The organism is Streptomyces ferrugineus (assembly GCF_015160855.1).
Taxonomy (GTDB): domain Bacteria; phylum Actinomycetota; class Actinomycetes; order Streptomycetales; family Streptomycetaceae; genus Streptomyces; species Streptomyces ferrugineus.
In genome coordinates, this window is record NZ_CP063373.1 from 6,898,713 (window position 1) to 7,129,398 (window position 230,686).

The window sequence follows — 230,686 nt, forward strand, 5'->3', positions numbered from 1 at the left end:
CGAGTTGGACGTGGTCGCCGGGTCCGTGCGCCGGCGCGGCGTGGAGGTGGCGGTGAGCAACTCGTTCGGCTTCGGCGGCCAGAACGCCGTCCTGGTCGTGACGGCCGCGTGAGCAACCGGGCGCGGTCGACGGATCTTGTCCGGAAACAACCCCGGCCAGACGGCCACTACATCGGAAGAATCCGACAGGTGACCAAACGAATCCTGATTCTGCAGCGCGTCGTCGGCGTCCTCTACATCATCGCGGGCGTCGGCAAGTTCTTCCCGGAGATCGAGTCGGTGGAGCAGCGCCTCAACGACGCCGCCGACGCCAACCACGACATCGCCGTGATCGGAGACTTCACCGACTGGCTCGCCAAGTACCCGACGGGCGTGACCGTCTTCGTCGCAGCCGCGATGGTCGTGAGCGGCCTGGTGCTGATCCGGAACCGGGAGCTGGTGCTCGCCGCGCTCTACGGGCAGCTGGTGATGCTGGTCTGCTTCGTGATCGTCCTGGTCAGCAGCGTGCCCCAGATCCTGCTGCTCGACGCCGCGTTCTTCGCCGCCGCCGTCCATCTGATCGTGGTGCACCGCCGGGCACCGGCCGGCTCCGCCCATCGCCGCGCCGAAGCCGGGGCGGACACAGAGACGTAAAGGCCCGATGCCCATGTCCTTCACCGTTCCCCACGACGAACTCGGTCACCTCGAGAAGCAGGTCCAGGCCGCGCTGCGCACCGCCGACGACAGCTCCCTGGACATCCTGGGCCATGGCGAGGTCACCCTGGTGCTCCGGCTACGGACCGACCATGGTGCCTATGCCTGCAAACGGCTGCCGGTCTTCCCCGACCGCGCACGCTTCGAGCGTTACCGTCGCAGCCTCGACGAGTACTTGCGACGCCTCACCGACAGCGGCCTGAACGTCGCCGACACACAGGTGTGGCACACCCATCGACCGGCCGGGCGGATCGTGGCGTACTGCGTGCAACGCGAGCTGCCGGAGCGGCGGCTGTGCTCACGGCTCCTGCACACCGAGGACGAGACCTGGGCCAAGGACTTCTTCTCCCGGTTCCTCGACCAGGTGGACCGGACGGTCTCCCCCTCGCTCGGGCTGGACGCCCAGGCATCCAACTGGATCGACATGGGCGGCGAGTTGACGTACCTCGACGTGACCTCTCCGCTCATGCGGGACGACAAGGGCCGGGAGAAGCTCGACGTCCGACTCTTCTTCACCTCGCTGCCGTGGGTGCTGCGCGACGCGGTCCGGCTGTCGCTGAGCAAGTCGATCTTCGACAAGTTCTACGGCACGCGCGGTGTACTGCTGGACTTCCTCGGCAACCTCCACAAGGAGCGGCTCGACTCGCTGATCCCGGCCTTTCTGGATCAGGCCAACGGCCGCCTGACCGAGCCCATCACGGCTGAGGAGGTCGCTGCCTACTACCGCGATGACGCGCGGATGTGGGAGCTGATCCAGCGGCTGCGCAAGGCCGACCGCTTCTGGCACCTGAAGGTCCTGCGCCGCCCCTACCCGTTCCTGCTGCCGCCGCCCGTGGACCGCTGACGTGAGCACCGTGACCACACCACCGGCCCGTGTCACGGTGACCGGGCTCGACGACTGCCTGACTCTCGATCCGGCGCGGCCCCTGTACGTCTGTCATGTGCGCGGGCCCCTGACCCTGTCCGTTGTGTCGATCGCATGGCTGCAGGCGATCGGCGACCGAGCGCGTACGGCCCTGGAGTCCCGGCACCTCAGCGATGCCGAGTCGGCGCAGGCACGGCAACTGCCCCTGCCCAAGCGGCGCTTGGAGTGGCTGGCGGGACGCCTGGCGCTCAAGCACGGGGTGTGCGCCTACCAGCGGCGGCACTTCGACGCGCGGACCGGCACCCGCGACGTCCACATCAGCGCCGTCGCCGACGGCCTGCGGGCCGGCAGGCCGTGGGTCGACTTCCCGGTCGAGGTCGGGCTGTCCCACTCGGTGGACTTCGCCGTCGCCGCGTGCGGACCGCGCGCCGTCGGCATCGACGTCGAGCGCACCCGGCGCATGCCGCCGATGCTCACGGAGCTGCTCACTCGCACGCCCGGTGCGGCGAAGGGCACGGAGTCCGTCGGTGTGCGGGCCATGCCGCTGTCATTGCGCTGGGCGTGCAAGGAGGCGGTGCTGAAGCACTTCGGTTTCGGCCTGCGCGTCGACCCGCAAGAGGTCGAGTTGACCGGCTGGCGTCCCGACGGCCGCTTCTCGTGGCGTGCCGGGCCGGGCCTGAGGCGTCATGTGTCCCAGGGCGACGGGGCGCGGTTCGACAGTTGGGCACGCGAAGTCGACGGCTACTCCGTGGCGTTGGTGTGGCGATAGGAGCTCAGCGGCAGTGACATCGACATCCCCCTCCCAGTCCGCTCCCGCGAACCGGGGCGTAGCGTTCCAGGACGCGCTCCAGGCGGCGGCCGAGATCGCCGCCTACAGTCCGTCCTCGCACAACTGCCAGCCCTGGGGCGTCGGTTGGGCGATCGGCGCGGCCGCTCGGCACACCGCGGTGGCACTGCTCGCGGACACTGCCGAGCAGACCGGAGCCGGCTGCGGTCCCGCCGCGCGGAACGAGGTCGAGTATCTGGTCCTCGCCCTCGACCGCGCACGGCAGCTCACGGCGCTCTCCTCGCACGGGGTCGAGATGCTGGTCAGCTGCGGCGCGTACGGAGAGATCCTGCTGCGGGCCCTGGCCGCCCAGGGCTGGCGGGCCGACCGGGTCCGCTTCGTCGACCCGGCCCCAGCGGCCCACGGGCTGAAGGACGACGACCCCGACCGGATCTTCGGTGGCCGATGGCCGCGTGCCTGGATGCCGCTGTGCGTTGTCCGGCTGTCACACGCGCCCACCCCCTCGGGTGACCTCGCCGAGCTGCGCGACACCGTGCGCGCCCGGCACACCAACCGGGGCCCCTACCGTCCCGACAGGATCGAGCCCGCCGTGCTGGCGGGACTGTCGACGACACGATCGGGGCTTTCGCTGTTCCGGGCGGCACCGGGGGGCGACTCAGAGGTCACCGTCCGCCATGTGGTGGCCGATGCCGAGCGCGCCGCGGTCGGCGACCTCGTCTCTCGGCACGGCGGGCGCGACTTCAGCCACCGTGCCGCCTGGCGGGAGACGCACTCGTTCATACGCCGCGACGAGGCCGACGCCGAGACCAGCGGTGACGGCTTCACTCTCGGTCAGCTCTTCGGACCGATGTCGCCGCCGCGTCGATTCGGGATGCGGATCGCCCTGGCACCCGTGACCATGCGGATCCTGCGGCACGTGGGCTACCACCGGATCCTCGCTCGCCAACTCGCCGCCATGGTGCGGTGCTCTCCCGCCGCCGTCGCCCTGTGCTTCGACGACGGGGCACCCGGCGCCGAGTCCGTCGTCCGCGGCGGCGCCGTTCTGGCCGACTACTGGCTCGGCGCGACCCGCGCCGGACTGGTCCTGCATCCCGTGAGCGTCATCCTCCAGCACGACGATGTCCGGGCCGAGTTGGAGCAACGGCTCGGCCTGCCCGGGCGGGCGTTCTTCGTGAGCAGACTGGGACATGCGGTCACGGCATTCCCGCCGTCGCGCCGACTCGCAGCGTCCCACGCACTGCGACTCGTTTGATGAACCCGGTGTCACACAAAGCCTGACGGCTCACCCAACACGCCTCTGACCGGCCAATCACCGGTGTGCCCGGCACATGGACCCTGGCGATGTGGCGTCGTCCCAAGTCCCGTTCCGCTGCCTCATTACGTGCTAGCCTCAATGTGCGCTTATACGAAAAATTACATGGGCGAAAAATGGACTACACAATCAGTCGCCTTAGGCAGCAATGAGTGTCAGAAGAGCGCTTCGGCGCACTCTCGGGGGAGGCACGTACTTTGCACCACCGCATGCGATCACGCCCGAAATCCTCCTGCCGGTCCACCTGGACGGTCCACCCAGCCATCGCCCGATGAGGGCATCTCCGGCCAACGTCACACCCCTGGCCATGTCGGGTGAACCAGCCATGCACCCGCGCGGTCCCATCTCATGGGAGGAAGTCGGTGATCATCCGCGTACTCATTTGCTGCGAGGATGCAATCCTGGGTGCCGGGATGCGAGCGCTGCTCGACCAGCAGCCCGACATCACCGTGATCGGCAACACGACCGGCGCCGAATCCGCAGCAGCCGCCGAGAGGCAGCAGCCTGACGTCCTCGTGATCGTGTCACCTGCGCTGACCGTGGAGCACAAGCGGGAACTCGCCGCCCTGTCCATCGGCACGAAGGTGGTCCTCATCGCGAAGGCGGAGAACGCACCGCGCTCCATCGAGGCCCTGCGCGTCGGCGTCCGGGCGGTCCTGACTCCGGGCACCTCGGCCGACGAGCTGGTCCACGTACTGCGGGCGGTCAGCGCCGGCGGGGCCATCGTCATGCCCGAAGAGGCCAGGCCCAGCCTCCTCCACCACCCACCGGACGAGACCTCCTCGACGCCGGCCGCGAGCCTGGTGACCAACCTGACACCACGGGAATCCGAAGTGATTGTGCTGCTCGCCCAAGGGAAGTCCAATGCCGAGATAGCTGAAAAGATGTCTGTTTCCACGGCGACGGTACGGACCCACGTTCACCATTTACTGAGGAAGCTCGGAGTGGGCACGCGCGCCCAGGCCGTAGCCGTCGCCTACGAGTCGGGGCTCATCTCCGCCATCGGGCGAAAATCGGCCACCTGAGACCAGGCCAACTGAAAAAGATTCAGTATGGGTTTCAACCTTACTGCGTGAAACTCCTACGCCCGGTACCCATCACCGATCCGCTCTCCCGTCACTTCCTCCAGGACTTTCGCCATTTGGCCGAAGTCCGCGACGAGCCGCTGAAACTGTGAGCTTTCCATGTCGCGCTCGAACTCCTCGCGACTGGTCACCTCGATGATCTCGAAGTAGTGAGGGGACCGGGCTACCCGCTGAACACCGAAGGCGAGGACGCTGGGTAGCTCGGGGCAGGTCGCGTAGTCGACCTCCCGTACCCACTTCTCGAAGTGGTCGGCTTCGACGCCGTCGTGCAGTTGTATGCGGTGAATGATGATCGTCAAGGTGAACCTCCCACTGGATGGGGCAGTTGGGGCCGTCAACGGCGACGGCGCGGGCGTCGGCTGTTCCCCAGACCCAACGCGCGTGCGATGTTGTTCTTCTGGATCTCGCTGGTGCCCGAGAAGACGCGTGAGGGCAGGGCGTCACGGAGGAAGGTCTCGGCCTCGCCCTCGACCATCCCCAGGCCACCACGCACCTGGACGGCATCCAGGCCCAGTTGTACGGCGGCCTCGCTGACCGCGAGTTTCGCGAGTGCGGGTGCGATCTCGTCCTGGCTGCCCCGCGCCAGCCCCCAGGCGGCCTTGTACAGCAGGAGCCGGGCGGACTCCAGGCGCAGCGTCATGTCGACGATCCGGTGGCTGACCGCCTGGAAACCCCCGATGGGGGAACCGAACTGTGCGCGCTCCCCGGCGTATTCGATCGTGGACTCCAGGATGCGACGCATGGCGCCCAGGTATATCGCGAACAGGCAGACACGCTCCCACTTCATGGACGCGGAGAACACGCTGGCCCCCGAGCCCTCGGCGCCGAGCATCTGGCGGGCCGGGACGACGCATCCGTCGAAGTGGACATCGGCCGTGGGTGATCCGCGCAGTCCGACCTTGTCGTAGACCGGACCGACGCTGAGTCCCGGGGTGCCGGCCTCGACGATGAACGCCGTGAGTCCGAAGAAGCCTCCGTTCGGCTCGGTCGCCGCCTGCACGACGAAGGCGTCGGCGACGGGTGCGTTCGTCGTGAAGCACTTGCTGCCCTGGAGCACGTACTCGTCTCCCTTGCGCTCCGCGCGGGTTCGCAGGTTCAGCGCGTCGGATCCGGCCTCCGGCTCGGTGATGCCGTGCGCGGCGATCCGCTCTCCCGAGCAGAGTGCGGGGAGCCACTCCCTCTTCTGTTCCTCCGTTCCGAACTCGACGATGGGCATCAGTGAGGCGAACAGATGGGCGGCGACGGAGAACGCGAAACCCGTGTCCTCGGTGCCGTAGCCCAGTGCCTCCATGACAACCGATGAGGTGACCGCGTCCAGACCACTGCCGCCGTACTCCAGGGGCACCGCACCGCCCACCAGCCCCTGTGCGCCCGCGAGCCGCCAGCGCCTGCGGAAGTCACCGGGGTCGAACGCGGTACGCGCCGCATCCTTGCGGCCGACGAGCTCGCGCTGGGCGAACGCGACGACCATGGCGCGCATCTCCTCGCTGTCCGCGTCGAATTCGAAGTTCATCGCGCTCCGTCCAGGTGCTCTTCGATGAGTACGTGGTAGTTGATGCCTCCCGTGCCGAAGGAACTCACGGCCGCGCGCCTCGGTTGCCCGGGCCGGCGGTTCCACGGCGAGGGCGCGGTCGAGACGGCGGCCGGGATGGCGTCGAGGTCGAGGGCCGGATTCAGCGTCCGCAGGTTGGCGTTGGGGGGCAGCGTCCCTGCCCGCATGGCGAGCAGGGTGCGCAGCAGCCCGGCACTGCCGGCGGCCGCGAACGTGTGGCCGAAGAACGACTTGGCCGACCCGATCTCAAGAGGTCGGGACCGCTCCTCGCCGCCGTACATCCGTGCCGCGGCCGCGATCTCGACCCGGTCTCCGACCTTGGTTCCGGTGCCGTGCGCCTCCAGGTAGTCGACCGCGGACGGCTCGAAGTCCACCTCCGCGAAGGCCCGGCGCATGGCCAGCAGTTGCCCCTCCACGTCCGGGGCGATCAGGGACTTGGCGTCGTTGGACGCACCGATGCCGCTGATGAGACCGACGATCTCGTCACCATCGCGGCGCGCGTCGCTGTAGCGCTTGAGCAGGAAGAGGCCACACCCGTCGCCCGGGCTGAAGCCGTCGGCTGCCTGGTCGAAGGGTGCGTTTGTGCTGTGCGACAACAGTCCGAGCGCCGAACAGAGCACCATGTCCCGGGTGTTGCAGGCCAGCTCGACACCACCCGTCACAGCGAAGTCCGCCGTCCCCTGCCGAAGAGCGCCGACACAGATGTCGAGCGCCGCGAGGGACGAAGCGCAGGCGGCCTCGACACCGAGGGGCACGGCGTCGAGCCGGTACTCGTTGGCCAGCAGCGCCGCCACGCCACTGGCCAGGCAGCCGTCGAGGAGAGCCGGTGACATCGCATGGTCCGGCGCCCCCGACATCCCCTCGCGCACCGTTGCCAGCAGGGCCTTCTTCTGCAGTGACGACAGGCCGTCCAAGCCGGCGAGTCGTCCGACCGTCTCGTCCCAGGACTGCAGAGCCATTTCCGCATGGGTGCGGCGCTCGCGCGTCAGGCCCAGATTGGTGCCGATCGCAACGAGTCCCCTGCCCGCGAGCCGTCCCGTCACACCGCCCGCACCCGGATCCCCACCCGGATGCGCTGCCCGTCCCCGGAACAACTCGGCGGCCACGGCGAGCGCGAGGCGCTGAGTGTCGTCCATGGCCGCGTGGCGCAACGGGACGATCCGCACCTCGCCGGGAGGTTCCTCCGGCACCGGCACATGACCGCCCTGGTCGGTGTAGCTGTGGGTGAGACTGAGTGCCCCTGGTGCGTAGTACAGCTCCCGGTCGAGCACGGACTCCGGAACAGGGCCGATACGAGTCTCGCCGGAGCTGACGACCCGCCAGAAGCCCTCGGCATCGGCCGCGCCCGCGAAGCGGCCGGCGACACCCACCACCGCGATCGGTTCCGGGCCCGGCGCCGGGACCGGCATGGCCGCGGCCCCGCCCACGGTTCCCCGGACCCGGCCCGGCGTGGACGCGGTACGGCGTCCGGCCTGCCCCTCCGGCTCGTCGACGTCGCCGGCCCCGTCGTCTCCGTACTCCTGGACGACGAGATGGCAGACGGTCCCGGTGAACGAGGCTCCGAGCACCGCGGCTCGGCGCGGAGTGCCATCAGGGCTCGCCCGCCACTCCTCGCTCCGGGACGGCAGTCGCAGCGGTGTGCCGAGGAAGTCGCTTCCAGCGGCACCGCCCAGCACACGCTGGGGAGGAATCCGCCGGTGGTGCAGGACGAGAGCGACCTTGGTGACGGCGGCGACACCGGCGTTGGCAAAGGTGTTCCCGAGCCGCTCCCGCACACTTCCCACGGCCACGGACGCCGGAGCGGCACCCTCGTGAAGCCCCGCCAGCGCCTTGAGTTCCGCCTCGGCCTCAGCGGTGACGGCCGAGCCCACGCATTCCACATACGCCACCGACTCGGGGCGCACCTCGGCAGCACGCAAAGACGCCTGTGCGAGCGAGCGCCGCAGCTCGGCGGAGCGTGAGGAGCGGAAAGCGCCCGGACGAGAGTCATGGCGCACGGAGGAGTCGAGGATCACGGCGTAGATCCGGTCGCCGTCCCGGACGGCGGAGGAGAGCCGCTTGAGCAACAGGGCGCCGACGCCCTCACCGACCCGGCCGGACTCGTGCCCGGGGGTACCCCGGCTCATCGGACCCATGAGCCCTTTGGCCTGCAGCGCCCTGGTGACGAAGGGGCTCTCCCACCGCTGTCCCGCGACCACGAGGACCGCGTCGGACACCCCGCGGCGGAGATTGCGCACCGCGTGGTCGAGGGCGACGAACGAGGTCGCGTCCGCCGACTCGACCGCGAGCGTTCGGCCGTGGAACCTGAACGCGGTGGCGATCCGGGCGGGGATCGTGCTCGCCATCTCTCCCACCCGATCGTGCGGGGAGGCACCCGCCTGCCGTGCCACCAGCGACCGCAGTTCCCGGGCGGCTGCCCGCGCCGCTGCCGCGTCGACGCCCTCTGCCATGGCCGCCAGCTCGACCTCACGGGCGTAGCGGCCGGCTTCGATCCGCAGTGCGTTGGCGTACTGGCGGTCCAGGCCGAAGCATGTGCCGGTGATGACATCGGTACGGTCCGTCGGCAGTGCGCGTCCTGGGTGTCCGGCGTCCGACAGGCACTGGCGTGCCGCTTCCAGCATGAGAACCTGCATCCGAGCCATGGCCCCTGCCTGAGCCGGTGGAATCCCGAATCGAGCGATGTCGATGTGCAGGTCGTCCAGTGAACCGGGAGTGGGACCCCCGACGCCGGGTGCAGAATCCCGATTCAGCAATTCCCAGTACTGGTCCGGACCCGAAGCACCGGGATAAAGGGCCGCGATCCCCACAATCGCCACAGGCTCGTTCAGGGAAGCGCACTCGTCGCGGCGCAATACCGAATCGGACGACATGATGCGGCCTCTCCTACATATTGTTCCGGGCCGTCACCCGGGTGAAATTCCGCAAGGGCCGAAGGCGGGGAAGGGAGAACACGGGGGGTCGGACGAACAAGACGAGCAAAACGGCGCAGGCCCGACCCCGACGATCCGAGCCGTCCGCTACCTGCTGACCGCCGCGGGTTCGCCCTGGCTGGGCAGGACCGCGGCCGGCAGCCGCAGCGCCGGGTCCTGGGCCAGGATCTCGGCATGCAGCCGCTGCAGCGGCGCCCCGGGCTGGATCCCCAGTTCCTCATCGAGTCGCCGCCTGGCCCACCGGAAGAGATCCAGCGCTTCCCCCTGGCGCCCCTGGCGGTAGAGGGCGACCATGAGCAGTTCGCAGAATCGTTCTCGCAGCGGGTAGAGGGCGACGAGCTGGCGCAGTTCCGCGATCGCGCGCGCCCCGTCGCCGACCGACAGCAGGGCGCTCACCAGGTCCTCGCAGGCGGTCAGTCGGCGTTCGTCGAAGAGGGCCGCCGCGCCCCGCACGCGCAGGCCGTCGCCGGCGTCGAGGAGGGCGGGACCGCGCCAGAGATCCAGAGCCGACTGCAGCACTTCCAGTGAGCGCTCGGGCCGCATCGGCAGGTGCGCGGCTCCCTGGGCAGCCAGATCGAGGAACCTGTTGCCGTCCACGCACTCCGGTGACACCTCGATGAGATAGCCGTTGTTCACACCGCGCAGCACGGAGCCGCCGCGCCGACTCAAGGTGGGCTCGATCGCCCTGCGCAGTCGGGTCGCGGTCGCCTGCAACGCGTTTCGGGCGTTGCCGATGGCATGCCCGGACCACAGTTCATCGACGAGGTCTTCGTTGGACACCGCTCGACCCGCTTCCAGCGCAAGGGTGGCGAGCATCGCCCGCACCTTGTTGGCTCGAATGGCGCGTATCTGCCCCTCTGCGACAACGGAAACCGGGCCCAGTATATTGATTTGCAAGTCACTCCCCCGGGTCTGACGCGAAATGGAGTCGCCCCTGCAATTCAGCGGGAACGGACCATTCGAAAGGACCAGTGACCCACCCCCCACCAGAGCACTGCTCTGCACTGGCGACAGGAGTGTTTGATCCGCTCAACTCTGGCTTGAGTTTTTCAGCCGCATTGACTCCTGTCATCCATCCATTGATGTATTTCTGCGCTACACAATAGGTTGACTCGCAACCCGATCCCGCCTCCACCATTCGTTGAGGCGCTGCCCGCGGAGGCGGCCGTCCGCGGCTCAGGCACCCCGCGTGGAGGCCCCCCTGACGCGTTTTGCATAATGCAAAAGTACGGAAGGGGAAGGAATGGGCACCACTGAGGCGGTCGGCGACGGCGGGCGGATCGGGGCCGCGAAGGGCACTCTCGCGCCCGCGCGCGGCGCGGCGCGGCTGCGTTCCGCGCCCTGGGGCGTGATGGCGCTCGCCGTGGTGGTCGGCGCCGGAGCCGGTGCCGGTTCGGTCATCTTCCGCTGGTGCATCACGGCCTTCACCCGCCTCTTCTCCGGTCATGCCGACTACGCGGCCTCGCCCGGCGCCGGCAACCCGCAGGTGCCGTGGCTGGGGCCGTACTTCGTGCTGCTCGCCCCGGTGGTCGGCGGTCTGCTGTACGGGCCGCTGGTGCACCGCTTCGCCAAGGAGGCGCGCGGGCACGGGGTGCCGGAGGTGATGCTGGCCGTCGCCCAGCGCGGCGGCCGGATCAGCCCGAAGGTCGCGGTGGTCAAGACGCTCGCCTCCGCCCTCACCATCGGCTCCGGCGGCTCGGTGGGCCGCGAGGGGCCGATCGTGCAGATCGGCTCCGCCCTCGGCGCCACGCTGGGGCGAGTGACCAGGGTGCCCGAGGGACGGATGAAGCTGCTGGTCGCGTGCGGCGCGGCGGGCGGCATCGCCGCCACCTTCAACGCGCCGCTGGCCGGGGTCTTCTTCGCCATGGAGCTGATCCTGGGCACCTTCTCCGCGGAGGCGTTCGGGGCGACCGTCCTGGCCAGCGTCACCGCGAGCGTGATCGGCCGGGCCGCCTTCGGCGACGTCGCCTTCCTGGCCCTGCCCGCCTTCCACGTCGCGCACTTCGCCCAGTACGGCCTGTTCGCCCTGCTCGGTGTGATCGCCGCGGTGGTCGGCGTGGGCTTTTCCCGGGTGCTGTATCTGATCGAGGACGCCTGCGACTGGGCCTGGCGCGGCCCGGAGTGGCTGCGCCCCGGGGTCGGCGGCCTGGCGCTCGCCTGGTGCTGCTGGCACTGCCGGAGATGTACGGGGTCGGCTACCCGGTCCTGGAGAAGGCCACCGAGGGCGGGTACGCGGTCGGCTTCCTGCTGCTGTTGCTCGTGGGCAAGGTGCTGGCGACCAGTCTGACCATCGGGATCGGCGGCTCGGGCGGGGTGTTCGCGCCCAGTCTGTTCATCGGGGCGATGCTCGGTTCGGCGTACGGCGCGGGCGTCCACCACCTGCTGCCCGGCACCGCCGGCTCGATGGGGGCGTACGCGCTGGTGGGCATGGGTGCCGTGTTCGCCGGGGCCTCCCGCGCGCCGATCACCGCCGTGGTGATCCTCTTCGAGCTGACCGGCGAGTACTCGATCATCCTGCCGCTGATGCTGGCCATCGTGCTGGCCACCGCCGTCAGCCGGCTGCTGACCCGCGACACGGTCTACACCCTGAAGCTGCGCCGCCGCGGCATCGACCTCGACGGCCCCGCCCCCGGCGCCCGGATCGGCGCCCAGCAGGTCGGCTCCGTCATGGACCCGCTGCCCTCACCGCTGCCCGCGTCGACCGAACTCGCGGACGCGGCCGATCTGTTGAGCCTGTCCGGGTACGGGGCACTGCCCGTGGTCGACGCCCGCGGACGCTACGTCGGTGTGGTCACCGCCCAGGCGATCGCCGAGGCGCTGACGGAGCAGCCGGACGCGGTCCCCGCGGTGGTGGGGCAGCTCGCCGAGCCGCCCGCACCGGTCACGACCGACCAGCCCCTCGCGCAGGCGCTGCACACCCTGCTCTCGGCGGCGGGCACCGGGGTGCCGGTCCTGGATCCCGAACACGGCAGGCCGGTCGGCTGGCTCAGCCACCAAAGCGCACTGCGCGCGGTGCACGCGGCGGCATGAGCGGTCACACGGACCGGCAGCGTGCCCCGGTGTGACGCAGAGCACCAGGCATGGTGCAAAATTTACCCAGTGCAATGATCGCGGGGGGCGGCGCATCCGTACCTTCCGACACCGGGTCCGCTCACGTCAGGAGGTTCCATGGCCCTCTCCCGGAACACGATCGGCACCGTCTTCGTGGGCGGTGCGCTGGTCATCACCTGCTCCGCGCTCGCCTACCCGTCCATGCTCGGCCTGCAGAACGCCTCGAACAACACGGCCCGGATCATCGCCAACACCCCCTACGGGCCGTTGACCGAGGCGGACCGCGACTTCGTGGTCAAGGTGCGCTCCGCCGGGCTGTGGGAGTACCCCCTCGGGGAGCTGTCCATGGAAAAGGGGACGACGAAGGCGATGAAGGAGGCCGGCGAGCACCTGGTCGTCGGGCACGCCCTGCTCGACGCCAGCTCCCGCAAGGTCGCCGCCGAGCTGAACATCACCCTGCCCAACCAGGCCACGCCGCAGCAGCAGCAGTTCGTCGCCACCGTGGACGCCAAGAGCGGCAAGGAGTTCGACTCCACGGCGGTGAACATCATGCGCGTCACACACGGTCAGATCTTTCCGACCATCGGCAAGATCCGCGCCACCACGCAGAACACGCTGGTGCGCCAGCTCGCCGACCAGGCCAACGACGTCGTCCTGGACCACATCACGGTTCTGGAGAAGACCGGACTGGTCAATTTCGACCAGGCCAACTTCCAGCAGACCACGCCGCCGAAGCTGCCCAGGGAGCAACTGACCCCGCCGGTGCCCCAGCCCGGCGCCCCGGTCGTCGTGCTGACCCCGCGCCCGGACCTGCCGGACTTCTACAACACGGGCTCCCCCAGTCCCTCGCCGTCCGCCGGGTGATCAGGAGGCGGCGGCCGGGTCGTCACCGGGCGCGCCCGAGGCCGCAGGGCCGTGCGAGGCGGTGTGGGCGAGCCGGAAGGAGCGTACGACCGCGACCGTGCAGGCGGCGACGAGTGCGGCGGCCCAGCCGCCCAGCGAGCGCAGCGGGTGCGACGGCGACGCTCCGGCCTCCACACCGCGCGGCGGCACCTGCCCCTTCGGGTCGTACACCATGGCGAGCGCGTCGCCGGGCCGGGTGGCCTGCCCGCAACCACGCCAGAGGCGCACCTTCAGGGGGACCCCGTCCCGGTCGGCCACCGCGCACAGGTAGCGGCCGCGGCTGGAGACGGCTCCGGGCCCGCCCTCGACCGCGGTCACCACCACCGACTCCACCTGTCCCCGCTGCGCCAGCACCACGCCCACGGCCGCCTGGGGCGTCTGAAGCGCCAGACAGATCCCGAGCACGGCGACGATGCCGATCAGTGCCCGCCCCGCGCGCACCACACAGAGGTAGAGCACGAGCGCACCGGCGCACACCAGTCCGCCCTCACCGTCCGCCAGCCCGGGAACCCCGTACCAGGCCCCGGCGAGAGCGGCACCGACGATCGCGCCCGCTGCCACGCACCCGGCCAAGAGCCCCTCCACGGTCAGCCACCAGGGCGGCAGGCCGACGAACTCGGCCGGCCCCCACACCGTGCTGCGCAGATGCCCCATCAGGTGCGCCTCCGGCGCGGACACGGGCTGACGTCTTCGCCGCATGCGTCTTCCCTTCCCGCGTCCTTCCGCGTCCGTCATCCTGGTGCACCGAGCGCCCGGTGCGCATTGCCCTCGGTAGGACACACCAACGCGGTCCGCGTTGCCGACATCGGGCAACGGGCCGCACCTTCACGATTCCCTTGCATTATGCAAAACGATCGGCGGGCCGAGAAGTTCGGCCCGGGTCCGACGCCACCCCGGCAGCTCAGGCGTCGCGGGCCACCGGGAGATCCACGGCCCAGCCCAGGGGGTGTGGCTCCGCGTCGTCCAGCGCCGGCGCGAGAGGCTCGCCCCCGGCCTCGTTGAAGGCGGCCAGCGCCTCGATGAGTGCCAGCCGCTGGGTGGGGGTGAGGCGTTCCACGATCGCGGCGATCTCGGTGCGGCGCCGGGCGGTGACGTCCTCGACCGTACGCCGCCCCTCGTCGGTGAGCTGCAGCAGGGTCTCGCGGCGATTGCCGGGGTTCAGATGCCGGTCGGCGAGACCGGCCGCGATCAGCCGGTCGACCATCCGCATCGCGGTGGACGGCGCCACCTGGAGCAGCTCGGCGAGCGCGACCAGCTTCGTGGCGCCCCGGGTGTGCAGGACGACCAGCATCCGGAACTGCGGGAGCGTCACCCCCTCCTCGACCTCGGCGAGGGAGCGGGCGGAGACCGCCACCAACAGCCGGGACGCGGTCAGCACCGCCCGGGTCACCGCATCAACATCGTCCATCGCCCCCGCGGGGGTCTCACGCTCCGGCATATGTCCTTTCTATCGTGCCGAAGTCGCTGCTCACTCACCCAGTGGGAACAGATTTTCCTTCCTCATGACCGTGGTAGCGCAGCAGGAGCATGGCGGCGTCGTCGTGCGGCGGCCCGTCGGAGTGCTGGGCGAGATCCGCGCGCAGGGCCTCCAGGGCGCGGTGCGCATGGGGATCCTTCAGCAGGTGCGCCCGCTCACCGACGGGGTAGAAGCGCCCCTCGTCGTCGCGGGCCTCGGTGACGCCGTCGGTGTACAGCAGGAGCTGATCGCCGGGGGCGAAGTCCACCCGATAGGGCTTCGGGCCCTCGGTCCCGTGCACGCCGAGGCCCAACGGGAGGGCATGGGCGGGCGGCCTCGGGAAGTCGACGGCGCCGTCCCGGCGCACGACCATTGGGGCCGGATGGCCGTAGTTGAGGAAGACGGCCTCCTGGCGGGTGCCGATCTCGGCGAGGATCGCGGTGACGAACTTCTCACCCTCCAGCTCGCGGGCCACGCTGCGTTCCAGTCGCTCGCCGAGCCCCACCAGGTCGGGTTCGTCATGGGCGGCCTCCCGGAAGGCGCCGAGGACGAGGGCCGCCGTCTCCACCGCGGCCAGGCCCTTGCCCTGGACATCGCCCACGATGACCCGGATGCCGTGCGGCGAGGCGACGACCTCGTACAGGTCGCCGCCGATGCGCGCCTCGGCGACGGCGGAGGTGTACGACACCGCCGCCTGCAGCGGACCCGCGGTCAACGGCACCGGCCGCAGCAGCACCCGCTGCGCGACCTCCGCGATCGACCGCACACTGGCCAGCTCCGCCTCCCGGCGCGAGCGCATCACGGCCGCCGCGACGCCGATGGCGGTCACGCCGGCCACCGCGGCCATGGCGGTGAACCCCCGGCGCTCCTCGAACAGCCCGTCGTACAGCCCCAGCCCCACGCACAGCACCAGCGCCACCAGCCCGAAGACCGCCGTACGTCGCCACCCTCCGACCAGCCCCGAGAAGGCGGGACCGAGCGAGACCAGAGGGAGGAAGCCCACCCCCGGCCCCGCCACCACGTCCGCGACCGCCACGATGGCCATCACCACAACCGGCATGGAGGACAGCACCGTCCGGCTCGATGGCGGCTTCTGGTCGGTCATGAAGTACTCCAGCAGTGTCGCGGCACTCGAGAGTCGCCCCTTGCCACCGCGGGCGCCCCTCCCCCACCTTTAGACTATGCAAAGGTGGTCCGGGTGACACGGCTCTCAACTCCGGTCCTTTACCCAATCGAGTCCGAGAGCCGACATTCCCGACCCGCGGAAGGCGACCATGACGCACGGAGACACCGCACGCCGCCGCCCTCAACCCCGCACCGGATGGCGGAGGCTGGCCGCGCGGCTGCCGATCCTGCTCTTCCGCGCGGGACTGGGGCCGGTGTTCGGGAAGCGGTTTCTCCTGCTGCACCACACCGGCCGCGTGACCGGGCTCGACCGCATGGTGGCCCTGGAGGTGGTGTTCTACGAGCCGGCCTACCGGAGTTGGACCGTCGCGTCGTGTTTCGGGCCGGAGGCGGACTGGTACCAGAACCTGCGCGAAGAGCCGAAGACGCTCATCCAGTTCGGCAATCGTCCCTACGCCGTCACCGCCCACTTCCTCCCGCCCGACGAGGGCGCCGAGGTCATGGTCGGCTACGGGCACCGGCACCCGCGGACGGCTCGCCGGCTGTGCGCGTTCATGGGACTGCCGGCCGATGGCGGCAAGGCGTCGTTCCGCGAGGCGGGCAGAGCCATCCCCTTCGTCCGGCTCGAGGCCGCCGTCGGACAGCGCGGGCACACGCGCGGACGCGCGTGACGCCCCGGACGCGGAGTCCGGGGCGCCGGGCCGCAGTGGCCGCTTTCTCTTACACCGCGGCAATCACCCGTCGGCGGCCGGAGTCGCCGTCGACCGGCCATCGGGCAGTACCAGAGTGGCCCACGAGACAGGCGGGGCAAAGGTTTTTCCGGATCATGTCAGGCCCTCGTAAGGTCCACGGCCTTCCTCCGGCACGGCAGCGAACCCACCGCCGCGAGGCACGCGATCCCGCCGCCGGAGCCCGCCGGCAGCGATGTGAAAATCGTTCGGAACCTCTGGCGATCTGTTTTTGCACCGTGCAAGGATCAGGCGAGGGGGAGTCGGCGACCGATCGCCGTGCGGCGCCCAGGAGTGATATCGGCAAGGTTACGCGGCACGGGACGACACGCCGACCGTCGCCGGCTCCCTCCCACAGCTCGCCGCCTGAGCTCACGAGCGCCGAAGCGGGGGCGTCGTCCCGAACAAGGTTGCCCGCACTCGGTATTACCGGCCGAGGCACGAGCGACGGCACACTGTCGCTCACGGAGCCGCACAGCACCTCAAGGAGTGAGGCGGCGGTGTTCACAGCGTGCGCGTGCGAGGGGAGAACGGGGCCGTGACCACACACGGTGCAGGCGGCGACGGGGCGCCGGAGGAGTGGGACGGCAGCACGTCCGGCTCCGAGGAGATATGGCAGAAGTTCCTCACGGACAACGAGCGCGCCATCCGCACCTCCGCCCCCAAGGAACCCTCCGCGCGGGAACGGGCGTTGGGACGGCGTCCCCGCCCCCTGGACAGGGCACAGGAGCGGAAGCGGTTCCGGCACCACGCGCCGGCGTCCGCCGAGGCCGACGCGGTCGGCGAGCTGTGGCGGCCGGCGGATCACCGGGCCGGACCGGCCTGGCGGGACCTCGACAGCCGAGCCAGGGCCCGGCGGGTCGGCCGCGTGGTCGCCACGGGGGCCGCGATCGCCCTGGCCCTGGGGGCGTGGTCCTGGCTGTCCACCACAGCGGGCGCCCCGGAGGGCGGGCTGGACGACATCACCGTGCAGCAGTCGGAGCGAGCCCGGCACGAGCCGCCCACGGCGACCGACCTCCCGTCCCGGCCCGGCGCGGAGCCGTCCGCGCCTGTCGCCTCCGTCGAATAGGGGCCGCGGAACCCGCGGGGCGACCTCCTCACCGACTCGCCCTGGGAGGAGCCGCGACCGCGGCCGCCCCGTCGAGCGCTACTTCGCGTGCAGTAGGCCGCCACTCCCTGGGGAGTAGCCCCGAGTGACGCCTCCGGGGCGACGCGCGACGGCGGTGCTCCGGGACAGCCTGAGACGGTGATTCTCATCGAACTCTTCGCACCCCCGGGCGCCCTGGGCGCCGCACAGCGCGAGTGGCTGGCCCGGCGGATGATCGACCTGCTCATGGCGTCCGACCAGCCGGACGACTCCCACGCCCCCGAAGTCCTCGAAGCGGCCCAGTCCTTGACGCAGGTGCTGGTCCACGAGCCGACGACCTGGGTGGTGGGCGGACAGCAGCCGGTGGACCCCGCCGACCCGCCCCGCTATGTGGTGCGGGTCAGCACACCGGCCGCCTGGCGCAAGGAGATGAGCGGCCATGTCATCGAGGTCCTCACCCAGGCCCTGGCGGAGGCCGAGAAGGCGGCCGGCCGCGACCCCGACCGGCTGCTGCACGAGCCGCATGCGTGGATCCATGTCACCGGCGTCACCGAAGGCAGCCTCGGCGCACTGGGCCGCCCCATGGGGAGCCTGGACCTGATCCGCCACCTCACCGCCCCGCACCGTGACGCCATCGCCCGCAGGTCCGCCGCGAACCTGCCGCCGGGCCATGTCGTCGACCCGGTGTGCGGCATGACCGTGGACCTGAACACCACCGGTCTCACCTTGGAGCACGACGGCACCGTCCATGGGTTCTGCGACGGCCAGTGCCTGCGGATCTTCGCCGAAGATCACGGCGTGTCGCTCGAGGAGAACCGCCGGGGCGGGGTCGTGCAGTGACCGTGGGGCGGCTCGAGGCGCGGCCCTGACACCCCAGTTGCCGCCCGGGCCTCAGCCTTCCGGCCGGGACGCGGTCGTCCCCGGCTTCGGCGTGGTCCGCCCGGGCGGAGTGAAGGTGTAGAGGTCGAGTATGTCGGGGCAGGGTGCGACGCCGGGGCCGCCGGACCGGACCCAGGTGAGGATGTCCTCGGTGGCGTCGGGGTCGTTGACGAGGCCGAGCCAGACGGGGCGGGCGCCCGCGGCACGGCCGGCGGCGGAGGGCTGGACGACGATCACGTTGGCGTGCTCGCACACGCCGAGGCAGTCGGAGATGCGCACCGGCGCGTTCTCGGCGAGCCGCGCGGTCTGCCGGGCGTGATCGACTCCGGGCACCTTCGGGGTCCCGCAGCAGCAGTCCCGGCAGACCACGATCCGGCTGGGTACGGGCTGTTCGGGGGGTGTCGGCATGTCAGTACCGCCCTGCGGGGGTGGCCGGCCGCAGGAAGCGGATCACCGGGTGGCCGGGTTCGTCGGTGACCTCGGCGCGGACGCCGTAGACCTGCTCGATGAGGGCGGGGGTGAGGACTTCGGCCGGGGTGCCCTCCGCGACCGCGCGGCCGTCGCGCAGGACGAGCAGGCGGTCGCAGTACATCGCGGCGAGGTTGAGGTCGTGCAGGGCGATCACGGTGGTGACCGGGAGGGCCGCGACGAGGTCCAGCAGGTCGAGCTGGTGCTGGATGTCGAGGTGGTTGGTGGGTTCGTCGAGGAGGAGTTCGCGGGGTTCCTGGGCGAGGGCGCGGGCGATCTGGGTGCGCTGGCGTTCCCCTCCGGAGAGGGTGTGCCAGGACTGGTCGGCCCGGCCGGTCAGGCCGGTGCGCTCCAGGGCCGCGCCGACCGCCGCGGCGTCGGCGGCCGTGGCCGGGGTCCAGGCGCGGCGGTGCGGGATGCGGCCGAGGGCGACGACGTCGCGGACGGTGAGTTCGGTCTGGGTGTGGGCGTCCTGCTCGACGGTGGCGACGCGCCGGGCGGTGGCACGGCGGCCGATGTCGCCGAGCGGGCGTCCGTCCAGGGTGACGACCCCGGCGGTGGGGGCGAGGACGCCGGCGAGGAGTCTGAGCAGCGTCGACTTTCCGGAGCCGTTGGGGCCGAGCAGTCCGACGGTCTCGCCGGGGCGCAGGGCGAGGGTGACGCCGTCGACGATGACCTGGCCGGCGACACGCCGTACGAGACCCTGGGCCTGAAGGCTCGTCATGCCTTCCTCCGTCCCCGGTAGAGCACGGCCACGAACGCCGGTACGCCGATGAGGGACGTGACCACGCCCACCGGGACCTCCTGGGGGTCGAGGAGGGTGCGGGCGGCGGTGTCCACCCACACCAGGAACACGGCTCCGGTCAGCGCCGTGACCGGCAGGAGGCGGGCGTGGCCGGAGCCGGTCAGGGCGCGGGTGGCATGCGGCAGGACCAGGCCGACGAAGCCGATCGCGCCGGCGCAGCTCACCAGCGCGGCGGTGAGCAGCGCGGTGGCGCAGAGCAGGACCAGCCGGGTGCGGGCGACGCGGACGCCGAGTCCGGCGGCGGCGTCGTCACCGAAGGCGAAGGCGTCCAGGGTGCGGGCGTGTCCGAGGCAGACGGCGAGGACCACGGCCAGGACGGCGGTGCACAGCACCACCTGCCCCCAGTCGGCGCCGGTGAGCGAACCCAGCAGCCAGAACAGCACGCCCCGGGTGGTCTCGGCGTCGGCGGAGGTCAGCACGATGAACGAGGTCAGCGCGGAGAACAGCTGCATGGCGGCCACCCCGGACAGCACGACCCGGTCCGTGCTGCCGCCGAGGAGATGGCTGAGCAGCAGCACCAGGGCGAAGGAGAGCAGCGCGCCGAGGAAGGCACCCGCCGACAGTGACACCACTCCCCCGCCGACGCCCAGCACCACGACGGCGACGGCCCCCGTGGACGCCCCGGAGGACACCCCGAGCACGAACGGGTCGGCCAGCGGATTGCGCAGCAGCGACTGCATGACCGCCCCGCACACGGCGAGCCCGGCCCCGCACACGGCGGCGAGCAGGGTGCGCGGCATCCGCAGGTTCCACACGATGCCGTCCCGCAGCGGCGCCAACGCGCTCTCGCCGAGCCCGAGATGAGCGGCCACGGACGCCCACACGTCCGCCGTGGAGATGTCGGCCGGCCCGATCGTGACCGTGACGGCGACCGACGCGAGCAGCGCGGCCAGCCCGCCGCCGGTCAACAGCAGTGGGCGCACGTTCACTTGGCGAGCCCGAAGTCGCGCAGTCCGGCGGCGACCTGCTCGATCCCCTCGACCGTGCGGATGGACGGGTTCATCGCCTGCCCGCTGAGCAGCACGTACCGCTTCTTCCGCACGGCGGTCAGACTGCGGGTGGCGGGGTTGGTCTCCAGGAAGCGGATCTTGGCCCGGGCGCTCTCCGCGGTCTGCTGCCTGCGCGTCAGGTCGCCGATCACGATGACGTCGGGGTCACGGTCGGCGACGGTCTCCCAGCCGACCTGGGGCCACTCGTCGTGGGTGTCGGAGAAGGCGTTCCGCGCGCCGACCGCGCGGGTGATGGCACCGGGTGCGCCGCAGCAGCCGGCGAGGTAGGGCGACTGGGAGTTGGCGAACCAGTACATGAGGGAGACATCGGAGGCGTGCAGCCCGTCGGTGGCCTTGCGCACCCGCTGCTTCAGCTCCGCGACGAGCTTCTCGCCGCGCTCGTCGACGCCGAAGGCACGGGCCAGGTCACGGATCTCGCCGTACACGGCGTCGAGGGTGAGCGGCGCGCTGCGCGATCCGTCGCCGCCGCTGTCGTTGTCCTTGCCCGTGGAGCAGTCGGAGGGCGAGACGTACGTGGGCACGCCGAGCTTCTCGAACTGCTCGCGGGTGGCGACGCCGCCCTTGCCGAGGGTGGAGACGAACGAGGCGGTGACGAAGTCGGGTTCGGCGTCCAGGACCCTCTCGAAGGAGGGGTTGTCGTCGGCCAGCCGGGGCACGGCCGCGTTCGCCTTCTCCAGCCCCTTCATCACCGGGTCCGTCCAGGTCGCCGTGCCCGCCATACGGTCGGCGAGGCCGAGGGAGAGCAGGATCTCGGTGGTGCCCTGGTTGAGGGAGACGACGCGCTGCGGGGCCGACTTCAGGGTGACCTTGTGGCCGCAGTTGTCGATCGTGCGGGGATGGCCCGCGCCGGCGGGCCTCGCGGTGTCCGCGTCGGAGGCGCCGCCGCACGCGGTGAGCAGCAGGGCGGACGCAAGGACAAGTGTGGGAGTGCGGAGCACGGGCATGCCTCGGGTGTCGGGGCTCGTACGCGGAGCCTGGCCTACGGACGTCCTCCTCGCCGGGGTGGGCGCGGAGGTGCCAGCAGGTCTTCGGACTCGGGTTCGTCCGGTCGGGGCGCCTTCCCGGTCTCCCAGTGGCAGCGTGCCCCGCCCGTCCCCCTCACCGCTGCGCGTCAGTTCCGGATTCGCACCGGATTCCCTGGCCTCGGATGTGGCTCGACTGGCCTGATGAGGCTACCAAGTCCGCACGGCGTTCGGATCGTGCGATCGGTCACCGCACACGGCACGAACGTGCTGGTGTTCTGGTCGATCCGGATCTCGCGGCCCAGCCCGATGGCATACGTCTTTCCGGGCTCACCCCAGCCGCCGCGGTGCCGGGTGACCGCGCGGGCGCGGCGAACGCCTCGTAGACGTTCCACAGCGGGCAGGTGCGCCGGCCCGGGAGAAGTGGAACCCGGTCGCGGACTGTCGCTTGGACATGTTGCCGACCCTGTCGACCCGGACGAAGGAGAGGGGGACGCCGCGCAGACGCGGGCGCTGGAGGGTGCTCAGTCGCCACGCCGGAGGGCGCTCTGGTCGGCTTCGGGCTGTACTTCTTCCCCTGCGCGCAGCGCCAGATCGACGCGGGCCAGGGGCCGGGCTCAACGCGGGACTGCTGGGCCGTAGGACCGGCCGGGGGTTCCATGTGTACGGCCGCACCTGAACGGTAGGCTGGCCTGTGCAGCTGGTTCGCCCCGTCAGCCAGGCGGGACGTCGCAAGAGGGAACCCGGTGGGAATCCGGGACTGCCCCGCAGCGGTGAGCGGGAACGACCGCCGTCATACGCACTGGGTCCGACGTACCGGACTTGGGAAGCGACGGCCAGTAGGTGTCTCGTACGACGAGACGTGCCCGCGAGTCCGAAGACCTGCCAACTGCCCGCGCGCGAACCACTCGTGCGCGGACTCCCGGTGACCTCGAGGGCGGGTCGGCGTGCACAACCGAACGGGCGGCCGTGGACCGGGCCGTCGCCGTCCGGTTCTCCGGCACCCCTTCGCGCTCTCGTCCCGTCCCCGGGATCTCAGGGATTCATCTCGCGAAGGAGATCTCCGTGACCACCAGGACCGCGGCCTCGGCCGCACGGGCCACCGTGTACGGCTACCCCCGCCAGGGCCCGAACCGGGAGCTGAAGAAAGCCGTCGAGGGCTACTGGAAGGGCCGGGTCACCGCCGACACCCTCCACCGCACCGCCGCCGAACTGCGCCGCTCCACCTGGCGGCGGCTCGCCGAGGCCGGCGTCCACGAGGTGCCGACCGGTGACTTCTCGTACTACGACCACGTCCTGGACACCACCGTCGCCCTCGGCGCGATCCCCGAGCGCCACCGCGCCGCGGTCGAGGCCGACGCCCTGGACGGCTACTTCGCCATGGCCCGGGGCACCCAGCACGTCGCGCCGCTGGAGATGACCAAGTGGTTCGACACCAACTACCACTATCTCGTCCCGGAGTTGGGCCCGGACACGGTCTTCACGGCCGACTCGGCCAAGCAGGTCGCCGAACTGACGGAGGCCCTGGCGCTGGGCCTGACCGCCCGGCCCGTCCTGGTCGGCCCGGTCACCTACCTGCTGCTCGCCAAGCCCGCGCCCGGCGTGGCCGCGGACTTCGCACCGATCACCCTCCTCGACCGCCTGCTGCCCGTGTACGCCGAGATCCTGGCCGACCTGCGCGCGGCCGGCGCCGAGTGGGTGCAGCTCGACGAGCCCGCCCTGGTCCAGGACCGCACCCCGGCCAAGCTGAACGCCGCCGAGCGCGCCTACCGGGACCTCGGCACGTCGGCCGACCGGCCCAAGCTGCTCGTGGCCTCCTACTTCGACCGGCTCGGCGAGGCGCTGCCCGTGCTGGCCAAGGCACCGGTCGAGGGGCTGGCGCTCGACTTCACGCAGTCCGCGGCCGCCAACCTGGAGGCACTCGCCGCCGTCGGCGGGCTGCCCGGCAAGCGGCTCGTCGCCGGCGTCGTCAACGGCCGCAACATCTGGGTCAACGACCTGTCGGCGTCGCTCACCACCCTCGGCACCCTGCTGGGCCTGGCCGACCGGGTCGACGTCGCGGCCTCCTGCTCCCTCCTCCACGTGCCGCTGGACGCGGCGGCGGAGCGGGACATCGAGCCGCAGATCCTGCGCTGGCTCGCGTTCGCCCGGCAGAAGACCGCCGAGATCGTCACCCTCGCCAAGGGCCTCGCCCAGGGCACCGGCACGATCACCGCCGAACTCGCCGCCAACCGGGCCGACCTGGCCTCCCGCGGCGGCTCCCCGATCACCCGCGACCCGGCCGTCCGCTCCCGTGCGGCGGCCGTCACCGACGCGGACGCCCGCCGCTCACAGCCGTACGCCGAACGGGCCGCCGCCCAGCGCGCCCACCTCGACCTGCCGTTGCTGCCGACCACCACGATCGGCTCCTTCCCGCAGACCGGCGAACTGCGCGCCGCACGCGCCGGCCTGCGCGCGGGCCGCATCGACACCGCCGGCTACGAGCAGCGCGTCAGGGCCGAGATCCAGGAGGTCGTCTCCTTCCAGGAGAAGGCCGGCATCGACGTCCTGGTGCACGGCGAACCCGAACGGGGCGACATGGTCCAGTACTTCGCCGAGCAGCTCACCGGCTACCTCGCCACACGGCACGGCTGGGTGCAGTCCTACGGCACCCGCTACGTCCGCCCGCCGATCCTGGCCGGCGACATCTCCCGTCCCGAGCCGATGACGGTGCGCTGGACGACGTACGCCCAGTCCCTGACCGCCCGCCCGGTCAAGGGCATGCTCACCGGCCCGGTCACCATGCTCGCCTGGTCCTTCGTCCGCGACGACCAGCCGCTGGGCGAGACGGCCAGGCAGGTGGCCCTCGCCCTGCGCGACGAGGTGAACGACCTGGAGGCGGCCGGGACTTCGGTGATCCAGGTCGACGAGCCCGCGCTGCGGGAGACGCTTCCGCTGCGCGCCGCGGACCGCGCCGCGTACCTGGCGTGGGCCACGGCGGCCTTCCGGCTCACCACCAGCGGAGTCCGGCCGGACACGCAGATCCACACCCACATGTGCTACGCCGAGTTCGGCGACATCGTGCAGGCCATCGACGACCTCGACGCCGACGTGATCAGCCTGGAGGCGGCCCGCTCCCATATGCAGGTCGCCCGGGAGCTGGCCGCGCACGGCTATCCGCGCGAGGCCGGGCCGGGTGTCTACGACATCCACTCGCCGCGCGTGCCGAGCGCCGAGGAGGCGGCCGAGCTGTTGCGGACCGGGCTCGGGGCGATCCCCGCCGAGCGCCTGTGGGTCAACCCCGACTGCGGCCTGAAGACCCGCGGCTGGCCCGAGACCCGCGCGTCCCTGGAGAACCTGGTCGACGCGGCCCGCACGGTCCGCGCGGAGCTGCCCGGGGCCTGAGGTCCGTTCTCGGGGGCGGCCGCCCCACCCGCCTGTACGGGAACCCGGGACGGGGTCCGGATCTTTGTGGCTTCTGCCAGTACGGCCCTTTGCCGAGGTGCGGGAAGACTGCCCGCCATCGACGAAGCACACGGGAGGACGACACGGTGAGCGTGCAGCAGTACGACGAGATCGGTGAGGCGTTCGAGGGCTTCAAGTCCCTGCCGTTGACGCGGTATGCGGAGGTGCCCGGCTTCCTGGCCATGGTCGGGGACGTGCGCGGCAAGTCGGTCCTCGACCTGGCGTCCGGCACCGGTTTCTACAGCAGGGAGTTCATGCGGCGGGGCGCCGCGGAGGTGCTCGGCGTCGACATCTCCGGGGAAATGGTCGCCGCGGCGCGGGCGTTGGAGGCGCGTGATCCGCTGGGGGTGCGCTACGAGGTGGGGGACGTGGCCGAACTGCGGCCCCATGGGCGGCAGTTCGACGTCGCGCTGGGAGTGCAGTTGCTCAACTACGCGCCGGACGTCGCCGCCATGGAGCGGATGTGCCGCAATGTGCACCGCAGCCTGGCGCCCGGCGCCGAGTTCTTCGTGCTGGCCCAGTCCCCCGACTACCGCGGCGGCGGGTCGGCGCTGGAGAAGTACGGCTTCCGTTGCGAGCCGACCGGCGAGGAACTCGAGACCGGGCCGCGCTTCCGGGTCACGGCGCTGCTCGACCCGCCGGTCAGCATCGTCAGCGCGGCCCCGCGCCGCGAGGTCTACGAAGCGTGCCTGGGGGCGGCCGGGTTCGGCGAGGTGACCTGGGTCCCGTTGGAGGTGTCCGAGGCCGGCGTGCGCGAGTACGGCGCCGACTTCTGGGCGGACTTCCGCGCCGACCCTCCGCTGGAGATGCTGCGCTGCCGCGCCTGACGCCCGTCACGCACCCGGATCGCGGTACCGCCCGCAGCGGTACCGCGACCGCACAGCGCGGACGGGCCGTGCCGGTGTCCGCGCGCCACCGCACCGCCGCCGTCGTCCGGGGCGACGATCAGCCGCCGGTACTGATCGGGCGTCAGCGCGACGGCGTCACCGCCCCTGAGGGTGATACGGCGGTGATACAGCGGGGCCGGGGGGTGTCCGGCTACTCGGCTCCTCCGCTGAACGGTGCGGCCGGTTCGAGTGACCACCGCCGGGGCCCCCGCCCTACCGCCGGGGGCCTACACCCAACCACCGGGCCCTACACCCCACCACCGGGGCCCACGCCCCACCACCGGGCCCTACACCCCACCGCCGGGGCCCACGCCCCACCACCGGGCCCTACACCCCACCACCGAGGCCCACGCCCAACCACCGGGCCCTACACCCCACCACCGGGGCCGCTGTCGGCCACCGAGGCCCACACCACACCGAGGCCCACGCCCCACCGCCGAGGCCCACACCTCACCACCAGGGCCCACACCCAACCATCAGGCCCTACACCCCACCACCGAGGCCGCTGTCGGCCACCGGGGCCCACGCCCCACCCGGGGCCCACGCCCCACCACCGAGGCCCACACCCAACCGCCGATGCCCCACCCCACAACCGGGCCCTACGCCCCACCCCCGAGGCCGCCGTCGGCCGCGAGTCCGAGTTCGCGCCCGTCGAGCCGTGCGAAGAAGCGCTCCACGTCGGTCTCGGTGACCTCGGGGAGGGTGGCCGGGGACCAGCGCGGGGTGCGGTCCTTGTCGATGATCTGGGCGCGGACGCCCTCCACCAGGTCGGGGCGGGTCAGGGCCGCGCAGGAGACGCGGAACTCCTGGTCGAGGACCCGCTCCAGCGATCCGAGCCGGCGGGCGCGGCGCACCGCGGCCAGGGTGACCTTGAGCGCGGTCGGCGACTTGGCGAGCAGGGTCTCGGCGGCCTCCTTGGCGGCCGGGTCGCCGGCGGCGAACAGCCGGTCGACGATGTCCTCGACGGTGTCGGCGGCGTAGCAGGCGTCGATCCAGTCGCGCCACTCGGCCAGTTCGCCCGGGGGCGGGGTCTGCTGCGCATGCCGGGCGAGCGCGTCCCGTACGGGCGACTCGGCGAGGTCGTCGGCCAGGTCGCCGAGCGCGGCGGACGGCACATAGTGGTCGGCGAGCCCGCACAGCATGGCGTCCCGGGCCCCGATCCGCGCACCGGTGAGGGCGAGATGGGTGCCCAGTTCGCCCGGGGCGAGGCCGAGCAGACGGGTGCCGCCGACGTCCGGGACGAAGCCGATGCCGGTCTCGGGCATGGCGATCCGGGACCGCTCGGTGACGACGCGGAAGGCGCCGTGCGCGGAGACGCCGACGCCGCCGCCCATCACGATGCCGTCCATGAGGGCGACATACGGCTTGGGGTAGCGGGCGATCCGGGCGTTGAGGCGGTACTCGTCGCGCCAGAACGCGGCCGAGGCGGTGCCGTCGCCGTCGCGCGCGTCGTCGTGGATGGCGCGGATGTCACCGCCGGCGCACAGACCGCGGTCGCCCGCGCCGGTGATCACGACGGTCTCGACGGCCGGGTCGTGCTCCCAGGCGGTGAGGGCCTCGTCGATGCGGCGGACCATCGCGTGGGTGAGGGCGTTCAGGGCCCTCGGCCGGTTGAGGGTGATGCGGCCCGCCCGGCCGGTGGTGTGCAGCAGGACCGGCTCTTCGGCGGCGCTCATGATCTCGTTGCCCCTTCCGGGTTCTGCTTCCAGGATCTGATGGACCCGCAGGTCACGGACGATCTTCTCGGCACCGTTATATAGTTGGACGTCCTAGTAAATCCACCGCCGAGGACCCCACAGTAAGGTCCGGAGACCCAGGTCACAGTGCGGAAGAGGGAAAGGTCACAGCCGTGCCCACTGCTGCTCCTTTGATGATCTGACCTAGCATCCGAGCATGACGGTCCTGCCTGACGACGGGCTCTCGCTGGCCGCCGAGTTCCCTGACGCAACCCATGAGCAGTGGCAACACCTGGTGGCAGGTGTGCTGCGCAAGTCGGGCAAGGACGTCTCGGGTACGGCCGCCGAGGACGCCCTGTCCACTGCCCTGGAGGACGGGCTTCGCACCCGCCCCCTGTACACCGCGCGCGACGCCGCGCCCGACTCCGGTCTGCCCGGGTTCGCCCCGTTCGTCCGCGGCTCTCGCGCCGAGGGCAACACGGTCGGCGGCTGGGACGTGCGGCAGCGGCACACGGCGCTCACGGACGGCGTGGTGCTCGCGGACCTGGAGAACGGCGGCACCTCGCTCTGGCTGGTCCTCGGCGAGGGCGGCATCCCGGTGAGGGACCTCGGCCGCGCCCTGGACGGCGTCTACCTCGACCTGGCCCCCGTCGTCCTCGACGCCGGCGGCGACGTGGAGCCCGCCGCACGCGAGCTGCTGCGGCTGTACGAGGAGCGCGGCGTCGCCAAGGAGGCGGCGCGCGGCAACCTCGGCGCCGACCCGCTCGGCCTTGCGGCCCGTACCGGAAGGTCCTCGGAGTTCGCTCCCGCCGCCTCGCTGGCGCGGCTGTGCGCCGAGGAGTACCCGGGGCTGCGAGCGCTGACCGTGGACGCGCTGCCGTACCACGAGGCCGGTGGCTCGGCCGCCCAGGAGCTGGGCTCCTCGCTGGCGACCGGTGTCGCCTATCTGCGCGAGCTGACCGAGGCGGGCCTGACGGTCGAACAGGCCTGTGCGCAGCTGGAGTTCCGCTACGCCGCCACCGCCGACCAGTTCCTGACCGTCGCCAAGCTGCGGGCCGCGCGCCGGCTGTGGGCGCGGGCGACCGAGGTGTGCGGGGCGCCGAGTGCCCAGGTGCAGCACGCCGTCACCTCGCCGGTGATGATGACGCGCCGGGACCCGTGGGTGAACATGCTGCGCACGACGGTCGCGACGCTGGCCGCCGGGGTCGGGGGCGCCGACGCGGTGACCGTGCTGCCGTTCGACCACGCGCTCGGCCTGCCGGACGCGTTCGCGCGCCGCATCGCCCGCAACACCTCGACGATCCTCATCGAGGAGTCGCACCTCGCCCGGGTGATCGACCCGGCGGGCGGCTCCTGGTACGTGGAGCGGCTGACGGACGAACTGGCCCACGCGGGCTGGGAGTTCTTCCAGCGGATCGAGCGGGCCGGCGGCCAGGCGGCCGCACTGCGCTCCGGTCAGCTCGGCCAGGACCTCGCCGACACCTGGGAGGCGCGCGCCAGCAGGCTCGCCAAGCGCCGCGAACCCGTCACCGGCGTCAGCGAGTTCCCGCACCTCGCCGAGCAGCCCGTGGAGCGCGAGCCCGCCCCCGAGGCCCCGTCCGGCGGCCTCCCCCGCGTCCGCCGCGACGAGGCGTACGAGGCCCTGCGCGCCCGCTCCGACGCCCACCTGGCCGCGACCGGCTCCCGGCCCCGGATCTTCCTGGCCGCCCTCGGCCCGGCCGCCGCCCACACCTCACGTCTCACCTTCGCCTCGAACCTCTTCCAGGCGGGCGGCATCGAGCCCGTCACCGACGGCGGCTTCGAGGAGAGCGGTGCCACCGAGGTGTGCCTGTGCTCCAGTGACGCGGTGTACGAGGAGCAGGCGGAGGCGGTGGCCGGGCAGTTGAAGGCCGCCGGCGCCTCGCATGTGTTCCTCGCCGGGCGGCCCGGGAACCATCCCGGCGTCGACTCATACGTCTTCGCGGGCTGTGACGCCGTCGCCGTGCTGTCCGCCACCCTCGACCGCTTGGGAGTGTCCTGATGGGAATCCCCGACTTCACCGGGATCGAGCTCGGGGAGCCGAGGACCGACGTCGGCGCCGACGAGTGGCGCAAGGCCGCCGGGAACGACGGGGCCTTCTGGGAGACCCCGGAGGGCATCGCGGTCAAGCCGCTGTACACCGGCCGTGACCTGGAGGGCCTGGACTTCCTCGGCACCTACCCGGGCATGGCGCCGTATCTGCGCGGCCCGTACCCGACGATGTACGTCAACCAGCCCTGGACCATCCGCCAGTACGCGGGCTTCTCCACCGCCGAGGAGTCCAACGCCTTCTACCGGCGCAACCTCGCGGCCGGCCAGAAGGGCCTGTCGGTCGCCTTCGACCTGCCCACGCACCGGGGTTACGACAGCGACCACCCGCGCGTGACGGGTGACGTCGGCATGGCGGGCGTCGCGATCGACTCGATCTACGACATGCGGCAGCTCTTCGACGGCATCCCGCTGGACCGGATGACGGTGTCGATGACGATGAACGGCGCCGTGCTGCCGGTGCTCGCGCTGTACATCGTGGCGGCGGAGGAACAGGGCGTGGCGCCCGAGAAGCTGGCCGGGACCATTCAGAACGACATCCTCAAGGAGTTCATGGTCCGCAACACCTACATCTATCCGCCGAAGCCGTCGATGCGGATCATCTCCGACATCTTCGCCTTCACCTCGCAGCGGATGCCGCGCTACAACTCCATCTCCATCTCCGGCTACCACATCCAGGAGGCCGGTGCCACGGCCGATCTGGAGCTGGCGTACACGCTCGCGGACGGCGTGGAGTACATCCGGGCGGGCCGTGAAGCGGGGCTGGACGTGGACGCGTTCGCGCCCCGGCTCTCCTTCTTCTGGGCGATCGGCATGAACTTCTTCATGGAGATCGCCAAGATGCGGGCGGCGCGGCTGCTGTGGGCGAAGCTGGTCAAGCAGTTCGACCCGCAGAACGCCAAGTCGCTGTCACTGCGCACCCATTCGCAGACCTCGGGCTGGTCGCTGACCGCGCAGGACGTGTTCAACAACGTCACGCGCACCTGCGTCGAGGCGATGGCGGCCACCCAGGGCCACACCCAGTCGCTGCACACCAACGCCCTCGACGAGGCGCTCGCGCTGCCCACCGACTTCTCCGCGCGCATCGCCCGCAACACCCAGCTGCTGATCCAGCAGGAGTCGGGCACCACCCGGGTCATCGACCCGTGGGGCGGCAGCGCCTACGTCGAGAAGCTGACGTACGACCTCGCCCGCCGGGCCTGGCAGCACATCCAGGAGGTCGAGCAGGCGGGCGGCATGGCGCAGGCCATCGACGCCGGCATCCCCAAGCTGCGCGTCGAGGAGGCCGCGGCCCGCACCCAGGCCCGGATCGACTCCGGGCGGCAGCCGGTGATCGGCGTCAACAAGTACCGGGTGGACAGCGACGAGGCGATCGAGGTCCTCAAGGTCGACAACTCCGCCGTCCGCGCCCAGCAGATCGAGAAGCTGCGGCGGCTGCGGGCGGAGCGGGACGAGCGGGCCTGCCAGGACGCACTCGACGCGCTCACCCGGGCCGCAGGCGGCGAGGGCAACCTGCTGGAGCTGGCCGTGCACGCCGCCCGCGCCAAGGCCACCGTCGGCGAGATCTCCGACGCCCTGGAGAAGGTGTACGGGCGGCACGCGAGCCAGATCCGTACCATCACCGGGGTGTACCGCAACGAAGCCGGCGAGTCGCCGTCCGTGGACCGCACCCGCACCCTCGTGTCCGACTTCGAGGAGGCCGAGGGGCGCCGTCCGCGCATCCTGGTGGCCAAGATGGGCCAGGACGGCCACGACCGTGGCCAGAAGGTGATCGCGACCGCGTTCGCCGACCTCGGCTTCGACGTGGACGTCGGCCCGCTGTTCCAGACCCCGGCCGAGGTGGCCCGTCAGGCCGTCGAGGCGGACGTGCACATCGTCGGGGTGTCGTCGCTGGCCGCCGGTCACCTCACCCTCGTACCGGCGCTGAAGGAACAGCTCGCCGAGGAGGGCCGCGAGGACATCATGATCGTGGTCGGCGGGGTGATCCCGCCGCAGGACGTGTCCACACTCCTCGAGATGGGCGCGGCGGCCGTGTTCCCGCCCGGGACGGTGATCCCGGACGCCGCGTACGACCTCGTACGGCGGCTGGGGGCCGACCTCGGGCACGAGCTGTGATCGATCTCGACGCGTATGTGAAGGGGGTGCTCGACGGGAAGCGGGCGATCGTCGCGCGCGCCATCACCCTCGTCGAGTCCACCCGGCCGCAACACCGGGTGCTGGCACAGCGGTTGCTGAGCGAGCTGCTCCCGCACAGCGGGAGGGCGCGCCGGATCGGGGTCAGCGGGGTGCCGGGGGTCGGGAAGTCGACGTTCATCGACGCGTTCGGCACCATGCTCACCGCGCTGGGCCACCGGGTGGCGGTGCTGGCCGTCGATCCGTCCTCCAGCCGGACGGGCGGGTCGATCCTGGGCGACAAGACGCGGATGGAGCGCCTGGCGGTCGATCCGGCGGCCTTCATCCGCCCCTCCCCCACGGCGGGCACGCTGGGCGGGGTCGCCAAGGCCACCCGGGAGTCGATCGTGGTGATGGAGGCGGCCGGCTACGACGTGATCCTGGTGGAGACGGTCGGCGTCGGGCAGTCCGAGACCGCGGTCGCGAACATGGTCGACTCCTTCCTGCTGCTGACGCTGGCCCGTACGGGCGATCAGCTCCAGGGCATCAAGAAGGGCGTGCTGGAGCTGGCCGACGTGCTCGCCGTCAACAAGGCGGATGGCCCGCACGAGCGCGACGCCCGCGCCGCCGCCCGGGAACTGGCCGGTGCCCTGCGCCTGATGCACGGCAAGGACGCCGCCTGGACCCCGCCCGTGCTGCACTGCAGCGGGCGCGAGTCGATCGGCCTGGACACCGTCTGGGACCGCCTCGAACAGCACCGGGCCCTGCTCGACTCCACCGGCCGGCTCGCCGCCAAGCGGCGTGAGCAGCAGGTCGACTGGACCTGGACCATGGTCCGCGACGAGCTGCTGGGCCGACTGCACGCCGACCCGGCCGTACGGGTCGTCGCGCCGACGCTCGAACAGCAGGTCAGGGACGGCGAGTTGACGGCGACGCTGGCCGCCGAGCGGATCCTCGCGGCGTTCGAGGGCGAGCGCGGTCAGCACACCGACGGGTCGGAACCGCGCGGCGCCACCAGACCCGACTCATAGGCGAACACCACGAGTTGGGCCCGGTCCCGGGCGCCCAGCTTGGTCATCGCCCTGCTGATGTGGGTCTTCGCCGTGAACGGGCTGATCACCATGTGCTCGGCGATCTCCTCGTTGGTCAGGCCGCGTGCCGCCAGCGCCGTCACCTCGCGTTCGCGACGGGTCAGGCACTCCAGGCCCGGTGCCGTGGCCCGGTCCGGAGGGCGGGAGACGAACTCACCGATGAGGGTGCGGGTCACCGCCGGGGACAGCAGGGCCTCCCCGCCGGCCACCACCTCGATGGCCTGGAGCAGGTCGGCCGGTTCGGTGTCCTTCAGCAGGAAGCCGCTCGCGCCGGCCCGCAGCGCCTCGAAGACGTACTCGTCGTGGCCGTAGTTGGTGAGGATCACCACGCGGACCGCCGACAGCGCCGGGTCCGCGGCGATGTGGCGGGTGGCCTCGATGCCCGTCATCACCGGCATCTGCACGTCGATCAACGCGATGTCGGGGACGTGGGCGCGGATCAGCTCCAGGCCCCGTTCGCCGTCGCTCGCCTCGCCGACCACCTCGATGCAGTCCTCGGCCTCCAGCAGGGCCCTGAAGCCCGCCCGCATCAGCGCCTGGTCGTCGACGAGCGCCACCCTGATCACCTGGTCCGTCATCCCGCCTCCCGCAACGGCAGCCGTGCCCGCACCGCGAATCCGCCCTCCTCACGCGGGGCCGCGTCCAGCGTGCCCCCGAGGGCCGCGACGCGCTCGCGCATGCCGGTCAGGCCGATGCCGGGCGTGGGCGGACGGGCCGCGTCGGCGGTGCCGTCGTCCTCGACGCGTATCGTCAAGTCGCCGTCGCCGTAGTCGAGTCGCACGCCCACCTTCGCCGGGCCCGCGTGCCGTGCCGCGTTGGTGAGCGCCTCCTGGACGATGCGGTACATGGCCCGGTCGACCGAGGCGGCCAGTGGCCGCTCGTCGCCCGTCACCGTCAGCTCGACCGCGAGCCCGGCCGCCCGCGCCCGCTCCACGAGCAGCGCGGGTGAGCCGGTCGGCTCGTCGGTGCGCAGCACCTCCAGCGTGGCCCGCAGCTCGCGCATGGCCTCCCCGCTGGCCTCCTGGATGGCGAGCAGCGCGGGCGGCACCTCCTCGCCGCGCTTGCGGGCGAGGTGGACGGCGACGCCCGCCTGGAGCTTGACGATCGAGATGCTGTGAGTGAGGGAGTCGTGCAGCTCCCTGGCGATACGCAGACGTTCCTCGCCCGCCCGGCGCAGCGCCGCCTCCTCGCGGGTGCGTTCGGCCTCCAGCGCGCGCTGCTCGGTCTGGCGCAGATACGCCTGCCAGTTGCGGTCGGCGAGGCCGGTCACGACCGCGCACAGGAACCATCCGGCGAGCAGCAGGGTCTCGCGTACGACGTCCGAGGCCGCCGAGCCCGCCGTCACGTACCCGCCGAGGAAGACGGCGGCCGCCACCGCGGCCGTGCCCCGGTGCCCGGACCGCGAGGCCGTGTGCACGGCGCCGGCGACGGGGATGGCCAGGGCGCTCGCGGGTCCGGCGTGAAAGACGTCGGCGAGCAGACAGCCGGTGGTGACCGCGAGCACCACGCGCGGGGCGGTGCGGTGCGCGGCCAGGGCCAGCGAACCGGCGAGGATCAGCACCCAGTCGAGCAGCCCGGCGCGGTCGTCCGCCACGGCGGCGAGCACGGTGATGGCGCCGACCACGACCGCGACGGCCAGGTCGGCGAGCCGCTCGCGCGTGATTCGATGCCCGCTCATATACCCGCACACTAGACCGCGCCACTGACAGTGACGTCAGCCCTGTGGACGGCTCCCGCGCTACTCCCGGCGTAGTAGTGCGGCTCACCGGCCCGCCCGGCCGCTGCGGACCCAACTGGCGTCAGCGGTAGGACGACTGGTCCAGCCCGGCAGCCCGTGCTGCTGCCGGGGTCCACACCCTTCCGTCACACCGAACCGTTCCTGAAGGCTGAGCAGGAGCCAAGCCCGTCAGCCGCACGCCCCGAACGGTCTTGAGCGCACTGGTCCCCGGCGTACTCGACCCCGGGGCGGCGACACGCATCGCGTGCGTGGTCCGAGCCCGGGAGGCCAGTTCCCTGCGCGACCTGGCCATGTGGGTGCGGCCAGAGGCGACGGGGAGGCCCTGAACCATCACTCCGGTGGAGCAGGGGCCCCGCACGCTGGCACCGCACCCGGCGTCCCAGATCGCACGACAACGCTAACCCGAACGGCCCAACGCACTGCAAGCCCGGAGCCGATCATCACACGATCGAGCTAAGCCAGCCTCATATGCACCCCGCGCGAGCACGCCCCCGCCTACCTCGGCACCGCGCTCACCTTCCACTTCATCAACCGGATCGCGTCGGCCCTGCTGACCGAGAACCTGCTCCCGGCGGGCGCCCAGCGCTTCCGAGCCGTACGGAGCGTCGCGGGCCGCGCGCTGGCCCGCACCGTGCGCCGCCCCGCCCGCCCCGGGCACTCCCTCGCGCTGCTCGACGACATCGACCCCGGGGAGGCCCCCGCGTGGGCGGGCGGCACACCCGTCGGTCTCGCGTACGCGACGCTGCTCAGGGCGGCCATGCGGGGCGCGGGCCTGCTGGACGCCGACGACCACCATCTCCTGGAGGCCGCTCTCCAGGACTGGGACGGCGCGCATCCGCCGCTCGCCCTGGACGGCTTCCCGGATCGCCGGGAGCGTCCCGGGGCGCGGCTGGCGCTGCTGGCCGCCCTGGCGCCGTACCGCATCACGGACGAGGACGTGGCGGCCTGGCGCCGGCCGGAGCACACCGACCACTGTCTGGTGCACCTCATCGCATACGGCGCCTTTCTCGCCGTGGACCGCATCGAAAGCGCTATCTCCTCCCAAATCACCCAGGAGGCCCTGTAAAACCCCGTAACTCGCCCAGGTCACCGCGTAATTGGGACCCTTGCGTAATGGCGTCGGCACGGAGCGAGTTGGCACTTCCGCCCCACAGGGAGTCGTGTGACACTGGCGTCCCGTCCGCTGTGCGGACCCCCTCCGCACCGTCCCCCACGAAAAGTGCGCCGTGCGTTCTCTTCCCCTGCCGCTCGCCCTCACCGCGCGCCTGTCGCCCGTCGTCGTGCTCGCCGCGGCGGGCTGGGCGCTGTCGTCCGGCCCCGCCGCGACGCCGGCCGCCGAGGACCGGACGGCGACGCAGAAGACCGAGGCCGACTCGCCCTCGGCGCCCGCGACGGCGGCCGTGTCGAAGACGTACTCCGCCGCTCCCTCGCCCTGCGGCAGCCTCGCCGCGAAGTCGATCAAGGACCTCGTGCCGGGCGCCAAGCCGGCCGGCAAGGAGCTCCCGTCGACGGACTCGAAGCTGCGCCGCACCTGCTCGTGGAACGCGCTCAAGGGCTACGACTACCGCTGGCTGGACGTGTCCTTCGAGATCACGGCGTCGGACGAGGCCGCTCAGGAGTCCTTCAAGGAGCGCGTCGCGGCCAAGAGCGGCGGCGGCGACGTCCCCGGTATCGGCGACGCGGGCTACTCCGTCGTGAACCTCACCACCGAGGACAAGCAGCAGACCCGGGAGGGCGTGGTGATGGTCCGCTCGTCCAACGCGCTGGTCTCCATCACCTACAGCGGCAGTGACTTCGAGTCGAAGAAGGCGCCCGGCACGGACGAGATCAACAAGGGCGCGATCAAGGCGGCCAAGGAGGCGGTGGCGTCCTTGGAGGAGGGCAAGGAGTGACCGTCCTCCAAGGACGCCAAGGACGCCAAGGACTCCAAGGACTCCAAGGATGGATCATCAAGCCTCGGCGCGCTCCTTGCGGCCGCCCATCAGCACCACGTACAGCACCAGCGACGCGCCCAGGCCCACCGCCCAGCCGTAGTCGGCGAGCGGCTTGAGGAACGGGACGATTCCGTCCGCCGGGAAGGGGCCGGCCTTGTTGCCGTCGGCGTCGACGTTGGAGTACGAGCCGCCCACCGCGAGGACGGCGCCCACCGCGAAGGCCACCAGGGCTCGCCAGTTCCAGCCGGAGCCGTACCAGTAGCGCCCGCCCGCGGTGTAGAGGCCGGGCAGGTCCAGGTGGGTGCGGCGGATCAGCCAGTAGTCGGCGATGAGGATGCCGGCCACGGTGCCGAGAAGGCCGCCGACCGTGCCCAGCCAGGTGAAGATGTAGATGTCCGGGTTCTCGATCAGCTTCCACGGGAAGATGATCACGCCGACGAAGCAGGCGATGAGCGCGCCGGTACGGAAGCTGATGAGCTTCGGGGCCAGGTTGGACAGGTCGTACGCCGGGCTGACCAGGTTGGCGGCGATGTTCGTGGACAGCGTGGCGAGCAGCAGGATGAAGAGCGCGAAGAGCACGCCGACCGTGCTGTCCATCCGGGCCGCGAGCTGGCTCGGGTCCCAGATCGGCTCGCCGTACACGGCCTGCGCGCCCGAGGTGACCAGCACCGACAGCAGCGCGAACACGGCCATGGTGGTGGGCAGTCCGAGCGACTGCCCCCACACCTGGGCCTTCTGCCCGGCACCGAAGCGGGTGAAGTCGGGGATGTTGAGGGAGAGCGTCGACCAGAAGCCGATCATGCCCATCAGCGCCGGGAAGAAGACCTTCCAGAAGTCGCCGCCCCAGCCGAGCTGCGAAGGCTGGTCGAGCAGCGGCCCGAAGCCACCCGCCTTGTTCGCGATCCACACCAGCAGCGCCACCGCGCCCGCCAGCATCAGCGGCGCCGCCCAGTTCTCCAGCTTCCGCACCGCGTCCATGCCGCGCAGGATGATGACGATCTCCACGGCGAAGAAGAGCAGGAAGCACAGCCACTGCGTCCACGGATAGCCGCCCACCTTGCCGGCGTCGCTCCACCAACTGCCCGCGCCGAACACCTTCCCGGCGAGGAAGTAGATGGACTGCCCGCCGATCCAGGTCTGGATGCCGAACCACGCACAGGCCACCAGCCCTCGCAGCAGCGCGGGCAGATTGGCGCCGCGCACCCCGAAGGAGGCACGGGCCAGCACGGGGAACGGGATGCCGTACTTCGGTCCGGCGTGCCCGGTGAGCAGCATCGGCAGCAGCACGATGACGTTGCCGAGGGCGATGGTGAGCACGGACTGCTTCCAGTCCATGCCGAGCGCGACCAGACCGGCGGCGAGCGTCCACGACGGGACGTTGACCGCCATGCCGATCCACAGCGCGGCGAAGTTGTACGTCGTCCACCGCCGCTCGGCGAGCGGTACCGGGCGCAGGTCCTCGTTGGCGAAGGGACTGTCGGCGGGGAAGGCGTCGGGGCCGAGTTCGATCCGGCCGTCGGGGGCACTCAGGGTGCTGGGCGACCCCGTGGGGGCTATGTCGGTCATGAGCAGGCCAATCGATATGCGGGACGGGAAAGGCCGTGCGGGGGCCTTGGGCCCCTCCCGGGACGGCGGGAGGGGGAGCAAGGTGGGGGGTCGGGTGGAGCGGTGTGCGGAGGTGGTGTGTGCGTCAGGCGGCGTTGACCGCGGGGATGACCTTCTGGCCGTACGCGTCGATCACGGCTTCCTGCGCGTCGTGCATGTCGTAGACGGCGAACTGGTCGACGCCCAGCTCGCGCAGCGCGTGCAGCTTCTCGATGTGCTTCTCGACCGGGCCGATGACGCAGAACCGGTCGACGATCTCGTCGGGCACGAACGCCGTGTCGGGGTTGTCGGCGCGTCCGTGGTGGGAGTAGTCGTACCCCTCGCGGGCCTTGATGTAGTCCGTGAGTTCGTCGGGGACGGCGGCGGAGTGCTCGCCGTACTTGGACACCAGGTCGGCCACATGGTTGCCGACCATCCCGCCGAACCACCGGCACTGCTCGCGCGCGTGGGCGAGCGCGGCGGGCGAGTCGTCCTCGGTGACGTACGCCGGCGCGGCGACGCAGATCCTCACCTCGGAGGGGTCACGGCCGGCGGCGACCGCCGCGTCCTTCACGGCCTTGACCATGTACTCGGTGAGATAGAGGTCGGCGAGCTGCAGGATGAACCCGTCGGCCTCCTCGCCGGTCATCTTCAGCGCCTTCGGGCCGTACGCCGCCATCCACACCGGAAGTCGGGCGCCCTCCTTGATCCACGGGAACCGCACCACGGTCCCGCCGCCGAGATCGGCCTCCCCGCCGCTGCCCAGCGCCCGGATGACCTTCATGGCCTCGCTGATGCGGGCCAGGGTGTTGGGTTTGCGGCCGGCGACGCGCATGGCCGAGTCGCCGCGGCCGATGCCGCAGACCGTGCGGTTGCCGAACATGTCGTTGAGGGTGGCGAAGGTGGAGGCGGTGACCTCCCAGGTGCGGGTGCCCGGGTTGGTCACCATCGGGCCGACCGTCAGCTTCTGGGTGTTGGCCAGGATCTGGCTGTAGATGACGAACGGCTCCTGCCACAGCACGGCCGAGTCGAACGTCCAGCCGTACGTGAACCCGCTGCGCTCGGCGCGTTTCATCAGGCTGACGACCCGCGAGGCGGGCGGGTCGGTCTGCAGGACGAGTCCGAAGTCCATGTGCTCCGCTCCTAGTTGAGGTACTGGCAGGTGGAGCGGGGCGTGTAGACGCCGTGCCCGGCGTGGCCGGTGTACTCCCGCTCGGTGATGACGGGTTCGCCGCGCGAGAGGACCGTCTCGACCCGGCCGGTGGTGCGCTTGCCCTCGTACGCCGAGTAGTCGACGTTCATGTGGTGGCTGTCGGCGGACATGACCTGCTCCGCGCGCGGGTCGTAGATCACGACGTCGGCGTCGGCACCCGGTGCGATGGTGCCCTTCTTCGGGTACATGCCGAACATCCGGGCCGGGGTCGCGCAGGCGATCTCGATCCAGCGGCGGCGCGAGATGTGGCCGTCGACGACGGCCTGGTGCAGCAGGTCCATCCGGTTCTCGACGCCGGGAAGGCCGTTGGGGATCTTCGAGAAGTCCCCTCGCCCCAGCTCCTTCTGGCCGACGAAGCAGAACGGGCAGTGGTCGGTGGAGACGACCTGGAGGTCGTTGGTCCGCAGGCCCTTCCAGAGCTGGGCCTGGTGCTCGCGCGGCCGCAGCGGCGTCGAGCACACGTACTTCGCGCCCTCGAAGTCCGGCTCGGCGAGATTGTCGGTGGACAGGAACAGATACTGCGGGCAGGTCTCGCCGAAGACGTTCAGCCCCTCGTCGCGGGCCCGTGCCAGCTCGGCCACTGCCTCCATGGCCGAGACGTGCACGACGTAGAGCGGGGCGCCCGCGACCTGGGCGAGCTTGATGGCCCGGTGGGTGGCCTCGGCTTCGAGAAGGGCCTTGCGGACCTCCCCGTGGTAACGGGGGTCGGTCTCCCCCCTCGCCAGCGCCTGCTCGACCAGGACATCGATCGCGATGCCGTTCTCGGCGTGCATCATGATCAGTCCGCCGTTCTCGGCGGAGCGCTGCATGGCGCGCAGGATCTGGCCGTCGTCGGAGTAGAAGACGCCGGGGTAGGCCATGAACTGCTTGAAGGAGGTGACACCTTCCTCCACCAGCAGGTCCATCTCCTTGAGCGTCTCCTGGTTCACATCGGAGACGATCATGTGGAAGCCGTAGTCGATGGCGCAGTTGCCCTCGGCCTTGGCGTGCCAGCCGTCGAGGCCCTCGCGCAGTGAGTGGCCCTGGCTCTGTACGGCGAAGTCGACGATCGTGGTCGTACCGCCCCAGGCTGCGGCCCGGGTGCCGGTCTCGAAGGTGTCGGAGGCGAAGGTGCCGCCGAACGGCAGCTCCATGTGCGTGTGGGCGTCGACGCCGCCCGGGATGACGTACTTGCCGCCGGCGTCGATGGTCCGCTCGGCCGTCCAGGCCTCGGCGACCGGGGTGCTACTGGCGGCGAGGGCGGCGATACGGCCGTCCTCGATCAGGACGTCGGCGTGCATCTCGTCGGACGCGGTGATGACGAGGCCGCCGCGGATTACTGTTCGGCCGGTCATGGGTCCTCTCCCTCGGTGGTCACGTGCGGCTCGGTTGTGGCTGGTCGCGCAGTTCCCCGCGCCCGCTACGGGGCGCTGATGCGGCCGGTGCTGTTACGGCGCCGTCAGCGGGCCGTACGCACCCGGCGCCCGGTCCCTGTAGAACTGCCAGCGGTCGCGGACCTCGCGGAGCTTGGCCAGGTCCAGGTCGCGGACGACGAGTTCGGTCTCCTTGTCGCTCGCCACCTCGCCGACGAACTGGGCCTCCGGGTCCACGAAGTAGGTGGTGCCGTAGAAGTCGTTGTCGCCGAGGTCCTCCACCCCGACCCGGTTGATCGCGCCCACGAAGTACTCGTTGGCGACGGCCGCGGCCGGCTGCTCCAGCTGCCACAGATAGCGGGAGAGCCCGCGGGAGGTGGCCGAGGGGTTGAACACGATCTCCGCGCCGCCCAGGCCCAGCGCCCGCCAGCCCTCCGGGAAGTGACGGTCGTAGCAGATGTAGACGCCGATCTTCCCGACGGCCGTCTCGAACACGGGCCAGCCGCTGTTCCCCGGGCGGAAGTAGAACTTCTCCCAGAAGCCCTGCACTTGGGGGATGTGGGTCTTGCGGTACTTGCCGAGGTAGGAGCCGTCCGCGTCGATCACGGCGGCGGTGTTGTACAGGACGCCCGGCTGCTCCTCCTCGTACATCGGCAGGACGAGGACGATGCCCAGCTCCTTCGCGAGCGCCTGGAAGCGCCGGACGGTCGGGCCCTCGGGGATCTGCTCGGCGTACTCGTAGAACGCCTTGTCCTGCACCTGGCAGAAGTACGGTCCGTAGAACAGCTCCTGGAAGCACAGCACTTGAGCACCCTGCGCGGCCGCGTCGCGGGCCGCCTGCTCGTGTACCTGGATCATGGATTCCTTGTCGCCGGTCCACGCGGTCTGGAAGAGGGCGGCACGAATCACTCGGCTCATCGGGACCTCCGGTCGCTCGGTGTGCGAGAAGGCTAGGAAGTCCGGTCCGTCGGTTTGAGTTGCACGGTGTCACGTCTGGGGGCGTGCGGCGTGTCACGGTGTCACTCTGTCGTGGTCCCATGTTTCACCGCCGTTTTCCCAGGTCGTGGCAGGTTTCAACTCTGTTGCGCGTCGTGTGCGAGGAGTGCGATGTGCACGGATGCGGCCTGTTCGAAGTCGTCGAGGTCGACGCCGAGCCGCGTCTGTATCGCCTCCAGGCGGCGGTAGAGCGCGGGCCGCGAGACATGGTGGAGCTGGGCGGTGCGGGACTTGTTCCGGCCGGTGGCGAGATAGGTCCGCAGCACGGACAGCATGTCGTCGTCGGCCGTGCACAGCAGCCCGTCCAGCTCTCGCTCCGCGAAGGACTGCACATACGGGTCGTCGCGCAACAGCCGGATCAGGCCGCGCAGATGAACGTCCTTCAGGCGTACGACGGCCGGCAGGTCGAGGGCGGCCGTGGAGTCGGCGACGGCGTCGGCGACGTGCTGGGCCTCGCGCAGCCCTGCGGGCACGTCGTCCCAGGCGGTACGGGCGTCCGCGGCGGCCACGACGGCCTGGGCGGCCCCCGACTCCGTACGCACCCGGGCGGCGAAGTTCGCGGCGAGCACGGCGGCGTCCTGGTCCCGGGCGAGGCTGAGCAGCACGGCGGTGGCCCCGTCGGCGAGTTCGGCCACGATCCCGGACAGCCCCAGCATGCGCAGCACACGCTCCAGTTGGGGCGCGTCACCGTCCCGCACCACCAACGGCACGAAGGTGCGCCTGTTGACGGGCAGCCCGGCGGCACGCGCGCGCGGCAGCAGCTGGCGCGCCGGTACGACCCCGCTGACGAGGTCGGTCAGCAGGCTCTGCGCGGACTGCTCCTCCCAGGTGTGCGCGGAGTTGCCGCCGAGCATGCGGTGCAGGACGAGGGCCTCGGCGGCCCGGTCGGCGAGCAGTCGCCCGGTGGCGGTGTCGCCGCGGTGCCCGCACAGCACGATCTGCCCCCACCGCTCCCCGCGTCCGCCCAGTTCGGCCCGGATCCAGCCGTCGCCCTCGCGGCCGCCTGCCTGCCGGGCGATGCGCTCCCAGTCGCGCAGCACGTCGTCCACCGCCGGCCGCTCCCCCGCCGTGGCGAGGACCCGGTGGGCGAGGTTGGTGACGACGACGGGGCAGGCGCTGTGCGAGGCGACCTCGTCGAGCAGGCTCTGCAGCGGGGCACCGGCGGTGATGAGCGCGGTGAGCGTGGTCCGTACGGATTCGGAGAGGCTGACGGCGGCGAACTTCCGCCGCACGAGCCGGGACTGGACCTCCTCGGTCAGTTCGGCGAAGGGGAAGGGCCGGTGCAGGACGACCATGGGCAGCCCGCACCGCTCGGCGGCCCGGCGCATCACGTCCGGCGGGGCCGGGAACGCCCGGCCGAGACCGAGGACGACGGCCGCCGCCTCGGCCCGGTGCAGGGAGCGGATGTACTCGGCCTGCTTGTCCTCGTCCCCGGCGAGCAGCACGCCGGTGGTGAGCACCATCTCGCCGCCGGTGAGCATCACCCCGACGTCCGGCGCCTCGGCGACATGCACCCAGCGCACCGGCCGGTCGAGCTGACCGGCGCCGGCCACCACCTCGGGCTCCCCGGCCAGCACCCGCTCCAGGGTGAGGACCTGCCGGACCGACAGAGCGGGCTCCAGGGGTTCCGGGATGGTGGTCATGGCGGCGTTCCCTTACATGTGCTGCATGCGCGGCTCAGATGGGTCCTGCTAGAGGCTCCGCAGGGCGGTCTCGAGGATCGCGGCGCCCTCCTCGGCCTCCGCGACGGTGAGGGACAGGGGCGGGGCGATCCGCAGGGACGTGGTGTTGTGCCCGCCGCCCTTGCCGATGAGCAGTCCGCCGTCGCGGGCCGCCTCCAGCACCGCGGACGCGGCGGCGGGGTCGGCCTCGTCCGTGCCGGGCCTGGTCAGCTCGAGGCCCAGCATCAGGCCCCGGCCGCGCACCTCCCGTACGTGCGGCACCTGCGCGGCGACGGCCCGCAGCCGTTCCAGAAGCAGTCCGCCGACCCGCCGGGCGTTGCCCTGGAGGTCGTGTTCCAGCAGGTAGGAGAGGTTGGCGAGGCCGGCCGCCATGGTGATCTGGGTGCCGCCGAAGGTGGAGATGCTGTTGGCGTCCAGGCAGTTCATGATCTCGGCGCGGGCGACGACCCCGCCGATGGACATGCCGTTGCCGATGCCCTTGGCGAAGGTCAGCATGTCCGGCGGGCCGGACCGCGCATGCGCCTGCCAGCCCCAGAAGTGGTCGCCGGTGCGGCCCCAGCCGGTCTGCACCTCGTCGGCGATCCACAGGATGCCGTGCTCGGCGAGCACCTCGCGGAAGGCGGCGTACAGCCCGTCCGGGCCCGAGGTGAAGCCGCCGACGCCCTGGATGGGCTCGGCGATCAGGGCGGCGGGCGGGCGGGTGTGGCCGAGCAGGTCCCTCAGATCGTCGACGCAGGCCGCGATGAAGTCCTCGTCGCTCAGGGAGGCGTACGGACCACGGGTGCGGACCCCGCCGTGGACGTACAGCGTCTGCAGCGGGGACAGCGAGGTCGGCGACCAGCCGCGGTTGCCGGTGATGCCGACCGCGCTGAAGGAGCGGCCGTGGTAGCTGTTGCGCATCGCCAGGACCGAGTTGCTCTGCCGGTGGGCCGTCGCGAGCAGCAGGGCGGTGTCGTTGGCCTCGGTGCCGGAGGTGGTGAAGAAGACGCGGGCGTCCGGGATGCCGCTCAACTGGGCGATGCGCTCGGCGAGTTCGACCATGGGCCGGTTGAGGTACAGGGTCGAGGAGTGGATGATCCGCCCGGCCTGCTCGCTCACCGCCTTGGTGACCTCGGGCAGCGCGTGCGCGGTCATCGTGGTGAGGATGCCGCCGAAGAAGTCGAGGTAGCGCCGTCCCTCGGTGTCCCACACGTGGCGGCCCTCGCCGTGGGTGATCTCCAGCGGCTCCTCGTAGTACAGGGCGAGCCAGTCGGGCATGACGGCTCGGTGGCGTCCCAGCAGGTCCTTGGTCACGGCTGCACCAGTCCTTCGTAGGCGTCGGGGCGGCGGTCGCGGTAGAAGGCCCACTGCTGCCGCACTTCGTCGATCAGGTCGAAGTCGAGGTCGCGCACGACGAGTTCCTCGCTCTTGTCGCTGGCGATCTCCCCGACAACCTGCCCACGTGGATCGACGAAATAGCTCGTCCCGTAGAAGTCGTTGTCGCCGTACGGCTCCTGGCCCACCCGGTTGATGGCGGCGATGAAGTACTCGTTGGCGACGGCCGCCGCGGGCTGCTCGAGCTGCCAGAGGTAGGCCGACAGGCCGCGCGAGGTGGCGGACGGGTTGTAGACCAACTGGGCGCCGTTGAGCCCGAGTTGCCGCCATCCCTCCGGAAAGTGGCGGTCGTAGCAGATATAGACCCCCACCTTCCCGACGGCGGTGTCGAAGACCGGCCACCCCACATTGCCGGGCTTGAAGTAGTACTTCTCCCAGAACCCCTTGACCTGCGGGATGTGGTGCTTGCGGTACTTGCCGAGGAAGGTTCCGTCGGAGTCGATCACGGCGGCGGTGTTGTAGTAGAAGCCGGAGCTCTCGACCTCGAAGACGGGCACGACGACGACCATGCCGGTCTCGCGGGCCAGCTCCCGCATACGGCGCACGGTGGGCCCGTCGGGAACCGGCTCGGCCCAGCCGTAGTGCTCGGGCTCCTGGACCTGGCAGAAGTAGGGAGCGTTGAAGACTTCCTGGAAGCCGATGATCCTGGCGCCCTGCCGGGCCGCCTCGCGTGCGTGCTCCTCGTGTTTCGCCACCATGGACTCGGTGTCGCCGGTCCAGGTGGCCTGGACCAGAGCGGCGCGTACGACGTTGGCCATGAGCTGCTCCTTCGACGGGACGTCAGAGCCTCTACGCCCGTAGAGGGGGGCCGTAGAGGCTCGAAAGTAAGCCCCTGGGACAGCCTTGCCAAGACTGTCGCCGTTAACCCGCCGAGTCGATCAGGTTTCACCCTCCTGTGGGTGATGGATGGGGCCGGTGGGAGGGCTGTGACGGCGCGGCGCCGGACGGGTCAGGCCGTGACGCCGGCGACCCGGAGAGCGTGGACGAGATCCCACTGGCGCTCGTCGGAGACGCCTTGGGCGGCCTCCAGCAGGAGCGGTACGAGGGTCTTCGGGTCGGGTGCGACGCTGCGGGCGGCCTCCTCCGGGGTGCGCATGCGGACGTACGCGTCGAGCAGCGCGCGGACCTCACGTCGGCGCCCCTTACCGACCAGCCCCAGCACGGCCTGCCCGATCTCGGGCGCGGGCCGCAGCACGCCCTGGCGCAGGATCTGCTCCCCGTCCTCGGCCCGCCCCGCCACGGTCAGCGCGTCGGCGGCGGCGACCAGCCGCTCGGCGGGCAGCGAGGCGGCCTCCCACAGCAGGGTCGCCCAGTCCGCCCCGAGCCCGGCGCGCCGCATCTCCGCGGCCAGCAGCGGCAGGCGTACGGCGGGCCAGTGCGCGGCCTCGACGAGCAGCACATGCGCCTCACCGCTGCGCCCCTCGCCCCGCAGCCGCACCAGCGTCTCCACCGTCCCGGCGACCTCCCGTAGGTCCGCCGGGTCCAGCGCCTGGGCCTGCGGCTCCGCGGGCGGCACGGCGGCCTCCTCGGCGCCGGCCCCGGCGAACCGGGCTCCGCGCGGGGTGCGGCGGCTGGTGACGGCGGTCTGGGCGGGGAGGGTGGGCTGGTCGGTCGGTGGTACGACGACGGGGGCGGCCTCCTCCTCGGCGATCCCGGCGAAGCGGGCGCTGCCCCGGCGGCGTTTGCGCTGCTTGGGGGTGGGTTCGGGGGTGCTCGACGGGGCCGGGGCGGGGTTCTCGGGCGCTGCGGGGGCGGGGGTGCGCCGCGCTTGCGGCCGGTTGGACGCCGCGGTGGACTCCACGGGAGCGGCGTGGCCCGTCGGATCCGCGGCGTTGTGGCCCGCGGGCCGCCCCCCGGGGCCAGGGCTTTCCGTCACCCCCGCACGAGAGTGCCACTCACCCTCGTCGCCGACCGAGCCGCCGCCTCCACGCCCCTCGTCGCCGTCCCGACCGCCCCGGAACCGGTCACCACCGGGCCCGTCTCGCTCGCCCCTCTCACCCCTCTCGCCCCTCTCGCCCCGCTCATCGGCGCGGAAGACGGCTCCCTCCCCCGCCCGCTCCCGCCGTATCTCCGGTCCCCGTGCGCCCGCCGCCCGCCACTCCAAGTCGGCCATCCGCCCCCGGAGTTCGGCGCACCGTGCGGTCGCGCGTTCGTGGTCGTCGCGGGCCCAGGCGAGGTCGAGGCGGATGGTGTCGGCCTGCTCCCGGGTGGTGGCGGAGGCGAGCAACCGTCCCAGTTCCGCCTGCCGTTCGGCGGCGTAGCGCTGTTCGCGGAGCATCACGTCGAGGCGGTCCCCGAGGGCGTCGCGCCCGCCGGGACGGGCGTCGTACGCGGCGAGGGCGGCGGTGTGCAGGGCGCGGGCGCGTTCCGTCTCGGGGGCGGCGCCTCCGGTGCCGTACTGGGCGGCGAGGTCGTGCAGCAGGGACTCCACCACGTCCCAGGGCGGGACTTCCCGGCCGTCGAGGCAGGCCCGCATGCCCTCCGGATCGCGCTGCCAGAACACCCCGCACCAGCCGCCGCCTTGATCCAGGCGCGCCATGAGGCCGTCCAGGTAGTTCACGAACTCCCGCATCCGAGCCGGGAGTTGATCCACTGACATCTCAACTCCCGCCAGACCGGAACACTCCGGTCCGTTAGGCAACACCAACCGTGTTACGGGCGCGCTACGGGAAGTTTTCGAATTGAACGCAGAGTACGCCCCAACTGCCGGAACGTGACGTGCGTGATCGTCAGGCGGCGGCCTCTACGACCGGCGCGCAGCGCCCGACCAGCTCGTCCATCGACAGACCGAGGGTGTCCGCCAGCGCGGCCACCGTGAAGAACGCCGGGGTCGGCGCCCGGCCGGTCTCGATCTTGCGCAGCGTCTCGGCGGAGATGCCGGCGCTCGCCGCGACCTCCGCCATGCTGCGGCCGCCACGGGCCTCGCGCAGCAGCCGGCCGAGCCGCTCGCCGCGTTCGCGCTCTTCCGGGGTGAGAGGGGTGCGCACCATGACACCTATTCTAATACCGCACCCCACCCCATTCAAATACCGGTATAGTAATTGGCATGGTGGAGTTGAAGACGGACAAGTCGATCGATGCGATGTACGAGGCCGGGCAGGTCGTCGGGCAGGCCCTGACGGCCGTGCACAAGGCCGCCGACGTGGGGGTGTCCCTACTGGAGCTGGACGAGCTGGCACGCGAGGTGCTGCGCGGGGCCGGGGCGTCGTCGCCTTTCCTCGGCTACCGCCCCTCCTTCGCGCCCGTCCCCTTCCCCGCCGTCATCTGCGCCTCGGTGAACGACGCGATCGTGCACGGCATCCCGACCGGGTACCGGCTGCGCGACGGCGACCTGGTGTCCATCGACTGCGGTGCCGAACTGGGCGGCTGGGCGGGCGACTCGGCGATCAGCTTCACCGTCGGCAGGGCGCGTCCGGCCGACGTACGCCTGATCGAGACGGCGGAGCGGGCCCTGGCTGCGGCCGTCGAGGCGGCCGTGGTCGGCAACCGCATCGGCGACATCGCCCATGCGATCGGCTCGGTGTGCCGGTCGGCCGGGTACGGCATCCCGGACGGCTTCGGCGGGCACGGCATCGGCCGCAAGATGCACGAGGATCCGTCGGTGCCGAACGAGGGCCGCCCTGGGCGGGGCCTGCCACTGCGGCACGGCATGGTCCTGGCCATCGAGCCGATGGTCATCGCGAGCGGCCGCGACGGCTACCACGCGGCCCCCGACGGCTGGACCCTGCGCACGAACGACGGCTCCCGCGCGGCCCACACGGAGCACACGGTGGCCATCACGCAGACGGGACCGCGGATCCTGACGGCACGGTGAACGGGGGCGCGGCGGCACCGACCCTTGGGACGCACTGAGAAGGCCCGCAGGGGGCGCCACGACGGAGACGGACGCCCCCCGCCTCCCCGCTCCAAGGGCCCCTGGCCACCGCTCGAGCGGCGACGACGACTCCCGCGCGGCCCACACGGAGGACAGGGTGGCGATCACGCAGACGGGCTGCGGATCCTGACGGCACGGTGAACGGGGGCGCCAGGGGCGCGGCGCCTGAAGGCACGCTGAGCAGGTGTACCCGGGGCGCGGCTCCTTGGAACACGCCGAGCAGGTGCACCCGGGGTGCGGAGGCTGAGGACGGGCTGAGCAGGGGCACCGGGCCGTGGCCCCTGACGGGCGCACCGAGCAGGTGCGCTGGGGGCGCCGAGGCGTAGGCGGACGTCCCCACCTCCTCCCCCGAAGGGACCCCGGCCACCATTCGCGCGGCGACGACGACTCCCGCGCGGCCCCGGCGGCCGCACCCTGCGCACGGACGAAGGCGGCCGCGGAGCCGCGGCCGCGCACCCCCGCCCTCCTTGAAGGTGCCCCCGGCCACCGTTCGTGCGAAGGTGTTCTACGAACGCGCGGCCAGGTGTAACCGGCTTTCGCCCGGGTTACCCGATTCCGGCACGTCGATCAGCGAGGGCGACCCTGCCCGCGCAGGGACGCCGGATGGGAACGCCATGACCAGCGGCTTCAGTGGTCCCGAGGACTACGACCCCTTCGGAGAATTCCTCGCCCGCTTCTTCGGCGGACCGCGCCCCGGGCCCCGGCAGATCGATATCGGCCGGCTGCTCAGTCAGCCGGCCCGGGAGCTGGTGCGGGGCGCCGCGCAGTACGCCGCCGAGCACGGCAGCCGGGATCTGGACACCCAGCATCTGCTGCGCGCCGCGCTGTCCGCCGAGCCGACGCGGAGCCTGCTGACGCGGGCGGGCGCGGACCCCGACTCGCTCGCGACGGAGATCGACGAGCGGTCGGGCCCGGTCCAGCACCCGCCGGGCGAGGCCCCGCCGCCGACGTCGCTCTCCCTCACCCCGGCCGCCAAGCGCGCCCTGCTGGACGCGCACGACCTGGCCCGGGCGCGCGGTGCCGGCTACATCGGCCCGGAGCATGTGCTCAGCGCCCTCGCCGCGAACCCCGACTCGGCCGCCGGGCACATCCTGAACGCGGCCCACTTCGCCCCGTCCGGCAGGCCGCCCGAGGTCCCCGACGCCGACCGGCCCCGAGCGCCCCGAGTCGACCAGCGGCCCCGCGTCGACACCGGTACGCCCACCCTCGACAAGTACGGACGCGATCTCACCGACCTCGCCCGCCAGGGCCGTATCGACCCGGTGATCGGCCGGGACGAGGAGATCGAGCAGACCGTCGAGGTGCTCTCCCGGCGCGGCAAGAACAACCCGGTGCTCATCGGTGACGCGGGCGTCGGCAAGACCGCGATCGTGGAGGGCCTGGCGCAGCGGATCGCCGACGGCGACGTGCCCGACGTGCTCAGCGGGCGCCGGGTGGTCGCACTGGACCTGACCGGCGTGGTGGCCGGTACCCGCTACCGGGGTGACTTCGAGGAGCGGCTCACCAACATCGTGGACGAGATCCGCTCGCACTCCGACCGGCTGATCGTGTTCATCGACGAGCTGCACACCGTCGTGGGCGCCGGAGGCGGCGGCGAGGGCGGGTCCATGGACGCCGGGAACATCCTCAAGCCGGCCCTCGCCCGCGGCGAACTGCACGTCGTGGGCGCGACGACGCTGGAGGAGTACCGCAGGATCGAGAAGGACGCGGCGCTCTCCCGCCGCTTCCAGCCGATCATGGTTCCCGAGCCGACGACGGCGGACGCCATCGAGATCCTGCGCGGGCTGCGCGACCGTTACGAGGCCCACCACCAGGTCCGCTACACCGACGAGGCGCTCGTCGCCGCCGTGGAGCTGTCCGACCGCTATCTCACCGACCGCCGGCTGCCCGACAAGGCGATCGATCTGATCGACCAGGCGGGCGCCCGGGTGCGGCTGCGCGCGCGGACCAAGGGCACGGACGTACGGGCCATGGAGCGCGAGGTCGAGCAGCTGACCCGGGACAAGGACCAGGCCGTCGCCGACGAGAGCTATGAGCAGGCCACGCAACTGCGCGACCGTATCGTCGAGTTGAAGAAGCGCATCGTGGACGCCTCCGGCGACGAGGAGGTCGACGAGGGCATGCACCTGGAGGTCACCGCCGAGGCCATCGCCGAGGTCGTGTCCCGCCAGACCGGCATCCCGGTGAGCAGTCTCACCGAGGAGGAGAAGGACCGGCTGCTCGGTCTGGAGGAGCATCTGCACGAGCGGGTCGTCGGGCAGGACGAGGCGGTGCGCGTGGTCTCCGACGCGGTGCTGCGCTCGCGCGCCGGACTCGCCAGCCCCGACCGGCCGATCGGCAGCTTCCTCTTCCTCGGCCCGACCGGCGTCGGCAAGACCGAGCTGGCCCGGACGCTGGCCGAGGCGCTGTTCGGCAGCGAGGAGCGCATGGTCCGTCTCGACATGAGCGAGTACCAGGAACGGCACACCGTCAGCCGCCTGATCGGCGCCCCGCCCGGCTACGTCGGCCACGAGGAGGCCGGACAGCTCACCGAGGTGGTGCGCCGGCACCCGTACTCGCTGCTGCTGCTGGACGAGATCGAGAAGGCCCACCCGGACGTCTTCAACATCCTGCTGCAGGTGCTCGACGACGGCCGGCTGACCGACTCCCAGGGCCGGACCGTCGACTTCACCAACGCGGTCGTCGTGATGACCAGCAACCTCGGCTCGGAGGCGATCAGCCGGAGCGGCGCCGGGATCGGGTTCGGCGCGGGCGACCGAGAGGCCGACGAGGAGGCGCGGCAGGAGCGGATCCTGCGGCCGCTGCGCCAGCACTTCCGGCCCGAGTTCCTCAACCGCATCGACGAGATCGTCGTCTTCCGCCAGCTCACCCCCGACCAGCTGGAGCGGATCACCAACCTGCTGCTGGACAAGACGCGACGGCGGCTGCACGCCCAGGGCGTCTCGGTCGACTTCACCGGCGAGGCCGTCGACTGGCTCTCCGAGCGCGGCTACCAGCCCGAGTACGGCGCGCGCCCACTGCGCCGCACCATCCAGCGGGAGGTCGACAACCAGCTCTCCCGGCTGCTCCTGGACGGCCGGATCGGCGAGGGCGGCCGGGTGACGGTGGACGTGGAGAACGGGCGGCTCGCCTTCCGCACGGAGGACCTGCCGCCCGCCCCCGAACTCTGAGGCCTACGACGCCGGCCGCACCACCATGGCCGAGCCCCCGCCCCGCCGTACCTTCTCGGCGGCGGCGAGCCACTTGCCGCCCGGCAGCCGCTGTACGGCCGTGGCGGCGCCGATCTCGGGGTTGAGCCGGAAACCGTGCCCGATGGCCTCGAGGCGGGCCCTGAGCGGGCTGCCGTACAGGCCCGGTTCGAGTTCGGTGGTGGTCTGGTTGCGCTGGCTGGCGCGCGGCGCGGCGATCGCGTCGACCAGCGGCAGGCCCCGGTCGAGGAATCCGGTCAGGGTCTGCAGCACGGTGGTGATGATGGTCGCGCCACCGGGTGAGCCGAGCGCCACGACCGGCCTGTCGTGCCGGTCCAGCACGATCGTCGGCGCGATGGACGAGCGCGGCCGCTTGCCGGGGCCGGGCAGGTTCGGGTCGTGGACGGCCGGGTTGGCCGGGGTGAAGGAGAAGTCGGTCAGCTCGTTGTTGAGGAGGAACCCGCGGCCGGGCACCGTGATGCCGCTGCCGCCGGTCTGCTCGATGGTGAGGGTGTAGGCGACGACGTTGCCCCACCTGTCGGCGACCGTGAGGTGGGTGGTGCTGTCGCCCTCGTACGTCGTCGGGGCCGCCGTGCCGCCCGCGGAGCAGGCCGCCGGATCGCGCGGGTCGCCCGGCGCGAGCGGGCTGGTGAGCACCGCGTCGTCCTTGATCAGGCACGCGCGCGAGTCGGCGTACCGCTGCGACAGCAGTTCCTTCGCCGGTACGTCCTCGAAGGCGGGGTCGCCGACCCAGCGCCCGCGGTCCGCGAAGGCGATGCGGGCGGCCTCGATGTAGCGGTGCAGGTACCGGACCTCGCTCGCCTTGTTCAGGTCCGTGTTCTCCAGGATGTTGAGGGCCTCGCCGACGGTGGTGCCGCCGGAGGAGGAGGGCGCGATGGAGTAGACGCCGAGTCCGCGGTACGACGTCCTGGTGGGCGCCTGGAACTTGGCGCGGTAGGCGGCGAGGTCCTTGGCGGACAGGTCGCCGGGGCGGGCGTTCCAGCCGGAGCCGGGGTCCACGGGCGGCTTGTTGACCGTGTCGACGATGTCCTCGGCGATGTCGCCCCGGTAGAGCGCGCCGACGCCCTTGCGTGCCAGCTCGGCGTAGGTGCGGGCGAGGTCGGGGTTCTTGAAGGTGGAGCCGACCGCCGGCGGCGCCCCGTTCGGCAGGAACAGCTTCGCGGTGTCCGGGAAGTAGCGGAACCGGGTCTCGTTGGCGGCGGTCTGCGCGCGGAAGGTGTCGTCGACGGTGAAGCCGTCGCGGGCGAGGCGCTCGGCGGGCGCGAGCACCGACCCGAGGCTTCTGCTCCCCCACTTCTGCAGCGCCTGCTGCCAGGTGGCGGGCGTGCCGGGGGTGCCGACGCTCAGGCCGCTGCTGACGGCCTCGGCGAACGGGATGGCGGTGCCGTTCTCGACGAAGAGCTCGGAGTCGGCGGTCAGCGGCGCGGTCTCGCGGCCGTCGATGGTGCGCACCGTACGGGACTTGGCGTCGTAGTAGACGAAGTAGCCGCCTCCGCCGATGCCGGCCGAGTAGGGCTCGGTGACGCCGAGCGCGGCGGCCGTGGCGACGGCGGCGTCGACGGCGTTGCCGCCCCTGCGCAGGACCTCGATGCCGGCCGCGGAGGCGTCCGCGTCGACGCTGGCGACCGCGCCGCCGTGGCCGACGGCGACCGGGACCTTCTGGACGGGGCTGTCCGGGGCCGTCGGGGGCGCCGCCGCGCCCACCGACACCACGGCGGCCGAGACCGCCAGGACCGACAGTTTCCGCACGACAGGGCGACGCATCCGCACCTCCAGTCAGGGACCGTTCGCGCAGCCTATTCGATCGGCATGCCCCCGTCAGCCAGGCCTCGTCCGGCCTTCGTCGAACACGGGTTTGCGTTGGCCCGCTAGCATGCGCGCCCATGAATGACGACGTACGCAACATCGTGCTGGGCGTGGTCGCGGCCGGCATCAGCGCCACGCTCGGCTGGCTGGCCCGCACGTACTTGTGGAAGCGCAAGCTCCGCCGCAAGCAGGCGTTCCTCGGGCTGCCGCAGAACTCGGAGTCCCTGCTCGTCGTCAACCGCGACCCGGCCACCTCCGAGCCCGCGGTCCACCGGTTCGACGTGTTCGCGCTGCTGGAGCTCGCCGCCCTGATCAAGGACTGCGGGGCGCATCTGCAGATGGTGACCCAGGACAACGTCCAGCAGGGCTTCGGTGAACGCACCGAGTTCTGCGTCGGCGGGCCCGGCTCCAACCGGCGCATGCTGGCCCACATGGCGGCGATGCTGCCCGGGGTACGCGTCAACATCGACCCGGAACCGGGACCGGACCGCGGCGCCTTCCAGATCGGCGGCGAGCGCTACCGGATGGATCCCGGTGTCACGGAGTACGTCCTGCTGGCCCGCCTCACCGCGGGTGAACGGCGCGAGGCGCGGCCGGTGTTCCTCTTCTGCGGGCAGCGCGCCATCACCAACCAGGCCGCGACCCGCTATCTCGCCCGCAACCACGAGCGGCTGGCCCGCAAGCACGGGGACAAGTCCTTCGTGCTGCTGCTGAAGGTCGTCAACTCGCAGGCCTACGGCCCGGACGTGGTCGAACTGGTCGCGGACGTCACACGGGCCGCGCAGACCGCCCCGCCGGCCACGGAGGCCGTTCCGGCACGCAACTCACACCGTGCCTCCTGAGGTCCGCCATATTCCACTAATCGTTACTGGCACGTAACTTACCCACGGGTTACTTGCGGTAAGAGGCCCCGGTTACCGTTCGGTCACTTTGCATTGACACGAGTGAGGAGTGACCGTGGGAACCCAACGCAAGGCCCTGCGTACGACCGCCGTGGGCGCCGTCTCCGCGACCCTGGTCGCCGGTAGCGCCCTCGGGCTCGCCCCCGCCGCACAGGCGGCCCCGAGCAGCGTCCGCTTCGTCGACATCACGGGCGACGGCGGCACCACCCTCAAGGCGAACGTCGTCACTCCGGCCGGCGCCGACGGCACCCACCGCTACCCGCTGCTCGTGCTGCCCACGAGCTGGGGCCTGCCCCAGGTGGAGTACTTCGCGCAGGCGCAGAAGCTCGCGAACTCGGGGTACGTCGTGGTCAGTTACAACGTGCGCGGGTTCTGGCAGTCGGGCGGCGAGATAGAAGTGGCGGGCCCGCCCGACATAGCCGACGCGTCCAGGGTGATCGACTGGGCGCTCACCAACACCCCGGCCGAGTCCGAGCACGTCGGCATGGCGGGCGTCTCGTACGGCGCCGGCATCAGTCTGCTGACCGCCGCACACGACAAGCGGGTCAGGGCGGTCGCCGCCCTCAGCGGCTGGGCCGACCTGATCGGCTCGATCTACGCGGGCCGCACCCAGCACGTCCAGGCCGCCGGGCTGCTCGACGGCGCGAGCCTGGTCACCGGCCGCCAGAGCGCCGAACTGCGGCAGATCTTCAACGACTTCTACGCCTCCAACCTGTCCAAGGAACAGGACATCATCAACTGGGGGAAGAAACGTTCGGTCGCCACATATGTGGACCAACTCAACGACAGCGGCGCAGCGGTCATGATGGCCAACGCCTGGGGCGACACGGTCTTCCCGCCCAACCAGTACGCGGACTTCTACGAGAAGCTGACCGGCCCCAAGCGGCTGGAGTTCCGTCCCGGCGACCACGCCACCCCCGAGCTGACCGGGCTGTTCGGCCTGCCCAACGACGTGTGGAAGGACACCGAGCGCTGGTTCGACCGCTACCTCAAGGGCGAGGACAACGGCATCGACCGCGAGCTCCCGGTCCAGCTCAAGTCCCGCTCCAGCGGGGGCTACGAGGGCTACCCGGACTGGAAGTCGGTGGGCGCGACCGACAGGAAGATCGCCCTCGGCGGCACCAGGACGATCCGCACCAACATCGACTCGGGGGCGAACGGCGGCGTCGTCTTCCTCTCCAGCATCCTCGACCAGGTGGCCCAGCTGCCCCCGATGGCCTCGATCCCGCTGCTGCCCCGCCGCTGGGCGGCCGTGTGGCAGTCGGAGAAGTACCCGACGGCGCAACGCGTGCGCGGCACCACGAAGTTGCACACCACCGTCACCCCGACCAAGGAGAGCGGCACCCTCGTCGCCTACCTCTACGACGTGGGCCCGCTCGGCCTCGGCAAGCTGGTCAGCAACGCGCCGTACACCTTCCACGGACGAACGCCCGGACAGCCGTTCGGCGTCGACCTGGAGCTGTACTCCACGGCCTACGACGTCCCGGCCGGGCATCGTCTCGCCCTGGTCGTCGACACGGTCGACCCGCTCTACATCGAGCACAACCCGTCCGGCGCGCGGCTGACCTTCTCCTCACCGGCGAACGACCCGTCGTACGTGTCGATTCCACTGCGCGAGCAGTGATCTCCGGCCGGCGCCGGACGGGTATGGCTCTGTGACTGCTGCCCCCTGCTGCCCCTGGACCCAGGGGCCGTGGGGGGATCCCCACCCGGCAGCAGCGCCCCTGGGGACGGACGGAACATCGTAGTCGAGGTCGGACACGGCGAGGATTTCGGCGTAGTGATGGCCGCAAACTATCCAGACAAGAGCGAACCTAGTGCGCGACACGCACTTTTCGGACATAAGCCGTATTTATCTATCCCTTATGCCGATCCATGGCGCAGGACCTCACTCCTCCGCGACCTCCGCGTACAGCTGCGACAGCTCGGGCACCCCGCTCGCGGCCCACTCCCGCCCCGATGTCACGACGTCGAACTCCCGGCCGGACGCGAGCCGGACGACCGGCTGGCCGTCCGGCCAGATCTCCCAGGCGGCCCCGGGCACGGTGCGCACGATGACGGTGCCGAGGTACAGCCCGGCGTCGTTGCCCAGCCACGGCAGCACCTCCTCGTCGTCCCGCCAGCGCGGAATCAGCTGATCGAGGGCCTCCAACGAGGCGGCGGTGTCGTCGAGTTGGATCCCGGCTCTGGACGCGTGGGAGCGCAGGAGTTCGCACTCGGCCAGGAGTTCGGCGATGCCCTCGGGGTCGGGAGCCCCGCGCTTCTCGGGCCGGTGGCCCAGAAAAGGGATCTTCATATCCACAGCGTGTCATTCGCACTGCCGAACGCACCACAGGCGCGCGGGCCGCCGATTCCGGTCGAGTTCACGCCGACTTCTGGCATGGCTCGTTGACGGGTCACGGGTGCCTCTCTAACTTCTCCCTGCGTCTTGCGTCCCGCCTGAACCTGTCATGCGCAGTCATACGCAGTCCTGAGCGGTCGTGAACGGGAGGAGTCGGCAGTGCGCCGATGTGTGTGGATCTCCGCGGTCGTCCTTGCCCTCTTCGCGGCCCTGGTGCCGAGCGTCTCCGCACAGGCGGCGGGCGAGCGCGGAGCCGTGCCGCTCCCGCTGGAGCGGCTCTTCGACAACATGGCCGTCAGTGACGACACCCGGCCCACCGCGGCCAACTTCGACGGGTCGGGCGCCTCCCTGTCGGCGCAGGACCTCGCGGCCGCCGGCTGGACGGCCGGCCGCGCGCTGACCGTGCAGGGCGCCAGGCTGACCTGGCCGAACCGACAGCCGGGCGAGCCGGACAACGTCCTCGCCGCCGGTCAGGACGTGCGGATGCGCGGCCACGGCGACGCGCTCGCCTTCCTGGTGGCGGGCACGGCCGGCGTCGACGTCGGCGGCGCCGGGACGGTGCTGTACGCCGACGGCGCCCGGTCCGCCTACCATCTGACCGCCTCCGACTGGCGCACCGGCCCGCTCGCCACCAAGGCGGTCGCCCTGCCGCACATCAACACCCCCGGCGGCCAACTCGCCGAGCGCGCACGGCTGTACGTCGTCACCGTCCCGCTCCTGCCGGGCCGCGAGGTCGCCGCCGTACGGCTGCCGCAGGCCACCGGGCTGCATGTGTTCGCGGTGGCGGTGCGCGCCCCGGCCCCGGGCTGGACGGGGAGTTGGGCGACGGCGACCGGCGGCTACCCGACCGTGGGGCCGTGGACCGACCGGACGCTGCGCCTGGTGGTGCACACCTCGGTGGGCGGGCCGCGGGTGCGGCTGCGGTTCGACAACACCTTCGCGGCGGGGCCGGTGCGGATCGGCGGCGCCACGGTGGCGGTGCAGCGGGCGGGCGCGGCGGCGAAGTCGACGCCGGCGCGGGTGTCGTTCCGGGGCGCGGCGGGCGTCGAGATCCCGGCGGGGGCGCAGGCGTACAGCGATCCGCTGGGCTTCGCCGTGCCGGCGGACGCCAATCTGCTGGTCAGCTTCCATCTGCCGGGGACCGTGCCGGCCGCGCCCGTGCACCGGCTCGCGCAGCAGCGGTCGTATGTGAGCGGGCCGGGCGACCACACCGCGGACGTGTCCGCGGCGGCGTACGGCACCGTTCTGACCAGTTGGCCGCTGCTGACCGGCGTCGACGTGGGCGGTGGACCGGGGTCCGTGGTGCTGCTGGGGGACTCGATCACCGATGGCGACAAGTCGACGGTGGACGCGAACCGGCGGTGGCCCGATGTGCTGGCCACACGGCTGCTGAAGCAGAGTGTGGTCCCGCGCTATGGGGTGCTCAACCAGGGGATTTCGGGCAACCGTGTGGTCTCCGACCGCTACCCCGGGGACGGGGTCTCCACGGACACGGCCGGGGTGAGTGCGCTGTACCGGTTCGACCGGGATGTCGTGGCCCAGACGTCGGTGCGTACCGCGGTGGTGTTCGAGGGCATCAACGATGTGCGCTGGGGCACGACCTCGGAGCAGGTGATCGCCGGGCTGCGCGCGATCGCCGACCGGGGGCATGCACGGGGGCTGCGGATGCTGGCGGCGACGATTCTGCCGTGCGAGGGGGAGGCGCGGTGCACGGCCGCCGTCGATGCGGAGCGCTCCGCGGTGAACGCGTGGATCCGCGGTGCCGGGGTGTTCGACGGCGTCCTCGACTTCGACACCGTCGTCCGGGACCCGGCACGCCCTTCCCGGATGCTCCCCGCGTACGACAGTGGAGACCATCTGCATCCTGGGGATGCGGGGCTCGCGGCGCTGGCCGAGTCGGTGGACCTGAGGGTGTTGGTTCCTTGACCGGCGTCGCGGTGGCCGTTTGGGCTGGATGTCGCCGACCGGCGCCTACACATCCAGGTCCACCACCACCGGCGCGTGGTCCGACGCGCCCTTGCCCTTGCGCTCCTCGCGGTCGACGTAGGAGTCGGTGACCGACTTGGCGAACGGCTCGTTGCCGTACACCAGGTCGATGCGCATGCCGCGGTTCTTGGGGAAGCAGAGCTGGCGGTAGTCCCAGTAGGTGTACGGGTGGTCGTACTTCAGGGGGCGCGGGACCACGTCGGTCAGGCCGGACTCGCGCAGGGAGGCCAGGGCGGCGCGCTCGGCCGGGGTGACATGGGTGGAGCCCTCGAAGACGGAGCGGTCGTAGACGTCGTCGTCCGTCGGCGCCACGTTGTAGTCGCCCATCACCGCGAACGGGCGGCTGCCGCCCGCGTCGCCGGCGACGGCGGCCTTGAGGGACTCGAACCACTGGAGCTTGTAGGCGTAGTGGGGGTGGTCCACCTCACGGCCGTTGGGCACGTACACCGACCAGACGCGGATCGGGCCGCAGGTCGCGGAGATGGCGCGGGGCTCCACGACGCCGTCGTAGCCGGGGTCGCCCGGCAGGCCCTTGACGACCTCCTTGAGGCCCACGCGGGAGAGCACCGCCACGCCGTTCCACCGGCCGGTGGCGTTGACCGCCGCCTCGTAGCCCAGGTCGCGCAGCGGGTCGAACGGGAACTGCTCCTCGGCGACCTTGGCTTCCTGGAGGCAGAGCACGTCGGTGTCGCTGCTCTCCAGCCAGGACAGGAGCCTGGGCAGGCGGGCGGTGATCGAGTTCACGTTCCAGGTGGCGATGCGCATGTCTCACAACCTACCGGGCGGGACTGACAACCCGGCCCCGCCCGGGGTGGCACCGGTCACAGCTCCGCCGAGTCCCCCGGCGTCAGGCGCAGATGGGTCGAGCCGCCCAGGCCGCCGATCTGGCGGTCGTAGATCGGGCGGGCCAGGTCGGTGAGCAGCGCGTCATGGATGTCGTAGGCGCGCTGCGGCTTGACCTCGCGGACGTAGTCGATGACCTCCGCGATCTTGTTCCAGGGCGCCATGACCGGGAGCATCAGCGTCTCGACGGGGTGGTCGGGCACGGTGAGGGCGTCGCCCGGGTGGAAGACGCGGCCGCCGTCGATGAGGTAGCCGACGTTGGTGATGCGCGGGATGTCCGGGTGGATGACGGCGTGCAGTTCGCCGTGGACCTGGATGTCGAAGCCGGCGGTGGTGAAGGTGTCGCCGTGGCCGACGGTGTGCACACGGCCCGGGAACGCCGCCGAGATCCGCTCCGCGACGGACTTCAGCGTCCAGATCCCGGCGGCGGGGTTGGCCTCCATGGCCGCCCGCAGCCGGGCCTCGTCGAAGTGGTCGGGGTGTTCGTGGGTGACGAGGATCGCGTCGGCGCCGACCGCGGCGTCCTCCTCGCTGAACCCACCGGGATCGACGACGAGCGTCTGTCCGTCCTTCTCGAGGCGGACGCAGGCGTGCGACTTCTTCGTGAGCTTCATGGGTCCATCCTGGCGCGCCCCCGTTCGGGATGCTCACTCCGTGCCCCCTGCGTGCTCACTCCTGCGGGGTGGTCTCCTCCCTTATGACCTGCTGGGCGACCTTGAACGCGCTGTTGGCCGCCGGCACGCCGCAGTACACCGCCGCCTGCAGCAGCACTTCCTTGATCTCGTCCGGGGTGAGGCCGTTGCGCAGGGCGGCGCGGGTGTGGAAGGCGAGTTCGTCCAGGTGGCCGCCCGCGACCAGGGCGGTGAGGGTGACACAGCTCCGGGAGCGCCGGTCGAGACCTGGTCTGTCCCAGATCTCACCCCATGCGTACCGGGTGATGAACTCCTGGAAGTCCCCCGAGAACTCGTCCGCCTGCGCCAGCGCCCGGTCGACGTGCGCGTCGCCGAGCACCTCGCGACGGACCTTGATCCCGGCGTCGTAGGGGTCCGGCCGGCCCGTCGGCTGCGGCGGTACGACGGCCGGGGCGATCTCGGCGACGGGGGCGGGCTGCGGCTGTACGGGGGCCAGGACCGGCTTGGCGGGGGCGGCGACGATGGCCATCTGGCCGGTGCCGGTGTCGTAGGCGGGCTGCCAGGCGGTGGAGAAGTGCCGGACCAGCAGGTCGGTGACGGCGGCGGGCTGCTCGACCGGGACGAGGTGGGAGGCGCCGGGCACGACGGCGAGGCGGGCGTCCGGTATGCCGGCGACCAGGGTGCGGGCCTCGGCCGGGCCGGTGACCTGGTCGTCCGACCCGACGAGGACGAGCGTGGGCACGGTGACGCCGCCGAGTCGGTCCCGTACGTCGAAGGAGGCGAGCGCCTCGCAGGCGGAGATGTAGCAGCCCGGGTCGGTGGTGCGCACCATCTGCACCGCCCACTCGGTGATCGCGGGCTGGGCGGCGGCGAAACCGGAGGTGAACCAACGGTCCGGTGAGGTACGGGCGATGGGGTCGAGTCCGTTCGTGCGCACGATCACGCCCCGCTGCCGGAACTCGTCGGCCGTGCCGAAGCGCGGCGAGGCGGCGATCAGCGCGAGCGAGGCGAGGCGCCCGGGGTGGCGCAGGGCGAGCTCGAGGCCCAGGGCGCCGCCGAGCGCACAGCCCGCGTAGCCGAAGCGCTGCACGCCGAGGCCGTCGAGGGTGGCGAGCAGCCGTTCGGCGAGGTCGGTGACGGAGCCCGCCGGGTACGCGGGCGCGCCGCCGTGTCCGGGCAGGTCGAACCGGAAGACGCGCCAGTGCTGGGTCAGCTCGGGGACCTGCCGGTCCCACATGTGCCATGTGGTACCCAGTGAGGGACCCAAGATCAGGACGGGAGCCTCTTCTGGCCCGTCAAAGCGGTATTGCAGGGTGTTCGACGGTGTCTCACTCACGCCTCAGACCCTCTCACGTCTCACAAAATCTCACAGAGCCCGGGGAACCCGGCGGCTCTTGCCCCTCTCGGCGCGGCACTGCCGGAACCCTCGGGGATCCAGATACGAGTTCTCCAGCGTGTATGCGTGGCCGTGGGGACGGTGCGTCCTCATGGCTCGCGCGCTCTCCCAGTCCCTGCGCCGCAGCACTTCCTTCTTCGGCACTGCTTCCAGGTGGTCCGGGTTGCAGCAAAGCGTAAATTGCCGCCCCCAAGGATCGGCACGACGCACCTGGAAGCCCTCCGGAATCTCACCGACCAACAACCTGAACACCACACGGTGGACAAGCTGTGTCTTTCCCTCGTAGGAGACCTGGATGCAGCTACCGGTCCACAGCCAGCAGCCGGTCTCCGGGTCCACCTCGATCTTGGCTGCCATGGGGCTGGGCAGGTCGCTCGGTCGGTAGGCCGCCCGGCTCACGCTTGCCCCTCCGTCGCAGCAGCGTGCAGGCCATCCCACGTTGTGGCGGCTTCGCGAAGGTCTTCGACATCCGGCTTCACATACCACTTCTTGGTGGTCTTCACATTCGTGTGTCCGGCCCACCGCGCAAGGATGTGATCTGGCACGCCGTTGTTGGCCAGAAACGTGAAGCACGACGAACGAGCGTCGTAGAGACGGACTCGGCGGAGACCGAGGATCTCCATGAGCCGATACGCGCGTCGACGGAGCTGCTTGATCGTGAAGGCTGCTCCGGTCTCGTGCACCAAGACGTACCCGGACTCTGCGTACGCCTCACCCAGGGCCAGCTTCTCCTTGGCCTGGAGGGCCTTGAACGACTTGAGAGCAGCCAGCACCGGAGCCGGCAACGGAAGGTCCCGTTCACCGGCCACGGACTTGGTGTCCTTCTCCACCACGTACCGATTGCCCATCATCGTCCGTGTGTTGGCTATGGTGATCGTGGCGTTGTCCAGGTCGACGTCTTCCCACCGGAGTCCGCAGACTTCAGCCGGACGTAGACCCATGAGGGACAGCAGGAGTGGAGCGTAGAGCCGTTCTTCGCTGACGCCACGGACGAACGTCCGAACCTCCAGGACGCTCCAGGGCTTCACCTCCTGCTTGTTCTTCCTCTCTTCCTTGCGTGCTCTGCGCGGAATGGTCACGTGCTGGGCGACGTTTATGGGCACCAGCCGACGCGTCACGGCTCGGTTCAAAGCGTCCTTCAGCCGAGCAAGGCTCATGTCCACGCTGGTCACTCCGAGTGGGGTGCCGGCCTCTCCACCGCGTACGCGCCCGTGCTTCAGAGCCAGTGCATCCACCCTTCTCGGCGGTGCGAGCGTCCCTTCCTGGTGACGGTTGGTGATGCGGGCATACTCGGCCTTCGCTTCCTTCAACGTGCCGAATGTACGAGTTAGCTGCTTGCGCTTCCCGGTGGTGGGGTCGATGCCTATATCGACTACGAACCGGTACCGGATCTGCCCCTTCGTGTTCGGCGGCAACTTCTTGATCGGGTCGGACAGGGTTACTCACTCTCCTTGAGGCCGCGAAAATTCCACATTGACGGAGGGCCGCAATGCTTCCGGGAAGGACGCCGCGGACGTCAAGGCACCAGCAGACGGTGCCGTTCTCTACGGGTTGCGGCGCCTCATTACTGCATCCGCTACTGCTCCACCGCCAAGCGCAGCCGCATGCGAACGCCCTCAATGGTCGTCAGGATCGCCGGGGTCACGTCCGCTGGAGTGGTGTATTGACGGCCACTCGGTGATCTCGTTTTGAAGCTATGCGGTGAGTTCGGTCGGGAGGACGGTCTCGTCGGTTTCTGACTCGATCGGGTGGAGGCGGGCCTTGGCCAGCAGGTCAAGTCCCATGTAGCGGCGGGCTTCGGTCCACTCGTCGTTCTGCTCGGCCAGCACGGCGCCGACCAGGCGGATGACGGCGCTGCGGTCAGGGAAGATGCCGACCACGTCGGTGCGGCGGCGGATCTCCTTGTTCAGCCGTTCCTGCGGGTTGTTCGACCAGATCTGCCGCCAGATCTCCCGCGGGAACGCGGTGAAGGCCAGCAGGTCGTGCTGGGCGGTGTCCAAGTGGGCTGCGGCCTTGGGGAACTTGGCCTCCAGCGCATCCAGGACGTGCTGCATCTGGGCCTTCACGGCGTCGGTGTCGGGTTGTTCGAAGACGGTCCGCAGCAGCGTGGCCACCCAGGGCTGGGCCGATTTCGGGACCTGGCTGAGCAGGTTGCGGGCGTAATGCGTGCGGCATCGCTGCCACGATGAGCCGGGCAGGACCGCGCCGATGGCGTCGACCAGGCCGGCGTGGGCGTCGGAGATGACCAGCTGGACGCCGGACAGGCCGCGAGCGATCAGCGAGCGCAGGAAGGCCAGCCAGCCGGCGCCGTCCTCGGCGGTGGCGACATCGATGCCGAGGATCTCGCGGTGACCGTCCGCGTTGACGCCGACAGCGATCAGGGCGTGGACGCTGATGATCCGGCCGCCCTCACGGACCTTCTGGGTCAGCGCATCGACCCAGACGAACGCGTAAGGGCCCTGGTCCAGGGGCCGGTTGCGGAAGGCGGCGACCTGCTCGTCGAGGTGCCGGGCCATCGCTGAGACCTGCGACTTGGACAGCTGGGTGACGCCGAGCGACTCGGCGAGCTTCTCGACACGGCGGGTGGACACCCCCAGCAGGTAGGCGGTGGCGACCACCGAGATGAGGGCCTGTTCGGCCCGGCGACGTCGTTCGAGAAGCCAGTGCGGGAAGTAACTCCCGCTCCTGAGCTTGGGGATGGCGAGTTCGACGGTGCCGGCCCTCGTGTCCCACTCACGCGAGCGATATCCGTTGCGGTGATTGACTCTCTCGTCGCTGACCTGCCCGTATTCGGCATTGCAGAGCGCGTCTGCCTCCGCGGACATGAGCGCGTCGGCGAATGTCTTGATCATCGCGCGCAGCAGATCGGGACTCGCCGCGGCGAGGTTGTCCTCGGCAAGGGCGTGCAGGGGCAGACTGTCAGGTGCGGTCATCGTGCTGATCTCCTTCGGGCTTCGACACCTCGAAGATCAGCCGGTGGCCGTTCATCTATGCGGGCATCATCCCGACGCCGGAGCAAACCCCCGGATCAGGTCGAACCCGTACACCATCTCCATGGACGCAACCGACGCATGCACAGCACCTACCAACGCACCCTGCAGGAACGGCCGTTGGGTCCCCGCCGGGTCATCGTCCGGCTGCGGGTACGGCGGTTCTTCTGCGACCGCAGGAGCTGTTCTCGAAAGACGTTTGTCGAGCAGGTCGGCGGGCTGACCGAGCGGCACCGCCGCTCGAGCGTCGGGCTGACGGGCTGGCTGCGGTCGATCGCGGTGGAACTCGGCGGCCGTCCGGCCGCGCGACTGTGCCGCCGCCTGCGGCTGGCCGCGGGCCGGACCCGGCTGCTCAGGTTACTGAAGGCGCCGGCGGTGCCAGACCGTGCTCCGCGGGTGCTGGGGGTGGACGAGTTCGCGTTCCGTAAGGGCTGCACCTATGGCACCGTGCTGGTCGACGCCGAGGCCGGCCGGGTCGTGGACGTGCTGCCCGACCGCTCCTCGGAGACGTTCGCGGCCTGGCTACAGGACCATCCCGGCGCGGAGATCATCTGCCGTGACCGGGCCACCGCCTACACCAAGGCGATCAAGGAGGCCGCCCCTGGCGCCCTGGAAGTCGCTGATCGCTGGCATTTGCTGCAGAACCTGTCCGCCGCGGTGGAGAAGACCTGTCACCAGCACCGCGACTGCCTGCGCAAACACCCCGGACAAGAGCCGGAGCTGACGGTGCCGGAACCGGTCTCGATGAAACTGCCGGTGCCGGAACTGCCCCGCACCCAGATCATCGAGCGGACCCGTCACCGCTATGAGGACGTCCACCGCTTGGTGGACGAGGGCTGGACGATCAGCGCGATCGCCCGGCGGCTGAACCTGGACCGCAAGACCGTACGCCGCTTCCGCGACACCGACCTCGACCAACTGCTCGTCTCCGCCCGCGATCGCCGCCCCAACGGGGTGCTGGAGCCGTTCAAGGCATACCTCAACGCTCGCTTCATCAAGACCCAGGGCCAGGTCAGCGGGACCCGCCTGTTCCACGAGATCCACGAACGCGGCTACCGGGGCAGCCGCCAGGTCGTTCGCAAGCACCTCGCCGCCCTGCGGGCGGGCACAGCCGAACCGGTCCGGGCCGACATACCCAGCCCTCGCAAGATCACCTCCTGGATCATGCGCCCACGCGAGACTCTGACCGAGAGCCAGGACCAGCGGCTCCTTCAGGTCCGGCTCGCCTGCTCGGACATCAGCCGGGCCTGCGACCTTGCCCGCGCCTTCGCCGACCTGGTACGTCACCGGCGTGGATACCTGCTGCTGGAGTGGATCCGCCAGGCCGAGCAGGACGCGCCGAAGCCGATGCAGGGCTTCGCCGGGTTCCTCCGTCAGGACCTCGACGCCGTCATCGCCGGGCTCACCCCGCCGTGGAGTTCTGGCGTGGTCAAAGGGCACGTGAACCGGGTCAAAACGCTCAAGAGAGCGATGTATGGCCGGGCCTCGTTCGAACTCCTCCGGACCCGCATCCTCACCCAGCCATGAGCATCACGGAGCCGCGGGGGGACTCTCTCAGCGGTTTGTGCCAAGGAACAGGGCGGCCAGACGGGGAAGCCGACGGCTCATCTCCTTGTCGTCGTCGAAGTCGAAATCCTCGCCCATATCAACCGCGTCGCCGCTCTCTGCATCAGCCCCTCGGAAGATCTGCCAGGCTTCGTAGAAGGCATCCGCATCACCCGTGATCCGTTCGAACGCCCCGCTGGCTGCATAGTTCACGTCCTCGTAGAACAGCACCTCGGAACGGTCCCGGACGTTGGCCGCCTGGATCACATCAGGGTGCGCAGCGAGGTTGTCGGGGCCAGTGGCCACGCGCTGATACCACTCACGGCCCAAAGCGATCACACCAGCGCGGAAGTCGATGAAACTGTCGTCGGAGCACCCACCCCCGATGAGGTAAGCCGCCGCCCACACGTCCCACCGGTACAGGGCGTCATGCAGTTCGTCGAAGCGTTCCGCATACTCCAGGATCTCCTGCCGCGGTCTATCCGCGAGCTGCCTGACGAGAACCTCGTCAAGCAGCTCGCCTGCTTCGGCTGCCCCGGCCCGAGCGGCTTCGATGACGTCCCAGAACGTGTCAATGTCCATGACCGCGCACTCTGCCACGCCCCTATGACAATCGATCCTGGCCACCCTGCCGACACCTGGCCGTTCACGGAAGCGCGGACAGAGCCACTTTCGAATATCGCCATCAGCGCGATGTCGCACCCTTCCGCGGGCCGGGCATTGCGACGGGTAACAGGCGCGGACGGAGCTCCGTTGCAGCGGCCAAGCGGACTACCGGCCGGCCTCCTGTGCGCGCTCGGAACGCGAGCGATGAACGCCGCCGCTCGGTGAGGTGCAGCGCGCGCCCGGCGGCCTAGCTGTACTCGGCCGGGAGGTTGGTGACACGCCCGCTACCGGTTGTTGATCATGGAGGGACCTCCGGGCGTAGTGGAGATTGCCGTCTTCACTCACCTCGGAGGTCCTGGTGGCCCACGCTAATGCCCGGCTGACCTTTCACGGCAGATGCCTGCTGGTGCGTCGCGTTGTCTTCGACCGGCGCCCGGTCGCGCACGTCGCCAAGGAACTGGGAGTCTCCCGGCAGTGTGCTCACCGCTGGGTCAATCGCTATCGGGTCGAGGGCTGGCCGGGGCTGCACGATCGCTCCAGCCGCCCCCGCACCTGCCCCACACGCACGCCGGCCGAGGTCGAGGAGCGTGTTCTTCAGGCCCGCCGACGCCTGCGCCGGGGACCCGAGCAGATCAGCGAGGCCACCGGGGTTCCGGCCCGGACCGTGACCCGGATCCTGCGCCGCCACCACATGCCGCCCCTGGCAGCCTGCGACCCGCTCACCGGGCAGGTCATCCGGGCGGTGCGCAAAAGCGCCGCACGCTACGAGTACAACCAGCCAGGCGGCCTGGTCCACGTGGACGTGAAGAAGCTCGGCAAAATCCCCGACGGCGGCGGCTGGCGCGCCCACGGCCGCAGCGAGGACGTCCGCGGCCGCGGCATCGGCTACGACTACGTGCACGCCGCCGTGGACGACCACTCCCGCCTGGCCTACGCCGAAATCCTGGCCGACGAGAAAGGCGTCACCTGCGCCGCGTTCCTCACCCGCGCGGCCGCGTTCTTCGCCGGCCACGGCATCGCCCGCATCGAGCGCGTGATGACCGACAACGCCCGCAACTACCGCACCTCCGGCTCCTTCCGCGACGCCTGCCAAACCCTGGGCGCACAGCAGAAGTTCACCCGGCCCCACTGCCCATGGACCAACGGCAAGGTCGAACGCTTCAACCGCACCCTGCAGGCCGAATGGGCCTACCACCAGGTCTTTGCCAGCAACACCGAACGCGCCGACGCACTCGCACCCTGGCTGCAGTTCTACAACACTGGCCGCCGACACACCGCGCTCGGCGGCCAGCCACCAATCAGCCGACTGTCACCAAAGTCATGACCGGGTACACCTAGCGCAGTCCGTGCAGGCGGTGTCATACGGCCCCGGCGCCGGCGCTCCGTCTTGGCCCTGCGTTCCGCGAGGGTGGGCTCGATCCGCTCGCAGTGGGGGCCTCGACTCAGCGCCTGTACCGGTGTGGGCGTCGATGACACAGTTCTTGCCCGCCACGGCCTGGCAGCCTCCCAATGGAGAAGTCAAGCCGCGTGGGGCCAGTCATAACCCCGTTGAGGCCGTTCGTGATCTCTCCTAGGTTGGCCCGCGTGACGATCGAGGTGCCCTACCAGCCGCTTCCGATTCATCAGTCAGACGTGCGCTATGCCCATGGCCCCGACTCCGCCGTGCGGCCAGGCGTACCCGTCGGCGAGACGATCGAGTTCGACTGGAGCGACAGCGAGATCTACCCGGGAACGTCACGGAAGTTCTGGGTGCATGTGCCCGCGCGGTACAACCCGTCGGAGCCGGCGTCGCTGATGGTGTTCCAGGACGGATGGTGGTACCTGGACCCTGAAGGGGAGGTCCGCGGCGCAATCGTTCTGGACAATCTCGTCCACCGCGGTGACATCCCGGTCACCATCGGCGTGTTCGTCGACCCGGGTGTCTTCCCAGATGACGAGGATCCGAAGAACCGCAACACCGAGTACGACGCCTACGACGATCGGTACGTCAGTTTCCTCCTGACAGAGATCATCCCTGAGGTCACGAAGCACTACTCGATCGCCGAGGACCCGGACCGCTGGGGCATCTGCGGTGGCAGTAGCGGCGGGAACTGCGCCTTTACCGCAGCGTGGCTGCGCCCGGACAAATTCCGCCGGGTGATCGGGTACTTGTCCAGCTTCACGCAGATGCCAGGCGGCAACCCATACCCCGAACTCATCCCCGGCGTCCCTCGCAAGCCGCTGCGCGTCTTCATGCAAGCGGGCCATCGTGACCTGCGCTGGAACGAGCCCGAGGCAAACTGGCTCGCCCACAACCTGCTCGTCGCGGCCGCGCTCGCGGAAGCCGGCTACGACTTCCGCCTCGTCCTGGGCGATGGCGGCCACAGCCCCAACCACGGCGGCGTCCTGCTTCCCGACGCCCTGCGCTGGTTGTGGCGGTCGGACGATCACCCGGACCAACCGGTGGGCTGAGACGCGACGACTTCGCAGAAGCGGCCGTCCCGGATCAGGGCCCACAAGACGTCGACTCTGCGCCGGGCGGGGGCGATTACCGCCTGAGAGTGGCGTTCGCCCACGGCGCCCTTACGGTCGTAATACGTCCGGGAGTTGGGTCGTAGCGCACGCTCATCAGGGCGGACATGTAGAAGAGGCGCTGGAGACCCCGGTGGTAGTGGCGCGGCCGGTGCAGGTTGCCGTTCCGCTTCCCGGAATCGTGCGGTGCCGGAGCCAGGCCGGCGAAGGCCGCGAGCCCGTCCGGACTGGCGAAGTCCGAGAGGTCGTTGCCGATCGTGGCGAGGAACTCGCCACCCAGCAGCGGACCGATGCCGGGCAGGCTGGCCACGTTCTCGGCGAGCTCGTGCGTCCGGAACCCGGCCTCGATGAGCCGGTCGACCTCGGCGACCTTCTCGTTGAGGGTCTGGACCTCCTCGGCGAGCGTCCGAATGAGCTGGGCGATCACAGTTTCGCCGGGCACGACGGTGTGCTGCCTGGCTTCGTTCACGTTCGGCGGCAGCGTTTGTCGATCGGATTGAACAGCAGTTGGTGATCAGCGGGCCAACGGATGTTCACGAAAAATGGGCTCTGGCACAGATCTTGGGGAGCGGTCGCGGAGCGTCACCGCGGCGTTCGAATACAAGGACCCAGATTCGCGTGAGACGGCGTGCGCCTTCCCGCCCTGCAGCAGGGAGTGGCGCTCCGTCAGCTCCGCACTCGGCCTCTCTGGCAACCACGGCGAGCGGTGACGGTGCTGGTCATGCAGGCCAGCGCAACGTTCTGGGACTCGCTCGCGTTCGACGGAATCGACGACGTGAACGTCGAAGCGGTGACCGCCGCCTTCGGCACGGTCGACGTCACGGCCAGAGGCCGGGCACCCGAGGCAGCATGTCCGGACTGCGGCCGCTCCTCGAACCGAGTGCACGACTCCTACCAGCGCAGACTGAAGGATCTGCCGCTCGCTGAACAGAGTGTCGTGATCCATCTGACGGTCCGGCGCTTCATCTGCAGCACGGACAACTGCCCGCGTCGCACCTTCGCCGAGCCGTTCGCTCAGTTGACCGCCCCGTACGCGCGCTTCACCACGCGGCTGGGCCACGTCCTGGAGCGCGTCGGGCTCGCACTCTCCGGACGAGCCGGCGCCCGGCTGACCGCCCAACTTAGCTTCCCGGTGGGACGGATGACCCTGCTGCGCAGGGTCATGGCGCTACCCGACCCGCAGCCCAGCACGCCGCGAGTGCTGGGCGTGGACGACTTCGCCACCCGCCGTGGGCAGACCTACTCCACCGTCTTGACCTGCGGAGAGACCCATCGCGTGGTGGACGTGCTTCCGACGCGCGACTCCGGACCGCTGGCGGCCTGGCTGGCTACTCATCCGGGCGTGGAGATCATCTGCCGGGACCGGGCGGGGCCTATGCCGAGGGCGCTCGGCTCGGCGCTCTCGCCGCGATACAGGTCGCCGACCGGTTCCACCTGTGGCAGGGCATCGGCCGAGCCGTGGAAACGTGTGTCGCCGCCCACCGCGAATGCCTGAACGGACCAACACCATCAAGACGAACGGACGATAAGGCGTCGACCAGCGACTCGGTGCGCGGCGGACCGGACCTTGATGGCAGGCGAGCCCAGCGCAAGAAGGCCGCGCACGCCCTGGTCCACGAGCTGCTCGCTCGGGGGCACTCCCGCCGGGCGATCGCCCGGCATCTGGGCTGGGGACTCAACACCGTGCTGCGCTACGCACGTGCTCCCACCTGGCAGGACACCCTCCGGGAGAACCGTCCCCGGCCCAGTCGTCTGGACCCCTACAAGCCCTATCTGGAGCGTCGGTTCGCTGCGGGATGCACGAACGTCACCCGCCTGCATCGCGAGCTGATCGCTGAGAACGCGCCCGTCACCTATCAGATGGTCCGTGCCTACATTGCCACCCTGTGCGCCACACCGCCGCAGGCACCGCCCCCGCCGCCGACCGTGCGGCGGGTCACCGGCTGGCTCACCCGTCACCCCTCAACCCTGAGCGAGGACGAGCGCGCCGCGTTGAAGGACGCCTTGGCTCGCTGTCCTGAACTGGATATTGCGGCCGAACATGTCCGCGGTTTCGGCGAGATCCTGGCTCACCGGCTGGGTCCCACACTCCCCGCATGGATCTCCGCCGTCGACACGAGCCAACTGCCCGGCCTGACCAACTTCGCCCTCCACCTGCTCCGAGACCTCAACGCGGTGACAGCCGGCCTCACCCTGCACTGGAGCTCCGGCGGCACGGAAGGCGCCGTGAACCGCATCAAGAAGATCAAGAGGCAGCTCTACGGCCGTGCCGGCTTCGAACTACTACGCAAGATGATCCTGCTCCAATAGCGTCTCGCCCCAGGCTCTGCGGCCAATCCTGATCACGCCAGCGAGTGTGGCGGGCTGAGAAGATCGCCGCAAGGCCAGAGATTCCGTCGAGACTACAAAGGACAGGGATGTCGAGGAGACTGCCCGTAGACCGGGCCCAGGAGCGACTTCAACATGAGCTGAGCTCTGGACAGCAGCCCTTCGCCGAACTGGACTTGGACGAGGTGTGGCTCAGGTTCGTACGCTTCGGCTCCCAACGCTTCGATACCGCGAACACGCCCGACGCTGATGGCCTTCTCTTCCAGTACGGGACTCACGCTTTCGAAGGGCCGCCCGTTTTCACGCTGGACCTTGTCCGGCAGTTCGAGATCAACGACGCTTCCGGCGAGCATGATCATTACATCCAGCTCCACTGCGAACTTCGATACGAGCCCGTCCCCCAACTTCGGTCCCTGGAGCACTTCGTGTCCTGGTTCTTCCACGACACGGACAACGAACTCGACGGCCTTGGCCGTCAGGAATTCTGGACAATCATCCGCAACTTCCATCCCAAGGAACTCAAGGTCTACCAAGAACAAGTGTGATCACAGACGCGGAGCGACCTGCCCGATGACGCTCCGCAACCGCTCCCCAAGATCTGTGCCAGAGCCGAGAAGTGATGTCACCTGCCGGTCATCTCGGCAGCCCGCTCGGGGTAATCGGGGCATCGAGGCGAGTCAAGATCACCGACTGGTAGTTGTTCTGTCCTGCTGTCGGCAGATGATCGCCCCGATGGCCATTAGCGCCAGGAAGGTGCTCATCACCACCGCCATGGGGGTGGCGCTGCGAGTGCCGAAGAGGCCGATGAGGGGGGAGGCTGCGGCGCCGAAGGAGAACTGGGCTACGCCCAGCAGTGCTGACATCGTGCCTGGGGCGGTCCGGCCGCGGCTCTGGCCCACGGCGCTCAAGCCGGGGAAGAGGAAACCGAACGAGGCGACAGTGATCAGCAAGCACAGGCCGCCGACGCCAGGGTCGGTGTGCGTGGGGTCGGGTACGCCGAGGTAGGCGTTCGGGCCGAGGCGTTCCGCGTCCTCACTGTGGTAGCTCCAAGGCGGGAGGCGGTCGGTGCCCGCCGGTACGAGGGCGTAGTACAGGCCCCACCGGGTGTCGGCGAACGCCGGCCCGCCGGGCAGTACCTGACCGAGGTAGGCGTCGATGCCCCGCAGGTCGTCGCTGTCGGCGGCGGCCTGAACGAGGCCAGCGGTGAAGCGGACCGCGGTAAAGCGGACGCCACACCGGAGCAGCGCGATCCCGCCCCTGTCCCACTCCCTGCGGGCCCGTTGCGGATCGTCAGCAGCGGCCAGGAGCCACGGTACGGCCGTCAGCCCCAGATCCGGTCTGGGCTCGACGAGGAAGTCGGTCTGTGGCTGGACGGGCCGGAGAGCGGGTGTGGTGTCCGGGGTCATGCGATGGCCTCCGCGGGTCGGCTGACGTGCCCGAAGGCTGCGTCGAGATGGAGTCGTCACGTCACGGTCCAGGCAAGCAGCATCGCGGGGGCGGCTGCGACGCCGGAGCGATGTAAGAGCGATGAAAGAACCGGGCGTTGGTGGGTGCTCTCTGCCAAGGCCGGGGCACGAACAAGGTAGGGGCGGTACGGTCCCCCGTAACCTCTCCCGTCACGTCGGATGCTGCCCGGAGCCGATATGGCTGACCGCCGCAAGGACCCCAACGCCTCGTTGCGCGCGGTGCGCGAGAACGAGTTGCAGATGTCCCGCCAGGAGTTCGCGAAGCTCATCGTGAAGACGAGCGAGGAGATGGGCGAGGCGGTTGCCTGCGCTCCGCGCCTGGTGGCGGCGTGGGAGGACGGGGACGTCTCGCTTCCGCGCCCGGTGTACCGGCGTATCCTCACGCGGCTGACCGGGCGCACCATGGATGAGTTGGGATTCCACCTCAGCAGCCCGGCGCGGCAGGTCGCGTCGGCAGCTGTAGCGAACGGGCCGGAACAGGAGCAAGCGGTGGACCGCCGAGCCTTCGTGATGGACGGCACGGGTGCTGCCTTGTCCCTCATCCTGATCGAGCCTGCCACGGACAAGCCACCGCGCCGGATCGGAGTCAGCGACGTCCGCGCCGTCGACCAAGCCGTCAGCAAGATCTACGCGCACGACCATGACTACGGCTCCGTCGTTCTTCGCCGCAGTGCCTCCCAGGCGCTGCACACCGCCTATCAGTGGTTGAACACGCGGGTGTTCACGGAGCGGACCGGCAGGCGGCTGCGGTCGGCGACCGGCCATCTGTCGATCGCGGCCGGGTGGCTGTCCTACGACTCCGGCCGCCCCGCCGACGCCCGCAGCCTCTACAACGAGGCGTTGGCCGCCGCCCGGATCGCCCACGACCCGGGCCCTTTGAGGGGCACGCCTTTGGCTGCCTCTCGCTCCTGGTCAAGGCATCAGGCCGTCCCCGTGAGGCGATCTCCGCAGCCCAGGGCGCGCAGACAGCGGTGAAGTCGTACGGCTCGGCGCGGATGCTCTCGTTGTTCGCGATGCGGGAGGCCGGTGGCTGGGCGCTGATGGGCGACGCGAGCGCCACAGATCAAGCGATCGTGCGTGCTCACCGCCTGTACGCCAAGGGGCCGAGCGACGCCGATCCTGACTGGCTGGAGTTCTACACGCCCGCCGAACCGGCCGGGCTCGAAGCCCTCGCGCGGGCAGACCTCGACCAGGACGACAGGGCCGCGGCCAGGGCTGAGCAGGCCGTCTTGCTGCACGGCGATCAGTTCGCACGCAATCGGGCCTTGTACCAGGCCGACGTGGCCATCCAACATGCGGTGAGGAGTCGCTCATTGGGTGCGGGGCCTTGGGATGGCTGGTACGTCATCGCTCCGGTGGACGCGTGTCACAGCTTGCACGTGCGACGGGAGTGGACCGTTCCGGGGCGATGACGCGATTTTCCGCTGTATTCGGAATCAGGTCTCCGGGGCCAGGCAGGCTGGGACGGGGTTAGCGGAGGGCGCCGGGTCGGCGAGGTCGGCGGCGGCGCGTTCCGGGCCGAGGAAGGGGGCCAGTACGGAGAAGGCCAGGCCGGGCAGCAGGCCGGGCAGCTCGGCGGTTCGGTCGGCGGCGATCCGCCGGTAGATCGCGGAGTACACCCCGCCGATCACCATGTCGACCAACTCCTCGGTCGGGATGGGAAGTTCGACCTCGTGCAGGTCGGTGAAGAAGTCCCGGAAGCGGGCCAGCAGCTCCTCGCGTGCCTCCCGCCCGGCCGGGCCGACCGCGTCGATCTCCACGATGGCCATGGCGGCGAATTCGGGCGCGTTGGCGAGGATGTCGAGCAGCGCGCCGAGCCCGGCGCGCACCCGGCCCGGCCAGTCGGAGGCCTGGGCGTGGGCCTCCTCCATGGCGCTGAAGACCAGGGAGGTGCCGTACTGGTGGGCAGCGAGGAAGGCATCCTCCTTGCCCTTGAACAGCTCGTAGAAGACCGGCCTGGTCACGCCTGCCGCCTGGCAGATGTCGCTGACCCGGGTGCGGGCGTAGCCGACCTGGGCGACGGTGCGGACGAAGCCGTCCAGGAGCCGGTCGCGCTGGTTGGCGGCGACCACCTCGGGCGGGGTGCGGCGCGGTCCACGCCGCAGGGAACGCTCCGGATCGCGTCCCGCGCGGGTACCGGGCAGCACCAGCGGAGGCCGCGCCGACGAGCCTGCTGCCATTCCGCATCCTTCCTCGAACTTGCGCGCGCCTTCTTGTGCGCGCGCCTTGACTTGAATACCCGTCAGGTTTACAACTCTCACAGGTTTTCTTCTCGTGCGGCCCGCGGTCGTAGAGCAGCCGGGGCCGTCAGTGTCACGCACCCTGCAAGGCCGCAACAAGTGCACCGAGTCTCTGACGCCAAGTCAGCGACCGGGCCGGTCCGGCCGTTCCATCTCACCCGGGAACGGCGATGCGCGGGCCGCTGCCCCACTCCCCCGGGGGCAGCGGCCCGGCCCTGCTCACCACCCATGCAAGTAGAAGAGGAACCCGCATGCGCAGATACGCCCTTTCCACCCTGGTCGCCACGGCCGCCTCGACGGCCCTGGCCATCCTCCCGGCCACCGCCGCCTCGGCGGACACTGCCGTGCTCACCTACGGCAGTGCCGACGGCAACGCCGTCTCCGTCGGCGACGTACTCACCGCGTCGTTGGCGAGCGGCACCAACGCCACCCTCGCCACCAGCAGCGACGGCACCTCCGGCATCACCTGCACCGAATCGACACTCTCCGCCACGGTGACGGCGAACCCCGCCGCCCCGGGCACCGCCACCGAGTCCGCGACCTCCCAGACCTTCAAAGGCTGCACCAGCAACACCTTCGGCGTCCTCGGGGTGCAGAGCATCACCGTCGATGACCTGCCCTACAGCACAGCCGCCTCCTCCGACGGCACCGTCACGGTGACCGCGGCCCCGGGCAGGGCGATCCAGACCACGGTGGCGCTCTCCACTCTGCTGGGCTCCATCACCTGTGTCTACCAGGCGCCCAGCCTCTCCGCGGTGAGCTCCAACAGCGACAACAGTCTGACCTTCACCAACCAGGAGTTCACCAAGGTCTCCGGCTCGGCGCTGTGCACAGCCAACGGCTACTTCACCGCCACCTACGCCCCCGTGGTCGACAGCAGCGTCAGCGGCTCTCCCGCCATCTACACCAACTGACAGCCCGGCCGAGAGGACTTCCGTGAAACTGCTCCCGTTCCGAGCACTCATGGCGATCGTCGCGGTCGTCATGGCGACCGCCCTCGCCACCCCCGCCCAGGCTGATTCCCACAACCCCTACGAGCGCGGCCCGGCCCCGACCCTGGAGAGCATCACCGCCGAAACCGGTCCCTTCGACATCGACTCGGTCACCGTGCCGGCAGGCAGCGGCCAGGGCTTCAACAACGGCACCATCTACTACCCCACCGACACCAGCGAGGGCACCTTCGGTGCCATCGTCATCATGCCCGGCTTCCTCGCCTCGCAGTCGGACATCGCCTGGTACGGACCCCGGCTGGCTTCCCAGGGCTTCGTGGTGATGACCCTGGACACCAATGCGCTGTGGGACTTCCCCACAGACCGCAGTAAACAGCAACTCGCCGCACTCACCTATCTGACGGCCCAGAGCACGGTGAAGAACCGGATCGACCCCGACCGGCTGGCCGTGATGGGCTGGTCGATGGGCGGCGGCGGCTCGCTGCAGAGCGCGGCGAACACCCCGTCGCTCAAGGCGGCCATCCCGCTGGCACCCTGGGACCTCAACGACGTCTCCAGCCAGATCACGGTCCCCACCATGATCTTCGGCGCCGACGGTGACACCGTCGCCTCCGTCGACGACTTCGCCCTGCCCTTCTACAACGGGCTGGCCAACGCCCCCGACAAGTCACTCATCGTGCTCAAGGACACCGACCACTTCACCTTCACCGACCCGAACACCACGATCGCCCAGTACAGCGTCTCCTGGCTGAAGCGCTTCGTCGACAACGACACCCGCTACGACCAGTTCCTCTGCCCAACCCCCAACGACCCCAACACGGTCTTCTTCCAGATCACCTGCCCGCTGTAACCCCAGCGGATGCAACCCAGCGGAAGCGTGGCAGGCACGGGCCCCCACGGTCATCCGTGCCTGCCGCGAACGCGAACAGGACGGCGGCAGGCAGGGGGGCGGACCGGACACGGCCCCGGCGGGGGTCCGTGGTCTCTCGCGGGTGTTCTCTCGATCTGTGGACATGGAACCTTGAAGAAGTCCCATCATCCCAGGTCAGAGGGCATCCGCACCCTCATGTCCAGGCTCTGGACCGGCTATTGATCGGTGGATCAAGGCTAGAGGCCGCGCGGACAGGCGTGCGGTCCCGGCCGGTGGTCATGCTGATTTCCGACATCAACGACATGGCCGAGCTCTGCGGCGACCCGGTCCGGCTCGTTGCGGTTCTTGTTCACTGATCGGTGTCGGAGGTGCAGCCAGATATCTGACTACCCATTAGTATCTGACAGACCGTCAGCGCCAAAGGCGCGCGGCGTGCGCCGAATCTGCTCGTCCCGATCGCAGACCCCCCTCGATCGCACAGAGGAGCCTCCCCCCATGACGCACACCGTTATCGGCGTCAGCCCGCTGGGTGCACCGGACCCCCGCCTCGTCGCCGCCGTCTGCCGGGCCGGTGGGTCCGGTGTCCTCGACCTCGGCCCGGGCGCCCGCGCCGCCCGCGAGGCCCTGACCCTCGTGCGGCAGTGGGCCCCCGGCCGCCACGGCGTGCGGGTCCCCGCCGACTGTGCGCTGTGCCCCGGAGAGCTGTGGGCCCCGGCGCCCGCCGGAACGCGTCGCACCGCGGACCCGGCCGCAGCCGGACCGTGCACCGTGCTCCTCGCCCCCGACGCGCCCTGGACCGTCGCCGGGGTCCGGGCCGCCGCCCGCGCCGCCGCCGCGGACCCCGCCGTACTTGCCGAGGTCCGCGGCACCGACGAGGCCGTCCGGGCCGTGGCCGACGGTGCCACCGGGCTCGTCGTGCGCGGCGAGGAGTCCGGCGGCCCCTGCGGCGAACACTCCACCTTCGTGCTGCTCCAGCGCATCCTCGGCGCCCTGCCGGCCGACCTGCCGGTGTGGGCCTGCGGCGGCATCGGGCCGCACACCGCGGCCGCCGCCGTGCTCGCGGGCGCCCGTGGAGTCGTACTGGACATCCAGCTCGCACTGCTCGACGAGGCCGGTACGGCCCCCGCGGCCGCCGGTCTGCTGCGCGCCGCCGACGGCACCGAGACCGTCGTCGTCGACGGCCGCCGGGTGCTCGACCGGAGCCGCCCCGGCCTCCCGGCCGTCCTGCGCGACCGGCCCCTGCCGCTGGGCCAGGACGCCTTTCTCGCCGCCCGGTTCGCCGAGCGGTACGGCACCGTGGACCGCGCCCTCGCCGCCGTCACGGAGGGCATCGACGCCGCCGTGGCGGACGACGGCGCCGTGCTGCGCGGCGGCTCGCCGATGTGCCGGGCGCTCGGCACCGCGCTGCCGGTCGTCCAGGGCCCGATGACCCGGGTCAGCGACCAGGCGCGGTTCGCGGCGGCCGTCGCGGACGGCGGCGGACTGCCGTTCGTCGCGCTCGCCCTGGCCGGGCCCGAGCAGACCCGCACCCTGCTCGAGCAGACCAAGTCCGCGCTCGGCGACCGCTCCTGGGGCGTCGGCATCCTCGGCTTCGTTCCGGAAGAGACACGCACCGCCCAACTGGAGGCCATCCGTGAGCTGCGCCCCAGCCACGCCGTCATCGCGGGCGGCCGTCCCTCCCAGGCGGCCGCTCTGGAGGCCGAGGGCATCCGTACCTTTCTGCACGTGCCGTCGCCCGGGCTGCTCGGCCAGTTCCTGGCGGCCGGCGTCCGGCGCTTCGTCTTCGAGGGCGCCGAGTGCGGCGGGCACATCGGGCCGCGCAACAGCTTCCCGCTCTGGGAGGCGCAACTGGCCGTCCTGGAGGACTTCCTCGACGCGGCGGCCGACGACGGTCACGCCGATGGCGGTGACGCCGCCGACCCACAGGACGTACAGGTGCTGTTCGCGGGCGGCATCCACGACGAGCGCTCCGCCGCCATGGTCGCCGCGCTCGCCGCCCCGCTCACCACCCGCGGTGCCACCGTCGGCGTTCTGATGGGCACCGGCTACCTCTTCACCGAGGAGGCCGTCGACTGCGGCGCCATCCGGCCGCTGTTCCAGCGCGCGGCCTTGGACGCCAGGTCGACCGCGCTCCTGCACACCGCGCCCGGCCACACCACCCGCTGCCTGCCCAGCGCGTTCAGCGACACGTACCAGGAGGTCAAGGACGAGCTGCGGACTCAGGGGATACCCGAGCGGCAGGTCTGGCAGGAGCTGGAGCGGCTCAACGTCGGCCGCCTGCGCATCGCCAGCAAGGGCGTCGAGCGGGTCGGCGACGAGCTCCTCGACGTCGACGAGGAGCGCCAGCGCGAAGCGGGCATGTTCATGGCCGGCGAGGTCGCCGTGCTCCGCTCCGCCGTCACCACCGTCGCCGCCCTGCACCACGCGGTCACCGACGGGGCCGCCGGCTTCTACGGGCGCCGCACCGCCGAACTCGCCGCTGACGTCCGCGACGCGGGCGGTACGGTACCCGCGCGGAACCCGGCCCCCGCTCCCGAACCGCTCGACATCGCCGTCGTCGGCATGGCCGGCATGTTCCCCGGCGCCGCCGACCTGCCCGCCTACTGGGCCCAGGTGCTCGCCGGCGCCGACGCGATCACCGAGGTCCCGGACACCCGCTGGGATCCCGCGCTGCACTTCGGCGCGGACGCCGAGGCGGACGACGTGTCCGCGTCCAAGTGGGGCGGTTTCCTGCCTCCGATCCCCTTCGACCCGCTGGCCTACGGAATCCCGCCCGCCTCCCTGGCCGCCATCGAACCCGTCCAGCTCCTCGCCCTGGAGGCGGCCAGGCGGGCGCTCGCCGACGCCGGGCTCGACCGCCGGGCCTTCCCGCGCGAGCGCACCTGCGTCGTCTTCGGTGCCGAGGCGGGCAGCGACATCTCCGGCGCCGCGACGCTGCGGAGCGTCCTGCCCTCGTACGTCGGCCGCCTTCCCGAGGACCTGGAGGAGCAGCTCCCGAAGCTCACCGAGGACTCCTTCCCCGGCATGCTCGCCAACGTCATCGCCGGCCGGATCGCCAACCGGCTCGACCTCGGCGGCGCCAACTACACCGTCGACGCCGCCTGCGCCTCCTCCCTGGCCGCCGTCGACGCCGCCTGCAAGGAACTGGCCTGCGGTGCCGCCGACGTGGCCCTGTGCGGCGGCGCCGACCTGCACAACGGCATCAACGACTACCTGCTCTTCTCCTCCGCGCACGCGCTGTCGCCCACCGGCCGCTGCCGCACTTTCGACGCGGCCGCCGACGGCATCGCACTCGGCGAGGGCGTCGCCTGTCTCGTACTCAAGCGCCGCGCCGACGCCGAGCGGGACGGCGACCGGATCTACGCCGTCATCGAGGGCGTCGGCAGCGCCAGCGACGGCCGCTCCCTCGGCCTGACCGCGCCCCGCCCCGAGGGCCAGCGCGCCGCCCTGGAACGCGCCTACGCGCAGGCCCGCGTCTCGCCCGCCGAGGTCGGCCTGATCGAGGCCCACGGCACCGGCACCGTCGTCGGTGACCGCACCGAACTCAGCACGCTCACCCGGCTGTTCGAGGAGGCCGGGGCCGCGCCCGGCAGCTGCGTCGTGGGCTCCGTCAAGTCCCAGATCGGGCACACCAAGTGCGCCGCCGGTCTCGCCGGACTGATCAAGACCGCGCTCGCCCTGCATACCGGGGTGCGCCCGCCCACCCTGCATATCGACGTGCCCAACCCCGTCTGGACCGGCCCCGACAGCCCGTTCGTCTTCCACAGCGAGGCCCGGCCCTGGGCCGAGCCCGCCGCTCGCCGTGTCGCCGGGGTGAGCGCCTTCGGATTCGGCGGCACCAACTTCCACGTGGTGCTGCGGGCCCACGCCGACGCCGGAGCGCCGCCTCGCCAGAGCCACGACGTTTGGCCCGCCGAGCTGTTCGTCTTCCGCACCCACGCAGCGGCCGAGGAGCTCGCCGGCCTCGCGGCGAGCGGCCACTGGCGGCTGCGGGACCTGGCGCGTACCGCCGCACAGCGCGCGGAGACCGGTCCGGGCCCGCTCCTCGGTGCCGTGGTCGCCGAGTCCGTCACCGAACTCCCGCACCTGATACGGGACCTACTCGACGGCACACCCGGGAGAAGCGGAGTGTTCCCGGCCAAAGGCGCCCCCGCCGGGGCGGCCGACGGCAACGGCAACGACGGTGGCGAAAGCAACGACGGTGGCAAGGTGGCGTTCCTCTTTCCCGGCCAGGGCAGCCAGCGCCCCGGCATGTTCGCCGAGCTGTTCACCGCCTTCCCCGAACTCGGCCGCCACCTGTACCACGCCCCGGCCGCCGCCCTCTTCCCGCCCGCCGCCTTCGACGCCGCCGAACGCGCCGCACAGGCCGCCCGGCTCACCGACACCCGCCACGCCCAGCCCGCGCTCGGGGCGGTCGGCCTCGCCGCGTACGACACCCTCACCGCGGTCGGTGTCCGCCCCGACATGGCGGCAGGGCACTCCTACGGCGAACTCGTCGCGCTCTGCGCCGCGGGCGCCCTCGACCCCGACACGCTCGGTGACCTCAGCCGGGAGCGGGCCGAGGCGATCCTCGCCGCGATCGGCGCACAGGGGTCCGATCCCGGCACCATGGCCGCCGCCGTGGCCTCCGCCGAGCAGGTGACCCGGGTGCTCGCCGGGGCAGGCCTGGCCGAGCGGGTCGTCGTCGCCAACCACAACGCGCCGGCACAGAGCGTGCTCTCGGGCCCGAGGGACGCCGTCGCCGAAGCCGTCGACGCGCTCACCGCCGCCGGGTTCGCCGTCCGCCCGCTGCCCGTCGCCTGCGCCTTCCACAGCCCGCTGGTCGCCGGGGCCGTTTCCCGCTTCGCCGAGATCCTGACGGCGTACACCGTGCGCGGCCCCGAGTTCCCGGTCTGGGCCAATCTCACCGGCACCCGCTATGCCGGGGACCCCGCCCGGATACGGGCCGGCCTCGCCGAGCAGATCGCCGCCCCCGTCCGTTTCGCCGAGCAGATCGAGGCGATGTACGACGCCGGGGCGCGGATCTTCGTCGAGTGCGGGCCCGGCACCGTGCTCACCGGTCTGGTCGGCCAGATCCTCGGCGACCGGCCGCATGTCGCCGTCCCGTTCGAACCCCGCCCCGACGCGGGCCTGCGCGGCCACCTCGAGGCCCTGGCCCGGCTCGCCGCGGCCGGTGTCCCGGTGGCGCCCGCACGGCTCTTCAGCGGACGCGACACGGCACTCGCCGACCCGGCCGCCGTGCCGGAGCGGCCCGGCTGGACGGTCGACGGCCACCTCGTACGCACGGCGGACGGCCGGCCGGTGCCGGGAGCGCTGCGCCCGGCCCGGCGCATCTCGGGCATCCCGCGGGCCGGAGAGCGGACCAGTGAGGCGACGACGATGGGCGAACGGGAAGAACTGCTCCGGGAGTTCCTGCGCAACAGCCGGGAGATGCTGGCCGCACAACGGGACGTGCTCCTCGGCTACTTCGGGGCTCCGCCCGCGCCGCAGGCGGCTCCGCCGACCCCCGAACCCCTTCCGGCCCCGGCTCCGGCCCCTCTCGCTGCGGCTCCGGCCCCCGCTCCCGCTCCGGTGGGGGTGGATGTGCTGGCCGAGGTGCTGGCGGTGATCGCTGAACGTACGGGATATCCGGTGGAGATGGTGGGGGCGGAGTCGGATCTGGAGGCGGATCTGAGTGTGGATTCGATCAAGCGGACGGAGATCGCCGGGGAGCTGGGACGGCGGCTGCTGGGCTCGGGTGCGGATCTGCGGTCGTTGCCGGACGCGGACCTGGAGGAGCTGACCCGGGAGCGCACCGCCGCCGGGATCGCCGACTGGCTGCGGGCCCGCGCGAAGGCGCTCGCCGACCCGGACCCGGCACCCGCCCTCGCCACCTCGGCCCCCGTCGCCGAGGAGTCCCCCGACCCGCTCACCGGCCAGGCTCCCCACCGCTATCTGCTGCGGCCCGCCCCGCTCGACCCGGCGCCCGTGCCCGGCGCCGAAGGCGCGGCACAGCTGCGCGGGAAGCGGTTCCTGATCGTCGCGGACGACACGCCACTCGCACGGGCACTCGTCACCCGGCTCACCGCACTCGGCGCGCTCGCCGCCCGTGGCGGCCCGGACACCGCACAGCTCGCCGGGCACACCGGCCCGGTCGACGGAGTGCTGCACCTGGGCGCTCTCGCGGGTGCGGAACAGCAACTGCTGCCCGCCAAGCTCACCGTGCTCCAGGAACTGCTGCTGCGCGGCCCGCGCCGGCTGCTCTGCCCCCGCCTCCCCGACGACACCAGCGGCATCGACGGCTTCGTGCGCACCGCGGCCCGCGAATACCTCGACACCGTGGTCCGCACCGTGGAGCTCGACCCCGACGAGCCCGCCACCGAGCAGGCCGAGGCACTCGTCGGGGAACTGCTGGCGCCCGACCGGGAGCCCGTCGTGCTGCGCACCCGCGGCGTCCGCCGCGCCCCGGTACCGTACGAGAGCCCTCTGGGCCCGCCCGTCTCCTCCGGCACCGGGCCCGCCTCCTCCGGCGCCGCCGCAGCCGCGGCACTCGGGCTCGGCCCGGAGTCGGTCGTCGTCCTCGCGGGCGGCGCACGCGGCATCACAGCCCGGTTCACCCTCGCCCTTGCCGCCGCCGCACGCTGCCGGGTCGAACTGATCGGGCGTACGCCGCTCGACGACGGCACGGGCGGGCACCACGAGCTGGCCCACGCCACCGACCTGCCCGCGCTGCGTGCAGCGCTCGCCGCCCGGGGCGGTCTGAGCACCGCCGAGATCGAGCGCGAAGCGGGCCGCGTCCTGGCCCGCCGCGAGATCGCCGCGACCCTGGCCGAGGTACACGACGCGGGCGGCCGGGCCAGATACCGGGCACTCGACCTGCGGGACGCGGAGGCCGTGCAGCAGGCGGTCAAGGAGACGTACGCGACGTACGGCCGGATCGACGGGGTCGTACACGCCGCCGGAGTGATCGAGGACCGGCTGCTCGCCGAGAAGGACCCCGTCTCCTTCGAACGGGTCTACGGCACCAAGGTGGACGGCGCCCGCGCGCTGCTCTCGGCTCTCCGGCGACTTCCCCAACTGCCCGCCTTCACCGTCATGTTCGGCTCCGTCGCGGCGGTGTACGGCAACCGCGGCCAGGCCGACTACGCCGCCGCCAACGACGCACTCGCCCGCCTCGGCCGCCTCTGGCGCGCCGACACCGGCAGCCGTACCGTCACCGTGCACTGGGGCCCGTGGGCGCCGGCCGGGGCGCACGGCGGCATGGTCGGCCCTGAGCTGGGCCGGGAGTACGCGCGCCGCGGCATCGAGCTGATCGACCCGGAGGAGGGCGTGCTCGCGCTGCTGCGGGAGCTGGCCTGGGGCGAGCCGGAGACCGACGAGGTCGTCCTGACGGCGTCGGGCCGGTGAGCCCCACGATGCGACCGACCGCCCCGCAGCACCGGCAGCCCGTCGCCATCGTCGGCATGGCGGTGACCCTGCCCGGCGCCTGTGACCTGGCCGCGTTCTGGCACAACCTCGTCACCGGCGCTGACGCCATCTCCGAGGTGCCCAAGGCCCGCTGGGACGCGGACACCTACTACGACCCGGACGGACGGCGCGGCCTCGATGGTGTCTACTGCCGCCGCGGCGGCTTCGTCGACGGGCTCGACGCGCTCACCGCCTTCGACCCGACCGTCTTCGGACTCATGCCGGACTCCGTGCCCGGCACCGAACCCGACCAGCTGATCGCACTGCGGACCGCCGCGGCCGCGCTCGCCGACGCGGGGGAGGCCGCACTGCCCGAAGACCGCTCCCGGGTCGGTGTCGTGCTCGGCCGCGGCGGTTATCTGAGCGACGGGCTCGCCCGACTCGACCAGCGGATGCGTACGTCCGCCCAACTGGTGCGCACCCTGCACGAGTTACTGCCCGAGCTGGACGGCGAGCGGCTCGACGCGGTACGGACGGCGTTCACGGCCGCGCTCGGCGGGGAGCAGAGCCCCGAGTCGGTGATCGGCCTCGTGCCCAACTTCGCGGCGTCCCGGGTCGCCAACCGGCTCGATCTGCGTGGCCCCGCCTACACCGTGGACGCGGCCTGCGCCTCCTCGCTCGTCGCACTCGACCAGGCCGTCGGCGCGCTCGCCGCGGGCAGCTGCGACGTGATGCTCGCGGGCGGCGTACACCACTGCCACGACATCACGCTCTGGTCCGTCTTCAGCCGGCTGCGGGCGCTGTCGCCGTCCCAGCGGATCCGCCCGTTCCACCGGGACGCGGACGGCGTGCTGATGGGCGAGGGTACCGGCGTGGTCGTACTCAAACGGCTCGCGGACGCGCGGCGCGACGGCGACCGGATCTACGCCGTCGTCCGCGGCGTCGGCGTGGCCGGCGACGGCCGGGCCGGCTCCCTGGTCAACCCGGACCCCGGCGGCCAGGCCCGCGCCGTCCGGCTCGCCTGGGCGGCGGCGGGGCTCGACCCGGCGGCACCGGGGTCGCTCGGCCTCCTGGAGGCCCACGGCACCGGAACCCCCGGCGGCGACCGGGCCGAACTGGCCGCGCTGGCCGAGGTGTTCGGGCCGCCGGACCCGGACGCCGGGCCCGACGCCGTGATCGGCTCCGTGAAGTCGATGATCGGCCACACGATGCCGGCGGCGGGTGTGGCGGGCCTCGTCAAGGCGGCCCTGGCGGTGCACCACGGCACGCTCCTGCCGACCCTGCACTGCGACGACCCTCACCCGGCGCTCCGCGTCACCCGCTTCGCTCCGGCCCAGCAGGCCCGGCCCTGGGACGGGGACGTCCGACGTGCCGCCGTCAGCGCCTTCGGCTTCGGCGGGATCAACGCCCACGTCGTCCTGGAGTCGGTACCGGAGCCCGTGCCTGTCCCCGCATGGGCGCCTGCCCCGGCGTCGGCTCCCGCACCGGCATCGGCCCCGGCCGTCGCGCCTGCGGCCCCGGCACCCGGCGGCCCGGGCGCTGGGCCTGCTGCCTGCGCGGACCGTGCCGAAGTGGCCGAGCCGCCCCGGCTGTTGCGGCTCGCCGCCGCGACCCCGCAGGGCCTCGCCGAACTGCTCGACGCCGACGACACCGCGCTGCGCGCGGCCGCCGCCGAGGGCGGAGCGAGAGGAGCCGGGGGCGCCCGCGTCGCCGTCCTGGACCCCACCGACCGCCGCCTCGCCCTGGCCCGCAAGGCAGTCGCCCGCGCCCGGACCTGGGGCGGCCGGAGCGACGTCTGGTGCGCGCCGCGGCCGGTGCTCGGCACGGGCGGCGGGAAGATCGCCTTCCTCTGCCCAGGGCTGGAGGCCGAGTTCGAGCCGCGGGCAAAGGACGTCGCCCGCCACTTCGGCCTGCCGACGCCGCACTGGCCGGACGCCCGCGTGGGCGACGTCGCCCGGCACGGCGCGGCCGTCGTCGGCCTCGGCCGGCTGCTCACCGGAGCGCTCGCCCGGATCGGCGTCCGGCCGGACGCGCTGGCCGGGCACAGTGTGGGGGAGTGGACGGCGATGGCGGTCGGCGGGATGTACGCGGACGCCGAGGTCGACGCCTTCCTGCGGGACTTCGACCCGGCCACGCTGCGCGTCCCGGGGCTCGCCTTCGCCGCGTTCGGCACCGGTGCGGACCAGGTGGATGCCGAGCTCGCGGCATACCCGGACGTCGTCGTCTCGCACGACAACGCGCCCCACCAGACCGTCGTCTGCGGGCCTCACGACCAGGTCGAGGCGCTCACCGGGCGGCTGCGCGGCGCGGGAGTGCTCGGTCGGCTGCTGCCCTTCGAGTCCGGCTTCCACACGCCGATGCTCGCCCCGTACCTCACCTCCATCGAGAAGGCCGCGCGCGGCTTCACCCTGCACCCGCCCCGGGTGCCCGTCTGGTCCGCCACGACCGCCGCGCCCTTCCCGGCCGACGAGGCCGCGGCGCGCGCTCTCTTCCTGCGCCACCTGCTCGAACCGGTCCGCTTCCGGCAGCTCACCACGGCCCTGTACGACGCCGGGTTCCGGGCCTTCGTCCAGCTGGGCCAGGGCCAGCTGCCGGCTCTCGTGGACGACACCCTCACCGGCCGCGCGTGCCTGACGCTCAGCGCCAACACGCCCCGGCACAGCGGGCTTTCGCAGCTCTACCGGGTGGCGGCCGGACTCTGGTCGCACGGCGCCGAGCCGGACTTCGCGGCGCTGCGGGCGGGGGCCACGCCTCGGTCGACGGCGGCGCCTGCCCGTACGGCGGAGACCGACCCTACGGCGCAGACCGTCCGTACGGCCGCGGAGATCCCGCGAGCCGTCCCCGCCTCCGTCCCCGTCACCGTCACCGTCCCCCTCACCCTCGGCTCCGGGCTCGTCTCGCTCGACGCCGCCACCCGGGACCGGCTCCGCAGCACCCTGCGCGAGGCACCCGCACCCGGGCCGGACCGGCTCGCGGCCGTGGCCGCGCGGAGCCCCGTGGCTGCCGAACTGCGCTCGCTGCTCGGCGAGACGGCGGACACGGCAGCGGAACTGGCGGAACTGTTCGCCGCGGCAGCGGCCCCGCGCCGCACCGCGCCCGCGGTGCCGCCCCCCGAGCCCTCGGCGACCGGGGCGGTGCCGCCGCCTGCCGACACCCCCCGCGTCACCACCCTGGGCATCTCACTCGACACCATGCCGTACCTCGCCGACCACTGTTTCTTCCGGCAGCCCGCGCACTGGCCCGAGATCGCCGACCGCTGGCCCGTGGTGCCCGCCACCACCCTGGTGCAGCACATGATCGACGCCGTGCCCGGCCCGGGGAGGGCCGTGGCCGTGCACGACGCCCGGTTTCTGCAGTGGACCGTCGCCGCCCCGCCCACCGAGGCCACGGTCACGGCCCGGCCCGAGGGACAGGGGCGGTACGCCGTGGAGTTCGGGCGCTTCGCCCGCGCCACGGTCGAGACCGCCCACGGGCACGACACCGCGCCCCGCCCACGGCCGTGGCGGACGGACGCCCCGGAGAGCCGTCCGGCTGTGTCCGCGCGGCAGATGTACGACGACCGCTGGATGTTCCACGGGCCGCGGTTCCGCGGCGTCACCGAGATCGGCGCGCTCGGCGAGCGGCACGTCCGCGGTGTCCTGATCACCCCGTCCGCGCCCGGCGCGCTTCTCGACAACGTCGGTCAGCTGCTCGGCTACTGGCTGATGGCCACGCATACCGACCGCACCATCGTCTTCCCGACGGGCGTCGACGAGATCCGTTTCCACGGCCCGCCCCCGGAACAGGGCACCGCACTCGACTGCCACATCAGGGTCACCACCGTGACGGACACCGCCCTGGTGGCTGACGCGCAGCTCGCCCGCGACGGCGAGGTCTGGGCCGAGATCCGCGGCTGGCGGGACCGGCGCTTCGACTCGCCGCCCGAGGTCGATCCGGTCAAACGATGGCCCGAGCACAACACTCTGTCGGAAATCCAGGAGGGCGGCTGGCAGCTGGTCTTCGAACGCTGGCCCGACCCCGCATCCCGCGAGATCTACATGCGCGGCCAGCTCGCGGGCCCTGAGCGCGAGCAGTACGCCGGGCACCCCCCGCGCGGCCGGCGCCAGTGGCTGCTCGGCCGGATCGCCGCCAAGGACGCCGTACGCCGCCACCTGTGGGCGCACGGCGCGGGCCCCGTCTTCCCCGCCGAGATACGGGTCGCCAACGACCCTGACGGCAGACCGCGCCCCGAGGGCGTACACGGCAGAGAACTCCCGCCTCTGGAACTGTCGCTGGCGCACTGCCGGGAGGCCGCCGTCGCACTCGTCCGCCCCGCCGCCGACAGCCCCGGCACGGGCACGGGCACGGGCACCGGCACCGGCACCGGAATCGACATCGAGGAGATCGTCGAGCGCCCCGAAACGACCTACGACGCCATCCTCGCCCCGGACGAGCGGGCGCTCTTCACCGGGCTCGGCGGCGGCCCCGGCCCGCTGACCCGGTTCTGGGCCGCCAAGGAAGCCGCGGCCAAGGCCGAGGGCACCGGACTGGGCGGCCGGCCGCGGGACTTCACGGCGGTCGAGGTCGAAGACGGCGCCCGTGCCCTCACGGTCCGGGCACCCTCCGGCCGGCTGCGGCGCATCCGGCTCGCCGATGTGACCAACCCGCCGGGGCTGCCCACCCGTACCTACGCCGTCGCTTGGACCGAGGAGAGCCCATCATGACCAGCCCCGCCACCACCGGCCCCGCGTACGCCGCCGTCCTCGCCGAGGTCACCGACGCTCTGCACACGGTCCTCGACGACCTCGAACTGGACGACACCCCGATCACCCCCGACACCCGCTTCGTGGAGGACCTCGACCTGGAGTCCATCGACCTGGTCACGCTCACCGCCGAGCTGGGCGGGCGCTACGGCGACCGGGTCGACTTCCCCGCCTGGTTCGCCTCGCTCGAACTCTCCGACATCATCGGACTGACCGTCGGACAACTCGTCCAGTACATCGCGGGGTGCCTGCGGTGACCACGATCGAGGCGGGCGGGATCCGGCTGAACGTGGAGCGGCTGAGCGGCGCACCCACCCCGGCACCGGGCCCGCCCCAGACGGTTGTCCTCGTGCACGGCATCGCCACCGACAACCTGACCAGCTACTACTTCACCATCGCGCCCGCGCTCGCCGCAGCCGGACACGACGTCGTGATGTACGACCAGCGCGGCCACGGCCGCAGCTCCCGCCCGCCGCGCGGCTACGGCGTCGAGGACTTCAGCGGCGACCTGGACGCGCTGCTCGACGCCCTCGCCCTGGAAGGGCCCGTCCACCTGATCGGCAACTCCTTCGGCGGCACCGTCGCCCTCGCCTACGCGCTGCGCCGCCCGGAGCGGGTCGCCGGCATCCTGATGCTCGAGTCCGAGCCGCCGACCGCCGCCTGGGCCAAGAAGATGAGCGGCATCCTGGCCGGCTCCGCCCACCAGCTCCACGACGAGCGCACCCTGCCGTGGATCGAGGAGACCTACGGCCGCCACGAGGCCCGCCTGGTGCGCTGGGCCACCCGGCTGCTGCACGGCACCTCCATCGCCGAGGACATCGGGTCCTGCTCCGTCCCCGCCGAGGAGTCCTGGCAGAGCCTGCACGTGCCGGTCTGCGCGGTGTACGGCGCTACCTCCGACCTGGCCGACACGGCGCCCTGGCTGGAATCGCTGCTGCCCCGCTGCCGCACCCTGACGGTGCCCGGGCACGGGCACTCCGTGCTCGTCGGCACCCCCGAGACGGTCGTCCCGCTGCTGCTCGACTGGCTACGGGACGGCCACCGGGAGCTGGTCACGCCGTGAGCCGCTTTCTGTTCGTCGTGCCGCCCCTGGTCGGGCACGTCAACCCGGCGGTCAGCGTGGCCGCCGAGCTGACCAGATGCGGGCACCGGGCCGCCTGGGCCGGACTGCCCGGGTTCGTCGGGGAACTGGCCGGACCCGACGCCGAGGTGTACCCGTGCGACGTGCCCACGCTCCCGGAACGTCCGGCTGCCCTGCGCGGTGCCGCAGCCTTGCGCTTCCTGTGGGAGGAGTTCCTCGTGCCGCTCGCCGGGGCGATGGCGCCCGGTGTGCGCCGCGCGGTCGAGGGGTTCCGGCCCGATGTCGTCGTCGCCGACCAGCAGACCCTCGCCGGTGCCCTCGTCGCCGAGCGCCTCGGGGTGCCGTACGCCACCGCGTCGACCACCCCGGCGGAGTTCAGCGACGCCCTGGACGGCATGCCGAAGGTGGCTCAGTGGACCGCCGGGCTCGTCGCGGAGCTGCGCGCCCGCCTCGGCGACCCGGGGCGCACCCACGATCCGCGCTTCTCCCCCGACCTGGTGCTCTCCTTCACCACCCCCGAACTCGCGGGCCCGGGCCCTCGGCTGCCGCAGCTGCGGTACGTCGGTCCGGCGTTCACCCGGCGCCCGGCCGCCGACTTCCCCTGGGAGTGGCTCGACGAGCACCGGGCCACCGTCCTGGTCTCACTCGGCACCGCCAACACCGGCCTGGGGGCGCGTTTCCTCGCCGAGTGCGCGGCCGCCGTGCGGGAGCGCGGGCGGCGGCTGCAGGCAGTAGTCGCCGACCCCGGAGGGGTACTCGACCAAGAGTCCGACGCCGACCTCCTGGTGCTGCCCCGGATCCCCCAACTGCCGCTCCTGCGCCGGGCGTCCGCGATGGTCAGCCACGCCGGGCAGAACACCGTCGCCGAGTGCCTGTGGCACGGCGTACCGCTGGTGGTCGCGCCCATCCGGGACGACCAGCCACTGATCGCCGGCCAGGTCACCGGCGCCGGCGCCGGAGTGCGGGTGCGCTTCGGGCGCGCCGACCGCCGACGGATCGGTGCCGCCCTCGACGCCGTACTCGACGGGCCCGCCTACCGCGCGGCGGCCCGGCGCGTCGGGGACTCCTTCCGTGCGGCGGGCGGGGCGGCTGCTGCGGCGGCGTACCTGGAGAAGTTCGCGGCACAGAAGCCACGGGAGCCGCAGGAGTCACGGGAGCGGTGAGCGACCGACCGGCAGGGCGACCGCCGTGCCGAAGAGTGGAACGAGAGGAGACCACGGACATGGCCACCACGAACCAGCCCCCTGACACCCCCGACACACCCGCCCCACCGCCCCCCGCTTCCGACGCCGAACGCGTCGCCCGCCTGCGCCCCGCGTACCAGGCAGAGCTGGCCGACGGCATCGCCCGGTTCTTCGAGCCGCGCCGCACCGACTGCCCCTGGTGCGGTGCGCGGCAGCTGCGTCGCCGCCTGCGCACCAAGGACCACCTGCAGCGAAAGCCCGGCACCTTCACCCTGGACCAGTGCCGCGACTGCGGACACACCTTCCAGAACCCGCAGCTCAGCGCGGCCGGACTGGACTTCTACTACCGGGACTTCTACGACGGCCTGTACGCCGAGAAGATCGGCGGCGCCCTGGACAGCGACGCCGCGAGGGAACGCAACCGCGACCGAGCCGCCGCCATGCGGCGGCACGCCCGGCCGAAGCGCTGGCTGGACGTCGGCACGGCGGGCGGTGACTTCTGCCTGGCCGCCAAGGAAGCACTGCCCGGCACCACCTTCGACGGGCTCGACATCGGCGCCCATGTGCTCGGGGCCCAGCAGTCGGGGCGCATCGAGCGGGCGTACCAGGGCTTTCTGCCCGACCTCGCGGACGAACTCGCCGGCCAGTACGACGCGGTGAGCATGTTCCACTGCCTGGAGCACACCACGGACCCGAAGGCCCAACTGGCCGCGGTTCACACCGTGCTCCGCCCCGGCGGCCACCTGATCATCGAGGTACCCAACCCGGAGTCGCCCTTCGGCCGCCTCTTCGGCCGGTACTGGCTGCCGTGGTTCCAGCCTCAGCACCAGCACTTCGTGACCATGAGGAACCTGCGCCGGGCCCTCACCGAGCTGGGCTTCACGGTGGTGGCGACGGACCGCGAGGAGTCCCATATCCCCGTGGACTTCACCGCGCTCGTAGGGCTGTACGTGCTGCGGCTGCTGCCGTTCCGCGACGAGCCCTGGCTGCCCCGGCCCCCGGGCCGTCTCGGCACCGCGGTCACCAAGACGGTCTTCTGGGCGGGCATACCGTTCTGCTTCCCGATGTACGCCCTGGACCGGCTCCTCGCCCCGCTGATCCGCCGCAGCCGCTTCTCCAACGCCTTCCGGGTGATCGCCCGCCGCGAGGAGTGACCAGCCCAGCACGAGCTGGGACTGGAGAAGATGAAAGACGCCATGTGGAAGGTGGACCCTTCCTACGGCGTCCGCTACCGCGACCCAGGGACACCCAACAGCAGATGCTGAATCTCGTATTCGAACCCGATACGGGTCCGCTGCGACGCATCCTGCGCGACTTCATCTCCGAAGCTCCCGACGGGCGAACCATCCCAGAACTCAAGCGATACGCCCTCTTGGAAACCGTCTACCAGCCCGGCAAGGTGATCGATGCCGTCCGACAGCTACGCAACGCGGGTGCCGTAACGACGGAACCTCGTGCCATCACACCCAAGACGCGCGTGCACCTGGCCGCGACACCTCCGACGCCCAGCCCGTCAGCCGAGCAGGGCGCCCTCTGGTGAGCGGGCTCCAAGAGCACATCAGGGAATGCGAGCCAGGAAACGGCATTGATCAGCACGAGCTGCACAGACGGGTCCTGCCGGGGCACCTTGTCCGACTGCACGACGGGCATCGCCGGAGCAGCCCCGCGATGCCCGTCGCATCAGGTCCCCGTCCACGCAGACTCCCCGTCGGTGCACGGCGGCAGAAGCACCTCAGGTGTCACGCCGGTATCACCAACCCCGTAGACGCTCCCGGATCTCAAGGATTCCGCCCACGCAAACCGCACCGTTTCGTACCACGTGGACGCCAGAAGACGGTTCTGACTACCTGTGCCAAGTGGTGCCGAGCGAGGGACCGAGGATGAGAACCGGGGCGTCTTCCGGGCCGTCGAAGCGGTACTGCAGGGCAGGGGTCTTCGTCTCACTCACCGCTCCACGCTAACGTCCGGATCCGAACCCCGGCCCCACGGACCCCACGTCCGCACACCTGGCTACCGCAGATCAGCCGGGAACTCTCACACCGTCTTCACGGGGCGCCGGTCCACCGCAGGTGCCCCACTTCACATGGTGACCCTCCTTCTCTCCGGCGGCTTCGCCCCCCGCATCGTGCGCACGGCGAGGACACCGCCGCCCACGGCCACGACACCGACCACGGAGAAGACCACCAGCGCCGTGGTGCGGCCGAGTCCCAGGATCGTGTCGCTCTCGCCGCCCGCGCCCGGTGCCGGAAGGCTCAGCTCCCGGCAGGCGGACGGAGTGGCGGCGTTCTCGGCACCGTCGGCGACCTCGAACTGGAAGGCGCTGCTCTGGGTGTCGCCGTCAGCGGAGGTGACGGTGTAGCTGAGGGTGTGGACACCCGCCGACAGCGAGGCGACCGCGGCGCAGGTGGCGGAGTCGTCGACCACCAGGGGCCGTCCGACCGGCACCGTGGCGCCGTCCGGCCCGGTCAGGCCGATGGTCGGCGTGGTGCCGGACTTCAGCCGGCCGAAGGTCAGCGCGACGACGTCGACACCGGGGGCGACCTTGGCACCGGGTCCCGGTGTCGCGTCCTTCAGCGCGGTGTGGGCGGATGCGGGGGTGCCGCCGAGGAACAGCAGCGCGCACAGGCACCCCAGCAAGACGGCCGGCGCCCTCAGAAGTCGAAGTCCGCGCATGCGATCCGGTTGTCCATCGCTTCCATGGGGTGGACGACGACGGCGACCGCGTCCTTGCCCGTCTTACGGTCGTTGTTCACCGTGGTCATGCCCTTGCCGGACTTGTCGGCGGTGAACATCAGGTGCACCTCGTTCGGCGGGGTGGTCGCGCCGCCCTTGTCGAACTGGAAGTGCTCCCCGCCGCCCTTGGTGGCGCACGGCTGGCCGTGCAGGTGCGACATGTACTTCTCGCCCGGCTTCAGGCCGGTCACGGACACCGTCACCGTGGTGCCCTTCGGGCCCTGCGCCAGCCAGGCCGTGCCCTGGACGTCGTCCATGCCGGGCGGGCGGGTGTCGAGCAGTTCGAAGGCGCCCTTGACCACCTCGGCGCCCGGGATCTTGTCGGCGGGGGTGGCCGACGGGTCTCCCATCGCCATCCCCTCCATGTCGTCCATGCCGGCGGAGGGTGCGGAGGAGTCGGCGGCCGCCGCGTTCGCGGACGCGCTGTCGGAAGAGTCGCCGCCGCAGCCGGACAGCAGCAGGGCCGCAGCCGTCAGACCGGCGCAGCAGGCGGCGAGACGGGTGCGCGAGCGACGCGAACGAGCGTCCCCGTCCCCGTCCTCTCCGGACGTCACCGGCCGCACCGTTGACGCGGTGTCAGGCAGGTGTGAGCGGACGGATGTGTGGTGGTGCTTGAACATGGAACTCCCGATCGATGAGGCGGGCCGAAGAGAACACGCCGACGCGCGTACGCGCACGCCGGCCGACTGCCTGTCCCCCGGCCTCGGCCACCACCGGTTCGGGCCGGCTTCAGGGCCGTACGGCAAGCAGCGGAGCGGGAGACGGGCGATGTGCGCGAGGGTGGTGGCCCTGCGGCGGCCCTCTGCGGACGACGGCGTGCCTCAGCGCGGAAGGGGTCGGCCGCGCGTCCTCCGCGGCGCCCTCGGCGATACGGCACGGCGGCGCCGCACGCCGGGCCACCGTCCGCGACAGCACGCGGCAGACCCTGCGCAGCGGGGCGAACAGGGTGGCCGCCAGGGCCCGGCCGATCCGGTGAACCGCCGCCTCGCCGCGCCACAGCCACACGCCGCACGCGACGGCGGCGAGCAGGTGCGCCAGAAGCATTCCGGCGGAGGCCGCGTGCGTCACTGCGGACAGGAACGGCGCGCCGGAGTGCGTCTCCAGCACCGGGGCGTGCGCACCGGGGTGGTGCATGCCCACGCCGGAGTGTGAGAACGCCATTCCGTGCGTGCCGGAGGGCCGATCCGCGATCGGGGCGCCGACGGCGGTCGATGGCCGGACGAGCCGGTGGGTGAGGCTGAACAGCAGGTGCAACAGGCCCTGTGCGACCACGGTGGCCCCGACGATCGTCACGGCCCGATGTTCCCGGCCGGTCAGCCGCCACGCTCCCGAGGCCGTCCCGGCGAACGCGACGCCCACCACCCACCAGGGCAGGACGTCGTCAGCCATCAGCGCATGGCCCAGCGCCGTCGTCATGGCGCATACGGCCGCGAACATCGCGGTCCGCACCAGACGCGGCGCGGTGGCACCCTGCGTGACACCTGCCATGCGGCGGCCATGACTCGCTCCGCCGCCACGGCGGTGCATGCGGGGCATCGGGCGACTCCTCAGGACGGACAGGCTTGTTGTTGCTTACGGACGGCCGCGCGACAGCGTTCAGGGGATGATCTTCACCGCCTTCTCCACGGTGACCTGGTCGATGTCCGAGGTACGGACGGTGGCCCGCAGCGTCCATGTCCCAGCGGCCGGGAGGTTGAGGGTGTCGCTGCCCCAGTAACCGCTCTGGTCGGCGAGTTCCGTGTCCAGCGGGCCGATGCCCTTGTCGGAATGCGTGAAGGTCAGCCGCAGTTCGGGGACGGCGATGAGGCTCCCGTCCGCGCCGTAGACGGTGGCCTCCACCACGTTCCGGCCGACCCGACCCGGCTCCAGCGTGACCTGTACCTTGCCGCTTCCGGCGCGGCCCGAGCCGCCCGTGTCGAACGGCACTGTCGTGAGGTTCACGTCGGGCCGGCCGGGCACCTTGGAGGCCGCCACGGTCTCGGCGTCGGCCCGCCCCGGCTGACTGCCCGTCAGGACGGTGGTCACCGCGAGCACCACGACGCCGATCGCCACCTCCGCCAGCACGGACCTGCGCACACCGCGTCGCTGCTGCTCGGGTCCGGGACCGGACGGGGTGGGCCCCGAGGCGGGCGAGGTCGTCCGGTCGGGCGGAGGGTCTTGGCCGCCGCCCACAGTGACCAGCACCGGTTCCTCCGCCGGCACGCGCTGCAGTTGCTCGGTCCAGTTCCGGGAGTACGACGCCGCCACCAGCATGAGGACCACGGTGACCACCTTCAGGGCGAGCGTCCGGCCGTAGGGGGTGGTGAACGCCTCCCAGGAGCCGAGCCCGCGCCACGACTGGTAGACGCCGGTGGCCGCCAGCACGGCCACCGAGGCCAGGGCGAGCCGGGAGAAGCGGGCCACGGCGGCCGGTGGGAGGGGCTCCTCGGCCGGTGCCCGGTACAGCGCGACCAGCAGCGCGGTCAGACCGCCGAGCCAGACCGACATGGCGAGCAGGTGCAGCACCGAGGAGGCCATCGCCACGGGCACCTGGATGCCGGTGGAGGCGTGTTCGGACGCCGCCCATGTCCCGGCCAGGCCCAGGGCGAGTACGGCCGTGACCGTACGCCGATCGACCCGCCCCTCGTACCGCCCGCGCCTGAGGAGCAGGGCCACCAGCAGGAGCAGGGCCAGGCGGGCGAGCAGCGCGATGCCCGGCCGGCTTCCCACCGTGCTGCTCAGCAGCCGCGGGTCGAACACCTCGGCCGGTCCGCCTCCGCTCTCGTACGCCCCGCGCACCAGCAGCAACGCCACTGTCGACAGCGCCAGCGCCCACCAGCCGGCCAGGAACAGCCTGCGCACTCCTCGTACGGACGTGGCCCCGGACCAGCAGACCAGGGCGAACACGGCGATGCCGATCAGCAGGGCCAGACCGGCGTAGGCGAGGTAGCGCCCGATGCCGTAGAGCAGGTCGACGACAGAGTCCACAGCCGGCTCGGCGGTGGACTCGGCCCGGGTCTGCGAGGGCGCGCCGACGGAGAAGAAGAAGCCGCCGGAGACGGCGTGGCTGTCCGCCGAGATCACCCGCCAGGAGACGGTGTACGTGCCCTCCTTCAGACCACTGGTCAGCCGCACGCGGGCGGTGTCCGCCTTGCCGTCCGCGTGCGCGGGGTCGCCCGCGGTCACCGGGCGGCCACCGGGATCGAGGACCCGCACCGAGTCCTCGGCGAGGGTGACGGACTCGTTGAAGGTGACCGTGATCTGTTTCGGTGCCGTATTCAGCACCGTGTCCCCGCGCGGGTCGCTGCTGGTCTGGACCGCGTGCGCCGACGCGGGTGCCGCGCCGCCGAGCAGGGCGGCGGCGAGCACGGCGACCACCACCAGCAGAGCCCCGGCCGCTTGTCCGCGCTGCTTCGCCTGTCGTCGTGCCACGTCATGACTCCGGGTCGGCTGTAGGGGTCTCGGATGCTCCGGAGGCCCGCCGCCTGGCCAGCCACCACGCGCCGGCGCCCAGCACGAGCAGCCCGGCGACCGCCGAGCCGGCCACCGGCCCGGTGGATGCCCCGTCCTCCTGAGCACCTGCCGTCTTGCCGGCGGGCCGAGCGTCCGTCGCCGCCGCGGGTGCGCTGCTCGTGGCAGGGCTCGGGCCGGAGGAGTCCGCGCCCGATGACGCGGGCTCCAACTGCAGCACGGGGGCGGGCTGTTCGGGCTCCACGTCGCCGCCCGGCAGCTCGATCCAGCGGGCGACCTCGCCATCGCTGTAGGTCTCAAGAGTCTTGAACACGAGCCGGCCGGCATCCGGCAACTGCCGGACCCTGACCTTGTATCGGGCATCGACTCCGGTCTTGAGGACAGGCCCTGCGACGGTGTAGCCGTCGCCGGTGGTCTTCAGCTTCCAGCCCTTGGGCGCGTCGGCGAGCGTGACGTCGCCCGGGGTGATGCCCTCGGGAAGGACGACGCGCAGTCCGGTGAAACCGGCGGTGGCGGACTCGGCCTCGGACACGAAGGTGAGGGTGACGTTCTCGGCCAGAGCCCGTGGGGTGTCGGCCTCGACCTCCGCGTGCGCGTACGCCGGAGCGGCCAGGGAAAGCGTGGCCGTCAGCGCGGCGGCAAAGGTGAGGGTGATGGGGCCTGCCGTGCGGGCAGCGGTGTGCACGGACACAGGAATGCTCCTTGCGGGGACAGCCGGACAGCCCAAGGGGACCGCCCGGGCGAGCGACGACTCGGGACGTGGACGTGTCCCGGTGGTCCCCGGCGCACCAGTGCGTGCCCCAACAGACGAGTCCGGGTCCGCGCGACAGCCACCGCGGGTCCGGTGAGCGACACGGCGGGCAGCAGCGGGCGGGCCTGAAGGCCGCCCCGCAACGAGCGGACCCAGGCGGCGACGGCGGCCGCGACACGGCGTACCGCGCGGGTGGTGGCCACAGCGGCCGCCACGGCGGCGTCGGCGCTGTGCAGCAGCCAGGCCACCGCCGGAGCGGCCAGCACATGGGCGGCGGCCATCGCGGCACAGACGTGCTGCCAGGCATGACCACCCGGCAGGACCATCAGCGCGGCACCGCGCATGCCGTCAGTGCCGTGGCCGGCGTGGACGATCCCGTCCGTCCCGTCCGGATCCGGCTCACCGGCGATCGTCAGCACCAGATGCAGCACGCCCTGCATGGCAAGGCCGCATCCCACGGCGGCGGGCAACGACAGGCGTCGACGGGCGAGCGGCCGGACCACGGCGAACTGCGCCGCCGCCGACAGCATCACGAACCGCCACGGCACCGTCTCAGCGGCGACGGCATGGTGCCCCAGAGCGGCTAGGACACTGCCGGCCAGGGCGAACACCCCGGCCCTGGCACAGGCCGAGACACGGCTCGCCCCCGGCCGACCGTGGCGGCCGTCGGAGGACCTCACGCGCTCGCCCTGGATGATCGCCCCTCCTTCCGCCCGCCGGCCCCGCGGCACAGTCGACCGACGCCGGCGGCGTGTCACACGTTCGTGCCGCTGAGGGGAATACGGAAACACCACCGACTGCGTTCACCTGCCCGTACGGGGGTTGTTCACGGCCGGCGCCGACACGGCGTCCAACGCTGCCGAGCTCATCGCCGTGGCCGGAGCCGAGCACGGTCCCGTGACGGACAAGGCGATCCAGGCGCTGCGCGACCGCACGGGCACCGGCCGGCTCGCCCTGGCCGGCGCCTGTCTCCGCGGTCCGACCAGCGCCAGCGGCCGGCGGCTGTCCGGAAATGGCGTGGCGGGCGCTCACGTCCACCGTGCCCGCGCTCACCGGCTCCCGCATGGGCACCTGTCGGCCCGGGGAGGTCCACGTCCTCGATCTCCGCCCACAGCGTCGGCGCCGGATTCCTCCATCCGCGCCCGGCCGGTCGGGTGTGGTGTGTCGCCGGGCGACATCGCGGCAGTGGCGGTGTTCATGGGGCGCGTGCGGCGGCCGGCGCCGTGCTCGGGCAGGGCTGTCGCGCCAGGTCAGGCCTCCGGCGCGGCTCCGACCGAGTCGAGGCCGGTGAGGGCGCCTACGGGGTCGAGGTCGGGGGTGCCGCGTGGCCACCAGTCGTCCTGGCCCGGTTCCGATTCGTAGGGGTACCAGAGGCCGTCGCGGCCGAAGCGGAGCTGGACATGGCCGCGGGGGTGGGTGAGGTGGTTGCGCCACGGCCGGAAGGCGGGGAGGTCGGCGGCCAGGAGCAGGGGCCGGGCACGGTCGAACCGGCCGGCCGGCGGGTCCCAGGGTTCCTCGAGTACGGCGAGCCCTTCGAGGCCGCCCTGACGCCAGGCGGCGACCGCGCGGGCCAGATCCGCCGGAGTGCGGTCGGCGGCCGAGGCGAGGGAGGCGTACAGGGCGCGGGTGGCGGCGGTGAGGCCGGACCCGGGCCGGGCGGCGGCGAGCCGGACCGCGTCCTGCCACAGGGTCAGTTCGCCGACCGGGTCGCGTCCGGTGCCGAGGAGGGCGTGGGCGCGCGCGGCTGCGTCGGTGGCCAACTGGTCCAGTGCGAAGGGGTCGGGGCCGCCCGGGGACGCCGGGTATACGGGCGGTTGCTCGGGGTGCGGGGGCGTGGGCAACGGGGCGGGGAGCGGCGGCAGTCGACGCTGCGGATCCAACGCCTCGGTCGCGCGTACGCCCGCGAGGGGCGCCGGTTCCTGTTCCTGAGCGGCGCGGGCCGCGCGGGCGGCGCTCAGCCGGGACAGGGCGTCGAGCAACTGGCGTTCACCGCGCCCGCGCAGCAGGAGCAGTACGAAGGGGTCGGCGTCCAGCAGGCGTGCGGTCTGGTAGCAGAGGGCGGCGGCGTGTTTGCAGGGGTGGCCGCGGTCGGGGCAACTGCAACGGGGGTCCAGTTCGCCCGGTCCCGGCAGCAACGGCACCCCGCAGTCGGCGAGAGTCCGCGGCATCTCCTTGTCCAGCAGCGCCGCGATGTGCCCCGGCCGCTCGGCGACCGCGTCCAGGAACCGCGCCCAGTCGGCGTCGTCCAGCGTCCGCAGCCGCACCTGCACGCGGTACGGCCGCGGCCGGCTCCCCCGCACATACGCCAGCACGAGCCCCGGCGTCACGGTGATGGCATCGACGTGACCCTCCTGCGCGTAACCGCGTCCGCGGGCAAGCCGCTTGGCATCGAGGGCACCCTCCTCCAGGGCACGGACCCAGGCGTTGCCCCACCAACTCTCGGCGAAACGGGACTCGTCGGACGACGCGCGGGGCGCGAAGGCGGGGAAGGTGCGGCGGAGTTCACCGTCTCGGCCTGGGGCGGCCATGGAGTGGGGGATCTGGGGCGTGTCGGGGGCAGGGGGGACGGGATCGGTGGGCATGGCGGAGGAATCGCTGTGTGAGCCTGCCGACCGCGCTTCGGACGGCCCTGCCGGACGCGAGGGCGAGGTGGGGCGGGTCGTCGGCTCGTGGCCGCCGTGCCGTGCGGCCGCCGTGTCATCTTCCTGGGGCTCGTCCAGGGGAGGCATCTGGAAGGCGTCGGCGAGCAGGCTCCGTACGTCACGGCTGCGGAGGCTGTCGGCTCCCGGGTCCGGTCGGCCCCTGGAACCGGTCGATGCGGGTCGGCGCGACCGTCGAGCGCCCGACGCCCTCCGCTCGGCCTCGTCCGACTCGGCTCGCTGCCTCTCCCGCTCCGCCCGGGCAGCGCGCAGCGCCTCACGGGCACCGTCCGCCGCGCGCCGCGCGGGGGTGGAGGGTTCGGGTTCGGGTTCGGGCGCCGCACGCCGTACTCCGGCCGAAGCAGCCTCCGCCCCAGCCGTCCCCTCGGCCGGATCCTCCTCCGACACACGCCTCTCACCAGCAGAAGCAGCCTGCGGCTGAGGCTTCTCGCCAGAAGCCCCCTCCAATGCCGACCTCTCCTCCGATGCCGACCTCCCCTCCGCCGCCACCGCCCCGTCGCCGCCCGAGTCACCGGGCCGCCCGCCCGGCACCGGCTCACCCGGAGAGCCGTCGGAGCCCGCCGAGCCCTCCGCCTCCCCCGCGCCGCCCTCGCCCGCACCCCGCCGCACGGCCATGGCACGCCGCAGTGCCGCACGGGCCGCGTCACCCGGCCGAGCCTCGGAGCGGCGCGGCTCGTCCGCGGCACCCGCCAACTCGGCGCCGGCAGCCGCCCCCCGCGCCGAAGCCCGCCCCGCCGAGACAGCCGGCTCTGAAGTCCGCCCCTCGGCCGACGGCGACACCGAGCCACGCTCCTCCGACGCTGCCGGCGCCCCCGAACCCCGCTCCGCCGACCCCGGAGACTCCGACCCCGGAGACTCCGACCCCCGATCCCCCGGCCCTCCGGGCACCGAACCACGACCGCCGTCCCTCCCCGGCGTCCCCTCCCGCCGCTCCCGAGCGGCGCGCAGTGCCCGGCGTGCGGCGTCAGCCGGTCGGGATTCGAGCTCATCCGGTCGGCCCGGCCCGTCCGCGGTCGGCATGGCGGGCGCCGCTACCTCACGCCCACCGGGCTCCCGCCCCTCCACCCCCATCACGACTCCCTCCTCAGCGACACCAGATCCGTCAGCTCACGGTCCGTCAGTTCCGTGAGGGCCGACTCGCCGGAGCCGAGGATCGCGTCGGCCAGGGCCCGCTTGGACTCGAGCATCTCCGCGATGCGGTCCTCGACCGTGCCCTCGGTGATGAGGCGGTGGACCTGGACGGGCTGGGTCTGGCCGATGCGGTAGGCACGATCGGTGGCCTGTTCCTCGACGGCCGGGTTCCACCAGCGGTCGAAGTGGACGACATGGCCCGCGCGGGTGAGGTTCAGGCCGGTGCCCGCCGCCTTGAGGGAGAGGACCAGGACCGGGGTCCGGCCGCTCTGGAAGCGGTCCACCATGCGTTCGCGGTCCGGGACCGGTGTGCCGCCGTGGAGCAGGTCCACGGGGACCGCCCGGGCCGCGAGGTGGGAGGCGATCAGGCGGGCCATCCCGACGTACTGCGTGAAGACCAGTGCCGAGCCGTCCTCGGCCAGCAGGGTGTCGAGCAGTTCGTCCAGCAGCGTCAACTTGCCGGAGCGGGCGGCGATTCGCTCGGCTGTCGCCGCTGTCTCCTCCTTCAGGTACAGCGCCGGGTGGTTGCAGATCTGCTTGAGGGACGTCAGGAGCTTCAGCACCAGGCCCCTGCGCGCCATGCCCTCCGCCGTCTCGATGGCGTACATCGACTCCCGCACCACCGCCTCGTAGAGCGCCGCCTGTTCACGGGTGAGCGGGACGGGGTGGTCGGTCTCCGTCTTGGGCGGCAGTTCGGGGACGATCCCGGGGTCGGACTTCCTGCGCCGCAGGAGGAAGGGCCGCACGAGGCGAGCGAGCCGGTCCACCGCCTCGTCGTCCTCGCCGTTCTCCACCGCGCGGGCGTGCCGGGCGCGGAAGGACTTCAGAGGGCCGAGCAGGCCCGGCGTCGTCCAGTCGAGCAGGGCCCACAGCTCGGAGAGGTTGTTCTCGACCGGTGTGCCGGTCAACGCCACGCGCGCGGGCGTCGGGATGGTGCGCAGCGCCTTCGCCGTCGCCGAGTGCGGGTTCTTGACGTGCTGGGCCTCGTCGGCGACGACCATGCCCCAGGTGTGCTGGGCCAGCGCCGGTGCCGCCGACCGCATGGTGCCGTAGGTCGTGAGGACGAAGCCGGCGTCGGCGTCCTCCAGGGTGCGGTCCGGGCCGTGGAAGCGGCGGACGGGGACGCCGGGGGCGAAACGGGTGATCTCCCGCTGCCAGTTGCCGAGCAGGGACGCCGGGCAGACCACCAGGGTCGGGGCCGTCCGGGCGCGCTTGAGGTGCAGGGCGATCACCGTGATCGTCTTGCCGAGGCCCATGTCGTCGGCCAGGCAGCCGCCGAGGCCCAGGGACGTCATGAGGTCCAGCCAGGCCAGGCCCCGGAGTTGGTAGTCCCGCAGCGTCGCCCGCAGTCCCGGCGGCGCCTCGGCCGGCCGGACGCCCGCCGTCAGCCGGTCGCGCAGGGCGGCCAGCGCGCCGACCGGTACCGCCTCGACCGTCTCGCCGTCGACCTCCGCGCTGCCGGTGAGGGCGGCGGACAGCGCGTCGACCGGGTCGAGCAGGCCCAGTTCGCGCTTGCGGGCCTTGCGGACCAGCGCCGGATCGACCAGCACCCAGCGGTCCCGCAGCCGCACGACCGGGCGGTGCGCCTCGGCGAGCGCGTCCATCTCGGCCTCGGTCAGCGGGTCGCCGCCGATCGCCAACTGCCAGCGGAACTGGAGCAGTTCCTCGCTCTCGAAGAAGCCGGTGCCGTCGGTCGCCGAGCCCGGCGCGGGCCGTACCACCGCCGCCGCGCTGAGGTCGTGGGCCAGGTCCCGGGGCCAGTGCACCGCCACCCCGGCCGCCGCGAGCCGGGTCGCGGCCACGCCCAGCAGGTCGCCCAACTCCTCGTCGGACAGGGCCAGTACATCGGGCACGTCCTGCTCGGACAGCCGGTCGAGCGGCGCCCACACCCGGGCCGCGCGCCGCACCGCCAGCGCCGCGTCCACCCGCGCGCGTGGCCCGAAGGCCGCGTCCGCCTCGCCCGACCACAGGGCGGCCGCGTCGGCCACCAGGGTGGGGTCGGCGAGGCTGTGCACCTGGACGATGGCCGCGCCCGCGCTGCGCGCGCCCGCGTCGCGGTCGTCGAAGAGGTCGTACCCCGACAGGTCCAGGCGCAGCGAGATCCGCACGCCCGCGTCCATGCCGGCGGCGACCTCGGCCGCCCAGTCGTGCGCGTCGGGCAGGCGCTGGGCCTCGCGGGCGGCGAAGGGCCTGCCCGAGACGTGCGGTGCGGCGGGGGTGCGGGGCAGGGTGTCGGCGACCGCGTCCAGGAAGGCGCGCATCAGCGCCTGCGGCTCGGGCAGCCGCAGCGGGCCCGGGCCGGGCAGGGGGACGGCGTGGCCCTCGTGGGGCAGGGCCGCGGCGACGGCGCGCAGGTGCGCGATGTCGTCCGGGTCGAGCGGGCCGGCCCGCCAGGCGTCATGGCCGGCCGGGGTGAGGCCGGGCAGCAGCCGGCCGCGCGCGGTGAGTCGCAGGGCGTGCAGCGCGGCGGCGCCCCAGCAGGCGGTGGCGGGGTGGGCGGCCGGGTCGCGGCGGGCCCGCACGAGCAGCGGCAGTGCCTCGCCGAGCGGCAGGGACAGCGCGGGGGTGGTCCTGCGGCGGACGCCGGCGCCATGCCGTCGTACGACGGTGAGCTCCGTGTCCTCGGCGGGCAGCGGGCCGCCCTCCGGGTCCCAGAAGGCGATCCGGCCCTCGCGCGGGAGGGGCGCGGGCAGGAAGACGGCCGCGAGCCGGACGGGGACGGCCCGCCCCGCGCGCTCGGCCGTCGCGGTCCTGTCGCTCATACGTCCTGTCACCTCCCGCCCATGAGTCGGATCAACCGTCTTCGACTCTACGGGCGGGGTCTGACAATCGGCTCCGACGTCCGGTGCGGGCCGGGTCCCTCAGGGGGTGATCAAGGCACCGTGCGGGAGACGACGTACACGAACGGGTTCTCCGGGTCCGCCATGCTCACGACGATGTCGTGGGTGGGGGCCGGGTTCTTCTGCTCGTGGACGATGCCGAACCATGGGCCGGGGCCCTTGAAGTCCCAGCCGGTGACCTTCTGGTCGCGGGCGCCGATGGCGATCTCGTCCGGCTTCAGGTCGCCCCGCCCGAGGCCCATGGTCTTCAGGTAGGCGTCCAGGTTCTCGTCGGTGGTCTGGAACTGGACGTAGAGACGGCTGGTCCGCCAGTTGTTCGTCTCGTAGTACCCGACGTTGTACGACGGGACCGGGATCCTCACCTGGTAGACGCGGCGCTGAACCCTCGACGGCCAGTGCGGGGTGAGGCCGGTCGCCGCGTACTTCGCCTCCTTGTCCCTGCCGCTGTCGCGGCTCTGGTTGGCGGAGATCACCAGGTAGCCGGCCGGGACGCCGATGAGCAGCAGGATGATGAGCAGGGTGAGCGCCCTGCGGCGGATCATGTGGCGGCGGTCCTCGGGCGGCTGGGAATGCTCGTCGGGGGACTCGGCCTGGCGGGGTACGGACACGGTCACGCCGGCCCCTGCGACGACGTCCGGCGGGCCTCGGCGAACCGCGCGTAGCGCTCGTAGCGCTCGACCCGGCGCCGGTTGGCGCGCCGGAAGCGGCGGGCGACCAGGCGGGCGAGGTCGGCGGCGCCCACCATGCCGGCCTCGGGGCCGAGCTGGGCGCGGGTGATGCGGGCCTCGGGGCGGTAGCCGCGGCCGGTGAGATGGCGCTTGAAGGCGTCCCGCGCGGGGCCGATCAGCAGGTCGTCGGCGGCCGACACCCCGCCGCCGATCACGAAGCAGGACGGGTCCAGGGCGGCCGCGAGGTTGGCGATGCCGACGCCGAGCCACTGGCCGATGTCCTGGAGCAGCTCGATGCACATCGCGTCGCCGTCGCGGGCCAGCTCGGTGATCATCGGGCCGGTGATGTCGCCGATCTGGCCCTTGACGTGCTCGATGATCCCGTATGCCACCGGCGAGTCGGCGGCGGCCAGCTCCTTGGCCTCCCTGACCAGCGCGTTGCCGGAGCTGTACTGCTCCCAGCAGCCGCGGTTGCCGCACGGGCAGCGGTGGCCGCCGGGGACCACCTGCATGTGCCCGAACTCGCCCGCGACGCCGTACTTGCCGCGCTTGACCTGTCCGTCCTCCAGGATCGCGCCGCCGATTCCGGTGCCCAGCGTGATCATGACGAGGTGGTCCTCGCCCCGGCCGGCGCCGAAGCGCCACTCGGCCCAGGCGGCGGCGTTGGCGTCGTTGTCGACCAGGACGGGCACGGCGAGCCGGCCGGCCAGTCGGTCGCGCAGGGGCTCGTTGCGCCAGGACAGGTGGGGCGCGAACAGCACGCGGTTGCGGTCGGCGTCGACCCAGCCGGCCGCGCCGATGCCGACGGCGTGCACGTCGTGACGGTCGGACAGGTCCAGGACGAGCTCGACGATGGTGTCCTCGACGACCTTCGGGCTCTTGGACTTGTCCGGGGTCTCCGTGCGGACCTTCTCCAGGATGATGCCGTCGGCGTCGACGACGCCCGCCATCACCTTGGTGCCGCCGATGTCGATGCCCACGGTCGGCACCCGGGGCGCCGACAGGTGTGAGCGGCGCTCTCGGGGCCCGACCGTTCGCAGCACGGGGGCTCGCCTGGAGCCGATGGGAGCGGTGAAGTCGCGGTAGGTGCTCATCAGGGCCGATTCTGCCTCACGGCCGGGACCGGTGCCGTACCGGGAAACGACGGGGTGGTTCACGTCATACGCCGTCCACGGCGGGCGTTCCATTGTCCTGACATTGCAACGTACCGGTCGGTCAGTTCACGACCGTACCAGCAGCTGGAACTCGAACGAGTACCGCGTCGGCCGATACGTGTGCGTGCCGTACTCCACCGCCCGGCCCGTGTCGTCGAACGTCACGCGCTGCATGGTCAGCAGCGGGGCGCCCTCCTCCTCGGCGAGGCGCTCGGCCTCGGCGGCGGTGGCGGCGCGGGCGCCGATGGTCTGGCGGGCGCTGTGCAGGGTGATGCCGGCGGCGCGCATCAGACGGTAGAGGCCGGTGGCCTCCAGTTGCGGGGTGTCCAGGTCGATCAAGCCGGGCGGCAGGAAGTTGCACAGGTACGCCATCGGCTCGCCGTGCGCGAGGCGCAGCCGCTCGATGCGGTGCACGTCGCTGTCCTCGGCGACCCCGAGTGCTGCCGCGACCTCGGCGGACGCCGGGACGACGGTGTTGACGAGCACCTTGGTCGCCGGGCGCTGACCGGCCGATTCGAGGTCGTCGTAGAGGCTGCTGAGTTCCAGCGGGCGTTTGACCTGGCTGTGCACGACCTGGGTCCCGACGCCCCGGCGGCGCACCAGCAGGCCCTTGTCGACCAGCGACTGGATGGCCTGGCGGACGGTCGGCCGGGACAGGCCGAGGCGTGCGGCGAGTTCGATCTCGTTGCCCAGCAGGCTGCCGGGGGTGAGCGCTCCGTGCTCGATCGCGGCCTCGAGCTGTTGGGACAGCTGGAAGTACAAGGGCACCGGACTGCTCCGGTCCACGCTGAGCTCGAGTTCCACGGTTGGGTCCACTTCAGGTTTCGGCACGGCCCGACTGTAGCTCTACGCGTTGTTGACGGGAAGTCGTGTAGTTTGATTGTCCGGACATTTGCATTGACAGCCTACGCACTGAACCCGCAGTTTGTTTCCATGCGCATCGGGGTCATCGGTACGGGCCGCATCGGCACCATTCACGCGAACACGCTCAGTCGCCACCGCGACGTCGGTTCCCTGATCCTCACGGACGCGGACGCGACGCGGGCCCAGGAGCTGGCTCACCGGCTGGGCGAGACGGCGGCGCCCGGGGTGGACGAGATCTTCCGGTGGGGCGTGGACGCGGTGGTGATCACCACGGCGACGTCCGCCCACGCCGAACTGATCGGTCGGGCAGCACGCTCGGGGCTTCCGGTGTTCTGCGAGAAGCCCATAGCGCTCGATCTGCCGGGCACGTTGCAGGCCATCGGGGAGGTCGAGACGGCCGGGACGATCCTCCAGATGGGCTTCCAGCGGCGCTTCGACGCGGGCTACGTGGGCGCGCGTGAGGCGGTGCGCTCCGGGCGGCTCGGGCGGTTGCACACCATGCGGGCGCTGACCAGTGACCAGGAGCCGCCGAAGGCCGCCTGGTTGCCGCTGTCCGGCGGGCTGTACCGGGACACGCTGATTCACGACTTCGACATGGTGCGCTGGGTGACCGGGCACGAGGTCGTCGACGTGTACGCGGCCGGATCGGACGCCGGGCCCGCCATGTTCCGCGAGGCGGGCGACGTGGACACGGCGGCGGTGCTGCTCACGCTGGACGACGGCACGCTGGCCACGGCCACGGCGACAAGGCTGAACGGCGCCGGCTACGACGTGCGCCTGGAGCTGGCCGGGGAGCTGGACCAGATCGTGGTGGGCCTGGACGACCGTACGCCGATCGCTTCCACCGAGCCGACCGGGCCGCCCGCGGCCGACAAGCCGTGGTCGGGGTTCCTGGAGCGGTTCGGGCCCGCGTACGAGGCGGAGTTGAACGCGTTCGTGGAGGTCCTGCACGGCGAGCGGGCCAACCCCTGCGACGGTCGGGAGGCCTTGGAGGCGCTGCGGATCTCGGAGGCGTGCGAAGTGTCCAGACGCGAGCGCAGACCGGTCGCGCTCGCGGAGATTCCGGGCGGGGCCGCGACTGCGGCCCCGTGAGGAACGGACTCGGCGGCCCCGGGCCCCCGGCCCGCTACCAGCGCACCGGCAGACTGCGCATCCCCCGGACCAGCACCCCCGGCAGCCACTCCCCCGGCGGGCCGTCCGGCGCCAGGCCGGGAGCGCGCTCCAGCAGGGACCGTATCGCCGTGCGGGCCTCCAGACGGGCCAGGGGTGCGCCCAGGCAGAAGTGGATGCCGTGGCCGAAGGCGACGTGGCCGCGAGTGTCGCGGCGGATGTCGAAGGTGTCGGGAGCGGCATAGCGGCTCGCGTCCCGGTTGGCCGCGGTGAGGCCGACCATCACCGGCTCGCCCTTCTCGATGGAGGTGCCGGCGATCTCCAGGGACTCGGCGGCATACCGGAACGTCGCCGTCTCCACCGGGCCCTCGTGGCGCAGCATCTCCTCCACCGCGCCGTCGATGAGGCTCATGTCGGCGCGCAGGGCGGCGAGTTGGCCGGGGTGGGTGAGCAGGGCGTGCACACCGCTGGTGATGAGGTTGACGGTCGTCTCGTGCCCGGCGATCAGCAGTATGAAGGCCATGCCCCGCAGTTCGTCCGGGGAGAGCCGGTCGCCGTCCTCGGCCGTGGTGCGGATCAGGTCGCTCAGCAGGTCGCCGCCGGGCCCGGCGCACCTCTTGTCCTCGATCAGGTCGGTGAAATACGCGCCGAGGTGGGTGAAGGCGTCTACCTCGTTGCCCGGGCTGGTGGGTGCGACCACCTCCGTCGACATCTTGCGGAACTCCGCGCGGTCCATGTCGGGCACGCCGAGCAGTTCGCAGATGACGGTGAGCGGCAGCGGGTAGGCGAGGGACTCCACGAGGTCGGCGCGGCCCCGCGGCAGCATGGCGTCGAGCAGGTCGTCGGTGATCCGCTGGATCCTGGGCCGCAGCTCCTCCACGCGGCGCATCGTGAAGGCGCGCGCGATGAGCCCGCGCAGCCGGGTGTGCTGGGGCGGATCGCTGGCCAGCAGGTTCTTCCCGATCAGCTCCTCTTCGGCCGACTTCAGGCCGATCTTGGTGCCGTCCTTGGCCAACCGCTGGTCGGCGAGCGCGGCGCGCGCCTCCTCGTGCCCCACGACGAGCCAGACCTCGGACTGCCAGTCGGGCAGCCGGACGCGGTGCACCGGGCCCCGTTCGCGCAATCGCGCGTACACCGGATGCGGGTTCTCGCGGAACCCCGCGCCGAACTCCCCCAGGTCGATCACTTCTTCCATGGCTCCCCCTTCGACACACCGACAACGCCCGGGAGCCCGGACTAGTGCCCGTCGTCCTCCGCTTCCTCCAGCAGCCCCGCGTCGTACGTCAGCAGGGCGATCTGCACACGGTTGTTGAGGTCGAGCTTGGCCAGGACGCGGGAGACGTGGGTCTTGACGGTGGCGACGCTCATGAACAGCTCGGCGGCGATCTCCGCGTTGGACAGGCCCCGGCCCACCGCGACGGCGACCTCGCGTTCGCGGTCGTTGAGGGCGGTGAGCCGCTCACGCGCGCGCGTGCGGCGGGTGTCGGCGGCGGTGCCGGCCGCGTGGTCCATCAACTGCCTTGTGACGGTGGGCGACAGGACCGGGTCACCGGCCGCGACACGGCGCACCGCGTCGACGATCTCGGCGGGCGGGGTGTCCTTCAGCACGAACCCGGCGGCACCGGCGCGCAGGGCGCGCAGCACCTGGTCGTCGGCGTGGAAGGTGGTCAGCAGCACGACCTGCGGGGCGTCCTTGCGGCCGCGCAGCCGCTCCGTGGCGGTGAGACCGTCGACCGACGGCATCCGGATGTCCATCAGCACCACGTCCGGCCGGGCCCGGTCGACCAGTGCCTCCACGTCGGCGCCGTCGGCCGCCTCACCGACGATCTCGATGTCGTCGGCCCCGCCCAGCATGAAGGACAGCCCTGCCCTGACCAACGGGTCGTCGTCGACGAGGAGGATTCTGATCGCAGTCATGTCGCTTACGTAATCACGGTTGCGGGGCGTTCAGGACGCGGACGACGAGGACGGGCGTCACCCCCACGGCAGCCGGCCGCGCACCTCGAACCCCCCGTCCGCCAGCGGCCCGTGCTCCAGCCGGCCGCCGGTCAGCGTCGCCCGTTCCGTCAGGCCGATCAGGCCCTGGCCGGAGCCGGGGACTTCGGGCACCTCGCCCTCGGGTGCGGGGTTGCGCACCGATACGGACAGCCCCTCGCCGGGCGCTCCGGTCACCGTCACCGTGACCTCCGTGCCGGGGGCGTGCTTGCGGGCGTTGGTCAGGCCCTCCTGGGCGATGCGGTAGGCGGTGCGGCCCACGGAGGCGGGGACCGCGGCGGGGTCGGTGACGCGCTGGTCGAGGGTGACCTTCATGCCGGCCTCGCGGGACTCGGTGACCAGTGCTTCCAGGGCTGCGAGGGTGGGCTGCGGGCGGCCGGAGTCGTCGGTGTCGCCCGCGCGCAGCACGCCGATGATCTCCCGCAGGTCCTGGAGGGCCTCGTGGGCGCTCTCCCGGATCACGCCCGCCGCCCGATGGATCTCCTCGCGGGGCGCGTCGGGCCGGAACTCCAGCGCGCCCGCGTGCACGCTGAGCAGCGTCAACCGGTGGGCCAGGACGTCGTGCATCTCCCGGGCGATGGCCTCACGGGCCAGCCGCTGGGCCTGCTCGGCCCGCAGCCGCGCCTCGGTCTCGGCGCGCCGGGCGCGGTCCCGCAGGCTGAGCATGAGCTGGCGTTTCGAGCGGACGAACATGCCCCAGCCGACCACCGCGACGGTCAGCACCGCGGCCAGGACGAGCGCCCAGCCGTACGGCACATCGGGGTCGGGACGGAACCAGAAGTAGAGCGGGTTCAGTGCCAAGGACGCCCCGGCCATCCAGGCGACGTACCGGAAGGGCCGGTGTACGGCGAGAGTGAACATGGCGACCAGGCTCGCGCCGCCCGCGGTGCTCGACGCGGCGGCCACCGGGACCATCGCGAAGGCGAAACCGACCGGCCAGCGGCGCCGCAGCCAGACCGCGGCGCAGGAAAGCGCCCCGAGGATCTGGTCGAGGGCGGCGTAGCCCTGGGGCAGGTCCTCGTTCTTCATCGTGTCCGCGGCCAGCAGGCCGATGATCACGGCCAGCAGAAAGCAGCAGAAGTCGACCACCCAGTCGCGCGCGGTGCGCCGGGGCCGCCCGGAGCGCTCGGGGGCGAGGTCGAGCTCCTTCACCAGGGCCGAGGGCAGCAGCCAGCGCCGCCCCGTGAACGCCTGCGGTGCGGTCTCCTGCTTGTCACGACTCACGGTCGACAAATCTACGCAGTGCCGGTCCCCGGTGCGCCTGTGCAGACGCGATCCACGACCAAAGTCGCGGCGCCGGAGACCTTGGTCGCGGCGATCCGACCGGAACCTGCACTTCCGTTGGCCGTGGCTCGCCCCGCGGCCGATTGGCGTGGGGGGTCCGCGGGGCGAGAGTCATGGCATGAAGCAGTTGCTGGAGATCCTTGGATTCATCGCCCTGGTGCAGGGCGTCGCGGGCCTGCTGCACGAGTTCACCGACTGGGACTGGGGTCTCGTGCAGCGGATCGGTTTCCTCGACGGCTTCGAGATCTACGCGAGCGTCGCCCTGCTCGTACTGGCGTTCGCATTGTTCGCCGCCGCCGAGAGCCGGAAGTCCGGCTGAGCGCGGACCGGACTCCCGACCGGTGGCACCTTCCTCGGCGCCGAACCGCGGCCCCCGGGCTCAGCGGCCGCCTGCATGTGAGGGCGACGTGATGGCGCTCGATCGCAAGTTAACTCCGCGAAAACTCATCGGACTTGACGGGAAATTGTCCAGAGTTGACATTGACATGCCACTGTCTACGCGCGTCATCATGAGGTCATGAGATTCCCCCCACGAATCACCCGCATCGGCGCCGCAGCCGCCGTCCTGTCCGCCCTCCTCGTCGGAGGCACCGTCACCGCCACCCCGGCGGCCGCCGCGGTCGGCAGCATCTGCTACGGCGACCTGCCCTCGCAGGCGTACGACACGCTCGAACTGATCGAGCAGGGCGGTCCCTTCCCGTACGAGCAGGACGGCACCGTCTTCCAGAACCGGGAAGGCATCCTGCCGAGCCAGACGTCTGGCTACTATCACGAGTACACCGTCATCACTCCTGGCTCGCCCACGCGCGGAGCTCGCCGCATCGTCACCGGTGAGGAGCACCAGGAGGACTACTACACGGCCGACCACTACGAGTCGTTCGACCTGATCGACTACAGCTGCTGAGGAAGCCTGTGAGGTCCGCCGGGAGCCTGCGTGCATCCGGGCTCCCGGCCCCGAACAGCGCGGACGACGCACAGGCTGGGTGACGCTCACAGAGATCTCGTAGGCGGCGAGGAAGCGGATTCACTGCGGGCCGCCCCAGCCGCGCAGCCGACCGGCGAGTTCGTGCGCCATGCCGATCGGCGTCCTGTCGCTCTGCAGCGGCGCGATCAGCACGAGCGCCTTCGCCACTCGCTCCGCGCCCAGAACCCTCGCCCCGCGGACCCCCCACACTCATCGGCCGCGGGGCGAGGTACGCCCGACCCCCGTGGTGATCTGACGGCTGGGGCGGCGGACATCGCGTCTTCGCATGTGGGCGAAGACCGCGTCGATGGAGGCTCCGGCAACGCGTGCGGATCGCACACGTCGGGCACCGCGGTGGTCACCCGCTCGGCGACTTCCCGGGTGTGAGCGGCTTCGCGCAGTTGCCGCAGTCCGGTGACGCTGAGGTCGATCGCTCGGTCGGGGAAGCCGCGCTGAGCGGAGTACGGGGCATCCCGCCCGTGTCCGGCCCCAGCTAAAGGCGGCGACGGCCGCGGCGGTCTCGTTCTGCGCGCGTACCCGCACGGGCAGGCTGCGGAGGGAGCGGGCCGGCAGCGACGCGGTCTCCGGCGCGATCATCTGACCGAGGTTCCTGCGCCACGCCGCCACCGGGGCCAGCAGCTCGACCGGGCCGATCAGTGCGCCCGCGGTCAGGTCGGAGTGACCGCCGAGGTACTTGGTGGCGGAGTGGATGACCAGGTCCGCGCCGTGGCGGAGCGGGTTCTGGTTTCGAAGAACACGATCCGGGTGCGGTCGGTCAGGACCTCGCACAGTCGGCCGACTTCGTCGGCGCGCAGGAAGGTGGTGGTGATGCCGACCTGGGGCAGGTTGTCGCCGAGGAGTTCGAAGGTGCCGCCGTAGACGATGTGCTCGCCGGTGCGGGTGTGGGCGAGGAAGGTGGCGGCTTCGGAGGCCATGCCGGAGGAGAAGGCGAGTGCCTGGTCGCCGCCTTCGAGGTCGGCGAGCTTGGCCTCCAGCGAGCGGATGGTGGGGTTGAGGCCGTAGCGGGTGTAGAGGTTGCCGGGCTTGCGGCCTTCGACGACGTCGAGGAGGTCGGCGGTGGAGCCGAAGGCGAACGTGGAGTGCGTGTAGAGCGGGGTGTGGATGGCCCCTTGCGGGTCGCGGTGTTCGCCGGCGTGCCCGCTGCGCGTGGACAGGGACTGCGCGGGGGTGTCGGTCATGCCTCTCCTGCTGGTCAGTCGGTCCTGCGGTGGACTGCGGTGGCCCGTTACAGCGCGGCGGCCGCCTTGATGAGTGCGTCTGCCGCCGTCTCGATGTCGGCGGGCGTACTCCAGCGGCCCAGCGAGAGCCGCAGCGCCCCCAGCGCACGCTCCGGGGGTAGGCCCATGGCCGTCAGGACCGGTGAGGGAGAGTGGGTGCCGCTGTGGCAGGCCGAGCCGGTAGAGGCCGCGATCTGCGGGGCTGCGGCGAGGAGTTCGTGGCCCAGGGCGCCGTCGATGCTGACGTTCAGCGTGTTCGGCAGACGGCCCTGCCGGGGGCCGTTGAGGCGGACACGGTCCGGCAGGGTCTCGGCCAGGCGCCGGTGCAGGTCGTCGCGCAGTGCGGCGAGGCGGACAGGTGCCCCGCCCGCGAGTTCCTGTGCGGCCAGCTCGGCGGCGGTGCCGAGGGCGACGGCCAGGGCGACGTTCTCCGTTCCGGCCCGCAGGCCGCGTTCCTGGCCGCCGCCGTAGACGACCGGCTCCAGCGCCAGGCCGTCGCGCACATACAGCGCGGCGGTGGTCTTGGGCGCGTACATCTTGTGTCCGACCACGGTGAGCAGGTCCACCCCGAGGTCGCCGACGTCCAGGGGGATCTTCCCGGCGGCCTGGGCGGCGTCGCAGTGGAACAACGCCCCGTTCCGGTGGGCGACTTCGGACAGCTCAGCGATCGGCTGCAGAGCGCCGGTCTCGTTGTTGGCCGCCATCACCGACACCAGCACCGTGTCCTCGGTGAGCGCGGCGGCCAGCCCGCCCGGGTCGACCAGCCCGTCGCCGTCGACCGGCAGCACCGTCACGCGCACGCCATGCAGCCGCTCCAGCGCGCGACAGGTCTCCAGCACGGCCGGATGCTCGGTGACCTGCGTGATCACCTGCGGACGGGGCCGGCCGGAGGCCAGCGCGGCGCCGCGTACGGCGAGCAGGTCGGCCTCGGAACCGGAGGCGGTGAAGACGATCTCGTCGGCTCGAGCACCGATCAGGGAGGCGACCTGTGCGCGGGCCTCGGCCAGGGCATGCCGGGGCTCGGCGCTGTACGGGTGGCTGCTGGAGGGGTTGCCGAAGAAGTCCGTCAGGTACGGCAGCATCGCCTCGGCCACCCGCGGGTCGACGGGTGTGGTGGCGTTGTAGTCGAGGTAGACCGGGCCGCCGGCCAGTCCCGGATGCACGGACACGCGGCCGCCGGTCATGCCAGGTCCCCGGCGTCGACGGGCAGGTCGGCCAGGCGCCACTCCAGCATGCCGTCGTTGAGGCGGATCGCCCGGCGGCCGAGATCGTTCAGCAGCCGCACGGCGTCGTAGGCGAGCACGCAGTACTCGCCCCGGCAGTACACGACGATCTCCGTCTCCTCGGGCAACTCGTCGATCCGGTCCGCCAGTTCCTCGACCGGGAGGGACCGCGCACCGGGGATGTGCCCGGCGAGGTACTCCTCCACCGGCCGCACGTCCAGCACCACGACGTCCCCGGCCGCCACGCGGGCGCGCAGCTCCTCGCGGGTGACCTCCGCGGCTCCGTCCTCACCGAGGTAGCCGTCCCGCGCGGCGGGTACGGCGGCCTGGTGGTGCTCGGCGACCTTGCGGAGCAGTGCGAAGAGCTGGGCCACGTCGTCGCCGGCGAGTCGGTAGTGGATGCGTACGCCTTCGCGCCGGGTGGCGACGAACCCGGCCTGCTTGAGGGTCTGCAGATGTGCCGAGGCCGTCGTCAGGTTCAGCCCCGCCGCCTTGGCCAGCGCGTCGACCGTGCGCTCGCCCTGGGCGAGCAGATCGAGCAGTTCCAGGCGCTTTCCGCTGGCCAGCGCCTTGCCGCTGGCCGCGAACGCGTCGTACAGCTCGGCCTTCGCGCCGGCCGTGATGTTTCCCGCCATGCCATCCTCCATAAATCCATGGAATAGTGTAGATGCAAACGAGAGCCGTGGCTACACGCCCTCCCGCATCCGAACATTGGAGAACTCGATGGGCTTCGCCGACGAGCACCTGATACCGCTGCTCGACGAAGGACTGGGCAACAGCGGGTACCTCGTCGACCTCGGCGACGGCCGTGCTCTGGCCGTGGACGCAAGCCGTGACCTGCGCACTCTGCGGGAGGCCGCCGGGCGGCGCGGCCTGACCGTGGCGTACGCGGCGGACACGCACCTGCACGCCGACTTCCTCTCCGGCGCCGTCCAGCTCGCCCACGACGACGGCGCGCACGTGCTGGCCTCCGCCGCGGGGAACCGGGCCTTCCCCCACACACCACTGGCCGACGGCGACGAGACGGACCTCGGCGGCCTGACCCTGCGGGCCCTCGCGACCCCCGGCCACACCGACGAGCACCTGTCCTTCCTCCTGCTGGACGGCGAGCGCGAACTCGGCGTGTTCACCGGCGGCTCGATGATCGTGAACTCCGCCGCCCGCACCGACCTCCTCGGCGCCCACCGCACCGACGAACTGGCCCGCGCCCAGTACCGCTCGCTGCGGCGACTGGCCGCGCTGCCGGACCACACCTCCGTATGGCCCACCCATGGCGCCGGCTCCTTCTGCTCGGCACCGCCCGGCAGCGAACGCACCTCCACCATCGGCGAGCAGAAGCACACCAACCCGCTGCTGGCAGCCCCGGACGAGGACACCTTCGTACGCCGGCTCCTGGCCGGCCTGGGCAGCTACCCGGACTACTTCGACCGGCTCACCGAGGCCAACCGCCACGGCCCCGCCGTCCTCACCTCCGTCCCGCCGCTGCCCGCCCTCGACGCCGGGCAGGTCAAGTCCCTGCTCGCCGCCGGCGGTCACGTGGTCGACGTGCGCCCGGCGGCCGACTACGCGGCCGGACACATCCCCGGTTCACTCTCCATACCGCTGCGCGACCAGTTCGCCACCTGGCTGGGCTGGCTGCTGCCCGACACCGCGCCGCTCGCCTTCGTCACCAACGACGACCAGGACCTGAGCGAGATCGTCTGGCAGGCGTACAAGATCGGTTACGAGCGCCTCGCCGGACACCTCACCGGCGGCATGCCCGCCTGGCTGGCCGACGGCAACGAGCAGGCCGCCACCGAGTTCGTCGCCGCCGACCACACCGGGAACCGCCCGTACATCGACGTACGGCAGGAAGTGGAGTTCGCCGACGGGCACGTCCCCGGAGCCGTGCACATCGAGCTCGGCGACCTCGCCGCGCACGCCGCCGACGCCCCCGCCGGGCCGGTCGTGGCGTGCGGTCACGGTGAGCGGGCCATGACCGCCGCGAGCCTGCTGGAGCGCGCGGGGCAGACCGACATCGCGGTCCTGCGGGGCGGACCGGCCGACTACGCGGCCGCCCATGGCCGCCGGCTCACCCAGGGGGCGGAGGACACCCGCTCGTGAACGCCACTCCCACGACCGCCGGCTCCGCCGACGCGTCCGGGCGGCCGGTCCGCCTGGGCCTGCGCGAGAACTGGCTGCAGTTCACGCTGCTCGTGATCGTGAACGTCTGCGTCGGCGGCCTGGTCGGTCTGGAGCGTACGACGGTCCCGCTCATCGGCTCCGAGACGTTCGGCCTGACCAGCGACCTGGCCGTGTTCTCGTTCATCATCGCCTTCGGCCTGACCAAGGCGATGACCAACCTCGCCGCCGGGGCGCTGACGGCCCGCTTCCGCCGCAAGCGGCTTCTGCTGACGGGCTGGTTGCTCGGCATCCCGGTGCCCTTCGTCCTGGCCTGGGCTCCCTCGTGGGGCTGGATCGTCGCCGCGAACGTGCTGCTCGGCCTCAACCAGGGCCTGACCTGGTCGATGACCGTCAACATGAAGATCGACCTCGTCGGTCCCGCCCGCCGGGGCCTGGCCACCGGCCTCAACGAAGCGGCCGGCTACACCGCGGTCGGCGTCACGGCGCTGCTCACCGGCTACCTCGCCACCGCGTACGGCCTGCGCCCGGTCCCCGAACTCATCGGCGTCGTCTTCGTAGCCGCCGGACTCGGCCTCTCTCTGGTCGTCCGCGATACGGCGGCCCACGTCGCCCTCGAACTCGCCCGGCACACCAAGCCGTTGCCCGGCGACGAGGACACCGGTCTGAAGGCCACCTTCGCCCGCACCTCCTGGCAGCACCGCTCCCTGCGCGGCGCCAGCCAGGCCGGCCTGGTCAACAACCTCAACGACGGTCTGACCTGGGGCGTCTTCCCCCTGCTCTTCACCGAGCATGGCCTCGGCCTCGCGGCCGTCGGTCTGATCAAGGGGCTCTACCCGATCCTGTGGGGCATCGGCCAGATCCCCACCGGCCACCTCGCCGACCGCATCGGCCGCAAACCTCTGATCGTCTACGGCATGCTCGTGCAGTCCTTCGGTTTCGTCCTGGCCCTCGCCCTCATCGACCGGCCGCTACTCGCCGGGGTCCTCTCCGCGGTGTTCCTCGGCATCGGCACCGCCATGGTCTACCCGGCCCTGATCGCCTCCGTCTCCGACCACGCCCACCCCGCGTGGCGAGCCAACGCCCTCGGCACCTACCGCTTCTGGCGCGACATCGGCTACGCGGCGGGCGCCCTGGTGGCCGGCATCCTGGCCGACGCCCTCGGCCTGAACGCCACCGTCATCGCAGCCGCCGTCCTCACGGCCCTCTCCGGACTGTTCGCGGCGCGCTGGATGACCGAGCACCGCCCCGCTCGCTGAACTCCCGTCCCTCCCATGCGGCATGGCGGGCTTTCCCGATCACTGTCTCCAACCGCTCCGGAAGACATCCAGCTGCGGACCCCGCACATCACGGAGCAGAGCGACGGCCGACCCGTCCGCCCTGAGTCACGGCCGGGCAGGACAACTCCTCTTCTCCGACGCGTCACTCGGCACCGAGGTGGCTGACATCCCCAGCTGAAGAGGTCGCTTCCCCCACTCACCGCTTCCCCCGATGAGGGCGCCACCAACGTTCGATACAGCGTATCGTACAATGACTCACATGCCCCGTCACTCGCCTTCGCTGGACCGCGCGACCCCGGACCGCATCGCCGAGACCGCCCTCCTCCTGATCGACGAGGGCGGTCCGGAGTCACTGACCTTCCGCGCGCTGGCCACGCGGCTGGGGATCTCCCTCGCCTCTCTCCAGCGGCGCTGTACCGACCTGGCCGGACTGCTGGACCTGTGCGTCGACCACCTGGCCGGCCGTCTGCCGGAGGTCGCTCCGGGCACCGACTGGGCCACCGCCACCGAGGCCCGGTTCACCGCTCTGTACCGCCTGCTGGCGGCCCATCCAGGACTGCTCACGCTGCGCGGCACGCGGCCCTGGCTCGGCCCGAACCTGTTGGCCCGCCTGGTCGAGCCGCAGCTCGCCGACAGCCTCGCCGCCGGAATGTCGCCCGAGTCGGCGATCACCGCGTACCGACGCATGTACCTGCTCACCCTCGGCAGCGCCGGCTTCGTCGACCACCGCGAGCCCAAGGCCGCCCAGGCGGCCACCCGCACGGCGCTGGCCGCGCTCGGCCCGGAGGAGTTCCCGGTGCTGACCGGCCACCTGGCGGCGATCGTGCCCGCCGTGACCGACCACGAGGTCTTCTTCGGCGCGCTACGTCAGCTCATTCAGGCGGCCGAACCGGCGCCGTCACTCATCCCGCCCTCCGTTTCCACGGTGCCGGGGCGCCGCCGCGAAACCTGACCTGCCCTACGCCGAAGCGACCGACATGAAGGACTGCGACTTGAGCCCCACCACTCCCCGGCACGCATCTTCAGCAGCGACAACACCGCCGGCGCCTCCCCGGAGATCATCGAGGCCGTGACCCGGGTGGCCTCCGGCCCGGCGCAGCCGTACGGTGCCGACAGCGTCACCGGTGATGTCCGGCGCCGCCTGTGCGAGATCTTCGAGTGCGAGGTCGACGTGCTGCTGGTCTCCACCGGCTCCGCCGCCAACGCGCTCAGCCTGGCCGCACTGACCCCGCCCTGGGGCAGTGTGCTGTGCCACCGCGACAGCCACTGCGGGCGGCCGTACGGCACAAGGCCGGGGACGTGCACAGCGTGGAGCCCTCCGTGGTGAGCATCACCCAGGCCACCGAGACGGGCGCCGTCTACACCCTGGACGAGATCCACACCCTCGGTCCCATCGCCAAGGAGGCGAGCCTGCGCCTGCACATGGACGGCGCCCGCTTCGCCGGAGCCGTCGCCGCGCTCGGCCGCACCCCCGCCGAGCTGACCTGGCGGGCCGGGGTCGACCCGCCCAGCCCACGCGCCGTGCTGCTCCGCTCATGGTGGCGGGCGGTGTGTTCGCCCCTTCGTGCTCTCCGCTCTGATGAACGCGTTGATCGCTGTGGTGGCGACAGCGCTGGGAGCGCCCGATGACTTCGAACCGTTCGAGCCGGGGTCGTACGTGTTCCTGACGGCCGTGGGGGTGCTGGCGGGCGCCATCGGCTGGGTCGTCGTCCTCTCCTGCGGCCCGGACTTCTCACTCTTCGAGGAGGTGGAGTTACCGGAGTGGTGGCGCTGCTGGTGATGCACGTCGCGGTCGCGGTGATCGCGGTGCCGGCGTACCACAAGGTCATGCCGTTGGCCTCGGCGCGATGACGTAGGGCAGATGTAGGGCATTGGAACGGGCGCGGGCCGCCGACACGGGAGGCGGTCAGCCGTCGCGGTAGAGGGCGGTGAGCAGTTCGATCACGGCCTGGGTGGCGGGGTGCGGGTCGTCCCGCCACCAGGCCAGCCGCACGGCGACGGGCTCGGCGTCGCGGACCGGCCGGTAGACGATGCCGGGGCGCGGGTACTGGTGGGCCGTGGACTCCGCCGTCATGCCGATGGAGCGACCGCTGGAGATCACGTTGAGCCAGTCGTCGACGTCATGGGTCTCCTCGGTCGCCGGACGGGAGTCCGGCGACCACAGCTCGGGGGTGGTGCTGCCGGTCCGCCGCTCGATCAGCAGGGTGCGCTCGCTGAGATCGCCGAGCCGCAGCGAGCGGCGCGACGCCAGGAGGTCATCGGCGGCCAGGGCGGCGAACCGCCGTTCCAGGCCCACGATGGCGGAGTCGAAACGCCGGTCCTCCAGCGGCCTGCGCACCACCGCGAGATCACAGGCTCCCTCCGCGAGCCCGGAGGTGGCGGAGTTGACGCGTACGAGGTGCAGGTCCGTACCGGGCCGCGCCTGGGCCCAGCGGCGCTGGAAGGCAGGGGTGTGCCGACCGAGCGCCGACCAGGCGTAGCCGATCCGCAGGCGGGTGTGGCCCGAGGTGGCCTCCTCGACCAGGTCCTCCACCTCCGCGAGCACCCGCCTCGCCTTGGCGACCACCCGCATTCCGGTCGTGGTGGCCGTCACCTGGCGCGACGTGCGGCGCAACAGCCGTACGCCCACGGCACGTTCGAGTGAGGCAAGGGTTCGGGACACGGCCGCCTGGGAGACGCCGAGCGCGATGGCCGCATCGGTGAAGGTGCCCTCGTCGACGATCGCGACGAGGCAGCGCAACTGCCGTAGCTCCACATCCATGACGCGATCGTATAGACGGACCAGCCGCATGCGTTTCACGCAAGGGATCCGGCGCCCCCGGCGGCCGAGGCAAGCGATCCGCCGCCGCCCGAATTGCGTCGGCCGCCATTCGACAATTGCAGAAATCGCGGCCGTGAAATTCACTTCTCACGCATTTGCGGTTACGCGCTCGCCGGATCGCTTGACCCGCCCCGCCCCGCTGTGCCACCCGCCACCCGGCACTGCCGGATGTCCCCCGCAGCCGGCGTACCAGGCCACGAGGGTCATGGCCATCAACCGGCCACAGGGCTGGGGGCCCGCCGCCGCGCTGGTATGAGGATGGGGAGGCTCGGGGTGGCGGGCCGGTCAGCGGGACGGTCTCGGGACTCCCAGGCGGGTGGCGGGAGGGCTCCTGAGACCGTCCCGGGGCTCAGAGCAGGGCTTCGGCGGTGACGGGCAGGTCGCGGACGCGTCGCCCGGTGGCGTTGAAAACGGCGTTGGCGATGGCGGGCGCCACGCCGACGATCACGATCTCGCCGAGGCCCTTCACACCGATCGGGTCGGCTTCGTCGTCCCGGCCGTCGACGTACACCGCCTTCAGGTCGGGTACGTCGGCGTTCACCGGTACGAGGTAGTCGGCGAGCCCGGCATTGACGATCCGGCCGTCGCGGTGGTCGGTGACCGTGTGTTCCAGCAGGGCCTGGCCGATGCCGCCGACCATGGCACCGAGGGCCTGGCTGTCGGCGAGCTTGGGGTTGATGATCCGTCCGGCGTCGTACACCCCGAGCATGCGTCTGACGCGTACCACACCGAGCCGGGCGTCGACCGCCACCTCGGCGAACGTCGCGGCGTAGGCGTACATCGAGTGCCGCCTCTGCTCCCCCGGCGTGTAGGACCCGAGTGCCTCCAGACGGGGACGGTTGTTACGGGCGAGGAGCTGCCGGTAGGTCTCCCCGCGCGTGGGGTCGTCCTTCACATGCAGCCGTCCGCCGCGGACCACCACGTCGGCGGTGTCGACGCCGTGCAGCGGCGAGCGCACGTCCTCGACGGCGAGCTTGACGGCCTCCTGTCGCAGCTTGTCGCAACCGTCCTGGACGGCGGAGCCGACGCTGGCCATGGTCTGCGAGGAGGCGTGGACCGGGGCCGGGGGCATGCGGGAGTCGCCCAGCCGGAAGGTCACCTGACGCATGCTCAGCCCGAGGGCGTCGGCGGCCACCTGCGCCATGGAGGTGTACGTGCCGGGCCCCATGTCGCTGGTCGCGGACTCGACCACGGCGGCCCCGTCGGCATCGAGCCTGACCGAAGCCTGCGCCGCGGCGCGTGCACGTTTCCGGGCCGCTCTCGACGGCGGATCGCCGTCACCTGGAGCGCGCTCTGCGCATTCTGCGCGACGCGTCGAGCCCTGCAGGGCCGTTGAGTGCGACACCTTCGGGCTGATGGCGGTCGATGGCATCGAGACCGCCGGGTTTGACGCTGGGCTCAACGCCGCGCGCCGAAGGCACCCACCAATGAGCCGCACTCGGCCCCAGCGCCTGAGCACTACCCGACAGCCCTGAACAGCGCCCGGACACCGCACCCGTACAAGCTGAGGCTGAGCATGTGTCGTTCACGTCCCGAGCCGGTTCAGGGGTTGTGGCCGGCGAGTGCACGGCCTTGGCCGCCACCCGCCCGTTCGGGCGAGCGTCACGTGGGCCGACCGGCGTATGCCGGTCGGCCCACACGTTCACGCCCGCGTCTTCGAGGTCAGGCGGTGTTGAGGGTGAGCCCGTAGTGCGTCAGGGCGTCGTCCAGTGGCTGGAAGTAGGAAGATCCAGGTGCGTTGACGCTGCCGTTGCAGCGCTGGCTCGCGGGGCCTCCGGAAGTCATGCCCTGGGCCTGGTTGCCCGAGATGTAGGCGCCGCCGCTGTCACCTCCCTGCGTGCACACCGAGGAGCTGGCCAGGCCGGTGACAACAGTGTTCGGCCCGCCGTTGGGGTCGGAGTACGTGACCGTCACGTTGTAGGAATTGACCCGCCCGCACGTCCAGAAGGTGGTGCGGCCCGACTTGCAGAGGGTGGATCCGGAGGCCGCGCGCCTGCTGCCGAGCACGCTGGGCTCGGTGGCCCTGCCATAGGTGCCGACCACAGTGGATATCGTGTTGCCGGCATCGAGACGTGCAATGCCCATGTCAACACTGCGGCTGCCCATGGCAAAGCGGGAGTTGGTGCCCTGGGCGAAGCGGGTCCCCTGGTACGAGAGGACCGGGAGGTCCTCGATGCAGTGCCCTGCGGTGACGAGGTACTGACGGCCGGCGGAGTCGCGGGCGCCGTAACCCACGGAGCAGACGAAACCGTTGAAGGCCATTTCCGCGCCGGGCTTGATGGTCGCCTGCGGGGCCAGGTCGGGCTGGTCGGACAGGACACGCACGGCGTCTCCATAGGACCGTGCCTTGTCGAGGAAGGCCCGGGCCGAGGCGCTGTCGCTGTCGTTGACCTTCACGGTGACGGTGTCCGCGGCGAGGTCGACCTCCCAGGAACTCACCCCGGTGGGAGTTCTGCGGAGTGCGGCATCGTCCAGGGCGGCCTTGACCTTGTTCAGCTCGTTCTCACCGTGACGGACAGTGCGTGCGCGCAGCCCGGCACCTTCCACTTCTCGTGACGCCTTGGCGTTGTCCGTGTTGACGACCAGTTCTCCCCTCGCGTTGAAGAACGAGCCGTCGGTCGCCACACCCTGGCGCTCGAGCGAGGAGAGCGTTCTCTGCTGGCCGGCTTCGCGGTCGAGCCGCTCCACAGCGGCCTGTTCGCTCACGCCGAGCGAGGTCGCCAGAGCACTGATCATGGCAGCGTCGTAGCGCGTGCCCGCCGAGTCGTCGGCTGCCTGTGCGCCGGACACGACGGTCGCCGGCGAGAGCAGAACGGCGACAGCGAGTGCCGCGATTTTCTTCCGAGAGATACGCAAGAGATCGCTCCTTCTGGGGAGCAGGAAAAACGGCCGCGAACAGTGGGGGGTTGCGAAAAGGCCATGAATGAGCCGAAGGTGACCGTTTCCCTGGCGGTGCGCACGTTGACGACAACCGCGCTTGAATCTTGAACGACACTCACAGGAAAGGACAAGGAAAAGTTCCAGCCAAGTGATTCTCGGTCAGTCCACCATGCCCACCTGCGACTTCAGAAGGTTGAGTTCCCCCCTATCTCCCTTTCGCTCTGTATTGACGTCAGCCTCGAGAGACATGTCGCCACCCCATAGACGACTGAGCGAGGCATCCTGACCGACTGGCCGCAACTCCCCACTCTCTACCCGTTCTCAGCGAGCGGCGTGGTGGGGCGCCTTGTCCTGCTCGACCCACTTCACCAGGGCCGCCAGTGGGTCGGGCGGGGCGGCGCCGGACCCGCCCCGGCAGTGGCCCACGCCCGGTGCCGTGAAGAGGCGGGCGAACTGCTCGGTCTTGGCCGACAACGGGGCCCACTCCTTGTGGGACTGGTCGAAGTAGTGGGTGAAGTTCGCCATGGTCAGGCTGTGCCAGTCGAATGAGGGGTTCTTCGCCAGCCAGTACGTGAACCAGCCCGACGCGAGGGGCGTCGGGACTCCGTCGCCGTTCGAGGTCGCGGCGAGTCTGGCGAACGATGCGCCGGGCAGGATTCCGTACCGCAGGCGGGTACCGTCCGGGCGTCGCGGCCCGTCCCAGATCTTTTTCACCACTGCCGCGTCCTTGGCCGTGATCGTGCCGCAGGGGGTCACGGTGCCTCCAGCGAGGTGGGGTTGAAACGGCAGGTCCGAGGGTCCGTGATGACGCCGTCGGCCACGCCGTCCCGGCTGTCGCACGCGGCGGTGACCGCCTGGTCGAACGCGTCGAACTTGCACGAGAGCACGAAGTCGTCGAGCTCGTGCATCACGACCTGGGGCCACATCGCCGCGGGGAGGAACCGGTCCGCCTGGACCGCCGGCGCACCTGCCAGGATGCCGTCGTAGTCGCGCGGCTGGACCTGCGCTTCCTGGAGACCTTCCCTGCCACCGTTGGAGCAGCCGTTCCAGGACGAGGCGGTGGGTGACGTGCCGTAGAACGCCTGTGTGACGGCCTTGCCCTTGACGGTCGTCTCGTGTGAGGCGCGTGCGATGAAGTCGGTGATCAGGGACGAGTTCATGCCGGTCGGGGACCAGGCCCACGAGGCGTCGCTGGAGCTGGCGGTATGACCGGAGTCGGAACCCGCGGCGGCGTAACCGGTCTTCGCCGCGGTCTGCGTGTCCGGGATGGAGCCGTTGAAGCCACCGCCTCCCACCCCCTGGAAGCGCTCGCTGAGGGTGGCACCCCACCTGATCGGCGCGTCACGGGCTCAGCCTAGGCGAGCCATGACGCTGTCGGGCCCGGAGAGCAGCGTGACGAACCGCCGCTGCAAGGCGTTCGTGCCGCAGTCGCCCCGCGCCGGGCGGCGGCCGGGGTCCACGGCTGCTACCTGTTCGGCTTTCGCCGCCGCATTCGAACAAGGTCGCGCACCGGCTCTTCACGTCCGGCGGGCAGGAAGCGTTCTTCACGGGCCATGTGCACACCCTCGGTGTCCTGGGTGGGGCGCCGACCGGCAGCTGCGCTACGGCTCTTGAAGGCTGCGGTCACGGTCGCCAAGGTGATCGGTTCGCCCGGGAGAGAGGCGAGAATCCCGGCCTGGCCGCGCCCGTGAGAAGGGCGGAGTCGAAGGGGATGTCGCCGTCAATGAAGCAAGGCGCACCGCGACCGGGACGGGGCACACGGGGTAGCCGTCTCCAGGGAGCGGCTTACCTCCGGCCAGCGGGCGGGTGCCCGCGGCGACGGACTCCTCGACCTGCCGCTGGATCGCCACCCGCAGGTCATCGCGGGCGAGCGGGCCGACCTGGGTGTCCCGTCCGCGCGAGTCGCCGACCCAGAGGGCTTCGACACCCGCCACGAACGCGGCGGTGAAGGCGTCCGCCACCGCCGCTGCGGCTAGATCCGCATCGGCGTCTCCAGGACCACGAAGGCGTCCGAACCGCCCAGATCCAGTACGGACTTCTTCGCCGCGCGCCCCGCCGCCGAGCCGGCGGCCGCGCCCGCCCGGTTGCTCCCGGTCAAGGTGACGGCGGCGACGCGGTCGTCCTCGATGAGCCGGGCGGTGGCCTCCGGCACGTCTCTCTCGGCGATCATCAGCGTGGTCACCAGGTGCTCGGGGAAACCAGCCTCAACGAAAAGCCCCTGCAGGGCGACGCTGGAGGCAGGACCAGGCCGATGGGCTCGTGGGCGATCCAGGCTTCGGCTCCGTCGATGTCCACGCGTTCGTCGGCGAGGATTCCCGGGCCGTGCTCGGCGTAGTACTGGGCGGTCAGCGCGGACTTGCTCACCTCTCCCTCCGCCTCACCGACCGGCTTGCCCATCTCGCTGACGGCCAGATGGGCCAAGGCTTCCTTGTGTTCACGCAGGACACTGGCCAAGTGACCGACGAGGGTGGCCCGTTCGGCAACGGGGACACGGGCCCAGGCGAGGGCGGCGGCGTGGGCACGCTCCACAGCCGTATCGATCCGTGCGGTGTCCCAGGCTTCGTACTCGGCGAGCGGCTGGCCCGTGGCGGGGTCGGTGGTGCGGATGGTGGCGCTCATACGGTGGGTGCCCCTCCCTTGTCGTGCTCGGAGAGGTGCTCGAAGGTCTCGCCGGTGGCGGTGATGGTGCGGGTGACGTCCCGACCGCCGTAGACCCAGTAGATCCGCATGACGCCCTCGCCGCGGTTGAAGAACCGGTGCGGGACCCCGGCGGGCACCCAGGTCGCCTGGCCGGCCTCCAGGTCGAAGAACTCTCCGTCGATCTCGGCGGTCGCCTCACCTTCGAGGATCAGGACCGACTCCTCGACGTTGTGGCTGTGCAGGGGCAGACCGGTGCCGGGCTGGAACACCGTCTGGCCGGTGGTGATGACGGCCTTCTCGGAGTTCCACTTGCCGACGTAGGGGATGGTGGCCACTCCGCCGCCACGGTCGAAGCGTTCGACCTCGTCGGGGTGGATGAGCAGGTTCGGCGGGGCGGGTTCGGTGCACATGCGACGGCTCCGATCGAGAGGTCAGGAGTGGTGGAACAGGCGGCGGGAGAGCGTGTTGACCTGGCTGCCGGGGACGACGTACTTCGCCGCCGCCTCGCGCCAGACCTTGAAGTGGGGTGCGGCGCGGTGGGCCTCGACGGCTGCCTCGTCGTCGTAGATCTCGTGGAAGACGAAGTGGTGGTCGTCGGACAGGTCGCAGACGACGTCGAAGTAGCGGCAGCCGGGTTCATCGGTGAAGGAACGCTCGGCGTTCTCCTCGATGGCCTCGAGGAAAGCGTCACGGCGGCCGGGGACGACCTGGAGGGACACGGTCAGCGCGATCATGCGGGCATCTCCTGCGGAGTGAGGGGGGTGGGCAGGGGTGCGGCGGTGGCTTCGGCGATACGGCCGAGGGAGGACCAGGTGTCGTCGGCGAGGGTGATGCCCTCGCCGCGCAGGCGCTCGGCGGTGCGGGCCTCCGGCTCGCCGGGGACGAAGATCTCGGCCGTGCCCGGGGCGGCGGGGGTGGACTTGGTCTCCTCGATCAGGGTCTCCATCCGCGCCTCGAACTCGGCCGGATCGGCCATCGACCGGATGTCGACGCAGATCAGCAGGTGGCCGACGCCGCTGCGGCCGGTGGGCCGGTAGGGGCCGACGACCGCCGAGCCGAAGGCACTGCCGGTCAGTACGCCCGCCAGGACGTCGAACATGAAGGAGATGGCGTAGCCCTTGTGGCCGGCCATGGGCAGGATCAGGCCCTCGATGGCGCGGCGCGGGTCAGTGGTGGGCACGCCGTCCGCGTCGGCCGCCCAGCCGTCGGGAATGGGCTCGCCGCGCTCCTTGGCGTGGTGGATCTTGCCGCGCGCGACGGCGGTGTTGGCGATGTCCATCACAACCGTGCCGTAGCGGCCGCCCGGGGCGGCGATCGACCACGGGTTGGTGCCGACGCGCTTCTCTCGCCCGCCCCAAGGGGCCATCGCCGGACTGGCGTTGGTGGCCAGCAGCGCCACACAGCCCCGTTCTGCGGCCTTGCGGGTGAAGTACGCGGCCGTACCGAAGTGACCGGAGTTGCGGACCCCGACCGCGCCGATCCCGTGCCGGCGGGCGCGCTCCACACCCCAGGTCACCGCACGGTCGGTGAGCACCTGGCCGAGACCGTCACGCCCGTCCACGACCAGGACGGCACCGCTGTCGGTCACGACCTCGGGGGCGGCGACGGCGGTGGTCGCGCCGCTCGCGAGACGACCGAGGTACCAGGGCAGGCGCAGCATCCCGTGGGACGGATGGCCCCAGAGCTCGGCGGTCACCAAGTTGTCCGCGAGCAGTCGGGCGTCCACGGGCGGAACGCCGTGAGTTTCGGTGGTGGTGGCGGCGAACCCGAGCAGATCAGCGGCGCCGACGGTATGTGGCATGGGACGGCCCCTCGTATCGAGGAATGATGTGTCCATCTGTTGTATCCAGTTCTGTATACAGGACACCTCATGCGGAAGCCACCGGCACGGTTGATCGCTGGACCAAGACGTGCAGGCGGGCTACCGGCGGGCGACATCCAGGTGGACGTCAGCGCCGATCGCGACATCCTGGCCGGTCAGGCTGTCGATGAGCGCCTGGAGGGTCTGCGCGAGATGGTGCCGGCCGGCCGCCTCCGCCGCCTGCGCGTCCCCCTGCACGATCGCCTTCAGCATCGCGCGGTGCTCCTCCATCGACGTGAGCATGCGGCGCGGACCGCTGTGCGACAGATGCCGCAGCCGTACGGTCTCGCTGCGCAGGTCACGGATCGTCCGGGCGAGGTAGGGATTGCGGCAGGCGGCGATGACGGCCTGGTCGAAGCCCTCTGTCACCTCGTAGAACTCCTGGTAGGACCGCGCCTGGGCGGCGGCGTCCAGCGCACGGAAGGACTCGTCGAACTCCTCCAGCCGCTCCAGCAGTTCACGGAACGGCACCAGCAGGCGCTCGTCGGCCGCCCCCGCCGTCGCGACCGACGCCGCCGCACGCGGCTCCAGCAGCATCCGGAACTCGAACAGGGCCCGCACCCCGCCCAGCGAGATCGCGGCCACCCGGGCCACCTCCCCCGGCACGAAATCGACCAGCCCCTCACGGGCCAGCCGCCGGATCGCCTCCCGCACCGGCGTCCGCGAGGCACCCAGTTCCTCGCCCAGGTGGACCTCGCTCAGTTTGGCCCCCGGCCGCAGCCGCAGCGACTCGATGTCACTCCTCAGCCGCTCGTAGACCGCCTCGCTCTTACCGGTTGCCCGAGCCACGGAACTCCTCGCCGATCCTGCCGCACACATTTATGTATACAGACTAGCGGGGTCATCCGCCCGAGGGCTCGGACCCGCTGCTGGACCAGCCGCTGGAAGACCGCACTTGACGCCTTCGGCGTCACCTGCGAACAGGGCGGGGCAGGCCGGGGTGCGGTCCTGCCCCGCTCTGTCGACCAGCCGGCCCTGTTCATCGGCGGTGACGGGGACCCGGTGCTGCGGTTCATGCCGCCGTCGTCGCTGATGGACGGCCACGTCACCGACCTGCGCGGCGTCGGCATCCTGCCCGGGGTGTCGCACTGGATACAGGAGGAGGCACCTGATCAGGTCAACCGACGTCTGCTGGACTTTCGGCGGGGCTCTCGGAGTAAACCGCCGACTGACCGGTAGGGCCGCGAGGGACACGGCAGGGGGACTCCCCCGACGTCCGCGGCCCCGGTCGGCTGCGGCGCCGATGCTTCACGTCCGATGAGCTTGCGGGAAGAGTTGACGTGCGCTCCGGCGTTCTCACCCGATCTCCATAAGGCCGTACGAGAACGCCGTGAGCAGGACGGTCATGCGTTCTCGGGGAGGTCGAACGTGCCGTACTCGGGGCGGCCGGCCACGTCGTACGAGTTGATGGCGACGCCCTTGCCGGTGACGGTGCCGCCGGTGTGCCTGAAGGCGGTGGGCGCGATGCCCTCCGTGAACAGGCGGTGGCCGGTGCCCAGCACGACCGGGAAGGTCAGCAGGTGGAGGGTGTCGACGAGGCCGAGGTCCAGCAGGGACCTGACCAGGGCGCCGCTGCCGTGGACCTGGAGCTCGCCGTCGGTGCGCTCCTTGAGGGCGGTGACCTCCTTGCCGAGGTCGCCGCTGATCACGCCGGTGCCGGCCCACTCGGGGTCGGTCAGCGTCGAGGAGGCGACGTACTTCGGCAGTCCGTTGAGCTTGGACGCGACCGGGTCGGCGGGGTCGGTCACCTTCGGCCAGTACGAGGCGAAGATGTCGTACGTACGGCGGCCGAGGAGGAAGGCGGCGGGGCGGGTGAAGACCTCGTTGATGAACTGGCCGAAGTCGTCGTCGGCGAGCGGGAACACCCAGCCGCCGTGCTCGAAGCCGCCGCGGGTGTCCTCCTCCCGGCCGCCGGGCGCCTGGTAGACGCCGTCGAGCGTGACGAAGAGGGTGGAGACGAGCTTGCCCATGAGGGGTGCCTCTCTTCCGCGGTGGGGTCTGCTGTCATCAGCTCAGACCCCACCGGCACCCGCAACTCATCGCTGGGCCGTGCGGCGTCTCACCCCGCGTGCGTCGGGAACGGCCCGCCCGTCGGGCCCTCCAGGGGGCCAGAAAGAACGACTCGCCCGCGAGGACGCGTCGGCCGACCTGCATGGCGGTGCCCCGGTGGCCTACCGCCACCGTCGGAGTTCCGCCCGGTCTGCCGCCTGTCGGCCACCTAGGTGTCCGTTCGCCGCCAGCGCTGGTGTTCGCGTGGCGCTGGGATGGACGCATGACAGCCACTTACGAATCCACGACAGGTACTCATGGAACCCTGCACGGCAAGGTCGCACTGGTCACCGGCGGCAGCCGCGGCATCGGCGCGGCCACGGCCGTGCGGCTCGCGCGGGAGGGCGCGGACGTCGCCGTGACGTACGTGCACGGCAAGGAGGCGGCCGAGGAGGTCGTGCGGGCCGTTCGGGCGCTGGGGCGGCGGGCTGTGGCGCTGCGGGCGGACGCCGGGGACGCGGATGAGGCGCAGGGCGCGGTGGGGCGTACGGCGGAGACGCTGGGCGGTCTGGACGTGCTGGTGAACAACGCCGGCGTCGGCGTGCTGGGGCCGCTGGAGGGTCTCACGCTCGCGGATGTGGACCGGGTTCTCGCGGTGAACGTCCGGGGCGTCTTCCTGGCGTCGCGGGCGGCGGCCGCGCGTATGGGTGCCGGGGGGCGGATCATCACCGTCGGTACCTGCATGACCCAGCGCGTGCCGGGGCCCGGTGGGACGCTCTACGCGACCAGCAAGGCGGCGCTGATCGGACTGACCAAGGCGCTGGCCCGTGAGCTGGGGCCGCGCGGGATCACGGCGAATGTCGTGCATCCCGGGCCCATCGACACGGACATGAACCCGGCGGACGGGCCGTACGCGGCGGGGCAGGTGGAGATGACGGCGCTGGGTCGCTTCGGTGCGGTGGACGAGGTGGCGGCGATGGTGGCGTATCTGGCTGGGGCGGGGTATGTCACGGGCGCGGAGTTCGTGGTGGACGGGGGGCACTCGGCGTGACGTGACCTTTTTTCGCCCCCGCCGCCCCTACCCATCCCGTCCCCTGGGGGCTGCCGCCCCCAGACCCCCGCTCCGGCCCTGAACGGGCCTTGTCCTCAAACGCCGGACAGGCTGAATGGTGCGGGCCGACGTTGAAAGGTGGCGCCCCCCGTCGGGTGGGTGGGGGCTAGGGACGGCATGGGCCTGATCTCGACTGCCGGGCAGGCCTGAGGGGTGCGGGCCGACGTTGGGAGGGGGCGACCCCGGTCGGATGGGTGGGGGCCAGGGGCGGTGGGATCTCGTCCTCCGAACGCCGGACGGCTGGATGCCGGCCGCCGGTGGTCGGGGGGCGAGCGAGGTTGTTCTGGTTCAGCCGCCCAGTTCCTGGTGCCTCGCCGCCAGGCCCGCTATGCCCTGGTCCGTCAGTGAGCCGTGCAGGCGCAAGCGGGAGATGCCTCCGTCCGGGAAGATGTCCACGCGCGCGTGGGTGCCGACCGCCGGGGTCGGCAGGACGAAGCGGTGGTTGGTGTCGGGCTGGAGGCGGGTGCGGGGGAGGATTTCCGTCCAGTCGCCGCTCTCGCCGTCCTTCACGGACACCGACGCCCAGCCGGCGCTGTTGCCCTTGAGGTACGCCGTGTCGATCTCGATCGCGCGGATCTGGGACTGCGCCACCAGCCGGTAGCTGATCCAGTCGTTGCCCTGGTCGCGGCGCCGACGGGTCTCCCAGCCGTCGTCCATCTTGCGGGAGCGGCCCGGCTGGATGGTGTTGGTGGCGGGCGAGTAGAAGAGGTTGGAGGCGTCCTCGACCTGGCCGCCGTTCTCCAGGGCGACCACGTCGAAGGTGCCCAGCACCGACAGCCACTCGGGGTCGGGCACGACCTCGCCGTACACGCGCAGGCGGGCGATGCCGCCGTCGGGGTGCTGGTTGACGCGCAGGTGGGTGAAGCGCTGCTCCACCCCTATGGAGAAACCATTCGCCGCGTGGCCGCCGACCGGCGTGCGCGGGACGAGGGTCGTCCACTTCACGTCGTCGCCGAGCAGTTCCTCGGGGGACGGGGAGCCCGGCACCGACGCGCCCTGCACCGACACCGCCTGCGGGTAGTTGCCGCGGAAGTGGGCCGTGTCGACGACGATGCCGCGGATGACGCCCGGCGCGCCCAGGCGGACCAGCGCCCAGTCGTGGTCCTCGGCCGTCGGCCACGGGTGGTCGGCGGACGCGCCACGGCGGCGCCTCGTCTCCCAGCCGTCCATGATCTTGCCCTTGTGCCCGAAGTGCTCGGGGTCGAACTCGGCCCGCTCGGGCACCAGCAGGTTCTCGCGCTGGGCGAAGAACTCGTCGTTGGCGGCGATGACTCCGGCGCCCAGCCTGCGGTCGGCGAGATTGGCGTACTGGGTGAAGGGGAAGTCGGCGGTGCGGTAGTCCGCGTACGGGTCGCCGCCGCCGTAGGGGTTCGCGTCGCCGGTGAAGCCGGCCACACCGGATTGATGCTGCGCCGTCACGGTGATCAGGTCTGCCTTTCGAGGTCGGTGGGTGGGATTCAGCTGGTCCGGGTGAGAAGTCGCCCCTTCGGGTCGGTGAACTCGCCGTCCGCGACGATGCGTTCGCCGCGCAGCCAGGTGGACCTGACGACGCCGTACAGGGTCTTGCCCGCGTACGCCGTCACGCGGTTGCGGTGCTGGAGGGCGGCCGGGTCGACGGTGAACGTCTCGTCGGGCGCGAGGACCGCGAAGTCCGCGTCGCGGCCCGGCTCGATGGCGCCCTTGCGCGCGTCCAGGCCGACCAGTTCCGCCGTCCGCGCGGACATCCAGCGCACCACGTCCTCCAGGGTGTGGCCCCGCCTGCGCGCCTGTGTCCACACCGCCGCCAGGCTCAGCTGGAGCCCGGAGATACCGCCCCAGGCGGTGGCGAAGTCGTCGGTCTTCAGGTCGGCCGTGGAGGGCGAGTGGTCGGTGACCACGCAGTCGATGGTGCCGTCGGCCAGTGCCTGCCACAGCAGGTCCTGGTTGGCGGACTCGCGGATCGGCGGGCAGCACTTGAACTCGCTGGCGCCGTCCGGGACCTCCTCGGCGGTGAGGGTGAGGTAGTGCGGGCAGGTCTCGACGGTGATCCGTACCCCCTCCCGCTTGGCCTCGGCGATCAGCGGGAGCGCGTCGGACGAGGACAGGTGCAGCACGTGCACGCGTGCGTGGAGGCGCTTCGCCTGGGCGATGAGCTGGGCGATGGCGGTGTCCTCCGCGTCGCGCGGGCGCGAGGCGAGGAAGTCGGCGTACCTGGGGCCGCCCTGTTGCGGGGCCGCGTCGAGATGGTGGGGGTCCTCGGCGTGCACGATCAGCAGGCCGCCGAAGGAGGCGATCTCGGCCAGGGACTGGGCGAGCCGGTCCTGGTCGAGGTGCGGGAACTCGTCCACGCCGGACGGCGACAGGAAGGCCTTGAAGCCGAAGACGCCTGCCTCGTGCAGCGGGCGCAGGTCCTTGACGTTGCCGGGCAGGGCGCCGCCCCAGAAGCCGACGTCGATGTGCGCCTTGTCGGCGGCGACGTCCTGCTTCGTACGGAGGTTGTCGACCGTCGTGGTCGGCGGGAGGGAGTTGAGCGGCATGTCGACGAGGGTGGTGATGCCGCCGGCGGCCGCCGCGCGCGTGGCGGTCCAGAAGCCCTCCCACTCGGTGCGGCCGGGGTCGTTGACGTGCACGTGCGTGTCGACGAGGCCGGGCAGCAGGACGTCGTCGCCGAGGTCCTCCAGCCGGGCGCCGGACGGGACTTCGGCGTCGTACCCGAGTACGGCCGTGATCTTGCCGGCGGAGACCGCGACCGAGGCGGCGCGCGTCCCCTCCGGGGTGATGACGCGCGTCGAGCGCAGCACCAGTTCAGCGTCGGACACCCGGACCCCTCTCTGCCGCCGTTGACTTCCGAGCAGCGGAATTCAACTTTCTGTTGAAGGAGTCTTCACTCCCGTTCGAGCGCCGTCAAGGGCACACTTCTCCACAGTGCACCTACGCGACACTCTCTGGACGTTTCCACAAAGCGGAATTACAATTCCAGCAAGCAGAACGTAGCTATGTACAAGCGGGGAGTCAACCGACCGACGGGTAGGCTTCTTCCCTCCCACCGGTCCCGAAAGGAACGCGCCGTGCCGACGTCCAGCGCCAGCACCACCGACTCCGCCAGGTCCACCAACAGCGGCGGTGTCCAGTCCCTCGAGCGCGCCTTCGACCTGCTGGAACGGATGGCGGACGCGGGCGGTGAGGTCGGTCTGAGCGAGCTGTCCGCGAGCAGCGGGCTGCCGCTGCCCACCATCCACCGTCTGATGCGGACGCTGGTGGCCTGCGGATACGTACGCCAGCAGCCCAACCGCCGCTACGCCCTCGGCCCGCGCCTGATCCGCCTCGGCGAGTCCGCGTCCCGGCTGCTGGGCACCTGGGCCCGCCCCTACCTCGCCCGGCTGGTCGAGGAGACCGGCGAGACGGCGAACATGGCCCTGCTCGACGGCGACGAGATCGTCTACGTCGCCCAGGTGCCGTCCAAGCACTCGATGCGCATGTTCACCGAGGTCGGCCGGCGCGTGCTGCCGCACTCCACGGGCGTCGGCAAGGCGCTGCTCGCCTCCTTCCCGCCGGAGGAGGTGCGGGCGCTGCTGTCCCGTACCGGGATGCCGGCCGCCACGGAGAAGACGATCACCACCCCGGACGGCTTCCTCGCGGCGCTGGAGGACGTGCGGCGCAACGGCTACGCGGTCGACGACAACGAGCAGGAGGTCGGCGTGCGCTGCCTGGCGGTCTCCGTCCCCGACTCCCCCACCGCCGCCGCGATCTCGATCTCCGGTCCGGCGGGCCGGGTCACCGAGGCGGCCACGGAGAAGATCGTGCCGGTGCTCCAGCAGGTCGCCGACGAGCTGTCCGAGGCGCTGGCCACCCAGAACCCCGCCTGACTCCGACGCGGCACCGGCCCGGGTGCCTCACCGACCGGCACGGCTCGCGGGAGATCGTCCTCGCGCCGCCCCCGGGCACCCGGCTCAAGGCATGCACCGAGTGCGCCCGCTCCGGCCGCCAACCGGTCGACCACGGCGTGATGGGCGGGCCGACCCCCGCGGCCGGACCTAGCTCCGCGGCCGGACCTAGCTCCGCGGCCGGACCTAGCTCCGCGGCTGCTGCCCGAACAGCTCCACCGCGTCGCGCACCTGTGTAAGTCCCGGGGACAGCGCGCTCACCGACCCGATCGCCCCCGCGATCAGCAGCAGCGACCTCCGCAGCCGGGGTGTCTCCGGCGCCCCGGAGATCGCCATCGCGGCCAGTGCGGCGAGCTCGTCCTCGGCGATCGCCCGGTCCGGGAACTCGGCCGGATGCGCGGCGAGTTCGCGGCGCAGACGGGCCACCGCCGTCCGCAGTTCCGCCACCCTGGGGTCCTCGTCGCTGCCCGTCACCGGCCTCTGTCCCAAGCTCCGCAACAAAGCTCTCCCCCCTCACACACCGTTGTGCGCCCTTGGTCGCGCGCCCCTCGCCGAGCACCCCTGGCATAGCTCGGGCGCCGGGGACGCGGGTCAGTAAACGCCACCCGATGCCGAAGCGCCACCGCGTGGACGGAAATTCAGTCGTTGGAAGTCGGGCTCTCGCGCGGGTGTCAGGTATGCAGGACGCATGACGGAGAACAATGCCTCCCCGGTCGCCGGGCTGCTCCTCGCGGCCGGCGGCGGACGACGCCTGGGCGGACGGCCCAAGGCCCTGCTCCGGCACCGCGGCCGGCCGCTCGTCGAGCACGCGGTCGGGGTGCTGCGCGCGGCCGGCTGCGACCGGGTCCATGTGGTGCTGGGCGCCCGGGCGGCGGCCGTACGGGAGCAGGCGGAGCTCGGCGGCTGCGTCCTGGTGGAGAACCCGGACTGGGCCGAGGGGATGGGTTCGTCGCTGCGCGCCGGGCTCGACTCGCTCGCCGGCACGGGGGCGCGGGCGGCGCTGGTCTCGCTCGTCGACCAGCCCGGCATCGGGCCGGAGGCGGTCGCGCGCGTGCTCGCCGCGTACGAGGACGACACCTCGCTCGTCTCGGCCGCCTACGACGGGGTACGCGGCCATCCCGTGCTCTTCGGCGCCGCCCACTGGGCGGGTATCGCCGCGGCAGCGACCGGGGACAAGGGGGCTCGCGCCTATCTGAAGGAGCACGAGGAGGTGATCAGGCTCGTCGAGTGCGGGGACGTGGCGCGGCCGTACGACATCGACACGGTCGACGACCTGGTCCACCTTGAGTGAGCGGGGTGGCACGGAGCGCCACCTTGCCTCGACTCAGAGAATCTCGATGTCAACAAACAATTGAAATTCCACAATGAGAAAACTACTATCCACTGCTCAGAAGCACCTGGCCGCACAGCGGGTGCCAACTGCCTTGTTCGTGCCTCTTGGCACCCGGTGCCACCGCTGAAGGAAGTGACAGCTCATGTCCGCACCAGCGCCGTCCCCGCTGGCCATCGTCGACGCCGAGCCCCTGCCCCGGCAGGAGGAGGTCCTCACGGAGGCGGCCCTCGCCTTCGTGGCCGAGCTGCACCGCCGGTTCACGCCCCGGCGTGACGAACTCCTCGCCCGCCGTGCCGAGCGCCGCGCCGAGATCGCCCGCACCTCCACGCTCGACTTCCTCCCGGAGACCGCCGCGATCCGCGCGGACGACTCCTGGCGGGTGGCTCCCTGCCCGCCCGCGCTGCAGGACCGCCGGGTCGAGATCACCGGCCCCACCGACCGCAAGATGACCATCAACGCCCTCAACTCGGGCGCGAAGATCTGGCTCGCCGACTTCGAGGACGCCTCCGCGCCGACCTGGGAGAACGTCGTCCTGGGGCAGATCAACCTGGCCGACGCCTACACCCGCAACATCGACTTCACCGACCCGGCGTCCGGCAAGTCGTACGCCCTGCGCCCGAACGACGAACTCGCGACCGTCGTCATGCGCCCGCGCGGCTGGCACCTCAACGAGCGTCACCTCCAGGTCGACGGGCAGCCGGTGCCCGGCGCCCTCGTCGACTTCGGCCTGTACTTCTTCCACAACGCCCAGCGCCTGCTCGACCTCGGCAAGGGCCCGTACTTCTACCTCCCGAAGACGGAGTCGCACCTGGAGGCCCGACTCTGGAACGAGGTGTTCGTCTTCGCGCAGGACTACGTCGGCATCCCGCAGGGCACCGTCCGCGCCACCGTCCTGATCGAGACGATCACGGCGGCGTACGAGATGGAGGAGATCCTCTACGAACTGCGCGACCACGCCTCAGGGTTGAACGCCGGCCGCTGGGACTACCTGTTCTCCATCGTCAAGAACTTCCGTGACGGCGGCGCCAAGTTCGTCCTGCCGGACCGCAACGCGGTGACGATGACGGCCCCGTTCATGCGCGCGTACACCGAACTCCTCGTCCGCACCTGCCACAAGCGCGGCGCGCACGCGATCGGCGGCATGGCGGCGTTCATCCCGTCCCGCCGGGACGCCGAGGTCAACAAGGTGGCCTTCGAGAAGGTCCGCGCCGACAAGGACCGCGAGGCCGGCGACGGCTTCGACGGCTCCTGGGTGGCCCACCCCGACCTGGTCCCGATCGCGATGGAGTCCTTCGACAAGGTCCTCGGCGAGAAGCCGAACCAGAAGGACCGCCTGCGCGAGGACGTCCACGTCGAGGCCGCCGACCTGATCGCCGTCGACTCGCTGGACGCCAAGCCGACCTACCCGGGCCTGGTCAACGCCGTCCAGGTCGGCATCCGCTACATCGAGGCCTGGCTGCGCGGGCTCGGCGCGGTCGCCATCTTCAACCTCATGGAGGACGCGGCCACCGCCGAGATCTCCCGCTCCCAGATCTGGCAGTGGATCAACGCGGGCGTCGAGTTCGAGAACGGCGAGAAGGCCACCCCGGAGCTGGCCCGCAAGGTCGCCGCCGAGGAGCTCCAGAACATCAGGAGCGAACTCGGCGAGGAGGCCTTCGCGGCCGGCCACTGGCAGCAGGCCCACGACCTGCTCCTGGAGGTCTCCCTCGACGAGGACTACGCGGACTTCCTGACGCTGCCGGCCTACGAGCAGCTCAAGGGCTGAGCTACTCCCGCGCGGACCTGTCCGAGTGGCCCAGGGACCTTCCCGGGGCCACTCGGTCGCGTACGGCCTGCTTGACCGCCGTCGGCTCGGGGAAGCCCTGCTCCTTGCGGTCCCAGACCACCTCGTCGTCCACGCGCACGACGAACACCCCGCCCTTGCCTGGCTTCAGGGCCAGCTCGGACAGCTCCGCCTCGAAGGTGGTGAGCAGTTCCTGCGCCAGCCAGGCCGCGCGGGGCAGCCATCTGCACTGGGTGCAGTACTCGATCTCGACACGGCCACTCATCCGAGGTGCACCGACCCATCGTGTTCCACGGCCGGTCTGCCGTGCAGGTCGGGGACCCGCTTCAGCCACTTCGGCCGGCCTGCCTGTGTCCTCGCCGCCCGCAGGGCCTCCTCGGCGGCGAGTTCCTCCCGGGTGGGGAAGTCGGTGGGGAGCCACGCGGACGACGCCCGCACGCGCGCGTGCAGGTGGGCGACGTAGGACGCGCGCGCCTCGTCCGGCGTGGCGAAGTCGGTGAGCCAGGCGTCCGGCACCTCGGAGACGACCTCGCGCAGCAGCTCCCGCGTCACCTTGGGCGCCAGCTCCGCGTCCGCGGCGCGCACGTCGGGGGCGTAGTGGCCGAGGGCGTGGTGGCGGAAGTCGTAGGTCTTCTCGGGGTCCGAGCCGTCCCAGCGGTGGTGGAAGACCAGGGCCGCCCCGTGGTCGATCAGCCACAGGCGCGGCGGGACCGTGCCGAGGGTCGGCCAGATCATCAGGTTGGAGCTGTGGACCGTACGGTCGACGTTGGCGGTCAGGGCGTCCAGCCAGACGATCCGGCCCGCCTCCAGCGGGTCGACGCGGAAGGTCTTGGCGACCTCGGGGGTGAAGTCCCGCGCGCCCGGCAGGAAGTCCATGCCGAGGTTGACTCCCGCGCTGGCGGCGTGCAGGTCCCGTACCTCCTGGTGCGGCTCGTCGTCCGCGATCGCGGGGTCGAAGTGGACCAGGACCAGTTCGGGGAAGCGCAGCCCCAGGGCGCGGGCCAGCTCGCCGACGATCACCTCGGCGACCAGCGCCTTGCGGCCCTGCGCGGAGCCGGTGAACTTGACGACATACGTGCCCAGGTCGTCGGCCTCGACGACTGCGGGCACGGAGCCGCCGGACCGCAGCGGGGTCACGTATCGGACGGCAGTCACTTGGCGCAGCACACCGGCCAGGGTAATTCAGATCATGTACTGGCCAGCGGGTTTTTCAGCGGGCGGTAGCGGGCGTCGGCGCCGCCGGCGTTCGTCCAGCGCAGCAGCAGGTTCGTCTTGCCGGGCAGGGTGGGCGCGGTGAGCAGGCCGGCGATCTCGGGGAGGTCGTGGCGGGCGAGTTCCCGGCGTACGGCCGGCCAGGGGTCCAGGGTCGGCCGATGTGCGGCGAGGGCGCCGGCGATCTCGACGAGGTGGTTGACGACCAGGCAGTACACCAGCCGCTCCCAGCCCGCCGCCCGGGACACCTCCGGCAGCAGCTTCACGCCCTCGGCGTCCCGGAACAGGGCCTGCACCGGCATGCCGCGGGTGTCGACGGCGACCAGCGTGTTCTGCAGATGTGCCTCCAGTACGACGCCGTGGTCGGCGAAGGCCGCGAGGGCGGGCGGGACGACCTGGGCCAGATACGCCTCCCACCAGGCCGCCGGGTTCCGGACGGCGTCGAGCGGGCTGCCGTCGAAGCCCTCGACGAGCCCGGCGGCGAGCAGCGGCGTCGCGCCCGGCAGCACGCTGTCCCGCAGCCCGTCGCGGACCAGCACGGCGAGTTCCTCGAAGGCGAAGCCAGCGGTGCGGTAGCCGCGGTCGCCGAGCCAGGCGGCGGGGCCGTCCAGCGCGGCGAAGGCGGTGGCCGTCGCCTGGTCGGTGCGGCGGAGCCTGAGCAGGTCGTGGCGCCACAGCCGGCGGATGTCGTTGGTGATGCGCACATCCAGGCTGAACTTGAGGAACAGGTCGTGGCCGGGGGCGTACAGGGTGCGGATCGCGGCGGTCGGCCAGGTGTCGAAGCCGGTCGTGCCCAGCCGGATCAGCCGGCCGTCGGCGTAGGCCGGCGTGAGATCGACGAGGTCGAGCTGCCAGGGGTGCGCGGGCAGCAGCCGGTAGCCGGGCGGGGCCTGGCCGAGGGCGTCCAGGGCGGAGGTGTCGCCCTCCTCGACGACCGCGTCCTCACGCACGCCGAGCAGCGTCAGCGGGAAGCGGGCGTGCGCCTCGGGGGCGTACGGCAGCCAGGCGGCGACCGGGCCGCCGCCGCGCGCCTTGGGGGCGGGGTGGTGGGGGTGGCCGGTCAGCAGGGACTGCTCGGAGCGCAGATAGAGGTCGTCCGGCGGCGTCGTACGCGCGCGTGCCGTGAGCAGCGCGGCCACCGCGTCCCGGCTGTCGATCATCTCGGCGGGCAGCTCGTGGTTGGACAGACCGGTGTGCCGGCGCAGTTCGTCGGCGACGAGCTTGACCAGCTCGGTGTGCCCGAGGCGCTGCCAGGCGCCGGACACCCGCACCTCGGGTTCGGCGGGCCGCCGCTCACCGCGGACGCGCAGCAGCCGGCCCGTACCGGGCAGCCGGTACACCCGCCGCCCGTCGTCCACCCCGGGCTCCTGGAGCGGTTCGGCCACCTCGCGCAGCAGGCAGTTGAGCAGGGGCGCGAGCGCGCGGGCGTCGGCGCGTTCCGCGACGTCCGCCGGGGTCGGAGGGTTGGGGTGCACGCGATCCACTCGTTCTCTGCGGTCCGTTCCGGTGGGAAGACGATCAGTATGTCTGTCGTCGGCGCCTGCCCCGACGCCCTACTCGTACCCGAGGAGCCCGCCCGTGCACCGTCTCCCCAGCGCCGAGGCCGAGGTCGCCGCAGAACTGGCCGATGCCCGACCCGGGCTCATGTCGCGGTACGCGGCCGAACTCCCCGGGGCCCGCGCGGCCGTGCTGACCCGGCTGTGGCGTGCCCTCGCCCATGAGCCGCTGCCCTGGGTGGCCCGCCGCGAGCCCGCCCGGGAGGGCCTCACCCTGCGCCTTTCGGACGGCCGCCGGCTGCACGGCCCGCGCGCCGACCCGTACGCCACCGCCGCGTACGTCACCGCCGTACGCCTCGACGGGACGCCGTACGACGATCCGGCCCGGCTGATGACCGCGCTCGCGGTACCGCACGGCGCGTCCTTCGCCGCGGAACTCGGCCACAGTGTCGCCTCGTTGGCGCTGTCGCGGGCCGGGCAGGCGGGTCACTCGAAGGAGTGGCCGGGGCGGGACTGGGAGTGGGAGCAGCGGGTCGTGGACGGGCATCCGTTCCACCCCAACTGCCGTTCCCGGCCCGGGTTCTCGGTCGCCGAGCAGTTGGCGTACGGGCCCGAGCACCGGCCGGTGGTGACGCTGGGGCTGGTGCCGGTGCGGGCGGACGAGTGCCTGCTGACGGGCGCGTGGCCGGACGGGATGCGGGACGGGGCGCGGCTGTTGATCCCGGTGCATCCGTGGCAGGCCGAGCATGTGCTCAAGCGCCCCCGCGATCCCTTCGCCGGCGGGATCGCCGCGCATCCGCTGATGTCGCTGCGCACGCTCGCCCTCCCCCAAGGGCCGCATGTCAAGACGGCGTTGAGCGCCCGGCTGACGTCCTCGGTGCGGGACATCTCGGGGTACTCCATCGGTCTGTCGGCCACGCTGTCGGACTTCGCGGAGACGCTGGCGGCCCGCATGGACGGGCTGCTGCACGTCACGCGCACGCTGGGTGCCGCGACGGCCGACTCGCCGGATCTGGCGGCGGTGGTGCGCCAGTCGCCGCGGGAGTACGCCGGGCCCGGCGAGCGGGTCGTGCCGGTGGCGGCGCTGGCCACCACCGAGCTGCCCCGGTCCCCGGCGTGGCTGGCCGAGTTCACACGGCTCGCGCTCACCGTGGGACTGCGGCTGCTGGAGCTGGGCGTGGCGCTGGAGGCGCACGGCCAGAACCTGCTCGTGGTGCTGTCGGCCGACGGCTCCCCGGTGCGGCTGGTCTACCGCGACCTCGCCGACATCCGGGTGAGTCCGGCGCGGCTGGCCCGGCACGGCATCCCGGTGCCGGAGCTGACCGGCCGGGTCGTCACGGACGAGGTGACGCTCCTGCGCCGCAAGCTGTTCGGCTCGCTGGTGGCCGGCGCGCTCGCGGGTACGGCGGGCTCGGGTACGGCGTTGCGCGGGGCGCTGGAGGCGGTCGTACGGGAACTGCCGGGCACCGTGGATCTGGCCGCGCTGCGCCGGGAGCCGCTGCCGACGAAGGCGCTGTCGCTGATGCGGCTGTCGCCGGGGACGCCCGGGGACCAGTGGGCCGAGCTGCCCAATCCGCTGGCCTCCGAGGTGTTCTGACGGGTGGTCGGGCAGGTGTTCCGGGCTCGTTTTGGAGCGGGACACCTCTGATCAATAGGATCCGCCGATGATCAGAACACAACGGCTGGCGGCCGGGGTCTGTGCCCTGCTCGCCGCGCTCACGGCCGGGTTGGTCTTCCCGGCCGGGGCGAGCGCCGACGAGACCACCGCCACCGCTCCGAAGGTCGATCTCGTGATCGACGTCAGCGGCTCGATGCGGGCGAAGGACATCGACGGCCAGTCGCGGATGGCCGCGGCGAAGCAGGCCTTCAACGAGGTGCTGGACGCGACACCGGAAGAGGTCCGGCTCGGCATTCGCACGCTGGGCGCCAACTACCCGGGCGACGACCGCAAGACGGGCTGCAAGGACACCGCGCAGCTCTACCCGGTCGGCCCGCTGGACCGCACCGAGGCGAAGGCGGCGGTGGCGACGCTGGCGCCCACCGGCTGGACGCCGATCGGCCCGGCGCTGCTGAAGGCGGCCGACGACCTGGACGGCGGCGAGGGCTCCAAGCGCATCGTGCTGATCAGCGACGGCGAGGACACCTGCGCCCCGCTCGACCCGTGCGAGGTGGCCCGGGAGATCGCCGCCAAGGGCATCGGCCTGACCATCGACACGCTGGGCCTGGTCCCGAACACCAAGCTGCGGCAGCAGCTGAGCTGTATCGCCGAGGCGACCGGCGGCACGTTCACCTCGGTCGAGCACACCGACGAACTCGCCGACAAGGTCAACCAGTTGGTCGACCGGGCGGCCGATCCGGTGGTGACGCCGGTCGCGACGACGGGCGCCGACCAGTGCGCGAAGGCGCCCACGCTGGACTCCGGTCTGTACACGGACCGGGAGGAGTTCGGGCAGCAGCGCTGGTACCGCGTGAAGGTGCCGGACGGCTGGGAGCTGCGCGCCTCGGTGAGCGTCGCGGCCGACCGCGCGGTGGGCCCCTCGTACGGGGTGCTGCTGCGGGCGGTGAGCGAGCGCGGCCGGGAGATCGTGCGCGGCGAGGCGGCGGGCAACGGCCGTACCGATGTGGTCTCGACGGGCCTGCGCTACCCGAGGGCCGAGTCGGAGGACGCGGAGGGGGAGACCGCGCCCGAGACCGTGTGCCTGCAGGTCACCCACTCCTTCGCGGCGGCCGCCGGCGTGCAGACCACGCCCGGGCTGCCGCTCGAGATAACCGTCGACGTCGTGCACGGGCCCGGCGGGTCGAGCGACGTGGCCGCCTTCGGCCTCGGGCGCGGCTGGTGGCTGCTCGGCGCGCTGATCCTCACCGGCTTCCTCGCCGGTCTCGTCTGGGGCTGGCTGTCGCGCTGGCGGGTCGCGGTCTGGAGGACCAACTGATGCGGATCACACGTGTGTTGAGCGCGGCGGCGCTGATGATCGGGCTGGCCGCCGCCCCGGCGGCAGCCGACTCCTCGCCGTCGCCGAGCGCGTCGGAGGACGGCGGCGCGCCGACCCAGGCGGGCACGTCCTTCCGTACGGCGACCGAGATCGAGCAGGGACAGTCGGCCACCGCGGGCGCCTCCACGGGCGACTACCTGTACTGGTCGTTCCCCGCGGACGCCGGGCAGCGCCCGACCGTGAAGGCGACGGTGAAGCTGCCGGACACGCACGCCGCCGAGACCTGGCAGATCGACGTGTACGACGGTCTGCGCCGCCGCCAGTCCTGCCAGTACGGGGCCCAGACGCGCACCGCCGCGGCGGGCGCCGGCTCCGTGGAGCTGACCTGCGTCCTGCGCACCGTGCGCGCCTGGTCGGAGCCATGGGCCAATGATCCGCTGCCGGGCACGTACTACCTCCGGCTGACGGCCGTGGCCGTGCCCACCTCCGACCTCGGTCTGCCGGTGGACACATCGGTCCGGGTCGACTCGAAGGACATCGGCGGTTCGGCGGCGGTCGACGGCTCGCTGGCCGAGCCGCTCGTGCCGGGTGTCGCGGTGAAGTCGAAGGAGGACGAGGGGAGTTCGTCGGCCTCGGCGGTGCTGTCCGGCATCGAGCCCGAGGACGGCTGGGCCTCCGGCTGCTGGTCCGACCGGTGGGTGTGGACGGCGCTCGGCGGTCTGCTGTCCGCGCTCGCGGGCATCGGCGGATACGCGCTGACGCGCGGGTCGGGACGGCCGTCCCGGGTGCCGCCGGGAGCCTGACGGAACATCGAAAGGGCCCGCCGTCCTCCCGGACGGCGGGCCCTTTCGCCGTTCGCCGTGGTCAGCCCTCGCGCAGCATCTTGGCCAGGGTCCCGTCCCCGCTCACCTCGATACGGCCGTCCCGTACGGCCTCCGCCAGGCTCAGCTCCCCGCGCGCCACCGCCTCGCCCGTCCCGGAGCCCAGGACCAGCCGCGCGTCCGGCTCCCCGGGAGCGGGCCCGTCCCCGTAGACCGGCCCGTCCTCGGCGCCGACGTACAGGTGGAAGTCCCCTTCCTCCAACCGGACTTCGACCAGCCCCTCGCCCTCCAGCGCGCGCAGCAGCGGCAGCGCGAACCAGTGCGCGCGCACCGCGTCGGTGGGCCGCCGCCCGCCGAGCTCGGCCTGTCCCCACTCCCCCAGCGCCTGCAGCACAGGCAGCAACTCGCGTCCGCGCGGGGTGAGTTCGTACACGTACGCCGCGCCGGGCGGCGGCAGCCTGCGCCGCGTGCTGACGCCGTCCCGCTCCATGTCCTTCAGCCGGGAGGCGAGCACATCCGTGCTGACGCCGGGCAGGTCGGCATGCAGGTCGGTGTAGCGCCGCGGGCCGGCCAGCAGCTCCCGGACGATCAGCAGGGTCCAGCGGTCGCCGACGACGTCGAGCGCGCGGGCGGCGGAACAGTACTGGTCGTAGCTTCGGCGAGGTGACATGCGACGCAGTGTAGACAAGTTGTTGGACTTTCCAAGCTGAAACTTGGTAAAACCAAGCAACACCCGAAACCGGAGAGGCGAGCGCGCATGGAGTTCCGGCAGTCGAGCAAGCTGAGCGAGGTCTGCTACGAGATCCGCGGCCCGGTGATCGAGCATGCGAACGCGCTGGAGGAGGCGGGCCACAGCGTGCTGCGCCTGAACACCGGCAACCCCGCGCTCTTCGGCTTCGAGGCGCCGGAGGAGATCCTCCAGGACATGATCCGGATGCTCCCCCAGGCGCACGGCTACACCGACTCGCGCGGCATCCTCTCCGCCCGCCGGGCCGTGGCCCAGCGCTACCAGACGCTCGGCCTGGAGGTCGGCGTCGACGACGTCTTCCTCGGCAACGGCGTGTCCGAGCTGGTCTCCATGGCCGTACAGGCCCTGGTCGAGGACGGCGACGAGATCCTGATCCCCGCCCCGGACTTCCCGCTGTGGACGGCGGTGACCACCCTCGCCGGCGGCAAGGCGGTGCACTACCTGTGCGACGAGCAGGCCGACTGGTACCCGGACCTGGACGACATGGCGTCGAAGATCACCGACCGCACCCGGGCGGTGGTCATCATCAACCCCAACAACCCCACCGGCGCGGTCTACCCCAAGGAGATCCTCGAGGGCATCCTCGACCTCGCCCGCCGGCACGGCCTGATGGTCTTCGCCGACGAGATCTACGACCAGATCCTCTACGACGACGCCGTGCACCACTCGGTCGCGACCCTCGCCCCCGACCTGGTGGTCCTCACCTTCTGCGGACTGTCCAAGACCTACCGGGTGGCGGGCTTCCGCTCCGGCTGGCTGGTGGTCACCGGCCCGCGGCAGCACGCGAAGGACTACCTGGAGGGCCTGACGATGCTGGCCTCCATGCGGCTGTGCGCCAACGCGCCCGCCCAGTACGCCATCCAGGCGGCGCTCGGCGGCCGCCAGTCGGTCCGGGAGCTGACCACACCGGGCGGCCGTCTGCACGAACAGCGCGATGTGGCCTGGGAGAAGCTCAACGAGATCCCGGGCGTGTCCTGCGTGAAGCCGAAGGGCGCGCTGTACGCCTTCCCGCGCATCGACCCCAAGATGCACAAGATCCACGACGACGAGAAGTTCGTCCTGGACCTGCTGCTGCGGGAGAAGATCCAGGTCGTCCAGGGCACGGGCTTCAACTGGCCGACCCCGGACCACTTCCGGATCCTCACCCTGCCCTACGCGGAGGACCTGGAGGCGGCGATCGGGCGGATCGGGCGGTTCCTGAGCGGGTATCGGCAGGTGTGAGCGGGCCCGGGCGGGTAGGAAGGGTCCATGAGCACCCGCCCGCTGCTGCTCCTCGACGTGGACGGCCCCCTCAACCCCTTCCGCGCCCCGTTCCTCCGCCATCGCGGCTATGTCACCCGCCGGCTGCGCCCCGCCAACTGGTCGGCCCGGCAGCGGCCGGGGTCCCGGCGGCTGCGGCGCGGTCTGAAGGTACGGCTGCATCCGGGGCACGGGGCGCGGCTGCTGACGCTGCCGTACGAGCTGGCGTGGGCGACCACCTGGCAGCACCAGGCCAACGAGATGATCGCGCCGGTGATCGGGCTGCCCGGTGATCTGCCGGTCATCGAGTGGCCCGAGCTGTTCGGGAGGGATCCCGAGGGGCTGTACTGGAAGACCCGGCACGTGCTGGCGTGGGCGGCGGGGCGGCCGTTCGTCTGGGTCGACGACATGGTCACCGACCTCGACGTACGGCATGTCGCGGCCCACCACGACGCTGCCGCGCTGCTGCTGCCGGTCGACGCGCGCAAGGGGCTGCGGGAGCGTGACTTCGCGGAGCTGGAGCGGTGGGCTCTTAGCCTGTGAGGCATGAGTGATCTCCTTCTCGTCCGGCACGGCGAGACCGAGTGGTCCCGCTCCGGCCGGCACACCGGCCGCACGGACGTGCCGCTCACCGAGCACGGACGGGACGAGGCGCGACGGCTCGTGCCGCTGATCCGCTCGCATCGCATCGGGGCGGCGTTCGCCAGTCCCTCACAGCGGGCGCGGGAGACGGCCGAGCTGATCGGGCTGCGCGGCGTGCGGATCGACGCCGATCTGCGGGAGTGGGACTACGGCGGGTACGAGGGCGTCACGACCGTCGAGATCCAGCGCGAGCGGCCGGGGTGGTTCCTGTTCACGGACGGCGTCGCGCCGGGCCCGCCCGACCGTCCCGGAGAGAGCCCCGAGCAGGTCGGGGAGCGCGCCGACCGGATGCTGGCCAAGGTGGACGCCGCGTTCGCCGACACCGAGGGATGCGTGGTGCTCGTGGCGCACGGGCACTTCCTGCGGGTGCTCACGGCCCGGCGGCTCGGGCTGCCGGCGGCGGACGGGGCGCTGTTCCAGCTGGCGACGGGAACGCTGTGCCGGCTGAGCACGGAGCACGGTCGGCCGGTGATCGCGGGGTGGAATGTCAGACCCGGGTCGTAGCCTTCCCAGCAGATGCTTCCGGTGCCTGCCCAGCGGGTGGGGCCGGTGTCCGAGCGCCCGGGGAGGAGCACGCCGTGACCAGGCCACCGACCGCCGCCCAGCGGCGTGTCATCGACGCCGCCGACCCCGTCACCGGGCGGCTGAAGGGTACGGAGGCGCAGCTCGCGGCGCTGGTGAGGCGGGGGCTCGCCTTCCGGCACCCGCGTCCGCCGCACGACCACTTTCTGACGCCGGCCGGCCATCGGATACGGGAGTCCGAACCGACGGCGCCCGAGGAGCCCGCCGTCTCCGAGGCCCGGGGTGTGTTCGCCGCGCGGATCGGCGGTGAGCAGGCCCCGCCATCGGGTCCCGCCCGGCTGCGTGAGGTGCGCGGCGCCTGGCAGGGGCTGCTGGAGCTGCGCCGGATGACCAATCGGGACGGGGCCATGGACCGGCCGTGCGGCTGGGAGCGTACGCATCTGGTGCAGGCCGCGGCGCTCGCGCTGGAGGCCGCCGGGCGGGTCCCCGCCGGGCAGGACGCGGAGGACGGCTACCGGGTGCGGGCGACCCCGCAGCCGGAGGCGGTCGCCGTGCGTGATCCCGACGGCGCGCGGCTGCGGGCGTGCGCGGCGACACTGGAGGAGGCGGGCTGGCAGGTCGGCGAGTACACCGAGCCGCGTACCAGGGCGCGCTATCTGCTGGCTTCCCCGCGCCGGGCATGAGGGGCATGCCAAGATCGGTGCACAGGACAGCGAATTGCGAGAAGGGGAAGCAGTGAGCGAGCCGTTTTCCGTCCGGGTCACCGTCCGCGGCTATGAGACGGACGTGCAGGGGCACGTCAATCAGAGCGTGTACATCAACTATGCGGAGCACGCCCGCTGGTCATTGCTCCAGGCCGCGGGCATCACCCAGGCGGGCCTCATCGGCAAGGGGGTGGGCCCCGTCGCCCTGGAGACCACCATCCGCTACAGGCGGGAACTCCTCGCCGGTGACGAGGTCGACGTGACGTGCGCCTTCGAGTGGTCGGGCGGCAAGACCTTCCGCATCCAGCAGACGATACGCAAGGCGGACGGCACGGTGGCGGCCGAACTCACGGCGACCGGCGGCCTGCTGGACCTCAAGGAGCGCCGGATGGTGAGCAATCCGGACCGGTATTTCAAGGAACTGGCAGCGGATCCCAGCCTGTTCGGCCTGTAGCGGGCGGTGAGACGGCGACCGCTCGGGGCTGTGTGAGGGCGCGGCGCCCGTCGGTGCCGCGCCCCGGGTTCAGCGGGCGGTCGCGATGTGTTCGCCGGACTCCATCGGATGGGTCACGTCCTGGTCGTCCGGTCGCCTGCCCAGGTGGTTGAAGACCAGGTTCAGGGCCACCGCCGCGACGCAGCCCGTCGAGATGCCGGAGTCGAGGACGATCTTCGCCGTCTCGGGGAAGGCGTGGTAGAACTCCGGCGCGGTGATCGGGATGATACCGACGGCCAGTGAGACGGCGACGATGAGGATGTTGTTGTCCTTCTCCAGGCCGGCCCGGACGAGGGTCTGGATGCCGCTCGCGGCGACCGATCCGAACAGCACCACGCCCGCGCCGCCCAGCACCGGGCGCGGTACGACGGCGATGAGCGACGCGGCCATCGGGCACAGGCCCATCAGCACCAGGAAGCCACCGCCCACGGCGACGACGTAGCGGCTGCGGATCTTCGTCATGGCGACCAGGCCGATGTTCTGGGCGAAGGCGCTGCACATGAAGCCGTTGAAGAGCGGGCTGATCGCGGAGCCGAGGGTGTCGGCGCGCAGGCCCGCGGCGATGGTCTTCTCGTCGGCGGGGCGCTCGACGATCTCGCCGAGCGCGAGCATGTCGGCCGTCGACTCGGTCATCGACACCACCATCACCACGCACAGCGAGATGATCGCGGCGAGCTGGAACTGCGGGGCGCCGAAGTGGAACGGGGTGGGGAAGCCGATGACGTCCGCGTCCGCCACCGGTGCGAAGTCCGTGACGCCGAACGGGATCGCGATGAGCGTGCCGATCACCAGGCCCAGCAGGACGGCGATCTGCTTGACGAACCCTCGGGTGAAGCGGCGCAGCAGCAGCACGATCAGCAGGGTCACGGCCGCCAGGCCCAGGTTCGTCGCCGAACCGTAGTCGTGGGCGGCCGGGTCGGGGCCCTGTGCCCAGCCGAAGGCGACCGGGAGGAGGGAGATGCCGATCAGGGTGATGACCGTACCCGTCACCACCGGCGGGAAGAAGCGCACGGCCTTGCTGAAGAAGGGGGCGGCGAGGAAGCCGAGGAGACCTGCGACGATCACCGCGCCGAAGATGACCGGCAGGGCGTCGGACTTGTCCTCGGTGGAGGCGACGATGGCCGTCATGGGGGCGACGCCGGCGAAGGTGACGCCGTTGACGAAGGGCAGCCGGGCGCCGATCTTCCAGATGCCGAGGGTCTGGAGGAAGGTGGCGATGCCCGCGGTGAAGAGGCAGGCGCCGGTCAGGAAGGTCAGTTCGGCGGCGGTCAGGCCTATGGCGGCGCCGACGATCAGGGGTGGGGCGACGACTCCCGCGTACATCGCGGCCACGTGCTGCAAGCCCGTGGTCGCCATTTTCAGGGCGGGGAGTTTCTCGTCGACGGGGTGGGCGGACAATGCGGCTCTCCTCCGGTCGGTTTAACGCGTCGGCTCTGACGCGGGTTCAAGGAGGTGGTGCGCGGTCGTGCGGGACCGGGGACGGGCCCGTTCTGGGGGAAACGGAGACCGTTCCGGGGCGCACGCGTCCACGTACGCCCCGGAGACGGCCGCCATGGACCCCGCTCGGGTCCACGGCCACCGGTCGGGAGCCGTCCCTCCCGACCGGAGATCTTCAACTGGTCAGCCCTGCGCGGCGATCCGCGCCAGGCGCTGCGCCTCGTCCCGCGTCGAGCGGGCGATCGCGTCCTCGTCGGCCGTGAGCAGCCGCCCGTCCGCCACGATCTGTCGGCCGTCGACGAACGAGGCGGTGACCGGGGCCGCCGCGCCGAAGACCAGCGCGGTCACCGGGTCGGCGATGGAGGCGTGGGCGAGGGTGTCCAGCTTCCACAGCACCAGGTCGGCCAGCTTGCCCGGCTCCAGCGAGCCGATCTCGGCGGCGCGGCCCAGGACCTGGGCGCCGCCGAACGTGCCCAGCCGCAGCGCCTGCCGGGCGTTCAGCGCCGCTTCCTTGTGCGCGCCGAGGCGGTTGATGAGCAGGGCGTTGCGCAGTTCGGTGTGCAGTTCGCCGGACTCGTTGGAGGCGGTGCCGTCGACGCCGAGGCCGACCGGGACGCCGGCCGCGAGCATGTCGGGGACGCGGGCGATGCCGGCCGCGAGGCGGGCGTTGGAGGAGGGGCAGTGGGCGACGCCGGTCTTCGTGCGGGCGAAGGCGGCGATGTCGGAGTCGTTCATGTGGACGCAGTGCGCCATCCACACGTCCTCGCCGAGCCAGCCGGTGGACTCGAAGTAGTCGGTCGGGCCCATGCCGAACAGCTCGTGGCAGAACTTCTCCTCCTCGACCGTCTCCGAGCCGTGGGTGTGCATGCGCACGCCGAGGCGGCGGGCCAGCTCGCCACCCTGCCTGAGCAGTTCGGTGGAGATGGAGAACGGGGAGCAGGGGGCGACGGCGACCTGGGTCATCGCGTCGAAGGAGGCGTCGTGGTACTGCTTGACGGTCTCCTCGGTCGCGGCCAGCGCGCCGTCGAGGGTCTCGACGGCGAAGTCCGGCGGCAGTCCGCCGTCCTTCTCGCTGCGGTCCATGGAGCCGCGGGCCAGGGTGAAGCGGACGCCCATGTCGCGGGCGGCGCCGATGATGGCGCCGGACAGGTCGCCGGAGCCCCGCGGGTAGACGTAGTGGTGGTCCATGGCGGTGGTGACACCGCCGCGGGCCATCATCGCCAGCGAGCCCTGCGCGGCGGAGCGCACCATCTGCTCGTCGATGCGCGCCCACGTCGGATAGAGGGCGACGAGCCAGTTGAAGAGGTTGTGGTCGGTGGCCAGCCCCCGGGTGATCCACTGGTAGAAGTGGTGGTGGGTGTTGATCAGGCCGGGGGTGACCAGATGCCCGGTGGCGTCGATGCGGCGTACGACGTTCTCCAGGCCCTCGGGGGCCTTGCCCGCGCCGAGCGCCTCGATTCGGTTGCCGGCGATGACGACGTACCCGGTCGCGTACTCGGTGTCGTGTGCGTCGACGGTCGCGATCGAACAGTTCTCGATGACGATGCGCTGGGCTGCTGCCATGATTCGTCCTTTTCGCTCAGTGGACTCAGGGGAGAGGGCACGGCAGGACCCTGGAGTTTTGAGTGCCGGGCCGGGGAGCCTTGGAAACCTGGGTTCCCCGGCCACGGGTGCCGAAAGAGGGAGTGGATCAGAGGTTGGTGAGGTCCACGGGGATCTTCGCCTCGCAGCCGTCCCTGAGGATCGTGGCCTCGATCAGGCCGTAGGGGCGGTCGGCGGCGAAGTACACCTCGTTGTCGTTCTTCAGCCCGAACGGCTCCAGGTCCACCAGGAAGTGGTGCTTGTTCGGGAGGGAGAAGCGGACCTCGTCGATCTCGCTGCGGTTGTTGATGATGCGCGAACCCATCTGGTACAGGGTCTGCTGCAGCGACAGCGAGTAGGTCTCGGCGAAGGCGTGGAGCATGTGCTTCCTGGTCTGCTCGTACGACTTCTCCCAGTTGGGCATCCGCTGCTCGTCGTCGGTCCAGTTGAACCGCCAGCGACCGGAGACCTGGGTGGCCAGGATGCGGTCGTAGGCCTCCTGGAGCGTCGTGTACTTGTCCTTGACGTAGCCCCAGAACTCGGAGTTGGTCGAGTTCATCACGACCAGGTCCTTCAGACCGGAGACGACCTCCCACTTCTCACCGTCGTAGGTGATCTGCGTGAGCCGGGTCTCCTGGCCCTTGCGGACGAAGGAGTGCTTGACCTCGTCGGCGCCGATGAACTGCGAGTTGGCGTCGGAGGCCTCGATCCGCTCCCAGGCGTACTCCTCGATGCGGATCCGGGCCGTCCTGATCGGCTCCTGGCTGGTCACGAAGTGCCGGGCCAGGTGGATGCCGAACTGCTCGGCGGACTCGATGCCGTGCTCCTTGGCGAACGCGTACACCGTGTTCTTGGTGGTGTCGGTCGGCAGCACATGGGCGTTGGAGCCGGAGTAGTGGACCTCGTCCATGTCGCCGGAGAGGGCGACGGAGACGTTGAGGTCCTTGATGTGGTGGGTGGCGCCGTCCCGCGTGATCTTTACGACTCGGTTCTCGGCCTTGCCGTACTGGTTCTGTCCCAGGATCGTGGGCATGTGTCTGCTAGCTCCCTCGGTATACGGAGTAGCCGAACGGGTTGAGCAGCAGCGGTACGTGGTAGTGCTCCCCGGGCTTCACGGCGAAGGTGATCGCCACCTCGGGGAAGAACACGGCACCGCTGTCCCGATTCGCGGGGGCGTCCTGCTGCGCATCGGCTTGCTTCTTCTCGAAGTACGGCTCCACCGCGAAGTCGAGCCGTACGTGGGTGGTCCCTTCCGGCAGCGCCGGGAGGTCCTTGCACCGCCCGTCCGTGTCGGTCGCGGAGCCGCCGAGCGCCTGCCAGTCGGCATCCCGGCCGCTGCGGGCCGCGAGCCGGACGGCGACGCCCTCGGCGGGGCGGCCGACGCTGGTGTCCAGGATGTGCGTGGACACGGAAGCGGTGGTGCTGGTGCTCATGGTGTCAGGCTTCCTCTTCGACGAGCCGGGCGAGCCGGATACGGTTGATCTTGCCCAGCTCGGTGCGGACGATCTCCCGCTCCTGCTCCGGCGAGTTGCCGATCCGCTCCTTGAGCGCGTCGCGCATCTGCTCGCCGGTCCGGCCGGTGGCACAGATCAGGAAGACATGGCCGAACCGGTCCTGGTAGGCCAGGTTGAGTTCGAGCAGCTCCGCCTTGAGCTCCTCGGAGGCGCCGGCCATGCCGCGCTGCTCCCGGGCCGAGGTCGGGTCGCCCGGCTTGGGGCGGCCGATCGGCGGGTGCCCGGCCATGGCCTCGGCGAGGTCCTCGGCGGTCAGCTCGGCCATGGCCGCGTCACTGGCCTGGTGGAGGTCGTCGACGGTGGCGTAGGGGCGGGCGGCGAGCAGCCGCGTCGCCCATGCCGTGGAGGCGCACGCCTCGTGGAGAGCGGCGTGGGCCGCGTGCTCCTCCAGGGCGTTGAACCGGGCCAGGCCCGGGGGCGTGGAATTCGACGTCACGGGAGCCTCCGTGGCCGCGAAGGGCCTTCGTACTGAACGGGCGTGCCGATAGCTAACGCCCTACGACGACGAGACGTCAACACTTTGTTGAAAATTCGCGGTGATGAAACCGGGCCGGACACCCCTGGTGTCCCATCTCCCCGAATCAGCTCACCTCAGACACCCTTCTCACGGTTGAGATAGTTGTAGACCGTGAAGCGACTGACCCCGAGCGCGCTCGCCACGGTCTCCACGCCATGCCGCACGGAGAAGGCGCCGCGCGCCTCGAGTATCCGTACGACCTCCTGCTTGGCCTTGCGGTCCAGATCGGCCAGCGGCTTGCCCTTCCTGCGCTCCATGGCGGCCAGGATGTGGTCCAGGGAGTCGGCGAGCTGGGGCAGGCGCACGGCGACGACGTCGGCACCCTCCCAGGACAGCACGACGTCCTCGGGGCCGGCCTCGTCCGGCGGCAGGATCTCCCCGCCCATGGCGTCGACCAGCGGCTTCACGGCCGCGATGAAGGGCTCGTCCCCGGTGCCGGTCACTGATCGCCCTCCCCGACCACGTTGACCTGGAGCGAGATCCGGGTGGCGCCGGCCTCCAGGGTCTTGCGCAGCAGGGCGTCCACGGCGGTGAGCACGGCGTCGGTGCCACCCTCCGCCGTGTTGCCGAACGGGCCGACGTCCACCGCGTCGAGCTCGGCGGCCTCGACGACCTCACGGGCGACCAGCGCGTGCGCGGGTGCCTCGTCGAGGTCGAAGGGCTCGGTCGTGAACTCCACTCTCAATCGCACGCGCTCAACCTAACGCGCGCGGGGCGGCCGGGGGAGCCTCGCCGGGATCACAGATCGGGGCAGGCGTTCCGGCCCTGCTCGCGGTAGGTGCGGTACAGCGGCGTCGCGTCCCGGGGATCGTCCGGGAAGGTCACTATGGGCACCGGCTTGCAGACCGGCCACCGCCCGACCACGGCCTCTTCCTTCTCGCCCTTGTCCAGCCTGATGTCCTCGTTCGCGAAGGCGAATACGCCGCTCGCGCCCGGCACGCATCCGCCGGCGCAGCGTTCGGAGGTGTTGAGGCGGCGCAGTTCGTCGTAGACGTCGCTGTGATCCATGGCGGTGACCCCGTTGGTCTCGGCCTCGGTCACGGCTCTGCCGACCGCGGCGAGGGCGTCGTGGTACATCACGGCGTAACCGTCGTTGAGGGCGTTGTCCCGCTCCCCGTCGAAGAACTGCTCGTAGGAGCGGGCGAAGGTCCCGAAGTACTGGGGAACCTGTTTGTCACCGGGACTTCCCGCACGCCAGCGGGGGGCGTCCACGGCGGCCGCGGTCACGATCTCGATGTGCTTGCGCTCCGCGATGTCCCGCATCGGGCCGGTCTCGGTGTCCGGGTCGCGGCCGGTGCTGACGCGCAGGATGCGCAACGGCTCGTCTTCCGTGCCCTGGTTGCAGGAGGGGTCCTGGGCGATGGCGCTCAGGAAGGGCGGCAGGTCCACATCGCGGCCCGCCAGGAACACCGTCTTGGCACGGGCCGCGCACATCCTGGTCACCGCCTGCCGGAACTGGCGCTTCTCCCCCCTTTCCGAGCCCTGCTTGCCGCGGTACGTCGCGATCCGCGACTCCACCGCGTCGTCGGTGATGCCGTAGTCCTCGCCGAACTCCTCGAAGAAGACCCTGCGGAGGTTTTTGACGTAGTTGTCGGCCTTCTGATCGTCGGCGATCATGAACGTGTCCTCGTCGTTCACGCTGTTCGCCCGCACGTAGTGCTTGAGCGCGTCGACGAGCTGGTTGGTGGAGGGCGAGACCTTGAAGAGGTAGGGGTCCTCCATGTCACGGGAGCTGAGGACCGCGCTGACCGCCGGGATGCCGTCAGGTCCGAGTCCTTCCCGCACGGAGGCGAGCGTCTTGTCGTTGCTGTTGGGAAAGCCGATGGCCGCGACCACGGGGGCCTCGCCGGTGACACGGGAGGCCAGTTCCTCGGTCACGGCCCGCCAGTGGTCCAGGTTCTCGCCGACGTTGGCGAAGAGGAGCTGGATGGCCGTGTCGGAATCCTGGTTGTAGCGGTGCTGGGCGACATGGGCGCCCTGGAGGGAGTGCCGGATCAGCCGCTCCGACATGGCCGCGCCATCGGTCTCCTGGGTGTACGGCATGACGACGGCGACGCTCACCACCCGCCTGCCCGAGTCGAGTGCCGCCCTGTTCTCCTTCTCGATCCTGCCCAGGACGTCGGTGAGGCCCGCGGCGAAGCCGTACGCCGAAGCCGTGACCCCGATGCACTCGTCGCGCGGCCCCATCCGCCGCAGCTCCAGATCCCCGGTGCAGTAGTCGCGATGCTTCCAGTAGGTGTCGAGGCCCCACCAGGTACCGGCCCCCAGCAGCGCGGCGACCACGACCCACAGGGCCACCACGTCGATCAGGCCGAGCACCCTGAAGCGCAGTCGGCCCGGCAGCCATACCCAGTTCCGGCGGTCCATCGGGCTCATCCGGCTCATCGCCTCCCTCCCGTTCGCGGCTGGTCCCCCTGCCAGCGGCGTTCCACAGGCCAGTCGCCGCCGTCGCGCACGGCGCGCGGCCAGCGGATGGCGGCCTGGGCCAGGACCGCGCGGCCGGTCAGATGCTGGGCGGAGAGGAAGGACAGGTCCTGGCCGATCCGGTCGGCCAGGGTCCGGTCCGCCTCGGCCAGTTCGTCCGCCGCGTACCACAGGGCGTGCAGCAGCCGGTTGACGGCCTGCTTCTCCAGGCCGACCCCCGGGTCCGCCTGGAGCTGAAGCCGGTCCCGGCGGCCCTTGCCGACCTCCTGGCACTGCTCGAACCAGACGTCCCCCGGCGGGCGGGGCGCATGGGCCACGGTGCGCAGGGTGTACAGCCAGTCGACCGCGTCGCCGTCCTCCCGGAGGAAGTCGGCGTGCAGCACGTCGACGACCTCCTGCGCCTCTCCCCCGGCGAGCCGGTGCCACAGGAAGCGGCACCGCTCGTCGCGCGCCGCCTGTCCCGAGCGGCTCTCGGCCCGCCGCCGGTGGTGCTCGGCGAGCAGGGCGTGCGCGCCGAACCAGTCCACCCCGCTGCCGCCGCGCCCGCTGCGCATCTGGTGCACCAGCAGGGCGCGCAGGAAGCGGTCCGTGATGAACGGCCGGCTGCCCGGCCCCCGCGACCAGCCCTCCCGCTCCAGCAGGGCGGCCCCGCCGTCCGCCGCGGCCAGGCCGTCGATCCGGCGCGGCACCCACCGCTCGGCCAGCTCCTCGGCCGCCTCCCGGTCCCAGGCCAGCGAGAACAGGCACAGCTCGTCGTGGTTCTCGCTGCCGACCAGGGTGTTGAGCAGCCGCCAGATGACGGATTCACCGGTGCCGCCGGGATGGGTCAGATCGAGGAGTTCCTCGGCCGCGACCCACTCCCCGGTGCGCGCCTTGTGCACCACGGCGTCGCACAGCCGACGGGCGCCCATGGGATGGCCCCGGGTCAGATCGTGGACGGCGGTGGCGATGTACGGGTCGAAGGAGGCCCGGTCGTCGCGCTTGAGCATGCTCTCCAGGTGCTCCGTGTCGAGCGGCGGGAGCGGCAGGACCAGCACGCCCGCCGAGGGATCGGTGCCGCTGCGGGTCCACCAGGAGTTCGCGCCGATCTCGTGCATCGACCGGTGCGCGGCCTCCGGGTACGGGTCGTTCTCCTCGCCGGGCGCGGCCGAGCTGTCGTCGCCCCGCAGCTCGGTGGCGATCACCACCAGCTGGTCCTGGGCGCCGCGGCTCTGCCGCGCCCGCTGTTCCAGGAGGAGTTCGAGGAAGTCGCGGCCGGGGTCGGTGTGCACGTTGTCGAGGAGGACCAGGGGGCGCGGGGCGCGGTTGGCGCGCCGGAACGGCCCGTAGCGCACGTCCGTCAGGAACGCGGCCATCAGCATGCGCTCGACGCCGCGCCTGAAGCCGCGGCCCTGGTGGAACTCCTGGCAGAGCCGGGCCACGGCCTGTGCGCGCTCCGCGGCCGGCACCCGTGGCGGATGTCCGGCGGCGCCCGGCGGCATGCCGCGCAGCCGGTTGTCGGCCTCGTTGCGGTAGCTCTCGTACCAGCGGATCAGATGGCGGGAGGCGAGCCTGCGCGAGCGCCATCGGTACTGCCTGCCCAGATAGGTGCGCACGGCCGCCTCGGGAAACCCCGCGGGGTCGGGGGAGACACCGTCGGGGGACGGGGGCAGTGCCGCGCGGAAGAGCGCGTCCCAGGTCGGGGGCGGGCCCTCGTCCGTCGGCGCGCCCATCAGGGCCGCCGCGTGCCGGTCGGCCACCCGCAGTTCGTCGTCGTTGCCGGGGCGCCGGGCGGAGATCACGGCGAGCAGCCCGGCGGTGGTCCGGGGAAAGCGAAGCCGCCCGAAGCCCGCGACGGGGCGGGACAGCTGGGTGACGAGCTCGACCAGGACTTCCACCGCGTAGGAGTTGTTGGAGATCTCCGGGCCGACCCTGGCCCGCTCCTGCAGTTCCGTGCAGTTGATCCGCGCGAACGGCACGCGCGGCCCCGGCCAGGGGCCCGCGTCCGGCGCGTAGGCGTGCTGGAGGTCGCCCAGCATGGCGCTCTTGCCGGTGCCGTGCCGCCCGCTGAGCAGCACCACGGGCAGGTCCTCGGCGAACTCGTGGTGCCGTCGTCTGCGCTGGTGGTCGCGCTCGAGCCCGACCAGGCGCGGCACCAGTTGCCGCAGCAGGGGCTGGCGCGCGTACACCTCCGGGATCTGGCCCTCCGCCGCGGTCGCGGGGCTCGCGGGTTCGCTCATCCCAGCCCCAGCACCGAGCGGATGATGTCGGACACGATGCCGGAGCCCATCTCCCTGCTCATCGAGCCCGCCCCCCTGCCGCCGGCCTGCACCAGGTCCCTGCTGTGCTGCAGGAAGCGCTCCACCGTGCCGGCATCGGGTTCGGCACCGCGCCGCGAGGCCTCGGTCAGGGCCCCGGCGAGCTCGCGCACCTGCCGCACCTCGCTGTCGCTCTCCGACAGGTCGGGGCGGGACGCCTGCACGAGCTGGGCCAGCTGCTCGAAGGACAGAAAGACCCCGGCGCCCTGCTCGGCGACGGTGAAGTGCACCGGGGTGGGCAGGTCCAGATGGTCCCTGGCGTACTTCAGATCCTCGAATTCGAGCTGTCTGCCGCAGTAGAAGGCCTCCCGCGCCCAGAGGAAGGCCTCGGCGTTCGGCTCGCCGCTGCGGTGCTGCCCGGCCCGGTCCCACCAGGCGAACAGGGCCGCCTTGGCGTACCGGCGCCGGGCGTCCCGGTCGGCGTAGGCCTCGTCCCAGGCGTGTGCCTCCGCGAGTCCGGTTCCGGTCGGGCTGACCAGCGGCGGCACGGCACCGGAGTCGTTGTGCACGGCGATCCAGCCGAGCCCGGCCAGCCGCTCCACGACGTCCTCGACGAGTTCCAGGCTGCACCGCTCATGGGGTGCGTACGCGGCGCTGGCCACACGGTTTCCGGCGGTGCCGCCGGTCTGAGCGGCCAGCCACAGGAGGAAGCGCGCGGACGCGGCACCGGTTTCGTCGTACACGGGAGACAGGCCGTTCGTGGGCACCGCCCGGGATCTGATCATCGTCCGCCCCCCAACTCCCGTGACCGCCATGCGCGTTCGCCTTCCCCGAGAGGCGATCTCAAACACGTGGCACCCGGGTTCCTCGACATGTCCCCCTTGACAAGCCCGACCTCCGACGGCAATCTTCCATTAAGCAGAAACTAACTTCCGCAATATGGAATCTCAAGAACGGAAGGGAGCGCCGGCCCCATGCCAGGTTTCAAGTTGGACACAGCCACAGCGCAGCGCTTCAACGTCAACCTGTCGATCCTCTTCACGGAACTCCCGCTCCTGGAGCGCCCCGCGGCCGCCGCCGCGGCCGGCTTCACCGCGGTCGAGCTGTGGTGGCCCTGGGTCGACTCCCCCACCCCCGAGCGGTCCGAGCTCGACGCCCTGAAGAAGGCGATCGAGGACGCGGGCGTCCAGCTCACGGGGCTGAACTTCTACGCCGGACAGCTCCCCGGCCCCGACCGTGGCGCCCTGTCGATCCCGGGCGCGGAGTCGGAGAGGTTCCGCGCCAACATCGACGTGGCCGCCGACTTCGCGGCCTCGCTCGGCTGCAAGGCCCTCAACGCCCTGTACGGCAACCGCGTCGAGGGCGTGGACCCGGCCGCGCAGGACGCGCTGGCGCTGGAGAACCTCGTGCTCGCGGCGCGGGCCGCCGACCGGATCGGCGCGGTCCTGCTGATCGAGGCCCTGAACCGGCCCGAGTCACCGCTGTACCCGCTGGTCTCGGCCCCGGCCGCCGTCGGAGTCGTCGACAAGGTCAACGAAGCGACGGGACTGGGCAACGCCCGCTTCCTCATGGACCTCTACCACCTGTCCATGAACGGCGAGGACCTCCCGTCGGTGATCGAGGAGTACGCGGCGAAGACCGGCCACGTCCAGATCGCCGACAACCCGGGCCGCGGCGCGCCCGGCACCGGCTCTCTGCCCCTCGAAGACCTCCTCGACCAGTTGCAGAAGGCGGGTTACGACGGCTGGGTCGGCCTCGAGTACAAGCCGGGCGACCGCCCGAGCGCCGAGGCCTTCGACTGGCTGCCCCGCTGACCCCGTACCGAAAGGCACCCCCATCATGAGCACCCCATTTCCCAAGATCGCTTGGATCGGCCTCGGCATCATGGGCTCCCCCATGTCCGAGAACCTGATCAAGGCGGGTTACCAGGTCACCGGCTTCACGCTGGAGCAGGACAAGCTGGACCGACTGGCCGCCGCGGGCGGCACGGCCGCCGGCTCGATCGCCGAGGCCGTGCGGGACGCCGACGTCGTCATCACGATGGTCCCGGCCTCCCCCCAGGTCGAGGCCATCTCCTACGGCCCCGACGGCATCCTGGAGAACGCGAAGTCCGGCGCCCTGCTGATCGACATGTCCTCGATCACCCCGCAGACCTCGGTCGACCTGGCGGGGGCCGCCCAGGACAAGGGCATCCGCGTCCTGGACGCCCCGGTGTCCGGCGGTGAGGCCGGCGCTGTCGAGGCCGTGCTGTCGATCATGGTCGGCGGTGAGCAGGCCGACTTCGACCAGGCGAAGCCGATCTTCGACGCCCTCGGCAAGACCATCGTGTTGTGCGGTCCGCACGGCTCGGGCCAGACCGTGAAGGCGGCCAACCAGCTCATCGTCGCCGTGAACATCCAGGCGTGCGCCGAGGCCGTGGTCTTCCTGGAGAAGTCGGGCGTGGACCTGACGGCCGCGCTGGACGTCCTCAACGGCGGCCTGGCCGGCTCGACCGTGCTGACGCGGAAGAAGGACAACTTCCTCAACCGGGACTTCAAGCCGGGCTTCCGCATCGACCTGCACCACAAGGACATGGGCATCGTCACGGACGCCGCCCGCAACGTCGGCGCCGCGCTGCCCGTGGGCGCCGTGGTCGCGCAGCTGGTCGCGTCCCTGCGTGCGCAGGGTGACGGCGGCCTGGACCACTCGGCCCTGCTGCGGGCCGTGGAGCGCCTGTCGGGCGCCCAGGTCTGACCCGCCCCGAGACTTCCGGGCGGCGCCGCCGCTGACACCTGTCCTGTCGCGCCCAGGCGTCGGCGCCGCCCGGAATCATCTTCAACAAACTGTTGACGCTCAGATCACCCCACTTCTAGGCTCCACAAAGCGGAAGAAGTTTTCCGAAGATCTCCGCTGCCCTCTCGTACGGAAGGTCCACGATGTCGAAGCGCGTGCTCACCACCGAGTCCGGCGCCCCGGTCGCCGACAACCAGAACTCCGCCTCCGCCGGCATCGGCGGCCCGCTCCTGCTCCAGGACCAGCACCTGCTGGAGAAGCTGGCGCGCTTCAACCGTGAGCGCATTCCGGAGCGCGTGGTGCACGCCCGGGGCTCCGGCGCCTACGGCCACTTCGAGGTGACCGACGACGTCACCGGCTTCACCCACGCCGACTTCCTGAGCGAGGTGGGCAAGCGGACCGAGGTGTTCCTGCGCTTCTCGACGGTCGCCGACAGCCTCGGCGGCGCGGACGCGGTCCGTGACCCGCGCGGCTTCGCCCTCAAGTTCTATACGGCTCAGGGCAATTACGACCTCGTCGGCAACAACACCCCGGTGTTCTTCATCAAGGACCCGATCAAGTTCCCCGACTTCATCCACTCGCAGAAGCGCGACCCGTTCACCGGCCGCCAGGAGCCGGACAACGTCTGGGACTTCTGGGCGCACGCCCCCGAGGCCACGCACCAGGTGACCTGGCTGATGGGCGACCGCGGCATCCCGGCGTCGTACCGGCACATGAACGGCTACGGCTCGCACACCTACCAGTGGACGAACGCCGACGGCGAGGCCTTCTTCGTCAAGTACCACTTCAAGACCAACCAGGGCATCCGCTGCCTGAGCAGCGAGCAGGCGGCCGAGCTCGCGGGCAAGGACGCCAACTCCCACCAGACGGACCTGCTCCAGGCCATCGAGCGGGGCGTGCACCCGTCCTGGACCCTGTACGTCCAGCTCATGCCGGCGGCCGAGGCGGCCGACTACCGCTTCAACCCGTTCGACCTGACCAAGGTCTGGCCGCACAAGGACTACCCGCTGCGGCGCGTGGGCCGCCTGGTCCTCGACCGCAACCCGGACAACGTCTTCGCCGAGGTCGAGCAGGCCGCGTTCTCCCCGAACAACTTCGTCCCCGGCATCGGCCCCTCCCCCGACAAGATGCTCCAGGGCCGCCTGTTCGCCTACGCGGACGCCCACCGCTACCGCCTGGGCGTCAACCACACCCAGCTCGCGGTGAACGCCCCGAAGGCGACGACCGCGCAGAACTACGGCCGCGACGGCTTCATGGCCACCAACTCCCAGGGCCGGCACGCCAAGAACTACGAGCCGAACTCCTGCGACGGCCCGGCGGAGACCGGCCGCCCGCTGTCGGCCCCGCTGGCGGTGACCGGCCACACCGGCACCCACTCCGCCCCCCTCCACACCAAGGACGACGACTTCTTCCAGGCCGGCGAGCTGTACCGGCTGATGTCGGCCGAGGAGAAGTCCCGACTGGTCGCGAACATCGCCGGTGGCCTCTCCCAGGTCTCCCGCGACGACGTGATCGAGAAGAACCTGGCCCATTTCCACGCCGCCGACCCCGAGTACGGCAAGCGCGTGGAGGAGGCGGTCCGCGCCCTGCGCGAGGACTGAGCCTCAACTCCAGCCGCCCGTGTCGGCGTTGGACCCGGATGAGGGGTGGTCCAGCGCTGTCCGGGCAGGACCGGGACCGCGGCGGCGTGCGAGCCAGTGCGGTGGTGAAGGTTGCTGGGCGTCCTTCTTCGACCTGAGGGAGGGACGCCCGAACCGTCGCATCCGCCGCGGTCCCCGCCACAGACCCCGTCCGGCGGCGCGAACGTCCTGTCGCGCCCAGCCTCGCACCGTCGGACGGCCACAACCGAATACCTCACCGGCTGAAGAGCGCCGGGTACGGACGGTCCCGTGCCCGGCGCTCTTCGGCGTGCGTGCCGGCCGCTTCCGCTGGAGGCTGAAGGCATGGCACATCGGCGGCCCCGACGACTGGCCGGGGCTGTCGGAGCGCCACGAGGAGTAGCGCGGCCGCGTACACCACCGGGCGTACGTCGGCTACGGAACCCTCAGATCAACCTCTGAACCGGCGTCAGAGGGCTTCAACCGCCCCCTGCCGCGGGCACATTCTTCTCACACGGGGCCCGCCGGCACGGGGGCGGCGGGCCTCGACGGGGGAGCACGGAGAACACGGGGGAGCACGAAAGGGGCGGCCCAACCCTTCGGTTGGACCGCCCCTCGCCGTGGCCGCAGGTGTCAGACCTTCAGCGTCCTGATCGACGTCGGCGCATGGCCGGGCTCCGTCGCGATCTCCTCGAACTCCACGACGTTGCCGATGTCGTTGGTCGTCGACATGGAGATGTTGGTGACACGCTCCAGGATCGCCTCGACGACGACCGGGACCTGGAACTCGGCGGCGAGCTTCTTGGCCTGCTCGAAGGCCGCGCCCAGTTCGCTCGGGTCGGTCACCCGGATCGCCTTGCAGCCCAGGCCCTCGGCGACCTTGACGTGGTCGACGCCGTAGACGCCCAGCTCCGGCGAGTTGATGTTCTCGAACTCCAGGTTGACCTGGAAGTCGATGTCGAACGCCCGCTGCGCCTGACGGATCAGGCCCAGGTAGGAGTTGTTGACGAGGACGTGGACGTACGGGATCTTGTGCTGCGCCCCGACCGCCAGCTCCTCGATCATGAACTGGAAGTCGTAGTCGCCGGACAGGGCGACGACCTGTGCCTCCGGGTCGGCCTTCGCCACACCCAGCGCCGCCGGGATCGTCCAGCCCAGCGGGCCCGCCTGCCCGCAGTTGATCCAGTGCCGCGGCTTGAAGACGTGCAGCATCTGGGCGCCGGCGATCTGCGAGAGGCCGATCGTGGAGACGTACCGGGTCTCCGGGCCGAAGGCCTTGTTCATCTCCTCGTAGACACGCTGCGGCTTGATAGGGATGTCGTCGAAGTGCGTACGGCGCTGGAGGGTCGCCTTCTTCTCCTGGGCCGCGGATGCCCACGCCGAGCGGTCGGGGAGGCCGCCCGCCGCCTTCAACTCCCTTGCCACCTCGACGAGCAGCTCCAGCGCGGCCTTGGCGTCGGACGCGATGCCGTAGTCCGGGGCGAAGATCTTGCCGATCTGCGTCGGCTCGATGTCGACGTGGACGAACTTCCGGCCTGCCGTGTAGACGTCCAGTTTGCCGGTGTGGCGGTTGGCCCAGCGGTTGCCGATGCCGAGGACGAAGTCGGACTCCAGGAAGGTCGCGTTGCCGTAGCGGTGCGAGGTCTGCAGGCCCACCATGCCGGCGTTCAGCTCGTGGTCGTCGGGCAGGAGGCCCCAGCCCATGAGGGTGGGGACGACCGGAGTGCCGGTCAACTCGGCGAATTCGACGAGGAGTTCGGCGGCGTCGGCGTTGATGACACCGCCGCCCGCGACGATCAGCGGGCGCTCGGCGGCGTTCAGCATGCCGATCGCCTTCTCGATCTGCGCGCGGGTCGCGGCCGGCTTGTAGACCGGGAGCGGCTCATACGTCTCCGGGTCGAACTCGATCTCGGTGAGCTGGACGTCGATCGGCAGGTCGATGAGGACCGGGCCGGGCCGGCCGGAGCGCATGAGGTGGAAGGCCTGCTGGAAGACGCCGGGGACCTGCGCGGCCTCCAGGACGGTCACCGCCATTTTCGCGACCGGCTTGGCGATGGAGGCGATGTCGACCGCCTGGAAGTCCTCTTTGTGGATCACGGCGGTCGGCGCCTGGCCCGTGATGCACAGGATCGGGATGGAGTCGCCGGTCGCGGAGTACAGGCCGGTGATCATGTCGGTGCCGGCCGGGCCGGAGGTGCCGATGCAGACGCCGATGTTGCCGGGGTGCGTGCGGGTGTAGCCCTCCGCCATGTGCGAGGCGCCCTCCACATGGCGGGCGAGGGTGTGGTTGATGCCGCCGGAGGCCTTGAGCGCCGCGTAGAAGGGGTTGATCGCCGCGCCCGGCACGCCGAACGCGTTGCTGACGCCCTCGCGCTTGAGGATCTCGACTGCCGCTCGGGCAGCGGTCATACGAGCCATTGAGTACTCCTGCTTCGGCTGTCGGATTCGCACTCCCGTCGCGCCCCGCGGTGAGCCTCTTCCGTGAATTTGTTCCGCATAGCGGAAACTTATTTCTACTATCTGGAAGTAATGTAGGAGGGTGCGCGAATGCCGTCAAGAGAGGGACAAGCCAGGGCCTCTTGGAGGACGATGAGGGTCATGTCCGAGAGCGTGTCCGTGCGCTGCCCGGCCTGCCGACGCGAGCACGTCTATACGGTCCCCGCCTATCCCTGCGAGTGCGGGGCGCCCGTCGCACCGCGGCTCGCCCCCGCCGGAACCGCTGCGGCCGTCGCCCATCGCACCTGGGACGACGAATGGATCAGCGTGCGCTGTACGGCGTGCGGCCACGACGGCGAGTGGCCCCGCCCCGAGCTGGGCTGCCCGTGCGGGGCGGTACTGCGCGTTCCTCTGGCGCGGACCGACGCCGGGGGCGAGCCCGCGCCTCCTCCCAAGGCCGCCGCGCGCCGCGCCTTCCAGCCGATCACCATCCGCACCGCCCGTGACGCGGTCACCGCGGCCGCCGTCTATCTGCGCTGGCTCGGCTACCGCGACATCCGCCGCGCCGACCAGCGCCCCACGTCCGGCGTCGGCATCGCCGCCCACGGTCTGCTCGCCCACGTCGACCCGACGGTCAGGCCGGCCACCCTGCGGGACGTGGAGTGCCTGTGGCTGACGGCCATGACGGAGTCGACGGCCTGCGTCTACTTCTCCCTCTCCGGCTACGCCCCCGACGCCCGCGCCCGCGCCGACTCCCTCGGCGTCCCCCTCTTCGTCCTCGACCTCACGGGCACACCCCAGCCGGTCAACGCCCTGGCCGACGAACTGGACGCGACCGGCGCGTGAACGCTCCGCTGAGGGTGCGGTGAAATGCCGGCTTTCGTCTGCGGGCCCGTCGTGGCTGGTCGCGCAGTTCCCCGCGCCCCTTTGGGGCGCTGCCCCGTTGCCAGTCCTAATCCGCTCGCGCCACCCGCGCCCGCCGACGGACACTCGGCACATGCGCATCCGACCGCCCACGCCCGCCGAGCTTCCGGTCCTCCAGGACGTCGAACGTGCCGCGGGCGCCGCCTTCCGCGGGCTCGGCATGGCAGCCGTCGCCGACGACGAGCCGCCCGCCCTGGACGTCCTGGAGCACTACCGCGGGGCGGGCCGGGCGTGGGTCGCCTGTGACTCCGGTGGCCGCCCTGTCGCGTATCTGATCTGCGAGCCGGTGGACGGCGCCCTGCACATCGAGCAGGTCTCGGTCCACCCCGACGCCGCCCACCGGGGCATCGGCCGCACCCTCCTCGCGTACGCCGCCGACCGTGCCCGCGAGGAGGGTCTGGCCGGTCTCACCCTGACCACCTTCACCGAGGTGCCGTGGAACGCGCCGTACTACGAACGCCTCGGCTTCCGTGTCCTGGCCGAGGCAGAGCTCACCCCCGGGCTGCGGAAGATCCGCGCCCATGAGGCGGAGCTCGGCCTCGACAGATGGCCCCGGGTCGGTATGCGCCGCGGCTAGCGCGTGTCTCTTTGATGGGTTGGTCGGTTGATCGGATGTGTCCGTCCGGTTAGTGATCACTGATGCGATGTGGGACCGGATCGAGCCGCTGATGCCGGCCGATCCGGTCCGCGGACGGCGATGGGCCGACCACCGCCGAACGCTCGAGGCCATCGCGTGGAAGTACCGCACCAACTCGCCCTGGCGGGACCTGCCCGACGAGCTCGGCTCATTCCAAACCGCTCACAAGAGGCTGATCAGATGGGCCGTCGACGGCACCTGGGAAATGATCCTTGCTGCCGTCCTGGCGGCGGCGGACGCCGACGACGACATCGACTGGACGGTGTCGGTGGACTCCACGGTCGTCCGGGCCCACCAGCATGCTGCCGGAGCACTCAAAAAGGGGCGGCTCACTGCGGCGAGCCCGCCGATCACGCGCTCGGACGTTCCCGCGGCGGGCTGAGCACCAAGGTTCACCTGGCCGCAGACGGCCACGCCCGGCCCCTCGCCTTCACCGTCACCGCAGGCCAGGCAGGTGATGCACCCGCCTTCGAGACGGTGATGTCCCGCATCCGCGTGCCCCGCACTGGCCCGGGCAGGCCCCGGACCCGGCCCCTGGCCGTTCTTGCCGACCGCGCGTATTCCTCACGTGCCATCCGCAGCCACCTGCGGCGCCGGGGCATCCGTGCGGTCATCCCGCAGCCGTCCGACCAAGTTGGCCACCGCCTGCGGCGAGGCCGACTCGGTGGCCGCCCGCCCGGCTTCGACAGCGAGGCGTACAAGCAGCGGAACACCGTCGAGCGGTGCATCAACCGCCTCAAGCAGTGGCGCGGCCTGGCCACACGAACCGACAAACTCGCGATCGCCTACCAGGCCGCACTCCACCTCGCGGGCATCCTCATCTGGACCCGACGCTGACCAAAGAGACAGAACCTAGTCGGCGGCCGCGTACCGCTCCCGCAGCTCCACCTTCCGCACCTTCCCGGACACCGTCATCGGGAAGGCGTCGAGGGTCCGCAACCGGCTCGGGATCTTGTAGTGCGCGAGTTGCCCGTCGCAGAAGGCCCGCAGGTCCTCCAGCGTCGGCGGATCGGCCGCGTCGCGCGGGATGACGCAGGCCAGCACCTCCTCGCCGTACCGCTCGTGCGGCACCCCGACGACCTGGACGTCCGCGATCTTGGGGTGGCCGTACAGGAACTCCTCGATCTCGCGCGGGTAGATGTTCTCCCCGCCCCGGATGATCATGTCCTTGATCCGGCCGACGATCTCCACATAGCCGTCGTCGCGCATCGTCGCGAGGTCACCGGTGTGCATCCAGCGCCCGGCGTCGATGGCCTCGGCGGTCCTCTCGGGCTCGTTCCAGTAGCCGAGCATCACGCTGTAGCCGCGGGTGCACAGCTCGCCCGCCGTGCCGCGCGGCCGGGTCACTCCGGTCGCCGGGTCGACGATCTTCACCTCGATGTGCGGCAGGACGCGGCCGACCGTGCCGGTGCGGTGTTCGAGGTCGTCGTCCCTCCGGGTCTGCAGCGAGACGGGGGACGTCTCGGTCATGCCGTAGCAGATGGACACCTCCGCCATGTGCATCTCGGCGACCACCCGCTTCATCACCTCGACCGGGCAGGGCGAGCCCGCCATGATGCCGGTGCGCAGGGAGGAGAGGTCGTAGGAGGCGAAGTCGGGGAGGTTCAGCTCCGCGATGAACATGGTCGGGACGCCGTAGAGCGAGGTGCACCGCTCCTGCTGGACGGCCTGCAGCGTGGCCGTCGGGTCGAAGGACGGGGCGGGGATGACGATGCAGGCGCCGTGCGACGTGGCGGCCAGATTGCCCATCACCATGCCGAAGCAGTGGTAGAAGGGCACCGGGACGCAGATCCGGTCCCGCTCGTCGTAGGCGATCGACTCCCCCACGAAGTAACCGTTGTTGAGGATGTTGTGGTGGGAGAGGGTGGCCCCCTTCGGGAAGCCCGTGGTGCCCGACGTGTACTGGATGTTGATGGGGTCGTCGCAGGACAGGTCCTCGAACGGGGCGGGTGTCCCCCGCGCGATCAGCGCCTCCCAGCTCGGGTCCCCGATGAAGACCGTCTCCCGTAGCTTCGGGCACCTGCCGCGCACCTGCTCGATCATCGCCCGGTAGTCGCTGCTCTTGTGGCTCAGCGAGGCGAACAGCAGGGAGATCCCCGCCTGGTTGAGGACGTACTCGACCTCATGGGTGCGGTAGGCCGGGTTGATGTTCACCATGATCGCGCCGATGCGGGCGGTGGCGTACTGGACCAGGACCCACTCGGGACAGTTGATCGCCCAGATGCCCACCCGGTCGCCCTTGGCGATACCGCTCGCGAGCAGTGCGTACGCCAGCTCGTCCACGTCGGCGGCGAACGCGCGGTAGGTCCAGCGCCGTCCCGACGCCACGTCGACCAGCACCTCCCGGTCCGGCCACGTCGCGACGGCCCGGTCCAGGTTGGCGCCGATGGTGTCGCCGAGCAGCGCGGTGTCCCCGGTCCCGTGGGCGTAGGAGCTCATCGGAAGTCCTCCTCGCGGTACTCGGCGTCCGAGCCGGCGGCCGTGGCCTCGCGCAGCTCGATGCGGCGGATCTTTCCGGAGACGGTCTTGGGCAGCGGCGCGAACTCCAGCCGGCGCACCCGCTTGTACGGCGCGAGGACGTCCCGCGAGTGCTCGAAGAGCACCTTGGCCGTGTCGGGGCCGGGCTGCCAGCCGTCGGCGAGGACGACGTACGCCTTCGGCACCGCGAGCCGCAGCTCGTCCGGCGCGGGCACGACGGCCGCCTCGGCCACCGCCTCGTGCTCCAGCAGCGCGCTCTCCAGCTCGAAGGGGCTGATCTTGTAGTCGGACGCCTTGAAGACGTCGTCCGCGCGGCCGACGTAGGTGATGTAGCCGTCGGCGTCCCGGGAGCCGATGTCCCCGGTCCGGTAGTAGCCGCCGGCCATCGCCTCCGCCGTGCGGTCGGCGTCGCCGTGGTAGCCGGTCATCACGCCGACGGGGTGGGCGGAGAGGTCGAGGGCGATCTCGCCCTCGTCGGCGCCGGGCGCGCCGGAGACCGGGTCGAGCAGCTCGACGCGGAAGCCGGGGCTGGGGCGGCCCATGGAGCCGGTCTTCAGGGGCTGGCCGGGGCTGTTGGAGACCTGGACGGCGGTCTCGGTCTGCCCGAAGCCGTCCCGGATGGTCACGCCCCAGGCGCGCCGGACCTGCTCGATGACCTCGGGGTTCAGGGGCTCACCCGCCGCCACGACCTCACGGGGCGGGGTGCGCAGGGCGCTCAGGTCGGCCTGGATGAGCATGCGCCACACGGTCGGCGGGGCGCAGAAGGTGGTGACGCCCGCGCGGTCCATCTCGGCCATCAGGCGGGCCGCGTCGAAGCGCGTGTAGTTGTGGATGAAGACGGTCGCCTCGGCGTTCCACGGCGCGAAGAGATTGGACCAGGCGTGCTTGGCCCAGCCGGGCGAGGAGATGTTCAGATGCACGTCGCCGGGCTTGAGGCCGATCCAGTACATGGTGGCCAGATGCCCGACCGGGTACGAGACGTGGGTGTGCTCGACCAGCTTGGGGCGGGCGGTGGTCCCGGAGGTGAAGTACAGCATCAGCGGGTCGTCGGCGGCGGTCGGCCCGTCGGGGGTGAACCCGGCGGGGGCGTCGTACGCGTCCTCGTACGCCTGCCAGCCCTCGGGTGCCCCGCCGACGGCGATGCGCGTGTAGCGGCCGGGCACGTCGTCGAACTTGCCGGTGTCCTCGGCCCGCACCACCACATGCCGGACGCGTCCGCGCTCCACCCGGTCGCGCAGGTCGGCCGGGCCGAGCAGCGGCGTGGCCGGGATGACGACGGCGCGCAGCTTCATGGCCGCGAGGGCGATCTCCCACAGCTCGGCCTGGTTGCCGAGCATGACGAGAACACGGTCCTCGGCCCGGACGCCACGCCCCCGCAGCCAGTTCGCGACCCGACCGGACCGCTCGGCCGTCTCGGCGAAGGACAGCCGGACCTCGCTGCCGTCCTCCTCGACGATGTGCAGGGCGGTGCGGTCGTTCCCGTCCGCGATGACGTCGAACCAGTCGAGCGCCCAGTTGAACCGGTCGGGCCGGGGCCAGGCGAACCCCTCGTACGCCGTCGCGTAGTCCTCGCGGTGTTCCAGCAGGAAGTCCCGCGCCCTGCGGAACGACTCCGTCCCCGTCGTCATGTGTTGTCCTCCTAGGTACCGGACCTTGCCGGGCGGCTCTCTGTCATCGTGTAATCCGTGACGTGGGTCTCACTACCCCCGAACGGGGGTGTGCGCTCCGGGAACGCCGCAGTGAAAGGGCGAGACGTGGCAGTGGACGCGGCCGAGACGGTGGAGATGAGGAGCGCGCTGGTGCGCCTGCGCCGGGCGACGGGACTGCCTGTCGCCTTCGGGGGCCTGGTGGATTCCGGCCACCGGAGAATGCGCATCAGCGAACTGAACGGCACGGCCACCGACTCCCTGCGCACAATCTCGGTGACCGCCGGCAACGGCCTGGGCGGCAAGGCCGTCGCCCTCGCCCGCCCCTGCGCGGTCACGGACTACTCCACCTCACGGCAGATCACCCATGAGTACGACGCCGCCGTCGCCATGGAGGGGCTGTGCTCGGTCCTCGCGGTCCCGGTCGTCGTACGACGCCGGGTGCGCGGTGTCCTGTACGGCGCCCTGCGCACGGCCCAGCCGCTGGGCGACCGCACGCTGACGATGGCCGTGGAGGCCGCGCGGGACGTGGAGCAGGCGCTGGTGGTGCGCGACGAGGTGCGGGGGCTGCTGGAGGCCGCCCGGCCGCAGCCGGCGCCGCCCGACCGGGGCGCGGCGTGGGAGCAGGTGCGCGAGGCGCACGCGGCCCTGCGCGCCCTGGCACCGCGCATCGGCGACCCCGCCCTGCGGGCGGAACTCCTCGACGCGTGCGGCCTCCTGGCGGAGGGAACCGCGCCGAACGGCGTGCGACTGGCACCCCGCGAGCTGGACGTCCTGACGTGCGTGGCGGCCGGCGCGACGAACGCGACCGCGGCCGAGCGACTGGGGCTGCGGGCGGAGACGGTCAAGGGCTACCTGCGATCGGCCATGCGAAAGCTGGGCGCCCATACGCGCGGTGAGGCGGTGGTGGCGGCACGGCGGGCGGGGGTGTTGCCGTAGCCCTGCGGGCGCAGCGGTGTGCGGGCCGAGCGTCGGGCTCGCGAAAGTGTGGAGGTGGATGCGCGAGGGCGGGGTGCGTCAGCGGACCTACGGAGGTGGGTGTGGAGGCCGTGCGGGTCGGGGCCGAGCGGGTGCTGCCGTCAAGGGCGCGGCAGGGGTACGGCGTTGGTGCTGCCCGGAGGTGCCGCGCGGCGGTGGTCCAGCCCGCCTCGACAACCCCCCATTCATTCATCCGCGCTTTGAATTTCCCCATGCTCCCGGGTTGTTATTTGCCTCACCACGCGGTCGGTCCGAATTTCAAAGAACTGTTGCCTAATATTGGCCCGGACACGACACACGGAGGGGAGCGGTGACCGTGCGACGGGACTTCAAGGAGCCTGCCAGATGCCGCCCCGACCAGGTCATCGGCAGGGAGGAGCTGTTCACGGCCGCGCGTGAGCAGCTCGGGCGGGGCGGCAGCGTGCTGCTTCACGGGCCTGCCGGAATTGGGAAGTCGACGGTCCTGCGGGCATTGGCCGGGGAATACGGCGGCGCCGCGCGCACCGTGTTGCGCTGCTCGCCCACGGAGTCCGAATCCCACCTTCCCTTCCTGGCGCTGGCCGACCTCCTCGGCCTGGTCCTGGACGAGGTGTCCGGGCGGCTCCCGGCCGCCCAGCGCACCGCCCTGGAGTCGGCGCTCACCGGCCGCGGCGAGTCCACCCTCCAGCGCGACGGACTGGCCCTGCGCCTGGCCGTGCTGTCCGCCCTGCGCACCCTGGCCGACACCGGTCCCGTCCTGGTCGTCGCCGACGACCTGCAGTGGCTGGATCCGGCCAGCGCCGAACTCCTCGGCTTCGCCGCCCGCCGCCTCGGCGACACCCCGGTGCGGATGCTGTGCGCGGTGCGGACCGAGGGCGAGGAGTACGACCGTCATCTGCGCATGTCCCCGCCGGACACCCTCGCCGTACGGCTGGGCCCGCTCTCCCGCGCCCAGATGTCCGCCCTGCTCGACCACCGCGGCTACACCGGCCTGCCCCGCTCCACCGTCCGGGACATCCACCGCACCAGCGGCGGCAACGCCCTGTTCGCCCTCGAACTGGGCCGCGCCCTCGCCGAGAACGCCACCCCGCCCCGCCCCGGCGAGCCCCTGCCGGTGCCGACCTCGCTGCGCGCCCTGGTGCTCAACCGCCTGGAGATGCTCTCGGAGGAGGCCCGCCGCACCCTCCTCGTCGCGAGCGCCGGCGCCCGCCCCACGCTGGCACTGCTGCACTCGGCCGGCCGTCACAACGCCGAGGCCGAGACGGCGCAGGCCGCCGGACTCGGGCTGCTGGCGACCGAGCCCGAGGGTCCCGCCGTACGGTTCGCGCACCCGATGATCTCCGCCGCGCTGTACGCGGAGGCACCCGCACAGGAGCGCCGGGCCGCGCACGCCGCGCTGTCCACGGCCGCCTCCGACCCCATCGAACGCGCCCGGCACCTGGCCCTGGCGACCACCGGCACCGACCCCGAGGTCGCCGCGCGCCTCGCCGAGGCCGGCGCGCTGGCCCGGGACCGCGGCGCGCCGTCGGTGGCCGCACAGCTCTCCCTGCTCGCCGCCCGGCACACCCCGGCGGACGGCACGCCGAGCCCGGACGTGCTGCGCCTTGAGGCCGCCGAGGACGCGATCACCGCCGGCGAACTGGACCTCGCCCGGGACATCGCCCGTGAGGTGCTCGCACGCACGGCCGTGCCGGCGGAGCGGGTACGGGCCTGGATCGCGGTGATCGAGACGGCGGGCCACGCCATGGCCGAGGTCGACTCGATCTTCCCGCAGGCCCTGGCCGACGCGGGCGACGACCCCAAGCTGCTCGCGCTGGTCCACTACCAACTCACCTGGCGCGCCCTGCTCGTGGAGGGCGACTTCGACGAGGCCCGTGGGGAGGCCGCGTATGTCGCGGAGCTGGCCGCACGGGCCGACGACCGCTACACCGAGCTGATGGCGCTCGCCTTCCAGGCGCAGATCGAGACCCTCATGGGGCACCCGGACGCCCCCGCCACCATCCGGCGCGCGCTGGAGGAACCCCAGGACCCGAGGGTGGCCTGCCATCACAACGGGGCCGGCTACTCCCGGTTCCGCTGGCTGATCATGAGCGACCAGCTCCCCGAGGCACGGGCGGCGGTCACGACGCTGCTGCGCGAGGTGCGCCGGCACGGCTGGGTCGAGAGCGAGGTGCACTTCCTGCGGGGCGTCGCCGAGACCGAGCTGCACTCCGGCCACTGCGGCCGCGCCCTCGACCTGGCCCGCGAGAGCCTGCGGCTGGCCCGTGACACGGGGATCGGCGAGGTCGCCTCGGCCGTGCTGACCTCGCTCGCGGAGGCCTCGGGCGGGGACGTGGAGCGGGCGCTGGCGCTGGCCCGGGAGGCGGTGGAGCACGCCGAGGAGGACGGCGACCAGATGTACGTCTCGCGCGCCCTGACCGCTCTGGGCCACGCCCAGCTGGTGGCGGGGGACACGGAGGCGGCGGTGCGTTCGCTGCGCCGGGTGCGTGAGGTGGAGCAGGGCCTCGGCATCACCGATCCGGCGCGCGGCCGCTGGCACGGCGACCTCGCCGAGGCCCTGGTGCGCACCGGCGCGATCGCCGAGGCGCAGGACCTCATCGACGTCACGCGCGAACACGCGCTGCGCCTGGACCGCGACAGCGTCCTGGCCGTGCTGGACCGGGCCGAGGCACTGCTGCGCGCGGCCCGCGGCGAGCAGGAGGCCGCCGTGGCCCAGTTGACGTCGGCTCAGGACCGGCTCGGCAAGCTGGGGTACGGCCTGGAGGAGGCCCGGGCCGCCTTCGCGCTGGCCCAGCTGCGGACCGAGGCCTCGGGGCCGGCGTCGTACGAGGAGGCGACCCGGCTGTTCCGCCGCTGCCGGGCGCTGCCCTGGCTGCGGCGGGTCGAGGCGGCGGCCACCGCGCCCACCGTGGAGACGGCGCCCGCCGCCCCCGTCGCCACGCCGGACGGACTCGACGGTCTGGACGGGCTCGCCTCGATGGAGCGTCAGGTCGCCGCGCTGGTCATGGAGGGCGCGACCAACCGGGAGATCGCCGCGCGGCTGTTCATCAGCGTCAAGACGGTCGAAGCGACACTGACCCGCGTGTACCGCAAGCTCGGGATCCGCTCGCGGGTCGACATCGTCAGACTGGCGGCGGGACGCCGGACGACGTAAGTTCACCCGTCTTTGTCGGTCTGCGTGGTTTAGCCGGCACGACCGAGGGTTTTCCCTGCCCAACTCCCTTAGGGGCATCCCTCATTGGGAAGGGGAACTTCCGGGACCTACCTTGTGGATGTGCCGATCGCCGGGCACACGGGGGTCGGTCCCGCGACCCCCGTGCTCACCCCCCACACCCGCGCGTCCCCCCACCGGCAATCCCAATGAGGAGACTCATGTTCGGGCTCACCCGTGCCAGAAAGACGGCCGCCGTCGCGGCCACCGTCGCCGCGGCCGCGGCGGCTGTGCTCAGCGCCCCCACCGCTGAGGCCGCGTCATCGCGCATCGTCGGCGGCACGACGACCACGACGTCCACGTACCCGTTCATGATGCAGATCACGGACGCCTCGCAGGACCAGTTCTGCGGCGGCACCCTGGTGTCGGCCACCAAGGTCGTCACCGCGGCCCACTGCATGGTCGGCGAGACCACCGGCAGCGTCCGCGTCGTCGGCGGCCGCACCCACCTGGGCGGCACGGACGGCACGGTGAGCCGGGTCAGCGACATCTGGATCCACCCGGACTACCAGGACGTCACCGACGGCAACGACGTGGCCGTGCTGACCCTGTCGACCTCGATGCCGTACACACCAGTGTCGTACGTCGACTCCTCGGACACCGGCGTCTACGCGTCCGGCACCACCGCCCGCATCCTCGGCTGGGGCACCACCTCCTCGGGCGGCAGCTCCTCCAACCAGCTGCGCACGGCGACCGTGCCGACGGTGTCCGACGCCACCTGTTCCAGCTCCTACGGTTCGGACTTCCTCGCGTCCGACATGGTCTGCGCCGGTCACACCTCCGGCGGCGTCGACACCTGCCAGGGCGACAGCGGCGGTCCCCTGATCATCGGGGGCGTCCTGGCAGGGATCACTTCCTGGGGCGAGGGCTGCGCCCAGGCCGGTTACCCGGGCGTCTACACCCGGCTGACCACGTTCTCGGACGAGGTGACCGAGCAGGTCGAGTCCTGACCGGGAGCGTCGTCCAGGTCTCCTGAGCACAGCTCAGGTGAAAGACCAGGGGGCGTTGCGGGCCTCCACGAGCGGCCCGCAACGCCCCCTATCCATGTCCGCCCGCCCCGGGGTTGAATGGCCGGGATCGTACGGAGGTGAGGGACATGGTGTCCGCCGACCGGCTGCTGGCCTTCGCGGCGATGTCGCTGCTGGTGGTCCTGATCCCGGGACCCAGCGTGCTGTTCGTCATCGGCCGGGCGCTGGCCCACGGCCGCCGGACCGCGGTGGCGACGGCCATCGGCAATGTCTTCGGCTCGTATCTGCTGGTGGTCGCGGTCGCGGTGGGCATCGGCTCCCTCGTGGAGCGGTCCGCGGCGATCTACCTCGGGGTCAAGCTGGCGGGCGCGGCGTACCTGGTGTTCCTGGGCGTGCAGGCGTTCCGGCACCGGGGGGACCTGCGGGTGTCGGCGACCGAACCGGCCTCGGCGCGGCGTCCGGCCCGCGGCGACCTGCGGACGGTCCTCGACGGCGCGTTGGTCGGCGTCACCAACCCCAAGGGTGTCGTGTTCTTCGCCGCCGTACTCCCCCAGTTCGTGGACCAGTCGGCGGGCCACGTCCCCCTCCAGATGCTGGTGCTGGGCCTGGTCCCGATCATGATCGGCCTGATCACGGACACCCTGTGGGGCCTGACGGCCTCCGCCACCCGCACCTGGTTCGCCCGCTCGGACCGGCGCCTTTCGCTGATCGGCGGGGCGGGCGGCTGCACCATGATCGGGCTGGGGCTGACGGTGGCGGTGACGGGCCGCGCGGACTGAGCAGCCTCAACACACCCCCTAGGGGATGACGGTCCCGAACCGGACGTCGTACGCCTCCTCCGGGTGCAGGACCTGGAGGATCCGCGCCGCCTCCTCGGTCACCTCCCCGCGCTGGACCCTGGTGAGCTCACCGAAGGGCTCGATGACGAGGGCGTCGCCGAGGATGCGCCACACACCCGCGAGGAAGCCGTCGACGAGGAGCGGGCGGTAGAAGGTGTTCGCCTGCCAGGTGCGGCCGCGGTTCGCGGGCGGGATCACGCGGGTGCGGTCGGCGTGGGAGAGCAGGAGATTGTCGAACTCGGGCAGCAGACGGGGCGGGGCCGGGGTGTCCGGGTCGGGGCGCGGGGCGTCGGGGAGGTCGAAGAGTTCGACGCCGTTCTCGTCCCGGAAGGTGAGCAGCCCGGGGCGGAGGCGTTCGAAGGCGGCGCGCATCCGGGTCAGCCCCGACCAGGTCTGGAAGTCCTTCACGGAGGCCGGCCCGAAGGCGGCCAGATAGCGCAGGACCGTGGCGTCGGGTGAGGCGGCCGGCTCGGCTGGGCGCTCCAGCCAGTGCTCGGCGGTGGTCAGGGCGACCTGGGCACTGCGGCCCCACAGCCCGCGCGGGGTCACCTGGACGAGGGGCAGCGAGCAGCGGGCGGCGACGGCCAGGGCCCGCGGATCGGCGTCCGGCCACTCGGCGCTCAGGGCCTCGCGGAGCTGCTTCATGGTGCGCGGCTCCTCCTCGACCAGCTCTCGGGCGATGCCGGCGAGCCGCTCCAGGTCGACACCGACGAGCCCTTTGCGGAAGTAGTTGATCTCGCGGTCCCGGGCGGGCTGCACCAGCGGGCGCAGGGTGAGGCTGTCGTCGGCGGTGTGCAGATGGATGGTCGACCGCATGGTGACGATGCGCACGGCCGAGCGGTCGGCGAGCGGCGCGGACAGCGCCTCGGGCGTGAAGCCGTCGAGGCGGGCGGCGAGCGCGTAGTACGGCGGCTTGACCTCCTGGGCCTGGAGGCCGACCAGATGCTCCACGGCAGCCGGGGCGGACAGCCCGGAGCGGCGCAGCAGGAGCTGCCGGTCGAGGGTGGCGCGGTTGAGGGCGCGGGTGCTGAGGACGGGTTCTGTCCTGGCCATCGCCTTCACCGCCTTGGTCCGCGCTGCCGTCGTCGTACTGGGCGCTGTCACCGTCTTGGGCGCTGCCGCCGTCTCGGGCGCTGCCGCCGTCTCGGGCGCTGCCGCCGTCTCGGGCGCTGTCACCGTCTCGGGCCTGGTCCGCTGAGTCATGCCGCACACGCTAGTGAGACTTGCGGACAGATACCGTCCGCATCTCTCACCGAATCCCGGATCGGCCCGTCCTACGCATGTCATTCGCCCCGTATATCCTGCTCCGTGATCACGCCCTCGTCGCACCGACCGGGAGGCAGCCGCGATGTCCCAGCGACGCGCCCGCCCCGCCCCCAAGAAGGCCATGAAGTCCGTCTGGCGCCGAGCCGTCACCCCACCGCACCCGCCGGAGCCGCAGCCACCCGAGCCCGCGTCGCGCTCCGCGAAGCCGGATCCGTCCGAGGTGGCGAGTGTCGTCCAGGCGGCGCTGTACCGGGACGGCGTGCGCGTGTCCACCCCCGCGACCCTGGCCGAGACCTACCGCGAACTGCGTGACCAGCCCTCCGGCATGGCGTGGATCGGCCTGGCCCGCCCCACAGAGGCCGAGCTGCTCTCCCTGGCCGCCGAGTTCGACCTGCATCCCCTCTCGGTCGAGGACGCGATGGAGGCGCACCAGCGGCCCAAACTGGAGCGCTACGGCGACACACTCTTCGTCGTCCTGCGCGCGGCCCGCTACCTCGACGCGCCCGAGGAGGTCGACTTCGGGGAGCTCCACGTCTTCGTCGGCCCCGACTTCGTCATCACGGTGCGCCATGGCGCGGCCCCCGACCTGTCGGCGGTGCGCCGCCGCATGGAGGAGACGCCGGAGCTGCTCAAGCTGGGCCCGGAGGCGGTGCTCTACGCGATACTGGACGCGGTGGTCGACGGCTACGAACCGGTCGTGGCGGGCGTCCAGATCGACATCGACGAGATCGAGACCGAGGTCTTCCGCGGCGACCCCGAGGTCTCCCGCCGTATCTACGAACTCTCCCGCGAAATGGTCGAGTTCCAACGCGCCACCCGCCCCCTGGTCGGCATGCTGCACGGCCTGATGGCCGGCTTCTCGAAATACGGCACGGACGAGGAACTCCAGCGCTACCTCCGCGACGTGGCCGACCACGTCACCCACACCAGCGAACGCGTCGACGGCTTCCGCCAGGCCCTCACCGAGATTCTCACGGTCAACGCGACGCTGGTGACGCAGCAGCAGAACGCGGAGATGCGGGCGTTGGCGGAGGCGGGGTTCGAGCAGAACGAGGAGATCAAGAAGATCTCCTCTTGGGCAGCCATTCTGTTCGCTCCGACGCTGGTAGGGACGATCTACGGGATGAACTTCAAGCACATGCCGGAGTTGCAGTGGGTATTCGGATACCCCTTTGCGATCGTCCTGATGGCTGCGGTTTGCACCAGTTTGTACGTCATCTTCAAGCGGCGATATTGGCTCTGAGTAACCACCGAGCGAGGGGTCACTCAACAGGTCGGAGACCCCCGATCCCGGACGCCTCAAACGTCTCTGAGGGCGCTGGGGAGAATCTGGGGAGAATCAAGGCTCTGACCGCGGTTGCGTGAAGGGACATGCCCCGCGCAGGCGTGCCCGTGGCTGACTCGTCTGCGGGGTCAGCTGTCAGGTCTTGTCCTGGGTGGGTCCGCACCGACATGATCGTCGATCATGCGTCTTGATGAACTTGGTGCTGCTGAACGTCTGTTGTGGAACTCCTTCCTACAGGGCACTGCCGTCGATGTTCGCGACGGCACGTCATCGGCGGAATGCGCGATACGGGCCGACGTCATTGAGGCGCTGTTGCTGGGTGCTGGTGCCGATCCCGCCCCGGGTGACCGTCCGGCACTCCGCCTCACCGGCGCCCGCATCGCAGGCAGCCTGGATCTGCGATTCGCCGAGATTGCCGTGCCGGTTGTCCTGGCCGATTGCCGGTTCGACGAAGTACCCCTGCTGCAGGGCGCCAGGCTCCGCGAATTGGTCCTCCCCGGAAGCTCCCTGCCGGGTCTTGCCGCCGACATGGCCCAGATCGAGGGCCGACTGGTGCTGTCCCGATGCCACCTGACCGGACCCCTCATACTGAACCGCGCCGAGATCCACGGTGACCTGGACCTCCGCGACACCGTGGTCACGGCGCCGGGGTCCGAGGCGATATCCGCGGTCCATGTCGCCGTGGGCGGCGACGTACTGTGCACCAACCTGGCTGTCCAGGGAGAATTCCGCGTATCCGGTGCCTCCATCGACGGCGAGTTCGACCTGGAGGGCGCCTCCCTGAGCAATCCCGAGGGCAACGCGCTGGACGCCTACCATGTCCAGATCACCGAGGACTTCACCTTCCACCCGGGCTTCAGAGCCGAGGGGCGGATCATCCTGTCCGGTGCCGTGGTCTCGGCCGCGATCGGCTTCTGCGGCGCCGTTCTCAACAACGCCGGCGACGTCGCGCTGGATGCTGTCGACGTTCATGTCACCCGCAATTTCGACCTCGGGCGGGGCCTCGCCGTCAACGGCGGCATCCAGCTTGACGGCAGCAACATCGGTACGCAGCTCAGCTTCCGCGACATCACGCTCACACATCCTGGCGAGACCGCCTTGTCCCTGCGGATGACCCAGGCCCGGGAGACAGATCTGCGTACCCAGCGGCCGATCGACGGCACCGTCGATGCACGCAACGCCCATCTGGGTACCCTGTACGACACCCCGGACACCTGGCCGGCAGACATCCGGCTGGCCGAGACCACTTACGACGCCCTCGCATCCCCCCTGGCAGCGGCCGAACGGCTCGACTGGCTCCGGCGCGGCACCGACGGCTATGTCCCGCAGCCGTACGAACAGCTCGCAGCCGCGTACCGGCGGCTCGGACACGAGGACGAAGCACGCACGGTGCTGCTGGCCAAGCAACGCCATAGGCGAGCTACGCTTCCCCCGCACATCCGCGTCTGGGGTTACATCCAGGACACGACCGTCGGCTACGGCTACCGGCCTCTGCGCGCCGGCCTCTGGCTCATGGCTCTTCTCGCCTGTGGTGCGATCTTCTTCGCAGTCCATTCCCCCGCACCGCTCGAAGCGGGAAAGGCACCGCCGTTCAACGCCGTCTTCTACACGCTCGACCTGCTGGTCCCCATTATCACCTTCGGGCAGGAGGCGGCTTTCGCACCACGAGGCATCGGACAATGGCTTGCCTACGGACTGACCGCTGCTGGCTGGGTCCTCGCCACAACCGTCACCGCCGGCATCTCACGGGCAATCAGCCGTCAGTGAGACGAAACCACCAGCCACGGCCGAATTCCGGCATTCGCGAAAACCTAAAGCGTGTTGCAGAACGCTGTGATCAGGGCATTTCCCTTGCATGGGTGGGGTGTTGAGGGCTGAGCCGGTCTGGGTGGAGACGTTCACCGGTCTGCGGGCTGAGCAGTTCGGGCGGCTGCTAAGGGCGGTTCGGGAACGTGGTGGTGAGGGGTGCGGGTGGGGTCGTCCGTGGCGGCTTCCGCTGGCCGAGCGGGTGCTGCTGGTGGCTGTCTACTACCGCACGAACCTCACGATGCGGCAGCTCGCCCCGCTGTTCGGCATCTCCCCGGCGACCGTGTGCCGGGTGATCCAGCGGCTGGGGCCGCTGCTCGCGCTCGAGCCGGTACGTGCCCCGCAGGAGGCAGTCGAGCGGTTGTGGATCGTGGACGGCACCCTCATCCCGGTCCGTGACCGAGGTGTGGGTGCCTCCTCGCGTAACTACCGTTTCTCAGCAAACGTGCAGGTCATCGTGGACGCAGACACCCGGCTCGTGGTGGCCGCGGCCCGTCCGCTGCCGGGCACCACCGCGGACGCGCACGCCTGGCGGCGCTCCGGACTGGCCGAGCACTGCGAAGGCGTGACGGTGCTCGGCGACGGCGCTTATCTCAACACCGGCCTGATCGTCCCGCACCGCAAACGCCCCGGACGGCCGCTACTCAAGGGCGAAGAGGAGGACAACGCGGAGCACCGCAAGGTCCGCGCCCGTGTGGAGCATGTGATCGGACGGATGAAGAATTACAAGATCCTGCGTGACTGCCGGCAGCGCGGCGACGGCCTCCATCACGCCGTTCAGGCCGTCGCCCGCATGCACAACCTCGCCCTCACCGCGTGACCAGACGCGACAAACGCCCAGTTCAGCCTGCCTGATCACAGCGTTCTGCAACACGCTTTAGGGAGAATCTGGGGAGTATGAGCACTACTGGGGAGCGCGTGGGGAGAATCGACTGCGTAACGCGACGTCAGCCTGAAAGGCACTGAAAGAAGCATCAGCGCTGGTCAGAGACATGGATGGCCGCATCGACGCAGGTCAACGCCACCCGGTAGACGACTTCAAGAAGATCTCCTCCTGGGCGGCCATTCTGTTCGCTCCGACGCTGGTCGGGACGATCTACGGGATGAACTTCGAGCACATGCCGGAGTTGGACTGGAACTTCGGTTACCCCTTCGCGATCGGCCTGATGGGCATTGTTTGCGTCAGTTTGTACGTGATTTTCAAGCGACGGGACTGGCCTTAGATGAGGGCCGCTCAACGGAGATCACCCCGCGCACCGACAGCCAGTGACGCGTACGCCGTCAACCGCCCGCCGATCGAGCCGGGTGGATGTGAGCGGCACGCGGCACCTGACCTTCGCCTCGCTCCGTCCGGGTGATCGGGTGATCGCCCGGACGGAGCGAGGCGAACGGGATTCCGGCACCGCCGCCACCCCGGGCTGAGTCGGGCCCTGCCGCGCCGCGGGCTCGAACTGGCCCACGCGCACCACGGCCTGGCGCCTCGTGCGCTCCGCTACATCCGTGCCGGGGCGCACGTGGCGGCCGCGACGTCCGATCGTGCGCGCGGACTCCGGAACGCCGCGTCAGGGCCACCCGCCTTCCAGCCGATGCCCTCACCCGCTGCGGCGGTTGGCCCGGTGCCAGTACGGCGCCCGCTGTCACCGCCAGCGCGAGGTCCGGGTCCTCCGCCTCGAGGCGCCCGGAGAATGCCCGACGGGCGGAGGCGGCAGGGTCAGTCGCCCTGGATGCCCACCTTCACCGCCACCACCGGGACCGGGGAGTCCATCAGCAGCCGTTGGCTGATGCTGCCCAGCAGCGCCTTGCCGACTGCCGAACGGCGCTTGATGCCGATCACGAGGCGGTCGACGGCATGGTCCTGGATTTCGTCGAGGACGGCTTCGGCCGGGTCCCGGTCTTCCCTGCCCTCGCGATCAATGATCTTGAAGTTGAGCGTGGACGGGATCGACGAGGTGTCCGCTTTCGTGAGGGACAGATTGACGATGATCAGGTCGGTGGCGAACCGCTCGGCCTCGGCGACACCGGCGGCCAGGGCGGCCACGCCCTCGGGAGTGTCTGATACGGCGACCATGACTGACATGGGATGACCAATCGGGGAGTTGGCTGATGGTGGTCAGGCGTGCTCGGCCCGGAACTCGTCCTCGAACTGCTCCAGGGAACGGCCCCGCGTCTCGGGCACCATCGTGTGGATGAACAGCAGGGCCGCTACGCCGAGTCCGGCGAAGATGTAGAAGGTGGGGGCGATGCCCAGTGCGCTGACGACGGGCGGGAAGCCGAAGGCGACGCCGGCGTTGGCGATCCAGAGCATGAACACACACAGGCCCATGGCGAAACTGCGGATCTTGAGCGGGAAGATCTCCGCCAGCAGCAGCCAGACCAGGGGTCCGATCGTCCCCTGCATGGAGAACACGAAGCAGATCACGAACAACAGGATGATGTAGGGCTTGGCGGTGCTGTCCGGCAGGAGCGTCGCCGACAGGCCGACGAGGATGTGGAAGGACGTCGTCAGGGCGAAGCCGCCGAGCAGCATCGTGCGTCGGTCGATCTTGTTCATGATCAGGATGCCGACGGTGATGCCCAGGACGCTGAACAGGCCGTTGGCCGTGTTGGCGATGATGGCGGCCTTGGCGGAGAACCCGGCGTCCTCGAGCAGTTGACTGCCGTAGTACATGATCGAGTTGATGCCGGTGAACTGCTGGAACACACCCAGCCCGATGCCGATCAGGAGCAGTCTGCGGATCCACGGCACGGAGAGGTCGGCCCAGCCGCCGGTCTGCGCCTGCTTCTCCTCCTCGGCCAGGGCGTGCACCTCGGCCATCTCCGCCTCCGCCCGTTCGGGGCTGCGGATCTGCCGGAGCACCTCCAGGGCCTCTGCCTCCCGGCCCTTGGAGATCAGCCATCGCGGACTTTCCGGCATTCGCAGCATGCCGAAGAACAGGGCGAAGGCGGGGAGGACGGCGACCACGAGCATGTAGCGCCAGACGTCGTCGTGCTCGCCCCAGATGTTGAAGATGAGGGCGTTGATGACGAACGCGGCGAACTGCCCGGAGACGATCATGACCTCGTTGCGCGTCACCAGGCTGCCGCGCCGCTCGGCGGGAGAGACCTCCGCGAGGTAGACGGGAACGGTGGCCGAGGCGCCGCCCACGGCGAGACCCAGGACGAACCGGAAGAGGGCCAGTACCTCCCAGTTGGGGGCGACGACGCAGCCCAGGGTGCCGACGGTGAAGACGCCCGCGAGCATCAGGATGTTGTGCCGGCGACCGTAGGCGTCGGCGAGCCGGCCACCGACCAGGGCGCCGAACGCGGCTCCGAAGATCAGGATGCTGACCACGAAGCCCTCCGTGAAGGCGGTCAGCCCGAGGTCCTCCTTCATCGGTGCCAGCGCGCCGTTGATGACGCCGGTGTCGTAGCCGAAGAGAAGTCCGCCGAAGGTCGCGATGACGGCGATCAGGCCGAGCCGCTTCGTATGGGCCCCGGGAGCATCCGGCGGCAACGCCGCACGCGTGGAAGTCCGTATTTCTCCGTCGAGCATGGGCATACCTCCGCATAGTTGCCGTAACCGGCAGATTTCATCGGGTTGCCGGGAGCTTGCCAGTCGGAGAGGCGCCCATCAATAGTCAGGACAAAATTATGTCCTGACATCTTGCTCGACGATCGACCGATGCACCATCGAGCGCCGGATCCCCGCCTACGGTCACGCAGCCCTCGGCGCACACCGAGGCGGAAACCTCGTAGCGACAAGCTATTGACATGACATTCAGGCGGCCGCCATCGTACTCGGACTAGAGCGCGCTATTAAAGCGTTCTAAACGAGATTGTTACCGCCCCCACACATCCGGGGTCAGCGCGAGGCGCAGGGGCCCGGTCAGAGAGAGGACGCCCGCAATGGCCGTGCGCGTAGGAGTGATCGGGGCCGGCTGGATCGGTCAGGACCACATCCGCCGTCTCACCGAGACCGTGACCGGTGCCCAGGTCACCGCGGTCACCGACATCGACGCCGCGCGCGCCGGGGAGGCGGCGGCCCGGGTCGGCGCCCGGGTGCCGGCCGACGGCGGTGAGCTGATCGCGGCGGACGACGTGGACGCCGTCCTCGTGACGTCCTGGGGCCCGACCCACGCCGAACACGTGCTGAACGCCATCGCGGCCGGCAAGCCGGTGTTCTGCGAGAAGCCGCTGGCCACCACCGCCGAGGACTGCCTGAAGATCGTCGAGGCCGAGATGGCCCACGGCCGCCGTCTGGTCCAGGTCGGCTTCATGCGCCGCTACGACACCGGCTACCGGCAGCTGAAGCAGGTCATCGACTCCGGCCGGATCGGCGAACCCCTGATCGTGCACTGCGCCCACCGCAACCCCACCGTGCCGCAGTCGTACACCTCCGACATGGCCGCCCTCGACACGGCCGTGCACGAGATCGACGTCCTGCGCTGGCTGCTGGACGACGAGATCATCTCCACCCAGGTGATCACCCCGCGCGCCACGAGTAAGCGGTTCGAACACCTCAAGGACCCGCAGATCATGCTGTTCGAGACCGCCAAGGGCGTCCGTATCGACCTCGAGGTCTTCGTCAACTGCCAGTACGGCTACGACATCCAGTGCGAGACCGTCGGCGAGGAGGGCCTCGTCCGCCTCCCCGACCCCGCCGCGGTCGGCGTGCGCACCGCCGCCCGGCACAGCACCGAGGTGCTCACGGACTGGGTGGGCCGCTTCCGGGACGCCTTCGACACCGAGTTCCGCGAGTGGATCACCGCCCTCACCGCCGGCGACGAGCCCACCGGACCCTCGGCCTGGGACGGCTACGCCGCCACCGTCGTCTCCAACGCCACCGTCGCGGCACGGCAGTCGGGCCGCGTCATCGGCACCGACATGAAGCCCCGCCCCGGCTTCTACGCCACCCGGGGCCTCGTCTGAGCATCACCTTGACCCGTGGGCGCCTACGTCCGGCTCGCCCTTCGCGGCCTCGTCGGCCGCCCGGCGCCGGTCCGACCGGGACCGGCGTACTGGGGCCCCGGGGAGCGGTGGGACACGAGGGCGGACCTCGGTCCCGCCCGAGGACGTCGACGTGGTGGCCGTCCGCCGCACCCGGCCGCCCGGGCCCCGCACAGAGCGGTTCGACACGGTCAGCGCGGCTTCGTGGTGGTGCCGCGTACGACCAGCGACGGGGCGAGGACGATCTCGCGGGGCGCGGTGCGTTCCTGGTCGAGACGTTCGACGACGGCCACCACGGCCTCGCGGGCCTGCTCTTCGGCTTCCTGACTGACGGTGGTGAGGTTGAAGCAACTCAGCCGGGACAGGGTGTCGTCGTCATAGCCGACGACCGACACGGCGCCCGGAACGTCGACCCCTGCCGCCCGGAAGGCGGTGAGCAGGCCGATGGCGCTCCGGTCGTTGTAGGCGACGACGGCGGTCGGCAAGTCGCCGCTGTCGAGGAGTTGCCGGGCGGCCTTCTCGCCGGCCTCCTCGGTGTGGTCGCCGTGGAGGATCCTGATCCGCTCGTCGAGACCGTGGCGGCGCATGGCGCTGCGGTAGCCGCGGCGCCGGTCGGTGGCGATGACGCCCTTGCCGCCGTCGACGTGGGCGATCGCGCGATGGCCGAGGCCCACGAGATGGTCGACGACCTGGCCGACTCCGGCGTCGTCGGCGCTGCGGACGACGTCGAGGTCGGCGCCGGTGATCCGGCGGCCCACGCAGACGACGGGCGCCTTGCGGTCGAGGTCGGCGAGGGCGGAGGCGGGGGCCACCGGGCCGAGGAGGATCAGCGCCTCGCAGCGGAAGGCCAGCAGCGTCTCGACCGCCGTGCTCTCGTCGCGGGTCCGGGTCTGGGTGCTCAGGACGAGGTCGTAGCCGACCTGCTCGGCGGTCGTGTGGAGATGCTCGACCAACTCGGCCTGGAAGGCGCTGTGGACGTCGACCATGACGCCGAGCAGCCGGCTGCGCCTGCTGGCGAGGGCGCTGGCGGTGCGGTCGGGGCGGTAGCCGAGTTCGGCGGCCGCCTTCAGGACGCGCTGCCGGGTGCGTTCACTGGGGCCGGGAATGCCGCGCAGCACCAGCGAGACCGACGCCGTGGACAGGCCGACGCGCGCGGCGACGTCCTCCAGCCGGGGGCGTGGACTCGCACCGTTGCCGCCCGCGGGGGGACCGGAGCCGAGCTCGTCCATATGATCTCCCGTCGACTGCGGCAGCACCCTTGGCACACGTCCATGAGGCCGTCGATGGTACCACCACTTAAAACGTTTAAAACCGCCTGCCGGATGGCGACGCTCCATTGACAGGACATTCGGACATCAGTCATCGTACGTGCTGGGGCGTGTTCTTAAAGCGCTCTAAGCCGCCGTCTCCAGACCACCTCCATCCCGGGATCCTCCGGAGCGAAGGGAAACCAGCGTGATGCCGTTCGAAGTGCTGACCATGGGCCGCGTCGGAGTGGATGTGTACCCGCTCCAGACCGGTGTGGGGCTGGCCGAGGTCACCTCGTTCGGCAAGTACCTCGGCGGCAGCCCGACCAATGTCGCGGTGGCCGCCGCCCGGTACGGGCACGCGGCGGGCGTGATCACCAAGACGGGCCGGGACCCGTTCGGCGACTTCGTCCGTACGGCCCTGGACGGCTACGGCGTCGACAGCCGCTTCGTCGGTACGTCGGACATCGCGCCGACCCCGGTGACGTTCTGCGAGATCTTCCCGCCGGACGACTTCCCGCTGTACTTCTACCGCCTGCCCAAGGCCCCCGACCTGGACATCCAGCCCGACGAGCTGGACCTGGGCGCGGTGCGGGACGCGGCGGTCTTCTGGTTCACGGGTACGGGGCTGAGCGAGGAGCCGAGCCGCTCGGCGACCCTCGCCGCGCTCGCGCACCGGGCGAAGGCGGGCACGACGGTCTTCGACCTCGACTGGCGGCCGATGTTCTGGCAGGACCGGTCCAAGGCGCGTCCGTACTACGCCGAGGCCCTGCGGCACACCACCGTCGCGGTCGGCAACGTCGACGAGTGCGAGGTCGCCACCGGAGAGCGCGAGCCGTACGCCGCCGCGAAGGCGCTGCTCGCCGCCGGGGTGGAGCTGGCCGTGGTCAAGCAGGGCCCGAAGGGCGTGCTGGCCATGGACCGCGACGGCTCGACCGCCGAGATCCCGCCGGTGCCGGTGGACGTCGTCAACGGCCTCGGTGCCGGTGACGCCTTCGGCGGGGCGCTCTGCCACGGTCTGCTGTCCGGCTGGGACACCCGCCGCACCGTGTCCTTCGCCAACGCCGCCGGTGCCATCGTCGCGAGCCGGCTGTCCTGCTCGGACGCGATGCCCACCGAGGCCGAGGTCGAGGCGAAGCTGCGCGCGACAGGGCCCGGTGTCCCCGACAACTTCCAGCGAGAGGCGTGACCACGTGCCGTACGACAACGTCAGCCGGGTCGTGAAGTCCCGGGTCAGCGACCCCGGCGCCATCGAGGCGGCCGCCGCGCGACGCGTGAAGGCCACCTCGTTGCTCGGTGAGCACGGCAGGGCGATGGTCATCGCCGCCGACCATCCGGCGCGCGGCGCCAACGGCGTCGGCGGCGACCCCAACGCCATGGCGGACCGCTTCGCGCTGCTGGACCGGCTGTGCGTCGCGCTGGAGCGGCCGGGCGTGACAGGGGTGCTGGCCACCGCCGACATCCTGGAGGACCTGCTGCTGCTCGGCGTCCTGGACGGCAAGAGCGTCTTCGGATCCATGAACCGCGCGGGACTCGCCGGTTCGGTCTTCGAGATCGACGACCGGTTCACCGGCTACGACGCCGCCACGATCGCCGCGATGGGCTTCGACGGCGGCAAGATGCTCACCCGTATCGCCCTCGACGACGCGGCCACGCCGTCCGCCCTGGAGAACGCCGCGCGCGCGGTGGACGAGCTGAACGACCGTCAGCTGATCGCGATGGTCGAGCCGTTCATCTCCCGGTGGCAGGACGGGAAGATCCGCAACGACCTGTCCACCGACGCCGTGATCAAGTCGATCACCATCGCCTCGGGGCTGGGGCGCCGTACCGCCTACACCTGGCTGAAGCTGCCGGTCGTCGACGCCATGGAGCGTGTCCTCGCCTCCTCCACACTGCCCGCGCTGCTGCTCGGCGGCGAGGTCACCGACCCCGACGCGGCCTTCGCCTCCTGGGGCAAGGCGCTGAAGCAGCCCACCGCACAGGGCCTGGTGGTGGGCCGTTCGCTCCTGTACCCCTCCAACGGCGACGTCGCCGGTGCCGTGGACCGGGCGGTGAGCCTGCTGTGACGGCCAAGTACCACTTGCCGGCGGGGAGTTCGGCCGACGGCTCCTACGACGTCCTGGTCACGCCGGAATCGGCGGGCCGGGGATACTCCGGGCTCAGGATCCTGACCCTGCAGCCCGGTGAGGCACACGCCCTGTCCACCGGGGATTGCGAGTTCCTGGTCCTGCCGCTGACGGGCTCCTGCACCGCAACCACGGACGGCACGGCCCTCGAACTCACAGGCCGGACAGGCGTGTTCGCCTCAGCCACCGACTTCGCCCACCTCCCCGGCGGGTCGGAGGCCCTGGTCAGCAGCGCATCCGGTGGGAGGTTCGCGCTGCCCTCCGCCCGTACCGAGCAGGGAGGTCAACCGGCTCGGTACGGGCGCAAGGAGGACGTACCCGTCGAACTGCGGGGCGCCGGGGCGTGTTCACGGCAGGTCGACAACTACTGCCTGCCGGGGACGTTCGAGGCCGAGCAATTGCTGGTGTGCGAGGTACTGACCCCCGGCGGCAACCGGTCCTCGTACCCGCCCCACAAGCACGACGAGGCCCGCCCCGGCGAGGAGTCGGAGCTGGAGGAGATCCACTGCTTCGAGGTCGCCGACGACGGGAACGGCTTCGGCCACCAGCGGGTCCACGGCACCGAGGACCGGCGCATCGACGTGCTCGCCGAGATCCGCTCCGGCGACACCGTCCTCGTCCCGCACGGCCGGCACGGCCCCTCGATCGCCGCACCCGGATACGACCTCTACCACCTCGACGTCATGGCCGGTCCCGGCCAGGAGCGTGCCTGGCTGATCTGCGACGACCCGGCACACGGACGGGTCCGTTCGACCGGGGACTCCCAGGACGTCGACGACCGGCTGCCCTTCGGAGAGAACCGATGAACACCGTACGACTGACCACCGCCCAGGCGCTCGTCCGCTTCCTGGCCCACCAGTACAGCGAGCGCGACGGCCAGGAGCAGCGGCTGATCCCCGGGGTCTGGGGCATCTTCGGGCACGGCAACGTGGCCGGCGTCGGGCAGGCCCTCCTCCAGGCGGCCGTGACCCAGGAGGCCGACCTGCCGTACTACCTGGCGCGCAACGAGCAGGGCATGGTGCACGCCTCGGTCGCGTACGCGAAGATGCGCGACCGGCTCGCCACCTTCGCCTGCACCGCCTCGACCGGTCCGGGCTCCACGAACATGATCACCGGCGCGGCGCTGGCGACCACCAACCGGCTGCCGGTGCTTCTGCTGCCCAGTGACATGTTCGCCACCCGCGCCGCCGACCCCGTCCTCCAGCAGCTGGAGGACACCCGTGGCGGGGACGTCACCGTCAACGACGCCTTCCGCGCCGTATCGAAGTACTTCGACCGCGTCTCCCGCCCCGAGCAGCTGATCCCGGCCGCGCTGGCCGCGATGCGGGTGCTGACCGATCCGGTGGAGACCGGCGCGGTCACCCTCGCGCTGCCGCAGGACGTCCAGGCGGAGGCGTACGACTGGCCGGTGGACTTCTTCCGGCGCCGCGTCTGGCACGTGGGCCGCCCGCTGCCGGAGCCGGCCGCCGTCGAGCGGGCCGCCGCGCTGCTGCGGAACGCGAGGAAGCCGCTCATCGTCGCGGGCGGAGGCGCCGTCTACTCCGGTGCCGAGACGGCCCTGCGCGCGTTCGCCGAGGCCACCGGCATCCCGGTCGCCGACACCCACGCCGGCAAGGGCGCGGTGCCGTGGGACCACCCGTACGCGGTCGGCGGCATCGGCTCCACCGGGTCGTACGCGGCCAACGAGCTGGCGAAGGACGCCGATGTGGTGCTCGGCATCGGCACCCGCTACAGCGACTTCACCACCGCCAGCCACACCGTCTTCGCCAATCCGGAGGTCACCTTCCTCAACCTCAACGTCGCCCGCCTGGACGCCGTCAAGCACTCGGCCCAGCCGCTGGTGGCCGATGCCCGCCTCGGCATCCAGGCCCTCGCTGGGGCGCTGTCGGAGTGGGAGGTGGCCCCCGAGTACCGGGAGCGCACGCGTCGCCTCATCGCCCGCACCCGCGAGATCGAGGACGAGTGCTTCGCGCCCGACCGCAACACCGGTGAGCTGCCCGCCCAGACGCAGATCCTCGGCGCGCTGAACGACGTCCTGGACGACCGGGCCGTGGTGATCAACGCGGCCGGGTCCATGCCCGGTGACCTTCAGCAACTGTGGCGCGCGCGGGACCCGAAGGCCTATCACGTCGAGTACGCCTACTCCTGCATGGGCTACGAGGTCGCCGCCGGCGTCGGCGCCAAGATGGCCGACCCCTCCCGCGAGGTCGTCGTCCTGGTCGGCGACGGCTCCTATCTGATGATGGCTCAGGAGATCGTGACCATGGTCTCCGAGGGCCTGAAAGTCATCATCGTCCTCGTCCAGAACCACGGCTTCGCCTCCATCGGCGCCCTGTCCGAGTCCCTCGGCTCGCAACGCTTCGGCACCAAGTACCGCTTCCGCAACGACGATTCGGGCCGGCTCGACGGCGACGTCCTGCCCGTCGACCTCGCCGCCAACGCCGCTTCGCTGGGCGCGGACGTCCTGCACGCCACGAGCGTCGAGGAGTTCCGCAGCGCGATGGAGAAGGCCAAGGCGGCCGGCCGCACCACCGTCGTGCATGTCGAGACCGACCTGTACGGGCCCCACCCGCCCGGCCACGGCTGGTGGGACGTCCCGGTCAGCGAGGTGTCCGCCCTGGACTCCACGCGCACCGCGTACGAGACGTACGCCGCCCACAAGCTGAACCAGCGCCACTACCTGTAAGGACACCCTCACGTGAAGACCATCCAGCACTGGATCAACGGCTCCCCCACCCCCGGGACCGGCCCCGGGACCGCGCCCGTCTTCAACCCGGCCACGGGTGCCGAGCAGGCGCGGGTCGTCCTCGGCGGGGCGGCCGACGTGGAGGCCGCCGTCAGCGCCGCCGCGAGCGCGTTCGAGACCTGGTCGGAGTCGTCGCTGACCCAGCGCACCCAGGTGATGTTCGCCTTCCGCCAGCTTCTTCTGGAGCACGAGGAGGAGCTGGGCCGGATCATCTCCGCCGAGCACGGCAAGACCGTCGACGACGCCCGCGGCGAGATCGTGCGCGGACGCGAGGTCGTCGAGTTCGCGTGCGGCCTCGGCGACGTCCTCAAGGGCAGCTTCTCCGACCAGGTCTCGCGCGGTGTGGACGTGCACGACTTCCGCCGGCCGCTGGGCGTGGTCGCGGGCATCACGCCGTTCAACTTCCCTGCCATGGTGCCCCTGTGGATGCACCCCATCGCGATCGCCACCGGCAACACCTTCATCCTCAAGCCCAGCGAGCGCGACCCGTCCGCCGCCAACTTCGTCGCCGACCTCTACCGCCAGGCCGGCCTGCCCGACGGCGTCTTCAACGTCGTCCACGGCGGCAAGGACGCCGTGGACGCGATCCTCACCCACGCCGGCATCCGAGCGGTGTCCTTCGTCGGCTCGACGCCGATCGCCAAGTACGTGCACGAGAAGGCCACGTCGGCCGGCAAGCGTGTCCAGGCCCTCGGCGGCGCCAAGAACCATGCCGTCGTCCTGCCCGACGCCGACCTGGAGTTCGCCGCCGACCACATCACCGCCGGCGCCTACGGCTCCGCCGGTGAGCGCTGCATGGCGGTCTCCGTCGCCGTCGCCGTCGGCGACGCGGCCGACGGGCTGGTCGAGGTCCTTCAGCGCAAGGCCCGCGAGGTCAAGGTCGGCCCCGGCGACGCCCCCGGCACCGAGATGGGACCGCTGGTCACCAAGGCCGCCCAGGAGCGCGTCGAGAACGCCGTCACCACCGCCACCGCCCAGGGCGCCACGGTCGTCGTCGACGGCCGCGGGCTCAAGGTCGAGGGCCACGAGGACGGCTTCTTCACCGGCCCCTCCCTGCTGGATCACGTCACCACCGAGATGGACGCCTACAAGGAGGAACTCTTCGGCCCGGTCCTCGCCATCGTCCGCGTCGACACCCTCGACCAGGCCATCGACGTCATCAACGCCAACCCCTACGGCAACGGCACCGCCCTGTTCACCGGCTCCGGCGAGGCCGCCCGCCGCTTCCAGCGCAAGGTCGACGTCGGCATGATCGGTGTCAACGTGCCGGTGCCGGTGCCGATGTCGTACTACTCCTTCGGCGGCTGGAAGGACTCCCTCATCGGCGACTCCCCCATCCACGGCCCCGAAGGCGTCCGCTTCTACACCCGCCCCAAGGTCGTCACCACCCGCTGGCCCCAGCCCAAGCAGCAGGTGAGCGCCGGCTTCGACTTCCCCACCTCCAACTGACCGGTCACCGCGACAGACCTCTCCGCCCACGTGGCCCCGTTCCCGACCGCCGGGAACGGGGCCACGGTCGTGTGCGCCCCCAGCAGGACGTTTTCCGGACATTTGCCCGACAGGCAAATACCCCCCTGGGTATTTGACGCTCCTCCCCGAGTCGCCGTACTCTCGCCGTCAAGACACCCCCGGGGGTATTTGAGGAGGCAACGAATGGCTCGGGAAGCAGCACAGGAGACGTTCGCCGCGGCCTGGTCCGACGGCGGCGTGGTGGTCGATGTCCGCGAACCGGACGAGTACGCGGCCGGGCATGTGCCGGGCGCCCGTCCGATGCCGCTGCGCACGGTGGCCGTCCGGTGCGGCGAGCTTCCCGTCGACCGGCCGGTGTACGTCATCTGCGCCAGCGGCAACCGCAGCAGGACCGCCGCCGATCTGATGACCTCCCGCGGCATCGACGCCTACTCCGTCACCGGCGGCACCGGCACCTGGGCCCGCAGCGGCCGCCCGATCACGGCCGGCTCCCACGAGTCCGCGGCCTGACCACCCCTGGGGCCTGTGCCGAGTTCCCCCGCCTGCGCCCCGACACCCGCACCCAGGCCAGAGGAAGGAGCACCGCCTTGGCCGCCACCCCCTCCCCCTCCGACGCACCGCTCTCCGGTCGTCACCGCGTCGCCGTCATCGGCGGCGGCAGCGCCGGCATCAGCGTGGCCGCCCGACTGCGCCGGGCCGGCGTCAGCGACATCACCCTCGTCGAACCGTCCGACACCCACTGGTACCAGCCGTTGTGGACCCTGGTCGGCGGCGGCCAGGCACCGCTGCACACCTCCCGCCGCCCCGAGGGCGCCGTCATACCCGACGGTGTGCGCTGGGTCCGCCGGCGCGCGCTGGCCGTCGACCCCGACGCCCGCACGGTGACGCTGTCCGGCGGCGCCGAGCTGACCTACGAACACCTGGTGATGGCCCCCGGTCTGCAACTCGACTGGGACGGCGTGCCGGGCCTGGCCGAGGCGGTCGGCCATGGCGGGGTGAGCAGCAACTACGCGCCCGAGTACGCCCCGCGGACCTGGGACCTCATCCGGCGCACCCGCTCGGGCACGGCCGTCTTCACCCATCCGGCCACGCCGCTGAAGTGCGGCGGAGCCCCGCAGAAGATCGCATATCTGGCCGCCGACCACTGGCGCAAGCAGAAGGTCCTCGACCGGATGCGGATCATCCTCGTCCTGCCCGATCCGGTGATGTTCAAGGTGCCAGCGTGGTCGCAGGTGCTGGAGAAGGTCGCCGCCCGCTACGGCATCGAGGTGCGGCTGCGCTCGGAGGTGACGGCCGTCGACGGCGAGGCCCGCGAGGTCACGATCACGGACCACGCCACCGGCGCCAAGGAGACCATCGGCTACGACCTCCTGCACGCCGTCCCGCCGCAGAGCGCGCCGGACTGGGTCAAGAGCGGTCCGCTCGCCGACCCGGCCAGCCCGCAGGGGTTCGTCGCCGCGGACAAGCACACCCTGCGACACCCGCACCACGGCGACGTCTTCGCGATCGGCGACGTGGCGAACCTGCCCACGTCGAAGACCGGTGCGGCCGTACGCAAGCAGGCGCCGGTCGTGGCCGCCAACCTGCTCGACGTCATGAGCGGCCGTGCCCCGTCGCGCCGGTACGACGGCTACACCTCCTGCCCGCTGGTGACGGCCCGGGACCGGATGCTGCTGGCCGAGTTCGACTACGACCTGAAGCCCGCGCCCAGCTTCCCGCTGATCGACACCTTCAAGGAGCGCCGGGACATGTGGGTGTTCAAGCGCTACATCCTGCCGCCGGTGTACTGGCGCGGCATGCTCACCGGCCGTCTCTGACCAAGCTTCTGAATACCCCCAGGGGTATTTCATCCGATTCTCTCCCGACCGGAGGTCACCCGATGTTCTTCGCCCAGTACTACCTCGACTGCCTGTCCCAGGCGTCGTACATGATCGCCGACGAGACGACCGGCAAGGCCGTGGTCGTCGATCCCCGCCGCGACGTCTCCGAGTACCTCGTCGACGCCGAAACCCACGGTTTCACCGTCGAGGCCGTCCTCAACACCCACTTCCACGCCGACTTCCTCGCCGGCCATCTGGAGCTGGCCGACCGCACCGGCGCCTGGATCGGATACGGGCGGCGCGCCGAGGCCGAGTACCCCATCCGGAAGCTGGCCGACGGCGAGCGGATCAGCCTCGGTGACGTCACTCTGCGGATCCTCGAGACGCCCGGCCACACCCCGGAGTCGATCAGCGTCCTGGTGTACGAGCACGCCACCGACCCCGTCCCCTACGGCGTCCTCACCGGCGACGCGCTGTTCATCGGCGACGTGGGCCGCCCCGACCTGCTCGCCTCGATCGGCGTCACCGCCGACGAACTCGGCCGGATGCTCTACGACAGCATCCAGCACAAGCTGATGGACCTGCCCGACGCCGTGCGGGTGTTCCCCGCGCACGGCGCCGGATCCGCGTGCGGCAAGAACCTCTCCACTCAGCGCCAGTCCACCATCGGCGAGCAGCGCGTCACCAACTACGCCTGCCGCCCGATGAGCGAGGAGAAGTTCGTCGACCTGGTGACCGCGGGACAGCCCTCCGCGCCCGCCTACTTCGTCTACGACGCCATCCTCAACCGCAAGGAACACGGCCTGTTCGACGCGGCCGCCGCGCCGCGGCCGCTGTCGGTCGAGGAGTTCATGGAGCGGCGCGCGGCCGGAGCGGTCGTGGTGGACGCGCGGTCCCCGCAGGACTTCGCCCCCGGGCACCTGAGCGGCTCGGTCAACGTGCCCGCCGACGGACGGTTCGCCGAGCAGGCCGGCATGGTCGTCGGCCCGGAGGAGGAGGTGGTGGTGATCGCGCCGCAGGACCGGGAGGAGGAGATCGTCACCCGGCTCGCCCGCATCGGCTTCGACAAGGTCGGCGGCTATCTGCGCGAGCCCCAGGGCGCCTTCCCGGCCCTGGCGGACGAGATGGCGCAGGCCAGCCGGCTGACCGCGGACGAACTGCACCGGCTGCTGGACGGTGCGCAGCCGCCGCTGGTGCTGGACGTGCGCAACACCGCCGAGCGTGAAGAGGGCTTCGTCGACGGTTCGCTGCACATCCCGCTGGCCGAACTCGCCCGCCGCGTCGACGAGATCCCGGCCGACCGGTCCCTGGTCGTCCACTGCGCGGGCGGGCACCGCTCCTCCATCGCCGCCAGCCTGCTGCGCCACCGGGGCCGTACCGACGTCTCCGACCTCCTCGGCGGCTACGGCGCCTGGCTCGCCCTGACCGCCCCGGCCAACGCCTGATCCACCTCCACCCCGCTCCGGGCGGCGGCCCCCTGCCGTCGGGGCCGCCGCCCGCCCCCCCCACCACTTCCGCGACAGCGAGGAACACCCCCATGACCACACGGACCGATCCGCCACGTCTCGATCCCGCCGCCCTGCGCGAACTCCACGACAGCGGCGACGGCCCCCGGCTGCTGGACGTGCGCACGCCCGGCGAGTTCCGCACGGCCCACATACCCGGCTCCTACAACGTTCCGCTCGACACCCTGCGCGAGCACCGCGCCGAACTGCTGCACCACCTCGACGACGAGGTCGTCCTCGTCTGCCGCTCCGGCGCCCGCGCCGCCCAGGCCGAACAGGCCCTCGCCGCGGCCGGACTGCCCAACCTGCGTGTCCTCGACGGCGGCGTCATGGCCTGGGAAGCGGCCGGGGGCGTCCTCACCCGGGGCCCGGAGCGCTGGGACCTGGAACGCCAGGTGCGGCTGATCGCCGGGAGCATCGTGCTGGTGACCGGCCTCGCGGGCCTGCTCGTGCCCGGTCTGCAGCTGATCGGCACGGCCGTCGGCGCCGGGCTGACCGTCGCCGCGCTCACCAACACCTGCGCCATGGGCATGCTGCTGTCGAAGCTGCCCTACAACCGCGGTCCGCGCACCGACCTCGACACGATCGTCACCGCCCTGCGGGGCACACCGTGATCGCCGTCGTCATCGCCGCGTCCCTGCTCATCGGGGTCGCCCTCGGTGTCCTGGGCGGCGGCGGATCCATCCTGACCGTGCCCGTCCTGGTCTACCTGGCCGGGATGGAGACCAAGGAGGCCATCGCCACCTCCCTGTTCGTCGTGGGTGTCACCAGCGCCGCCGGGGTCGTCTCGCACGCCCGCGCCGGACGCGTCCGCTGGCGCACCGGCCTGCTGTTCGGGCTGGCCGGCATGGCCGGCGCCTACGCGGGCGGGCGGCTGGCCGAGTTCGTACCCGGCACCGTCCTGCTGATCGCGTTCGCCCTGATGATGATCGCCACCGCCGTCGCCATGATCCGCGGCCGGCGCAGCGCACCGAAGAAGGTCCACCACGAACTCCCCGTCCCGCATGTCCTGTTGGACGGCGTCGTCGTGGGACTGGTCACCGGCCTGGTCGGCGCCGGCGGCGGCTTCCTCGTCGTTCCCGCCCTCGCCCTGCTCGGCGGACTGCCGATGACCGTGGCCGTCGGCACCTCGCTGCTGGTGATCGCCATGAAGTCGTTCGCCGGACTGGCCGGATACCTGGCGAGTGTGCACATCGACTGGGGCTTCGCCACCCTCGTCACGGTGACCGCCGTCGTCGGCGGTCTGCTCGGCGGCCGACTGGCCGGGCGCATCCCGCAGGACGCGCTGCGCAAGTCCTTCGGCTGGTTCGTCGCTGTCATGGGCGTCTTCGTCCTGGCGCGGCAGCTCGCGCCCGGTCTGCGCCACACCCTGCTCACCAGCCCGTGGACCTGGGCCTGCCTGGCCGCGACGGCCGGCGTCCTGATCAGCTGGTCCATGCTGCGCCGCTTCGCGGGTACGCCGGGCCGGGTGGACGAGCCCCGGACCCCGGCGCACGACGCGTAGCGACCGACCTGCTCGTCCATCTTCCGTTCCATGTACCGGGTGACCAGGTCCGGAACGCCCGCCCGTCATGGTGCCGGCCGTTCCGCCGCCGAGTATCACGATGTGTTTGCCCATGACTCCACGGTGGCGCCGTGGACGGCCGCGAGGCATGGGCCGCTGATCCCTGGACTGGTACCCACCGGGGTATATGTTCGCCTCGCCGACAGCACGCCACGAACCGCGTGCACACCAGGGCCGAACGGCCCCCGCCACGCCCGGTCGGCCTCTCCACCCGGCGCGCCGTCCGCGGTCGACTGGAATCCGGCAGAGGTCGACATCGACGAGGAGGCCGCCCCCATGACCGGCACCGAACCACAGACGCGGAACACCAACCAGCCGCGGGACGGGGAGGTGCACCGCCTCGAGGTCACCCACGTCGACCACGACGCCTACGCCGTGGACATCCGCGGCCATCGCCTCCGGGTCGACCAGCCCACCGAGGCCGGCGGCACGGACACCGCGCCCACCCCCACCGAGCTGTTCGCCGCGTCGCTGGCCACCTGCATCGCCTTCTACGCGGGCCGCTACCTGCGCCGCCACGGGCTGCCCCGCACCGGACTGCGGGTTCGTACGGAGTTCACCATGGCCACCGACCGCCCGGCCCGGGTCGCCGCGCTGCGGGTCGTGATCGTCCCGCCGCCGGAGTTGCCCGCGCAGCGCCGGGACGCCCTGCTCGCCGTGGCCTCGCACTGCACCGTCCACAACACCCTGCACCAGCCGCCCGCGGTCGACATCGAACTGGAGCCATGAGCACCGCCTCGGCGCCGTCCGCTCGCTGGACTTCGTCGAGGACTTCGCCCGCGAGGAGGTCCTGCCGCGTTACGGCAACACCCATCCCGCCGACCCGCCGCTGCGGCTGGGTGAGGAGGCGCTCGCCGGTCCGCCTGGAACAAACCGGGACCGGGCGCGGTTGAACCATATACCCCGCTGGGTATATGAGAGGAGCGCGGACGCCATGCCGACCGTGGAACTGACCAAGGACAACTTCGAGGAGATCGTCACCGGCTCGGAGATCGTGCTGATCGACTTCTGGGCCGCCTGGTGCGGACCGTGCCGGAGGTTCGGCCCCGTCTTCGAGAAGGCGGCCGAGCGCCACCCGGACATCGTCTTCGGCAAGGTCGACACCGAGGCCCAGCCCGAACTCGCCGGGGCGTTCCGGATCTCCTCCATCCCCACCCTGATGGCCGTCCGCGACCGCGCCGTCCTGTACGCCGAGCCGGGCGCGCTGCCGCCCCAGGCGCTGGAGGAACTCATCGGCACGATCCGCGCCGTCGACATGGCCGACGTGCGCCGGCAGGCCGCCGCGAAGTCGGCGTCCGGCAGTTGATCCGGACGCCGTCCGCGGCAGAGGTCAGCGGCCGCGCAGGGCCGCGAGCGCGGCGTCGAGGTCGGCCGCGCGCGGGCGATTGTGGGGCAGCTTGCCGAGGACGACCGCCATGCCGCAGGTGTCGGTGACCGCGGAGAAGACGAGGCCGGCCGCGATGCCGGCCGACAGCAGCTGGAAGGCCGGATGCACGAGCAGGCCGAGCACGAGACCGAGGAGCACCACGGCGCCGGCCGTGAACCGCACCTGGCGTTCCATGCTCCACCCGGACCTGGTGTCGCAGGCGGCCGGACGGTGCAGATCGTGCCCCTGCGCGGCCCAGGCGCCCGTGCCTCCGGCCAGGGTGGCCGTCGCGATCCCCTGTGCGGCCAGCAGCTTGCAGGCGTTCTCGGAGCGGGCGCCGGAGGCGCACACCACGAGGACGTCACCGCGCCCGGCGGCGTGCCGTATCTCCGGCAGGGCGCGCCTGACCTGGTCGAGGGGGATGTTCACGGCGCCGGGCAGGTGGCCGGAGGCGTACTCGACGGGTGTGCGCACGTCGATGACGGTGAGCTCCTGCAGCCGGGTGCGAGCCTGGTCCGCGCCGAGGGTGACGGGGGTGGGTGAGCTGGTCATGGCAGATGTGATCCTTAATGGTCGACGCCGTCCCGAACCGGGACGTACAGTACCCCTAGGGGTATTTTCTGAGGAGTGGTCGTGGAACTGGAGCTCGAGGGTGCGGACCTGAAGGCCGTGCTGAACCGGCTGCGCCGTGCGCAGGGTCAGATCTCCGGTGTGATCCGGATGATCGAGGAGGGACGCGACTGCGAGGACGTCGTCACACAGCTCGCCGCCGCCTCACGCGCACTGGACCGTGCCGGTTTCGCGATCATCGCCACCGGCCTGCAGCAGTGCGTGGCGGACATCGAGTCCGGCCGCAAGAACGGTACGGACGGCGAGGACCCGGCCGCGATGCGCGCCCGGCTGGAGAAGCTGTTCCTGTCGCTGGCGTGAGGACTGTTGCCACGACGGCCGTCACAGCGTCGCGTCGACGAGCATGAAGGCCGCCACCGCCAGCAGCACCACGGCGAAGATCCGCTGCAGCGCGCGCCCGGAGACCTTCGCGGACAGCCGCTTGCCGTCCCACGCGCCGAGGATCGCGGCGCCGACGAAAGGCCCGACGACCGCCCAGTCCAGCCCCTCCACCGTGCCGGCGCGCGTCGCCAGCGCGGCCAGCGAGTTGACGGTGATGACCAGCAGACTGGTACCCACCGCCTCGCGCATCCGCAGGCCGAGCACCCCCACCAGCGCCGGTACGGCGAGGAAGCCCCCGCCGACGCCGAGGACACCGGTGACCGCGCCGAGCCCCGCCCCGGCGGCCGCCGCCCGGCCGGGTCGTACCGGCGCGACGGTGTCCGCGTGCGGGCGGGTGCGCAGCATGCGCAGGGCGGCCACTCCCGCCACCACGGCGAACACCGCCGTCAGCACGGCCGCCGGAATGCGGGCGGCCAGCGCCCCGCCCAGCATCGCCGGGCCGATCCCGGCCGCCGCGAACAGCAGTCCCGTGCGCCATCGCACATGACCGTCGCGGGCATGTGCGACCAGGGCGGTGACCGAGGTGAGCGTGACGATGACCAGGCTCGCGGTCGTGGCACCGACCGGACTGAAACCGAGCAGATAGATCAGCGCGGGCACGGCCAGCACACTGCCGCCGCCCCCGAGCGCGCCGAGCGCCAGGCCGATCACCGCCCCGCCGGCCAGGGCGAGTACGAGTGCGCTCACGCGACGGTGCCGTTCCCCCCGCGCGCGTCCACCACCGGCAGACCCGCGCCGGCCCAGTCCTTCATGCCGCCGATGACGTCCACGGCCTCCGCGCCGCGGGCCGCCAGCAGTTCGGCGGCCTGCCGGGAGCGGTTGCCGGAGCGACAGATCACGACCAGGGGCCGCGCCTGCGCCTGAGCGGGCAGTGCGCCCCCGGCGGCCAGCACGGACAGCGGCACGTGCACGGCTCTCGGAGCGTGCCCGGCCTGCCATTCGTACGGCTCGCGCACGTCCAGCAGCACGGCGTCGCCCCCGTCGCCGGTGCGCGCCGCCGCCTCCCGGACGCTCACGCGGCCCGGCGCCTTCCGGCTCCGTCGGAAGATGCTCATGTCGGTTTCTCGCTCCTGTTTCCCATGTCGTATTTCCCATGCCGTACGGAAGGTCGGCGGCGGCTGGCGCCGTCCGGGGTGCGGATGGTGAGTCCGGCCTTCTCGGCCGCGTCGAAGGAGTCGTCCACGGCGACCACCTCGCGGCCGGCGGCGTCCAGCAGGGAAGCGGCGATGGCCGCGCGCATGCCGCCCGCGCAGTGCACCCACACCTCGCCGTCGGGCACCTCGTGCAGTCGGCGGTGCAGGGTGTGGATCGGAATGTGGACCGAGCCGGCGATGTGTCCGCCCGCCCGCTCCGAGTCGCGCCGCACGTCGAGGACGGCGACTTGCTCGGCCGGACGCCGGTCCGCGAGATCGGCGAAGGACGCCCGTGGGAAGGAGACCGGCTTGTCGCCGTCGCGCACCCAGTCGGCGGGCTCGCCGGTGGCGGCTGCAGCCGGCCGGTCGATGCCCACCCGGGCCAGCTCGCGCTGGGCGGCGGCCAGTTGCCCGGCCGACTCGGCGAGCAGGGTGACCGGCTTGCCCCACGGGATCAGCCAGGCCAGATAGGTGGCGAGCTGCCCCTCCGCCTCGAAGTTGAACGAGCCCGCCACATGCCCTTCCGCGAACGCGACGCGGTTGCGCAGGTCCACCACCCACTCCCCCGCCGCCAGCCGGCCGGCGATCTCCTCGGCGTCGGCCACCGCGGGCGGGGTCAGGTCGACCGGGGCGGGTCCGGCGGCGTTGACCGGGCCCATGTGCGCGTAGTAGGCGGGGATGTCGTCCAGGCCGGCCAGCAGTTCGGCGACGAACGTGTCCACGTCCCTGGTGAGGGCCTCGTTGGAGACCTTCTCCTCGCCGATGGTCGTGTCGCTGCCCTCGGCCTGGGAGGAGGAGCAGAAACTGCCGAATCCGTGCGTCGGCAGGACGGCCGTGTCGTCGGGCAGTTCCGCGGCCAGCCGGTGCGCGGAGGCGTGCTGCTCCCGGGCCAGCCGCTCGGTCAGCCGCGGCTCGACCAGGTCGGGCCGTCCTACGGTGCCGATCAGCAGCGAGCCGCCGGTGAACACCGCGACCGCCGCGCCGTTCCGCTCCAGCGCGTAGGAGGTGTGGTGCGGGGTGTGACCGGGGGTCGACAGCGCGCGCAGCACGAGGCCGGCGGCGGCGTCGATCTCGGTGCGGTCGCCGTCGTGCACCGGGACGCGTGCGAAGGAGACGCGGGCTCCGGCGGGCACCAGGTACGCCGCGCCCGTGAGCCGGGCCAGCTCCCATCCGCCGGTGACGTAGTCGTTGTGCACATGCGTCTCGACGACGTGCGAGATCCGCACTCCGCGTCGAGCGGCCGCCGCGATCATCCGATCGACGTCGCGCGGCGGATCGACCGCCACGGCCGTGCGCTTGCCGCCCGCCAGATAGCTCCGGTTGCCGAGCCCCGACACCTCGATCGTGTCGACGAAGAACACGAGGTACTCCCTTCCGGTGAGAATTACCCCAGGGGGTATACCTCCGAAGGTAACATGTACCCCGGGGGGTATTCCAAGGGGCAGGGAAAGCCCCGGGGAACACCTCACGAGTACCTCGCACAGGACCGGACACCCGTCCCGCTCGCGCGAGCCGACGAGAAAGGCCACCACCATGCGCTACGACCGCACGGTCCGCCTCGACACCGACTTCGCCACCGCCGTCGCCCGCACCCGCGACGCCCTGGCCGCCCAGGGCTTCGGCATCCTCACCGAGATCGACGTCACCGCCACCCTCAAGGCGAAGCTCGACCACGACATGGAGGACTACGTCATCCTCGGCGCCTGCAACCCGTCACTGGCCCACCGCGCCCTGGACACCGACCGCTCCATCGGTCTGCTACTGCCGTGCAACGTGGTCGTCCGCAGGGACGGCGACCGCACCGCCGTACAGGCCCTGGACCCGAACACGATGGTCGCCCTCACCGAACTGGACGCCCTGCGCCCAGTCGCCGAGGAGGCCACCCGCCGCCTGGACGCGGCCCTGGGCTCGCTGAGCGGGGCCGAGGCCGAGAGCTGACCTCACCGCGAGCGACCCTGCCGATACCGGAAGGCGCCATCTCACGCGGAGCCACGCCACCGCCACCGGTGCCGGAGCCCTGGGGCTTCCCCGTCGCCGTGGGGCTGTCCGGCCAGGTGACCCGGCATGCGCTGACCGATGCCAACGAGCCGCCTCATACACAAGCTGACCGAAACGGCCACCGCTCCGGGCACCTGGCCGACGCACCGCCGCAAGGGACTGGGCAGCCTGGTCATGCGAACACTGGCGAACACCGCCGTCGACGGGGGCTCCTCGGCGGCGGTGCCAGGTGCGACGGTCGAGGGGCGAGCACTGTACGAGTCCCTGGGCTGGCGCACCCACGGCCCGCTGACGGGCCTGGTCCGCGATGTGCCACCGGAACGCCGAGTGAAGTCAACTCGGTACGACCCGGCATGCGTGTCTCCACGGTGTGGCTTATCGAGCCATCCGGTCAGGCCCAGCCGATGACCGGTCGCTCGACTCCTCCTGAGGTCCGCGGCAGGTGCACCCGGAGGCGCAGCCGCAGTCGTCCGTGGCCGCCTCGGAGACGCCCGTGACCGGCACGGCGCAGCACGTGTGGCCGCGCCACGCCTCCCTGCCCTCCTTGACCGCGACGGCCGCGATCACCAGCGCGGCGATCGGGTCCGCCCACGACCACCCGAAGAGGGAGTTGGCGAGCAGCCCGACGAGGAGGACCGCCGACAGGTAGGTGCACAGCAGGGTCTGCTTGGAGTCGGCGACGGCCGAGGCGGAGCCCAGTTCGCGTCCGGCGCGGCGCTGGGCGGCCGAGAGGAACGGCATGACCGCCAGGGAGAGCGCGGCGAGCACGATGCCCGGTGTCGAGTGCTCGGCCTCGCCGGTGCCGGTCAGGGCGCGGACCGATTCGACGGTGACGTAGGCGGCCAGGGCGAAGAACGAGATCGCGATGATCCGCAGTGCGGTCTTCTCGCGCGCTTCGCGTACGGCGTGCTCACGTGCCGAGAACTGCCAGGCGACGGCCGCGGCCGAGGAGACCTCGATGACGGAGTCGAGGCCGAAGCCGACCAGGGCGGTGGAGGAGGCGATGGTGCCGGCGGTGATCGCGACGATCGCCTCGACGACGTTGTAGGTGATGGTCACCGCGACCAGAAGCCGTATGCGCCGGGCCAGTTGGGCACGCCGGCTCGGGGTGGGGCCCAGGGATATCGGCTCGGGCATCAGCAGCAGCCCTTCTCCTCCGCGTCGAGGCAGGTGCGGTCCGCCTCGACGGCGAGGACCGCTCCGCGCAGGTCGTCCAGGGCGTGACCGAGGCGGGCGTCGGCCAGTTCGTAGCGCACGCGTCGGCCTTCGGGGAGGGCGACGACGATGCCGCAGTCGCGCAGACAGGCCAGATGGTTCGACAGCCGGGTGCGCGAGATCTCCAACTCCTCGGCCAGATCGGCCGGGTGAGCAGGCGCTTCGCGCAGGGCGAGCAGGATCCGGCAGCGGATCGGGTCGGCGAGCGCGCGGCCGAAGCGGGCGAGGGCGTCGATGTCTGCGGCGATGGTGAGCACGGCTCAACAGTACACGGAATCCTGAATCCAGGAAATCCTGAACTACAGGGCTCCCCCCCGACGACCCGGTGGGTGAGTCACCACGCGGCCACCACGCGGCCCTTGCCCGGCCCTCGGTCAGGGTTCATCCCGCGATGGACACCGGCGTGGTCGAACTGGGTGCGGTCGATGTGGCCGAGATGCTCGACGATGCTCGACCTCGCCGCGCGGACCGGACCGGGACCTTTCTGGCCCCGCGCCCACGAACTCGGCACCTGTCTCGGCATCCGCGACGACGGTCGGCTGGTGGCCATGGCGGGCGAACGGCTCCGGCCTCCCGGGTGGGCCGAGATCAGCGCCGTCCGCACGGCCCCCGAGGCACGCGGGCAGGGCCACGCGGCCCGTCTGGTGAGCGCGCTCGCCGCACTCATCCGGTCCCGGCACGAGCGTCCCTTCCCGCACGTGGCCGAGACCAACACCGCCGCGATCGCGCTCTGCGAACGGCTCGGCTTCGAAGGCCGCGAGCACGTGACCTTCCGCGGCTTCCGCACACCGGCGGGCCGCGGTTCCTGACCGAGCCGGCCTTCGGCACCCCGGGCACCCGCGCCTCGGGCCGCGCCCTGCTCGCCGAGGTCCCGGTGACCCCGACCACCCCGCCGTCGGCTTCGTCCCGACCGGCTCGACCCGCTCGGCCGGTGAGGGCCGTCCGGGCCTTCACCAGGGGCCCATCGGCCCTTGGCTCCGATCATGGCGCGAGGGACGGTAGACACAGGAGCGGCACCGATCCCCCGCGGTGTCGCTCCGTCCGCGCGCGGGCCGAGTGGTGCAGCACCGCGTGGGTGACCCGGCCCAACCGCGGCCCGAGGTGCCGGTGGTGCCGCTCGGCGCCGATGACCCCGCGCGGTGGGCGGATCTGGTCTTACCCACGCTGCCGACCGCCGTGGCCCCCTGCCGGAGGCGGGCTCTGGATCAGTAGGCCGGCACGCCGTGCGCCCGGAAGCGGGCGCGGACGCGCTCGATCAGGTCGGGGCCGGGGACGGGGGTCTCGCGCAGCGGGAACGGGACGCCGAGGGCGTCGTACTTCGCGGCGCCGAGCTTGTGGAACGGCAGGACGTCCACGCGGTCGACCGAGCCGAGGCCCGCCACGAAGCGGGCCAGGCCCGCTATGGACTCCGGCTGGTCCGTCCAGCCGGGCACCAGGACGTAGCGGATCCACATCGGGATCCCCAGCCGGTCGAGGCGGGTGGCGAAGTCGAGGGTGGGCGCGAGGTCGCCGCCGGTCAGCCGTCGATAGGTCTTGACGTCGAAGGACTTGATGTCCAGCAGGACCAGGTCGGTGTCGGAGAGGAGTTCGTCGCCGGCACGGGCGCCGAGGAGGCCGGAGGTGTCGAGTGCGGTGTGCAGGCCGGCCTGCTTGCAGCGGCGCAGGACCTCGCCGGTGAATGCGGACTGGAGCAGCGGTTCGCCACCCGTGACGGTCACTCCGCCGCCGGCCGCGGTGATGAACGCGCGGTACTTCTCGATCCGCGCCATCACCTCGTCTACCGTGGTCTCCCTGCCGTCGCGCATGTGCCAGGTGTCGGGGTTGGCGCAGTACAGGCAGCGCAGCGGACAGCCGGAGAGGAAGAGGACGAACCGGGTCCCGGGACCGTCCACGCCGGTGGACAGGTCCCAGGAGTGGATCCGGGCTCTCACCGCGGTCCTCACAACGACCCGTGGAAGGTGCGGCTGATCACGTCGAGTTGCTGCTCACGGGTCAGCCGCACGAAGTTCACGGCGTACCCGGAGACACGGACGGTCAGGTCCGGGTACTTCTCCGGGTGCTCCATCGCGTCCTGGAGCGTGCTGCGGTCCAGGACGTTGACGTTCATGTGGAAGCCGCCCTCGGCCATGTACGCGTCGAGGATGCCGACCAGGTGCCCGGCGCGCTCCTCGGGGCAGTGGCCCAGTCCCTCCGGGGTGATCGTCGTGGTCAGGGAGATGCCGTCACGGGCGTGGTCGTACGGCAGCTTGGCCACCGAGAGCGCGGAGGCGGCCACCCCGTGCCGGTCGCGGCCGTTCATCGGGTTGGCGCCGGGGGCGAAGGGCTGTCCGGCGCGGCGGCCGTCGGGGGTGTTGCCGGTGTGCTTGCCGTAGACGACGTTCGAGGTGATCGTCAGCACGGACTGGGTGTGCTCGGCGTCCCGGTGGGTGGGGTGCTCGCGCACCCGTGCCATGAACGACTCCACCAGGCCGACGGCGATGCTGTCGGCGCGGTCGTCGTTGTTGCCGTAGGCCGGGTACTCGCCCTCGACCTCGTAGTCCACGGCCAGGCCGGTGGCGTCCCGGATCACCTTCACGCGCGCGTGCCGGACCGCGGACAGACTGTCGGCGGCCACCGACAGGCCGGCGATGCCGCAGGCCATGAAGCGGTGCACCGGGTGGTCGTGCAGGGCCATCTCGATGCGCTCGTAGGCGTACTTGTCGTGCATGTGGTGGATGACGTTGAGCGCGTCCACATAGGTCCGGGCGAGCCAGTCCAGCACCCGGTCGTACGCGGCTGTGAGCTCGTCGTAGTCCAGGTACTCGCCCGTCAGCGGGGGCATCTCGGGGGTGATCTGCTCGCCGGTCATCTCGTCCCGGCCGCCGTTGACCGCGTACAGCAGCGCCTTGGCGAGGTTGACCCGGGCGCCGAAGAACTGCATCTGCCGGCCGACGGCCATCGCCGACACACAGCACGCGATCGCGGTGTCGTCGCCCGTGCACGGTCGCAGCAGTTCGTCGGACTGGTACTGGACGGCGCTGGTGTCGACGGAGACCTGGGCGCAGAACTCCTTGAACCCGGAGGGCAGCGCCGGCGACCACAGCACCGTCAGGTTCGGCTCCGGTGCCGGGCCCAGGTTGTAGAGGGTCTGCAGGAAGCGGAAGGACGTGCGGGTGACCAGCGGGCGGCCGTCGGCGCCGATGCCGCCGATGGACTCCGTCACCCAGGTCGGGTCGCCGGAGAACAGGGCGTCGTAGTCGGGGGTGCGCAGGAACCGTACGATCCGCAGCTTGATCACGAAGTCGTCGATCAGCTCCTGGGCGCGGGTCTCGTCGATGAGGCCCTCCGTCAGGTCCCGCTGGAGATAGACGTCGAGGAAGGTCGACGTGCGCCCCAGGGACATGGCGGCGCCGTTCTGCTCCTTCACGGCGGCGAGATAGCCGAGGTAGAGCCACTGCACGGCCTCGTGGGCGGTGGTGGCGGGGCGGGAGACGTCACAGCCGTAGGTGGCGGCCATCCGGGTCAGCTCGCCCAGTGCCCTGATCTGCTCGGCGAGTTCCTCGCGGTCGCGGATGACGTCGGCGGTGGAGGGCCGGCCGTCCAGCAGGGCCCGCTCGGCCTTCTTGGCCTCGATCAGCCGGTCCGTGCCGTAGAGCGCCACCCGGCGGTAGTCGCCGATGATCCGGCCACGGCCGTAGGCGTCGGGCAGGCCGGTGATGATGCCGGCCTTGCGGGCGGCCCGCATCTCGGGCGTGTACGCGTCGAAGACGCCGTCGTTGTGGGTCTTGCGGTACGTGCCGAAGACGCGCGTGACGAACGGGTCGGGTTCGTAGCCGTACGCCTTCAGGCCGTTCTCGACCATCCGCAGCCCGCCGTTCGGCATGATCGCGCGCTTCAGCGGGGCGTCGGTCTGGAGGCCGACGATCAGTTCGCGGTCACGGTCGATGTAGCCGGGGGCGTGCGAGGTGATCGTGGCGGGGGTGGCGGTGTCGACGTCGAGGATTCCCCTCGCACGCTCCTGTGGGAAAAGAGCACTGACCTTCTCCCAGACGGCGCGGGTGCGGTCGGTGGGGCCGGTCAGGAAGGACGCGTCGCCTTCGTACGGCGTGTAGTTGTCCTGGATGAAGCCGCGCACGTCGACGCGCTCGCGCCACTGCGTGCCGGCGAAGGCGCGCCAAGCACCGGCCGTCCGGTTCTCTGCGGTCACGGTCACGGTCTCGGTGACGGTCATCGGGGTCCTACCTTTCAAGGGGGTCAGAACTGGTCATTCGTAAGATCGGTGGGCCCAGGGGCTGCGGGTATGGCTGTCATCGGAGAGCCGTTGGATGGCTCAAGGAACTTGGCCGCCCGGAGCTCCGCGACGACTCGACCGCCAATTGGGAGATGCGACTCGATCGCTGTGTAGGACCACGCCGGCGAGGTCGTCTGCGGGATTGATCGACGACGAGCTGGCGGAGGTGACCGTGCCCCAGATCTGGGCCGGAGTGGACATCGGCAAGACGCATCACCACTGCGTGGTGATCAACACGAATGGTGAACGGCTGTTGTCCCGCCGCGTCCAGAACGACGAGTCCGACCTGTTTCAGCTGATCGGCGACGTGCTGGCGATATCCCCGGACGCGCTGTGGGCCGTCGACCTCAACCACGGCGGGGCCGCGCTGCTGCTCGGCTTGCTGGTCAACCACGGCCAGCCGGTGGCCTATCTGACCGGCTTCGCGGTTCATCGCGCGTCGGGCACCTACCGGGGCGAGGGGAAGACGGACGCCAAAGACGCCTTCGTCATCGCCGACCAGGCACGCGTCCGGCGTGACCTCGGCCTGCTTCGGCCGGGCGACGACATCGCCGTCGACCTGCGCACCCTGACCGCCCGTCGCCTGGATGTGGTCTTCGACCGAACCCGGCAGATCAACCGGCTGCGAGCCCAGCTCCTGGAAATCTTTCCCGGCCTGGAGCGGGCGCTGGACCTGACCCTCAAGGGGCCAGTCATGCTGCTGACCGGCTACCAGAGCCCGGCCGCCATCCGTCGCGCGGGTGTTCGGCGCATCGAGACCTGGCTGAAGAACCGTAAGGTCCGCGGCGCCGCAACGCTCGCCCGCACGGCCGTGGAGACCGCCCAGGGGCAACTGACCGCGTTGCCCGGGGAGAAGCTGGCTGCCGCCATGGTGGCCCGCCTCGCGAAGGCGGTCATGGACCTCGATGCAGAGATCGCGGAGCTGGAGACTCTCATCGAGGCGACATTTCGTCAGCACCCGCACGCTGAGGTGATCCGCAGTCTGCCTGGCATGGGTCCCAGGCTCGGAGCGGAGTTCATCGCCGCTACCGGCGGCGACTTGGGTGTCTTCGGCAGCTCCGACCGCCTGGCCGGATTCGCCGGACTGGCTCCACAGCCACGCGATTCCGGTCGGGTCAGTGGAAACCTGCGCCGGCCTAAGCGATATCACCGTGGACTGCTGCGGACGCTGTATTTGTCGGCGATGGTCAGCCTGCAGTGCTGTCCGGCCTCGAAGGCCTACTACGACCGGAAGCGGCGGGAGGGCAAGGGACACAAGCAAGCACTGCTGGCTCTCGCTCGCCGCCGGGTCAACGTGCTGTGGGCGATGATCCGTGACGGAGAGTGCTACCACGAGACACCTCCCGTCACACTCGCGGCTTGACATCACGATTGGGAAGTTCCCTCTCGATCTCGCTCCGGTGCGCGGCCACCGCGTCCCGTACGGCACTCACCACGAACGTCACCGCCGTGGAGATCACCAGAAGGACCGCGAAGCGCCTCCAGAAGCCAGGCCTCAATGACGCACCCACATCGCACTCCCTCCTCGGTCGGGGGCCTTTCACGTCTCATGGAACCTTCGGACCGGGGTCCACGGCGGGTGCCGGAGGTCTCCTGGTCGGTGCCGGGTGGCCCGTCTCTCGGGACCGGGTGGCCCATGGGCCGCCGCCGGTCGCGGGCGCACGCTGGCCTTGGAGGTCCCTGCACCCGTCGGGAGGCACGCCATGATCACCACGCCCGCGCCCAGCATGCTGCGCGCCCTGCCCGTCGAGCACCGGCAGCGGCTCATGGGTCTCGCCAGCGAGGTGTCCGTCCCGCAGGGGACACGCCTGTTCGAGGAGGGCGGGAAGGCCGACCGGTTCTGGGTCATCCGCACGGGCACCATCGAGCTCGACATGCGGGTGCCGGGCCGGCGCCCGGCCGTCGTCGAGACCCTCCGGCACGACGAACTCATCGGCTGGTCCTGGCTGTTCACCCCGCACGTCTGGCACCTGGGCGCCGAGGCGACGACCCCGGTGCGGGCGTACGAGTTCGACGCCGAGGCCGTCCGGTCGCTGTGCCGGGACGACCCGGCCCTGGGCCGAGCCGTCACCCAATGGGTCGGCGACGTGCTCGCCCACCGTCTGCGCTCCGCCCGGACCCGACTGCTGGACCTGTACGCCCCGTACGGCTCGGGCGGCTTCGGCTGAGCGTCCCCCCAGGAGCCGGCGCGAGGAAGGGACCACCATGCACGTCGGCGTCGTCTCCCGGCCGACCTGCCGCCCAAGGAAGATTTCCGCGACAGCGACTCCGACCTCCCCCACCTTCGGCTTCGCCGCCTGTCCGACCGGGAGTCCATCGTCAGCAGGGCGGATCTGCTCAAGGTCTTCCTGCGCTACGGCGAGGAGATCGCCGAGGAGGTGCGGCGCGAGGTCGTCGCCCCGCTCTTCCCGCCACCGGGATCGGCGATCTGCGTCCAAACGGTACGACGGGCCCGACCGAAGCCGTGGCCTACCTCCTACTCCGTCCTTACGAGAGCTGCGGTAACGTGGTGAACGAAACCGTTTCGTTCCGACTGGCAGGCCGCCACCCGCCTCCCCCAGGAAGAAGACAGGCATGGTCTCCGTACTCGTGGTGAACGACCAGTCCCTCCAGCGCCTCGCCCTGCGCATGCTCCTCGGCGCCGAGCCCGACCTGATCATCGCCGGGGAGGCAACGAGCGGGGCCGAGGCGGTCCGGATGAGCGCGGAGCTGCGCCCCGACGTCGTCCTGATGGCCGGCCGGATCTCCGGCCCGGACGGCGTCGAGACCGTCCGCCACATCACCCGGCACCACACCCCCCGCGTCCTGATGCTCACCCCGGCCGGCCACGAGGAGTACGCCTACGCCGCCCTGCGCGCCGGTGCGGACGGATTCCTCCTCGAGAACGTCGCCCCTGACGAACTGGCCTCGGCCGTCCGCGTCGTGGCCGCCGGGGACGCCGTCATCACCCCGACCCTGACCCGTGCGCTCGTCGACGCCGTCCGCGACCAGCGCTCCATGCCCGCCCTGCCGCACGCCTCCGGGCTCGACACCCTCACCGGGCGCGAGCGCGACGTCCTCGTCGCCGTCGCCGCCGGCTGGTCCAACGCCGAGATCGCCGAACGGCTGTCGATCGCGCCGACCACCGTGAAGACGCACGTCAGCAACATCCTGGCCAAGATCGGCGCGCGCGCCCGGGTGCAGGCGGTGACCTTCGCCTACGAGTCCGGTCTCGTCCGGCCCGCGGCTGCCTGACGCCGGGCCAACTGGCCTCCCATCGCTACACCATCCGGTGGCCTTTGGCCGCCGCGATGTTATTCATATCAGCCGATTTCCTATCCATTCCACTGTCCGGCTCTTGGTGCTGACCACCCGTCACGAGGCCCTGAACCAAGTCGAGGAGAGTGGAAGATGACGACATCGCCGAGATGGCGATCTGTTCTGACGCCGGCCGTCATGGCCGCCGCGCTCGCCGCAGCCGCCCTGGCGAGCGGGGGCACCGCCTACGCCGATGACCACAAGACCACCCACCCGCCACACCCGGGCAAGCCGGCCCACCCGGCCGCGCACGCACCGAAGCCCGAGTACCCGGCGAAGCCGGCGCATCCGGGCCACCCGGTCAAGCCGGCGTACCCGGTAAAGCCTGCCTACCCGGTGAAGCCGGCCCATCCGGGCCACCCGGTCAAGCCGGCGTACCCGGTAAAGCCTGCCCATCCCGCCAAACCCGCGTACCCGGTGAAACCGGCCCACCCTGCCAAGCCCGCGTACCCGGTAAAGCCGGTCAAGCCCGAGCATCCGGCAAAGCCTGCGTATCCGGTGAAGCCTGCGTATCCGGTGAAGCCGGCCAAGCCCGCGTACCCGGCCAAGCCAGCCCATCCGGTGAAGCCCGCCTACCCGGCGAAGCCCGTGAAGCCCGAATACCCGGCCAAGCCCGCGTACCCGGCCAAGCCGGCCAAGCCCGCCTATCCCGCGAAGCCCGTTTACCCCGCGAAGCCGGCCAAGCCGGAGTACCCGGCCAAGCCTGTCTACCCCGCGAAGCCCGTTTACCCGGCGAAGCCCGCCAAGCCCGCGTATCCGGTCAAGCCCGCGTACCCTGCGAAGCCCGCGTACCCTGCGAAGCCCGCGTACCCGGCCAAGCCCGTGAAGCCTGACTACCCGTCAAAGCCCGCGTACCCAGCCAAGCCTGCATACCCGGCGAAGCCCGCCTACCCGAGCAAGCCCGCCTACCCGACCAAGCCGGTGAAGCCCGAGTACCCGGCCAAGCCGGCCTACCCCAGCAAGCCCGCGAAACCGGCCTACCCCGCCAAGCCCAGCTACCCGAGCAAGCCCGCATACCCCGCGAAGCCGGCCAAGCCCGCGTACCCGGCCAAGCCGGCCTACCCGAGCAAGCCCGCCTACCCCGCAAAGCCGGCCTACCCCAGCAAGCCCGCCAAGCCCGCCTACCCCGCCAAGCCGGCGTACCCCGCCAAGCCCGCGTACCCGGCGAAGCCCGCGTACCCGGCGAAGCCCGCCTACCCCGCGAAGCCCGCCTACCCCGCGAAGCCGGCCAAGCCCGCGTACCCGAGCAAGCCCGCCTACCCGGCCAAGCCCGCCAAGCCGGCGTACCCGTCAAAGCCCGCCCACCCGGTGAAGCCCGCCTACCCGAGCAAGCCCGCCCACCCGGTCAAGCCGGCCTATCCCTCCAAGCCCGCTCACCCGGTCAAGCCGGCCTACCCCTCCAAGCCCCACTACCCCTCAAAGCCGCACTACCCCTCCAAGCCCACCCACACCAAGCACCACAAGGGCCAGTGGTAACCAGGAGCAGCTGGTCCTCGCTGGTGCAGCCCCGGTGATGCCGGGCCCGGTCGATCCGGGCCCGGCATCGCTGGGTTGGGAGTCGTGGGCGCTGTACGCCGGTTGCCGTCATCCACTCCATGGATGAGCCGGATACGGGATTCGGATTGCCCTGAGGATGGCGGCGGGGCACGGGGCGGCCCATAGTCATGGCTACCGCATGCCCCGCGCGCCGTCGGCGCCCGTCAGAGGCATGCCCGCTCCCGCTGTCCGTCCCTGGAGTCGCCATGCCCGGTTCCGTCCCATCGCCCGTCGCGGAGACCGACGCCGTCGCCTCGCCGCCGCCCGTCTCGGGCCCGGCGCATGTGGTGCGCGTGACCCTGCTGATGGCGGGCAGTTGTCTGCCGATCCTGGGTGCCGTACTGATCGCCCCGGTGCTGCCGAAGATGCAGGACCACTTCGCGTCGGCACCGGGAGCGAAGGCGCTCGTTCCGCTGGCGCTGACCGTCCCGGCGCTCTCGCTGGCGCTGCTCGCCCCGTTCGCCGGGGTGATCGTGGACCGGCTGGGCCGCAAGCGGCTGCTGGTCGTCGCGACCGTCCTGTACGCGGTCTTCGGCACGGCACCGCTCTGGCTGGACTCGCTCGGCGGCATCATCGCGAGCCGGGCTCTGGTCGGTGTCGCCGAGGCCGCCATCATGACCTGCTGCACCACGCTGATCGGCGACTACTACAGCGGTCACCGCCGGGTGAGGTACCTCGCCCTGCAGACCATGTGCGCCTCCGCCTCGGCGACCGTCTTCTTCGTACTCGGCGGCGCCGTGGGCGGGGCGGGCTGGAAGGCGCCCTTCTGGATCTACGCCGTGAGTCTGGTCCTCGCTCCGCTGATGATCTCCGCGCTGCCCGCCCCGGCGGACGCGCGGGCCGCCGGGGCGGGCAGGCCGACCGAGCCCCGTCGCCCGTTCCCCTGGCGGCATCTGGCCGGCATCTGTGCCCTCACCTTCTTCGGAGCGATGGTCTTCTACACCGTCCCGGTCGAGATGTCGTATCTGCTCGACGACCTCGGCGTGGCGGACTCCGGTGTGATCGGGCTGTCCACCGCCGTCGCGAGTGCCGCGACCGTGGGCGGCGCGATCACGTTCGCCCGTCTGAAGCGCGCCCCGGACCCGATGCTGCCCGCCGTCCTGGCGCTGTGCGCGGCCGGCTTCGGCGTGATGTTCCTGGCGGGCAACGCGCCCCTGCTGGTCGTCGGGGCGGTGATCAACTGCCTGGGTACGGGCATGCTGCTGCCGGCCCTGCTGACCGGCGCCATGTCCCGGCTGGCGTTCGAGGACCGCGGCCGCGGTACGGGGCTGTGGATGGCGGCCTTCTTCGGCGGCGAGTTCGTCTGCCCGCTGGTGCTGCTCGCCGGGGAGTCGGCGGTCGGCAGCCTCGCCGGGGCGGTGGGTGTGCTGGGGCTGGCCTCGGCGCTGGTCGCGGCGGGGCTGTGGGCGGCGGCGAGGCGCCGGGCGGGCGTGGTCGACCCGCGGCCCCTGCCGGAGCAACTGATCTGACGGCGCGTCCCGGCGCTCACCCCAGCGTCGCCCCCACCTCCGCCGCCTTCCTCCGCAGCCAGATGTGCGCCGCGTCCTGGGCATGTACCGGATGCCACCACAACGCCTCCTGCACCGGCACCGCCTCGAACGGACAGGGCAGCACCCGTACCGCCGCCGCACGCGCGGCTCCCCGCGCCAGCCGTTCCTGGATCATGGCGACCCGTCGGGTGCCCTCGACCATGTGCGGCAGCAACTGGAAGGTCTGCACGGACACTTCGACCCGGGGGCTGATGCCGATCATGCTGAGCTGCCGGGCGGCGGGGGCGTCGTAGGGGCGCTGGTAGACCGCCCAGGGGAGCTGCGAGAGCTGGTCGAGGGTGAGTGCGTCGCCGACCTCCGGGTTGTCGTCGGCGACCAGGCAGAGCCAGCGGTCCTGATGGAGATCGACCGCGGGGAAGCCGTCGATGACGCCGTGCGGCAGCAGCAGCCCGTCGACGGTGCTCAGCACGGTCGCGGTGCTCTCCACCACCGACGGCGTCGAATGCTGGAACACGAGCCGGATCCCGGGTGCCTCCCGGTGCAGGGCGCGGGCGAGCGCGGCGCCGAACACGGCGGCGCCGTAGTCCGAGGCGAGCAGCGTGAACTCGCGGCTCTCGGCGGCCGGGTCGAAGTCGGCCTGGCTGGTGAAGACGCGCTCCAGCAGGTCGCAGGCGGTGGCGCTGCGGTCCCGGAGGGCGACGCCGAGCGGGGTCAGCTCATAGCTGTTGCCGGTGCGGGCGAGCAGTTCGTCGTCGAAATGGCGGCGCAGCCGGGACAGGGCCGCGCTCATCGCCGGCTGGCTCAGTCCGACGCGCTCACCGGCCCGCGTGACGTTGCGCTCCTCCAGCAGGGCGCGCAGGGCGACCACGAGGTTGAGGTCGAGTCGGGACAGGTTCACCGGTCACCACCAGACAGAAGGGAGTCCCGCACGGGGGCCCCGAGTATCAGATATCCACGGCATGGATGGGATGCATCCACAGGATCTATTTCCGTGATCTGTCGATCGAGGTCAGAGTAGACCGCAACCCAGCGGGAGGAAATCTGATGGCAACGCTCGCGCTACCTGCCGGACCGTTCGCGCTCGGCACGTTCTCCGCCCCGGACGGGGAGCCGTTCCCCGGTCTCCTGGTGCAGGAACGGGTGCTCGACCTCAGCGGCGCCCTGGACCGGTCGCCGTCCGACGTGCGAGCGGTGCTGGAGCGGTGGGAGGAGACGCTCCCCCTGCTGCGTGCCCTGGCCGAGGACGACGGCCGTGGCTGGCGGCCGCTGGAGGGTCTGCGGGTGCACGCGCCCGTCGAGCCCCGGCAGATCTTCCAGTCCGGCGCCAACTACCGGCAGCACGTGATCGACCTGGAGGTCGCCCACCGCTCGCCCGACGATCCCCGCACGGTCGAGGAGGCGCGGGCCGAGATCGCCGCGGTCATGGACCGGCGGGCCGCCGAGGACCTGCCGTATGTGTTCACCGGCCTGCCCAGCGCCGTCACCGGCCCGTACGACGATGTCGTGCTCCCCTCCTGGGCCGAGAAGCCGGACTGGGAGCTGGAGCTGGCGGCCGTGATCGGCCGGCCCGCGCATCGGGTGTCCGTCGACGAGGCGATCGGGTATGTCGCGGGGTACACGATCGCCAACGACCTCACCGACCGTGCCACCGTCTTCCGTCGGGACATGAAGGCCATCGGCACCGACTGGTTGCGCTGCAAGAACGCCCCGGGTTTCACCCCGCTCGGCCCGTGGCTGGTGCCGGCCGAGTCGGTCGCCGACCCCGGTGATCTGCGGGTCACCCTCAAGCTCAACGGCGACACCATGCAGGACGAGTCCACCAAGGACATGCTCTTCGGCGTCGCACGGCTGGTGTCGTACGTCTCGCGGACCGCTCGGCTCCTGCCGGGCGACCTGGTGTTGACGGGCAGCCCGGCCGGCAACGGCATCCACTGGGGGCGGCTGCTGCGGGCCGGCGACGTGATGGAGGGATCCATCACCGGCCTCGGTGCCCAGCGCACCCGCTGTGTCGGGGAGACGTCGTGAACCGCGACGACCCCGAGGGCGCGATAGCCGAGGCCGCGAAGGCGTACTCCAACTGGGGGCGCTGGGGCGCGGACGACGCGCTCGGCACACTCAACTTCCTCGACGCGGCCAAGCGCCGGGAGGGCGCCGCCCTGGTGCGACGCGGCGTGAGCTTCTCGCTGTCGCAGCGGTTCGACATGAACGGGCCGCAGAAGGGCTGGCGCCGGCGGACGAACCCCGTGCACACCATGCTCGACACGGGCACCGACGCCGCTCTCGGCAACCAGGGCTTCCCGCACGGCATCGGCGGCGCCGACGACGTGATCGCGATGCCGTTGCAGTGCTCCACCCAGTGGGACGGGCTCGGGCACATCTTCGACCACGGCCACGCCTGGAACGGGCGGGCGGCCGAGAAGGTCGTCACCTCCGACGGCGACCTCGTCACCGGCATCGAGCACATGGCGCCGTACGTCGCCGGGCGCGGTGTCCTGCTGGACGTGGGGCGCGTCGTCGGCGAAGGCGGGGAGCTGCCCGACGGGTTCGCCGTCACCGAGGAGCATCTGACCGCGACCGCCGAGGCGCACGGGGTGTCCGTCGGGCGCGGCGACATCGTCGTCGTACGGACCGGGCAGCTGGCCCGCGCCAGGCGCGACGGCTGGGGCGACTACGCCGGTGGACCCGCACCCGGTCTGTCCTTCGGCACCGCCGGCTGGCTGCACCGTACCGAGATCGCCGCGATCGCCACCGACACCTGGGGGTTCGAGGTGCGGCCGAACGAATTCGAGAACGCCTTCCAGCCGCTGCACCAGGTCGTCATCCCCAACATGGGTCTGCTGATCGGCGAGATGTGGGACCTGGAGGCGCTCGCCGAGGACTGCGCGGCGGACGGCGTCCACGAGTTCTGGCTCACCGCCGCTCCCCTGCCGATCACCGGCGCGGTCGGGTCGCCCGTCAACCCGATCGCCGTCAAGTAGCCCCACGAGCCGGCCGGTTGCGCTCTTCCCCCACGCGCGGCGCATCCGGCTCCCCAGCCGCCCGTCAGTCCGCTCGCCGACGAGTGGCCCGACCCCGAGAGGGACCCCGACATGACCCACACCCCGCGCTCCGTCCTCGTCATCGGGGGCGGCACCTCCGGGAACAGCCTGGCCGTGCTGCTGCGCCGGGCCGGCATCGCCGTCGACCTCGTCGAGGTGAGCCCGGACTGGAAGGCCGCCGCCGGCTCCGGCATCACCCTTCAGGGCAACGCCCTGCGCGTGCTGCGCGAGGTCGGCGTCCTCGACGGCATCGAGAAGCACGGCTACGCCTCCGACGGCATCGGCATCCTCGCCCCCGACGGCACCGTGATCGCCGCCCACGCGGACTTCCGGACCGGCGGCGAGGACCTGCCCGCCCACATCGGCATGCAGCGGTCCCGTCTCCAGCAGCTCCTCATCGACCGGGTGCGCGCCTCGGGCGCCGATGTCCGCCTCGGTGTCACGGCCACCGCCTTCCGGCAGGACGGCGCGGGCGTCGACGTCACCTTCTCGGACGGCACCGGCCGCCGCTACGACCTGGTCGTCGGCGCGGACGGACTGCACTCCGCGACCCGCGAGATGATCGGCATCACGGACCGGCCCGAGCCCACCGGCATGGCCATCTGGCGCGCCCCGGCGCCCCGGCCCGCCGGGGTCACCCGCACCGAGATGATCTACAGCGGCCGCTGCTTCGTCGCCGGGTACTGTCCGACCAGCGAGGACACGGTGTACGCCTACCTCGTCGAGCGGGCCCGCGACCGGGCCGCGCTGGATCCGGACTCGTACGCCGACGAGATGCGGTCCCTCAGCGAGGGCTACGGCGGGGCGTGGGAGGAGATCCGCGCCTCGTTCACCGATCCGAAGGTCGTCAACCACACCTGTTTCGACCGGCATCTGGTGGAGGGCGCCTGGCACCGCGGCCGGGTGGTGCTGGTCGGCGACGCCGCGCACTGCTGCCCGCCCACCCTCGCCCAGGGCGCCGCGATGTCCCTGGAGGACGTCCTGGTCCTCGCCGAGCTGCTGACCGGCCGGGGCGAGTGGGACGAGCGGCTGCTCACCGACTACCACGCCCGGCGGCTGCCCCGGGTGCGCATGGTCATCGACGTCTCCGTGCAGATCGGCCGGTGGCTGCTGGACCGGGCGCCCGACGAGGAGCGCGGCAGGGACGTGGCCGCGCTGATGGGCCGCACCATGAGCGCGCTCAGGGAACTCCCGTGACCGGCCCCCTGCCGTCGGCGCCGACGATCGACGTGCACGCCCATCTCCTGCTGCCGGAGGTCGAGGAGGCCGTCGCCGGGCACCCCGCTCTCGCCGAGGCCCGGCGTCTCGACGCCCGCCGCAACGGCCCGGCGGCGCTCGCGGTGAACGGTCCGATGGTGGGGGCGCGGGTGCCGAGGCTGACGGACGTGGAGAGGCGGCTGGCGGCCATGGACGAGGCCGGTGTGGACGTACAGCTGGTCAGCCCCTCGCCGAACCACTACCACTACTGGGCCGGGCCCCGACTGGCCGACAGGATCTGCCGGGCGGCGAACGAGGGCACCGCCGCGCACTGCGCCAAGGCCCCCGACCGGCTGTACGGCCTCGGTCTGGTCCCACTCCAGCACCCCGGCCTCGCGGTCGCGCTGCTCGACCACGCGCTGGACCAGGGGCTGAGGGGAGTCGAGATCTCCTCGCACGCCCCGGGGCCGGGCGGGGCACGGGACGTGGAGCTCTCCGACCCGCGCCTCGCACCCTTCTGGGCACGCGCGCAGGAGACGGGTTGCCTCGTCTTCCTGCACCCGTTCGGCTGCACCCTCGACGAGCGGCTGGACCGGTGGTACCTGTCCAACACCGTCGGCCAGCCCACCGAGAACGCCGTCGCCCTCTCCCATCTGATCTTCTCCGGAGCCCTGGACCGCCACCCGGGACTGAAGCTGATCGCGGCGCACGGGGGCGGCTATCTGCCCACCCACATCGGCCGCTCCGACCACGCCTGGCGGGCCCGCCCCGACGCGCGGGTCTGCGGACGGGAACCCAGCAGCTATCTGGGACAGCTGTACTTCGACTCCCTCGTCCACGACCCGTACGTCCTGCGGGAGTTGGTCCGCGCCGCCGGCGCCGACCGGGTCCTGCTCGGCTCCGACTTCCCCTTCGACATGGGCACCGACGATCCGCTGGGCGCGCTGCGCGCGGCCGGTCTGCCCGACCACGACTTCCACGCGGTGCGGGGCGGCAATGCCGCCGCCCTGCTGAACCTCGTCTGAGGAGGAACCCCCCATGACCGACCGCCCGCTCACCCACCTGCGGCACGTCGACCTCGCCGTACCCGACTACGACAGGCAACTCGACTTCTACGCCGGCGTCTGGGGCCTGACCAAGGTCGCCGAGGACTCCGGGATCTCCTTCCTCGCCGCCGAGGGCAGCCCGGAGCAGTACGTCGTACGGCTGCGCAAGGCCGACGAGAAGCGCCTCGACCTGGTCTCCTACGGAGCGGGCAGCGCGGCCGACGTGGACGCGCTCGCCGAGCGACTGCTGTCCCGGGACGTGCGGTTGATCTCCCAGCCTGGCAAGGTCGACACCCCCGGCGGCGGCTACGGCTTCCGCTTCTTCGACGGCGACGGCCGCACCGTCGAGGTCTCCGCCGATGTCGAGGCCCGGCGGCACCGCCGTGTCGAGGAGAAGGAGTCGATCCCGGTCCGTCTGTCGCACGTGGTGCTCAACTCCCCGGACCTGAACCGGACCCGCGCGTGGTACGAGACCCACCTGGGCTTCCGTCTCTCCGACACGCTCAGCTCGCCGCACATGGGCGAGGTCATGCACTTCATGCGGATCAGCAACCAGCACCATTCGATGGCCATCGCGCAGGGCCCGCACACCTCCCTGCACCACGTCTCGTTCGAGATGCGCGGACTGGACGAGTACATGCGCGGCTCCGGGCGGGTGATGCGGGCCGGCGTGCGCAAGATCTGGGGCCCGGGACGGCACATGGCGGGCGACAACACCTTCACGTACTTCCTCGACCCGCACGGCAACACCGTCGAGTACACCACCGAGCTGGAGGAGCTGGACGAGGACACCTGGCACCCGCACGTCTACGACTTCTCCCGGCCCGAGGTCACCGACCAGTGGGGCACGGCGAACCCGATGAACGAGCTGGTCGCCAAGGAGTCGTTCAACGATGTCGACCGCGGCTGCTTCGTCGCCCCGCCGGTGTAGGGGCGCCGTCATGCGTATCGCCACTTACCGGTACGAGGGGCGCCGCCACTGCGGGATCGTGGACGGCACCGTCGTGCGGGCCCTGCCCGACGGCACCTCCCCCCTCGACGCCGTCGGCACCGCTCCGGTGGCAGATCCCGTCCCGCTGTCGGACGTACGCCTGCTGCCGCCGCTGGAGCCGCCGACCGTCCGGGACTTCGTCACCTTCGAGGAGCACGTGGAGGGCGTACGGCGCTCCGTGGACGGCACTTCCGGGGTGCCGGAGCGGTGGTACGCGGCGCCGACGTTCTACTTCACCAACCCCTACGCGGTGTACGGCCCGCACGACGACATCCCGATGCCGCCGGGGTCGGCCGTGCTCGACTTCGAACTCGAGGTCGCCGCGGTGATCGGCCGTGCGGGCCGTGACCTCACCCCCGAGCAGGCCCGCGACCACATCGTCGGCTACACCGTCCTCAACGACTGGTCCGCCCGTGACCTGCAGTCGGCGGAGATGAAGGTGGGCCTCGGCCCGTGCAAGGGCAAGGACACCGCGACCACGCTCGGCCCGTACCTGGTCACCGCCGACGAGCTGGAGCACTACCGCGACGCCGACGGCTTCCTGCGGCTGGCGCTGACCGCCGAGGTCAACGGCGAGGTGGTCGGGGAGGACCTGCTGTCCAACATGAGCTGGACGTTCGAGGAGATGGTCGCCTACGCCTCGCGCGGGACGTGGGTACGCCCCGGAGACGTGCTGGGCTCCGGCACCTGCGGCAACGGCGGCTGTCTGGCGGAGCTGTGGGGCCTGCGCGGCAGACACGACCCGCCGCCGCTGCAGCCCGGCGACACGGTCACGCTCACCGTGGAGGGCATCGGTTCCGTGTCCAGCACCGTGGTCCCGGGTGTGGACCCGGTGCCCCTGCCGACGGGCCGTCGCCGCGACCGGGCGCGGCCGTGGGCGGTCTGAATGCTCGGGTGGAGCGCGGACTCGTCGTACGCCACGGTGTGGCGTCGCCGCGGTCTGCGGCGACACACCGCACTCGCAGGCCGGCCACCGATCAGCCGTGTGGACGACGCAGCGGGTCGATACAGCCGGCGCCGGGGCTACGGGATCTCCTGCTCGGCCCAGATGATCTTTCCGCCGGCCGTGTAGCGGGCGCCCCAGCGGTGGGCGAGCTGGGCCACCAGGAACAGGCCCCGGCCGCCCTCGTCCATGCTCCGGGCGTGCCGCAGGCGTGGCGCGGTGCTGCTGGCGTCGGCGACCTCGCAGGTCAGTCGACAGTCGCGGAGCAGCCGTAGGCGGATGGGGGGTTCGGCGTAGCGGATGGCGTTGGTGACCAGTTCGCTGACGATCAGCTCGGTCGTCATGGCCAGTTCGCCGAAGCCCCAATCCTGCGTCTGGCGGGTCGCCCGGGCGCGGACGTCGGCGACGGCCGCCGGGTCGACGGGCACGTCCCACGACACGACGTTGTCGGTGCCCAGGGCGTGGGTGCGCGCCAACAGCAGGGCGATGTCGTCGGGCTGCGGCGCGGGCACCAGCTCGCGTACCGCGGTGGAGCACAGGGTGTCCAGGTCGAGGTCCCGCCGGGACAGCAGGTCGCCGAGCCGGGTCATGCCGTGCTCCATGTCGCGGTCGGCGGCGGCGACCAGGCCGTCGGTGTAGAGGCCGAGCAGGCTGTTCTCGGCGAGTTCGATCTCGCCGACCTCGAACGCCATCCCGCCGAGCCCCAGCGGCGGTCCGGGCGGGGGTTCGGGGAAGGAGACCTGTCCGTCGGGCGCGACTACGACCGGGGGCGGGTGTCCGGCGCGGGCCATCGTGCAGCGCCTGGTGACCGGGTCGTAGACGGCGTACAGACAGGTCGCGCCGAGGAATCCGGTGGTGCCGCGGCGGGCCTGGTCCGCCGTCTCGTCCTCGGGGCGCTCCTCGCTGAGCCGGAGCACCAGGTCGTCGAGGTGGGCCAGCAGTTCGTCGGGCGGCATCTCCATGTCGGCGAGGGTCTGTACGGCGGTGCGCAGCCGGCCCATGGTCGCCGCGGCCGTGATGCCGTGCCCGACCACGTCGCCGACGACCAGGCCGACCCGGGCGCCGGACAGCGGGATCACGTCGAACCAGTCGCCGCCGACGCCTCCCGTCGGGTCCGCCGGCAGATAGGAGGAGGCCACCTCGAGGGCCGTACCGCCCGACAGGGCATGCGGCAGCAGGCTGCGCTGGAGGGTGACCGCGGCCGTGTGCTCTCGGGTGTAGCGGCGGGCGTTGTCGACGCACAGCGCGGCACGGGCCACCAGTTCCTGGGCGACCAGGACGTCGTCGGGCTGGAAGGAGACGGGATTGAGCGAGCGGATGAACGTGGTGAGGCCGAGCGAGGTGTTGCGGGCCCGCATCGGCACCGAGATCAGGGAGTGCAGGCCGAACTCGCGCATGCTGGCCGCCCGCTCGGGCTGTTCGGTGACCCACAGTTCGTCGGACGGGTCGAGGACCGGGATGAGGATCGGGTCGCCGTCGATGAGTAGATGCGCGCTGTGCGGCGGCGGCACGAAGTCCACCCGTTCCCCGACTCGCGCCACGGCCTCGGGGCAGCCCTCGCGCACCGAGCTCATGCCGGCCCGGCGCATCACCGGCTTGGCCGGGGCCGGGCCCGCGTCGGGCAGCCACGCCCCGTGGCCCTCGTTGCTGAGCACGGGCTCCAGCAGGTCCACGACGACGAAGTCCGCGAACCGGGGCACGGCGAAGTCGGCCAGCTCCTGCGCCGTCCACAGCACGTCCAGCGTGGTGCCGATGCGTGTCCCGGCCTCGTTGACCAGCGACAGCAGCTGGCGGGCGTTCCAACGCTCGGTGACGTCGGAGACCATGTAGCAGACGCCGGTGATCGAGTTGTCGGCGGCCACGAGCGGGAAGAACGACGTCGAGTAGGCGTGCTGGCGGCGTGGGTCGGCCCAGCTCCAGCCCACGTATTCGTAGTCGGTGACCGGGACGCCGGTCTCCAGGACCTTGCGCATCAGGCCCTCGATGGTGTCCGCCTGCAGCCCGGGCAGCAGTTCGCTGAGCCGGCGGCCGAGGCGCTGCTCGCGGGGCACGCCGCCGAAGCGCTCCAGGGTGTCGTTGAGCCAGATGTAGCGCAGCTCGGTGTCCATCACGGCCATGCCGACCGGGGAGCGGGTCAGGAAGCCGTCGAGGACGGACTGGCCCACCTCCCACTGGCGCCGCTGCCCGCGCGCCGAGATCAGGAAGCACTCCTCGGCGCCGATGCGGAAGGACGCGGAGACCCGCAGGTCGACGTCGATCCGGTGGCCGTCGCGATGCCGTACGGGGATCTGGCCGCTCCACCCCATGCCGGCCCGGCAGCGCTCCGCGATCCCGGCCACCCGGACCGGGTCACCGGGCACCGCCAGCAGCCGGGCGGCGGAGGCGCCGACGATCTCCGACGCGCGCAGGCCGAGGAGTTCCTGCGCGGCCCGGGTCCAGCCGAGCACCACGCCCTGACCGGACACCACCGCCGCGGCGTCGCTGGACGCGTCGAAGGGGGCGCGCGGTTCTGCGAACGTGGGCGCGTCGGGCCTTTCTCGCGGAGCATCCATGGGTCCTCACGCAGCGTCCCTGAAGTCCCTCTACAGGACCATGTTCCTGCTAGTCCGCGCGATGTGCACGGGCCGGACGGCCCCGAAGCCGTTCCGGACGGGCCGCCGGGCGCGGCGGGCAGCGAGGTGCAGGTCGTCGCAGGCGTGGTACCCGGCTGTGAAGGCCGGCGGGCCCTGCCGGCCGCGGAGGAGCTGCGATGACAGCCGAGTCCTTCCAGTCCGGCGGTGGCGGGTACGGCCCGGACCAGCCGCCCCGGCCGACCGGGCTGCTCGATGTGCTGAGCGTGGCCGCGGTGGTCGTGGACGCGAGCGGGCGCGTGGTGTTCTGGACGCCGCAGGCCGAGGACCTCTTCGGATACACCGCCGAGGAGGCGCTGGGCACACCCGCGGCACGGCTGTTCATCCACCCCGAGCATCTGCCGGCCGTGGTGCAGCTGTTCACGGAGGTGCTGGAGACCGGCCGCAGCTGGGCCGGCACCTTCCCGGTGCGGCACAAGGACGGCAGCACCCGGCTGACGGAGTTCCGCAACATGCGCCTCCTCGACGACCTCGGGGACGTCTACGCCCTCGGCATCGCCGCCGACCACTCCCTGCTGCAGCGGGTGGAGACCGATCTGGCGCTGTGCGAGCGGTTGATCAACCAGTCCCCGATCGGTCTCGCCCTCGTCGCCCCCGATCTGCACTTCCTGCTGGTCAACCCGGCCCTGGAGCGCATCGACGGCATCCCCGCCGAGGACCACGTGGGCCGCCCGCTGCGGGAGACCCTGTCGCTGCCCGACATCGACACCATCGAGTCCTGTCTGCGCCAGGTCCTCACCACCGGCACCCCGCTGCTCGACCAGTACCACGTGGGCCGCCCGCCCGCCGACCCCGAGCACGAGCACGCCTGGTCGCTGTCGTTCTACCGGCTGGAGGACCCCGGCGGGCGGGTCCTGGGCGCGGGCATCTCGTTCGTCGACGTCACCGAGCGGCACCGCGCGGCCGCCGAGGCCGACCGGGCCCGACGGCGCCTGGCCCTGATCGCCGACGCCTCCACCCGGGTCGGCACCACGCTGGAGGTGGAGGCCACCGCGCACGAGCTGGCGGAGGTCGCCGCACCGGAACTGGCCGACGTGGTCGCCGTGGACATACTGGACTCCGCGCTGGCGTGCCGGCGGATGCGCCGACCGGACAACGGCCCGGAGCTGTTCCGCGCCCTCGCCCTCAAGGCGGCGCACCCCAGCGTGGCCCTGCGCGCCGCCGACCCGCCCGGTGACCTCGCGGCGTACGACGGGGACCGGCTGGTCACGCTGTGCGTGCACACCGGCCGGCCGGTGCTGGTGCGGCATGTCGGCGAGGACGATCTGCGGCGCATCGCCCGGGACGCCGAGGCCATCTCGCTGTTGGCGCGGGCGGGCGTGCACTCGTATCTCGCGGTGCCGTTGATCGCGCACGGCGAGGTGCTGGGCGCGCTCGATCTCAAGCGGACGCGCAATCCGGTGCCGTTCGACGAGGACGACGTCGTGCTGGCCGGTGAACTGGCCAGCCGGGCCGCGGTGGCCATCGACAACGCCCGCTGGTTCCAGAGCGTGCGCAACACCGCCCTCACCCTCCAGCGCAGCCTGCTGCCCGACCATCCGCCGCACCACACCGGCCTGGAGCTGGCCTCCCGCTACCAGCCGGCGCAGGCCACCAGCGAGGTCGGCGGCGACTGGTACGACGTGATTCCGCTGGAGGACGACAAGACCACGCTGGTCGTCGGCGACGTGATGGGCAACGGCATCGACGCCGCCGCCACCATGGGCCGGCTGCGCACCGCCACCTGCGCCTACGCCGACCTCGACCTCGCTCCGGGCGCCGTGCTCAGACACCTGGACAAGATCACCTGCGATCTGGAGCACTACATCGTCACCTGCCTGTACGCGGTGTTCGACCCGCACACCAGGCGCTGCCACATCGCCAACGCCGGCCATATGCCGCCCGCGCTGGCCCGCCCCGGGCACCCGCCGCGGCTGCTCGAACTGCCCGCGGGAGCGCCGCTCGGCGTCGGCGACATCACGTTCGGCACCACCACGGTCGACCTCCACCCCGGCGATCTGCTGGTCCTGTACACCGACGGCCTCGTCGAGACGCGGCACCACCCCATCGACGACCGCCTGGACGCTCTCCTCGGCTTCCTGGACGAACCCGCCAGACCCCTGGAGGAGACCTGCGACCTGCTCCTGTACGGCCTGCGCCATCCCGACGACCACGACGACGTCGCCCTGCTGGTCGCCCGGGTGCTGTAGGCGGCCGCGGACCTTTTCCGGCGGCCGACGCGGGCTGCCCTGTGGGCTGCTGTGGAGACTGGCGTCGGCCGGCTCTCCTCTGGCCTCGGGCCTCGGGCATCGGGCATCGGGCCCGGGGCCTCGGGCCCGGGGCCTCGGGCTCGAGGCATCGGGCTCGAGGCATCGGGCTCGGGCTCGGGCTCGGGCCTCGGGCCTCGGGCCTCGGGCCTCGGGCTCAGGGCACTCGGCACTCGGCACTCGGCACTCGAGCCTGCCGTGGGCGTGGCCCACCGGGCACCCGCCTGCCGCCGGGTCCGCCTGGCCTGCGGCCGATCCGCCTTGCCCGACCCCGGTCGCCCGACCTCCCGCCAAACCACCTCACCCACCCCCGCTCGCCCGACCTCCCGCCAAACCACCTCACCCGCCCCCGCTCGCCCGACCTCCCGCCAAACCACCTCACCCACCCCCGGTCGCCGGCGCACGCCGATCCGCCTTGCCCACACCAGTCGCCCGGCGCACGCTGGTCGTATGGGTGCTCGCGACGGCCCCACGCTGATCGGGTCGGTGCAGCGTGCCTTCCGCCTGCTGGAGGCGGTGAGCGCGCACGAGAACGGTGCGCCGGCCAAGCAACTGGCCCGGGAGACCGACCTGCCGCTGGCCACGGCCTACCACCTGCTGCGGACGCTGGTCCACGACGGCTATGTGCGCAAGCTCGACGACGGCGGGTTCATCCTCGGCGAGCGGCTCCAGACGCTGCACACGGCGGGCCGGACACAGGCGCTGCTCAGCCGGATCCGGCCCACGCTCGCCGCGCTGCGGGACGAACTGTCCACCGCCGCCTACCTCACCTTCTACGAGGAGGGCGAGATCCGGGTCGCCGAGATCGTCGACGGTCCGCGCGCTCCCCGGGTCGATCTGTGGGTGGGGTTCGAGGACTCGGGGCACGCCACGGCGCTGGGCAAGTCGGTGCTGCGGGAGCTGGACGACGAGGAGCGCAAGGACTACCTGTCGCGGCACGCCCTCGCCGACCTCACGCCCAGGACCATCACCGATCCCCCGGAGCTGCTGCGGCGGCTGGACTCCTCGCCCCTGGCCCCGGCGGTCACGGACATGGAGGAGTACTCCC

Annotated in this window: 193 protein-coding genes, 11 pseudogenes and 2 riboswitches (2 of these 206 only partly in view); of the genes and pseudogenes, 105 read left to right on the top strand and 99 right to left on the bottom strand. The window is 71.6% G+C overall.

Features of this window, described 5'->3' with window-relative positions; all coding sequences use genetic code 11:
* The 6 genes from IM697_RS30965 to IM697_RS45090 form a co-directional block, all read left to right on the top strand.
* Positions 1-112: the final stretch of a beta-ketoacyl-[acyl-carrier-protein] synthase family protein gene (locus IM697_RS30965; protein ID WP_194039390.1), read on the top strand. 1,121 nt of this gene lie to the left of the window's left edge; 112 of the gene's 1,233 nt are visible here — the last part of the coding sequence; the start codon falls outside the window, past its left edge; the stop codon is at positions 110-112.
* Positions 113-189: 77 nt separating this feature from the next.
* Complete coding sequence (locus tag IM697_RS30970) at positions 190-633, top strand: DUF6041 domain-containing protein (RefSeq protein WP_194039391.1); 444 nt, start codon at positions 190-192, stop codon at positions 631-633.
* 13 nt (positions 634-646) lie between these two features.
* Positions 647-1,537, top strand: coding sequence for a DUF6206 family protein (locus tag IM697_RS30975; RefSeq protein ID WP_194039392.1), 891 nt, complete (start codon positions 647-649; stop codon positions 1,535-1,537).
* Between the two features lies 1 nt (position 1,538).
* The gene (locus tag IM697_RS30980) at positions 1,539-2,327 is read left to right on the top strand and encodes a 4'-phosphopantetheinyl transferase family protein (protein ID WP_228044242.1); all 789 of its coding nucleotides are present in this window, start codon (positions 1,539-1,541) and stop codon (positions 2,325-2,327) included.
* A gap of 13 nt (positions 2,328-2,340) precedes the next feature.
* The gene (locus tag IM697_RS30985) at positions 2,341-3,597 is read left to right on the top strand and encodes a nitroreductase family protein (RefSeq protein WP_194039393.1); all 1,257 of its coding nucleotides are present in this window, start codon (positions 2,341-2,343) and stop codon (positions 3,595-3,597) included.
* Positions 3,598-4,019: 422 nt separating this feature from the next.
* Positions 4,020-4,682: a response regulator transcription factor gene (locus IM697_RS45090; protein WP_228044243.1), complete on the top strand. Its 663-nt coding sequence runs from the start codon at positions 4,020-4,022 to the stop codon at positions 4,680-4,682.
* A 56-nt stretch (positions 4,683-4,738) separates the two neighbouring features.
* On the opposite strand, the gene IM697_RS30995 is transcribed toward IM697_RS45090, so the two are convergent.
* The 4 genes from IM697_RS30995 to IM697_RS31010 all read right to left on the bottom strand — a co-directional run bounded on the left by IM697_RS30995 (position 4,739) and on the right by IM697_RS31010 (position 10,040).
* Complete coding sequence (locus IM697_RS30995; RefSeq protein WP_194039394.1) at positions 4,739-5,041, bottom strand: RedY protein; 303 nt, start codon at positions 5,039-5,041, stop codon at positions 4,739-4,741.
* 35 nt (positions 5,042-5,076) lie between these two features.
* Positions 5,077-6,255 carry an L-prolyl-[peptidyl-carrier protein] dehydrogenase gene (gene redW / locus IM697_RS31000; RefSeq protein WP_194039395.1) on the bottom strand — a complete coding sequence of 393 codons (1,179 nt, stop codon included), beginning with the start codon at positions 6,253-6,255 and terminating at the stop codon, positions 5,077-5,079.
* Positions 6,252-9,164 (bottom strand): beta-ketoacyl [acyl carrier protein] synthase domain-containing protein, encoded by a 2,913-nt coding sequence (locus tag IM697_RS31005; protein WP_194039396.1) that lies wholly within the window; start codon positions 9,162-9,164, stop codon positions 6,252-6,254. The genes redW and IM697_RS31005 overlap by 4 nt, the downstream gene beginning before the upstream one ends.
* A gap of 147 nt (positions 9,165-9,311) precedes the next feature.
* Positions 9,312-10,040, bottom strand: a complete 729-nt coding sequence (locus IM697_RS31010; protein WP_194039397.1) for an AfsR/SARP family transcriptional regulator — start codon at positions 10,038-10,040, stop codon at positions 9,312-9,314.
* A gap of 535 nt (positions 10,041-10,575) precedes the next feature.
* Here IM697_RS31010 and IM697_RS31015 point away from each other — a divergent pair.
* Both IM697_RS31015 and IM697_RS31020 read left to right on the top strand, forming a co-directional pair.
* Positions 10,576-12,254 (top strand): annotated as a pseudogene (locus tag IM697_RS31015) (chloride channel protein).
* Between the two features lie 138 nt (positions 12,255-12,392).
* Positions 12,393-13,139, top strand: a complete 747-nt coding sequence (locus tag IM697_RS31020) for a DUF4142 domain-containing protein (RefSeq protein WP_194039398.1) — start codon at positions 12,393-12,395, stop codon at positions 13,137-13,139.
* Here the strand turns inward: IM697_RS31020 and IM697_RS31025 are convergent, their stop codons facing one another.
* The 3 genes from IM697_RS31025 to IM697_RS31035 all read right to left on the bottom strand — a co-directional run bounded on the left by IM697_RS31025 (position 13,140) and on the right by IM697_RS31035 (position 15,739).
* Positions 13,140-13,877, bottom strand: a complete 738-nt coding sequence (locus IM697_RS31025; RefSeq protein WP_228044244.1) for a hypothetical protein — start codon at positions 13,875-13,877, stop codon at positions 13,140-13,142.
* A gap of 202 nt (positions 13,878-14,079) precedes the next feature.
* A complete protein-coding gene (locus IM697_RS31030) occupies positions 14,080-14,616 on the bottom strand; it encodes a MarR family winged helix-turn-helix transcriptional regulator (RefSeq protein ID WP_194039399.1) in 537 nt (178 codons plus the stop codon).
* 34 nt (positions 14,617-14,650) lie between these two features.
* On the bottom strand, positions 14,651-15,739 hold the full coding sequence (locus tag IM697_RS31035; protein ID WP_194039400.1) for a PP2C family protein-serine/threonine phosphatase: 1,089 nt from the start codon (positions 15,737-15,739) through the stop codon (positions 14,651-14,653).
* 169 nt (positions 15,740-15,908) lie between these two features.
* Here IM697_RS31035 and IM697_RS31040 point away from each other — a divergent pair, with 169 nt between their 5' ends.
* The 3 genes from IM697_RS31040 to IM697_RS31050 all read left to right on the top strand — a co-directional run bounded on the left by IM697_RS31040 (position 15,909) and on the right by IM697_RS31050 (position 18,414).
* Complete coding sequence (locus tag IM697_RS31040; protein WP_194039401.1) at positions 15,909-16,430, top strand: nitroreductase family deazaflavin-dependent oxidoreductase; 522 nt, start codon at positions 15,909-15,911, stop codon at positions 16,428-16,430.
* Positions 16,431-17,025: 595 nt separating this feature from the next.
* The gene (locus IM697_RS31045; protein WP_194039402.1) at positions 17,026-17,556 is read left to right on the top strand and encodes a hypothetical protein; all 531 of its coding nucleotides are present in this window, start codon (positions 17,026-17,028) and stop codon (positions 17,554-17,556) included.
* 177 nt (positions 17,557-17,733) lie between these two features.
* Positions 17,734-18,414, top strand: coding sequence for an ATPase (locus IM697_RS31050; protein ID WP_194039403.1), 681 nt, complete (start codon positions 17,734-17,736; stop codon positions 18,412-18,414).
* A 51-nt stretch (positions 18,415-18,465) separates the two neighbouring features.
* On the opposite strand, the gene IM697_RS31055 is transcribed toward IM697_RS31050, so the two are convergent.
* From IM697_RS31055 to IM697_RS45770, 5 genes and pseudogenes are all read right to left on the bottom strand, one after another.
* Positions 18,466-18,861 (bottom strand): (2Fe-2S) ferredoxin domain-containing protein, encoded by a 396-nt coding sequence (locus tag IM697_RS31055; protein ID WP_194039404.1) that lies wholly within the window; start codon positions 18,859-18,861, stop codon positions 18,466-18,468.
* 1 nt (position 18,862) lies between these two features.
* A complete protein-coding gene (locus IM697_RS31060) occupies positions 18,863-19,645 on the bottom strand; it encodes an ABC transporter ATP-binding protein (RefSeq protein ID WP_194039405.1) in 783 nt (260 codons plus the stop codon).
* Positions 19,642-20,655: a FecCD family ABC transporter permease gene (locus IM697_RS31065; protein ID WP_194039406.1), complete on the bottom strand. Its 1,014-nt coding sequence runs from the start codon at positions 20,653-20,655 to the stop codon at positions 19,642-19,644. Before IM697_RS31065 ends, IM697_RS31060 begins: the two co-directional genes overlap by 4 nt.
* Entirely contained in the window at positions 20,652-21,680 is a 1,029-nt protein-coding gene (locus IM697_RS31070) for an ABC transporter substrate-binding protein (protein ID WP_194039407.1), read from the bottom strand. The genes IM697_RS31065 and IM697_RS31070 overlap by 4 nt, the downstream gene beginning before the upstream one ends.
* A 58-nt stretch (positions 21,681-21,738) precedes the next feature.
* Positions 21,739-21,928: riboswitch (cobalamin riboswitch) on the bottom strand.
* A pseudogene (locus tag IM697_RS45770) lies at positions 21,911-22,229 on the bottom strand (short-chain fatty acyl-CoA regulator family protein); the annotation flags it as partial. It overlaps the preceding riboswitch by 18 nt.
* Before the next feature lie 153 nt (positions 22,230-22,382).
* Positions 22,383-22,602: riboswitch (cobalamin riboswitch) on the top strand.
* A 161-nt stretch (positions 22,603-22,763) separates the two neighbouring features.
* Between IM697_RS45770 and metE the strand changes: the two are divergent.
* Together metE and IM697_RS31085 are read left to right on the top strand one after the other, a co-directional pair.
* Complete coding sequence (metE, locus tag IM697_RS31080; protein ID WP_194039408.1) at positions 22,764-25,082, top strand: 5-methyltetrahydropteroyltriglutamate--homocysteine S-methyltransferase; 2,319 nt, start codon at positions 22,764-22,766, stop codon at positions 25,080-25,082.
* Between the two features lie 146 nt (positions 25,083-25,228).
* Positions 25,229-25,969, top strand: coding sequence for a class I SAM-dependent methyltransferase (locus IM697_RS31085; RefSeq protein WP_194039409.1), 741 nt, complete (start codon positions 25,229-25,231; stop codon positions 25,967-25,969).
* A 659-nt stretch (positions 25,970-26,628) separates the two neighbouring features.
* On the opposite strand, the gene IM697_RS31090 is transcribed toward IM697_RS31085, so the two are convergent.
* Positions 26,629-27,705 carry an enoyl-CoA hydratase/isomerase family protein gene (locus IM697_RS31090; RefSeq protein WP_194039410.1) on the bottom strand — a complete coding sequence of 359 codons (1,077 nt, stop codon included), beginning with the start codon at positions 27,703-27,705 and terminating at the stop codon, positions 26,629-26,631.
* A 217-nt stretch (positions 27,706-27,922) separates the two neighbouring features.
* Here IM697_RS31090 and IM697_RS31095 point away from each other — a divergent pair, with 217 nt between their 5' ends.
* The 3 genes from IM697_RS31095 to meaB are packed head-to-tail and all read left to right on the top strand — an operon-like array spanning position 27,923 to position 32,915.
* Positions 27,923-29,725: a methylmalonyl-CoA mutase family protein gene (locus tag IM697_RS31095; protein ID WP_194039411.1), complete on the top strand. Its 1,803-nt coding sequence runs from the start codon at positions 27,923-27,925 to the stop codon at positions 29,723-29,725.
* Positions 29,725-31,887: a methylmalonyl-CoA mutase gene (scpA, locus tag IM697_RS31100; protein WP_194039412.1), complete on the top strand. Its 2,163-nt coding sequence runs from the start codon at positions 29,725-29,727 to the stop codon at positions 31,885-31,887. Before IM697_RS31095 ends, scpA begins: the two co-directional genes overlap by 1 nt.
* Entirely contained in the window at positions 31,884-32,915 is a 1,032-nt protein-coding gene (gene meaB / locus IM697_RS31105) for a methylmalonyl Co-A mutase-associated GTPase MeaB (protein ID WP_194039413.1), read from the top strand. The genes scpA and meaB overlap by 4 nt, the downstream gene beginning before the upstream one ends.
* Here meaB and IM697_RS31110 read toward each other — a convergent pair.
* Together IM697_RS31110 and IM697_RS31115 are read right to left on the bottom strand one after the other, a co-directional pair.
* Positions 32,864-33,553, bottom strand: coding sequence for a response regulator (locus IM697_RS31110; protein WP_194039414.1), 690 nt, complete (start codon positions 33,551-33,553; stop codon positions 32,864-32,866). The two genes, meaB and IM697_RS31110, sit on opposite strands and share 52 nt — an antisense overlap.
* Entirely contained in the window at positions 33,550-34,653 is a 1,104-nt protein-coding gene (locus tag IM697_RS31115) for a sensor histidine kinase (RefSeq protein WP_194039415.1), read from the bottom strand. The genes IM697_RS31110 and IM697_RS31115 overlap by 4 nt, the downstream gene beginning before the upstream one ends.
* 535 nt (positions 34,654-35,188) lie before the next feature.
* Between IM697_RS31115 and IM697_RS31120 the strand changes: the two are divergent.
* A pseudogene (locus IM697_RS31120) lies at positions 35,189-35,779 on the top strand (carboxymuconolactone decarboxylase family protein); the annotation flags it as partial.
* A gap of 160 nt (positions 35,780-35,939) precedes the next feature.
* Positions 35,940-36,605: a hypothetical protein gene (locus tag IM697_RS31125; protein ID WP_194039416.1), complete on the top strand. Its 666-nt coding sequence runs from the start codon at positions 35,940-35,942 to the stop codon at positions 36,603-36,605.
* A gap of 57 nt (positions 36,606-36,662) precedes the next feature.
* Here the strand turns inward: IM697_RS31125 and IM697_RS31130 are convergent, their stop codons facing one another.
* The 9 genes from IM697_RS31130 to IM697_RS31170 form a co-directional block, all read right to left on the bottom strand.
* A complete protein-coding gene (locus IM697_RS31130) occupies positions 36,663-38,213 on the bottom strand; it encodes an NCS1 family nucleobase:cation symporter-1 (protein ID WP_194039417.1) in 1,551 nt (516 codons plus the stop codon).
* 124 nt (positions 38,214-38,337) lie between these two features.
* A complete protein-coding gene (locus tag IM697_RS31135) occupies positions 38,338-39,363 on the bottom strand; it encodes a TIGR03842 family LLM class F420-dependent oxidoreductase (RefSeq protein ID WP_194039418.1) in 1,026 nt (341 codons plus the stop codon).
* An 11-nt stretch (positions 39,364-39,374) separates the two neighbouring features.
* Positions 39,375-40,778, bottom strand: a complete 1,404-nt coding sequence (gene hydA / locus IM697_RS31140; RefSeq protein WP_194039419.1) for a dihydropyrimidinase — start codon at positions 40,776-40,778, stop codon at positions 39,375-39,377.
* 93 nt (positions 40,779-40,871) lie between these two features.
* Positions 40,872-41,714: a nitrilase-related carbon-nitrogen hydrolase gene (locus IM697_RS31145; protein ID WP_194039420.1), complete on the bottom strand. Its 843-nt coding sequence runs from the start codon at positions 41,712-41,714 to the stop codon at positions 40,872-40,874.
* 155 nt (positions 41,715-41,869) lie between these two features.
* Entirely contained in the window at positions 41,870-43,435 is a 1,566-nt protein-coding gene (locus tag IM697_RS31150) for a PucR family transcriptional regulator (protein ID WP_194039421.1), read from the bottom strand.
* A gap of 48 nt (positions 43,436-43,483) precedes the next feature.
* A complete protein-coding gene (locus IM697_RS31155) occupies positions 43,484-44,767 on the bottom strand; it encodes an aspartate aminotransferase family protein (RefSeq protein WP_194039422.1) in 1,284 nt (427 codons plus the stop codon).
* The gene (locus IM697_RS31160; protein ID WP_194039423.1) at positions 44,764-45,606 is read right to left on the bottom strand and encodes a nitrilase-related carbon-nitrogen hydrolase; all 843 of its coding nucleotides are present in this window, start codon (positions 45,604-45,606) and stop codon (positions 44,764-44,766) included. The genes IM697_RS31155 and IM697_RS31160 overlap by 4 nt, the downstream gene beginning before the upstream one ends.
* Before the next feature lie 191 nt (positions 45,607-45,797).
* A complete protein-coding gene (locus IM697_RS31165; protein WP_194039424.1) occupies positions 45,798-47,447 on the bottom strand; it encodes a hypothetical protein in 1,650 nt (549 codons plus the stop codon).
* Between the two features lie 130 nt (positions 47,448-47,577).
* Positions 47,578-47,838 carry a helix-turn-helix domain-containing protein gene (locus tag IM697_RS31170; protein ID WP_194039425.1) on the bottom strand — a complete coding sequence of 87 codons (261 nt, stop codon included), beginning with the start codon at positions 47,836-47,838 and terminating at the stop codon, positions 47,578-47,580.
* Positions 47,839-47,894: 56 nt separating this feature from the next.
* Here IM697_RS31170 and map point away from each other — a divergent pair, with 56 nt between their 5' ends.
* Positions 47,895-48,662, top strand: a complete 768-nt coding sequence (gene map / locus IM697_RS31175; RefSeq protein WP_194039426.1) for a type I methionyl aminopeptidase — start codon at positions 47,895-47,897, stop codon at positions 48,660-48,662.
* Positions 48,663-49,336: 674 nt separating this feature from the next.
* Complete coding sequence (locus IM697_RS31180; RefSeq protein WP_194039427.1) at positions 49,337-51,892, top strand: ATP-dependent Clp protease ATP-binding subunit; 2,556 nt, start codon at positions 49,337-49,339, stop codon at positions 51,890-51,892.
* A 3-nt stretch (positions 51,893-51,895) separates the two neighbouring features.
* On the opposite strand, the gene ggt is transcribed toward IM697_RS31180, so the two are convergent.
* Positions 51,896-53,695 carry a gamma-glutamyltransferase gene (gene ggt / locus IM697_RS31185; protein WP_194039428.1) on the bottom strand — a complete coding sequence of 600 codons (1,800 nt, stop codon included), beginning with the start codon at positions 53,693-53,695 and terminating at the stop codon, positions 51,896-51,898.
* A gap of 119 nt (positions 53,696-53,814) precedes the next feature.
* On the opposite strand from ggt, the gene IM697_RS31190 reads away from it, so the two are divergent.
* Complete coding sequence (locus tag IM697_RS31190) at positions 53,815-54,579, top strand: hypothetical protein (protein ID WP_194039429.1); 765 nt, start codon at positions 53,815-53,817, stop codon at positions 54,577-54,579.
* Positions 54,580-54,694: 115 nt separating this feature from the next.
* A complete protein-coding gene (locus IM697_RS31195) occupies positions 54,695-56,263 on the top strand; it encodes a CocE/NonD family hydrolase (protein WP_194039430.1) in 1,569 nt (522 codons plus the stop codon).
* A 264-nt stretch (positions 56,264-56,527) separates the two neighbouring features.
* On the opposite strand, the gene IM697_RS31200 is transcribed toward IM697_RS31195, so the two are convergent.
* On the bottom strand, positions 56,528-56,935 hold the full coding sequence (locus IM697_RS31200; RefSeq protein ID WP_194039431.1) for a DUF6278 family protein: 408 nt from the start codon (positions 56,933-56,935) through the stop codon (positions 56,528-56,530).
* 204 nt (positions 56,936-57,139) lie between these two features.
* Here IM697_RS31200 and IM697_RS31205 point away from each other — a divergent pair, with 204 nt between their 5' ends.
* A complete protein-coding gene (locus tag IM697_RS31205) occupies positions 57,140-58,906 on the top strand; it encodes an SGNH/GDSL hydrolase family protein (RefSeq protein WP_194039432.1) in 1,767 nt (588 codons plus the stop codon).
* Between the two features lie 45 nt (positions 58,907-58,951).
* Here the strand turns inward: IM697_RS31205 and IM697_RS31210 are convergent, their stop codons facing one another.
* From IM697_RS31210 to IM697_RS31235, 6 genes are all read right to left on the bottom strand, one after another.
* Positions 58,952-59,731, bottom strand: coding sequence for an exodeoxyribonuclease III (locus IM697_RS31210; protein WP_194039433.1), 780 nt, complete (start codon positions 59,729-59,731; stop codon positions 58,952-58,954).
* 56 nt (positions 59,732-59,787) lie between these two features.
* Positions 59,788-60,423: an MBL fold metallo-hydrolase gene (locus IM697_RS31215; RefSeq protein ID WP_194039434.1), complete on the bottom strand. Its 636-nt coding sequence runs from the start codon at positions 60,421-60,423 to the stop codon at positions 59,788-59,790.
* Positions 60,424-60,478: 55 nt separating this feature from the next.
* Positions 60,479-61,777, bottom strand: coding sequence for a bifunctional 3-oxoadipate enol-lactonase/4-carboxymuconolactone decarboxylase PcaDC (gene pcaDC, locus IM697_RS31220; protein WP_194039435.1), 1,299 nt, complete (start codon positions 61,775-61,777; stop codon positions 60,479-60,481).
* A gap of 30 nt (positions 61,778-61,807) precedes the next feature.
* The gene (locus tag IM697_RS31225; RefSeq protein ID WP_194039436.1) at positions 61,808-62,194 is read right to left on the bottom strand and encodes an HNH endonuclease family protein; all 387 of its coding nucleotides are present in this window, start codon (positions 62,192-62,194) and stop codon (positions 61,808-61,810) included.
* Between the two features lie 38 nt (positions 62,195-62,232).
* Entirely contained in the window at positions 62,233-63,252 is a 1,020-nt protein-coding gene (locus IM697_RS31230) for a site-specific integrase (RefSeq protein ID WP_228044245.1), read from the bottom strand.
* A 279-nt stretch (positions 63,253-63,531) separates the two neighbouring features.
* Positions 63,532-64,770 (bottom strand): IS256 family transposase, encoded by a 1,239-nt coding sequence (locus IM697_RS31235; RefSeq protein WP_194039437.1) that lies wholly within the window; start codon positions 64,768-64,770, stop codon positions 63,532-63,534.
* A 138-nt stretch (positions 64,771-64,908) separates the two neighbouring features.
* Here IM697_RS31235 and IM697_RS31240 point away from each other — a divergent pair, with 138 nt between their 5' ends.
* Positions 64,909-66,354: an ISL3 family transposase gene (locus IM697_RS31240; protein WP_194039438.1), complete on the top strand. Its 1,446-nt coding sequence runs from the start codon at positions 64,909-64,911 to the stop codon at positions 66,352-66,354.
* 27 nt (positions 66,355-66,381) lie between these two features.
* On the opposite strand, the gene IM697_RS31245 is transcribed toward IM697_RS31240, so the two are convergent.
* Positions 66,382-66,954 carry a DUF4240 domain-containing protein gene (locus tag IM697_RS31245; RefSeq protein ID WP_194039439.1) on the bottom strand — a complete coding sequence of 191 codons (573 nt, stop codon included), beginning with the start codon at positions 66,952-66,954 and terminating at the stop codon, positions 66,382-66,384.
* Positions 66,955-67,336: 382 nt separating this feature from the next.
* On the opposite strand from IM697_RS31245, the gene IM697_RS31250 reads away from it, so the two are divergent.
* The gene (locus IM697_RS31250) at positions 67,337-68,302 is read left to right on the top strand and encodes an IS481 family transposase (protein WP_194049558.1); all 966 of its coding nucleotides are present in this window, start codon (positions 67,337-67,339) and stop codon (positions 68,300-68,302) included.
* Positions 68,303-68,562: 260 nt separating this feature from the next.
* A complete protein-coding gene (locus tag IM697_RS31255) occupies positions 68,563-69,429 on the top strand; it encodes an alpha/beta hydrolase (RefSeq protein WP_194039440.1) in 867 nt (288 codons plus the stop codon).
* Here IM697_RS31255 and IM697_RS31260 read toward each other — a convergent pair.
* Positions 69,405-69,946: pseudogene (locus IM697_RS31260) on the bottom strand (transposase); the annotation flags it as partial. The gene IM697_RS31255 and the pseudogene IM697_RS31260 overlap by 25 nt on opposite strands.
* Positions 69,947-70,195: 249 nt before the next feature.
* Between IM697_RS31260 and IM697_RS45100 the strand changes: the two are divergent.
* The 3 genes from IM697_RS45100 to IM697_RS31270 all read left to right on the top strand — a co-directional run bounded on the left by IM697_RS45100 (position 70,196) and on the right by IM697_RS31270 (position 72,362).
* Positions 70,196-70,984, top strand: coding sequence for an ISL3 family transposase (locus IM697_RS45100; RefSeq protein WP_228044246.1), 789 nt, complete (start codon positions 70,196-70,198; stop codon positions 70,982-70,984).
* 53 nt (positions 70,985-71,037) lie between these two features.
* Entirely contained in the window at positions 71,038-71,799 is a 762-nt protein-coding gene (locus IM697_RS45105) for a transposase (protein WP_228044247.1), read from the top strand.
* Positions 71,800-71,906: 107 nt separating this feature from the next.
* Positions 71,907-72,362, top strand: coding sequence for a hypothetical protein (locus IM697_RS31270; RefSeq protein ID WP_194039442.1), 456 nt, complete (start codon positions 71,907-71,909; stop codon positions 72,360-72,362).
* A gap of 138 nt (positions 72,363-72,500) precedes the next feature.
* Here IM697_RS31270 and IM697_RS31275 read toward each other — a convergent pair whose 3' ends face one another.
* Positions 72,501-73,223: an MFS transporter gene (locus tag IM697_RS31275; RefSeq protein ID WP_194039443.1), complete on the bottom strand. Its 723-nt coding sequence runs from the start codon at positions 73,221-73,223 to the stop codon at positions 72,501-72,503.
* Positions 73,224-73,460: 237 nt separating this feature from the next.
* On the opposite strand from IM697_RS31275, the gene IM697_RS31280 reads away from it, so the two are divergent.
* Together IM697_RS31280 and IM697_RS45110 are read left to right on the top strand one after the other, a co-directional pair.
* Positions 73,461-74,258 carry an NsdA family TPR-like regulatory protein gene (locus tag IM697_RS31280; RefSeq protein WP_228044248.1) on the top strand — a complete coding sequence of 266 codons (798 nt, stop codon included), beginning with the start codon at positions 73,461-73,463 and terminating at the stop codon, positions 74,256-74,258.
* Entirely contained in the window at positions 74,255-74,695 is a 441-nt protein-coding gene (locus IM697_RS45110; RefSeq protein WP_228044249.1) for an NsdA family TPR-like regulatory protein, read from the top strand. Before IM697_RS31280 ends, IM697_RS45110 begins: the two co-directional genes overlap by 4 nt.
* Positions 74,696-74,719: 24 nt before the next feature.
* Here IM697_RS45110 and IM697_RS31285 read toward each other — a convergent pair whose 3' ends face one another.
* The gene (locus IM697_RS31285) at positions 74,720-75,463 is read right to left on the bottom strand and encodes a TetR/AcrR family transcriptional regulator (RefSeq protein ID WP_194039444.1); all 744 of its coding nucleotides are present in this window, start codon (positions 75,461-75,463) and stop codon (positions 74,720-74,722) included.
* A gap of 311 nt (positions 75,464-75,774) precedes the next feature.
* Here IM697_RS31285 and IM697_RS31290 point away from each other — a divergent pair, with 311 nt between their 5' ends.
* The 9 genes from IM697_RS31290 to IM697_RS31330 all read left to right on the top strand — a co-directional run bounded on the left by IM697_RS31290 (position 75,775) and on the right by IM697_RS31330 (position 93,277).
* The gene (locus IM697_RS31290; protein ID WP_194039445.1) at positions 75,775-76,437 is read left to right on the top strand and encodes a Tat pathway signal sequence domain protein; all 663 of its coding nucleotides are present in this window, start codon (positions 75,775-75,777) and stop codon (positions 76,435-76,437) included.
* A gap of 22 nt (positions 76,438-76,459) precedes the next feature.
* Positions 76,460-77,323 carry a poly(ethylene terephthalate) hydrolase family protein gene (locus IM697_RS31295; RefSeq protein ID WP_228044250.1) on the top strand — a complete coding sequence of 288 codons (864 nt, stop codon included), beginning with the start codon at positions 76,460-76,462 and terminating at the stop codon, positions 77,321-77,323.
* A gap of 516 nt (positions 77,324-77,839) precedes the next feature.
* The gene (locus tag IM697_RS31300; RefSeq protein WP_194039446.1) at positions 77,840-84,730 is read left to right on the top strand and encodes a type I polyketide synthase; all 6,891 of its coding nucleotides are present in this window, start codon (positions 77,840-77,842) and stop codon (positions 84,728-84,730) included.
* Between the two features lie 8 nt (positions 84,731-84,738).
* Positions 84,739-89,433, top strand: a complete 4,695-nt coding sequence (locus IM697_RS31305) for a type I polyketide synthase (protein ID WP_194039447.1) — start codon at positions 84,739-84,741, stop codon at positions 89,431-89,433.
* Positions 89,430-89,729, top strand: coding sequence for an acyl carrier protein (locus IM697_RS31310; protein WP_190075693.1), 300 nt, complete (start codon positions 89,430-89,432; stop codon positions 89,727-89,729). Before IM697_RS31305 ends, IM697_RS31310 begins: the two co-directional genes overlap by 4 nt.
* Complete coding sequence (locus IM697_RS31315) at positions 89,726-90,535, top strand: alpha/beta fold hydrolase (protein ID WP_194039448.1); 810 nt, start codon at positions 89,726-89,728, stop codon at positions 90,533-90,535. Before IM697_RS31310 ends, IM697_RS31315 begins: the two co-directional genes overlap by 4 nt.
* Complete coding sequence (locus IM697_RS31320) at positions 90,532-91,716, top strand: glycosyltransferase (protein WP_194039449.1); 1,185 nt, start codon at positions 90,532-90,534, stop codon at positions 91,714-91,716. Before IM697_RS31315 ends, IM697_RS31320 begins: the two co-directional genes overlap by 4 nt.
* Before the next feature lie 59 nt (positions 91,717-91,775).
* Positions 91,776-92,891, top strand: coding sequence for a class I SAM-dependent methyltransferase (locus IM697_RS31325; protein WP_194039450.1), 1,116 nt, complete (start codon positions 91,776-91,778; stop codon positions 92,889-92,891).
* 104 nt (positions 92,892-92,995) lie between these two features.
* Complete coding sequence (locus IM697_RS31330) at positions 92,996-93,277, top strand: hypothetical protein (RefSeq protein ID WP_228044251.1); 282 nt, start codon at positions 92,996-92,998, stop codon at positions 93,275-93,277.
* Between the two features lie 539 nt (positions 93,278-93,816).
* On the opposite strand, the gene IM697_RS31335 is transcribed toward IM697_RS31330, so the two are convergent.
* From IM697_RS31335 to IM697_RS31385, 11 genes are all read right to left on the bottom strand, one after another.
* Positions 93,817-94,410: a copper resistance CopC family protein gene (locus tag IM697_RS31335; RefSeq protein WP_194039451.1), complete on the bottom strand. Its 594-nt coding sequence runs from the start codon at positions 94,408-94,410 to the stop codon at positions 93,817-93,819.
* Positions 94,389-95,024, bottom strand: a complete 636-nt coding sequence (locus tag IM697_RS31340; RefSeq protein WP_228044252.1) for a superoxide dismutase family protein — start codon at positions 95,022-95,024, stop codon at positions 94,389-94,391. The genes IM697_RS31335 and IM697_RS31340 overlap by 22 nt, the downstream gene beginning before the upstream one ends.
* A gap of 175 nt (positions 95,025-95,199) precedes the next feature.
* Entirely contained in the window at positions 95,200-95,958 is a 759-nt protein-coding gene (locus tag IM697_RS31345) for a hypothetical protein (RefSeq protein ID WP_194039452.1), read from the bottom strand.
* Between the two features lie 108 nt (positions 95,959-96,066).
* Positions 96,067-97,881 carry a copper resistance CopC/CopD family protein gene (locus IM697_RS31350; RefSeq protein ID WP_228044253.1) on the bottom strand — a complete coding sequence of 605 codons (1,815 nt, stop codon included), beginning with the start codon at positions 97,879-97,881 and terminating at the stop codon, positions 96,067-96,069.
* Between the two features lies 1 nt (position 97,882).
* Complete coding sequence (locus IM697_RS31355; RefSeq protein WP_194039453.1) at positions 97,883-98,611, bottom strand: DUF1775 domain-containing protein; 729 nt, start codon at positions 98,609-98,611, stop codon at positions 97,883-97,885.
* Complete coding sequence (locus IM697_RS31360; protein WP_228044254.1) at positions 98,548-99,351, bottom strand: hypothetical protein; 804 nt, start codon at positions 99,349-99,351, stop codon at positions 98,548-98,550. The genes IM697_RS31355 and IM697_RS31360 overlap by 64 nt, the downstream gene beginning before the upstream one ends.
* 570 nt (positions 99,352-99,921) lie before the next feature.
* A complete protein-coding gene (locus tag IM697_RS31365) occupies positions 99,922-101,946 on the bottom strand; it encodes an SWIM zinc finger family protein (protein WP_228045044.1) in 2,025 nt (674 codons plus the stop codon).
* 455 nt (positions 101,947-102,401) lie between these two features.
* The gene (locus IM697_RS31370; protein ID WP_194039454.1) at positions 102,402-105,224 is read right to left on the bottom strand and encodes a DEAD/DEAH box helicase; all 2,823 of its coding nucleotides are present in this window, start codon (positions 105,222-105,224) and stop codon (positions 102,402-102,404) included.
* A 110-nt stretch (positions 105,225-105,334) separates the two neighbouring features.
* Positions 105,335-105,916 (bottom strand): sugar kinase, encoded by a 582-nt coding sequence (locus tag IM697_RS31375; RefSeq protein WP_194039455.1) that lies wholly within the window; start codon positions 105,914-105,916, stop codon positions 105,335-105,337.
* Complete coding sequence (locus tag IM697_RS31380; RefSeq protein WP_194039456.1) at positions 105,913-107,064, bottom strand: ROK family glucokinase; 1,152 nt, start codon at positions 107,062-107,064, stop codon at positions 105,913-105,915. Before IM697_RS31380 ends, IM697_RS31375 begins: the two co-directional genes overlap by 4 nt.
* A gap of 126 nt (positions 107,065-107,190) precedes the next feature.
* Positions 107,191-107,928: a GntR family transcriptional regulator gene (locus IM697_RS31385; protein WP_194039457.1), complete on the bottom strand. Its 738-nt coding sequence runs from the start codon at positions 107,926-107,928 to the stop codon at positions 107,191-107,193.
* A gap of 129 nt (positions 107,929-108,057) precedes the next feature.
* Here IM697_RS31385 and IM697_RS31390 point away from each other — a divergent pair, with 129 nt between their 5' ends.
* Entirely contained in the window at positions 108,058-109,080 is a 1,023-nt protein-coding gene (locus IM697_RS31390) for a Gfo/Idh/MocA family protein (protein ID WP_194039458.1), read from the top strand.
* A gap of 34 nt (positions 109,081-109,114) precedes the next feature.
* Here the strand turns inward: IM697_RS31390 and IM697_RS31395 are convergent, their stop codons facing one another.
* The 3 genes from IM697_RS31395 to IM697_RS31405 are packed head-to-tail and all read right to left on the bottom strand — an operon-like array spanning position 109,115 to position 112,317.
* A complete protein-coding gene (locus IM697_RS31395; protein ID WP_194039459.1) occupies positions 109,115-110,293 on the bottom strand; it encodes a cytochrome P450 family protein in 1,179 nt (392 codons plus the stop codon).
* A gap of 41 nt (positions 110,294-110,334) precedes the next feature.
* Positions 110,335-111,015: a response regulator transcription factor gene (locus IM697_RS31400; RefSeq protein WP_194039460.1), complete on the bottom strand. Its 681-nt coding sequence runs from the start codon at positions 111,013-111,015 to the stop codon at positions 110,335-110,337.
* Positions 111,016-111,072: 57 nt separating this feature from the next.
* Positions 111,073-112,317, bottom strand: coding sequence for a sensor histidine kinase (locus IM697_RS31405; RefSeq protein ID WP_194039461.1), 1,245 nt, complete (start codon positions 112,315-112,317; stop codon positions 111,073-111,075).
* A 178-nt stretch (positions 112,318-112,495) separates the two neighbouring features.
* On the opposite strand from IM697_RS31405, the gene IM697_RS31410 reads away from it, so the two are divergent.
* From IM697_RS31410 to IM697_RS31420, 3 genes are all read left to right on the top strand, one after another.
* A complete protein-coding gene (locus IM697_RS31410) occupies positions 112,496-112,696 on the top strand; it encodes a hypothetical protein (protein ID WP_194039462.1) in 201 nt (66 codons plus the stop codon).
* A gap of 198 nt (positions 112,697-112,894) precedes the next feature.
* Positions 112,895-113,281 carry a guanyl-specific ribonuclease gene (locus IM697_RS31415; protein ID WP_194039463.1) on the top strand — a complete coding sequence of 129 codons (387 nt, stop codon included), beginning with the start codon at positions 112,895-112,897 and terminating at the stop codon, positions 113,279-113,281.
* A 386-nt stretch (positions 113,282-113,667) separates the two neighbouring features.
* Complete coding sequence (locus tag IM697_RS31420) at positions 113,668-113,838, top strand: hypothetical protein (RefSeq protein ID WP_194050152.1); 171 nt, start codon at positions 113,668-113,670, stop codon at positions 113,836-113,838.
* A 58-nt stretch (positions 113,839-113,896) separates the two neighbouring features.
* Here IM697_RS31420 and IM697_RS31425 read toward each other — a convergent pair.
* The 3 genes and pseudogenes from IM697_RS31425 to IM697_RS31435 form a co-directional block, all read right to left on the bottom strand.
* Positions 113,897-114,540 (bottom strand): annotated as a pseudogene (locus IM697_RS31425) (PLP-dependent transferase); the annotation flags it as partial.
* Between the two features lie 47 nt (positions 114,541-114,587).
* The gene (locus tag IM697_RS31430) at positions 114,588-115,763 is read right to left on the bottom strand and encodes a cysteine desulfurase family protein (protein ID WP_194039464.1); all 1,176 of its coding nucleotides are present in this window, start codon (positions 115,761-115,763) and stop codon (positions 114,588-114,590) included.
* Positions 115,760-116,437, bottom strand: a complete 678-nt coding sequence (locus IM697_RS31435; RefSeq protein ID WP_194039465.1) for an ArsR/SmtB family transcription factor — start codon at positions 116,435-116,437, stop codon at positions 115,760-115,762. The genes IM697_RS31430 and IM697_RS31435 overlap by 4 nt, the downstream gene beginning before the upstream one ends.
* A gap of 88 nt (positions 116,438-116,525) precedes the next feature.
* Here IM697_RS31435 and IM697_RS31440 point away from each other — a divergent pair, with 88 nt between their 5' ends.
* From IM697_RS31440 to IM697_RS31460, 5 genes and pseudogenes are all read left to right on the top strand, one after another.
* Positions 116,526-117,905, top strand: a complete 1,380-nt coding sequence (locus IM697_RS31440) for a rhodanese-like domain-containing protein (RefSeq protein ID WP_194039466.1) — start codon at positions 116,526-116,528, stop codon at positions 117,903-117,905.
* Positions 117,902-119,182: an MFS transporter gene (locus tag IM697_RS31445; RefSeq protein WP_194039467.1), complete on the top strand. Its 1,281-nt coding sequence runs from the start codon at positions 117,902-117,904 to the stop codon at positions 119,180-119,182. The genes IM697_RS31440 and IM697_RS31445 overlap by 4 nt, the downstream gene beginning before the upstream one ends.
* A 280-nt stretch (positions 119,183-119,462) precedes the next feature.
* Positions 119,463-120,155 carry a TetR/AcrR family transcriptional regulator gene (locus IM697_RS31450; protein WP_194039468.1) on the top strand — a complete coding sequence of 231 codons (693 nt, stop codon included), beginning with the start codon at positions 119,463-119,465 and terminating at the stop codon, positions 120,153-120,155.
* Between the two features lie 126 nt (positions 120,156-120,281).
* Positions 120,282-120,832: pseudogene (locus IM697_RS31455) on the top strand (beta-eliminating lyase-related protein).
* On the top strand, positions 120,804-120,983 hold the full coding sequence (locus IM697_RS31460; protein ID WP_228044256.1) for a hypothetical protein: 180 nt from the start codon (positions 120,804-120,806) through the stop codon (positions 120,981-120,983). The pseudogene IM697_RS31455 and the gene IM697_RS31460 overlap by 29 nt, the downstream one beginning before the upstream one ends.
* 126 nt (positions 120,984-121,109) lie before the next feature.
* Here IM697_RS31460 and IM697_RS31465 read toward each other — a convergent pair whose 3' ends face one another.
* The 12 genes and pseudogenes from IM697_RS31465 to IM697_RS31515 all read right to left on the bottom strand — a co-directional run bounded on the left by IM697_RS31465 (position 121,110) and on the right by IM697_RS31515 (position 131,375).
* Positions 121,110-121,964, bottom strand: a complete 855-nt coding sequence (locus IM697_RS31465) for a LysR family transcriptional regulator (protein ID WP_194039469.1) — start codon at positions 121,962-121,964, stop codon at positions 121,110-121,112.
* A gap of 409 nt (positions 121,965-122,373) precedes the next feature.
* A pseudogene (locus IM697_RS31470) lies at positions 122,374-123,264 on the bottom strand (xanthine dehydrogenase family protein molybdopterin-binding subunit); the annotation flags it as partial.
* 422 nt (positions 123,265-123,686) lie between these two features.
* A complete protein-coding gene (locus tag IM697_RS31475; protein ID WP_194039470.1) occupies positions 123,687-124,880 on the bottom strand; it encodes a S1 family peptidase in 1,194 nt (397 codons plus the stop codon).
* 345 nt (positions 124,881-125,225) lie between these two features.
* The gene (locus IM697_RS31480; protein WP_194039471.1) at positions 125,226-125,660 is read right to left on the bottom strand and encodes a tannase/feruloyl esterase family alpha/beta hydrolase; all 435 of its coding nucleotides are present in this window, start codon (positions 125,658-125,660) and stop codon (positions 125,226-125,228) included.
* On the bottom strand, positions 125,657-126,199 hold the full coding sequence (locus IM697_RS31485) for a tannase/feruloyl esterase family alpha/beta hydrolase (protein ID WP_194039472.1): 543 nt from the start codon (positions 126,197-126,199) through the stop codon (positions 125,657-125,659). The genes IM697_RS31480 and IM697_RS31485 overlap by 4 nt, the downstream gene beginning before the upstream one ends.
* 306 nt (positions 126,200-126,505) lie before the next feature.
* Complete coding sequence (locus IM697_RS45120) at positions 126,506-126,865, bottom strand: aldehyde dehydrogenase family protein (RefSeq protein WP_228044257.1); 360 nt, start codon at positions 126,863-126,865, stop codon at positions 126,506-126,508.
* A gap of 11 nt (positions 126,866-126,876) precedes the next feature.
* Positions 126,877-127,523, bottom strand: a pseudogene (locus tag IM697_RS45130) (aldehyde dehydrogenase family protein).
* Complete coding sequence (locus tag IM697_RS31495) at positions 127,520-127,954, bottom strand: cupin domain-containing protein (protein ID WP_194039473.1); 435 nt, start codon at positions 127,952-127,954, stop codon at positions 127,520-127,522. Before IM697_RS31495 ends, IM697_RS45130 begins: the two are co-directional and overlap by 4 nt.
* A 21-nt stretch (positions 127,955-127,975) precedes the next feature.
* Complete coding sequence (locus IM697_RS31500; RefSeq protein ID WP_194039474.1) at positions 127,976-128,278, bottom strand: putative quinol monooxygenase; 303 nt, start codon at positions 128,276-128,278, stop codon at positions 127,976-127,978.
* Positions 128,275-129,345 (bottom strand): Ldh family oxidoreductase, encoded by a 1,071-nt coding sequence (locus tag IM697_RS31505; protein ID WP_194039475.1) that lies wholly within the window; start codon positions 129,343-129,345, stop codon positions 128,275-128,277. The genes IM697_RS31500 and IM697_RS31505 overlap by 4 nt, the downstream gene beginning before the upstream one ends.
* A 120-nt stretch (positions 129,346-129,465) precedes the next feature.
* Positions 129,466-130,194 carry a GntR family transcriptional regulator gene (locus IM697_RS31510; protein ID WP_194039476.1) on the bottom strand — a complete coding sequence of 243 codons (729 nt, stop codon included), beginning with the start codon at positions 130,192-130,194 and terminating at the stop codon, positions 129,466-129,468.
* A gap of 554 nt (positions 130,195-130,748) precedes the next feature.
* Positions 130,749-131,375 carry a dihydrofolate reductase family protein gene (locus IM697_RS31515; RefSeq protein WP_194039477.1) on the bottom strand — a complete coding sequence of 209 codons (627 nt, stop codon included), beginning with the start codon at positions 131,373-131,375 and terminating at the stop codon, positions 130,749-130,751.
* Positions 131,376-131,677: 302 nt separating this feature from the next.
* Here IM697_RS31515 and IM697_RS31520 point away from each other — a divergent pair, with 302 nt between their 5' ends.
* The gene (locus IM697_RS31520) at positions 131,678-132,445 is read left to right on the top strand and encodes an SDR family oxidoreductase (protein WP_194039478.1); all 768 of its coding nucleotides are present in this window, start codon (positions 131,678-131,680) and stop codon (positions 132,443-132,445) included.
* Between the two features lie 348 nt (positions 132,446-132,793).
* Here the strand turns inward: IM697_RS31520 and alc are convergent, their stop codons facing one another.
* Complete coding sequence (alc, locus tag IM697_RS31525) at positions 132,794-133,900, bottom strand: allantoicase (RefSeq protein ID WP_407699558.1); 1,107 nt, start codon at positions 133,898-133,900, stop codon at positions 132,794-132,796.
* A gap of 62 nt (positions 133,901-133,962) precedes the next feature.
* Positions 133,963-135,303 carry an allantoinase AllB gene (gene allB / locus IM697_RS31530; protein WP_194039480.1) on the bottom strand — a complete coding sequence of 447 codons (1,341 nt, stop codon included), beginning with the start codon at positions 135,301-135,303 and terminating at the stop codon, positions 133,963-133,965.
* Positions 135,304-135,552: 249 nt separating this feature from the next.
* On the opposite strand from allB, the gene IM697_RS31535 reads away from it, so the two are divergent.
* Positions 135,553-136,350, top strand: coding sequence for an IclR family transcriptional regulator (locus IM697_RS31535; protein WP_194039481.1), 798 nt, complete (start codon positions 135,553-135,555; stop codon positions 136,348-136,350).
* Between the two features lie 204 nt (positions 136,351-136,554).
* On the opposite strand, the gene IM697_RS31540 is transcribed toward IM697_RS31535, so the two are convergent.
* Positions 136,555-136,842: a DUF5955 family protein gene (locus IM697_RS31540; protein ID WP_194039482.1), complete on the bottom strand. Its 288-nt coding sequence runs from the start codon at positions 136,840-136,842 to the stop codon at positions 136,555-136,557.
* A gap of 214 nt (positions 136,843-137,056) precedes the next feature.
* Between IM697_RS31540 and IM697_RS31545 the strand changes: the two genes are divergently transcribed.
* On the top strand, positions 137,057-137,659 hold the full coding sequence (locus tag IM697_RS31545; RefSeq protein ID WP_194039483.1) for a nucleotidyltransferase family protein: 603 nt from the start codon (positions 137,057-137,059) through the stop codon (positions 137,657-137,659).
* A 184-nt stretch (positions 137,660-137,843) separates the two neighbouring features.
* Positions 137,844-139,466: a malate synthase A gene (gene aceB / locus IM697_RS31550; RefSeq protein WP_194039484.1), complete on the top strand. Its 1,623-nt coding sequence runs from the start codon at positions 137,844-137,846 to the stop codon at positions 139,464-139,466.
* A gap of 1 nt (position 139,467) precedes the next feature.
* Here aceB and IM697_RS31555 read toward each other — a convergent pair whose 3' ends face one another.
* Genes IM697_RS31555 through IM697_RS31565 form a run of 3 tightly spaced genes read right to left on the bottom strand, consistent with a single transcriptional unit; the run spans position 139,468 to position 142,180 of the window.
* A complete protein-coding gene (locus IM697_RS31555; RefSeq protein WP_194039485.1) occupies positions 139,468-139,749 on the bottom strand; it encodes an Rdx family protein in 282 nt (93 codons plus the stop codon).
* Complete coding sequence (locus IM697_RS31560) at positions 139,746-140,651, bottom strand: HipA family kinase (RefSeq protein WP_194039486.1); 906 nt, start codon at positions 140,649-140,651, stop codon at positions 139,746-139,748. Before IM697_RS31560 ends, IM697_RS31555 begins: the two co-directional genes overlap by 4 nt.
* A 20-nt stretch (positions 140,652-140,671) precedes the next feature.
* Positions 140,672-142,180: an IucA/IucC family protein gene (locus IM697_RS31565; protein ID WP_194039487.1), complete on the bottom strand. Its 1,509-nt coding sequence runs from the start codon at positions 142,178-142,180 to the stop codon at positions 140,672-140,674.
* A 94-nt stretch (positions 142,181-142,274) separates the two neighbouring features.
* Between IM697_RS31565 and IM697_RS31570 the strand changes: the two genes are divergently transcribed.
* The 3 genes from IM697_RS31570 (at position 142,275) to IM697_RS31580 (ending at position 145,928) form a co-directional block, all read left to right on the top strand.
* Positions 142,275-143,789 carry an IucA/IucC family protein gene (locus IM697_RS31570; RefSeq protein WP_194039488.1) on the top strand — a complete coding sequence of 505 codons (1,515 nt, stop codon included), beginning with the start codon at positions 142,275-142,277 and terminating at the stop codon, positions 143,787-143,789.
* Between the two features lie 67 nt (positions 143,790-143,856).
* A complete protein-coding gene (locus IM697_RS31575) occupies positions 143,857-145,125 on the top strand; it encodes a VWA domain-containing protein (RefSeq protein WP_194039489.1) in 1,269 nt (422 codons plus the stop codon).
* Positions 145,125-145,928, top strand: a complete 804-nt coding sequence (locus tag IM697_RS31580; protein ID WP_194039490.1) for a hypothetical protein — start codon at positions 145,125-145,127, stop codon at positions 145,926-145,928. Before IM697_RS31575 ends, IM697_RS31580 begins: the two co-directional genes overlap by 1 nt.
* Before the next feature lie 61 nt (positions 145,929-145,989).
* Here IM697_RS31580 and IM697_RS31585 read toward each other — a convergent pair whose 3' ends face one another.
* Positions 145,990-146,616 (bottom strand): winged helix-turn-helix transcriptional regulator, encoded by a 627-nt coding sequence (locus IM697_RS31585; RefSeq protein WP_194039491.1) that lies wholly within the window; start codon positions 146,614-146,616, stop codon positions 145,990-145,992.
* Positions 146,617-146,703: 87 nt separating this feature from the next.
* Here IM697_RS31585 and IM697_RS31590 point away from each other — a divergent pair, with 87 nt between their 5' ends.
* From IM697_RS31590 to IM697_RS31610, 5 genes are all read left to right on the top strand, one after another.
* Entirely contained in the window at positions 146,704-147,915 is a 1,212-nt protein-coding gene (locus IM697_RS31590) for a pyridoxal phosphate-dependent aminotransferase (RefSeq protein ID WP_194039492.1), read from the top strand.
* Positions 147,916-147,942: 27 nt separating this feature from the next.
* A complete protein-coding gene (locus IM697_RS31595; RefSeq protein WP_194039493.1) occupies positions 147,943-148,476 on the top strand; it encodes an HAD domain-containing protein in 534 nt (177 codons plus the stop codon).
* 3 nt (positions 148,477-148,479) lie between these two features.
* Entirely contained in the window at positions 148,480-149,079 is a 600-nt protein-coding gene (locus IM697_RS31600) for a histidine phosphatase family protein (RefSeq protein WP_194039494.1), read from the top strand.
* Between the two features lie 74 nt (positions 149,080-149,153).
* Entirely contained in the window at positions 149,154-149,780 is a 627-nt protein-coding gene (locus IM697_RS31605; RefSeq protein WP_194039495.1) for a hypothetical protein, read from the top strand.
* 52 nt (positions 149,781-149,832) lie between these two features.
* Positions 149,833-150,255, top strand: a complete 423-nt coding sequence (locus IM697_RS31610; protein ID WP_194039496.1) for an acyl-CoA thioesterase — start codon at positions 149,833-149,835, stop codon at positions 150,253-150,255.
* A gap of 69 nt (positions 150,256-150,324) precedes the next feature.
* Here IM697_RS31610 and IM697_RS31615 read toward each other — a convergent pair whose 3' ends face one another.
* From IM697_RS31615 to IM697_RS31660, 10 genes are all read right to left on the bottom strand, one after another.
* A complete protein-coding gene (locus tag IM697_RS31615) occupies positions 150,325-151,692 on the bottom strand; it encodes a nucleobase:cation symporter-2 family protein (protein WP_194039497.1) in 1,368 nt (455 codons plus the stop codon).
* Between the two features lie 222 nt (positions 151,693-151,914).
* Entirely contained in the window at positions 151,915-153,294 is a 1,380-nt protein-coding gene (locus tag IM697_RS31620) for an 8-oxoguanine deaminase (protein WP_194039498.1), read from the bottom strand.
* A 127-nt stretch (positions 153,295-153,421) separates the two neighbouring features.
* Entirely contained in the window at positions 153,422-154,345 is a 924-nt protein-coding gene (pucL, locus tag IM697_RS31625) for a factor-independent urate hydroxylase (protein WP_194039499.1), read from the bottom strand.
* Positions 154,346-154,352: 7 nt separating this feature from the next.
* The gene (uraH, locus tag IM697_RS31630) at positions 154,353-154,745 is read right to left on the bottom strand and encodes a hydroxyisourate hydrolase (RefSeq protein ID WP_194039500.1); all 393 of its coding nucleotides are present in this window, start codon (positions 154,743-154,745) and stop codon (positions 154,353-154,355) included.
* Positions 154,746-154,749: 4 nt separating this feature from the next.
* Positions 154,750-155,262, bottom strand: coding sequence for a 2-oxo-4-hydroxy-4-carboxy-5-ureidoimidazoline decarboxylase (gene uraD / locus IM697_RS31635; protein ID WP_194039501.1), 513 nt, complete (start codon positions 155,260-155,262; stop codon positions 154,750-154,752).
* Between the two features lie 155 nt (positions 155,263-155,417).
* On the bottom strand, positions 155,418-155,786 hold the full coding sequence (locus tag IM697_RS31640; protein ID WP_194039502.1) for a helix-turn-helix domain-containing protein: 369 nt from the start codon (positions 155,784-155,786) through the stop codon (positions 155,418-155,420).
* A complete protein-coding gene (locus tag IM697_RS31645) occupies positions 155,783-156,034 on the bottom strand; it encodes a YkoF family thiamine-binding protein (RefSeq protein WP_194039503.1) in 252 nt (83 codons plus the stop codon). The genes IM697_RS31640 and IM697_RS31645 overlap by 4 nt, the downstream gene beginning before the upstream one ends.
* 47 nt (positions 156,035-156,081) lie before the next feature.
* Positions 156,082-157,728, bottom strand: coding sequence for a type 1 periplasmic-binding domain-containing protein (locus tag IM697_RS31650; RefSeq protein WP_194039504.1), 1,647 nt, complete (start codon positions 157,726-157,728; stop codon positions 156,082-156,084).
* Positions 157,725-159,986 (bottom strand): hypothetical protein, encoded by a 2,262-nt coding sequence (locus IM697_RS31655; RefSeq protein WP_194039505.1) that lies wholly within the window; start codon positions 159,984-159,986, stop codon positions 157,725-157,727. The genes IM697_RS31650 and IM697_RS31655 overlap by 4 nt, the downstream gene beginning before the upstream one ends.
* On the bottom strand, positions 159,983-160,789 hold the full coding sequence (locus IM697_RS31660) for a hypothetical protein (protein WP_194039506.1): 807 nt from the start codon (positions 160,787-160,789) through the stop codon (positions 159,983-159,985). Before IM697_RS31660 ends, IM697_RS31655 begins: the two co-directional genes overlap by 4 nt.
* A 189-nt stretch (positions 160,790-160,978) precedes the next feature.
* Here IM697_RS31660 and IM697_RS31665 point away from each other — a divergent pair, with 189 nt between their 5' ends.
* The 3 genes from IM697_RS31665 (at position 160,979) to IM697_RS31675 (ending at position 164,377) form a co-directional block, all read left to right on the top strand.
* Complete coding sequence (locus tag IM697_RS31665; RefSeq protein WP_194039507.1) at positions 160,979-161,818, top strand: TIM barrel protein; 840 nt, start codon at positions 160,979-160,981, stop codon at positions 161,816-161,818.
* A gap of 25 nt (positions 161,819-161,843) precedes the next feature.
* Positions 161,844-162,737 carry a 2-hydroxy-3-oxopropionate reductase gene (locus tag IM697_RS31670; protein ID WP_194039508.1) on the top strand — a complete coding sequence of 298 codons (894 nt, stop codon included), beginning with the start codon at positions 161,844-161,846 and terminating at the stop codon, positions 162,735-162,737.
* A gap of 182 nt (positions 162,738-162,919) precedes the next feature.
* Positions 162,920-164,377 (top strand): catalase, encoded by a 1,458-nt coding sequence (locus IM697_RS31675; RefSeq protein WP_194039509.1) that lies wholly within the window; start codon positions 162,920-162,922, stop codon positions 164,375-164,377.
* Between the two features lie 630 nt (positions 164,378-165,007).
* Here IM697_RS31675 and gcl read toward each other — a convergent pair.
* Positions 165,008-166,792: a glyoxylate carboligase gene (gene gcl / locus IM697_RS31680; RefSeq protein ID WP_194039510.1), complete on the bottom strand. Its 1,785-nt coding sequence runs from the start codon at positions 166,790-166,792 to the stop codon at positions 165,008-165,010.
* Between the two features lie 171 nt (positions 166,793-166,963).
* Between gcl and IM697_RS31685 the strand changes: the two genes are divergently transcribed.
* From IM697_RS31685 to IM697_RS31695, 3 genes are all read left to right on the top strand, one after another.
* Positions 166,964-167,656 (top strand): hypothetical protein, encoded by a 693-nt coding sequence (locus tag IM697_RS31685; protein WP_194039511.1) that lies wholly within the window; start codon positions 166,964-166,966, stop codon positions 167,654-167,656.
* Between the two features lie 151 nt (positions 167,657-167,807).
* Positions 167,808-168,311 (top strand): GNAT family N-acetyltransferase, encoded by a 504-nt coding sequence (locus tag IM697_RS31690; protein WP_194039512.1) that lies wholly within the window; start codon positions 167,808-167,810, stop codon positions 168,309-168,311.
* A gap of 67 nt (positions 168,312-168,378) precedes the next feature.
* A protein-coding gene (locus tag IM697_RS31695) for an IS5 family transposase (RefSeq protein ID WP_265582736.1) occupies positions 168,379-169,208 on the top strand; the annotation gives its coding sequence in 2 pieces (ribosomal slippage) (positions 168,379-168,696 and positions 168,699-169,208; 828 coding nt in all).
* 15 nt (positions 169,209-169,223) lie between these two features.
* Here IM697_RS31695 and IM697_RS31700 read toward each other — a convergent pair.
* A complete protein-coding gene (locus IM697_RS31700; protein ID WP_194039513.1) occupies positions 169,224-170,810 on the bottom strand; it encodes an AMP-binding protein in 1,587 nt (528 codons plus the stop codon).
* Complete coding sequence (locus IM697_RS31705; protein ID WP_194039514.1) at positions 170,807-172,477, bottom strand: AMP-binding protein; 1,671 nt, start codon at positions 172,475-172,477, stop codon at positions 170,807-170,809. The genes IM697_RS31700 and IM697_RS31705 overlap by 4 nt, the downstream gene beginning before the upstream one ends.
* A 126-nt stretch (positions 172,478-172,603) precedes the next feature.
* Between IM697_RS31705 and IM697_RS31710 the strand changes: the two genes are divergently transcribed.
* The 4 genes from IM697_RS31710 (at position 172,604) to IM697_RS31725 (ending at position 178,410) form a co-directional block, all read left to right on the top strand.
* On the top strand, positions 172,604-173,434 hold the full coding sequence (locus IM697_RS31710; protein ID WP_194039515.1) for a helix-turn-helix transcriptional regulator: 831 nt from the start codon (positions 172,604-172,606) through the stop codon (positions 173,432-173,434).
* A gap of 349 nt (positions 173,435-173,783) precedes the next feature.
* Positions 173,784-176,606, top strand: a complete 2,823-nt coding sequence (locus IM697_RS31715; RefSeq protein WP_194039516.1) for a helix-turn-helix transcriptional regulator — start codon at positions 173,784-173,786, stop codon at positions 176,604-176,606.
* A gap of 218 nt (positions 176,607-176,824) precedes the next feature.
* On the top strand, positions 176,825-177,613 hold the full coding sequence (locus IM697_RS31720) for a S1 family peptidase (RefSeq protein WP_194039517.1): 789 nt from the start codon (positions 176,825-176,827) through the stop codon (positions 177,611-177,613).
* 146 nt (positions 177,614-177,759) lie between these two features.
* Entirely contained in the window at positions 177,760-178,410 is a 651-nt protein-coding gene (locus IM697_RS31725; protein ID WP_194039518.1) for a LysE family translocator, read from the top strand.
* 18 nt (positions 178,411-178,428) lie between these two features.
* Here IM697_RS31725 and IM697_RS31730 read toward each other — a convergent pair whose 3' ends face one another.
* A complete protein-coding gene (locus tag IM697_RS31730) occupies positions 178,429-179,523 on the bottom strand; it encodes a winged helix DNA-binding domain-containing protein (protein WP_194049967.1) in 1,095 nt (364 codons plus the stop codon).
* 295 nt (positions 179,524-179,818) lie between these two features.
* Here IM697_RS31730 and IM697_RS31735 point away from each other — a divergent pair, with 295 nt between their 5' ends.
* The 4 genes and pseudogenes from IM697_RS31735 to IM697_RS31750 all read left to right on the top strand — a co-directional run.
* Positions 179,819-180,979, top strand: coding sequence for a magnesium and cobalt transport protein CorA (locus IM697_RS31735; protein ID WP_194039519.1), 1,161 nt, complete (start codon positions 179,819-179,821; stop codon positions 180,977-180,979).
* 222 nt (positions 180,980-181,201) lie between these two features.
* Entirely contained in the window at positions 181,202-182,788 is a 1,587-nt protein-coding gene (locus tag IM697_RS31740) for an oxidoreductase (protein WP_194039520.1), read from the top strand.
* 88 nt (positions 182,789-182,876) lie between these two features.
* Positions 182,877-183,647: a transposase family protein gene (locus tag IM697_RS31745; protein ID WP_194038123.1), complete on the top strand. Its 771-nt coding sequence runs from the start codon at positions 182,877-182,879 to the stop codon at positions 183,645-183,647.
* Positions 183,648-183,858: 211 nt separating this feature from the next.
* A pseudogene (locus tag IM697_RS31750) lies at positions 183,859-184,050 on the top strand (CorA family divalent cation transporter); the annotation flags it as partial.
* A gap of 488 nt (positions 184,051-184,538) precedes the next feature.
* Here the strand turns inward: IM697_RS31750 and IM697_RS31755 are convergent.
* A complete protein-coding gene (locus IM697_RS31755) occupies positions 184,539-184,865 on the bottom strand; it encodes a universal stress protein (protein ID WP_228044260.1) in 327 nt (108 codons plus the stop codon).
* A 72-nt stretch (positions 184,866-184,937) separates the two neighbouring features.
* A complete protein-coding gene (locus IM697_RS31760) occupies positions 184,938-186,365 on the bottom strand; it encodes a sugar porter family MFS transporter (protein ID WP_407699559.1) in 1,428 nt (475 codons plus the stop codon).
* 347 nt (positions 186,366-186,712) lie between these two features.
* On the opposite strand from IM697_RS31760, the gene IM697_RS31765 reads away from it, so the two are divergent.
* Positions 186,713-187,735 (top strand): Gfo/Idh/MocA family protein, encoded by a 1,023-nt coding sequence (locus IM697_RS31765; RefSeq protein ID WP_194039523.1) that lies wholly within the window; start codon positions 186,713-186,715, stop codon positions 187,733-187,735.
* Between the two features lie 209 nt (positions 187,736-187,944).
* Here the strand turns inward: IM697_RS31765 and IM697_RS31770 are convergent, their stop codons facing one another.
* On the bottom strand, positions 187,945-188,982 hold the full coding sequence (locus IM697_RS31770) for a LacI family DNA-binding transcriptional regulator (protein WP_194039524.1): 1,038 nt from the start codon (positions 188,980-188,982) through the stop codon (positions 187,945-187,947).
* Positions 188,983-189,211: 229 nt separating this feature from the next.
* Here IM697_RS31770 and iolC point away from each other — a divergent pair, with 229 nt between their 5' ends.
* The 12 genes from iolC (at position 189,212) to IM697_RS31830 (ending at position 201,537) form a co-directional block, all read left to right on the top strand.
* Entirely contained in the window at positions 189,212-190,189 is a 978-nt protein-coding gene (iolC, locus tag IM697_RS31775) for a 5-dehydro-2-deoxygluconokinase (RefSeq protein WP_194049968.1), read from the top strand.
* Between the two features lie 4 nt (positions 190,190-190,193).
* Positions 190,194-191,066, top strand: coding sequence for a Cgl0159 family (beta/alpha)8-fold protein (locus tag IM697_RS31780; RefSeq protein ID WP_194039525.1), 873 nt, complete (start codon positions 190,194-190,196; stop codon positions 191,064-191,066).
* Entirely contained in the window at positions 191,063-191,932 is an 870-nt protein-coding gene (gene iolB / locus IM697_RS31785; protein ID WP_194039526.1) for a 5-deoxy-glucuronate isomerase, read from the top strand. The genes IM697_RS31780 and iolB overlap by 4 nt, the downstream gene beginning before the upstream one ends.
* Positions 191,929-193,812, top strand: a complete 1,884-nt coding sequence (gene iolD, locus IM697_RS31790) for a 3D-(3,5/4)-trihydroxycyclohexane-1,2-dione acylhydrolase (decyclizing) (RefSeq protein WP_194039527.1) — start codon at positions 191,929-191,931, stop codon at positions 193,810-193,812. Before iolB ends, iolD begins: the two co-directional genes overlap by 4 nt.
* A 12-nt stretch (positions 193,813-193,824) precedes the next feature.
* The gene (locus IM697_RS31795) at positions 193,825-195,321 is read left to right on the top strand and encodes a CoA-acylating methylmalonate-semialdehyde dehydrogenase (RefSeq protein WP_194039528.1); all 1,497 of its coding nucleotides are present in this window, start codon (positions 193,825-193,827) and stop codon (positions 195,319-195,321) included.
* 204 nt (positions 195,322-195,525) lie between these two features.
* Positions 195,526-195,852, top strand: a complete 327-nt coding sequence (locus IM697_RS31800; protein ID WP_194039529.1) for a rhodanese-like domain-containing protein — start codon at positions 195,526-195,528, stop codon at positions 195,850-195,852.
* Between the two features lie 77 nt (positions 195,853-195,929).
* A complete protein-coding gene (locus IM697_RS31805; protein WP_194039530.1) occupies positions 195,930-197,159 on the top strand; it encodes an NAD(P)/FAD-dependent oxidoreductase in 1,230 nt (409 codons plus the stop codon).
* 62 nt (positions 197,160-197,221) lie between these two features.
* Positions 197,222-198,607, top strand: a complete 1,386-nt coding sequence (locus tag IM697_RS31810) for an MBL fold metallo-hydrolase (protein ID WP_194039531.1) — start codon at positions 197,222-197,224, stop codon at positions 198,605-198,607.
* 92 nt (positions 198,608-198,699) lie between these two features.
* Positions 198,700-199,281 (top strand): rhodanese-like domain-containing protein, encoded by a 582-nt coding sequence (locus IM697_RS31815; RefSeq protein WP_194039532.1) that lies wholly within the window; start codon positions 198,700-198,702, stop codon positions 199,279-199,281.
* The gene (locus tag IM697_RS31820) at positions 199,278-200,171 is read left to right on the top strand and encodes a sulfite exporter TauE/SafE family protein (protein WP_194039533.1); all 894 of its coding nucleotides are present in this window, start codon (positions 199,278-199,280) and stop codon (positions 200,169-200,171) included. The genes IM697_RS31815 and IM697_RS31820 overlap by 4 nt, the downstream gene beginning before the upstream one ends.
* Positions 200,172-200,507: 336 nt before the next feature.
* A complete protein-coding gene (locus tag IM697_RS31825) occupies positions 200,508-200,960 on the top strand; it encodes an OsmC family protein (RefSeq protein ID WP_194039534.1) in 453 nt (150 codons plus the stop codon).
* A 205-nt stretch (positions 200,961-201,165) separates the two neighbouring features.
* Positions 201,166-201,537: a thioredoxin family protein gene (locus IM697_RS31830; RefSeq protein ID WP_194039535.1), complete on the top strand. Its 372-nt coding sequence runs from the start codon at positions 201,166-201,168 to the stop codon at positions 201,535-201,537.
* A 24-nt stretch (positions 201,538-201,561) separates the two neighbouring features.
* On the opposite strand, the gene IM697_RS31835 is transcribed toward IM697_RS31830, so the two are convergent.
* A complete protein-coding gene (locus IM697_RS31835; protein WP_194039536.1) occupies positions 201,562-202,149 on the bottom strand; it encodes a rhodanese-like domain-containing protein in 588 nt (195 codons plus the stop codon).
* A gap of 81 nt (positions 202,150-202,230) precedes the next feature.
* Here IM697_RS31835 and IM697_RS31840 point away from each other — a divergent pair, with 81 nt between their 5' ends.
* Positions 202,231-202,527 carry a metal-sensitive transcriptional regulator gene (locus IM697_RS31840; protein WP_194039537.1) on the top strand — a complete coding sequence of 99 codons (297 nt, stop codon included), beginning with the start codon at positions 202,231-202,233 and terminating at the stop codon, positions 202,525-202,527.
* A gap of 21 nt (positions 202,528-202,548) precedes the next feature.
* Here the strand turns inward: IM697_RS31840 and IM697_RS31845 are convergent, their stop codons facing one another.
* From IM697_RS31845 to IM697_RS31855, 3 genes are read right to left on the bottom strand one after another with little or no spacing between them, the layout of a single operon-like run.
* The gene (locus IM697_RS31845; RefSeq protein WP_194039538.1) at positions 202,549-203,295 is read right to left on the bottom strand and encodes a sulfite exporter TauE/SafE family protein; all 747 of its coding nucleotides are present in this window, start codon (positions 203,293-203,295) and stop codon (positions 202,549-202,551) included.
* A complete protein-coding gene (locus IM697_RS31850; RefSeq protein WP_194039539.1) occupies positions 203,292-203,663 on the bottom strand; it encodes a rhodanese-like domain-containing protein in 372 nt (123 codons plus the stop codon). The genes IM697_RS31845 and IM697_RS31850 overlap by 4 nt, the downstream gene beginning before the upstream one ends.
* Positions 203,660-205,102 (bottom strand): MBL fold metallo-hydrolase, encoded by a 1,443-nt coding sequence (locus IM697_RS31855; protein ID WP_194039540.1) that lies wholly within the window; start codon positions 205,100-205,102, stop codon positions 203,660-203,662. Before IM697_RS31855 ends, IM697_RS31850 begins: the two co-directional genes overlap by 4 nt.
* 172 nt (positions 205,103-205,274) lie before the next feature.
* On the opposite strand from IM697_RS31855, the gene IM697_RS31860 reads away from it, so the two are divergent.
* Positions 205,275-205,679 carry a DUF302 domain-containing protein gene (locus tag IM697_RS31860; RefSeq protein WP_194039541.1) on the top strand — a complete coding sequence of 135 codons (405 nt, stop codon included), beginning with the start codon at positions 205,275-205,277 and terminating at the stop codon, positions 205,677-205,679.
* A gap of 435 nt (positions 205,680-206,114) precedes the next feature.
* Here IM697_RS31860 and IM697_RS31865 read toward each other — a convergent pair whose 3' ends face one another.
* Both IM697_RS31865 and IM697_RS31870 read right to left on the bottom strand, forming a co-directional pair.
* A complete protein-coding gene (locus IM697_RS31865; RefSeq protein ID WP_194039542.1) occupies positions 206,115-206,876 on the bottom strand; it encodes a cation efflux transmembrane domain-containing protein in 762 nt (253 codons plus the stop codon).
* Positions 206,876-207,211, bottom strand: coding sequence for an ArsR/SmtB family transcription factor (locus IM697_RS31870; protein WP_194039543.1), 336 nt, complete (start codon positions 207,209-207,211; stop codon positions 206,876-206,878). The genes IM697_RS31865 and IM697_RS31870 overlap by 1 nt, the downstream gene beginning before the upstream one ends.
* A 131-nt stretch (positions 207,212-207,342) precedes the next feature.
* Between IM697_RS31870 and IM697_RS31875 the strand changes: the two are divergent.
* Positions 207,343-207,763: pseudogene (locus IM697_RS31875) on the top strand (GNAT family N-acetyltransferase); the annotation flags it as partial.
* Between the two features lie 396 nt (positions 207,764-208,159).
* Here the strand turns inward: IM697_RS31875 and pflA are convergent.
* The gene (pflA, locus tag IM697_RS31880; RefSeq protein WP_194039544.1) at positions 208,160-208,885 is read right to left on the bottom strand and encodes a pyruvate formate-lyase-activating protein; all 726 of its coding nucleotides are present in this window, start codon (positions 208,883-208,885) and stop codon (positions 208,160-208,162) included.
* Between the two features lie 8 nt (positions 208,886-208,893).
* Positions 208,894-211,164, bottom strand: a complete 2,271-nt coding sequence (gene pflB, locus IM697_RS31885) for a formate C-acetyltransferase (protein WP_194039545.1) — start codon at positions 211,162-211,164, stop codon at positions 208,894-208,896.
* A gap of 232 nt (positions 211,165-211,396) precedes the next feature.
* Here pflB and IM697_RS31890 point away from each other — a divergent pair, with 232 nt between their 5' ends.
* From IM697_RS31890 to IM697_RS31915, 6 genes and pseudogenes are all read left to right on the top strand, one after another.
* Positions 211,397-212,587: an IS110 family RNA-guided transposase gene (locus IM697_RS31890; RefSeq protein ID WP_456114997.1), complete on the top strand. Its 1,191-nt coding sequence runs from the start codon at positions 211,397-211,399 to the stop codon at positions 212,585-212,587.
* 340 nt (positions 212,588-212,927) lie between these two features.
* A complete protein-coding gene (locus IM697_RS31895; RefSeq protein ID WP_194039546.1) occupies positions 212,928-213,392 on the top strand; it encodes a cyclic nucleotide-binding domain-containing protein in 465 nt (154 codons plus the stop codon).
* Between the two features lie 60 nt (positions 213,393-213,452).
* Positions 213,453-213,662 (top strand): annotated as a pseudogene (locus tag IM697_RS45135) (CBS domain-containing protein); the annotation flags it as partial.
* 136 nt (positions 213,663-213,798) lie between these two features.
* Positions 213,799-214,458 (top strand): LuxR C-terminal-related transcriptional regulator, encoded by a 660-nt coding sequence (locus tag IM697_RS31900; protein WP_194039547.1) that lies wholly within the window; start codon positions 213,799-213,801, stop codon positions 214,456-214,458.
* A gap of 156 nt (positions 214,459-214,614) precedes the next feature.
* Positions 214,615-215,997 (top strand): hypothetical protein, encoded by a 1,383-nt coding sequence (locus IM697_RS45605; protein ID WP_265582683.1) that lies wholly within the window; start codon positions 214,615-214,617, stop codon positions 215,995-215,997.
* A gap of 266 nt (positions 215,998-216,263) precedes the next feature.
* Positions 216,264-217,526 carry an MFS transporter gene (locus IM697_RS31915; RefSeq protein WP_194039550.1) on the top strand — a complete coding sequence of 421 codons (1,263 nt, stop codon included), beginning with the start codon at positions 216,264-216,266 and terminating at the stop codon, positions 217,524-217,526.
* A 16-nt stretch (positions 217,527-217,542) separates the two neighbouring features.
* On the opposite strand, the gene IM697_RS31920 is transcribed toward IM697_RS31915, so the two are convergent.
* Positions 217,543-218,445: a LysR family transcriptional regulator gene (locus tag IM697_RS31920; RefSeq protein WP_194039551.1), complete on the bottom strand. Its 903-nt coding sequence runs from the start codon at positions 218,443-218,445 to the stop codon at positions 217,543-217,545.
* Positions 218,446-218,591: 146 nt separating this feature from the next.
* Here IM697_RS31920 and IM697_RS31925 point away from each other — a divergent pair, with 146 nt between their 5' ends.
* The 6 genes from IM697_RS31925 to IM697_RS31950 all read left to right on the top strand — a co-directional run bounded on the left by IM697_RS31925 (position 218,592) and on the right by IM697_RS31950 (position 224,705).
* Positions 218,592-219,572: a fumarylacetoacetate hydrolase family protein gene (locus IM697_RS31925; protein ID WP_194039552.1), complete on the top strand. Its 981-nt coding sequence runs from the start codon at positions 218,592-218,594 to the stop codon at positions 219,570-219,572.
* A complete protein-coding gene (locus IM697_RS31930; protein ID WP_194039553.1) occupies positions 219,569-220,525 on the top strand; it encodes a cyclase family protein in 957 nt (318 codons plus the stop codon). The genes IM697_RS31925 and IM697_RS31930 overlap by 4 nt, the downstream gene beginning before the upstream one ends.
* Before the next feature lie 111 nt (positions 220,526-220,636).
* Positions 220,637-221,782 (top strand): FAD-dependent oxidoreductase, encoded by a 1,146-nt coding sequence (locus IM697_RS31935; RefSeq protein WP_194039554.1) that lies wholly within the window; start codon positions 220,637-220,639, stop codon positions 221,780-221,782.
* The gene (locus IM697_RS31940) at positions 221,779-222,807 is read left to right on the top strand and encodes an amidohydrolase family protein (RefSeq protein ID WP_228044261.1); all 1,029 of its coding nucleotides are present in this window, start codon (positions 221,779-221,781) and stop codon (positions 222,805-222,807) included. Before IM697_RS31935 ends, IM697_RS31940 begins: the two co-directional genes overlap by 4 nt.
* Positions 222,808-222,820: 13 nt before the next feature.
* Positions 222,821-223,759: a VOC family protein gene (locus IM697_RS31945; protein ID WP_194039555.1), complete on the top strand. Its 939-nt coding sequence runs from the start codon at positions 222,821-222,823 to the stop codon at positions 223,757-223,759.
* A gap of 10 nt (positions 223,760-223,769) precedes the next feature.
* Positions 223,770-224,705 (top strand): fumarylacetoacetate hydrolase family protein, encoded by a 936-nt coding sequence (locus IM697_RS31950; RefSeq protein WP_194039556.1) that lies wholly within the window; start codon positions 223,770-223,772, stop codon positions 224,703-224,705.
* 137 nt (positions 224,706-224,842) lie between these two features.
* Here IM697_RS31950 and IM697_RS31955 read toward each other — a convergent pair whose 3' ends face one another.
* The gene (locus tag IM697_RS31955) at positions 224,843-227,314 is read right to left on the bottom strand and encodes a SpoIIE family protein phosphatase (protein ID WP_194039557.1); all 2,472 of its coding nucleotides are present in this window, start codon (positions 227,312-227,314) and stop codon (positions 224,843-224,845) included.
* 197 nt (positions 227,315-227,511) lie between these two features.
* Here IM697_RS31955 and IM697_RS31960 point away from each other — a divergent pair, with 197 nt between their 5' ends.
* Both IM697_RS31960 and IM697_RS31965 read left to right on the top strand, forming a co-directional pair.
* A complete protein-coding gene (locus IM697_RS31960) occupies positions 227,512-229,581 on the top strand; it encodes a SpoIIE family protein phosphatase (RefSeq protein WP_194039558.1) in 2,070 nt (689 codons plus the stop codon).
* 507 nt (positions 229,582-230,088) lie between these two features.
* Positions 230,089-230,686 carry the 5' portion of an IclR family transcriptional regulator gene (locus IM697_RS31965; protein ID WP_194039559.1) on the top strand. It continues 182 nt past the right edge of the window, so the window shows 598 of its 780 coding nt (coding positions 1-598); it begins with the start codon at positions 230,089-230,091; the stop codon falls past the right edge of the window.

Excerpts from the sequence above, each read along its gene's own strand:
- IM697_RS31450 (WP_194039468.1), top strand. The coding sequence starts at position 119,463 with ATGCCCCGTCACTCGCCTTCGCTGGACCGCGCGACCCCGGACCGCATC.
- IM697_RS31705 (WP_194039514.1), bottom strand. The coding sequence starts at position 172,477 with ATGACGACGGGGACGGAGTCGTTCCGCAGGGCGCGGGACTTCCTGCTG.
- IM697_RS31675 (WP_194039509.1), top strand. The coding sequence starts at position 162,920 with ATGTCGAAGCGCGTGCTCACCACCGAGTCCGGCGCCCCGGTCGCCGAC.
- IM697_RS31235 (WP_194039437.1), bottom strand. The coding sequence starts at position 64,770 with ATGACCGCACCTGACAGTCTGCCCCTGCACGCCCTTGCCGAGGACAAC.
- IM697_RS31415 (WP_194039463.1), top strand. The coding sequence starts at position 112,895 with ATGAGATTCCCCCCACGAATCACCCGCATCGGCGCCGCAGCCGCCGTC.
- IM697_RS31745 (WP_194038123.1), top strand. The coding sequence starts at position 182,877 with ATGGGTGGGGTGTTGAGGGCTGAGCCGGTCTGGGTGGAGACGTTCACC.
- IM697_RS31165 (WP_194039424.1), bottom strand. The coding sequence starts at position 47,447 with ATGTCAGTGGATCAACTCCCGGCTCGGATGCGGGAGTTCGTGAACTAC.
- IM697_RS31770 (WP_194039524.1), bottom strand. The coding sequence starts at position 188,982 with ATGGACGAGCTCGGCTCCGGTCCCCCCGCGGGCGGCAACGGTGCGAGT.
- IM697_RS31070 (WP_194039407.1), bottom strand. The coding sequence starts at position 21,680 with ATGCCCGTGCTCCGCACTCCCACACTTGTCCTTGCGTCCGCCCTGCTG.
- IM697_RS31520 (WP_194039478.1), top strand. The coding sequence starts at position 131,678 with ATGACAGCCACTTACGAATCCACGACAGGTACTCATGGAACCCTGCAC.
- IM697_RS31505 (WP_194039475.1), bottom strand. The coding sequence starts at position 129,345 with ATGCCACATACCGTCGGCGCCGCTGATCTGCTCGGGTTCGCCGCCACC.
- IM697_RS31835 (WP_194039536.1), bottom strand. The coding sequence starts at position 202,149 with ATGACCAGCTCACCCACCCCCGTCACCCTCGGCGCGGACCAGGCTCGC.
- IM697_RS31310 (WP_190075693.1), top strand. The coding sequence starts at position 89,430 with ATGACCAGCCCCGCCACCACCGGCCCCGCGTACGCCGCCGTCCTCGCC.
- IM697_RS31500 (WP_194039474.1), bottom strand. The coding sequence starts at position 128,278 with ATGATCGCGCTGACCGTGTCCCTCCAGGTCGTCCCCGGCCGCCGTGAC.
- iolD (WP_194039527.1), top strand. The coding sequence starts at position 191,929 with ATGAACACCGTACGACTGACCACCGCCCAGGCGCTCGTCCGCTTCCTG.
- IM697_RS31435 (WP_194039465.1), bottom strand. The coding sequence starts at position 116,437 with ATGGCGGGAAACATCACGGCCGGCGCGAAGGCCGAGCTGTACGACGCG.
- IM697_RS31030 (WP_194039399.1), bottom strand. The coding sequence starts at position 14,616 with ATGCCGGAGCGTGAGACCCCCGCGGGGGCGATGGACGATGTTGATGCG.
- IM697_RS31740 (WP_194039520.1), top strand. The coding sequence starts at position 181,202 with ATGCGTCTTGATGAACTTGGTGCTGCTGAACGTCTGTTGTGGAACTCC.
- IM697_RS31110 (WP_194039414.1), bottom strand. The coding sequence starts at position 33,553 with ATGACGGACCAGGTGATCAGGGTGGCGCTCGTCGACGACCAGGCGCTG.
- IM697_RS31160 (WP_194039423.1), bottom strand. The coding sequence starts at position 45,606 with ATGGCCAACGTCGTACGCGCCGCTCTGGTCCAGGCCACCTGGACCGGC.
- gcl (WP_194039510.1), bottom strand. The coding sequence starts at position 166,792 with ATGGCTCGTATGACCGCTGCCCGAGCGGCAGTCGAGATCCTCAAGCGC.
- IM697_RS31495 (WP_194039473.1), bottom strand. The coding sequence starts at position 127,954 with ATGTGCACCGAACCCGCCCCGCCGAACCTGCTCATCCACCCCGACGAG.
- IM697_RS31275 (WP_194039443.1), bottom strand. The coding sequence starts at position 73,223 with ATGACCCCGGACACCACACCCGCTCTCCGGCCCGTCCAGCCACAGACC.
- IM697_RS31380 (WP_194039456.1), bottom strand. The coding sequence starts at position 107,064 with ATGAGCACCTACCGCGACTTCACCGCTCCCATCGGCTCCAGGCGAGCC.
- IM697_RS31650 (WP_194039504.1), bottom strand. The coding sequence starts at position 157,728 with ATGAGCCGGATGAGCCCGATGGACCGCCGGAACTGGGTATGGCTGCCG.
- IM697_RS31935 (WP_194039554.1), top strand. The coding sequence starts at position 220,637 with ATGACCCACACCCCGCGCTCCGTCCTCGTCATCGGGGGCGGCACCTCC.
- IM697_RS31660 (WP_194039506.1), bottom strand. The coding sequence starts at position 160,789 with ATGATCAGATCCCGGGCGGTGCCCACGAACGGCCTGTCTCCCGTGTAC.
- IM697_RS31440 (WP_194039466.1), top strand. The coding sequence starts at position 116,526 with ATGGGCTTCGCCGACGAGCACCTGATACCGCTGCTCGACGAAGGACTG.
- IM697_RS31900 (WP_194039547.1), top strand. The coding sequence starts at position 213,799 with ATGGTCTCCGTACTCGTGGTGAACGACCAGTCCCTCCAGCGCCTCGCC.
- IM697_RS31150 (WP_194039421.1), bottom strand. The coding sequence starts at position 43,435 with ATGACCACCATCCCGGAACCCCTGGAGCCCGCTCTGTCGGTCCGGCAG.
- IM697_RS31810 (WP_194039531.1), top strand. The coding sequence starts at position 197,222 with ATGTTCTTCGCCCAGTACTACCTCGACTGCCTGTCCCAGGCGTCGTAC.
- IM697_RS31010 (WP_194039397.1), bottom strand. The coding sequence starts at position 10,040 with ATGCTCGCCACCCTTGCGCTGGAAGCGGGTCGAGCGGTGTCCAACGAA.
- IM697_RS31395 (WP_194039459.1), bottom strand. The coding sequence starts at position 110,293 with ATGGAAGAAGTGATCGACCTGGGGGAGTTCGGCGCGGGGTTCCGCGAG.
- IM697_RS31345 (WP_194039452.1), bottom strand. The coding sequence starts at position 95,958 with ATGGCAGGTGTCACGCAGGGTGCCACCGCGCCGCGTCTGGTGCGGACC.
- iolC (WP_194049968.1), top strand. The coding sequence starts at position 189,212 with ATGCCGTTCGAAGTGCTGACCATGGGCCGCGTCGGAGTGGATGTGTAC.
- IM697_RS31515 (WP_194039477.1), bottom strand. The coding sequence starts at position 131,375 with ATGGGCAAGCTCGTCTCCACCCTCTTCGTCACGCTCGACGGCGTCTAC.
- IM697_RS31670 (WP_194039508.1), top strand. The coding sequence starts at position 161,844 with ATGAGCACCCCATTTCCCAAGATCGCTTGGATCGGCCTCGGCATCATG.
- IM697_RS31025 (WP_228044244.1), bottom strand. The coding sequence starts at position 13,877 with ATGCGGCGAAGACGTCAGCCCGTGTCCGCGCCGGAGGCGCACCTGATG.
- scpA (WP_194039412.1), top strand. The coding sequence starts at position 29,725 with ATGGGAATCCCCGACTTCACCGGGATCGAGCTCGGGGAGCCGAGGACC.
- IM697_RS31700 (WP_194039513.1), bottom strand. The coding sequence starts at position 170,810 with ATGAGCTCCTACGCCCACGGGACCGGGGACACCGCGCTGCTCGGCGAC.
- IM697_RS31665 (WP_194039507.1), top strand. The coding sequence starts at position 160,979 with ATGCCAGGTTTCAAGTTGGACACAGCCACAGCGCAGCGCTTCAACGTC.
- IM697_RS31575 (WP_194039489.1), top strand. The coding sequence starts at position 143,857 with ATGATCAGAACACAACGGCTGGCGGCCGGGGTCTGTGCCCTGCTCGCC.
- IM697_RS31955 (WP_194039557.1), bottom strand. The coding sequence starts at position 227,314 with ATGGATGCTCCGCGAGAAAGGCCCGACGCGCCCACGTTCGCAGAACCG.
- IM697_RS45605 (WP_265582683.1), top strand. The coding sequence starts at position 214,615 with ATGACGACATCGCCGAGATGGCGATCTGTTCTGACGCCGGCCGTCATG.
- IM697_RS31945 (WP_194039555.1), top strand. The coding sequence starts at position 222,821 with ATGACCGACCGCCCGCTCACCCACCTGCGGCACGTCGACCTCGCCGTA.
- IM697_RS31925 (WP_194039552.1), top strand. The coding sequence starts at position 218,592 with ATGGCAACGCTCGCGCTACCTGCCGGACCGTTCGCGCTCGGCACGTTC.
- IM697_RS31725 (WP_194039518.1), top strand. The coding sequence starts at position 177,760 with ATGGTGTCCGCCGACCGGCTGCTGGCCTTCGCGGCGATGTCGCTGCTG.
- IM697_RS31060 (WP_194039405.1), bottom strand. The coding sequence starts at position 19,645 with ATGACGAGCCTTCAGGCCCAGGGTCTCGTACGGCGTGTCGCCGGCCAG.
- IM697_RS31595 (WP_194039493.1), top strand. The coding sequence starts at position 147,943 with ATGAGCACCCGCCCGCTGCTGCTCCTCGACGTGGACGGCCCCCTCAAC.
- IM697_RS31135 (WP_194039418.1), bottom strand. The coding sequence starts at position 39,363 with ATGGACTTCGGACTCGTCCTGCAGACCGACCCGCCCGCCTCGCGGGTC.
- IM697_RS31410 (WP_194039462.1), top strand. The coding sequence starts at position 112,496 with ATGAAGCAGTTGCTGGAGATCCTTGGATTCATCGCCCTGGTGCAGGGC.
- IM697_RS31225 (WP_194039436.1), bottom strand. The coding sequence starts at position 62,194 with ATGGCAGCCAAGATCGAGGTGGACCCGGAGACCGGCTGCTGGCTGTGG.
- IM697_RS31655 (WP_194039505.1), bottom strand. The coding sequence starts at position 159,986 with ATGAGCGAACCCGCGAGCCCCGCGACCGCGGCGGAGGGCCAGATCCCG.
- IM697_RS31285 (WP_194039444.1), bottom strand. The coding sequence starts at position 75,463 with ATGGCAGCAGGCTCGTCGGCGCGGCCTCCGCTGGTGCTGCCCGGTACC.
- IM697_RS31720 (WP_194039517.1), top strand. The coding sequence starts at position 176,825 with ATGTTCGGGCTCACCCGTGCCAGAAAGACGGCCGCCGTCGCGGCCACC.
- IM697_RS31830 (WP_194039535.1), top strand. The coding sequence starts at position 201,166 with ATGCCGACCGTGGAACTGACCAAGGACAACTTCGAGGAGATCGTCACC.
- IM697_RS31465 (WP_194039469.1), bottom strand. The coding sequence starts at position 121,964 with ATGGATGTGGAGCTACGGCAGTTGCGCTGCCTCGTCGCGATCGTCGAC.
- IM697_RS31290 (WP_194039445.1), top strand. The coding sequence starts at position 75,775 with ATGCGCAGATACGCCCTTTCCACCCTGGTCGCCACGGCCGCCTCGACG.
- IM697_RS31585 (WP_194039491.1), bottom strand. The coding sequence starts at position 146,616 with ATGTCACCTCGCCGAAGCTACGACCAGTACTGTTCCGCCGCCCGCGCG.
- hydA (WP_194039419.1), bottom strand. The coding sequence starts at position 40,778 with ATGACCGGCCGAACAGTAATCCGCGGCGGCCTCGTCATCACCGCGTCC.
- IM697_RS31335 (WP_194039451.1), bottom strand. The coding sequence starts at position 94,410 with ATGCGCGGACTTCGACTTCTGAGGGCGCCGGCCGTCTTGCTGGGGTGC.
- IM697_RS31580 (WP_194039490.1), top strand. The coding sequence starts at position 145,125 with ATGCGGATCACACGTGTGTTGAGCGCGGCGGCGCTGATGATCGGGCTG.
- IM697_RS31555 (WP_194039485.1), bottom strand. The coding sequence starts at position 139,749 with ATGAGTGGCCGTGTCGAGATCGAGTACTGCACCCAGTGCAGATGGCTG.
- IM697_RS31145 (WP_194039420.1), bottom strand. The coding sequence starts at position 41,714 with ATGAGCCGAGTGATTCGTGCCGCCCTCTTCCAGACCGCGTGGACCGGC.
- IM697_RS31735 (WP_194039519.1), top strand. The coding sequence starts at position 179,819 with ATGTCCCAGCGACGCGCCCGCCCCGCCCCCAAGAAGGCCATGAAGTCC.
- IM697_RS31170 (WP_194039425.1), bottom strand. The coding sequence starts at position 47,838 with ATGGTGCGCACCCCTCTCACCCCGGAAGAGCGCGAACGCGGCGAGCGG.
- IM697_RS31090 (WP_194039410.1), bottom strand. The coding sequence starts at position 27,705 with ATGAGCGCCGCCGAAGAGCCGGTCCTGCTGCACACCACCGGCCGGGCG.
- IM697_RS31590 (WP_194039492.1), top strand. The coding sequence starts at position 146,704 with ATGGAGTTCCGGCAGTCGAGCAAGCTGAGCGAGGTCTGCTACGAGATC.
- IM697_RS31825 (WP_194039534.1), top strand. The coding sequence starts at position 200,508 with ATGACCGGCACCGAACCACAGACGCGGAACACCAACCAGCCGCGGGAC.
- IM697_RS31245 (WP_194039439.1), bottom strand. The coding sequence starts at position 66,954 with ATGGACATTGACACGTTCTGGGACGTCATCGAAGCCGCTCGGGCCGGG.
- IM697_RS31270 (WP_194039442.1), top strand. The coding sequence starts at position 71,907 with ATGTCGAGGAGACTGCCCGTAGACCGGGCCCAGGAGCGACTTCAACAT.
- IM697_RS31035 (WP_194039400.1), bottom strand. The coding sequence starts at position 15,739 with ATGACCGACCAGAAGCCGCCATCGAGCCGGACGGTGCTGTCCTCCATG.
- IM697_RS31370 (WP_194039454.1), bottom strand. The coding sequence starts at position 105,224 with ATGAGCGACAGGACCGCGACGGCCGAGCGCGCGGGGCGGGCCGTCCCC.
- IM697_RS31190 (WP_194039429.1), top strand. The coding sequence starts at position 53,815 with ATGAATGACGACGTACGCAACATCGTGCTGGGCGTGGTCGCGGCCGGC.
- IM697_RS31850 (WP_194039539.1), bottom strand. The coding sequence starts at position 203,663 with ATGAGCATCTTCCGACGGAGCCGGAAGGCGCCGGGCCGCGTGAGCGTC.
- IM697_RS31095 (WP_194039411.1), top strand. The coding sequence starts at position 27,923 with ATGACGGTCCTGCCTGACGACGGGCTCTCGCTGGCCGCCGAGTTCCCT.
- IM697_RS31280 (WP_228044248.1), top strand. The coding sequence starts at position 73,461 with ATGGCTGACCGCCGCAAGGACCCCAACGCCTCGTTGCGCGCGGTGCGC.
- IM697_RS31765 (WP_194039523.1), top strand. The coding sequence starts at position 186,713 with ATGGCCGTGCGCGTAGGAGTGATCGGGGCCGGCTGGATCGGTCAGGAC.
- IM697_RS31545 (WP_194039483.1), top strand. The coding sequence starts at position 137,057 with ATGACGGAGAACAATGCCTCCCCGGTCGCCGGGCTGCTCCTCGCGGCC.
- pflB (WP_194039545.1), bottom strand. The coding sequence starts at position 211,164 with ATGACCGTCACCGAGACCGTGACCGTGACCGCAGAGAACCGGACGGCC.
- IM697_RS31240 (WP_194039438.1), top strand. The coding sequence starts at position 64,909 with ATGCACAGCACCTACCAACGCACCCTGCAGGAACGGCCGTTGGGTCCC.
- IM697_RS31430 (WP_194039464.1), bottom strand. The coding sequence starts at position 115,763 with ATGACCGGCGGCCGCGTGTCCGTGCATCCGGGACTGGCCGGCGGCCCG.
- IM697_RS31325 (WP_194039450.1), top strand. The coding sequence starts at position 91,776 with ATGGCCACCACGAACCAGCCCCCTGACACCCCCGACACACCCGCCCCA.
- IM697_RS31020 (WP_194039398.1), top strand. The coding sequence starts at position 12,393 with ATGGCCCTCTCCCGGAACACGATCGGCACCGTCTTCGTGGGCGGTGCG.
- IM697_RS31800 (WP_194039529.1), top strand. The coding sequence starts at position 195,526 with ATGGCTCGGGAAGCAGCACAGGAGACGTTCGCCGCGGCCTGGTCCGAC.
- IM697_RS31690 (WP_194039512.1), top strand. The coding sequence starts at position 167,808 with ATGCGCATCCGACCGCCCACGCCCGCCGAGCTTCCGGTCCTCCAGGAC.
- IM697_RS31130 (WP_194039417.1), bottom strand. The coding sequence starts at position 38,213 with ATGACCGACATAGCCCCCACGGGGTCGCCCAGCACCCTGAGTGCCCCC.
- IM697_RS31365 (WP_228045044.1), bottom strand. The coding sequence starts at position 101,946 with ATGGCCGTGCGGCGGGGTGCGGGCGAGGGCGGCGCGGGGGAGGCGGAG.
- IM697_RS31115 (WP_194039415.1), bottom strand. The coding sequence starts at position 34,653 with ATGAGCGGGCATCGAATCACGCGCGAGCGGCTCGCCGACCTGGCCGTC.
- map (WP_194039426.1), top strand. The coding sequence starts at position 47,895 with ATGGTGGAGTTGAAGACGGACAAGTCGATCGATGCGATGTACGAGGCC.
- IM697_RS31210 (WP_194039433.1), bottom strand. The coding sequence starts at position 59,731 with ATGCGCATCGCCACCTGGAACGTGAACTCGATCACCGCCCGCCTGCCC.
- IM697_RS31400 (WP_194039460.1), bottom strand. The coding sequence starts at position 111,015 with ATGACTGCGATCAGAATCCTCCTCGTCGACGACGACCCGTTGGTCAGG.
- ggt (WP_194039428.1), bottom strand. The coding sequence starts at position 53,695 with ATGCGTCGCCCTGTCGTGCGGAAACTGTCGGTCCTGGCGGTCTCGGCC.
- IM697_RS31950 (WP_194039556.1), top strand. The coding sequence starts at position 223,770 with ATGCGTATCGCCACTTACCGGTACGAGGGGCGCCGCCACTGCGGGATC.
- IM697_RS31600 (WP_194039494.1), top strand. The coding sequence starts at position 148,480 with ATGAGTGATCTCCTTCTCGTCCGGCACGGCGAGACCGAGTGGTCCCGC.
- IM697_RS31300 (WP_194039446.1), top strand. The coding sequence starts at position 77,840 with ATGACGCACACCGTTATCGGCGTCAGCCCGCTGGGTGCACCGGACCCC.
- redW (WP_194039395.1), bottom strand. The coding sequence starts at position 6,255 with ATGAACTTCGAATTCGACGCGGACAGCGAGGAGATGCGCGCCATGGTC.
- IM697_RS31760 (WP_407699559.1), bottom strand. The coding sequence starts at position 186,365 with ATGCCCATGCTCGACGGAGAAATACGGACTTCCACGCGTGCGGCGTTG.
- IM697_RS31865 (WP_194039542.1), bottom strand. The coding sequence starts at position 206,876 with ATGCCCGAGCCGATATCCCTGGGCCCCACCCCGAGCCGGCGTGCCCAA.
- IM697_RS31330 (WP_228044251.1), top strand. The coding sequence starts at position 92,996 with ATGCTGAATCTCGTATTCGAACCCGATACGGGTCCGCTGCGACGCATC.
- uraH (WP_194039500.1), bottom strand. The coding sequence starts at position 154,745 with ATGAGCACCAGCACCACCGCTTCCGTGTCCACGCACATCCTGGACACC.
- IM697_RS31200 (WP_194039431.1), bottom strand. The coding sequence starts at position 56,935 with ATGAAGATCCCTTTTCTGGGCCACCGGCCCGAGAAGCGCGGGGCTCCC.
- IM697_RS31390 (WP_194039458.1), top strand. The coding sequence starts at position 108,058 with ATGCGCATCGGGGTCATCGGTACGGGCCGCATCGGCACCATTCACGCG.
- IM697_RS31005 (WP_194039396.1), bottom strand. The coding sequence starts at position 9,164 with ATGTCGTCCGATTCGGTATTGCGCCGCGACGAGTGCGCTTCCCTGAAC.
- IM697_RS31620 (WP_194039498.1), bottom strand. The coding sequence starts at position 153,294 with ATGGCAGCAGCCCAGCGCATCGTCATCGAGAACTGTTCGATCGCGACC.
- IM697_RS31915 (WP_194039550.1), top strand. The coding sequence starts at position 216,264 with ATGCCCGGTTCCGTCCCATCGCCCGTCGCGGAGACCGACGCCGTCGCC.
- aceB (WP_194039484.1), top strand. The coding sequence starts at position 137,844 with ATGTCCGCACCAGCGCCGTCCCCGCTGGCCATCGTCGACGCCGAGCCC.
- pucL (WP_194039499.1), bottom strand. The coding sequence starts at position 154,345 with ATGCCCACGATCCTGGGACAGAACCAGTACGGCAAGGCCGAGAACCGA.
- IM697_RS31055 (WP_194039404.1), bottom strand. The coding sequence starts at position 18,861 with ATGCCGACACCCCCCGAACAGCCCGTACCCAGCCGGATCGTGGTCTGC.
- IM697_RS31960 (WP_194039558.1), top strand. The coding sequence starts at position 227,512 with ATGACAGCCGAGTCCTTCCAGTCCGGCGGTGGCGGGTACGGCCCGGAC.
- IM697_RS31860 (WP_194039541.1), top strand. The coding sequence starts at position 205,275 with ATGCGCTACGACCGCACGGTCCGCCTCGACACCGACTTCGCCACCGCC.
- IM697_RS31040 (WP_194039401.1), top strand. The coding sequence starts at position 15,909 with ATGACGCACGGAGACACCGCACGCCGCCGCCCTCAACCCCGCACCGGA.
- IM697_RS31305 (WP_194039447.1), top strand. The coding sequence starts at position 84,739 with ATGCGACCGACCGCCCCGCAGCACCGGCAGCCCGTCGCCATCGTCGGC.
- IM697_RS30975 (WP_194039392.1), top strand. The coding sequence starts at position 647 with ATGTCCTTCACCGTTCCCCACGACGAACTCGGTCACCTCGAGAAGCAG.
- IM697_RS31215 (WP_194039434.1), bottom strand. The coding sequence starts at position 60,423 with ATGAAGCTCACGAAGAAGTCGCACGCCTGCGTCCGCCTCGAGAAGGAC.
- IM697_RS31180 (WP_194039427.1), top strand. The coding sequence starts at position 49,337 with ATGACCAGCGGCTTCAGTGGTCCCGAGGACTACGACCCCTTCGGAGAA.
- IM697_RS31895 (WP_194039546.1), top strand. The coding sequence starts at position 212,928 with ATGATCACCACGCCCGCGCCCAGCATGCTGCGCGCCCTGCCCGTCGAG.
- IM697_RS31815 (WP_194039532.1), top strand. The coding sequence starts at position 198,700 with ATGACCACACGGACCGATCCGCCACGTCTCGATCCCGCCGCCCTGCGC.
- IM697_RS31685 (WP_194039511.1), top strand. The coding sequence starts at position 166,964 with ATGAGGGTCATGTCCGAGAGCGTGTCCGTGCGCTGCCCGGCCTGCCGA.
- IM697_RS31730 (WP_194049967.1), bottom strand. The coding sequence starts at position 179,523 with ATGGCCAGGACAGAACCCGTCCTCAGCACCCGCGCCCTCAACCGCGCC.